General features: G+C 70.4%; 194 protein-coding genes, 1 tRNA gene and 3 pseudogenes (1 of these 198 only partly in view). 112 read left to right on the plus strand and 86 right to left on the minus strand.

Going from position 1 to position 230,686, the window contains the following annotated elements; translation table 11 throughout:
• Positions 1–148, plus strand: the final stretch of a protein-coding gene (locus AB0J33_RS12360; RefSeq protein WP_363612687.1) for a VOC family protein. Its footprint begins 374 nt before the window's first position; the window shows 148 of its 522 coding nt (coding positions 375–522); its start codon lies off the left edge, out of view; the stop codon is at positions 146–148.
• A gap of 24 nt (positions 149–172) precedes the next feature.
• Positions 173–1,057, plus strand: coding sequence for a hypothetical protein (locus tag AB0J33_RS12365; protein ID WP_363612689.1), 885 nt, complete (start codon positions 173–175; stop codon positions 1,055–1,057).
• 153 nt (positions 1,058–1,210) lie between these two features.
• On the opposite strand, the gene AB0J33_RS12370 is transcribed toward AB0J33_RS12365, so the two are convergent.
• Positions 1,211–1,390 carry a DUF4236 domain-containing protein gene (locus AB0J33_RS12370; RefSeq protein ID WP_030333600.1) on the minus strand — a complete coding sequence of 60 codons (180 nt, stop codon included), beginning with the start codon at positions 1,388–1,390 and terminating at the stop codon, positions 1,211–1,213.
• A 247-nt stretch (positions 1,391–1,637) separates the two neighbouring features.
• Here AB0J33_RS12370 and AB0J33_RS12375 point away from each other — a divergent pair, with 247 nt between their 5' ends.
• The 7 genes from AB0J33_RS12375 to AB0J33_RS12405 all read left to right on the plus strand — a co-directional run bounded on the left by AB0J33_RS12375 (position 1,638) and on the right by AB0J33_RS12405 (position 7,167).
• Positions 1,638–1,715: a putative leader peptide gene (locus AB0J33_RS12375; RefSeq protein WP_349881247.1), complete on the plus strand. Its 78-nt coding sequence runs from the start codon at positions 1,638–1,640 to the stop codon at positions 1,713–1,715.
• A 131-nt stretch (positions 1,716–1,846) separates the two neighbouring features.
• Positions 1,847–2,878, plus strand: coding sequence for an ABC transporter substrate-binding protein (locus tag AB0J33_RS12380; RefSeq protein ID WP_363612691.1), 1,032 nt, complete (start codon positions 1,847–1,849; stop codon positions 2,876–2,878).
• On the plus strand, positions 2,875–3,720 hold the full coding sequence (locus AB0J33_RS12385) for an ABC transporter ATP-binding protein (protein WP_363612693.1): 846 nt from the start codon (positions 2,875–2,877) through the stop codon (positions 3,718–3,720). Before AB0J33_RS12380 ends, AB0J33_RS12385 begins: the two co-directional genes overlap by 4 nt.
• Positions 3,713–4,579 (plus strand): ABC transporter permease, encoded by an 867-nt coding sequence (locus tag AB0J33_RS12390; RefSeq protein WP_363612695.1) that lies wholly within the window; start codon positions 3,713–3,715, stop codon positions 4,577–4,579. Before AB0J33_RS12385 ends, AB0J33_RS12390 begins: the two co-directional genes overlap by 8 nt.
• Positions 4,580–4,590: 11 nt before the next feature.
• Positions 4,591–5,925, plus strand: coding sequence for an LLM class flavin-dependent oxidoreductase (locus AB0J33_RS12395; protein ID WP_363612697.1), 1,335 nt, complete (start codon positions 4,591–4,593; stop codon positions 5,923–5,925).
• Positions 5,922–6,479: a flavin reductase family protein gene (locus AB0J33_RS12400; protein ID WP_363612699.1), complete on the plus strand. Its 558-nt coding sequence runs from the start codon at positions 5,922–5,924 to the stop codon at positions 6,477–6,479. Before AB0J33_RS12395 ends, AB0J33_RS12400 begins: the two co-directional genes overlap by 4 nt.
• Positions 6,480–6,555: 76 nt before the next feature.
• Entirely contained in the window at positions 6,556–7,167 is a 612-nt protein-coding gene (locus AB0J33_RS12405; protein WP_363612701.1) for a malonic semialdehyde reductase, read from the plus strand.
• Positions 7,168–7,179: 12 nt separating this feature from the next.
• Here the strand turns inward: AB0J33_RS12405 and AB0J33_RS12410 are convergent, their stop codons facing one another.
• A complete protein-coding gene (locus tag AB0J33_RS12410) occupies positions 7,180–7,635 on the minus strand; it encodes an Rrf2 family transcriptional regulator (protein ID WP_030333674.1) in 456 nt (151 codons plus the stop codon).
• A 7-nt stretch (positions 7,636–7,642) separates the two neighbouring features.
• Positions 7,643–8,635, minus strand: coding sequence for an AraC family transcriptional regulator (locus AB0J33_RS12415; protein WP_363612703.1), 993 nt, complete (start codon positions 8,633–8,635; stop codon positions 7,643–7,645).
• A gap of 203 nt (positions 8,636–8,838) precedes the next feature.
• On the opposite strand from AB0J33_RS12415, the gene AB0J33_RS12420 reads away from it, so the two are divergent.
• Positions 8,839–9,615: a glucose 1-dehydrogenase gene (locus AB0J33_RS12420; RefSeq protein WP_363612705.1), complete on the plus strand. Its 777-nt coding sequence runs from the start codon at positions 8,839–8,841 to the stop codon at positions 9,613–9,615.
• Positions 9,616–9,731: 116 nt separating this feature from the next.
• On the opposite strand, the gene AB0J33_RS12425 is transcribed toward AB0J33_RS12420, so the two are convergent.
• Positions 9,732–10,163 (minus strand): SsgA family sporulation/cell division regulator, encoded by a 432-nt coding sequence (locus tag AB0J33_RS12425; protein WP_007457244.1) that lies wholly within the window; start codon positions 10,161–10,163, stop codon positions 9,732–9,734.
• A gap of 369 nt (positions 10,164–10,532) precedes the next feature.
• Between AB0J33_RS12425 and AB0J33_RS12430 the strand changes: the two genes are divergently transcribed.
• The 3 genes from AB0J33_RS12430 to AB0J33_RS12440 all read left to right on the plus strand — a co-directional run bounded on the left by AB0J33_RS12430 (position 10,533) and on the right by AB0J33_RS12440 (position 16,086).
• Entirely contained in the window at positions 10,533–11,096 is a 564-nt protein-coding gene (locus tag AB0J33_RS12430) for a TIGR02611 family protein (protein WP_363612707.1), read from the plus strand.
• Positions 11,097–11,146: 50 nt separating this feature from the next.
• Positions 11,147–11,218, plus strand: a tRNA-Val gene (locus AB0J33_RS12435).
• A 1,007-nt stretch (positions 11,219–12,225) separates the two neighbouring features.
• Positions 12,226–16,086, plus strand: a complete 3,861-nt coding sequence (locus AB0J33_RS12440; RefSeq protein ID WP_363612709.1) for a ThuA domain-containing protein — start codon at positions 12,226–12,228, stop codon at positions 16,084–16,086.
• 527 nt (positions 16,087–16,613) lie between these two features.
• Here AB0J33_RS12440 and AB0J33_RS12445 read toward each other — a convergent pair.
• Together AB0J33_RS12445 and AB0J33_RS12450 are read right to left on the minus strand one after the other, a co-directional pair.
• Positions 16,614–17,198 carry a transglutaminase family protein gene (locus tag AB0J33_RS12445; protein WP_363612711.1) on the minus strand — a complete coding sequence of 195 codons (585 nt, stop codon included), beginning with the start codon at positions 17,196–17,198 and terminating at the stop codon, positions 16,614–16,616.
• Positions 17,199–17,478: 280 nt separating this feature from the next.
• Positions 17,479–17,892, minus strand: a complete 414-nt coding sequence (locus AB0J33_RS12450; RefSeq protein ID WP_363613203.1) for a carboxymuconolactone decarboxylase family protein — start codon at positions 17,890–17,892, stop codon at positions 17,479–17,481.
• Between the two features lie 365 nt (positions 17,893–18,257).
• Here AB0J33_RS12450 and AB0J33_RS12455 point away from each other — a divergent pair, with 365 nt between their 5' ends.
• Positions 18,258–19,154, plus strand: coding sequence for an SDR family oxidoreductase (locus AB0J33_RS12455; RefSeq protein ID WP_363612713.1), 897 nt, complete (start codon positions 18,258–18,260; stop codon positions 19,152–19,154).
• 49 nt (positions 19,155–19,203) lie between these two features.
• On the opposite strand, the gene AB0J33_RS12460 is transcribed toward AB0J33_RS12455, so the two are convergent.
• Positions 19,204–20,097 (minus strand): NAD(P)H-binding protein, encoded by an 894-nt coding sequence (locus tag AB0J33_RS12460; RefSeq protein ID WP_363612715.1) that lies wholly within the window; start codon positions 20,095–20,097, stop codon positions 19,204–19,206.
• 70 nt (positions 20,098–20,167) lie between these two features.
• On the opposite strand from AB0J33_RS12460, the gene AB0J33_RS12465 reads away from it, so the two are divergent.
• Positions 20,168–21,052 (plus strand): LysR substrate-binding domain-containing protein, encoded by an 885-nt coding sequence (locus AB0J33_RS12465; protein WP_363612717.1) that lies wholly within the window; start codon positions 20,168–20,170, stop codon positions 21,050–21,052.
• Positions 21,053–21,235: 183 nt separating this feature from the next.
• Here the strand turns inward: AB0J33_RS12465 and AB0J33_RS12470 are convergent, their stop codons facing one another.
• Positions 21,236–21,955 (minus strand): VOC family protein, encoded by a 720-nt coding sequence (locus AB0J33_RS12470; protein WP_363612719.1) that lies wholly within the window; start codon positions 21,953–21,955, stop codon positions 21,236–21,238.
• A 667-nt stretch (positions 21,956–22,622) separates the two neighbouring features.
• Here AB0J33_RS12470 and AB0J33_RS12475 point away from each other — a divergent pair.
• A complete protein-coding gene (locus AB0J33_RS12475; protein WP_363612721.1) occupies positions 22,623–23,717 on the plus strand; it encodes an acyltransferase in 1,095 nt (364 codons plus the stop codon).
• 26 nt (positions 23,718–23,743) lie between these two features.
• Here the strand turns inward: AB0J33_RS12475 and AB0J33_RS12480 are convergent, their stop codons facing one another.
• The gene (locus AB0J33_RS12480) at positions 23,744–24,199 is read right to left on the minus strand and encodes an anthrone oxygenase family protein (RefSeq protein WP_363612723.1); all 456 of its coding nucleotides are present in this window, start codon (positions 24,197–24,199) and stop codon (positions 23,744–23,746) included.
• Between the two features lie 262 nt (positions 24,200–24,461).
• Here AB0J33_RS12480 and AB0J33_RS12485 point away from each other — a divergent pair, with 262 nt between their 5' ends.
• From AB0J33_RS12485 to AB0J33_RS12495, 3 genes are all read left to right on the plus strand, one after another.
• A complete protein-coding gene (locus AB0J33_RS12485) occupies positions 24,462–25,415 on the plus strand; it encodes a hypothetical protein (protein ID WP_363612725.1) in 954 nt (317 codons plus the stop codon).
• Between the two features lie 358 nt (positions 25,416–25,773).
• Positions 25,774–26,658, plus strand: coding sequence for an NADP-dependent oxidoreductase (locus AB0J33_RS12490; RefSeq protein WP_363612727.1), 885 nt, complete (start codon positions 25,774–25,776; stop codon positions 26,656–26,658).
• Between the two features lie 313 nt (positions 26,659–26,971).
• Positions 26,972–27,952, plus strand: coding sequence for an alpha/beta hydrolase (locus tag AB0J33_RS12495; RefSeq protein WP_363612729.1), 981 nt, complete (start codon positions 26,972–26,974; stop codon positions 27,950–27,952).
• A gap of 136 nt (positions 27,953–28,088) precedes the next feature.
• Here the strand turns inward: AB0J33_RS12495 and AB0J33_RS12500 are convergent, their stop codons facing one another.
• Entirely contained in the window at positions 28,089–29,099 is a 1,011-nt protein-coding gene (locus AB0J33_RS12500; RefSeq protein ID WP_363612731.1) for a mechanosensitive ion channel domain-containing protein, read from the minus strand.
• Between the two features lie 219 nt (positions 29,100–29,318).
• On the opposite strand from AB0J33_RS12500, the gene AB0J33_RS12505 reads away from it, so the two are divergent.
• A complete protein-coding gene (locus AB0J33_RS12505) occupies positions 29,319–29,531 on the plus strand; it encodes a hypothetical protein (protein ID WP_363612733.1) in 213 nt (70 codons plus the stop codon).
• 66 nt (positions 29,532–29,597) lie between these two features.
• Here AB0J33_RS12505 and AB0J33_RS12510 read toward each other — a convergent pair whose 3' ends face one another.
• Entirely contained in the window at positions 29,598–29,984 is a 387-nt protein-coding gene (locus AB0J33_RS12510) for a hypothetical protein (RefSeq protein WP_363612735.1), read from the minus strand.
• A gap of 306 nt (positions 29,985–30,290) precedes the next feature.
• Here AB0J33_RS12510 and AB0J33_RS12515 point away from each other — a divergent pair, with 306 nt between their 5' ends.
• Entirely contained in the window at positions 30,291–31,658 is a 1,368-nt protein-coding gene (locus tag AB0J33_RS12515; protein ID WP_363612737.1) for a pyridoxal-dependent decarboxylase, read from the plus strand.
• Positions 31,659–31,763: 105 nt separating this feature from the next.
• On the opposite strand, the gene AB0J33_RS12520 is transcribed toward AB0J33_RS12515, so the two are convergent.
• The 5 genes from AB0J33_RS12520 to AB0J33_RS12540 form a co-directional block, all read right to left on the minus strand.
• Entirely contained in the window at positions 31,764–32,849 is a 1,086-nt protein-coding gene (locus AB0J33_RS12520; protein WP_363612739.1) for a hypothetical protein, read from the minus strand.
• 169 nt (positions 32,850–33,018) lie between these two features.
• Complete coding sequence (locus tag AB0J33_RS12525; RefSeq protein ID WP_363612741.1) at positions 33,019–34,230, minus strand: GAF domain-containing protein; 1,212 nt, start codon at positions 34,228–34,230, stop codon at positions 33,019–33,021.
• Positions 34,231–34,444: 214 nt separating this feature from the next.
• The gene (locus AB0J33_RS12530; protein WP_363612743.1) at positions 34,445–35,308 is read right to left on the minus strand and encodes an LLM class F420-dependent oxidoreductase; all 864 of its coding nucleotides are present in this window, start codon (positions 35,306–35,308) and stop codon (positions 34,445–34,447) included.
• Positions 35,309–35,430: 122 nt separating this feature from the next.
• A complete protein-coding gene (locus AB0J33_RS12535) occupies positions 35,431–36,078 on the minus strand; it encodes a response regulator transcription factor (RefSeq protein WP_363612745.1) in 648 nt (215 codons plus the stop codon).
• Complete coding sequence (locus AB0J33_RS12540; RefSeq protein WP_363612747.1) at positions 36,075–37,178, minus strand: sensor histidine kinase; 1,104 nt, start codon at positions 37,176–37,178, stop codon at positions 36,075–36,077. Before AB0J33_RS12540 ends, AB0J33_RS12535 begins: the two co-directional genes overlap by 4 nt.
• A gap of 141 nt (positions 37,179–37,319) precedes the next feature.
• Here AB0J33_RS12540 and AB0J33_RS12545 point away from each other — a divergent pair, with 141 nt between their 5' ends.
• Positions 37,320–37,913: a CDP-alcohol phosphatidyltransferase family protein gene (locus AB0J33_RS12545; protein WP_363612749.1), complete on the plus strand. Its 594-nt coding sequence runs from the start codon at positions 37,320–37,322 to the stop codon at positions 37,911–37,913.
• Entirely contained in the window at positions 37,910–38,380 is a 471-nt protein-coding gene (locus AB0J33_RS12550) for a VTT domain-containing protein (RefSeq protein ID WP_363612751.1), read from the plus strand. The genes AB0J33_RS12545 and AB0J33_RS12550 overlap by 4 nt, the downstream gene beginning before the upstream one ends.
• A 14-nt stretch (positions 38,381–38,394) precedes the next feature.
• Here AB0J33_RS12550 and AB0J33_RS12555 read toward each other — a convergent pair whose 3' ends face one another.
• Together AB0J33_RS12555 and AB0J33_RS12560 are read right to left on the minus strand one after the other, a co-directional pair.
• Complete coding sequence (locus AB0J33_RS12555; RefSeq protein WP_363613205.1) at positions 38,395–39,057, minus strand: response regulator transcription factor; 663 nt, start codon at positions 39,055–39,057, stop codon at positions 38,395–38,397.
• Positions 39,045–40,214, minus strand: a complete 1,170-nt coding sequence (locus AB0J33_RS12560) for a histidine kinase (RefSeq protein ID WP_363612753.1) — start codon at positions 40,212–40,214, stop codon at positions 39,045–39,047. Before AB0J33_RS12560 ends, AB0J33_RS12555 begins: the two co-directional genes overlap by 13 nt.
• 130 nt (positions 40,215–40,344) lie before the next feature.
• On the opposite strand from AB0J33_RS12560, the gene AB0J33_RS12565 reads away from it, so the two are divergent.
• Both AB0J33_RS12565 and AB0J33_RS12570 read left to right on the plus strand, forming a co-directional pair.
• A complete protein-coding gene (locus tag AB0J33_RS12565) occupies positions 40,345–40,746 on the plus strand; it encodes a DUF6069 family protein (RefSeq protein WP_363612755.1) in 402 nt (133 codons plus the stop codon).
• On the plus strand, positions 40,743–41,204 hold the full coding sequence (locus tag AB0J33_RS12570) for a hypothetical protein (RefSeq protein WP_363612757.1): 462 nt from the start codon (positions 40,743–40,745) through the stop codon (positions 41,202–41,204). Before AB0J33_RS12565 ends, AB0J33_RS12570 begins: the two co-directional genes overlap by 4 nt.
• 49 nt (positions 41,205–41,253) lie before the next feature.
• Here the strand turns inward: AB0J33_RS12570 and AB0J33_RS12575 are convergent, their stop codons facing one another.
• Complete coding sequence (locus AB0J33_RS12575; RefSeq protein WP_363612759.1) at positions 41,254–42,096, minus strand: LysR family transcriptional regulator; 843 nt, start codon at positions 42,094–42,096, stop codon at positions 41,254–41,256.
• Between the two features lie 72 nt (positions 42,097–42,168).
• On the opposite strand from AB0J33_RS12575, the gene AB0J33_RS12580 reads away from it, so the two are divergent.
• Positions 42,169–43,374 (plus strand): MFS transporter, encoded by a 1,206-nt coding sequence (locus AB0J33_RS12580; RefSeq protein ID WP_363612761.1) that lies wholly within the window; start codon positions 42,169–42,171, stop codon positions 43,372–43,374.
• A 58-nt stretch (positions 43,375–43,432) separates the two neighbouring features.
• A complete protein-coding gene (locus AB0J33_RS12585) occupies positions 43,433–44,038 on the plus strand; it encodes a YdeI/OmpD-associated family protein (RefSeq protein WP_363612763.1) in 606 nt (201 codons plus the stop codon).
• A 34-nt stretch (positions 44,039–44,072) separates the two neighbouring features.
• Here AB0J33_RS12585 and AB0J33_RS12590 read toward each other — a convergent pair whose 3' ends face one another.
• The 5 genes from AB0J33_RS12590 to AB0J33_RS12610 all read right to left on the minus strand — a co-directional run bounded on the left by AB0J33_RS12590 (position 44,073) and on the right by AB0J33_RS12610 (position 49,549).
• Complete coding sequence (locus AB0J33_RS12590; protein WP_363612765.1) at positions 44,073–45,335, minus strand: MFS transporter; 1,263 nt, start codon at positions 45,333–45,335, stop codon at positions 44,073–44,075.
• A 59-nt stretch (positions 45,336–45,394) separates the two neighbouring features.
• Complete coding sequence (locus AB0J33_RS12595) at positions 45,395–46,264, minus strand: fructosamine kinase family protein (protein ID WP_363612766.1); 870 nt, start codon at positions 46,262–46,264, stop codon at positions 45,395–45,397.
• A 98-nt stretch (positions 46,265–46,362) separates the two neighbouring features.
• Complete coding sequence (locus tag AB0J33_RS12600; RefSeq protein WP_363612768.1) at positions 46,363–46,953, minus strand: DinB family protein; 591 nt, start codon at positions 46,951–46,953, stop codon at positions 46,363–46,365.
• A 137-nt stretch (positions 46,954–47,090) separates the two neighbouring features.
• Positions 47,091–48,284 carry a cellulose binding domain-containing protein gene (locus AB0J33_RS12605; protein ID WP_363612770.1) on the minus strand — a complete coding sequence of 398 codons (1,194 nt, stop codon included), beginning with the start codon at positions 48,282–48,284 and terminating at the stop codon, positions 47,091–47,093.
• A 296-nt stretch (positions 48,285–48,580) separates the two neighbouring features.
• The gene (locus AB0J33_RS12610) at positions 48,581–49,549 is read right to left on the minus strand and encodes a PaaX family transcriptional regulator C-terminal domain-containing protein (protein WP_363612772.1); all 969 of its coding nucleotides are present in this window, start codon (positions 49,547–49,549) and stop codon (positions 48,581–48,583) included.
• A 65-nt stretch (positions 49,550–49,614) separates the two neighbouring features.
• On the opposite strand from AB0J33_RS12610, the gene AB0J33_RS12615 reads away from it, so the two are divergent.
• Together AB0J33_RS12615 and AB0J33_RS12620 are read left to right on the plus strand one after the other, a co-directional pair.
• Positions 49,615–50,112 (plus strand): YcxB family protein, encoded by a 498-nt coding sequence (locus tag AB0J33_RS12615; RefSeq protein WP_363612774.1) that lies wholly within the window; start codon positions 49,615–49,617, stop codon positions 50,110–50,112.
• Between the two features lie 177 nt (positions 50,113–50,289).
• Positions 50,290–50,664 (plus strand): cupin domain-containing protein, encoded by a 375-nt coding sequence (locus tag AB0J33_RS12620; protein ID WP_363612776.1) that lies wholly within the window; start codon positions 50,290–50,292, stop codon positions 50,662–50,664.
• A 195-nt stretch (positions 50,665–50,859) separates the two neighbouring features.
• Here AB0J33_RS12620 and AB0J33_RS12625 read toward each other — a convergent pair whose 3' ends face one another.
• The 3 genes from AB0J33_RS12625 to AB0J33_RS12635 all read right to left on the minus strand — a co-directional run bounded on the left by AB0J33_RS12625 (position 50,860) and on the right by AB0J33_RS12635 (position 55,162).
• Positions 50,860–52,314 (minus strand): alkaline phosphatase PhoX, encoded by a 1,455-nt coding sequence (locus AB0J33_RS12625; protein ID WP_363612778.1) that lies wholly within the window; start codon positions 52,312–52,314, stop codon positions 50,860–50,862.
• Between the two features lie 298 nt (positions 52,315–52,612).
• Positions 52,613–53,566 carry a hypothetical protein gene (locus AB0J33_RS12630; protein ID WP_363612780.1) on the minus strand — a complete coding sequence of 318 codons (954 nt, stop codon included), beginning with the start codon at positions 53,564–53,566 and terminating at the stop codon, positions 52,613–52,615.
• Between the two features lie 120 nt (positions 53,567–53,686).
• Complete coding sequence (locus tag AB0J33_RS12635; RefSeq protein WP_363612782.1) at positions 53,687–55,162, minus strand: arabinofuranosidase catalytic domain-containing protein; 1,476 nt, start codon at positions 55,160–55,162, stop codon at positions 53,687–53,689.
• 207 nt (positions 55,163–55,369) lie between these two features.
• Here AB0J33_RS12635 and AB0J33_RS12640 point away from each other — a divergent pair, with 207 nt between their 5' ends.
• Entirely contained in the window at positions 55,370–56,383 is a 1,014-nt protein-coding gene (locus AB0J33_RS12640; protein ID WP_363612784.1) for a LacI family DNA-binding transcriptional regulator, read from the plus strand.
• A gap of 67 nt (positions 56,384–56,450) precedes the next feature.
• Here AB0J33_RS12640 and AB0J33_RS12645 read toward each other — a convergent pair whose 3' ends face one another.
• From AB0J33_RS12645 to AB0J33_RS12660, 4 genes are all read right to left on the minus strand, one after another.
• Positions 56,451–58,181, minus strand: coding sequence for a trehalase family glycosidase (locus AB0J33_RS12645; RefSeq protein WP_363612786.1), 1,731 nt, complete (start codon positions 58,179–58,181; stop codon positions 56,451–56,453).
• A gap of 32 nt (positions 58,182–58,213) precedes the next feature.
• Positions 58,214–59,038, minus strand: coding sequence for a carbohydrate ABC transporter permease (locus tag AB0J33_RS12650; protein WP_363612788.1), 825 nt, complete (start codon positions 59,036–59,038; stop codon positions 58,214–58,216).
• On the minus strand, positions 59,035–59,874 hold the full coding sequence (locus tag AB0J33_RS12655) for a sugar ABC transporter permease (RefSeq protein ID WP_363612790.1): 840 nt from the start codon (positions 59,872–59,874) through the stop codon (positions 59,035–59,037). Before AB0J33_RS12655 ends, AB0J33_RS12650 begins: the two co-directional genes overlap by 4 nt.
• A 149-nt stretch (positions 59,875–60,023) precedes the next feature.
• Entirely contained in the window at positions 60,024–61,259 is a 1,236-nt protein-coding gene (locus AB0J33_RS12660; RefSeq protein WP_363612792.1) for an extracellular solute-binding protein, read from the minus strand.
• A gap of 300 nt (positions 61,260–61,559) precedes the next feature.
• On the opposite strand from AB0J33_RS12660, the gene AB0J33_RS12665 reads away from it, so the two are divergent.
• Together AB0J33_RS12665 and AB0J33_RS12670 are read left to right on the plus strand one after the other, a co-directional pair.
• A complete protein-coding gene (locus AB0J33_RS12665) occupies positions 61,560–63,395 on the plus strand; it encodes an RICIN domain-containing protein (RefSeq protein ID WP_363612795.1) in 1,836 nt (611 codons plus the stop codon).
• Positions 63,396–63,579: 184 nt separating this feature from the next.
• Positions 63,580–65,154 carry an arabinofuranosidase catalytic domain-containing protein gene (locus tag AB0J33_RS12670; RefSeq protein WP_363612797.1) on the plus strand — a complete coding sequence of 525 codons (1,575 nt, stop codon included), beginning with the start codon at positions 63,580–63,582 and terminating at the stop codon, positions 65,152–65,154.
• Between the two features lie 83 nt (positions 65,155–65,237).
• Here the strand turns inward: AB0J33_RS12670 and AB0J33_RS12675 are convergent, their stop codons facing one another.
• Complete coding sequence (locus AB0J33_RS12675) at positions 65,238–66,572, minus strand: PHB depolymerase family esterase (protein WP_363612799.1); 1,335 nt, start codon at positions 66,570–66,572, stop codon at positions 65,238–65,240.
• A gap of 243 nt (positions 66,573–66,815) precedes the next feature.
• Here AB0J33_RS12675 and AB0J33_RS12680 point away from each other — a divergent pair, with 243 nt between their 5' ends.
• The 3 genes from AB0J33_RS12680 to AB0J33_RS12690 all read left to right on the plus strand — a co-directional run bounded on the left by AB0J33_RS12680 (position 66,816) and on the right by AB0J33_RS12690 (position 71,564).
• Positions 66,816–67,826, plus strand: a complete 1,011-nt coding sequence (locus AB0J33_RS12680; RefSeq protein WP_363612801.1) for a PaaX family transcriptional regulator C-terminal domain-containing protein — start codon at positions 66,816–66,818, stop codon at positions 67,824–67,826.
• Between the two features lie 395 nt (positions 67,827–68,221).
• A complete protein-coding gene (locus AB0J33_RS12685; protein WP_363612803.1) occupies positions 68,222–69,688 on the plus strand; it encodes an endo-1,4-beta-xylanase in 1,467 nt (488 codons plus the stop codon).
• 490 nt (positions 69,689–70,178) lie between these two features.
• Positions 70,179–71,564, plus strand: coding sequence for an RICIN domain-containing protein (locus AB0J33_RS12690; RefSeq protein ID WP_363612805.1), 1,386 nt, complete (start codon positions 70,179–70,181; stop codon positions 71,562–71,564).
• 93 nt (positions 71,565–71,657) lie between these two features.
• On the opposite strand, the gene AB0J33_RS12695 is transcribed toward AB0J33_RS12690, so the two are convergent.
• Positions 71,658–72,428 (minus strand): FadR/GntR family transcriptional regulator, encoded by a 771-nt coding sequence (locus AB0J33_RS12695; RefSeq protein WP_363612807.1) that lies wholly within the window; start codon positions 72,426–72,428, stop codon positions 71,658–71,660.
• A gap of 146 nt (positions 72,429–72,574) precedes the next feature.
• Between AB0J33_RS12695 and AB0J33_RS12700 the strand changes: the two genes are divergently transcribed.
• The 8 genes from AB0J33_RS12700 (at position 72,575) to AB0J33_RS12735 (ending at position 80,643) form a co-directional block, all read left to right on the plus strand.
• Positions 72,575–73,837, plus strand: coding sequence for an extracellular solute-binding protein (locus AB0J33_RS12700; RefSeq protein WP_363612809.1), 1,263 nt, complete (start codon positions 72,575–72,577; stop codon positions 73,835–73,837).
• 124 nt (positions 73,838–73,961) lie between these two features.
• Entirely contained in the window at positions 73,962–74,822 is an 861-nt protein-coding gene (locus AB0J33_RS12705) for a sugar ABC transporter permease (RefSeq protein WP_363612811.1), read from the plus strand.
• Entirely contained in the window at positions 74,822–75,649 is an 828-nt protein-coding gene (locus AB0J33_RS12710; protein ID WP_363612813.1) for a carbohydrate ABC transporter permease, read from the plus strand. Before AB0J33_RS12705 ends, AB0J33_RS12710 begins: the two co-directional genes overlap by 1 nt.
• Position 75,650: 1 nt before the next feature.
• Positions 75,651–76,874, plus strand: a complete 1,224-nt coding sequence (locus AB0J33_RS12715; RefSeq protein ID WP_363612815.1) for a mandelate racemase/muconate lactonizing enzyme family protein — start codon at positions 75,651–75,653, stop codon at positions 76,872–76,874.
• A gap of 106 nt (positions 76,875–76,980) precedes the next feature.
• Positions 76,981–78,006: an alcohol dehydrogenase catalytic domain-containing protein gene (locus AB0J33_RS12720; protein ID WP_363612817.1), complete on the plus strand. Its 1,026-nt coding sequence runs from the start codon at positions 76,981–76,983 to the stop codon at positions 78,004–78,006.
• Positions 78,003–78,764 carry an SDR family NAD(P)-dependent oxidoreductase gene (locus AB0J33_RS12725; RefSeq protein WP_363612819.1) on the plus strand — a complete coding sequence of 254 codons (762 nt, stop codon included), beginning with the start codon at positions 78,003–78,005 and terminating at the stop codon, positions 78,762–78,764. Before AB0J33_RS12720 ends, AB0J33_RS12725 begins: the two co-directional genes overlap by 4 nt.
• Positions 78,761–79,639, plus strand: a complete 879-nt coding sequence (locus tag AB0J33_RS12730; RefSeq protein WP_363612821.1) for an amidohydrolase family protein — start codon at positions 78,761–78,763, stop codon at positions 79,637–79,639. Before AB0J33_RS12725 ends, AB0J33_RS12730 begins: the two co-directional genes overlap by 4 nt.
• Positions 79,636–80,643 carry an aldo/keto reductase gene (locus AB0J33_RS12735; RefSeq protein ID WP_363612823.1) on the plus strand — a complete coding sequence of 336 codons (1,008 nt, stop codon included), beginning with the start codon at positions 79,636–79,638 and terminating at the stop codon, positions 80,641–80,643. Before AB0J33_RS12730 ends, AB0J33_RS12735 begins: the two co-directional genes overlap by 4 nt.
• Positions 80,644–80,763: 120 nt before the next feature.
• On the opposite strand, the gene AB0J33_RS12740 is transcribed toward AB0J33_RS12735, so the two are convergent.
• Positions 80,764–84,315 carry a ThuA domain-containing protein gene (locus AB0J33_RS12740; RefSeq protein WP_363612825.1) on the minus strand — a complete coding sequence of 1,184 codons (3,552 nt, stop codon included), beginning with the start codon at positions 84,313–84,315 and terminating at the stop codon, positions 80,764–80,766.
• A gap of 525 nt (positions 84,316–84,840) precedes the next feature.
• Here AB0J33_RS12740 and AB0J33_RS12745 point away from each other — a divergent pair.
• From AB0J33_RS12745 to AB0J33_RS12770, 6 genes are all read left to right on the plus strand, one after another.
• Positions 84,841–86,352: a sugar ABC transporter ATP-binding protein gene (locus AB0J33_RS12745; RefSeq protein WP_363612827.1), complete on the plus strand. Its 1,512-nt coding sequence runs from the start codon at positions 84,841–84,843 to the stop codon at positions 86,350–86,352.
• 55 nt (positions 86,353–86,407) lie between these two features.
• Complete coding sequence (locus tag AB0J33_RS12750) at positions 86,408–87,379, plus strand: ABC transporter permease (protein ID WP_363612829.1); 972 nt, start codon at positions 86,408–86,410, stop codon at positions 87,377–87,379.
• 2 nt (positions 87,380–87,381) lie between these two features.
• The gene (locus AB0J33_RS12755; RefSeq protein WP_363612831.1) at positions 87,382–88,362 is read left to right on the plus strand and encodes an ABC transporter permease; all 981 of its coding nucleotides are present in this window, start codon (positions 87,382–87,384) and stop codon (positions 88,360–88,362) included.
• A gap of 13 nt (positions 88,363–88,375) precedes the next feature.
• Entirely contained in the window at positions 88,376–89,557 is a 1,182-nt protein-coding gene (locus AB0J33_RS12760; RefSeq protein WP_363612833.1) for a substrate-binding domain-containing protein, read from the plus strand.
• Between the two features lie 5 nt (positions 89,558–89,562).
• Positions 89,563–90,414, plus strand: a complete 852-nt coding sequence (locus tag AB0J33_RS12765; protein ID WP_363612835.1) for a sugar phosphate isomerase/epimerase family protein — start codon at positions 89,563–89,565, stop codon at positions 90,412–90,414.
• Positions 90,415–90,490: 76 nt separating this feature from the next.
• On the plus strand, positions 90,491–92,884 hold the full coding sequence (locus tag AB0J33_RS12770) for an RICIN domain-containing protein (protein ID WP_363612837.1): 2,394 nt from the start codon (positions 90,491–90,493) through the stop codon (positions 92,882–92,884).
• 63 nt (positions 92,885–92,947) lie between these two features.
• Here AB0J33_RS12770 and AB0J33_RS12775 read toward each other — a convergent pair whose 3' ends face one another.
• Complete coding sequence (locus AB0J33_RS12775) at positions 92,948–93,901, minus strand: family 43 glycosylhydrolase (RefSeq protein ID WP_363612839.1); 954 nt, start codon at positions 93,899–93,901, stop codon at positions 92,948–92,950.
• A gap of 74 nt (positions 93,902–93,975) precedes the next feature.
• Positions 93,976–95,001, minus strand: a complete 1,026-nt coding sequence (locus tag AB0J33_RS12780; RefSeq protein ID WP_363612841.1) for a LacI family DNA-binding transcriptional regulator — start codon at positions 94,999–95,001, stop codon at positions 93,976–93,978.
• A gap of 412 nt (positions 95,002–95,413) precedes the next feature.
• Here AB0J33_RS12780 and AB0J33_RS12785 point away from each other — a divergent pair, with 412 nt between their 5' ends.
• The 8 genes from AB0J33_RS12785 (at position 95,414) to AB0J33_RS12820 (ending at position 106,818) form a co-directional block, all read left to right on the plus strand.
• Positions 95,414–96,730, plus strand: coding sequence for an extracellular solute-binding protein (locus AB0J33_RS12785; protein WP_363612843.1), 1,317 nt, complete (start codon positions 95,414–95,416; stop codon positions 96,728–96,730).
• Positions 96,727–97,680: a sugar ABC transporter permease gene (locus AB0J33_RS12790; protein WP_363612845.1), complete on the plus strand. Its 954-nt coding sequence runs from the start codon at positions 96,727–96,729 to the stop codon at positions 97,678–97,680. Before AB0J33_RS12785 ends, AB0J33_RS12790 begins: the two co-directional genes overlap by 4 nt.
• Positions 97,677–98,501 (plus strand): carbohydrate ABC transporter permease, encoded by an 825-nt coding sequence (locus AB0J33_RS12795; RefSeq protein ID WP_363612847.1) that lies wholly within the window; start codon positions 97,677–97,679, stop codon positions 98,499–98,501. Before AB0J33_RS12790 ends, AB0J33_RS12795 begins: the two co-directional genes overlap by 4 nt.
• Before the next feature lie 3 nt (positions 98,502–98,504).
• A complete protein-coding gene (locus AB0J33_RS12800) occupies positions 98,505–99,659 on the plus strand; it encodes a serine hydrolase domain-containing protein (protein ID WP_363612849.1) in 1,155 nt (384 codons plus the stop codon).
• A 391-nt stretch (positions 99,660–100,050) separates the two neighbouring features.
• Entirely contained in the window at positions 100,051–102,405 is a 2,355-nt protein-coding gene (locus AB0J33_RS12805) for a glycoside hydrolase 43 family protein (RefSeq protein ID WP_363612851.1), read from the plus strand.
• A 193-nt stretch (positions 102,406–102,598) separates the two neighbouring features.
• Positions 102,599–105,019 (plus strand): family 43 glycosylhydrolase, encoded by a 2,421-nt coding sequence (locus tag AB0J33_RS12810; RefSeq protein WP_363612853.1) that lies wholly within the window; start codon positions 102,599–102,601, stop codon positions 105,017–105,019.
• Between the two features lie 27 nt (positions 105,020–105,046).
• Entirely contained in the window at positions 105,047–105,679 is a 633-nt protein-coding gene (locus AB0J33_RS12815) for a hypothetical protein (RefSeq protein WP_363612855.1), read from the plus strand.
• A 59-nt stretch (positions 105,680–105,738) separates the two neighbouring features.
• Complete coding sequence (locus AB0J33_RS12820; RefSeq protein WP_363612857.1) at positions 105,739–106,818, plus strand: hypothetical protein; 1,080 nt, start codon at positions 105,739–105,741, stop codon at positions 106,816–106,818.
• 62 nt (positions 106,819–106,880) lie between these two features.
• Here AB0J33_RS12820 and AB0J33_RS12825 read toward each other — a convergent pair whose 3' ends face one another.
• On the minus strand, positions 106,881–108,194 hold the full coding sequence (locus AB0J33_RS12825) for a hypothetical protein (RefSeq protein WP_363612859.1): 1,314 nt from the start codon (positions 108,192–108,194) through the stop codon (positions 106,881–106,883).
• 469 nt (positions 108,195–108,663) lie between these two features.
• Here AB0J33_RS12825 and AB0J33_RS12830 point away from each other — a divergent pair, with 469 nt between their 5' ends.
• Positions 108,664–110,214: a polysaccharide lyase family 1 protein gene (locus AB0J33_RS12830; protein WP_363612861.1), complete on the plus strand. Its 1,551-nt coding sequence runs from the start codon at positions 108,664–108,666 to the stop codon at positions 110,212–110,214.
• A 168-nt stretch (positions 110,215–110,382) separates the two neighbouring features.
• Here AB0J33_RS12830 and AB0J33_RS12835 read toward each other — a convergent pair whose 3' ends face one another.
• The 4 genes and pseudogenes from AB0J33_RS12835 to AB0J33_RS12850 all read right to left on the minus strand — a co-directional run bounded on the left by AB0J33_RS12835 (position 110,383) and on the right by AB0J33_RS12850 (position 112,907).
• Entirely contained in the window at positions 110,383–111,693 is a 1,311-nt protein-coding gene (locus AB0J33_RS12835) for a radical SAM protein (protein WP_363612863.1), read from the minus strand.
• Positions 111,694–111,754: 61 nt separating this feature from the next.
• Positions 111,755–112,159 (minus strand): superoxide dismutase, Ni, encoded by a 405-nt coding sequence (sodN, locus tag AB0J33_RS12840; protein WP_363613207.1) that lies wholly within the window; start codon positions 112,157–112,159, stop codon positions 111,755–111,757.
• A 150-nt stretch (positions 112,160–112,309) separates the two neighbouring features.
• Positions 112,310–112,435, minus strand: a pseudogene (locus AB0J33_RS12845) (phosphatase); the annotation flags it as partial.
• 22 nt (positions 112,436–112,457) lie between these two features.
• Positions 112,458–112,907: a hypothetical protein gene (locus AB0J33_RS12850; protein WP_363612865.1), complete on the minus strand. Its 450-nt coding sequence runs from the start codon at positions 112,905–112,907 to the stop codon at positions 112,458–112,460.
• Positions 112,908–113,207: 300 nt separating this feature from the next.
• Between AB0J33_RS12850 and AB0J33_RS12855 the strand changes: the two genes are divergently transcribed.
• Complete coding sequence (locus AB0J33_RS12855) at positions 113,208–113,936, plus strand: tetratricopeptide repeat protein (RefSeq protein ID WP_363612867.1); 729 nt, start codon at positions 113,208–113,210, stop codon at positions 113,934–113,936.
• Positions 113,937–113,958: 22 nt separating this feature from the next.
• On the opposite strand, the gene AB0J33_RS12860 is transcribed toward AB0J33_RS12855, so the two are convergent.
• Entirely contained in the window at positions 113,959–114,453 is a 495-nt protein-coding gene (locus AB0J33_RS12860; RefSeq protein WP_363612869.1) for a hypothetical protein, read from the minus strand.
• A gap of 347 nt (positions 114,454–114,800) precedes the next feature.
• Between AB0J33_RS12860 and AB0J33_RS12865 the strand changes: the two genes are divergently transcribed.
• The 3 genes from AB0J33_RS12865 (at position 114,801) to AB0J33_RS12875 (ending at position 118,146) form a co-directional block, all read left to right on the plus strand.
• Complete coding sequence (locus AB0J33_RS12865; protein WP_363612871.1) at positions 114,801–115,136, plus strand: hypothetical protein; 336 nt, start codon at positions 114,801–114,803, stop codon at positions 115,134–115,136.
• 166 nt (positions 115,137–115,302) lie between these two features.
• The gene (locus AB0J33_RS12870) at positions 115,303–115,560 is read left to right on the plus strand and encodes a hypothetical protein (protein WP_363612873.1); all 258 of its coding nucleotides are present in this window, start codon (positions 115,303–115,305) and stop codon (positions 115,558–115,560) included.
• A 315-nt stretch (positions 115,561–115,875) separates the two neighbouring features.
• Positions 115,876–118,146 carry a tetratricopeptide repeat protein gene (locus tag AB0J33_RS12875; RefSeq protein WP_363612875.1) on the plus strand — a complete coding sequence of 757 codons (2,271 nt, stop codon included), beginning with the start codon at positions 115,876–115,878 and terminating at the stop codon, positions 118,144–118,146.
• A gap of 12 nt (positions 118,147–118,158) precedes the next feature.
• On the opposite strand, the gene AB0J33_RS12880 is transcribed toward AB0J33_RS12875, so the two are convergent.
• The 3 genes from AB0J33_RS12880 to AB0J33_RS12890 are packed head-to-tail and all read right to left on the minus strand — an operon-like array spanning position 118,159 to position 120,972.
• Positions 118,159–118,875, minus strand: a complete 717-nt coding sequence (locus tag AB0J33_RS12880) for an NAD(P)-binding domain-containing protein (protein WP_363612877.1) — start codon at positions 118,873–118,875, stop codon at positions 118,159–118,161.
• Positions 118,876–118,901: 26 nt separating this feature from the next.
• Positions 118,902–119,930 (minus strand): LLM class flavin-dependent oxidoreductase, encoded by a 1,029-nt coding sequence (locus tag AB0J33_RS12885; protein WP_363612879.1) that lies wholly within the window; start codon positions 119,928–119,930, stop codon positions 118,902–118,904.
• Positions 119,923–120,972 (minus strand): LLM class flavin-dependent oxidoreductase, encoded by a 1,050-nt coding sequence (locus AB0J33_RS12890; protein WP_363612881.1) that lies wholly within the window; start codon positions 120,970–120,972, stop codon positions 119,923–119,925. The genes AB0J33_RS12885 and AB0J33_RS12890 overlap by 8 nt, the downstream gene beginning before the upstream one ends.
• Before the next feature lie 108 nt (positions 120,973–121,080).
• On the opposite strand from AB0J33_RS12890, the gene AB0J33_RS12895 reads away from it, so the two are divergent.
• The gene (locus AB0J33_RS12895; RefSeq protein WP_363612883.1) at positions 121,081–121,572 is read left to right on the plus strand and encodes a MarR family transcriptional regulator; all 492 of its coding nucleotides are present in this window, start codon (positions 121,081–121,083) and stop codon (positions 121,570–121,572) included.
• Positions 121,573–121,729: 157 nt separating this feature from the next.
• Positions 121,730–123,700, plus strand: a complete 1,971-nt coding sequence (locus AB0J33_RS12900) for an ABC transporter ATP-binding protein (protein WP_363612885.1) — start codon at positions 121,730–121,732, stop codon at positions 123,698–123,700.
• On the opposite strand, the gene AB0J33_RS12905 is transcribed toward AB0J33_RS12900, so the two are convergent.
• The 6 genes from AB0J33_RS12905 to AB0J33_RS12930 form a co-directional block, all read right to left on the minus strand.
• Positions 123,701–124,189, minus strand: coding sequence for a nitroreductase/quinone reductase family protein (locus tag AB0J33_RS12905; protein WP_363612887.1), 489 nt, complete (start codon positions 124,187–124,189; stop codon positions 123,701–123,703).
• A 39-nt stretch (positions 124,190–124,228) separates the two neighbouring features.
• Positions 124,229–126,832, minus strand: coding sequence for a hypothetical protein (locus AB0J33_RS12910; RefSeq protein ID WP_363612889.1), 2,604 nt, complete (start codon positions 126,830–126,832; stop codon positions 124,229–124,231).
• A 117-nt stretch (positions 126,833–126,949) separates the two neighbouring features.
• Complete coding sequence (locus tag AB0J33_RS12915) at positions 126,950–127,714, minus strand: hypothetical protein (RefSeq protein WP_363612891.1); 765 nt, start codon at positions 127,712–127,714, stop codon at positions 126,950–126,952.
• Between the two features lie 122 nt (positions 127,715–127,836).
• A complete protein-coding gene (locus tag AB0J33_RS12920; protein ID WP_363612893.1) occupies positions 127,837–128,178 on the minus strand; it encodes a metalloregulator ArsR/SmtB family transcription factor in 342 nt (113 codons plus the stop codon).
• 201 nt (positions 128,179–128,379) lie between these two features.
• Complete coding sequence (locus AB0J33_RS12925) at positions 128,380–129,573, minus strand: endo-1,4-beta-xylanase (protein ID WP_363612895.1); 1,194 nt, start codon at positions 129,571–129,573, stop codon at positions 128,380–128,382.
• A gap of 391 nt (positions 129,574–129,964) precedes the next feature.
• Entirely contained in the window at positions 129,965–130,795 is an 831-nt protein-coding gene (locus AB0J33_RS12930) for a PIG-L family deacetylase (protein WP_363612897.1), read from the minus strand.
• Between the two features lie 246 nt (positions 130,796–131,041).
• Between AB0J33_RS12930 and AB0J33_RS12935 the strand changes: the two genes are divergently transcribed.
• Positions 131,042–131,947: an alpha/beta hydrolase gene (locus AB0J33_RS12935; RefSeq protein WP_363612899.1), complete on the plus strand. Its 906-nt coding sequence runs from the start codon at positions 131,042–131,044 to the stop codon at positions 131,945–131,947.
• A gap of 8 nt (positions 131,948–131,955) precedes the next feature.
• On the opposite strand, the pseudogene AB0J33_RS12940 reads toward AB0J33_RS12935, so the two are convergent.
• A pseudogene (locus tag AB0J33_RS12940) lies at positions 131,956–132,255 on the minus strand (peptide chain release factor-like protein); the annotation flags it as partial.
• A 34-nt stretch (positions 132,256–132,289) separates the two neighbouring features.
• On the opposite strand from AB0J33_RS12940, the gene AB0J33_RS12945 reads away from it, so the two are divergent.
• The gene (locus AB0J33_RS12945) at positions 132,290–132,820 is read left to right on the plus strand and encodes an adenylate kinase (protein WP_363612901.1); all 531 of its coding nucleotides are present in this window, start codon (positions 132,290–132,292) and stop codon (positions 132,818–132,820) included.
• A 31-nt stretch (positions 132,821–132,851) separates the two neighbouring features.
• On the opposite strand, the gene AB0J33_RS12950 is transcribed toward AB0J33_RS12945, so the two are convergent.
• Positions 132,852–133,523 carry a class I SAM-dependent methyltransferase gene (locus AB0J33_RS12950; protein ID WP_363612903.1) on the minus strand — a complete coding sequence of 224 codons (672 nt, stop codon included), beginning with the start codon at positions 133,521–133,523 and terminating at the stop codon, positions 132,852–132,854.
• Between the two features lie 129 nt (positions 133,524–133,652).
• On the opposite strand from AB0J33_RS12950, the gene AB0J33_RS12955 reads away from it, so the two are divergent.
• The gene (locus AB0J33_RS12955) at positions 133,653–134,408 is read left to right on the plus strand and encodes an SDR family oxidoreductase (protein ID WP_363612905.1); all 756 of its coding nucleotides are present in this window, start codon (positions 133,653–133,655) and stop codon (positions 134,406–134,408) included.
• A gap of 9 nt (positions 134,409–134,417) precedes the next feature.
• Here AB0J33_RS12955 and AB0J33_RS12960 read toward each other — a convergent pair whose 3' ends face one another.
• Both AB0J33_RS12960 and AB0J33_RS12965 read right to left on the minus strand, forming a co-directional pair.
• A complete protein-coding gene (locus tag AB0J33_RS12960) occupies positions 134,418–136,649 on the minus strand; it encodes a hypothetical protein (RefSeq protein ID WP_363612907.1) in 2,232 nt (743 codons plus the stop codon).
• 221 nt (positions 136,650–136,870) lie between these two features.
• Positions 136,871–137,243, minus strand: a pseudogene (locus AB0J33_RS12965) (sigma factor); the annotation flags it as partial.
• A gap of 96 nt (positions 137,244–137,339) precedes the next feature.
• Here AB0J33_RS12965 and AB0J33_RS12970 point away from each other — a divergent pair.
• From AB0J33_RS12970 to AB0J33_RS13040, 15 genes are all read left to right on the plus strand, one after another.
• Entirely contained in the window at positions 137,340–138,488 is a 1,149-nt protein-coding gene (locus AB0J33_RS12970) for an FUSC family protein (RefSeq protein ID WP_363612909.1), read from the plus strand.
• A 665-nt stretch (positions 138,489–139,153) separates the two neighbouring features.
• Positions 139,154–140,836, plus strand: a complete 1,683-nt coding sequence (gene araB / locus AB0J33_RS12975) for a ribulokinase (RefSeq protein WP_363612911.1) — start codon at positions 139,154–139,156, stop codon at positions 140,834–140,836.
• A complete protein-coding gene (locus tag AB0J33_RS12980; RefSeq protein WP_363612913.1) occupies positions 140,833–141,525 on the plus strand; it encodes an L-ribulose-5-phosphate 4-epimerase in 693 nt (230 codons plus the stop codon). The genes araB and AB0J33_RS12980 overlap by 4 nt, the downstream gene beginning before the upstream one ends.
• Before the next feature lie 128 nt (positions 141,526–141,653).
• Entirely contained in the window at positions 141,654–142,655 is a 1,002-nt protein-coding gene (locus AB0J33_RS12985) for an ABC transporter substrate-binding protein (RefSeq protein WP_363612915.1), read from the plus strand.
• 188 nt (positions 142,656–142,843) lie between these two features.
• Positions 142,844–144,385 (plus strand): sugar ABC transporter ATP-binding protein, encoded by a 1,542-nt coding sequence (locus tag AB0J33_RS12990; protein ID WP_363612917.1) that lies wholly within the window; start codon positions 142,844–142,846, stop codon positions 144,383–144,385.
• Complete coding sequence (locus tag AB0J33_RS12995; protein WP_363612919.1) at positions 144,382–145,452, plus strand: ABC transporter permease; 1,071 nt, start codon at positions 144,382–144,384, stop codon at positions 145,450–145,452. The genes AB0J33_RS12990 and AB0J33_RS12995 overlap by 4 nt, the downstream gene beginning before the upstream one ends.
• Positions 145,449–146,438 (plus strand): galactofuranose ABC transporter, permease protein YjfF, encoded by a 990-nt coding sequence (yjfF, locus tag AB0J33_RS13000; protein ID WP_363612921.1) that lies wholly within the window; start codon positions 145,449–145,451, stop codon positions 146,436–146,438. Before AB0J33_RS12995 ends, yjfF begins: the two co-directional genes overlap by 4 nt.
• 26 nt (positions 146,439–146,464) lie before the next feature.
• Positions 146,465–147,967, plus strand: a complete 1,503-nt coding sequence (araA, locus tag AB0J33_RS13005; RefSeq protein WP_363612923.1) for an L-arabinose isomerase — start codon at positions 146,465–146,467, stop codon at positions 147,965–147,967.
• Positions 147,968–148,314: 347 nt separating this feature from the next.
• Positions 148,315–150,411: an RICIN domain-containing protein gene (locus AB0J33_RS13010; RefSeq protein ID WP_363612925.1), complete on the plus strand. Its 2,097-nt coding sequence runs from the start codon at positions 148,315–148,317 to the stop codon at positions 150,409–150,411.
• Between the two features lie 403 nt (positions 150,412–150,814).
• Positions 150,815–151,801 (plus strand): LacI family DNA-binding transcriptional regulator, encoded by a 987-nt coding sequence (locus AB0J33_RS13015; RefSeq protein ID WP_363612927.1) that lies wholly within the window; start codon positions 150,815–150,817, stop codon positions 151,799–151,801.
• A 312-nt stretch (positions 151,802–152,113) separates the two neighbouring features.
• Positions 152,114–153,760 carry a ricin-type beta-trefoil lectin domain protein gene (locus tag AB0J33_RS13020; RefSeq protein ID WP_363612929.1) on the plus strand — a complete coding sequence of 549 codons (1,647 nt, stop codon included), beginning with the start codon at positions 152,114–152,116 and terminating at the stop codon, positions 153,758–153,760.
• Positions 153,761–154,045: 285 nt separating this feature from the next.
• Positions 154,046–155,188 carry a multiple monosaccharide ABC transporter substrate-binding protein gene (chvE, locus tag AB0J33_RS13025; protein WP_363612931.1) on the plus strand — a complete coding sequence of 381 codons (1,143 nt, stop codon included), beginning with the start codon at positions 154,046–154,048 and terminating at the stop codon, positions 155,186–155,188.
• A gap of 82 nt (positions 155,189–155,270) precedes the next feature.
• Positions 155,271–156,809 (plus strand): multiple monosaccharide ABC transporter ATP-binding protein, encoded by a 1,539-nt coding sequence (gene mmsA / locus AB0J33_RS13030; RefSeq protein ID WP_363612933.1) that lies wholly within the window; start codon positions 155,271–155,273, stop codon positions 156,807–156,809.
• Positions 156,806–158,056 (plus strand): multiple monosaccharide ABC transporter permease, encoded by a 1,251-nt coding sequence (gene mmsB / locus AB0J33_RS13035; protein ID WP_354974240.1) that lies wholly within the window; start codon positions 156,806–156,808, stop codon positions 158,054–158,056. Before mmsA (AB0J33_RS13030) ends, mmsB (AB0J33_RS13035) begins: the two co-directional genes overlap by 4 nt.
• Positions 158,057–158,450: 394 nt before the next feature.
• Positions 158,451–158,699 carry a hypothetical protein gene (locus AB0J33_RS13040; RefSeq protein ID WP_363612935.1) on the plus strand — a complete coding sequence of 83 codons (249 nt, stop codon included), beginning with the start codon at positions 158,451–158,453 and terminating at the stop codon, positions 158,697–158,699.
• A 313-nt stretch (positions 158,700–159,012) separates the two neighbouring features.
• On the opposite strand, the gene AB0J33_RS13045 is transcribed toward AB0J33_RS13040, so the two are convergent.
• Positions 159,013–160,392 carry a DNRLRE domain-containing protein gene (locus tag AB0J33_RS13045; protein WP_363612937.1) on the minus strand — a complete coding sequence of 460 codons (1,380 nt, stop codon included), beginning with the start codon at positions 160,390–160,392 and terminating at the stop codon, positions 159,013–159,015.
• A gap of 220 nt (positions 160,393–160,612) precedes the next feature.
• Here AB0J33_RS13045 and AB0J33_RS13050 point away from each other — a divergent pair, with 220 nt between their 5' ends.
• From AB0J33_RS13050 to AB0J33_RS13065, 4 genes are all read left to right on the plus strand, one after another.
• Positions 160,613–161,893, plus strand: a complete 1,281-nt coding sequence (locus AB0J33_RS13050; RefSeq protein ID WP_363612939.1) for an MFS transporter — start codon at positions 160,613–160,615, stop codon at positions 161,891–161,893.
• Positions 161,890–162,876 carry a hypothetical protein gene (locus AB0J33_RS13055; protein ID WP_363612941.1) on the plus strand — a complete coding sequence of 329 codons (987 nt, stop codon included), beginning with the start codon at positions 161,890–161,892 and terminating at the stop codon, positions 162,874–162,876. Before AB0J33_RS13050 ends, AB0J33_RS13055 begins: the two co-directional genes overlap by 4 nt.
• A 127-nt stretch (positions 162,877–163,003) precedes the next feature.
• Positions 163,004–164,530 carry an alkaline phosphatase D family protein gene (locus tag AB0J33_RS13060; RefSeq protein ID WP_363612943.1) on the plus strand — a complete coding sequence of 509 codons (1,527 nt, stop codon included), beginning with the start codon at positions 163,004–163,006 and terminating at the stop codon, positions 164,528–164,530.
• 12 nt (positions 164,531–164,542) lie between these two features.
• Positions 164,543–165,859, plus strand: a complete 1,317-nt coding sequence (locus AB0J33_RS13065) for a hypothetical protein (RefSeq protein ID WP_363612945.1) — start codon at positions 164,543–164,545, stop codon at positions 165,857–165,859.
• Between the two features lie 121 nt (positions 165,860–165,980).
• On the opposite strand, the gene AB0J33_RS13070 is transcribed toward AB0J33_RS13065, so the two are convergent.
• Genes AB0J33_RS13070 through AB0J33_RS13080 form a run of 3 tightly spaced genes read right to left on the minus strand, consistent with a single transcriptional unit; the run spans position 165,981 to position 169,698 of the window.
• A complete protein-coding gene (locus AB0J33_RS13070; protein ID WP_363612947.1) occupies positions 165,981–166,547 on the minus strand; it encodes a TetR family transcriptional regulator C-terminal domain-containing protein in 567 nt (188 codons plus the stop codon).
• 54 nt (positions 166,548–166,601) lie between these two features.
• Entirely contained in the window at positions 166,602–167,267 is a 666-nt protein-coding gene (locus AB0J33_RS13075) for a hypothetical protein (protein WP_363612949.1), read from the minus strand.
• 28 nt (positions 167,268–167,295) lie between these two features.
• A complete protein-coding gene (locus AB0J33_RS13080; protein WP_363612951.1) occupies positions 167,296–169,698 on the minus strand; it encodes a PEP/pyruvate-binding domain-containing protein in 2,403 nt (800 codons plus the stop codon).
• Between the two features lie 122 nt (positions 169,699–169,820).
• On the opposite strand from AB0J33_RS13080, the gene AB0J33_RS13085 reads away from it, so the two are divergent.
• The 3 genes from AB0J33_RS13085 (at position 169,821) to AB0J33_RS13095 (ending at position 173,945) form a co-directional block, all read left to right on the plus strand.
• Positions 169,821–170,480, plus strand: a complete 660-nt coding sequence (locus AB0J33_RS13085) for a M23 family metallopeptidase (protein WP_363612953.1) — start codon at positions 169,821–169,823, stop codon at positions 170,478–170,480.
• A gap of 72 nt (positions 170,481–170,552) precedes the next feature.
• Complete coding sequence (locus AB0J33_RS13090) at positions 170,553–170,783, plus strand: DUF2188 domain-containing protein (protein ID WP_030491668.1); 231 nt, start codon at positions 170,553–170,555, stop codon at positions 170,781–170,783.
• Positions 170,784–170,936: 153 nt separating this feature from the next.
• Entirely contained in the window at positions 170,937–173,945 is a 3,009-nt protein-coding gene (locus AB0J33_RS13095; protein WP_363612955.1) for a fibronectin type III domain-containing protein, read from the plus strand.
• A gap of 97 nt (positions 173,946–174,042) precedes the next feature.
• Here the strand turns inward: AB0J33_RS13095 and AB0J33_RS13100 are convergent, their stop codons facing one another.
• From AB0J33_RS13100 to AB0J33_RS13115, 4 genes are all read right to left on the minus strand, one after another.
• Positions 174,043–174,966, minus strand: a complete 924-nt coding sequence (locus AB0J33_RS13100; protein WP_363612957.1) for a hypothetical protein — start codon at positions 174,964–174,966, stop codon at positions 174,043–174,045.
• Between the two features lie 76 nt (positions 174,967–175,042).
• Positions 175,043–175,588: a hypothetical protein gene (locus AB0J33_RS13105; protein WP_363612959.1), complete on the minus strand. Its 546-nt coding sequence runs from the start codon at positions 175,586–175,588 to the stop codon at positions 175,043–175,045.
• Between the two features lie 380 nt (positions 175,589–175,968).
• Entirely contained in the window at positions 175,969–176,991 is a 1,023-nt protein-coding gene (locus AB0J33_RS13110) for a DUF4331 family protein (protein ID WP_363612961.1), read from the minus strand.
• Between the two features lie 206 nt (positions 176,992–177,197).
• The gene (locus tag AB0J33_RS13115; RefSeq protein ID WP_363612963.1) at positions 177,198–178,454 is read right to left on the minus strand and encodes a family 16 glycosylhydrolase; all 1,257 of its coding nucleotides are present in this window, start codon (positions 178,452–178,454) and stop codon (positions 177,198–177,200) included.
• A gap of 404 nt (positions 178,455–178,858) precedes the next feature.
• Between AB0J33_RS13115 and AB0J33_RS13120 the strand changes: the two genes are divergently transcribed.
• A complete protein-coding gene (locus AB0J33_RS13120) occupies positions 178,859–179,257 on the plus strand; it encodes a hypothetical protein (protein ID WP_363612965.1) in 399 nt (132 codons plus the stop codon).
• Between the two features lie 29 nt (positions 179,258–179,286).
• Here the strand turns inward: AB0J33_RS13120 and AB0J33_RS13125 are convergent, their stop codons facing one another.
• From AB0J33_RS13125 to AB0J33_RS13140, 4 genes are all read right to left on the minus strand, one after another.
• Complete coding sequence (locus AB0J33_RS13125; RefSeq protein WP_363612967.1) at positions 179,287–180,753, minus strand: aminotransferase class V-fold PLP-dependent enzyme; 1,467 nt, start codon at positions 180,751–180,753, stop codon at positions 179,287–179,289.
• Positions 180,743–182,425: an ATP-binding cassette domain-containing protein gene (locus AB0J33_RS13130; RefSeq protein ID WP_363612969.1), complete on the minus strand. Its 1,683-nt coding sequence runs from the start codon at positions 182,423–182,425 to the stop codon at positions 180,743–180,745. The genes AB0J33_RS13125 and AB0J33_RS13130 overlap by 11 nt, the downstream gene beginning before the upstream one ends.
• A gap of 140 nt (positions 182,426–182,565) precedes the next feature.
• Positions 182,566–183,399: an alpha/beta hydrolase gene (locus AB0J33_RS13135; RefSeq protein ID WP_363612971.1), complete on the minus strand. Its 834-nt coding sequence runs from the start codon at positions 183,397–183,399 to the stop codon at positions 182,566–182,568.
• On the minus strand, positions 183,396–183,980 hold the full coding sequence (locus AB0J33_RS13140; RefSeq protein ID WP_363612973.1) for a TetR/AcrR family transcriptional regulator: 585 nt from the start codon (positions 183,978–183,980) through the stop codon (positions 183,396–183,398). Before AB0J33_RS13140 ends, AB0J33_RS13135 begins: the two co-directional genes overlap by 4 nt.
• A 120-nt stretch (positions 183,981–184,100) precedes the next feature.
• Here AB0J33_RS13140 and AB0J33_RS13145 point away from each other — a divergent pair, with 120 nt between their 5' ends.
• The 5 genes from AB0J33_RS13145 to AB0J33_RS13165 all read left to right on the plus strand — a co-directional run bounded on the left by AB0J33_RS13145 (position 184,101) and on the right by AB0J33_RS13165 (position 191,185).
• A complete protein-coding gene (locus AB0J33_RS13145) occupies positions 184,101–185,279 on the plus strand; it encodes a glutathione-independent formaldehyde dehydrogenase (protein ID WP_363612975.1) in 1,179 nt (392 codons plus the stop codon).
• Between the two features lie 536 nt (positions 185,280–185,815).
• Entirely contained in the window at positions 185,816–187,363 is a 1,548-nt protein-coding gene (gene mmsA, locus AB0J33_RS13150) for a multiple monosaccharide ABC transporter ATP-binding protein (RefSeq protein ID WP_363612977.1), read from the plus strand.
• Positions 187,360–188,658, plus strand: coding sequence for a multiple monosaccharide ABC transporter permease (gene mmsB, locus AB0J33_RS13155; RefSeq protein WP_363612979.1), 1,299 nt, complete (start codon positions 187,360–187,362; stop codon positions 188,656–188,658). The genes mmsA (AB0J33_RS13150) and mmsB (AB0J33_RS13155) overlap by 4 nt, the downstream gene beginning before the upstream one ends.
• 51 nt (positions 188,659–188,709) lie before the next feature.
• On the plus strand, positions 188,710–189,813 hold the full coding sequence (locus AB0J33_RS13160; RefSeq protein ID WP_363612981.1) for a sugar-binding protein: 1,104 nt from the start codon (positions 188,710–188,712) through the stop codon (positions 189,811–189,813).
• A gap of 109 nt (positions 189,814–189,922) precedes the next feature.
• Positions 189,923–191,185, plus strand: a complete 1,263-nt coding sequence (locus tag AB0J33_RS13165; protein ID WP_363612983.1) for an ROK family transcriptional regulator — start codon at positions 189,923–189,925, stop codon at positions 191,183–191,185.
• 10 nt (positions 191,186–191,195) lie between these two features.
• Here AB0J33_RS13165 and AB0J33_RS13170 read toward each other — a convergent pair whose 3' ends face one another.
• The 4 genes from AB0J33_RS13170 to AB0J33_RS13185 all read right to left on the minus strand — a co-directional run bounded on the left by AB0J33_RS13170 (position 191,196) and on the right by AB0J33_RS13185 (position 194,054).
• A complete protein-coding gene (locus AB0J33_RS13170) occupies positions 191,196–191,540 on the minus strand; it encodes a hypothetical protein (RefSeq protein ID WP_363612985.1) in 345 nt (114 codons plus the stop codon).
• A 144-nt stretch (positions 191,541–191,684) separates the two neighbouring features.
• Positions 191,685–192,674, minus strand: coding sequence for a transporter (locus tag AB0J33_RS13175; RefSeq protein ID WP_363612987.1), 990 nt, complete (start codon positions 192,672–192,674; stop codon positions 191,685–191,687).
• Positions 192,671–193,561: an ABC transporter ATP-binding protein gene (locus AB0J33_RS13180; RefSeq protein ID WP_363612989.1), complete on the minus strand. Its 891-nt coding sequence runs from the start codon at positions 193,559–193,561 to the stop codon at positions 192,671–192,673. Before AB0J33_RS13180 ends, AB0J33_RS13175 begins: the two co-directional genes overlap by 4 nt.
• A gap of 85 nt (positions 193,562–193,646) precedes the next feature.
• Entirely contained in the window at positions 193,647–194,054 is a 408-nt protein-coding gene (locus AB0J33_RS13185; protein ID WP_030335957.1) for a GntR family transcriptional regulator, read from the minus strand.
• Positions 194,055–194,246: 192 nt separating this feature from the next.
• Between AB0J33_RS13185 and AB0J33_RS13190 the strand changes: the two genes are divergently transcribed.
• On the plus strand, positions 194,247–195,515 hold the full coding sequence (locus AB0J33_RS13190; protein WP_363612991.1) for an Nramp family divalent metal transporter: 1,269 nt from the start codon (positions 194,247–194,249) through the stop codon (positions 195,513–195,515).
• A gap of 33 nt (positions 195,516–195,548) precedes the next feature.
• On the opposite strand, the gene AB0J33_RS13195 is transcribed toward AB0J33_RS13190, so the two are convergent.
• Together AB0J33_RS13195 and AB0J33_RS13200 are read right to left on the minus strand one after the other, a co-directional pair.
• Positions 195,549–195,821, minus strand: coding sequence for a hypothetical protein (locus AB0J33_RS13195; RefSeq protein WP_363612993.1), 273 nt, complete (start codon positions 195,819–195,821; stop codon positions 195,549–195,551).
• 113 nt (positions 195,822–195,934) lie between these two features.
• Positions 195,935–198,238, minus strand: a complete 2,304-nt coding sequence (locus AB0J33_RS13200) for a M64 family metallopeptidase (protein ID WP_363612995.1) — start codon at positions 198,236–198,238, stop codon at positions 195,935–195,937.
• Between the two features lie 341 nt (positions 198,239–198,579).
• On the opposite strand from AB0J33_RS13200, the gene AB0J33_RS13205 reads away from it, so the two are divergent.
• A complete protein-coding gene (locus tag AB0J33_RS13205; protein WP_363612997.1) occupies positions 198,580–199,689 on the plus strand; it encodes a lectin in 1,110 nt (369 codons plus the stop codon).
• 67 nt (positions 199,690–199,756) lie between these two features.
• On the opposite strand, the gene AB0J33_RS13210 is transcribed toward AB0J33_RS13205, so the two are convergent.
• Positions 199,757–200,728: a hypothetical protein gene (locus tag AB0J33_RS13210; protein WP_363612999.1), complete on the minus strand. Its 972-nt coding sequence runs from the start codon at positions 200,726–200,728 to the stop codon at positions 199,757–199,759.
• 140 nt (positions 200,729–200,868) lie between these two features.
• On the opposite strand from AB0J33_RS13210, the gene AB0J33_RS13215 reads away from it, so the two are divergent.
• The 3 genes from AB0J33_RS13215 to AB0J33_RS13225 all read left to right on the plus strand — a co-directional run bounded on the left by AB0J33_RS13215 (position 200,869) and on the right by AB0J33_RS13225 (position 203,840).
• A complete protein-coding gene (locus AB0J33_RS13215; protein WP_363613001.1) occupies positions 200,869–201,999 on the plus strand; it encodes a hypothetical protein in 1,131 nt (376 codons plus the stop codon).
• Between the two features lie 99 nt (positions 202,000–202,098).
• Positions 202,099–203,190 carry an SRPBCC domain-containing protein gene (locus tag AB0J33_RS13220; RefSeq protein WP_363613003.1) on the plus strand — a complete coding sequence of 364 codons (1,092 nt, stop codon included), beginning with the start codon at positions 202,099–202,101 and terminating at the stop codon, positions 203,188–203,190.
• 14 nt (positions 203,191–203,204) lie between these two features.
• Positions 203,205–203,840: a hypothetical protein gene (locus tag AB0J33_RS13225; RefSeq protein WP_363613005.1), complete on the plus strand. Its 636-nt coding sequence runs from the start codon at positions 203,205–203,207 to the stop codon at positions 203,838–203,840.
• A gap of 48 nt (positions 203,841–203,888) precedes the next feature.
• Here the strand turns inward: AB0J33_RS13225 and AB0J33_RS13230 are convergent, their stop codons facing one another.
• Positions 203,889–205,925 (minus strand): glycosyl hydrolase family 28-related protein, encoded by a 2,037-nt coding sequence (locus AB0J33_RS13230; protein WP_363613007.1) that lies wholly within the window; start codon positions 205,923–205,925, stop codon positions 203,889–203,891.
• Positions 205,926–206,144: 219 nt separating this feature from the next.
• Here AB0J33_RS13230 and AB0J33_RS13235 point away from each other — a divergent pair, with 219 nt between their 5' ends.
• The gene (locus AB0J33_RS13235; RefSeq protein WP_363613009.1) at positions 206,145–207,242 is read left to right on the plus strand and encodes a PIN domain-containing protein; all 1,098 of its coding nucleotides are present in this window, start codon (positions 206,145–206,147) and stop codon (positions 207,240–207,242) included.
• Between the two features lie 359 nt (positions 207,243–207,601).
• Positions 207,602–207,823, plus strand: a complete 222-nt coding sequence (locus tag AB0J33_RS13240; RefSeq protein WP_030335934.1) for a hypothetical protein — start codon at positions 207,602–207,604, stop codon at positions 207,821–207,823.
• 132 nt (positions 207,824–207,955) lie between these two features.
• Here the strand turns inward: AB0J33_RS13240 and AB0J33_RS13245 are convergent, their stop codons facing one another.
• On the minus strand, positions 207,956–208,159 hold the full coding sequence (locus AB0J33_RS13245) for a hypothetical protein (RefSeq protein ID WP_363613012.1): 204 nt from the start codon (positions 208,157–208,159) through the stop codon (positions 207,956–207,958).
• Between the two features lie 213 nt (positions 208,160–208,372).
• Between AB0J33_RS13245 and AB0J33_RS13250 the strand changes: the two genes are divergently transcribed.
• Complete coding sequence (locus AB0J33_RS13250; RefSeq protein ID WP_363613014.1) at positions 208,373–208,624, plus strand: winged helix-turn-helix domain-containing protein; 252 nt, start codon at positions 208,373–208,375, stop codon at positions 208,622–208,624.
• 179 nt (positions 208,625–208,803) lie between these two features.
• Positions 208,804–208,980, plus strand: coding sequence for a hypothetical protein (locus tag AB0J33_RS13255; RefSeq protein ID WP_363613016.1), 177 nt, complete (start codon positions 208,804–208,806; stop codon positions 208,978–208,980).
• 39 nt (positions 208,981–209,019) lie between these two features.
• On the opposite strand, the gene AB0J33_RS13260 is transcribed toward AB0J33_RS13255, so the two are convergent.
• The 4 genes from AB0J33_RS13260 to AB0J33_RS13275 form a co-directional block, all read right to left on the minus strand.
• Positions 209,020–209,547: a DUF1062 domain-containing protein gene (locus tag AB0J33_RS13260; RefSeq protein ID WP_363613018.1), complete on the minus strand. Its 528-nt coding sequence runs from the start codon at positions 209,545–209,547 to the stop codon at positions 209,020–209,022.
• Between the two features lie 260 nt (positions 209,548–209,807).
• Positions 209,808–210,869, minus strand: a complete 1,062-nt coding sequence (locus AB0J33_RS13265; protein WP_363613020.1) for a Gfo/Idh/MocA family oxidoreductase — start codon at positions 210,867–210,869, stop codon at positions 209,808–209,810.
• Between the two features lie 101 nt (positions 210,870–210,970).
• Positions 210,971–211,636: a response regulator transcription factor gene (locus AB0J33_RS13270; protein ID WP_363613022.1), complete on the minus strand. Its 666-nt coding sequence runs from the start codon at positions 211,634–211,636 to the stop codon at positions 210,971–210,973.
• Positions 211,624–212,916 carry a sensor domain-containing protein gene (locus AB0J33_RS13275; RefSeq protein ID WP_363613024.1) on the minus strand — a complete coding sequence of 431 codons (1,293 nt, stop codon included), beginning with the start codon at positions 212,914–212,916 and terminating at the stop codon, positions 211,624–211,626. Before AB0J33_RS13275 ends, AB0J33_RS13270 begins: the two co-directional genes overlap by 13 nt.
• 159 nt (positions 212,917–213,075) lie before the next feature.
• Between AB0J33_RS13275 and AB0J33_RS13280 the strand changes: the two genes are divergently transcribed.
• The 5 genes from AB0J33_RS13280 (at position 213,076) to AB0J33_RS13300 (ending at position 219,865) form a co-directional block, all read left to right on the plus strand.
• A complete protein-coding gene (locus AB0J33_RS13280) occupies positions 213,076–213,771 on the plus strand; it encodes an SDR family oxidoreductase (RefSeq protein ID WP_363613026.1) in 696 nt (231 codons plus the stop codon).
• Positions 213,765–215,399, plus strand: a complete 1,635-nt coding sequence (locus tag AB0J33_RS13285) for an MFS transporter (RefSeq protein WP_363613028.1) — start codon at positions 213,765–213,767, stop codon at positions 215,397–215,399. Before AB0J33_RS13280 ends, AB0J33_RS13285 begins: the two co-directional genes overlap by 7 nt.
• Positions 215,400–215,475: 76 nt before the next feature.
• The gene (locus AB0J33_RS13290; RefSeq protein ID WP_363613030.1) at positions 215,476–216,243 is read left to right on the plus strand and encodes a TetR/AcrR family transcriptional regulator; all 768 of its coding nucleotides are present in this window, start codon (positions 215,476–215,478) and stop codon (positions 216,241–216,243) included.
• Positions 216,244–216,486: 243 nt separating this feature from the next.
• Entirely contained in the window at positions 216,487–217,692 is a 1,206-nt protein-coding gene (locus AB0J33_RS13295; protein WP_363613032.1) for a low temperature requirement protein A, read from the plus strand.
• Between the two features lie 4 nt (positions 217,693–217,696).
• The gene (locus AB0J33_RS13300) at positions 217,697–219,865 is read left to right on the plus strand and encodes a hypothetical protein (RefSeq protein WP_363613034.1); all 2,169 of its coding nucleotides are present in this window, start codon (positions 217,697–217,699) and stop codon (positions 219,863–219,865) included.
• A gap of 44 nt (positions 219,866–219,909) precedes the next feature.
• Here AB0J33_RS13300 and AB0J33_RS13305 read toward each other — a convergent pair whose 3' ends face one another.
• The 3 genes from AB0J33_RS13305 to AB0J33_RS13315 form a co-directional block, all read right to left on the minus strand.
• On the minus strand, positions 219,910–220,308 hold the full coding sequence (locus AB0J33_RS13305) for a hypothetical protein (RefSeq protein ID WP_363613036.1): 399 nt from the start codon (positions 220,306–220,308) through the stop codon (positions 219,910–219,912).
• Positions 220,305–220,754, minus strand: a complete 450-nt coding sequence (locus AB0J33_RS13310; RefSeq protein ID WP_363613038.1) for a hypothetical protein — start codon at positions 220,752–220,754, stop codon at positions 220,305–220,307. Before AB0J33_RS13310 ends, AB0J33_RS13305 begins: the two co-directional genes overlap by 4 nt.
• Positions 220,755–221,123: 369 nt before the next feature.
• Positions 221,124–222,002, minus strand: a complete 879-nt coding sequence (locus AB0J33_RS13315; protein WP_363613040.1) for an alpha/beta hydrolase — start codon at positions 222,000–222,002, stop codon at positions 221,124–221,126.
• Positions 222,003–222,138: 136 nt separating this feature from the next.
• Here AB0J33_RS13315 and AB0J33_RS13320 point away from each other — a divergent pair, with 136 nt between their 5' ends.
• The 3 genes from AB0J33_RS13320 (at position 222,139) to AB0J33_RS13330 (ending at position 228,172) form a co-directional block, all read left to right on the plus strand.
• Positions 222,139–225,546, plus strand: a complete 3,408-nt coding sequence (locus AB0J33_RS13320) for a BTAD domain-containing putative transcriptional regulator (protein ID WP_363613042.1) — start codon at positions 222,139–222,141, stop codon at positions 225,544–225,546.
• Between the two features lie 46 nt (positions 225,547–225,592).
• Entirely contained in the window at positions 225,593–225,877 is a 285-nt protein-coding gene (locus tag AB0J33_RS13325) for a DUF3303 family protein (RefSeq protein WP_363613044.1), read from the plus strand.
• Between the two features lie 672 nt (positions 225,878–226,549).
• Positions 226,550–228,172, plus strand: a complete 1,623-nt coding sequence (locus tag AB0J33_RS13330; RefSeq protein ID WP_363613046.1) for a Na+/H+ antiporter — start codon at positions 226,550–226,552, stop codon at positions 228,170–228,172.
• 22 nt (positions 228,173–228,194) lie between these two features.
• On the opposite strand, the gene AB0J33_RS13335 is transcribed toward AB0J33_RS13330, so the two are convergent.
• Genes AB0J33_RS13335 through AB0J33_RS13345 form a run of 3 tightly spaced genes read right to left on the minus strand, consistent with a single transcriptional unit; the run spans position 228,195 to position 230,650 of the window.
• Complete coding sequence (locus AB0J33_RS13335) at positions 228,195–228,941, minus strand: amino acid ABC transporter ATP-binding protein (protein WP_363613048.1); 747 nt, start codon at positions 228,939–228,941, stop codon at positions 228,195–228,197.
• Entirely contained in the window at positions 228,938–229,711 is a 774-nt protein-coding gene (locus tag AB0J33_RS13340; RefSeq protein ID WP_363613050.1) for an amino acid ABC transporter permease, read from the minus strand. Before AB0J33_RS13340 ends, AB0J33_RS13335 begins: the two co-directional genes overlap by 4 nt.
• Before the next feature lie 39 nt (positions 229,712–229,750).
• Positions 229,751–230,650, minus strand: a complete 900-nt coding sequence (locus AB0J33_RS13345; protein ID WP_363613052.1) for an ABC transporter substrate-binding protein — start codon at positions 230,648–230,650, stop codon at positions 229,751–229,753.
• Between the last annotated feature and the right edge of the window lie 36 nt (positions 230,651–230,686).

Raw genomic sequence — 230,686 nt, forward strand, 5'->3', positions numbered from 1 at the left:
CGAGGTGGTCTGGCTGATCCCGGCCGACCTGCTCGACGACGCCGCGCTGGCCGCCCGCAAGCAGATCGGTCGGCTCGACCTGGATGCCGAGCGGCGGCGCTACGGCGGGCAGACCCGGGGTGGAGTGGGGATCTCCGTCCCGGCCTGACCGGCCGTACGGTAGAACGGACCGATGTCGACCGACCGGACCACCGATTTCCTCCGCGAGCTGCTGGTCCGCCAGTTGACGACCTGGCTGCCCGCGGCCCTGCACCGCTCCCGGCGGGCCACCGTCGCCCTCGCGGGCGCCGACGCGGGCAGCGCGGAGGCCGCGCTGCGCCTGGTCGCCGCACACGGCGACCAGGTGCGCGGCCGGCAGGTGACGGTGCTGGTGCTGGCCGACGCCGCCGCCGACCTGCCGTCCCGGCTCGGCCCCATCGAGGCGGAGTTGCCCGCCGAGGTCACCGTGCACCTGCTGCCCGGCGACCCGTACCGGTTGCCGGTCGCCGTGAAGGCCGCCGGGGCGGCCGGCGCGCCGCTGTTCTCCTTCGTGGACCTGCCCGGCGCGGTGACGCCGAAGCTGCTCACCGCCGCGACCAACGGCCGGACCGGAGAGCTGCTGTTGCACACCGGCGACAGCGCTCGGGACGCGCTCGTCGCCGCCGGCTTTCCGCTGGTCGCCGAGGTGGCACCGGTGCTGCCGGACGGAGCGGCGGCCGGTGTGATCGCGTTCGGCAGCCGCTCGGACCGGAGCCTGGAGGCGGTCCGCGACGCGCTCTGGGCGGTCGGCGCGGGCCTCGACCTGCGCTACCGCGACCCGCTCGACCCGACCGGCACGACCGTCGACGTGGTCGACGAGCCCGACCTCGAACCGCTGGCCCACGAGCTGCTGGCCGAGTTGCGGGCGGGCGGCTCCCGACCGGTCACCGAGCTGCGCCGGCACACCCTCACCGCGACCGTCTATCGGGCCGCCGATGCCAACCGTGCCCTCACCACCCTGCTCGACGCCGGCACCCTGCGCCGCGACCGCGATTCGGGCCGCCTGGCCGGCGACGAAATCATCACCGCAACCCTCTGACCCCGCCGCGATCTTGCACTTTCTGCACCGGCAGAAGGGGCATTGCTGGCGAACCGGCAACCGAAACTGCAAGATCGCGGAAGCCTCGCAGGGGCGCGGACGCCGAGCGGGGTGCCGGTGAATCACCGGCACCCCGCTCGACTCCCGGGATCCTTACGACCGGGACTTGTCCTGCTTCCAGGACAGGGGACCCGGCAGGTCGACCCGGTGGGCGCGCGCCTTGGAGTTCCAGGACCAGCGCCCGATCTTGATGCTCCACGAGGAGAAGCCGTTCTCGGTGAAGTTCAGGATGATCGGACCGTACTTCTTGCGCTTGCGAAACATGAGGCCCATCGGAGGACTCCCCTCGTCACCGTTCCCTGCCGTGTCGAGATCGAACATGCCCGAACCGGCAACTTTTGAAACCCTCTCGCTGTCCGTTCTGGACGGTGAACGCGACGCCTCGCAATCTCTATTCAACAGATAGGTGTTGCGGCGCGGTAAACGCTGGTCGGAGCGCTTCGTAACATCGGCAGCGATAGAAGTCTCATCTTCTGGAAGACCGTTGACCGTTCGTTCCCGCCCCCGGCAGCATGGGGTCATGTCGCAGCGGGACGAGCTTCTCCTCACCGCTCGTGTGCACGTCGACCTGGTCCGGCACGCGAGCGCGCTCTGTTGAGCTGACCGGTCCATCCGGCTCGGCTCCAGCGCCGCACTCCCACCGCCCGCCCGCTCAACGCGGAGCAGCGTGCCCGCACGCCCTCATCCGGGCGTCCCCGCTCCCATCGTGGACAGATCAGGAGACTCCTCATGTCCCCACCCCGTCGTGCCATCGTGCGCACCCTCACCGCCGCTGCCGCGCTGGTCGCGCTCACCGCGAACGCCGCCTGCGGTGGCGACGCCGCAGCCGGCGGCGCCCCGACCAACGAGCTGCGCTACCAGGGCTCGGTCGGTCAGGTCACGCTCCCCGAACTCGCCGCCGACCTCGGCTACCTCGGCGACGTCAAACTCAAGTGGATCGGCAACGTCACCGGCGGCCCGCAGGACATCCAGGCCACGGCCACCGGGCAGAGCGACTTCGGCGGCGCGTTCAACGGTGCCATCGTCAAGCTCGCCACCGCCAACGCCCCGATCACCGCCGTGGTGAGCTACTACGGCTCGGACGCCCAGACCTTCCAGGGCTACTACGTGCTCGACGACAGCCCGGTCCGCAACCCCCGCGACCTGGTCGGCAAGAAGGTCGGCATGAACACCCTCGGCGCCCACGCCGAGGCGGTGCTCAAGACCTGGCTCGCCCGCGGCGGGCTCACCCCCGCCGAGATCAAGCAGGTCGAGTTGGTCGCCCTGCCACCGGTCAACACCGAGCAGTCGCTGCGGCAGAAGCAGATCGACGTCGCGGTGCTCGGCGGGGTGATCCGGGACAAGGCAGTCGCCGGTGGCGGCATCCGCACCATCTTCACCGACTACGAACTGCTCGGCGCCTTCAGCGGCGGCACGTACGTGTTCCGCGACGACTTCATCAAACGCAACCCGGAGACCGTCAAGGCTTTCGTCACCGGGGTCGCCAAGGCCATCGAGTGGGCTCGCAGCCAACCCCGCGAGACCGTGGTCGCCCGGATGCGGGACATCATCGCCAAGCGTGGCCGCAACGAGGACCCGTCGCTCGTCGCGTACTGGAAGAGCAGCGGCGTCGCCGGCCGCGGCGGCGTGATCGGCGAGCAGGAGTTCGGCACCTGGATCGACTGGCTCGCCGCCGAGGGCGAGCTCCGGGGCGACCGCCCGAAGCCCGGCGACATCTACACCAACCGGTTCAACCCCTTCGTGGACGGGGGCGGCGCGTGAGCCCCCACAAGATCCTCTTCGACGCGGTGAGCAAGACCTTCCCGGTCCGCGCCACCCGGCGTGGCGACGCCGGCGCGGTCACCGCGCTGGACCAGGTCACCCTCGGGGTACGCCCCGGCGAGTTCCTGGTCGTCGTCGGTCCCAGCGGCTGCGGCAAATCCACCCTGCTCGACCTGCTCGGTGGGCTCACCGCCCCGACCGCGGGGCAGGTGCTCGTCGACGGTCGGCCGGTCACCGGCCCCGGCCTGGACCGGGGCATCGTCTTCCAGCAGTACGCGCTGCTGCCCTGGCGCACCGCCGCCGGCAACGTCGCGTTCGGTCTGGAGGCCAAGGGGGTGCCTCGGGCCGAACGCGCCGCCCTGATCGCGCACCACCTCGACCTGGTGGGGCTGCGCGGGTTCGCCGACCGCTACCCGCACGAGCTGTCCGGCGGGATGAAGCAGCGGGTGGCCATCGCCCGCAGTCTCGCCTACGACCCGGACGTGCTGCTGATGGACGAGCCGTTCGCCGCCCTCGACGCGCAGACCCGCGACTCGTTGCAGGACGAGCTGGTGCGGATCTGGGCCCGTACCGGCAAGACGATCGTGTTCATCACCCACGGCATCGACGAGGCCGTCCACCTGGGTCAGCGGGTGGCGGTGCTGACCTCCCGGCCCGGACGGCTCAAACAGGTCATCGACATCGACCTCGGCGATCGGGACGCCGCCGAGGACGTCCGCTCCACCGACGCGTTCCGCCACCACCGGCACCAGATCTGGACCCTGCTGCGGGACGAGGTGCGGGCCGCCCAGGCGGCCGAGGGCACCGGCGTCCGCCACCCCGAGGAGGCCCGCGTTGGTTGACATCGCCGAACGTCCCACCCGACTCGCAGGCCCACCCACCGTGCCCCGCGCGGCGGTCGACCGGGCCGCTCCCGGCCGTGCCGGTCGGCTGCTCGGCCTCGGCGCGAAGGTGCTGCACCGCACCGTCGCCATCGCCGCACTCGCCGCGATCTGGGAGGGCGCGCCCCGGCTCGGCCTGGTGGATCGGGTCTTCCTGCCCCCGCTGTCCGAGGTGTCGGCGGCCTGGTGGGAGTTGCTGCGCAGCGGGCAACTGGCCGAGCACGTGGGCGCGAGCCTCACCCGGTCACTGGCCGGGCTCGGCCTGGCGGTGCTCACCGCCATCCCGCTCGGCCTGCTGATCGGCTGGTACCGGCCGCTCGCCGAGCTGCTCAGCCCACTGCTTGAGGTGTTCCGCAACACCGCCGCGCTGGCCCTGCTGCCGGTGTTCGTGCTCATCCTCGGCCTGGGGGAGACCTCCAAGATCGCCCTGGTGCTGTACGCGTGCTCCTGGCCGATCCTGCTGAACACCATCGCCGGGGTAAAAGGCGTCGACCCGCTGCTGATCCGGTCGGCCCGCTCGATGGGGCTCGACCACCTGCGGCTGTTCCAGAAGGTGATCCTGCCGGCGGCGGTGCCGACCATCTTCACCGGCGTCCGGCTGGCCGGGGCGTACTCGATCCTCGTGCTGGTCGCGGCCGAGATGGTCGGCGCGAAGGCCGGACTCGGTTACCTCATCAACTACGCGCAGTACAACTTCGCGATCGCCGACATGTACTCCGGGATCATCACGATCTCCGCCATCGGTCTGGTCGTCAACCAACTCCTCGTCGCCCTCGAACGTCGCTTCTCCACCTGGCGCGTCGACGTCACCGCCGGATAGGACGGACACCAATGACCCGTACCCTGCACCTCAACGCGTTCCTGATGGGCGTCGGCCACCACGAGGCCGCCTGGCGGCACCCCCGCACCGACCCGCGTCGGGTCACCGACGTCCGCCACTTCCAGGAGCTGGCCCGGATCGCCGAACGTGGCACCCTCGACTCGCTGTTCCTCGCCGACGGTCTCTCGGTCGGGCCGAACCCCCGGCACAACATCCAGGCCGTCTTCGAGCCGCTGACCCTGCTCGCGTCGCTCGCCGCGGTGACCGAACACATCGGCCTGATCGCGACGGTCTCCACCACCTACAACGAGCCGTTCCACGTCGCCCGCAAGTTCGCCTCGCTGGACCACCTCAGCGGCGGTCGGGCCGGCTGGAACATCGTCACCTCCGCGCAGGAGCGGGAGGCGGTCAACTTCAACCGGGACAGCCACCCCGCCCACGCCGACCGGTACCGGCGGGCGGCCGAGTTCGTCGACGTGGCCACCAAGCTCTGGGACAGCTGGGAGGACGACGCCCTGGTCTTCGACACCGACACCGGGGTGTTCGCCGACACCGACCGGGTGCACGAGGTGGCACACCGCGGGCCGGAGTTCCAGGTCCGCGGCCCGCTGAACATCCCGCGCGGGCCGCAGGGCCGACCGCTGCTGGTGCAGGCCGGCTCGTCACCGGACGGGATCGCCTTCGCGGCCCGCCACGCCGAGGCGGTCTTCACCGCGCAGCAGACCCTCGCCGACGGGCAGAGCTTCTACGCCGAGCTGCGCCGGCAGGTCAGCGCCGCCGGCCGCGACCCCGACCTGGTGAAGATCCTGCCCGGCATCGCGCTGGTGCTCGGCGGCACCGAGGCCGAGGCGCAGGCGCTCGCCGCCGAGCTGGAGGAGCTGATCGTGCCCGACTACGCCCTCGCCCAGCTCTCCGGGATGCTCGGCATCGACCTGACCGATCTGCCGCTGGACGGGCCGTTGCCGCAGCTGCCGGCCGCCGGCACCGTGCAGGCCCACCAGAGCCGCTACCAGCTCGTCACCGAGCTGGCCCGCCGGGAGCGGCTCACCATCCGGCAGCTGATCGGCCGGCTCGGCGGTGGTCGGGGTCACCGGGTCGTCGCCGGTACGCCGGAGCAGGTGGCCGACCAGATCGAGCTGTGGTTCACCCAGGGCGCCGCCGACGGGTTCAACATCATGCCGCCGCACCTGCCCGGAGGGCTCGCCGACTTCGTCGACCACGTGGTGCCGGTGCTGCGCTCCCGTGGGCTGTTCCGCACCGGGTACACCGGTCGGACCCTGCGCGAGCACTACGGGCTGCCCCGACCGGTCAGCGCGTACGCCGCGTCGGCCCTGGTGTCGGCATGACCACCGTGGAGCGACCGGCGGACGTCGCCGAGTTGCGACCGGTGAACCCGGACCTGTTCCGCGCCCTGCTGCGGCGGCAGGCCACCAGCGTCACCGTGGTCACCGCGGTCGCCCCCGGCAGCGAGCCGGCCTGCCTGGGTGGGATCGGCGCGCCCATCCGGGCGGGGTTCACCGCGACCTCGTTCACGTCGGTGTCGCTGGACCCTCCGCTGGTCTCGTTCTGCCTCGGGGTGGCGTCGTCGAGCTGGCCGGTGCTCGCCCGCGCCGAGCACGTCGCCGTACACCTGCTGGCCGCCGGGCAACGGGAGGCCGCCACGGTCTTCGCGACCAGCGGCATCGACCGGTTCGCCGCGTACCCGGACTGGACGTCCGGACCGTTCGGGCTGCCGCTGCTCGGCGGTGTGCTGGCCCGGCTGCTCTGCCGGGTGGTGCACCGGGTGCCGGCCGGCGACCACACGTTGGTGATCGCCGAACCGCTGGCGCTCGGCGACGGCGGCGACGGCGCGCCGCTGGTGCACCACCGGGGCGGCTACACGACCGCCGTCCAGACGTGAGCGAGCGCAGCGAGCGAGCCGTGGGGCACGGCACCGTGGCGCGTCACGGCGGCACGCAGCGAAGCGGAGCGCCGGCGTGACCGCAGCCACCACGGCCGACCTGCTCGCGTTGGACCGGGCCGCCCAGGACCTGCTGTTCCGGGCGGCCCGCACGGCCGACACGTTCACCGACGAGCCGGTCACCGACGCCCAGGTCGCGGCGATCCACGACCTGATCCGGTACGGGCCGACCGCGTACAACGGTCAGCCGTTGCGGGTGCTGCTGCTCCGCTCGGCGACGGCCCGGGCGCGGCTGCTGCCGTACGTCTCGTCGAGCAACCGGGCGAAGACGGCACGCGCGCCGCTGGTGGCGGTGCTCGCCGCCGACGTGGACTTCCACGAGCGGCTGCCCGAGCTGTACCCGCACCGGCCGCAGGCCCGCGAGTGGCTGGCCGACCGTCCGGCCCGCGCCGAGCAGGCCCGGTTCAACGCCACCCTCCAGATCGGCTACCTGCTGGTGGGAGTACGCGCCGCCGGGCTGGCCGCCGGCCCGATGGCCGGGTTCGACGCCGCCGGGGTGACCGCCGAGTTCTTTTCGGACGGCAGGCACGAGGCGCTGCTGCTGCTCAACGTGGGCCACCCCGGCCGGGCCGCCCGGCCGCAGCGGCTGCCCCGGCTCAGCACCGAGGAGGTGGTGTGGACGCTCTGAGCCGGCACCGGATCAGCGGGGCTCCCACGCGTCGGGCAGCGCGGTGAGCTTGCGGACGTGCGCGGGCAGGCGACCGCTGACGATCTCGGCGAGGCTCACCTCGTCGACGACCCGCCGCACGGCGGCGCGGACCGCCACCCACAGGCCGGGCAGGTTCTCCGCCGATCCCTCGTACCGGGTCTCCTCGGGGCGCAGCCCGCGTACCCCGGCCAGCGGGCCCTCGACGGCGCGCAGCACCGCGCCGACGGTCACCTCCCGCGGCGGCCGGGCGAGGGTGTAACCGCCCTCGGCGCCGCGTTGGGCGCGGACGATGCCGGCCCGGCGCAGATCCGCCAGGACCGCCTCCAGGAACTTGCGGGGCATGTCCTGCTCCGCGGCGATGGCCTGGGTGGACAGCAGCGAGGGGTACGCGGTGGCGAGGCTCAACGCCGCCCGTACCGCGTAGTCGCCGCGCGCGGAGATCTGCACCCTGCCATCATGCCCGGCCGGTGCCGCCCGCCGGCCCGGCGGGCGGCCCGGGTCTCGTGGCGTGCCCGCCGTTGGTGGATTCGCCAAGGGTGCCGGCGCGGAACCTGCCGGCGTTGGCGCCCGTCGACTCCTGCGGCGGTCGGGGTCGGACCACCCGGCCGGCCGCCGGTTGGTCCCGGGCAGCCCGGAACACGCCGGGGCTGACCCCGACCTCGCGGGTGAAGAACCGACCGAAGTTCGTGGGTTCGGAGAAGCCGAGGTGTCGGCCGATCTGGGCGATCGGTTGATCCGTCGCGGCCAGGAGCCGGCCGGCCTGCAACGCGACCCGCTCGTCGATGACCTGCTTCGCGCTGCGACCGGTGACGGCCAGGCAGGCCCGGGTCAGGGTTCGCACCGAGCAGCCGAGCCCGGCCGCGTAGTCCTCCACCCGCCGGGTGTGCGGGTAGCCGTGCTCCACCTCGCGGCGGAACCGGTGGAAGGTCTCGTCCTCCGGCCGGGCCGGCGACCGGTCGACGTGGGCCAGCGCGAGCCGCAGCAGCAGCACCGCCAGTTGGTGCCGCAGCAGCGCGCGGGCGGTGGGGCCGTCGGGGTGGCGCCGACAGTCCACCGCCAGCTGACTCACCTCACTGATCACCGCGTCCTCGTCCTCCCCGGCCAACTGCCGCCAGGTCACCGTCGTGGTCAGGTCGAGGTCGAGGCCGCACAGCGCCTCGGGTTCCCAGGCGACCACGGTGGCGTCGAACTGGGGGCCGGCGCAGCGCAACACCTGGCCGGGGCGGACCCGCAGCAGCGTGCCGGGCCGGCACGGCAGCAGATGAAAGTCCAGCTCCGCGTCGCCGTGCCCACGGGTGGTGAGAATCAGCAGCTCCCGCTCGACGATCACCGGCCGACGCCAGCCCGGGTCGCCGGCAAGATCGGCCAGCGCGAACGTGGCTATCTCGTCGGTTACGCCAGAGGCCGTTCCGATCGATGGCGCGGGGGAGGGATCAGTGGAGACCATCGCCTGCGACCGTAGCCCGAACCGCAGGTCACCGCATCCCGATCGACGTCCGTGCCGGAATCCGCGGTGCGCCACGGCCTTGTCGCGGTCCCGGCGGCCGGGCTACGTTACCCGGCGGTAGTGCCGTCGGTCCGCGGTCCGCCCGGCATCCGCCGGCCACCCCGCCCGGCCGGCGGCCCCCGCCGACTCGCGATGGGATGAGCATGACGCAGCTGTTCTCGGTCGAAGGTAAGACGGTCCTGGTCACCGGAGGCTCACGGGGGATCGGCCTGATGATCGCCCAGGGCTTCGTCCGGGCCGGAGCGCACGTGATCATCTCGTCCCGGAAGGCGGACGTCTGCGCGGCGGTCGCCGCGACACTCTCCGCCGAGGGCCGCTGCGAGGCCATCCCCGCCGACCTCGGCGACGACGCCGGCGCCGAGACCCTGGCCGCCGCCGTGCGCGAGCGCTTCGGCCGCCTCGACGTACTCGTCAACAACGCCGGCGCGACCTGGGGCGCGCCGCTGGAGAACTATCCCGGGGCCGCGTTCGACAAGCTCTGGGCGGTCAACGTCAAGGCCGTCTTCCGGCTCACCACCGCGCTGCTGCCGGCGCTGCGCGCCGCCGCCAGCGCCGACGACCCGGCCCGCGTGATCAACATCGGGTCGATCGACGGCATCCGGGTGCCGATCATGGAGGTGTACGCGTACTCCGCCACCAAGGCGGCCGTGCACATGCTCACCCGCAGCCTCGCCCACCAACTGGCCGGCGAGCAGATCACCGTCAACGCGATCGCACCCGGCCCGTTCGAGAGCAAGATGATGGCGTTCGCGCTCGACGACCCGGAGAGCCGGGCCGCCATCGAACAGCAGGTGCCGCTGGGCCGCATCGGCCGCCCGGAGGACATGGCGGGCACGGCCATCTACCTGTCGTCGCGGGCCGGCGCGTACCTCACCGGCGCGGTCATCCCGGTCGACGGCGGCATCACCACGCACGGCTGAGCACCGGCCGACCCGGGGCGGGCTGTCCGCGTACACCTGGGGTGGGTGTGCCGGGGCCGCGCGGACTCGGCAGATCCGCGCGGCCCCGGTATGGCCGGTGTAGCCCGTTCGGGCGGTCAGCGACCGGCGAGCAGCCGGTTCACCGCCGTGTCGACGTCCAGGTGCTCGGCCTCGCGGCCGCGCGGGACGACGACGTAGGTCCGTCGAAGGAAACGCACCAGGACGCTGCGCGGCACCTCGAAGAGGGCGTTGCCGTCCGGTGACGAGAGGGCCAGCGCGACGAAGTCGCCACGCGGTGTGGCCCAGGGCCAGACCCGCACATCCCCGATGCCGGCCGGTTCGTCCAGGCCGGTGACCAGAAGTTCGCGCGCGAACGACCAACTCACCGCCTCGCCCCCGGCCGATTCGGCATGGAATAGGACATGGACCGCATACGGGTCAGCAGGGTCGTAGCGCAGACTGGCACGCACCGGCAAGGCGGTGGCGTCAGGTGCGACGAGCCTTAGCGACGTCTCGACCTCTACGGTCGTCGGTCGGATGACACTCATGGACGTTCTCCCCCCGGCACCGCTGCGGAACGCGCGTGTCCCGCTTTTCCCATACTCAGGTGCTACTCCTGGCTACGCTCCGCCATACGCTGACTTCACCCAGTGGTGGGAAGGGGGACGGAAAGGCCGCGTGAATGTGAGGATTCATGTAGGATTTCCGGTTCTGCCCAGTGCGTGATCCCGCCCGGTATCGGGTGGCTCAGTCGTCGACTTACTCCGGTAACGTCCAGTCGGCCGTTGCAGTGACGGGCCCGGGCGACACTGGGGGGTGAAATGGTGACGAAGCAATCCTCAGTGGATCCGGCGGCGGCGCCCGGCCCGCCGAACGTCGCGGTCGGAGCAGCCGAAAAGCGGGGGTACGAAGTGCCGATGGAGCAGCCCGAACGGGCCGGTCGGCCGGCGTCCGACGCCGGTCGCCCCGGCGGCGACAGGACCGGTGGTGGCGGTGCTGGTCGTGGCGGTGCCGGTCGCGACGGTGTTGGTGGCGACGGTGCTGGCCGTGGCGTCGGCACGGCCGTGCAGGACCCACCGCGCGACCCCCGCTGGCGTGAGCGGATCTCGATGACCCTCGACCTGATCCGCGCCAACCCCACCGGCCGGATCGCCCTCAAGATTTTCATCGCGATCGCCGGGGCGCTGGTGGTGACCATCGGCATCGCCCTCATCCCGCTCCCCGGGCCGGGCTGGCTGCTGGTGATCGCCGGGCTGGGCATCTGGGCCGTCGAATACCACTGGGCCCGGCGGCTGCTCGGCTTCACCCGCCGGCACGTCCACGGCTGGACACGCTGGGTAACTCGACAGTCGCTGTTGGTGCGAATAGTGCTCGGGTCCGTCGGCCTGGTCTTCGTGGCCACCGTGGTCTGGCTGTCCCTCAAGTACAGCCTCGGCATCGACGTGGTGGCCAAGGTGATGCAGTACCTCGCGACGCACTGACCCCGGATTTCCGGTCCGGTTCCACGATCGGGTAGAGTCAGTGGCGCTGAGGGCGATTAGCTCAGTGGGAGAGCGCTTCGTTCACACCGAAGAGGTCGCTGGTTCGATACCAGCATCGCCCACTCTCAGTTTGTGCAGGTCAGAAGCCCGTTACCGGATTCATCGGTAACGGGCTTTGCGGTATGTGCGGCTTGCATTGGGAGCAGCGCGGCTGCCTTCGGTTCGGGCCGCTATGGACCTGCCCGGCTGGGTGGCCTGATTTGCGGTCCGGAGCGGGCCTGCTGGCTGGTTGAGGGTCCTACTGCTGCCGGCGCCTACCTCACGAGAGGGTGCCCGCGCGCTGTGGCTCACGGGCTGACTGATGGCCGGCGGTCCGGTGATCCGCCACTCGCCGGTCCACATTGCGGGGTCGCGTACCCAGCGCTCGGTGTTCTGTCGGGACTTGGCCGCCGACTTCGTTGCGTTCTTTGACGTGAAGTCGTCCAAGACCTGTCGGTCAGTCGCCGTCCACGCGAAGCTGCGCCATCGGTACGCGACGAAGTCGCCAGCACCCGCTTGGGTGGCAGTGATCCCGTTGAGCACAGCGGCGGTGATACCCATCCGGGCGGCCACGTTGCGAGGGTCGTACTCGATGAGCTCTGCGCATACCCGGTCGGCGTTCGAACGCGGCGCAAGGGCGCCGATGAGGTCATGCCCTTGTCCCGCGCACACGCTGACGACCCGGAGCGAGGAGTCCGGCCGGGGCGGACTTCGGCAGTCGGATTTCGCGGCGGTCGATGGAACCGTTGTTAGACGATGATGAATCTGTTAACTTTTCCAAATCTCCATGAGAGAGCGCTCTCCCGAGGATAGAGGTCCAAGAAGATGGCGGCGCAGCACCCCTGACCAGCCACCGTCAACAGCCGCTCACGTCCACCCGCCCCCACCCCCACCCCCATCACGGCGCCGCGCGACCTTCACCGAGGCGCGACGTGCCGACGACCCCCTACCGCCGGGACAGACGCGACACCGCTGTGCGCGTCCCGGGACCTACCGCGGGGCCGCCCACCGCGGCCACGTTCGAGACGTGATCGGCGCACGTTTCGGCTACTTCCTCACGAGAGGTAACCAACCGATCATGATTCGCAGAATGCTGCTAATCGTCGCTCTTGTGCTGGCCGGGATGGGCGTCAACGCCGCCCCGGCATTCGCGGCCGACTTCTCGGTGCTGGTCTTCAGCAAGACGGCGGGGTTCCGGCACGACGCGATCCCCGCAGGGATCGCTGCGATCCAGCAACTGGGCACGCAGGGCAACTTCACGGTCGAGGCGACCGAGGACGCCGCCCAGTTCACCGACACGAACCTGGCCAGGTTCCGAGCGGTCATCTGGCTGTCCACGACCGGCGACGTGCTCGACCCGACCCAGCAGGCCGCTTTCGAGCGCTATCTCCGCGCCGGTGGCGGCTATGTCGGCGTGCACGCCGCCTCCGACACCGAATACGACTGGCCCTGGTACGGCAACCTCGTCGGCGCCTACTTCTCCAGCCACCCCGCGATCCAGCCGGCCACCGTCCGCATCGAGGACACCGCTCACCCGTCGAACGCGGGCATCCCGGTGAACTGGAACCGCACCGACGAGTGGTACAGCTACCGCACCAACCCCCGCTCGCAGGTGCACGTCCTCGCGAATCTCAACGAGGCCACGTACACCGGCGGCACCATGAACGGCGACCACCCGATCTCGTGGTGCCGGCCCTACGACGGCGGCCGGTCCTGGTATACCGGCCTCGGCCACACCCAGGAGAGCTACGCAGAAACCAACTTCCGCACCCACCTGCTCGGCGGCATCAGGTACGCCGCGCAGAACATCGGCAACTGCTCGGTGCAGGCCCCCGTCGGCACGTTCAACCAGGTGAACCTGGCCAAGGGCGTGGCGGAGACCGGTGAGCCGATGGGCCTCACCGTGCTGCCCAACAGGGGTGTGCTGCACACCTCGCGGAACGGCGTCATCCGGTACACCGACGTCAACGGCAACACCAAAGTCGCCCTGACGCTGCCGGTCTACAGCCACGACGAGGAGGGTCTGCAGAGCATCAAGGCCGACCCGAACTTCGCCAGCAACCGCTGGGTGTACGTCTACTACGCGCCGCCGCTCAGCACGCCGGGCGGCGACGCTCCGTCCACCGGCACGGCGGCGCAGTTCGCCCCGTTCAACGGCTCCAACAAGCTGGCCCGGCTCACCGTGCGAGACGACAACACGATCGACCCGGCCTCGCTGGTGACGATCCTCGACGTGCCGACCAGCCGTGGGCTGTGCTGCCACGTCGGCGGTGACATCGACTTCGATGCCGCCGGCAACCTCTACCTGTCCACCGGTGACGACACCAACCCGTTCGACTCGGCCGGGTCTGCGCCGATCGACGAGCGGGCCGACCGCAACCCCGCCTACGACGCGCAGCGCACCTCGGCCAACAGCAACGACCTGCGCGGCAAGGTGCTGCGGATCAAGCCGGGTGCGACGGGCGGCTACACCATCCCGGCCGGCAACATGTTCGCCCCGGGAACGGCGAACACCAGGCCCGAGGTGTACGCCATGGGCTTCCGCAACCCGTTCCGGATGAGCGTGGACAAGGCGACCGGGGTCGTCTACCTCGGTGACTACGGCCCCGACGCCGGCTCTGCCGACCCGCAGCGCGGGCCGGCGGGCACCGTCTCGTTCGAGCGGATCACCCAGCCGGGCTTCTACGGCTGGCCGTACTGCTCCAACTACAACACCCCCTACCAGGAGTTCACGTTCCCCAGCGGGCCGTCGTCCGGCCCGTACAACTGTGCCGGTGGGCCGACGAACAACTCCCGGAACAACACCGGCATCACCACGCTGCCGCCGTCGCAGGCGGCCTGGCTGCCCTACGGCGGGCAGGGGCCCTGGCGGCCCGAGCTGGGTGGCGGCGGGCCCATGGGCGGTCCGGTCTACAACTTCAACCCGGCGCTGGCCTCCGACGTGAAGTTCCCGGCGTCGTACAACGGGAAGGTCTTCCTCGGGGAGTTCACCAGTCGCTGGATCAAGGCGGTCACCCTGAACGCCAACGGCACGGCCGGCGCGATCGAGCCGATCCCGTGGTCCGGGACCGCGATCATGGACATGGAGTTCGGGCCGGACGGCGCCCTGTACGTGCTCGACTACGGCACCACCTGGTTCGGCGGTGACGCCAACTCGGCCCTCTACCGGATCGAGTACAACACCGGCGGCAACCGGGCACCGATCGCGCAGATCAGCGCCACCCCGTCCTCCGGCGCGGCGCCGCTGGCCGTGCAGTTCAGCTCGGCGGGTAGCAACGACCCGGACGGCGACGCGATCACGTACGCCTGGGACTTCACCAGTAACGGCAGCACCGACTCCACGGCGGCCAACCCGACGTTCACCTACCCGGCTAACGGCGAGTACACCGCGACGCTGACGGTACGGGACCCCGGCGGCAGAACCGCGACGGCCAGTACCGTCATCGGGGTCGGCCGACCATCCATCGAATTGATCACACCGGCCGACGGATCGGTGTTCCAGTTCGGCGACCTGGTGCCCTACGAGGTGAGGGTCACCGATCCGAACGCCGGCACCATCGACTGCAACCGGGTCCAGCTCAACTACATCCTCGGCCACGACAGTCACGGTCACCCGATCACCAGCAAGAACGGCTGCACCGGGTCGATCCAGACCACGGTGGACGGTGAGCACGACGCGTCCGCGAACATCTTCGGGGTGCTCGCCGCGGTGTACACCCCGGTCAGCGGGGTCGCGGTTCAGGACCAGCACGTGCTGCAACCGCGGACCCGGCAGGCCGAGCACTTCGGCACCATGAACGGCGTCCAGCTCGCCGCCAAGCCCAGCGCCCACGGCGGAAACGCCATCGGGTACATCGAGAACGGCGACTGGATCTCCTTCACGCCGTACAACCTGGCCGGCGTCACCGGTATCAAGGCGCGGGTCGCCTCGGCCGGCGTCGGTGGCACGCTGACCGTGCGGGTCGACTCACCGACCGGCCCGGTGGCCGGCACGGTGCAGGTCGCACCGACCGGTGGCTGGGAGACGTGGGCCGACGTCACCGGGACGATCAGCCCACCCGCCGGAACGCACCAGCTGTACCTGGTGTTCACCGGCGGCGCGGGATCGCTGTTCGACATCGACGACTTCACGTTCACCTCCGGCACCACGCAACCGCCGTCGGGGAACCTGGCGTTGAACAAGCCGGTGACGGCGTCGAGCACGGAGTCCGGCACATTCCCGGCCTCGGCTGCGGTCGACGGTTCGCTCACCACCAGGTGGGCGAGCACCTTCAGCGATCCGCAGTGGATCCAGGTGGACCTCGGCCAGTCGACCTCCATCGACCGGGTCAAGCTGACCTGGGAAGCGGCGTACGGATCGGGGTACCAGATCCAGACGTCGGCCAACGGAACGACGTGGACCACGGTGCGGACGGTGACCGGTGGCGACGGTGGGGTGGACGACAACACCGCGCTGGCCGCCACGGGTCGTTACGTCCGGATCAACGGTACGGCTCGCGGCACGGCCTGGGGATATTCGCTGTTCGAGTTCGAGGTCTACGGGGGCGGCGTCGTACAGCCGCCCTCGGGCAACCTGGCGTTGAACAAGCCGGCGACTGCGTCGAGCACCGAGGCGGTAGCCTATCCGGCCTCCGCTGCGGTCGACGGTTCGCTGACCAGCAGGTGGGCGAGTGCCTTCGCCGACCCGCAGTGGATCCAGGTGGATCTCGGTCAGTCGTACTCCATCAATCGGGTCAAGTTGACCTGGGAGGGGGCGTACGGCTCGGGGTACCAGATCCAGACGTCGGCCAACGGAACGACGTGGACCACGGTGCGGACGGTGACCGGTGGGGACGGTGGGGTGGACGACAACACCGCGCTGGCCGCCACCGGCCGATATGTGCGGATCAACGGCACGACCCGCGCCACAGCCTGGGGCTACTCGCTGTTCGAGTTCGAGGTCTACAGCTGATCGGGTAGACCGCGCACGACGGGCGCAGGGACCTTCGAAGGTCCCTGCGCCCCTGGTCTGTCCCCGGCCATCGCCACATCACGGGCGGCGGTGGGCGGTGCCAAAGCGTCCGGACCTACTTTGCGGTTTCGGTCCTGGCCATGACGAACTTCTCCCTGGCGCATCAGCGGTTCCGTGTGTACAAGAGGCTTGTGGATGTACTCAACGTGCGAACGTCGTGGTCGGCATCGTGGGCGGGATCGCGTCGACCGTTGCTCTGTTGATCGCCCTCCGCGACCGCGCCAGGCCACAGCCAGCCGCCACCGCCCGCGCGTCGGCGCAGCCTGTAGCGGAGGGGGCATCGGTGAACGGCCGGTCGACCCGGCGGAGGCAAGGCCAACCGGGCACGGCCCACCCTGCCTGCGACTTCACGGCGCTGCCGAAGGCGTCGGCGTCGGCACCCCGCGCGGCGGTAGGGCGCCGTCCGCACATGTCGAGAAGAGGGTGTTGCCGCGCATTCCCTGAGGCCGGCACCCACTGTCCCGGACTCAGGGCGTAGCGGGTAACCCGGCGCGGCACAATTCAAGAGCGTCCCGAGCACCGCGCAGGGCCGCGATCACGTTGGACGAGGGTCGCACGTGCACCTCGGCATAATCGACGGCGACGGATCCCTTCGTGATCGGGTAGGCCAACTGCTCACGTCCGAGCCGGAACTGGGCGTCGATGCCGGTGCGGTTGCCGCGCGGATCCTGGCGATGCCAGCCGCCCGCGAGGTATACGGCGACGAGGCCGTGCAGGAAGCGTTCTTCCCCGTCGGTCAGCTGTTGGTAGCACAACCCGGCCGGAACGCCGGCGGCCCGGGCCACGGCCACCAGCAGGTGCGACTTGGCGTAGCAGAGGCCGACGCCGGCGCTGAGCACCTCGCCGGCGGTGACGGTGATCCGCGGATCCTGGGCGTCCACGGAGTGCCGGATCCGGTCACGAACCCATTCGAAGGCGGCCCGCATGAAGTCGACGTCATCCGGATGCGCCGCGCGCAGTTCACCAGATAACGCCCGCACTGCCGGATGGTCCACCTCGACAACCAGATCACCGACCAGGTACTCCAGCGGTTCGCCCGCGACCAGTTGCATGACCGTCCCCTCCCCGCGGCTGGTCGGATCGAGGCTCTCCATCGCGCCGTGGATCCGTCAGGGCCGCCGCCGTCAGCCGATGCACCCACTTCGGCCTCCGAACGAACATACGCATCTGGCGCGATCCGCGCGACTGCGGCTGAACTGCGAGAAGGCAGTCAAGATCGGCATGCGGCGCCACCGTTCGGGCGCGGCACGGTCGCCTCGGGCCGGCAGCGGACCGGGCGGTGTGAGCGGTGCTGTCTGCTGTGTCGGCGGCGCGTGAGCGACGACGGCGAGATCAGCCGGCCGGGGTGGGGCTTGCCGGGACAGGAAGCAGGTTGCGCTCAGCGAAGACCTTCTTGGCGACGAGCGTGGCGTTGACGGCCCGCGGCACGCCGCAGTAGACCACCGCCTGAAGCAGCGCCTCGACTATCTCCGACGGCGTCAGGCCCGCGTTGAGTGCCCCGTTGACGTGCACCTCCAGCTGGGCCCCGGCGTCACCGAGGCCGGTCAGAATGCCGAGGGTGAGCAGCTCCCGGTCCCGGCGTGCGAGCTGGGGCCGGACGTAGAGATCCCCGTAGGACCACGCGACGGAGCGACGGCTGAGCTCGGGTGAGACGTCGGCGAGGGCTTCCAGGAGTCTCTGCGCTGCGCCGCCGTCGGCCTGTCGCAGCGCCTCAAGACCCCGCTCGTACTGCTCGTCTCCCGCCATGGTCACGCCCTACCTCCGCCAATCGTCCTGTCGGGTGGACCGGCGGGTACCCAATGCCGTGCCGGACAAACGGGGCGTCCCGCGCGTCAGTCGATAGGGGGCGCAGCCGGTGAGATCACGCGGCCGGTGAGAACAAGGAGAGGTCCTGCAGGCGCCGCTTCGCGACAAACTCGCCCCGACGGGCAGGCTCCGGGTGTGACGGGCGGACCGGGGGGTAATCCTGCCGGGTCGACCCGGGCACCAGACGTGCCGCGTCGAGCACCACGTGCGGTGACGCCTGACGGGCGTCAGACCGACGCGCCGAAGCGGACCGCCTGCCGAACGCCCTGGTTACGCCGGAGCGTCGGCTGACCGGGGAGGCAAACATGGCCGACCAGTACACGCTGCGCGACCCGCGATCGCAGTACCCGACAGCGGACCCGAGCTTCCGCCAGTCCCAGCAACCGCCCGGGCTGGAACAGGAGATGGTTCCCAAACCGGACGGCGGCGAAGCGACCTACCGCGGCACTGGCCGCCTCGCCGGGCGCAAGGCGGTCGTCACCGGTGCGGACAGCGGCATCGGTCGCGCCGTCGCCATCGCCTTCGGGCGGGAGGGTGCCGACGTGGTCCTTTCCTATCTGCCGCAGGAGGAGCCCGACGCCCACGAGGTCGTCGAGATGGTGAGACAGGCCGGCCGCCGAGCCGTCGCCGTGCCCGGTGACATTCGCGACGAGGCATACTGCGACCGACTCGTCAACACCGCCGTGAGCGAGTTCGGCGGCATCGACATCCTGGCCAACGTCGCGGGGTCGCAGCATGCGGTTCCCGACATCACCGACCTCACGACCGCGCAGTTCGACGACACGTTCAAGACTGACGTGTACGCCATGTTCTGGCTCTGCCGTTCAGCGGTCGGGCAGATGCGACCAGGTAGCGCCATCATCAACACCACCTCGATCAACGCCTACCAACCGTCGCCGATTCTGCTTGACTACGCGAGCACCAAGGCGGCGATCAACAACTTCACCAAGGCGTTGGCGCAACAGGTGGCATCCAAGGGGATCCGGGTTAACGCCGTGGCTCCCGGCCCGGTCTGGTCGCCCCTGCAGGTATCCGGTGGCCAGCCCACGGAAGCCCTGGCGAACTTTGGCGCACGCACCCCCCTGGGACGGCCGGGGCAACCCGCCGAGATGGCTCCTGTCTACGTCTTCCTGGCCAGTCAGGAGGCCAGTTTCGTAAGTGGGGAAACGCTCTGCGCCACGGGCGGCCTGCCAACTCCCTGAGCCCAGCGCGCCACCGCCGCGTACTGGGCTTCCGTTCGTGCGATGGGTCCTATGCATCCCCGCCGGTACGCGGTGTCGGCCGAACGGCAGGTTTCAGCACCGACTCGCACCACTCGCGGAACGTGGTCCCGTCGCCTCGCACGCTGGCGGGAGGGTAGACGCCGGCCGCCTGCGCCTCGGCCATCTCGACCATGGCATCGACGACCGCCGGACTCGCTCCGGACGATTCGTACCGGGTGCGGTAGTCGGTGAGCGTGACCTGGTGGTAGGCGACCGGCTGCCCGAGCGTCTCAGAGATGATCTGCGCCATCTCGCGCGGGGTGTGGTCGACGGGCGCGCGGACGGGGACGTCCTCCTTGCCGTTCCAGGTCGGGTCGGCGAGCAGCCCGGCGGCCGTGCGGGCGATGTCCGCGGTGGCCACCGCCACGAGCGGTGCGTCGGGGTCGGCGGTGAGCGCGAAGATCCCCTGGTCCCTGATCGGCTCGACCTGATGCAGCAGGTTCTCTGTGAAGAACGCTGGCTGCAGCGAGCGGTAGGCGGCTCCGCTGGACTCCAGCACCTCGTCCATCGCCCAGGCCGCCGAGAGCATCCCGGCCGGGCCGGTGAATCCGCGGCCGAGCGAGGAAACGGCCACGACGCGGGGTACGCCGTGCGCGCGGACGGCCTCCGCGACCGGGCGGGCGAAGCTGAGATAGTGCTCGGTCACGTCCGAGGTGGTGAAATTCGGAGGTACGAGCACGAACAGCGCTTTGGCGCCGGTCAGCGCGGTGTCGAGCACAGCGGGATCGGCGTGGGAGCCGGTAACCACGTCGGCGTGCTCGCAAAGGGTCGCGGGCAGGCGGGAGGGGTCGCGAGCGACCAGCCGCAGCGACGCGCCGGCGGTGCGGAGGGACTCGGCGACGGCGGCACCGATCGTGCCCGTAGGAGTGGTGATGACGATCATGGTTCCCATCGTCACGCGGCGTAGCCGCGGGGAGAAGGACCGGTACGGGCGTGATCATTACCCTGGAGGCATGAATCCCGTGGAGTCCCGGCCGCTGCGCTACTTCGTGGCCGTCGCCGAGGAACTCAACTTCACCCGGGCCGCGGAGCGGGTCGGCATCGCCGCGCCGGCCCTGTCCCGCGCGATCTCCGGGCTTGAGGCGGACCTCGGCGTACGGCTTCTGGAACGCACCACCCGCAGCGTCGCCCTCACCGAGGCGGGCGCGACGCTGCTCGCGGACGGGCGGGCGGCACTGGTGGCACTCGACGCCGCCGCCCGGCGTGCCCGGCGAGCCGCGGGGGTGCCCGGCGGCAAGCTGGTGCTCGCGGTGAAGGCCGACGTCGAGGGAGGGCTGCTCGAGGACGTGCTCGCGGCGTACCGCGCCGAGAATGCCGTCGTCCCGATCGAGGTCATGTTCACCGGCTGGCGTGAACAGCCCGGGCTGCTGCGCACGGGCGAGGCCGACGTGGCGATCGTCGTCGAGCCGTTCGACTCCGACGGCTTGGACTCGGAGCCACTGCTGTCTGAGCCGCAGGTGCTGGCGCTACCGAACGGTCACCCGCTCGCCGAGCGACCCCGGCTGCGGCTGGCCGACATCGAGACCGGGCACCAGCAGGGTGTCCTCGGTGCGCACGTCTACGTGCGACACGGGGAGCAGTCGCCACCGTTCGGGGACATGGTGCAGATGCTGCGTCAGATCGAGCTCGGGCGGATGCTCGCGCTGCTTCCCGTCTCGATCGCCGAGCGCAACGCCCGGCCGCAGTTGACGTGGCGCCCGGTCGACGACGCGCCGGAGGCCGTCTTCGCGGTGGCGTGGCCGCAGAACTCGCATTCGCGCGCGGTCGCCGCGTTCGTGCGGGTCGCCACAACGGTCTCGGCCGGCCGCGGGACCGGCCGGACGGCTGACGCCACGTAGGCCCACCACCGGGCTGGGTCCCACTGAGAACGCTCTGGCCAGGCTTCATGCCTGACCGGACGCGAACCCGGGGTCACCGGGGCAGCCGGTGACCCCGGTTTCCTGTTCGTGCGTGACCAGGCCCCGCACGGACATGCGAATCGGCCGCGACCGTCCGGATGAGGGAGGCGTTCGTATGGCGGGTTACCGCAGTGCTGCGGCGAGTTCGGCGGCGTTGTCGAACGCGGGCGCCGTTCTTTCCGATTCGTCTTCGGTGAGCGTGACGGACTGGGCGCGGGCCAGCATCTCGGCCGCCGTCTCCGGGTCGTGCAGCACCATCGCGAGTTCGGCGCGGTAGACCAGGACCTCTACCTGCTCGACCGGGTCGTCGTCGGCTTGCAGGCGGGTTAACGCGCTGTCGAGGATCCGAACGGCCTGTGCCACATTTCCTCTGGAATCGGCCTGCACGACAGCATTCGCTAGGGCCTTGGCCAGCCGCCCGGCAGGCGTGGCGGCCGACGTGGGTGCGGTGGCGGTGTGCCGAAAGACGCGGATCCAGTTGCCGCCTGGGTCGATGAGGCTGAATCCGCCCAACCCGTCGGCGTTCTTCCGCGCCCTGGGCCGCGTCATCCGCGGCGTTCCGGACACCAGTACCTTGCCGTACGCGGCGCGCATGCCGGCCGCGAATGCCCGATGTAGTCCCTCGATGTCGGAGGTGAGTACGAGACAGGAGCCATAGGATTGCTCCGGTTCAAATCCGGCGATCTCGAAGAACTGCAGATGCAGGTCTTCCCGCTGCACCCCCATACACGGGTTGGGCTTGCGTTGCTTGTAGGTGGTACGGAATCCGAGGACCCCGTAGAAGATTTCGATGTCGTCAATGGATGCGCACGGCAGCAGGGGAACGGTCACCTCGTTGGTCATGCCTCTTCCTAAGTGTCGCAGGGTGTCCGTCGCACATGGAAATAGCCGATCATCGTCTTCGGTGATCCGATCGGCCGATGGTCCGGAACGCAGTGCGGCCCGGCCGAGCCGTCGGCGAGGACGCCGTAGTCGGGCGCGCGATCAGCTGGGGTCCAGCCGGTCCCCGCCGGCGAGCAGCGGGCCGGGAGGTCGGAGTCTTCACCGTGTGCGTCTTGCGGAAAGTGTGAAAGCGGCGGAGTCGCGCCGCGAATCCGGTATAAGGAATTGACGCATCATTCCGGTCCGTCGCGGGTGCGCCGGATTTTCGGGCCACGCGTGCAGATCACGCCTCAGGGTCTGGCACATGAGAGGGACGCATGTCGCGAGTAACATCTATTCCCCGGGTCGCCGGGCAGGATGGCAGCTACCTGCCAGAACGCCTGCCCGGCGGGGGTCGCACGGTGCCCGGGCTCGATAACAGATCGTCCAGTATCCACACCGCACGTATCGATCGGACGAAAATCCATCCACGACAGTCGGGTGCCGACCTCAACGGCATCGGCCTGAAGCTCGTCGTGGGACGGTTCCGGGTCTCGGCGGCGGCGATCGGTGCTCGGTCCGGTCGATCTGTAGCGCACGCATGACATTGGCGGCAAGTCCAGTGCGAGCGCAGCACCGCCTATACGAGGTGGATCTACTCCGGTTCGCCGCCGCCCTGATGATCGTCCTTCTTCACTACACCTTCAGCCAGGGCCTAACTGAGTATGATTTCGCGCCGTCGCTCGGCGCGGTCACTCAGTACGGTTACCTTGGCGTCGAACTGTTCTTCCTCATCAGCGGCATGGTCGTGCTCATGAGCGTGTGGGGACGCAGCACGCGCGAGTTCGTGGCGTCGCGGATTTCTCGACTGTATCCCGCCTTCTGGGTGGCCGTCACTCTCACGGCGGCGGTGGTCGCCATTGCGGGACCTCGGGGCCGTAACGACGTCACCGCGACCCAGTACGTGGCGAACTTGTCAATGTTTCCCCAGCTCGCCGACATTGAGTACGTCGAAAGCGTCTACTGGACGTTGTGGTCCGAGTGGCGGTTCTACCTCATTTTGTTCGCCTTCTCGCTGTTGGGGATCACCGAGCGGCGTACCCACTGGCTGCTGTGGGGCTGGCTCACCACCAGCGTGGCCCTGGAGGCTCTCCCTGTTCCGCCGGCCGCCCACGCCGCGTTGGCGCTCATTGTCCAGCCCCAGTTCAGCCACTACTTCATCGCTGGCATGGCGCTGTACATGGTGCACCGCTTCGGCTTCACCGCGCGACTGGGCTTCCTGCTGTCGGCGTGCTACGCGAACGCCGTAAAGGAGGCGGACAGTCGTATCGACGAGCTGGTCGCTGACGGGCTGGCACCGACTCTGGTCGTTGCTGCCCTGGTCATCCTGGCGATCTTCGTCGTTATGATCCTCGCAGCGACCGGTGGGTTGAGCTGGATGCGGTGGCCATTTCTGTCCGAACTCGGCGCGATGACATATCCGCTCTATCTGATCCACTTCACCTTGGGTGTTGTTGCCATCAACGCCTTGGTCCCGGCGGTCCATCCCTGGCTGGCGTTGCCGCTGGTGATCGCCGCGATGTGCGGCGCTTCCTGGCTGATCAGCACGAAGGTGGAGGACCGGGTCCGTCCAGCACTTTACCTGGCGATTCGCCGGCTTCTACTCGTACCGCCGCGCAGAATGCCGGAGCAGGCGGCCAGCCCTGCTCGTGTCACGGATAAGGCGACTGCCGGCCGTTTTTGACCGACGACCGCTCAGCGCGAGCAGGTTCAGAGGCGCAGGAGAGCGACTGCGGCCGCGGCGAAGGCTCCGGTGTTGAGCAGGGCGCGGATGGCGTTCCACCCGACCCAACGGCTTTCGAACGCCTCGCGCAGCGATTCGGCGGAGCCCGATCCGGTCTCCAAGCCATTGTTCAGCGGCACGTTGACTGCCATGGTCACGAGGAGTGTCAGGACATAGAGCAGGAGTGCCAGGGCAACCCATGGTCGGACGCCGGCGTTGTGCCGGAGCGCGATGAGGGAGGCGGCCAGCAGTATGAGGGCACCTCCGAAGAGGATTCCGAAGATCGGAACCAAGATGGCCTTGTTGATTCCACGCATGGAGCTGACGAAAGCGACGTCGTCGGTATTGCGCAGGCCCGGCATCACGGCATAGCTGAAGGCGGAGAACAGGCCGGCCATCAGGCCGGTAGCGAGAACGGACAAGGTCAGGAGTGTCTTGGCCATGCGACGATTCCAACACCTCGCCTCCAATACACCCATAGTCGAGACGCGCATCATCATGCGCCTGCGTCTCGAACACCAGCCACCGGACAGGGCTGCTAGACCGACCCGAGGACGGACGACCCGTTCGAAGGTGGCCTCTGGTCGCACTTCGGCCCGTCACCCGGCACTGCTCCTCTGAGCGTGCCGCGCTGCGGGACCCATCCGGTCGACATTGATCAGATACGATATGTCGATTGGTCGGTCATGACGGGGAGTGTGCCGTATGGGTCGTCGACGGGGAGTCACCTGGCGGGTTCTCGCCGCCGCGCTGTTGGCGCTGACGATGGGAGCGATCCTCCTGCCGGCGCCCGCCCAGGCGGTGGACTACCCAGGTGGGCGGCGTATCTACAGTGTGGCGCTCGGGGCCGTCCCCGCCGCCGGCGCGCCCGCCACCGGTCCGGTCTGGGTCCGGCTGGCGACCTACTACTTCTCCGGCACCGGCACGGTGACCGAGAGCTTCTGGTACTGGAACCGGGGCGCCGTCGTCGGGGCCGCCGGCACGGGCGTCCGGACGACCGGCTGCACCGGCCACGACTGCGAGGTGCGGACGGCCGCTGGGTTCCAGCCCGGTGGCGTCGTGAAGTCCCTGAGCGGCACGTACACCAACTCCGGTGACAGCATCACCATCACCTGGAGCGAGGGCGTCCAGGAGACCTGGGCGGTCAGCCAGCCCGCCAGCGACCTGGCCCGGCTCGACTTCGTCAGCTCCAACTACGGGGTCACCGTCGGCTGGGGCTTCGGCAGTTCCGCCTCGAACGACGCGTACACGCCGGTCAGCAACATCCCGCTGGCCCAGTACACCGGCCGGTACGCCGGCTACAGCGGAAGCACCGGTGCCGCCGGCCCCAGCGGGATGGATCTTCGGTCGTTCACCCGATGCAACGGGAGCTGCCTGAGCTGGCTCAGCCCTCCGACCGCCACCTGTTCGTCCTGCCCGAACGGCGCGACCTCCGCCCCGATCCGCTACTACCTCGCGGGAGTGGGCCGGCGAAACTTCTACGAGCACTGGTGCACCTGCCTGACGTCGAGCACCTGCTACACCGGTGGTTCGCACCGCAAGCCGCAACTCCAGGTGATCGGCGACACTGGGACGTTCCACGGGTGGGTCGGCGTGGAGGCGTCCAACTCCACGGCGAACACCGGCTACTTCGCCGTGCACTTTCACCTGAACGTGTGACCGCCGGGCTGTTGGTCTTCGTGACTGTCTCCTGAGGTGGACAGCGGTCCGGATGGGCTCGAACGTCCACCGGTCCGCCCAGTTTGCCGCCATTCCTGGCTCGGCGCGCTCGCGTCCATCGACTACTGCTTCGGCGACTCCGGGAAGCGGTTTCGGCAACCGCGCGCCCGGGGGATGCGTACCCTGACCTTGCCCGGGCCATTTGCGCCACAGCGGCCGACCTCGCCGCGGATGTTCCTTTCGGGTGCGAGTTTGTGACTGGTCGACGGGCCTGGGTGCTGGCGAAACGTGCGGAGGTTTACCCGACATGCTTGCGGTGTGCATGGATCGCTACGGAGGGCCCGAGGTGCTCCAACCGGTGGAGCTGGCGAAGCCGACCCCGCAGCCGACCGAAGTGCTCGTGGAGGTTCGCACTGCGGGCATCAATCCGGCTGACGTGAAACAGCGTCAGGGGCAGGGTCCCCTTTCGTCTTTTCCCATGATTCTCGGTTGGGACGTCGCGGGTGTGGTGGCCGAGATAGGACTCGGGGTCACCATTTTCTCCCCCGGCGACGAGGTCTATGGCATGCCATGGTTCCCGCGGCAAGCCGGTGGTTACGCGGAGTACGTCACAGCGCCCTCACGCCAGTTCGCCCCGAAGCCATCGTCCCTGTCGTTTGCCGAGGCGGCCGCGTTGCCGTTGGCCGGGCTCGCCGCGTGGCAGCTGGTGACGGACACAATCCACTTGGACCCGGGGCAGCGGTTGTTGATTCACGGTGCCGCCGGGCACGTGGGCGCATTGGCCGTACAGGTAGCGAAGGCTCGCGGCGCACACGTCATCGGGGTGGCCAAAGGCAGTGACCACGACCGCTTACGAGCGCTGGGCGCGGACGAGGTCGTCGACTACACCTCGGTCCGGTTCGAGGACGTGATCGATCCGGTCGACGCGGTACTCGACTTCGTCGGCCGCGACTACACGGCGCGTTCCGTGCCGCTGGTGCGTCGCGGCGGAGTAGTTGTCCAGGTGCCGTCCTCTCCCGCCAGCGACGATGTCCGTCGCGGTGCGGCCACGGGCGTTCGAGTGACGGACTTCCTCGTCGAACCTGACCGTTCCGGTTTGTTGGCGTTGACCGACCTCGTCGAGCGCGGCCGGCTCTCGGTTGAGGTGGGCGCGGTGGTGCCGCTCGCTGAGGCAGCGCGAGCGCACGAAATGGTGGAGAGCGGCAAGGTGAAGAACAAGGTCATTCTGTCGCCGGGCGTCTGAGAGGCCGTCCGGCCACCTGCACGTCTGTTGGTCCTCGTGTCGACCCTCGTTCGTTTCCTGCCGGTGACGATGACGTTGTTCGCGATGGCGGTGCTGGCGGTCTTCGCCGCCGTCCGTCTCGGCCGGGCAGGCATGATCGTCGCTTGTCCCATCGACGACCGTCCCGGCTATCGGACGCAAGCGCACGAAATTAGGTCCCATCGGTCATTCCCGATGGACCATCGGGCATCCGTGACCTTGGCGCGACTGCATCTACCGAAAATCGGTAAAGATTCATGTCACTGTCTAGAGAACTGGAGCATGCGTGTCTTCGATGAACAGAAGGAAGCTGATCGCGTTCGGTGCCGGCGCGGTCGCCGCGGTGGCGACCGGCAGCGCGGCGCAGGCCGCGCCGTCCACGGACGGTGCACTGGCCTCCGCCCCGGCCGCCGCCGACCTCGCAGCCGCCCTTCCGGGGGGATTCACGAGCAGGTACGCGGAGGTCAACGGAGTTCGGCTGCACTACGTCGCCGGGGGGCGCGGGGAGCCCCTGATCCTGCTGCACGGCTGGCCGCAGACCTGGTGGGAGTACCACAAGGTGATGCCCGCGCTGGCCGCCCGCTACCGTGTGATCGCCGTGGACCTGCGCGGTGCCGGCGGCTCCAGCAAGCCGGCGTCCGGGTACGACAAGAAGACGATGGCGGGGGACATCGCGGCGCTGGCCGGGGCGCTGGGCTACACCAAGGTGAACGTCGTGGGTCACGACATGGGGTCGATGGTCGCCTACAGCATGGCGGCGAACCACCCCGGAGTCGTCAAGAAGATCGCCATGCTGGACGTGGAACACCCGAACAGCAGCTACTACGAGTTCCGGATGCTGCCGGCGCCGGGTGCCCCGTTCCACCCCTGGTGGTTCGCCTTCAACCAGGTGACGCAGCTGCCGGAGCAGCTCATCACGGGCCGGTCCCGCTTCCTCGTCGACTGGATGTTCGACAACCTCCTGGTCAACAAGGCAGCCATCAGCGATTTCGACCGGGCTGTCTACGCCCAGGCGTACTCGACCCCGGACGCCATCCGGGGCGGCAACGGCTGGTACCAGGCGCTGGGCCAGGACATCATCGACAACGGGACGTACGCGCCGGTGACCGTCCCGGTCCTGGGTATCGCGCACGACATCTTCTACCCGAGTTTTGCCGCGACGCTCAGCCAGCAGGCCACCAACGTGCAGCTGGTGCAGATCAACAACACCGGGCACTACTTCGTGGATGAGCAGCCTCAGGTGCTCGTCCAGCACCTGAAGGCGTTTTTCGGCTGAGCGGCGCCAAGCGGCCCTGAGCTGAGACTCCGGGTGGGCGACGGTCGATCGAGCCGTCGCCCACCCACCAACCGCCGATCGCTACCGGCGCCAGGCGCGGGACACCGCGGTCGGGAAGGAGAGCGGGCGCCGGTGGTCAGGGTTGGTACTGGTTGCGGGTGCGGGGTAGCCACTGGGGCTGGTGGTCGCGCAGGTAGCCGACCAGTCCCTCGCGCAGGTCGCAGCGCAGGTCCCAGGCGCTGGCACCATCGGCGGCCGAGGCCTGAACCTGGATGACCACGGTCTGCGGGGTGGCGTCGACCATCTGGAGCACCCACTGGTCTCGGTCCCACAGTGGTGAGGACTCGACCAGTCGGCGTGCCTCCCGCCGGAGGTCGTCGAGGTCGGCGGTGTGGTCGACATGCAACTGGATCTTGCCGATCACCCGCGACTCGTTCCGGGTCCAGTTCTGGAACGGCCGCTCGGTGAAGTACGTGGTCGGCAGGATGAGCATGCGGTCATCCCAGAGCCGGATCACCACGTTGGTCAGCTTCACCTCCTCGACCCGGCCCCACTCACCATCCACCACCAGCACGTCGCCGACGTGCAGCCCGTCGGCGAAGGCGACCTGAATGCCGGCGAACGCGTTGCCGAGCGCGGTCCGGGCGGAGAGGCCGAGGACCGCGCCGACCACCCCGGCCGAGGTCAGCACGGAGATGCCGAAGAGGCGTACCGGCCGAAAGGTGATCAGGATCAGGCCGACCGCGACGATCGTGACGACCGCTACCGTGAACCGCCGCACCGGGCGGATCTGGGTCCGGGCTCGCCGGACCCGCCGGCTGGTGGCCAGATTGTTCGGCAGCCGGCTGAACGCGACCGCCTCGGCGACGTGCAATGCCCTGATCACCAGCCAGGCACCGACGGCGAACAGGACCAGCAGGGTGGCGTGCCGCAGATAGGGCTGCCATCGGGCCGGTCCGGGCGGCAGCGCGTAGTACAGCGCCCCGACCACCAGTACTGCCGCCGCCGGGCGACGGCAGGCGTGCCGCAGCGGACCCAGCAGCCACTGATAGCGGCCACGAGCGACCCGGCGGACCAGCACGCCGGAGACCAGGTCCACGACCAGGGCTGCCGCCAGCGCGGCCAACACGATCAACACGGTACGCATCAGCAGCCGTTCACCGTGATCCTGATGCCGCCTCTCCTGAAACGCGCGACCGACTCCCCGCGTTGAGGGTGCCATCGGATCTGGTGGCAGGCGGTGGATATCGGGGAATGCCAGACGGCAGTGACGGGCGTCCGGCGACCGCGACCGCCGGGGCCGTGGACGAGGCCCGTGACAGCAGCGGCGTCCTCCTCGCCCAGCTACTGAGTCCTGCCCCCGCGAATGTCCGTGTTGGAGCAGACCCTGCAACGGCCGGTCGATCTCACCGACTACCTGACGCTCGCCTGGATCACCGGTTCGCTGGCCACCGTCGGCGGCGCGATCGGCTCCGGGTTGGAGAACGAGGAATCGGTGCGGGCCGCCGCGTACGGCTACCATCCCGAGCCCGGTGGTTGGCGGGATGAGAGGAACGCGCAGCCCTACCGCGGGGGGTGAGTGGTCGGGTGCTGCAGACCGCCACGCGGCACCCGTGCGACGCACGAGATGACGGTGGGGGGGGGGTCAGCAGACGCGCGTCTGCCAACTCACCTTCGTCACGAACATGGGCACGTAGAAATGGCCGCCGCCGGGGCGAACGCACTCCACGCCGGTGTGCTGCGACCCGAGATACGTGTAGGACCAGGTGATCTCGGCGTTCCGGGACGTGTAGTTGTAGAAGTTGAAGGCCGGGACGCTTCCGGACCATTCGCTGGTGGTCACCAGCGACGGAGGCGCTGTCGGACCCTCCGGCGGGTGATCCCAGTTGGGCCAGATGCAGAACGTGCCCTGCGGGCAGTTTCCGGCCGGCCAGACGTCGTCGGACGCGTGAGAGGTTGCCGCCGAGGCGGCGGGAGTGGTGGCCAGGATGCCTGCGACGGACGCGACAACGGCGATGGATTTCAACAGCATCACACACCTACTTCGATAAGTGTCGATGGATTGGGTTCGAAGCTACCGCCGGAAATTTGCGTCGTCAAGTACATGGGTGGCCGCGACCAGTTGATGAGCCGCGGTCGCGCCCCGTCAAGCGGCAAGGGCGAGAGCTGGGCCGGCAAGGTCCTGAGCCGTCGACCACCCGGTCCTGCGGCAGTGCTTGACCGGCCGAGTCGTGAGGCGCGTGGGCGATCATTGATGTCTGGCTGCATCGCTGGACGCCCTGACCCGTCGTCGGAGGCGCGGCGACGGTGCCGGAACGGCCGGGGATATGGTGCGGCGATGGAGGATCTGACCCGCCTGTTCCGCCTGGTCGCCGATCACGCCGCCGACTACCGGCGCTCCTTGCCGGACCGGCCCGTCGGGACGCCACCCGATCAGGCGGCGTTGACCCGGGCGTTCGCCGGCCCGCTGCCTGTCACACCCACCCCGGCGGAGCAGGTGCTGACGGACCTGCTCGCTGCCGCCGAGCCCGGTCTTGTCGCCAGCGCGGGCCCCCGCTACTTCGGGTTCGTGGTGGGTGGCGCGCTGCCGGCGGCGACCGGCGCCGACATGCTCGCCGCCGGTTGGGACCAGCTTGCCTCCAACGCCGTCACCTCGCCCGCCGCCATCGCGGCCGAAGCCACCGCCGGCGCGTGGCTGAAGGAGTTGTTGGGGATTCCGATGACGGCGTCGGTCGGCTTCGTCACCGGCGCGCAGGCGGCCAACACCGCCGGGCTCGCCGCCGCGCGACACCAGGTGCTGGCGGACGTGGGCTGGGACGTGGAACGATGCGGCTTGTTCGGCGCCCCGCCGGTCCGGGTGATCGCCGGGGCCGAGCGACACGGCACCATCGACCGGTCGTTACGCCTGCTCGGCCTCGGGGTGAACGCGGTACAGCCGGTGCCGGCCGGTCCCAACGGCGCCATCGACCCCCGGGCACTGGGCGACGTCCTGGAAGCCGGTCCCGCCGGCCCCACCATCGTGTGTCTTCAGGCCGGGAACGTGAACACCGGCGCCTGCGACGAGTTGCGGGAAGCGTGCGAGCTGGCGCACCGACACGGTGCCTGGGTGCACCTGGACGGCGCGTTCGGTCTGTGGGCCGCCGCGAGTCGCAGCACCCGTCACCTGGTGGACGGGCTGGAGCTGGCCGACTCGTGGGCCTGCGACGGCCACAAGTGGCTGAACCTGCCGTACGACACCGCCTTCGCCTTCTGCGCCCGGCCCGACGCGCACGCGGCGGCGATGTCCTACAGCGCCGCGTACCTCGTGGGCTCCGGTGGCGTGCCGGCGGGCGCGGACCTCACCGCCGAGTCCTCGCGTCGCGCCCGGGGCTTCGCGGTCTGGGCCGGCCTGCGCGAGCTGGGGCGCGATGGGCTCGCGGCGCTGGTGCAGCGCTGCTGCGCCCTGGCCCGTCGGTTCGCCGAGGGTCTGACGGCTGCCGGGTTCGAGGTGGCGAACGAGGTGGTCCTCAATCAGGTGCTCGTCAGTTTCGGCGCGGACGCCCGCACCGACCGGGTGGTGGCCGCGGTGCAGGCGGACGGCACCCTGTGGGCGGGCGGTACGACCTGGCGGGGGCGGCGGTTCATGCGGATCTCGGTGTCGAACGCGACCACCACCGAGGCCGACGTCGACCGGTCGATCGCGGCGATCACCCGTCTCGCCGGCTGACGTCGCCCGGACCACGGGAACTCCCCGACCTCGGTCCCACGCGCCGCCAGCCACCGCCGCGTCGGCGGCGACCGGGAAACGGCCACCGCCGACGCGGGTACGACTTCAGAGCCGGGAGGTGAAGGTGGCCAGGAAGCGGTGTGGGGTGACCGCGCCGGTGTTGTCGAAGCAGATCACGTCGACGTCGGCGTTGGTGCTGTACGACCACGGTTGGGTGAGGTGGCAGTAGTTGTTGCCGGCGCCCTGCGCCACCACCTGGGCATGTGTCTCCTTGATACCGACCTGCGGGAAGGTCGCCAGGTAGCGGCCGGAGGGCGCCAGCGGCGCCACCGTGTTCGCGCCGACGCCGAGCACCGAGTTGTCGTTGGTGGGCCCGCCGACGGCGGTACCCAGGTAGCCGAAGTACGTCGGCGGCCCGAGGGAGCCGATCACCGGCCGCCGACGGTGGTACGAGACGACGAAGTCGGTGTTGACGAACGCGCCGGCCTGGTCGTAGCAGAAGACGTACACCTGCACGTCGCTGCCGACCGCGCTCCAGGAGTAGACCTTGCACCGGCGCGGACCGGCGTTCGGCTGCACGGCGGTGACCTGCACGTTGCCGGCGAGCACCCCGGCCAGCCCCACCCCGGGCAGCCGCACCAGGTACTGCCCGACGCCCAGCGGCCCGACCGTGTTCACCGCGCCCGTCGAGTTGTACGACTGCACGACCGCCCCGCCACCCCACTGCGCGTACGCGTGGGAGGTGCCGGCCGGCAGCACGCCCGAGCTGGTCGTCCAGAGCACGGTGAACGGGGTGTCCTCGCGCGTGCCGCCGGGCCTGTGGCACTGCACGTCGACGATCTCGTCGGCGCCGGACTGGAACCAGCGAACCACCTCGCAGTAGTGCCCGGTCCGGTTCACCGGGGTCACGTGCGGCACGCCCCGGGAACTGGCGCCCACCTGCGGGAAACGGACCTGGAACCGGCCAGGCGCGAGCTTCACACCGTCGGCCCAGGCGGCCGGGAACGCGGTCTTCCAACTACCCCACTGCCGGCTGGTGTCCAGCACGGTCCAGACCGCAACGGTGGGGTCGTTGACGTACGCGAAGCCCCAGCGGTCGGCGGTGGCCGCCGCGGCCGGTGTCGCTGGCGCGAGTGCGCCGGCGGCCAGCACGGCGGCCAGCGCCGCGGTGACGAACGATCGGAGACGCATGTGTCCTCCACTCGACGGGAACGTTGTCGGGAGGAGTGTTCTCGCGGTGACTCCATGGTCACAGTCAGCTACTTCGTGCTCCGGTGTCGGCTGTCCGCTACCCGACGTGTTGCGCCCCACGGCTCGGCGGCATAACCGAAGGTCGATGTTGCGGCGGTCTCGCAGGCGATCAGCGGTTGAGGTAGGCGGTCAGGCCGCCGAGTTCCTCACTGGCGATGAACACCGACCGCACGTTGAGGATGGCTTCCTCCACGTGGGCGGGGCAGCCCCACGCCGCGTCACCCCACGAATCGGCGATCTTGATCTCGGCCGGCGCGGTGCAGCCGGCGGAACCACCGAGCTGACAGTGCTCGGGATGCGGCGTCGCGGCCTGCGCGGCTGCGGCGGCGCGCATCTGGGCGGCGAGTTCCGCGGCTGCGGCGGCACGCTGTTCGGCGTCGGCGCGCAGCTCCCGCTCCACGCGTAGCACCTTGGCCAGTTCGTCGTTCGCCGACTTGGCGCGTGCTTCGGCGGCGAGCTTCGCCTGCTCGATGTGGTGACGTTCGATGGCCAGCGCCGCGGTGCCGGCGAAGAGCCGGGCGAGGGCGAGGTCGGTGTCCTGCGGCACGCGCGGGGTGCGGTGATACATCGCGAACGTGCCCAACAGCCCGCCGTCGCGGGCCAGGATCGGCGTGGACCAGCAGGCCGCCAGCCCCGCCTGGTCGGCCAGGTCCCGGAAGTCGTCCCAGAACGGATCGGTGGCGATGTCGGTGACGATGACTGGTTCCCGCCGGTGGGCGGCGGTACCGCAGGAGCCGACGCCCTCGCCGGTCGCGATGCCGTCGATGGCCTGGTTGTAGAAGTCGGGCAGGCTCGGCGCGGCGCCGTGGCGCAGGTGCCGGGCGTCGGGGTCGGCGAGCAGGACGGAGACGAGCACCTCCTGCGTTGCGAGGTTCTCGATGCAGCGGGCCATCCCGTCGAGCACCTCGGTAACGGGTGCCTGGCGGGCGATCTGCTCCAGCAGCGCACGGTGTTCGGCCATCAGCCGTTGCGCATGCTTGACCTGCGTGGTCTCCACACCGAGCACGCGAATCCCGGTCACGTCGCCGTCGGCGTTCCGGCGCGGCTCGTAGGTGAAGTCGAAGAACGCTTCCCGCGCCTGCACGCCGCTGCCCAGCTCGACCCGGACGTCACGGCCGGTGTGCGGCTCACCCGTGCGGAAGACCTGGTCCAGTAGCGCGATGAATCCCTGACCGGCCAGTTCGGGCATCAGTTCGGCGAGCGAGACCCCGACGCGGGCCCGTTCCTCGCCGATGGTGGCGAAGAACGCCGGATTCGCCGTCTCCACGACGTGCGCCGGCCCCGACAACGACGCGAAGACGGCGATGGACTGTCCGAACAACGCCCGCAGGTCCTCCTCCGCTGCTCGTTCGGCAACCGTCGGACCCGCAGCAGCGGTAGACCTTTGGTCTGGAACCGCGGTCATGTTGTGGTGTCGCCTCTCGTCTGCGGGTTGGGAAAACGACCGATGGTGCCGCCGGTCGGTGCGGGGGAGTCGGCTGGGCCGCCCGCGCAGCGTACCCACGCGCCCGCCCGCCCAACCCGTGCACCGGGTGTCAGATCAGGACCGCGGCGAGAGAGCGGAACGCGTCGGCGGGGAACGTCGTGACGTCACCGCCGTTGAGCACCTGGATCGCCACCTCGTCCGCGCCGGCCTGGTAGTGCTTCTCCAGCCCGGCCGCGACCGTCTCGACGCTGCCCCAGGGGATCAGCGCGTCGACGAGGCGGTCGCTGCCACCGGCCGCGAAGTCCTCGTCGGTCCAGCCGAATCGCCGCAGGTTGTTGGTGTAGTTCGGCAGCGCGAGGTACCCGCTCGTGTACTGGCGGGCGGTGGCACGTGCGGTCGTGGCGTCCGGGTCGAGGACCACCGCGACCTCGGGGGCGAGCAGCCGGTCGGGCCCGATCGCCGCCCGGGCCTCGGCGGTGTGCTCGGCGGGAACGAAGTAGGGGTGCGCCCCGGCGGAACGATCGCGGGAGAGTTCCAGCATCCGCGGACCGAGCGCGGCCAGGATGCGTCGCTCGGGCGCGAGCCCCGCCGCGTCCAGGCCGTCCAGGTAGTCCACCATCCTTGAGTACGGCTTGCGGTAGTCGGTGCCGCTGCCCTCCACCAGCACCGCGTGGCTGGCGCCGAGACCGAGCAGGAACCGGCCGGGATGTGCCCGCTCCGCGTCCTGAGCGAACGCCGCCGTCTCGGGAGGCGACGAGTGCCAGATGCTCACGATCCCCGACGCGACCCCGATGCGCGTCGTCCCGTCCAGGATCTCCCGGAAGCGGGGGGCGACGTTTTCTCCGAAACCGCCGGAGAACCAGATCCGTGCGTAGCCGAGTTCCTCCAGCTCGGCGGCGGCATCGATGGCCGCGCTCTGACTCTCGCTATCGAGGAAGAACGGTTGCCACACGCTGACGAGTCGTTGTGCCATACCCGAACACTACGACTCGTCGCGTCGGGTCGCTCACCACCACCGTTCTTGCCCGGGTCGGCCCCGGTACACCCGTGCCGCCGCCGGCGTGCTCGCCACGGTCACGCAGACCGGCGCCGCGGTCAGGGTGCCAGGCCCGCCCGGATCGCCAGGATGGCGGCCCGTACGCGGTCGCGGCTGCCGGTCTTGGCCAGCACGTTGGTGACGTGGGTCTTGACGGTGCTCATCGACAGGTAGAGGCGCTCGGCGATCTCGTTGTTGTTGAACCCGGCACCGATCAGGGCGAGCACGTCGGTTTCCCGAGGGGTCAGCTGGTAGGCGGCCAGGTCGACGCGGGTGGCCGGCCCGCTCGCGCGTACCCGGTCGAGGACGGCGCCGGTGACCTCGGCGGAGAGGACCGCCTCGCCGGCCGCCACGGTGCGCACCGCGGCGATCAGGTCACCGGCGCTGCACCGCTTGAGCAGGAACCCGCGCGCGCCGGAGGCGATGGCGTCCAGGACGTAGGCGTCGTCGTCGAAGGTGGTGACCACGATGACGGCCGGCGCGTGCGGGATGGTGACCAGCTCGCGGGTGGCTTGCAGACCGTCGAGCACCGGCATGCGGATGTCGACGAGGGCGACGTCGATGCGGGAGTCGCGCCGCACGGCGTCGAGGAACTGCCGGCCGTCGGCGGCCTCGGCCGCGACCTGAATGTCGGGTTGGGACCGCAGGATCAGGCTGAAGCCGTCGCGCACCAGCTGCTGGTCGTCGGCGATCGCGACCCGGATCACGGGTTCGTCACCGGCAGGTTCGCCTGCACCATGGTGCCGCCGCCGGGTCGTCGGCTCAGCTCCCAGCTCCCACCGCGGGCGAGTACGCGTTCCTCGATGCCGAGCAGCCCCGAGCCGCGCGTGGGCGCAGCGGGCGGACCGATGCCGTCGTCACTGACCCGCAGCCGTGCACGGTCGCCGATGCGGACGAGTTCGACCCAGGCGGCCGTGGCTTTCGCGTGGCGGGCGATGTTGGTGAGGGCCTCCTGGGCGATGCGGTAGACGGCCAGTACGCCGATCTCGTCCAGGCCCGGCTCGGGGTCGAGCTGGACCCGCACCGTCACGCCCTGCTGGCGCAGTGGCTGCGCGAGCAGCTCGTCGATGTCGGACAGGCGTGGTGGCGCGCTCACCGCGATCGCCGCGTCCGGGTCGCGCAGGTGCACGACGAGCGTGTCGAGTTCACTCAGTGCGGTGCGTCCGCTGTCCGCGATCGCCTCCAGCGCCGCCCTCGGGTCGGCACCGAACTGACCCGCCTCGGCCTGAACCACCATCGCGGTGACGTGGTGACCGACCACGTCGTGCAGCTCGCGGGCCAGGTTGGTGCGCTGCTCCAGCCAGACCGCCTGGCCGCGCAGCTCGCCTGCCTCCCGGGTGAGGGCCTGGCTGCGTGACCACGATCGCAACAGGATCGCCAGGAGGTAGCCGGCCGTCACGAAGAAGAACGGCTGCTCGTACAGCCCTCGCCCGTTGAGCAGGGCGGTGGTGAGGGCGCCGGCCGCGCCGACCAGGCCACCCAGCCACCCCAGCCACGGGTGTCGGGCCGGGTCCTCGCAGGTCGAGACGAACACCAGGCCGGCGGCCGCGAGGCCCAACTGCACCGACTCCCCGGTGCTCACCACCGCCACGAACCCCGCGCAGACCGCGAAGACCAGGGCCCGGTGGCGGGGCCGCAGCGCCGTCGCCCCGAGGCCGACCGGCAGGACCAGCCACGCCCAGCCCGCCGGCACGGACACACCCCCTTCGACGGTCGCGACCACCGCGGCGACGATCAAGCCCGCGGCACCGTACGCCAGCCGGCGCACCCGCTCGGGGGCGCGCAACCATTCCCGGATCTCGGTCATCACCCGCACAGTCTCCGCGACCAGCCCGGCGACCGGCCAGTACCCCGGTACCGGATCGGGCAGGACCCCGGTGCCGCCGTCGCGGTCAGATCGGCACCGCGGCACGTTCCGCCAGAGCGCTCGCCGGTCGACTCTGCGGAGGTGACTCTCGTTGACTCCCGTGCCGCGATCACCGTCGGCCCGTTCCGTACGGTTCCCAACTACATCACCGCCATCCGCACGGTCGCCGCCGTCACCGTCGGTGTCGTCGCCCTCGTCGCCAGCTCCGTGGCATTGATGGCGATATCGTATGTTATCTACTGGTTCGGCGACGTGCTCGACGGCTGGACCGCCCGCCGGCTCGGACAGGAGACCCGAGCCGGAGCCGTCTTCGACATCGTGAGCGACCGCGCCTGCACCGCCGTACTCTGCGTGGGCCTGGTCTCCCTCGTGCCCGACGTCGCGGTCGTGGCCCTGGTCTTCCTGCTCTCGTTCCTGGTGCTGGACACCATGCTGTCGCTGGCGTTTCTGTGCTGGCCCGTGCTCAGCCCAAACCACTTCCACCTGGTCGACCGGCGGGTCTGGGTGTTGAACTGGTCGCCCCTGGCCAAGGTTGCCAACACCGCCGGGGTCATCGGCGCGATCGCGTTCGGACAGCACCTGCTCGCGCTCGCCGTCGCCGTCGCCGTCGTCACGGTCAAGCTGTGGTCGGCCGCGGCGGTGGTCCGGCTGCTCGAACGGGACGGCCGGGCGTGAGCAGCCTCGCCGAGGCGGCGGTGGCGCTCGGCTACGGTCTCACGTCGGCGCTCGTCCCGGTCGTCAACGCCGAGGCGTACGCCGTGCTCGCCGGGCAACGCGGCGGTCACGCTCTCGTCGCCGTGGTCGCCCTGGCGCTCGGGCAGACCGCCGGCAAGCTGCTGCTGTTCGAATCGGCGCGACGCGGATCGGGGCGACTCGCCCGGACGGTCGCGAAACGGAGAAAGTCACGCCGCGCGGCGTCCCGCGCCGCCCGGTGGACCGGGCCGATCCGGCGCTGGCTCTCCCGCCGCCGCAGTGCCGTACCGACCGTGCTCGTCTCCGCCGCGCTCGGGGTGCCACCGCTGGCCGTCGTCAGCCTCGCCGCCGGCACCGCGGGCCTACGACGCTGGGAGTTCGCCGTCGCCTGCCTTTCCGGGCGGGTGATCCGTTTCGCCCTCCTCGTCCTGCCAGCGGCGCTGGCCTGAGCGGGGGGCCCTGGTCAGAGGAGCCGGCCGTCGTGGGCGAGCAGGGCGATCTGGGTGCGATTGTCGAGATCGAGTTTGGTCAGGATGTGCGAGACGTGGGCCTTCACCGTGGTCACGCTCATCAGCAACTCGCTCGCGATCTCGGTGTTGGCGCGCCCCTGCGCGATGGCCAGCACGACGTCGCGTTCCCGGGGCGTGAGCAGAGCCAGCCGCTCGTGCGCCCGCTCGTAGGACTCGGCTCCCGACGCCACCCGCTGCATGAGACGGCGGGTCACGCCCGGAGACAGCATCGGGTTGCCGGCGGCGACCGCCCGCACCGCCTGGCTGATCCGCTCCGGCGGGGTGTCCTTGAGCAGGAAGCCGCTGGCGCCGGCCCGAAGGGCCCGCACCACGTGCTCGTCCGTGTCGAACGTGGTGAGCACGATGATCTCGGGTGGCCGGTGGCGGCGGCGCAGCCGCTCGGTGGCGGTGATGCCGTTGACGCCGGGCATCCGGATGTCCATCAGCACCACGTCGGGCATGTGCCGGTCCACCGCGGTGATCGCCGCGGCGCCGTCGGCGGCCTCGCCCACGACGACGATCCCGTCGGCGCCGTCGAGCATCAGCGTGAGCATTCCGCGTACGAGGGGATCGTCGTCGACGATGACGACCCGGATCGGGCTGGTCACCTCGGCCATGGCAGCCACGCGGTGAGATGGAACCGACCCGAGGCGTCGATGTGGTGCGCGACGCGACCGCCGGCGAGAGCGGCCCGCTCGGCGAGCCCGATCAGGCCGGTGCCGGCGACACCACCGGCACCGCTCTCGGGAGTGGTCGGGTTGGTCACCGCGATGCTCAGGCCGGCGCCGGGCGCACCGCCGAGCACAAGCCGGACCGGCTGCCCGCCCGCGTGCTTGCGGGCGTTGGTCAGCGCCTCCTGGGCGATCCGGTACGCGGTGCGGCCAACCGTCGGGGGCACCTCGACCGGCCGGCCGAGCGGGTCGTCGACCTCGATCCGCTGCCCGGCGGCTCGTGCCTCCTCGACCAGGCGCGGCAGGTCGGCGAGGGTCTGCCCGGCCGGCGCGTCCGTCGGCGACTCGGCGTCGTCGCTGCGCAGCAGTGTGATCACCTCCCGCAGCTCGTCGAGGGCGTGATGCGCGCTGGCCCGGATCACCCCGGCGGCGGCGCTGAGCCGCTCGGGCGGCGCGTCCGGCCGGTACTCCATCGCGCCGGCGGCCGCCGCCAGCAGTGACAGCCGGTGGGCCAGCACGTCGTGCATCTCCCGAGCGATCCGGCTGCGCTCGGCCGCCCGTGCCTCGACGACCCGTCGTTCCTGTTCCTGCTCAGCCCGCCGGGCCCGGTCCCGCAGCGCCGCCAGCAGGGCGTGCCGGGCCTGCGCCCAGGTGCCCCAGCCCAGCAGGGCGGCGTACGCGGCCGTCATCAGCACCAGCCGCCACCCGTACGGCAGGCTGGGCACCGGCCGCCAGAACGCCTGCACCGCCTCGCCCGCCACACCGACCGCCGTCACCGCAGCGGCCTGCCGAAACGGCCGGTTGCGGGCGGTGAACAACACCGCGAAGCTGGCCACCGGGGTGGCCACCGACGACAGCGCGACCAGCAGGCCGGCCAACACACCACCGACCACCGGGCGGCGGACGATGACCGGAACGAGGGCCAGGGCGGCCACCGCCAGCGCGATGTCGGCGCGGATCAGGCCGGTGGAGCTGGACCGGGTGGCGGACCAGAGCGCCGTGGTGACGAGGACACCGATCGCCACGGTCGACACGGCCGTCACACCCAGCGGAACGGAGCGCCACACCCGCGGTGGGCCGGCCTCGCACGTCGCCGTATCCATTCGCGCAGGCTACTGGGCCTGCGGGTGGCCGGACCACCTTCTTTGGTAGGAGGAGCTACCGCCGAGGGATGTACCCGCCGTGGCGTCCGGGCCGACGCGCCCGGCCCGGCCCGGTCCACAGACTCAGGGCATGACGAACAACCTTCTCCTGCGTCGGGCCGCGGTGGCGGCCGGCGCGATCCTGGTGGCGGTGGGCGAGTTCGCGCTGCTGCGCTCGGTGGCCGGTGGCGACCTGGCGGTCACGTCCGGAGACTCGACCCGGCAGATCACGGTGGCCGCGGTGGTCGTGGCCGCAACGGTCGCGGCACTGGCCGGTTGGGGGCTGCTCGCGTTGCTGGAGCGCCTGACCGGTCGTGCCCGCGTCTGGTGGACCTCGATCGCGGTCGCGGTCCTGCTGTTGTCGCTCCTGCTGGGGCCGCCGAGCGGAGTCGGCGGTGGAGCGAGGGCGAGTCTCGCGCTGCTGCACCTGAGCGTCGGCGTCGTCCTCATCCTCGGCCTGGCCCGCTCGCGTCCGGAAGGGCTGAACCGATGACCACGCTGACCGTACGCAAGCAGGATGGCGCCTTCGTCCTCGACTCCGGTGCCGGGCCGCGTGCCTCGTTGCGTACCGGCTGGACCTGGCGGTGCGGCGAGATCCGCACCGGCTCGGGCCTCTGGACGGTCGAGCCGACCGACCGCCGACGCTTCGGGGCCACCGCCCACGCCGAGCACGGCGTGGCGGTACGGCTCGACCCGCACCGGTCGCACGTGCCCGGTCCCGGCGGCGTGGCACGCTGGTCACCCGGTCGTTGCGGTGGCGAGTTGGTACGCGACGGACACCGCCTCGCCGTGCGCCTTGGCGGTCGGCTGGGCGGACCGATCCGCGTGGACGTCACAGGCGTTTGGGCCGACGTGGAGTTGGTGGCGCTGACCGCCTGCTTCGCGCTGATGAGCCGACGGCGGCGGCGCACTTTGATCATGATGGCCGTCGTCGGAGGGGGAGGTGGGTGACCCGCGGGACGGTTGGGGCGTGACCCTTCGCGGCTCGGGGGCGTCCGCGTCAGACGATGCGACGGAGCACGGTCTCCACGGCGTCGATCAGCGGATCGCCCTCGGTCCGGGGGTGCCGGGCGAGACCGAGCTCGACGTCCGGCAGGGCGGGCAGGGCATCGGCGTCGTGGCGGGTCATGCCCGGTTCGAGGTTCGCGGGCATGAGCGCCCCGACGCCGAGCCCGGCCCGCACCGCGGCGAGCACCCCGACCAGGCTGTTGCTCTCGAAGGTGACCTGCCAACGCCGACCGGCACGTTCCAGGGCCTCCAGCACCGACGTACGCCAGAAGCACGGGTTCGAGAACAACACCACGGGCAGCGGATCGGCGGTGACGTCCACACCCTGGCCGCTCGCCCAGACCAGCGGGCAGCGCACCGTCCAGCGGGGTGGCCCGGGAAGGTCCGGCACCGCGTCGAGGACGAGTTGGACGCGGCCCTCGTCGTAGGCCTCCCGCATGGTGGCGTTCGAGTAGGTGAGCACCTCCAGCGTCGCGCCGGGGTGCAGCCGGGCGAGGTCGGCGAGTGCCTGTGACAGCTGGGACGCGGCGAGGTCTTCGAGCAGCCCGACTCCACAGTGGCCGGTCAGTGCCCGGCCGGTCTCGGTGAGCGCCTGTGCGGAGAGCGAGAGGATGCGTTCGGCGTACGGCAGGAGTTCTTCACCCGCCCGGGTGGGTGCGACGCCGGACGGCGAGCGGTGCAGCAGTGGGCGGCCGACGACGCCCTCCAGCTTGCGTAACTGCTGGCTGAGAGCGGGTTGGGTCTGTCCGAGAGCGGTCGCGGCACGGCTGATGCTGCCCTCTCGGACGGAGGCGACGAACGACCGCAGCAAGGCGGTTTCGAGATCCCTGGCCATAAGCGTTGATTATGCCAGCCTCAACAAAATAACCACTAGTTATGACGCGGGGAGTGAACTAGCGTCGGTCAGGTGGCCGGATATCGACAGGTGCTCGCTGTGCCAGGCATGGCACCGCTGCTGGGTGTCTCACTGCTCGCCCGCACCGCGATAACAGCCGACGTGATGGCCCTGACGCTGTACGTCGTGCTGGGCCTGGAGTTGAGCTACGCGGCAGCGGGCGGCGTCGCGGCGGCCCTGACCGCCGGCGTCGCGCTGGGCGGACCCCTGCTCGGCCGCATGATCGATTCGCGGGGTCTGCGCAGCGTGCTGCTGGTGACAGTCCTGGCGCAGGTCGTGTTCTGGCTGAGCGTGCCGATCCTGCCGTATTCGATCCTGCTGGTCGCCAGCTTCGGGGCGGGTCTGCTCATGGTGCCGGCCCAGGCGGTCAGCCGGCAGGCGATCGCGGCGATGACGACGCCGCAGCAGCGCCGGGCCGCGTTCGCGCTGGAGTCGGTGCAGGGCGAGTTGTCGTACATCGTGGGGCCGGCGGTGGTCATCCTCGGCGCGGCCACGTTGTCCCCCGACGTGGTGGCGTGGGGGGTCGGCGCCGCCATCCTGGCCGGCGGCGTCGGCATCGCCCTGGTCAACCCACCGATGCGTGCCGACGATGAGGCGGATGCGGCCGCGGCGGAACGCCCCCCGCGCCGGCAGTGGCTGGACGCCAGGATGATCGCCGCGCTGACCATGGCGTTCGGCACGACGACGTTGCTCAGTGGCGTCGACCTCGCCATCGTCGCCGCGCTGCGAGAAGTGGGCCAGGTGTCCTGGGCCGCCGTGGTCGTCGTGGTGTTCGGCGTCTCGTCCGTCGTCGGTGGACTGATCTACGGGGCGCTGACCCGTCCGCTGCCCACCTGGCTGCTGCTCGGCCTGCTCGGGCTGGCGACGATTCCCGCCGGGCTCGCCCACGACTGGCCGTGGCTCTGCGTGGCAGTCGTGGGCAGCGGGCTGCTCACCGCGCCGACGCTGGGGACGGTGGCCGACGCGGTGAGTCGGCTCGCGCCGCCCGGCGTGCGAGGTGAGGTGATCGGGCTGCAATCGTCAGCGCAGAGCGCCGGTTTCGCGCTCGGATCCCCGCTCGTCGGCGTGGCGATCGACCTCACCGTACCGGCGGGCGGCTTCGCGGCTGCCGGATTGGCCGGCCTCGCCGCGGCAGTGACCGGCTACCTGCTGTCCCGCCGCTCGGCCGCCCCGACGGCGGTCCCCTTCCGTCCGGGCCCGGTCGACGTCAGGCAGTGAGCGTGCGCCCGGCCGGCGGGCCGGGGCCACGACGTCGGCGCGGCGATAGTCTGCCGTCATGGGAAGCGCGGAGCTGGATGAGCTGATCGTCGCGGACGCCGACGGACTGCGGGCGTGGTTGTCGGCCAACCACGACACGTCACCCGGTGTCTGGCTCGCCCTGACCAGAAAGGGTGGCACGGTCACCACGCTGACCTGGCAGCAGGCGGTCGACGAGGGGCTGTGTTTCGGCTGGATCGACGGGCAGGCCCGCAAACGGGACGACGAGAGCTCCTGGATCCGGTTCACCCCCCGCCGGCCGCGCAGCATCTGGTCCCAACGAAACGTCGCGCACGTGGCCCGGCTGGAGGCGCAGGGGCGCATGCTCCCGCCCGGCCGCGCCGCGGTGGAGGCCGCGAAGGCGGACGGGCGGTGGGAGGCCGCCTACGCCCCGTCGTCGGAAGCCGTGGTACCGGCCGACCTCCTCGCCGCCATCGCCGCCAACCCGGCCGCCCAGGCCATGTTCGACGTGCTGACCAGCACCAACCGGTTCGCGCTCATCCACCGCCTCAACGCGGTGAAGCGGGCGCAGACCCGGGAACGCAAGATCGGCGAGTTCGTCGCCATGCTGGCCCGGCACGAGACGATCCACCCACAGAAGGCCAAGCCGCCGACCTCGCCGTGACACAGCCGGGCAGAGACCGCCCGAGCCGGGCGGCTCAACGCTCCTCGCGGGACGGCGTCGCCGTCCGGGCGGGGGGTGTGACCTGCCGTCCGGGTGGAGGGCTGATGGAGGAACGGACGGCGGTCGGCGGTGGCCCGTCGGCGCGGCCCCGCCGCGCGTCCACGGCGAGCAGCGTCAGCGCGGCCAGCGTCAGCAACCCGCCGACGAGCGCCAGCGGGCGTGCCCCCGAGGTGGACAGGAGAGCACCGCCGAGCAGTGACCCGCCGGCGATGCCGGCATTGAAGGCGGTGCCCACACCGGCCGACGCGATGTCGGTGCTGCCCGGGGCCAGGTGCAGCATCCGGTTCTGCACGGCCGAGCCGAACGCCGCGTAACCCAGGCCGATCCCGGCGAGGAGCGCGACCGTGCCGGGCCGGAGCGCGCCGAGCGCGTACAGGCCGAACAGCGACGCGGTGCCGATGCAGAGCGGGGTCAGCAGGGAGGCGATCGGCCGGGCGTCCAGGGTCCGGGTCGCGGTCAGGGTGCCGACGACGCCGGCCACGCCGGAGACGAACAGCAGCGGCGCCAGCACCGCGTCGGCGAACCCGCTGACGTCGAGCAGGAACGGTGTGACGTAGGTCTGCAGGGTCATGAAGCCGCCGATACCGAGGGCGGTCGCGATCAGCAGGACGACGAAGCCCCGCCGGTCCGGCGCGGTGCCCCGGGCGGCGCCGCCGGCTGCCGGGGGATAGGAGGGCAGGAGCACGAGCACCGCCGCGGCGATCACCAGACCGACCCCGGCCAGCACCGCGAACGCCGTCCGCCAACCGGCCTGCTGTCCGAGCCAGGTGCCCAGGGGTACGCCGAGAACCGGGGCGAGCGTCGCGCCGGTCGCGAACAGCGCCACCACCCGGCCGCGCACCGCGACCGGAAACGGCCCGATCACGGTCGCCGTGGCGATGGACCAGAACAGCGCCTGGGCGAGGGCGGTCACCAGGCGGGCGCCGGCCAGCACGGCGTACGTCGGCGCGAGGGCCGCCGCGGCGTTCGCGGCGGCGAACAGGAGCATCGTGACGCCGAGCAGGTGACGCCGAGGGATCCGCTGGGTCAGCCGGGTCAGCGGCACGGAGACCAACACGACCACGACGGCGTACCCGCTGACCAGCAGACCCACCTGCGACCGGGACCGGTCGAGATCGGGTGCGATGTGGGTCAGCAGGCCGACAGGCAGCAACTCGGTCGTGATGAACGCGAACGCGGCCAGGGAGAGCGTGACGAGTACGGCCCAGGCCCTCCGCGGCGACACCTTCGGCGCCATGGTCCACCCCCTTTTCCGGTCACCGGGTCGGTTGCCCTGCCCGGCCGCCGAGCCGCTGGTCAGGATCGCGTACGGAACGGGGCAAGGACGGCACGGATCTGGTCGGCGGCCCCCCAGTCGTCGTCGAACTGGGCCAACACGGCGAGGTGTTGTCGCAGCTGGATGATCGGCATGCGGGCCCTCCAGTCGCTGTCGAGCGAGGTCAGCTCCGCGTAGACCTCGAACATCCGTCGCGCCTCGGGTGGGGGCGAGGTGGACCACACGTGAGCGAGGTCGACCTCCGCCCACGTGTAGGACACGGCCGGGTCGATCAGCGCGGGTTGCCCGTCCGGGGTGGCCAGGATGTTCTGTGCCCACAGGTCGCCGTGCGTCAGGCACGCCGGCCGGTCCGGCAGCAGGTCGGGCAACCGGTGGCAGAGGCGCTCCAGCGCCGCCCGGTCTCCCGCGTCGAGTGCCGCCCCGACGCGGGGCTCGTCGAGCCACCGGAGCAGGCGGTGCTGTGCGAAGAACGCGTGGCCATCGTCGTTCCAGGTATTGACCTGACGGCGACGGCCCAGCCAGTTGTCGTGGTGCCATCCGAAACGGGGATGGGTCGTGCTCAGGTGCAGGCGGGCGAGCAGATGCGCGAGCCGCTCCCAGAAGACCTCACTGGGTGGCCTTGTACGCAACAGCGACAACACCAGTACGTCCCGATCCGCCAGGATCACCTCGGGTGTCGCCACACCGCCGAGCTCGCGCAGGGCGGTCAGCCCCTCGGCCTCCGTGACGAAGACGTCGTCGGCGGGCGGGTCGGCGAACGCCTTGACGAACACCGACGACGCGTTCCGGCGGGTGGCGATGCCGGCGACCGCCGCGAGCCCGCCCGTCACCGGTTCCACCGTGACGAACTCCGGCAGGCCGGCGAGGCGCAGCCGCTCCAGCAGGATCATCCCGCGCGCTCCTCAGGTCCGGTACCGAGTGGGTCGATCCTATGTGGTGGGTCGAGGAGAGGTCGTGGGCGCACCGCTCGCCCGTGCTCGGTCGCGGATCATTCGAAGCGGTCGGCCAACGCCGTCAGCCTGGTGACGTACGCCGGCCAGTCGTACTCGTCGGGGAGGTTGGTGTTCTCCCGCCGCAGGCCGATCGCCGCGTCGTGCTGTTCGCGCATGATGTCGGCGTGCCCGGCGTGGCGGGCGATATCGCAGGTGACGTGGATGATGATCCGGTGCAGTGTCACGTCCTGCCTGCCTGGCCGCCACCACGGCACCTGTCCGGGCGCGTCGAGCGGTAGCTGTTCGATCGTCTGGTCGGCGAACGCGCCGACCCGGCGGTACAGGTCGATCAGCCCGTCCTTCGTCTCGTCCTCCCGCGCGTACCAGTCGGCCTGCGGGTCCTCCTCGTAGGCGGTCAGGGGGACCAACTCGTCGGGCGTCGGGAATTCGCGACCGAAGGTCGGCCCGAAGTAGCCGGCTTCGACGTTGAGGCAATGCTTGAGCGCGCCCAGCAGGTTGTTGCCGGTCGCCGTGCGGGGCACCCTGACCTCGCGTTCACTCAGCCCGTCGAGCTTCCAGATGAGGTCCTCGCGATTCTCCCGGAGGTAGAGGTGCAGCGCGGCCTTCGCGTCACTCAGGTCAGCCATGCTCACCAGTCTTCCCCACGGGCCGATTCCTCACGCGAGGTGTCACCGACCGGCACGCCCCCGACGGGGCCGGCGCCGTCTGGCACGCCCCCGACGGGCCGTCCGGTGCCGGCCCGTCGGGCGGCGTGCGCCAAGCCTCAGCTTCCGGTGCAACTCGCGGTGGTCCCGCTGCCGTTACCGGTGCCCTGGAATCCGAAACTGGTGGCCTGACCCGCGGCCAGTCGTCCGTTGTAACTCTGGTTCGCGACGGTGATGCTCCCGCTGGTGCCGCTGCTGACCCCGTTCCACAGGGAGCTGATCGACGTGCCGCTCGGCAGGTTGAGGGTGACCCGCCAGCCGGTCAGCGCGGCGGTCCCGGCGGTGACGCTGACGTTGGCGACGAATCCGCCGTTCCACTGGTCCTGCACCGAGTAGACCGCGGTGCAGGTGGGGGTGCCACCGGTGGGTGGTGGGGTGGTGGGTGGCGGCGTCGTGGGCGGCGTGCCGTCGTCGAGCGTGAGGTTCTTCTGTTGGACGCTCCACTGACTGCCGCACAGACCGCAGTCAGCGCCGACGAAGGTGCGGCCGGCGGTGGTGTCGCCCTTCAGCCGCCACTTGAGGTAGAGGGTCGCCACCCGGCCGAACTCGCCGCCGTTGGGCTGGTCGTAGGTGCCGCCATGCCCGACGTTCAGGTTGCCCATGAAGGCGGGCAGGCCGGCGGGCAGCTTGCCCCAGTCGTCCATCGCGTTCGGGTAGGCGATGTCGCTGGGCCCGCCGACGAAGTAGGCGATCGGCTTGGTCAGTCTCCTGAGCTGGTAGTCGTCGGCGTCGTTCAGCAGACCGCTGCTGAAGATGCCGGTCGTCGTGACCCGGGGGTCGTTCGAGACGGCGTACGCCTCCAGGCCGCCGCAGGAGAAGCCCGCGACGGCGACCTTGCTGGTGTCGAGCTTGTTGTAGTACTTGCCGCCCTGGCGGGAGTTCTCCGCGACCGCCCAGTCGATGGACTGGGTGAGCATCTGGGAGGTGGTGGAGCCCGATCCGTTCGGGGCGCCGTTGGCGATGGCGAGGAAGCCGTGGGACGCGATCTCGCGGAGGAAATTGCCCTGGGAGAGTCCGTTGGCCGAGCAGCCGCCGTTGCCCCACACGACGATCGGGAGGCGTTCGGACGGGAGGGTCTGGGGCCGGAAGATGGTGTGGTTGGCCAGGGTGGTCGAGGTTTCGTAGTCGGCGGGATACGGGCCGGACCCGCCGATCGCGGCAGAGGCCGGTGTCCCACCGAACGCCATGATCACCGAGGTGACCGGGACGATGACGGCAACCAGCCCCGCGTAGATCTTCGATCTTCCTTTCATGTGCACCTCCAGGAACAGTCACGGTGGCGCTCCCCGCGGTGGTGGTGGTGCGATCGCGCCCGACGAAGGTGGTCAGCGCTGGCCACGGGTCTGCGTCGGCGTGCGCACGTAGCGGCCCGGCCGGCAGCCGTGCCCTCGGCCGCCGCCGCCCGCTCGTCCAGCATCGGCGACCGCCCGGCCGCGGTCCCCAGAGGTGATCCGATGGGAGCTGTGTGCAGTTACTATCACTGCGGCAACGAAAAGTGTCAATGTCCGGTCCGCTCTGGCGGACCGCGACCGCCGTCAGCCGTCAGCCGTCAGCCGGACGGGCGGCTGCCGTGCCTGCCGCCGGTCGGCTCCGGGCGCGAGGGGTTCCTGGAAGCCTCGAAGTGGGTGATCCACGAGGCGGCATCCGGCCAGTGCGGAGTTGCCACCCGGACCAGACGCGCCTGCGCGAGCGGGCCGAGCGCCGAGTGGATGTCCAGGAAGGTCTCCCTGGCCTCCTGGCGGGGCCAGGGTTGCGGTAGCAGATGCGGGGGCAGGTCCGGGTCGATGTCCGCGAACTTCCGCCAGGAATCCATCGCCGAGGTCCGAGCCACCAGCGCCCGGGTCGCATCCACCTCACCGTTGCGCGCGGCCGCCCGCAGCGCCGCGTACCGCTGGGTGAAGGTCGAGTACGCCGTGGCGAGAGCGCTCAGGTCGTACGCGCGGGCCGGGCCGTGTGGCCCTGCCTCGTCGTCGAACCGGACGTGCATGACCGACCACCGAGCACCCCCGACGTCATGCAGCAGTTCGCGCAGTGCCTCCGTCACCGGCCCGGCGTCGGATCCCGGCCGGATCCACGCGCTGTCGTACAGGCCCACGAAGCGCAGCGCGCCCAACGCCCTGCGCACCGCGTGGCGGGCTGCCTGGCCGGAGTTCGGGATCGAGAAGGACGCCAGCACCCATTCGCCGGTCCAGGGCGCGGACCCGGAGCCGAAGTTCAGGAAGTGCCGCATCCGGGAACGATGCTTGGCGATCGCCTGGGACGTGAGGTGGTAGACGGGCGGACGTCGGTTCCCCCGGGTCGCGAGGAGCCCCCGTTTGACCAGCCGGGACAACGCGGCACGGGCACTGGACTCGCTGACCCCGAACTCCCGCAGGATCGCGATGACCGCCGTCGACGGCAGAGCGGCGTCGGCGGAGTCGAGATACTCGCCGAGCACGGTCGCCAGCAGGTGCTGTGGGCTGGACCCGGTCTGGGCCCGGGGAATTCGGACATCGTCGGCGGCCTGGTGGGCGATCACCCCACCAGAGTGCCGCACCACCCTGCTCGGGGCCCCTCCAGCCGGGCGGCAGCTATCGTTCTGACGTGCACATCCGTTTCGATGTACCCGCCGATCCCTCCTACCCGGGCCGGGTGGCTGCCGCGCTCGGCAACGTCCGGCTGCGCAGGTTCGGCTACATCGGTGCGGTCCTGACGGCCGTCGGGATCGTCGGTCTGGTCGTCTCGCGGGGGTTCGGGTGGGGCGAGCGGAGTGCGCCGCTGTGGACCGCGCTGGTCGTGGCCGGCGTGCTGTCGATGCTGTACCGGCCCTGGGTGCTGGCCCGCGCCCGGCGCCGCTCCAGCCGCTACGCCGTCGAGGGCGCGTACGACATCACCGACGACAACATCATGATGCGGAGCGGCTCCGAGTCCGGCGGCATCGCCTGGGACGGGGTCGCCCAGGTGCGGGACACCCGGGAGTTCTGGATCGTGTACGTCGGCAAGATGCCGGCGACGGTGATCCCGCGCTGGCTGATGTCCGCCGAGGACGCCGAGACCTTGCGTGCCCACATGGCCGACCGAGGGCTGCTGCGAAGTCGGTGAGGTCAGCCCTCACCCCACCCCCATCCCGCCCTCACCCGCCCGGCGCGGGCCGGCTTCGCGGAATCGGGCGGCGGTGTCGGCATCTGCGCCCCCAATCGTTCGCGGCTCCCTATTCTCGACGGGGATGCACCACATCCGAGCAGTTGCCGTCCGTCCGACGGCTCGATGGAGGCCGTCATGAGCACCATGGATCGCCCCGAGGGCATCAGCCCCACGGCGGTGGAGTCCGCGCCAGGGTTGTGGCGGATCGATCTGCAACGTCACGACCTCAGCATTCCCGGCCGGGAGGTCATTCAGACTCGGGTGGAATTCACGCCGGACTCGCCACCGTTCAAACATTTCCACCCCGGCGAGGAGATCATCTGCGTTCTGCAAGGATCGCTCGAATACCGGCTTGAGGGTCAGCCGCCGGTGGTGTGCAATCCCGGCGACGCCCTTACCGTTCCCTACGGGGTGCACCACCAGGCGCGCAATGTCGGCGACGGTGTCGCGGTCGAGCTGGCCACGTACGTCGTCGAGAAGGGAAAGCCGCTCCTCACCAAGGTGGAGTGAGCGGCGGCTGTAGCCGCGACCCGCCGGAGCGCGTTGGTGCCGCAGTGGGTCGCCGCCGACTGGCCGTTCCAACAGCCCCGCTGCCTGGGCCGTGACATCGCCTGGCAGGACTGGCTCGCGTTGCCGCGGGTCTCCGACCGCAGCTCGACGTGGTGGGGGCCAGACGTTCCGCCTGGCCCCCACGTCCGGGCGGGGTCAGCCCAGGTACTTCTCCCATGGACCGGTGATGGCCAGGGTGAGGCCCGGGTCCTGCATGTTGACGAAGAGCACCTTGCCGTCGGCGCTGAAGGTCGGCCCGCAGAACTCCGAGTCGTTGAGCTGGTTACGGGCGATCGGGTACGTCGGGCCGCCCGGGATCGTGCTGAGCACGTGCGAGGCGCCCGAGCCGTCCTCGGCGAGCACGAGGCTGCCCCACGGGGTGACCGTGACGTTGTCCGGCCCGTCGAAGGTGAGGTCGGTGTACTTGACCGGCGTACCCTCCTCGGACTGGGTCTGGTGCGGGAAGTACGTCACCAGCTGGATGGTCTGGTCCTTGAAGTTGTAGAACCAGACCATGCCGTCGTGCGGGGCCGCGTCCGCCGGCAGGTCACCCTCGTCCCAGGCGTACGAGTTGACCACGTACACGCCCTCGTCGGTGGCCCACACGCCCTCGAACTTGCGTCCACGGGTGACCTGGCCATCGGCGAACTGCTCGCGTACCGACGTGGTGCGCGCGTCGCGGTCGGGCACCTCGATCCACCGGACCGGGAAGGGGCGACCCAGCTGGGCGGAGGTCAGGTAGGCGACGTCCGGCAGCACCGAGCCGTCATCCATGATGATCTGCATGGCGGCGAGGACACCGGCGTTCGGTGCGAGCCGGGTGAGCACGCCGGGCCCGACCTTGACGCCCTGCGGGGCGGTCCAGCGGTAGAAGAGGCCGTTGGGTCCGTCGGCGTCCTCGGAGAGGTAGATCCGGGTGCGGTCCTTGTCGACGGCGAGGGCCTCGTGGGAGTAACGGCCCAGGCACTTGATCGGCCGCGGGTCGGCGCTGCCGTCGGCCCACACCTCGAAGACGTAGCCGTGGTCCTTCTGGTAGACGCCGGACCGGTCGCCCTCTTCCCACGTGTCGCCGGCCCGGTCCTCGGTCTCCTCGCAGGTGAGCCAGGTGCCCCAGGGGGTCGGCCCGCCCGCGCAGTTGGAGATGGTGCCGGAGAGCGCGACGAACTCACCCAGGTTGCGGCCCGCGAGGTCGGTCTTGATCACGGTGCAGCCGCCGGCGTCGACGGCGCCCGGGTCGTACACCGTTCCCTTGACGTGCGGTACGCCGAACTCGGCGCCCGGGTCGATCTCGTGGTTCTGGATCAGGGTGTAGCGGCCGCGGCCGGCGTCGTAGACGGCCATGCCGTCGTGGTCCGACGGGGTCGTGCCCTGGCCGCGGTCGAGCCGGGTGACGCCGGTCCGGGTGACCACGGTGTAGCTGAAGCCCTTGGGCAGGGCGAGGATTCCCTTGGGGTCGTCCACGAGCGGCGGGAAGGGCGCGTTACCGGGCTTGACCGGCGGGTGCGGTCGGGCCGGGCTGGCCTGGGCCAGGGACGGCAGGCCGCCGGTGACGGCAAGGCCGACGCCGGCGGCGGCGCCGCTGGCGAGGAAGGTACGGCGAGAGGAAGGCACGCGGATCAACTCCTGGTCAGGGCAAGTGCGACGACTGGCAGCCAACCCCTGCGGACAAACAGCGACACGTCAGCTGTGAGATCGGGTGGTGACATCGGAGTTAAGAATCGGGGTCACGCACGCGTCGCGGCTGGAGGAGGCCGCGGACCTCGTCGCCGGCCTGGCCGAGCAGGCGTACGCCTCCGGCGAGATCGACCTCGGCGAGGTGGCGCTGGACCTCGTGCGCGAGCGTGGCTGGGCCGGTCTGGCCAGGCTGGAGCGGGCTCGCGGAGTCACCCACCCGCAGCCCCGATCGGGGTCAGCTCTGCTGGTAGTTCACGGCGGCGAACCCGCACGGCTGGTGCAGGTGCAGGTAGTAGGCGCCCTCGCCGACCTCGTCCAGGTCCGCGCCCCCGATCAGACCCAGGTAGTCCATCGGGTCTCCGCACCTCGGGCAGTCGGGGTGCTCGGCGTCCTGGATCCAGTCGGGTCGACCGCCGAGCGTCGAGCCACCCTGGTTCCAGGCGCTGGCCTGGTACGGGCTCGTCAGGGCCGGCCCGAGGACCGGCAACAGGGTCGGCGGTTCCTCCGGCCCGGCGGCGTCCCCCAGGTAACTCGGCCGGACGTTGTCGGCCCACCAGCTGGTGGCGCCGGTCGGCGTGACCCTGCTGTACAACGTGGTGTAGCAGGCGCAGAAGTGGCAGGTCCGCACGACCAGGCGGCCGGACCAGCCGGTGTGTGCCAGCGCGGCGCGGATGGCGGGGTCGGTGGTGTCGAGGTCGGCGGCGACCCAGAGCGGTGACGCGCACCAGGGGCAGGCGGATCGGTCGGCGGGTGCGGGTGCGTCCCGCATGACCCACCGGTACGCGACGTCACCGCACAGGTCCCGGCGGTTGCCGTCCGGGCCGATCGTCCATCCGCCCTCGACCGCGTAGCTCAACGGACCAACGTGCAGGTTCTCCGCCCCGGCCGGCGGTTGCGTCGACCAACGACGCAGGGCGTTCTCGGCGAGAGGGTGCCCGCTGTGGGCCAGGATCAGGAGCAGATGGTTGAGTCGCTCCGGCGTCCGGCCGCTGTCGATCTGCTCGATGACCCGGCTGGCCAGGTCGGCGTCGGCCGCCCGGTACAGCGTCGCCGGCCAGAGCACGTCGAGGTCGAGCAGGATCCCGTGGTACGGCGTAAGCCTGCGGGGGTCGGCGGTGGCGAGTTCGCTCAACTCCTCGACCGCGTCGTCGTCCTCGTCCGCGGCTCTCCTGATCAATTCCTCGATCACCAGCGGATGGTAGCCGAGCGGCCGTTGCGCGGATTCTCGCCCGGTCGTGCACCTGCGCGTCGGCCCACGACTCGTGCCGCCCCGGCGACAGCGCGGGGGCGGCACGACCGAGCAGTGGCGTCAGCTGCGGGTGGACCATCGCTGGTTCGGTTGGCCGTTGCAGGCCCAGAGGATGAGTTTGGTGCCGTTGGCGGTGCCGGCGCCGTTGGCGTCGAGGCAGAGTCCGGACTGGACGCCGGTGATGCTGCCGTTGGAGTTGAGGTTCCACTGCTGGTTGGCGCCGCCGTGGCAGTCCCAGATGATGACCTGGGTGCCGTTGACGGTGCCCTGGCCGTTGGCGTCGAGGCACTTGTTGCCGTACACCTGGAGTTGTTTGGCGGCGGTGTAGGTCCAGCGCTGCGCGGTGTTGCCGAGGCAGTCCCAGAGCTGGACCTGGGTGCCGTTGGTCGTGGTGCCGTTCGGCACGTCGATGCAGCGGTTGCTCTGGGCGCCGACGACCTGCACGTTCTGCTGCGGGTTGCCGCCACCGGCCGGTGCGTACCCGGCGGCGGCGATGTTGGCCTGCACGGCGTCCTCGGTGGCCGCCGTCGGGTATCCCGAGGTCAACACACCCTCGAAGAAGGTGCCCTGGCCGGAGACGCTGTTGTCGCCGCCGATGCCGAGCAGGATGGCCCCTTCCTTCTTCATCGGGTGGTAGCCGTTGGGGCGTCGTCCGTCGAAGTAGGTCGTCAGACCACCCGACTGCGCGTTTCCACCCCGGATCGCCCAGTGGTTCGGCTCACCCTTGACCATGGCGGTCACGAAGCGGTGGTTGATGGACGCGATGTTGTTGTATCCCGCGTTCACCCCGGAGAACAGCCCCCACTCCAGGTCGGCCATGACCCAGGGGCCGGCCCCGGCGCCGTAGCCCCACTGCTTGTTGGCACCGAAATAGACGGTCTCCATAATGGCGGGCGCGTCGGCCTGGCCGTCTGTCTGCGCGTTGCCGTAGTCGAAGCAGCACCACTGGTTGTAGTGGGTGCCGTCCACGACGGCGTAGATGCCCTCGGGCTGGTCGCCGGTGGCGACGCCGTTGGTGTTGTTGTTGCGGTAGCCGGTGCCGGGGGAGATGTAGACGCCGTACGCCCGTTGGCCGCCGACGGTGATCGGGGCGGCCTTCGCGTCGGCGAGGTTGTCCCACCCGCCCGGAAGGGGACCGGGCCAGTAGCCGGGGGGTGCCTGGGTGAGGCGGTTGTTGCGACCGGACTGGTCGTAGAGGATGGTGATGACGCAGTTGGTGTTGGCGCAGAACGTGTCCTGGGTGGCGGCGTTGACGTAGCCGCCCGCGCTCAGCACGCCGATGTCGCGGGTGGTGTTGTCCGACGAGCGTCGGACCTGATAGAGCGGGCCGTTGTACGCGCCGTACAGCGCGCGGGTGGTGCTGTGCGCGGCCACGCACGGCGTACCACCGGAGGCGTAGATGTCACACGGGCCCGTGCCGGCGGCGTGGGCGATTCCCGGCGTGTCCGAGACCACGTAGCCGCCCGCGCCGACGACGAGGACGAACAGGGTTCCCGCGGCGGCCATCAGGTGACCCAGCCTTTTCTTCACATTCATCGGATCCTTTCCGGTGCCTGGTGGTGGGGGCGGGGCGCGATGCCGAATTGACGTCACACGTCATACCTGTGACATTAATGGACGCTTGTCTATTCGCGCTAGTTGGCACACGTTGGTCATCGATCGACGACCCTGAGGACGGATATGCTGTTCAGCGGAGCAAGGTGCGTCCCCGTGTCGGGGCAAGAATCGATTCGAGGGCGATTGATGAACATCGGGGAGATCGCCCGTCGGGCGGGGGTGTCCCGCAGCACCGTCTCCTACGTGCTCAGCGGGAAACGCAGCGTTTCGGAGGCGACCCGGCAACGGATCCAATCGGTCATCGACGAGTTGGACTACCGGCCGAACGCCAGCGCCCGTGCCCTCAAGGAGGGGCGCACCCGCACCCTCGGGCTGGTGATCCCACCGGCCAGCCAGCGGTTGACCGACATGCAGCTGGGCTTCGTCGCCAGCGTCGTCGAGGCGGCCGCCCGCCACGACCTCGACGTGCTGCTGTCCCCCTCCGGAGGCGACCACGACCGGTCGTTCGAGCGGATCGTCACCGGGCGTCGCGTCGACGGTGTCGTCCTCATGGAGATCCGGCTGGCGGACGACCGGGTGACTCGGCTGACCAAGGCCGGTCTGCCGTTCGTCACGATCGGTCGGACCGCCGAGCCGCACGGGATGAGCTGGATCGACATCGACTACGCGGGGCTGATCGCCCGTTGCGTGCAGCACCTGGCCGATCTGGGGCACCGGCACGTCGCGCTCGTCAACCGGTCGGCCGAGTTGGTGGCCGCGGGATACGGCCCCAGCCACCGCGCGCTGGCCGGCTTTCGGGCGGCAACGGCGGAGCGGGGCCTGACCGGCGTGGAGGTCTGCTGCGGCGACGACACGGCCTCCGGCGAGGCGTGCATGGACCAGCTGCTCGCGACACATCCGGAGGTCACGGCGGTGGCCACCATCAACGAGGCCGCGCTGCCCGGCATGCAGCGCGCGCTGACCGAGGCCGGGATGTCCGTGCCGCGCGACTTCTCCGTCACCGGGGTCGCCGCGCAGCACTGGGCGGAGGATTTCCGCCCGCCGCTGACCGCCGCCGACGTCCCGATGGTCGAGATGGGCGCCGAGGCGGTGTCGCTCCTGCTGGAGAGCATCGCGGCGCCCGGCGCGGCGCCCCGGCACCGGCTGTACACCCCGCCCATCTCGCTGCGCTCCAGCACCGGCCCCGTCCGCGCCAGCTGATCCGGCCCGGCTGTCCACCAGCGGCCCGGCTATCCACCAGCGGCCCGGCTATCCACCAGCGGCCCGCCTACCCACCGGTGGCCGCCTGCCCACCGGCGGCCCGCCGTCCCTCCTGGGCGGCGGCGAGGATGAGGTAGCTGCTGGCGGTCCAGGTGTACGCGCGGTCCCGGAGGCCGGCGCCGGTCTCGGCGTCGAAGTTCTCCGCGAAGCCGGACTTTTCACACAGTGCGAGGAACCGTCGACTGATGTCGTCGGCGATCCTGCTCTGTCCGGCCCGCCGCAGGCCGTCCTCGACCAGCACGGTGGAGGGCGCCCAGATCGGGCCACGCCAGTAGCCGTCGGCGACGTAGTGGGCCGAGTCCGTCGGCTCGGTGGCCAGCCCGTGCGTGGTCAGATGGGTCTCGACGCCACGCGCCAGCGCCGCCGCGACCGGGGCGGGCAGGTCGTCCCCGAGCGCGACCGGCATCAGGTCGAGCAGGCTGCGGCTCCTCCGTCGGCGCCCGGTGCGGGGGTCGCGGGCGGTGAAGCGTTCGCCGTCCCACAGGTCGCGCAGCATGACCCCGTGGATCCGGTCGGCCTCCCGGGACCAGCGGTCGGCGGGCTCACCCAGCTCGGCGGCAAGGTCGGCGAGGCAGCGCAGCTGCGAGACCAGGAACGCGGCGAGGTCGGCCGTTTCGAGGACGCGGTTGTCGTCGAAGGTGGTGGCGTTGTCCCAGCCGCTGTCGTTGCCGTGCTGATAGTGCGGCAGGTCGTGGCCGGGGGGTCGGCGCGCGTCGAGCCAGAACTCGGTCCAGCGGGCGAGCCGGTCGTACGTCTGCGCCAGCGCCGCCCGGCTCGGTGACTGGGGGAGGCGTCGGCGCAGGTGACGGAGGGCCCACCCGTGGATCGGCGGCTTGACGTAGTTGTGCAGGACCTCGGAGTGGGTGACCGAGTCGGGTAGGGCGCCGGCCTCGTCCTGATGGTCGAAGGGCAGGTGGAACTGGTGCCAGGCCAGCTCCGGTTCGCCGGCCGCGAGGGCGATCGCGTTGAAGCAGTGGTCCCAGCTCCACACCTTGTCCATCCAGTGCTTGGACATCAGCACCGCGGGCCGGGTCACGAAGCCGGCCGGGGCGACCGTGGCCGACCACAGGACGTACGCGGCCAGCTCGGCGGCCGGGGTTTCCGCGCCACGCCAGGGCGCGACCGCGTCGACGAACGCGGTGAACTCGGTGAGCCGGTCGTGGCACAACTGCTCGAAGGTGACGGATCCGACGTACGGGCGGCGTGCGGTGGCGTACTCCTCGATCGCGATCTCCCACGGTTGGTCGTCGGAGAGATCCAGGGACCGGTCGGCGGTGCCGAGCGCCTGCGCACCGTCGGTGCGCCGCACCGCGCCGGAGAGCACCGTGACGCGGTAGCGGCGACCGGTCTCGTACGAGGTGAACACGTGTGATCCGTCGACCGGGTCGACGTACAGGTAGGTGCCGCTGAACGGGGTGAGGGTGTGCGCCGCGGCAGCCACCCGCAGACCGAGCCGTCGACCCCGGATCCGCAGGGTGTCCGGTCCGTCGTAGACGGCCTCGATCCGGTCGGTCCCGTTGCGCCAGCTCAGCAGCGCGGGCGTGGCGACGACCGTGGTGTCGGCGACCGTGGGGGAGAGGCGCAGCACGGGGTGCAGACCGGTCTGGTGGGAGACCAGGTGCAGATCGTCGGCGTACGTCTTCTCGGCTACCACCGGGGAGATGTTGAACCAGGATCCTCGGTAGCTGAACGGGATGTCCTGGATGGGGAACTCCGGACCGGACGGGGCGGCGGTCATGGGTGGCGGGTGCCTTTCTGTGGTGCGGGTGGTCAGTCCTTGACGGCGCCGGCCGTCACGCCCATCGAGACGTACCGCTGGGCGAGAACCAGCAGCACGGCGGCGGGGATGGAGGCGACGACAGCGGTGGCCATGATGGCGTTCCACTGCTGGTTGTTGTTGCCGATGTAGTGGTAGATGCCCAGGGTGATCGGTTGGTGGTCGCCGCCGCCGGCGAGGGTCGAGGCGAAGATGAAGTCCGACCAGGACCACAGGAACGCGAACAGCGACACCGTGACTGTCGAGTTGCGGCTGACCGGCAGCACGACCGACCAGAAGGTCCGCAACCGGCCGGCGCCGTCGACCACGGCGGCTTGCAGCAGCTCGTCGGGTATGCCGGACATGAACGCCGTGAAGATCAGGACGGCGAACGGCACCGCGAGTGTGGTGTCGGCCAGGATCAGGCCGGGCAGCGTGTTCAGGACGCCGAGAGTGAGGTAGATGGCGTAGAAGCCCATCGCCATGATGATGCCCGGGATCATCTGGGCGATCAGCAGGACGAAGCTCAGCGCCGAGCCGCCGGGTGGGCGGAGCTTGGCCAGTGCGTATCCGGCGGGAGCGGCCAGCACGACGGTCAGCGCCACCGTGCCGAGACCGACCAGGAAGCTGGTCCCGAGGTACGGCAGTTGCTGGTCGAGCACCGCCCGGTAGCCGTCCAACGTGCCGTTGACCGGGATCAGGTGCGGGGGACTGGCCCGCATGTCCTGGTCCCGGGTGAAGGACACGTTGACCATCCAGTAGACGGGGAAGAGCATGAGCCCGGTCAGCACCAGGCCGACGCCGGTCTTCCACCAGGCCCGATTCGTTGACGTGGTCATCGCAGCTGCTGCCTCCGCTCGATCCGGATGTAGACGAGCCCGGCGATCAGGGCCAGCACGATGAGCAGGTTTCCGATCGCCGCCCCGGGCCCGAACTCGGGCAGCAGATTGCCGAAGCCGAGTCGGTACGACCAGGTGGCGAGGGTGGCCGAGGAGCCGGTGGGGCCGCCCCTGGTCATGATCCAGATGATGTCGAAGACCTTCAGTGTGTAGATCAGCCCCAGCAGCAGCGTGATCGCGGAGACGGGACGCAGCAGCGGGAAGGTGATTGCCCAGAACCGCTGCCAGCCCGATGCTCCGTCGAGCGCGGACGCCTCGTGCATCTCGGTGGGGATCGCCTGGAGACCGCTGTAGAGCACCACCAGGTTGAACGGGATGCCGATCCAGACATTCGCGATGATCACCGAGGTGAGCGACCAGCCTGGTGAGGTGAGCCAGTTGACCCCGTCGACACCTACGACGCCGAGTGCCGCGTTGACCAGCCCGGAGTCGCTGTTGAGCAGCCACGACCAGGTCGACGCGGAGACGATCAGGGGCAGCAGCCACGGTACGAGGATCAGCGCCCGCAGCGTGCGGGACAGCGGGAAGTGCTGGTGGAAGAAGAGGGCCAGCGCCATTCCGATGGTGAACTGGAAGGCGAGCGACGCCGCGGTGAAGACCAGGGTGTGCGCCAGCGTCGGCCCGAAGGCCGGGTCGGCCAGCACGCTGCGGTAGTTGTCCAGGCCGGCGAAGGGCGCTCCGCCCTGCACGAACGAGCGAACGGTGTACGCCCGCAGGCTCAACTCGACATTGCGGTAGAGGGGGTAGGCGTAGAAAACCAGCAGGTAGGCGGTCACCGGTGCCAGGAAGCCCCAGGCCAGCCATCGGTCGGGCCGGCGTACGCGGGACGGGGGAGGCCCGGGCGGGACGGCCGTCGCCGCCCCACCCCGGTCCCGTGTGGTGGTGGAGGTCTCTGTCGTGGGAAGCATGTGTCGGGTCGGCCCGCCTACCTGGTCGAGGCCGCGGCCTGCGCGGCGGTCAGCGCCTCCTGCGGCGACTTCCCGCCGCTCAGGGCCGCCTGGACGGCGGTCCACAGGGATTCGGAGATCTTGGGGTATTTCGTGCCGAGGTTGTCACCGGTGCGGCCCTTGGCCGCCCGGACCGCCTCCACCCAGACCTTGAGCTTGGGGTCGGCCGCCTGCCGATCCTGTACGGCCGCCACCGGCGCGACGTAGGAGAGCGTGGTGTCCGTGGTGAGGAGGTTCTCGGCGTTGGTGAGACAGGCGACCAGCTGCCGTGACGTGTCGTACCGGCCGGTGTTCTTCTGCACGGGGATGGAGACGAACTCACCGCCGGTGGGTGCCGGCGCCGGGCCTCCCGCGCTGGCCGGGATCGCGATCGTGCCGTACGAGAAGCCGAGTTTCTCGGCGTTGGCCAGCTGCCAGGTGCCGTTCTCGGCGAAGGCGTAGTCGCCGGTGGCGAACTCCTGCCAGCTCGTGGTCTGGGTGTTGTTGATGACCGAGTTCGGGGCGTGGCCCTGCTTGAGCCAGTCCGTCCAGAGGGCCAGCGCGGACACCGCCTGCGGCGAGTCCAGACTGGTCAGCTGGGCTCCCGACCCCCAGAACCAGGGCAGGAACTGGAAGCTGCCCTCCTCGGTGCCGATCGCGGAGAAGGTGATGCCCTTCTTCCCCTTGGCCTTGACCTTGGTCAGCGCCGCGTTCAGGGTCGCCCAGTCCCTGATGGCGGCCGGATCGACGCCGGCGGTGGTCAGGAGGTCCTTGTTGTAGTAGAGAGCGAGGGTGTTCGCGCCGATCGGCACCCCGTAGGTCCTGCCCTCGCTCTGACCGGCGCCGAGCAGGTTCTTCTCCATCGCCGAGACGTCCAGCTTGTTGTCGTCGGTGGTGGTGAGCGCACCGGCCTCGGCCAGGGTCGAGATGACCGGGTTGTCCACGATCAGGACGTCCGGCGAGTTCCCCTGCTGCGCGGCGAGCAGCGCCTTGTTGGTCAGGTCGGTGGTGTCGTAGCCGGTCCGCTCGACCGTCACGCCCGCGGAGGTGCCGCACTTCTTCAGCAGCGCGACCCACTCGGAGTCGCCGGTGAACTGGGGGTACGGGTCCCAGACGAGGTAGGCGCCACCATCGCCGGGGCCATCGGCCGACGACGAGCAGGCGCTGGCGGTGACTGCGGCGAGAGCTATCACGGCGACGGCGGTCAGGCGCCGTCGCCGACTGAGTCCGGTCATCTGTTGCCTCACTTCAAATCGATCGTCAGGTGGAGTGTGCGGGCTTGACCGTCGCGGGTTGGACTGGTCCAACCATGAGGCGAATCGATTCGACGAATCGGTTCGCCCGAAGATAGGTCTGGCCACGCCCGGGGGTCAAGACACAGTTGGGCACGCCGGAAGGACCGCTGGGCAACACGGGCGTCACCGCGCCGTCATCTCATTGACATCGTTCAGTTCCCGGTCCTACGATCCGTGCGAATCGATTCGCAAGCGCTGCCCTCCGGAGAGCGTCCCCCGCGCCCCACCAAGGAGCCGCCCGTGAAAACCCCGTCCCGCAGCAGGTCAGGACGAACCCGAGTGTTCGTGGCCCGACTCGTCGTCGGCCTGCTCGCCGCCGCTGCCGCCGTCACCGTCGTCGCGGCCCCCGCCCAGGCCGCTGACGAGTCGATAAGCGTCAACTTCTCAAGCACCAGCGGCGCGCCGACCTACCGCGCCTCCGGCTGGATCTACGGCATGACCGAGAACGCCAGCGGTCCTGCCGACCACTTCTACCGGGACGTCAAGTTCCAGTACATGCGCGCCGGCGGCGCGCAGCTGCCGGGAAGTGGCTGGGTCGGCGGAACCTACGACCGTCGCTGGAACTCCACCCTCGCCCAGGCGCGTCGGACCACCGCCCTGGGCGGGAAGTTCATCATCCTGCCGCATGACCTCTGGGGTGCCGACGGCGCCGGGATCTCCCGCTTCCCGGGCGACAACGGCAACTGGACCGACTACGACAACTTCCTGACCCGACTCATCAGCGATGTCCGGGCGTCCGGGCTGTCGGTGCAGTGGGACATCTGGAACGAACCCAACATCACCATCTTCTGGAACCGGCCGATCTCCCAGTACCTCGAACTGTGGCGGCGCACCTACCAGCGCATCCGGGTGGAGTTCCCCAGCCAGCTCATCGTCGGGCCGAGCTGTGCCTGCGTACCGTCGACCTCGCACGCCTTCTGGAACCAGTACCTGGACTTCGTCCGCTCGACCAACACGGTGCCGGACATCGTCAGCTGGCACTCGCTGCCCGGTGACCCGGTCGCGAACGTCGCCGCCGCCAACGCCACCCTCGACCCGCGCGGCATCGCCCACCCGCGTCCGTACCAGATCAACGAGTACGGCGCGCCCGACGAACAGAACCCGGCCGACGGCGCCTGGTACATCGCGCGGCTGGAGCGGGCCCGGGCCGACGGCCTGCGGGCGAACTGGGCCAGCGGCGGCAGCCTGCACAACGACCTCGGCAACCTGCTGATCCGCAACTCGGCCGGTCAGCACCAGCCCAAGGGTGAGTGGTGGAACTACCGCTACTACGCCTCCCAGGTCGGGGAGATCGCCGCGGCGACCCCCAGCCAGTCCTACGACGCGTACGCCACCAAGGCGGCCGGGGTGGCGAGGGTCCTGGTCGGCGGCGGTCGCACCACCGGCAACCTGACCGTCAACCTGCAACGCCTGGACACCACCAGCGGCATCGTGCAGAACAACCAGGTCCGGGTCCTCACCCAACGCATCCCGCTCAACGGTGGCGGCGCCGTGGCGGGGCCGATCACGGTCTCGAACAGCGTGGTCGGGGTGTCCAACAACAACGCCACCGTGACTCTGCCGTACACCAACCAGACCGACACCTACACCGTCACCCTGCTGCCGCCCTCGGAGGGTGGCTTCCAGTCGGTGGCGGTGGCCCAGCACTCCCAGCAGTGCCTGAACAACGCCGGCCTGAGCACCGCCGACGGCAACGTCCAACAGCAGAACTACTGCGACGGCGGTGACCAGCAACTCTGGAACTTCCGGCCGGTAGCCGGCGTGGCCAACACCTACACCGTGGTCAACCAGCAGAGCGGCAAGTGCCTCGACGTCAGCGGCGTGTCCACCGCCGACGGCGCGGCCGTGCACCAGTGGACCTGCCTGAACGGTCTCAACCAGCAGTTCACGCTGCGCAAGGTGACCTACTCGGGCAACGACTCGCACGACTACCAACTCGTCGCCCGGCACAGTGGCAAGTGTGTCGATGTCAACGCGGTCTCCACGGCGGCCGGCGCGCTGGTCCACCAGTGGACCTGCAAGGCGGCCAACCAGGGCAGCCCGTTGAACCAGACGTGGCGGATTCTGGGGCGGTAGGCGTCCCGGGGGAGGTGGTGCGCTGGCCGTCCGCCCAGGGCCGGCCAGCGCATCGCCCGGCATCCACATTCATTGACATGAATTAAACAAAGGTCATACCATTCGCTGCGAATCGATTCGCCATCACCACCGCCCTGGTGGCGCGTCGACACCCCCGCGCTTCACGACTCCGAGGAGCCACCTCGTGCGAAACCCGTCCCCCATCGGGCCAGAAACAGCCCGTGAACTCATCCCGAGACGTCATCGCGCCGGTCGGCTGACCGCCCTGGCAGGCGCACTGGTCGCCGTCATCGTCGGCATCGGCGCCACCCCCGGTGCCCCGTCGACGAGCGCCGCGGCAGCCGCCGCCCCGTTGGCGGCAGCCATCGCGCCGGGCCAGAGCACCCCGATCATCGGTACGCCGTCCGGCCGCTGCCTCGAGGTGCCCAACTCCAGCACCGCCAACGGCACCCAGACCCAACTCTGGGACTGCAACGGCAGCGCCGGTCAGACCTGGACGTGGACGTCGACCAAGCAACTCCAGGCGTACGGCAACAAGTGCCTGGACGCCTCCGGTCGAGGCACCACCAACGGCACCCAGGCGATCATCTGGGACTGCAACGGCCAGAACAACCAACAGTGGAACGTCAACAGCAACGGCACCATCACCGGCGTGCAGTCCGGGCTCTGCCTCGACGCCAACGGCGCCGCGACCGCGAACGGCACCAAGATCATCCTCTGGGCCTGCAACGGTGGCGCCAACCAGCAGTGGGCCTCGCCGACCACCACCCCGCCGCCGACAAACCCGCCGACCGGAGCGCGCCCCTGCGACATCTACGCCTCCGGCGGCACCCCGTGCATCGCGGCGCACAGCACGACGCGGGCGCTCTACGAGACGTACGCCGGCAGTCTCTACCAGGTCCGACGATCGTCGGACAACACGACGCGCAACATCGGGCTCACCGGCACCGGCGGCACCGCCAACGCGGCGACGCAGGACTCGTTCTGCTCCGGCACGACCTGCGTGATCACGGTCGTTTTCGACCAGTCCGGGCGCGGCAACGACCTCTGGTACCAGGGGTCGAGCGTGGTCCCCGGCTCCCCGCAGAGCAGGCCGGCTACCGCGACCTCGGAGTCGTTGACGGTGGGCGGCGCGAAGGCGTATTCGCTCTACATCAATCCCGGTAACAGCTACTGGCGCGACGGGCACCTCACCGGCGTGCCGACCGGTGCGGCGCCCGAGGGCATGTACATGGTGACCAGCGGGACCCACGTCAACAGCGGCTGCTGTTTCGACTACGGCAACAGCGAGACCACCAGGAAGGCCGACGCCGCCGGGGCGATGGACGCCATCAACTTCGGCAAGCAGTGCTGGTTCGGCGGCTGCTCCGGCAGCGGGCCCTGGGTGCAGGCCGACCTCGAATGGGGTCTGTTCCCGGGCGGCAGCAGCTCCTGGAACCCGAACCAACGCGCGTTCACCAGCAAGTTCGTCACCGCGACGCTGAAGAACAACGGCACGTCCCGCTTCGCCATCAAGGGCAGCGACGCCCAGTCCGGCAGCCTCTACACGCTGTGGGACGGCTCGCTCCCGTCGGGATACAGCCCGATGAAGAAGCAGGGCGCGATCATCCTGGGCAGTGGCGGTGACTGCTGCAAGCCCGACGGCGGCGCCAACCTGAGCGCCGGCACCTTCTACGAGGGGGCGATGGTCGCCGGTTATCCGTCCGACGCGACCGAGAACGCGGTGCAGGCCAACGTGGTGACCGCCGGTTACCGCTGAGCCCGACATCGCCCGAACGGGTCGTGCGCCGGCCGCCACGGAGGTGGTGACCGGCGCACGCTCCCGGCGGTGTCAGCCCGGGTTCAGGCGATCGCGCAGGACGCGCCGTTGAGAGTGAACGACGTCGGCCGGGCGGTGTTGCCGGTGTGGGTGGCCTGGAAGCCGATGCTCACCGACCCGTTGGCGGGAATGCTGCCGTTGTAGGCGGCGTTCCGGGCCGTCACCTGGCCCGAGTTCGGCGAGTAGGAGGCGTTCCAGCTCGAGGTGATGGTCTGGCCGCCCGGCAGGGTGAAGACGAGCGACCAGCCGTTGACGGCACCGGCACCGGTGTTCGTGATGGTGAGGCTCTCGGTCAGCCCGGTGTTCCAGGCGTTGACGTCGACCACCACCCGACAGGCGCCGGAGGTCGGCGGCGGCGTGGTCGGCGGCGGCGTGGTCGGGGGTGGGGTGGTCGGCGGCGGCGTGGTCGGGGGCGGCGTCGTGGGGTTGGTCAGTCCGAAGAACGCGATGGCGGACGCGGCCATGCCGCTTGCGGGCAGGCTGTGCCCGGCACCCTGGATGCTGTACGCCTCGACCTGGACGGTGCCGCTGCTGTCGGCGTAGCGACGCCGGTTCCAGCTGGCCTGGGGCGTGTCGGTGGAGGTGGGTGTCTGGCTCAGCCCGAACACGTTGGTCCACTGCTCGATCGCCTCCTGCAACAGGGAGTACGGCACGAGCGTGTCGTTCGTGCCGTGCCACAGCTGCACCCGCGGCCGGGGCCCGGAGTAGCCGGGGTACGCCTGACGGACCGCGTCGCCCCACTGCTGCGGCGTCCGGTTCATGTTTCCGCCGGTGCACTGGCTGCTGGTGGGTGGGTAGTCCGCCGCGTTGGCGAAGCAGTTGAACGGCACGCCCATGAACGCGGCGCCGGCCTTGAACACGTCGGGATAGAGCGCCAGCATGTGGTTGGTCATCATGCCGCCGGACGAGCTGCCGGTGGCGTAGACCCGGTCCGGGTCTGCCGCGTACTGCTGTTGCGTGTACCGGATCATCGAGACGATCGACACCGGGTCGCTGCCGCCGCCACGTCGCTTGGCGGCGTCCGACCAGGTGTCGAAGCAGTTGCCGAACCCGGCCTGCTGGGTGGCGGACGGGTAAATCACGATGTAGCCGTACCGGTCGGCGAGGCTGGCGAACTCGCTGCCGGAGTAGAAGCCGGGGCCGGAGCCGCCGCAGCCGTGCATGGCCACCACGACCGCTGGCCGGGAAGGGCGGTTGTCCGGCACGTAGACGTGCATGCGCATCCGGCCCGGGTTGTCGCCGAAGCTGGTCACCTCGGTCAGCGACGCCGCGTACGCGGGCCCGGTCGTGGGGACCACCAGGCCGGTCGCCGCCAGTGACGCGGCGAGGGCGAGCAGCAGTTTCCTTCTGATCTTCAACTGACGACTCCTTCGATTGCCTGTGCAGGCTGGGATTGGGCGCGCGATCCGGTCGCGGGTGTGCCCGACGCCCACGGTGATCGCGCGATGCCCGCTGTCGGTGACTCGCCCTGCCCGGCTTCGGACGGCGTCGCGCGGCATTTAGTGTTCCCCCCGGACCAACAAGTGTCAATCGAGGTTCCTCTATCTGCGACGTCGCCCGTCTAGAGTCGTCATACCGTCCCTGCGGAGCACGGAGCGCCTGTGGCAAGCCCCTTCGACATCGACGAGATCTACCCCGACGACGCAGACCATCCACTCCGGCTGCCCCGGAGGCAGGTCGGCAACTCCCCCCAGGGCGTCGCGGTGACCCTGTTGGCGGACTACACCCTGCGGACCCGGGTCGCTCTCCCGTCCGCGGCCATCGTCGCGTTGCTCGCGGAGACCGGCGTGACGACGGCCGGAGCGCGTACCGCGATCAGTCGGCTGGCCCGCCGTGGTGTCCTGGAGGGCAGCCGACTGGGGCGGCGCAGCTCCTATCGACTCAGCCGTGCCGCCGCCGCCAACCTCTCCGCCGGTGGTCACTGGATCCTCAGCTCCACCAGTTCGACGCCGCGGTGGGACGGGTGCTGGACGGTCGTCGCGTTCTCGCTGCCCCAGGAGCTGAGCACGCAACGACGCGCCCTGCGCGCGCAGCTCCGATGGCTCGGCTACGCGCCGCTCTACGACGGGCTGTGGATCTCGCCGCACGAGCTGACTCCGCCGGCTCGGGCCCAGCTCGATCAGCTCACCCCCCTCGGCGCCGTGACGGTGTTCCGGGGCCGGCAGGCCATGCTCGACGCGGCCACCCACCGGGCACCGATCGAGGCCTGGGACATCCAGGGGATCAGTCGGAGCTACGAGGCGTTTCTCCGGCGTTGGACACTCCTGTTGCCCGGAGTGGTGTCCGGTCAGGTCGCCGGCGCGGCCGCGGTACGGGCCCGGACCGAGGTCATGGACACCTTCCGGCGCTTTCCCGTCCTCGATCCGCAACTGCCTGTGGAGCTTCTCCCCCGGGAGTGGCCGCGCCGGCCGGCGCGGGAGTTGTTCGCGGCTGTCTACGACGGCCTCGCCGCGCCCGCCGAGCGACACGTCCGGGCGGTCGTCGCGCGGTTCGCCGACGGCGCGCCGCCCGGCATCGAAGCCCACACCACCGCCGACATGCTGGCCGGGCTGCACGACACCCCGATCCCGGCGGAGCCGGCTCGGGGCAGCCCAGCCGCCGGAAGCTACTGAGGTGCGACGACCAGCGATCTGCTGTCGGCAACCCCTGTGAGCGATAACAGGAGCGCCACAGCAGGCGGTATGGGTGGCGAGTACCGGATGTAACGAGGCTTTCCGGGGGATTGCCGTGAACGCCTTGTTACGTCTTGACGAACGACATGTTATCGCTCACTCTCGATATAGAGGATGACCGCTGCGTTGCTCACCGGGCGAGCCGCGCTGGTCGTACCTCGGATCGCGACGTCCCCCAGGGCATGCGGACGTCACCTCGGGAGCCGGCAGTTGCCGGCGACAGCCTCTCGGACTGTGCGCGCTGACAACGGGCGGCCAGGATGACCGTCCCGCTCGGCCGTCCCGAGCGAAGTGGCACATCACCACCACCGATGCAACCACTGAAGAGGATCGACATGAGACCCAAGAAGACCTTGCTGGCGGCGGCGACCCTCGCTGTCGCCCTCACCACCGGCATGACCGTGGCGCTGACTCCCGCGGCCGGCGCCGGCACGACCCTGAAGGCGGCGGCGGCGGAGAAGGGCCGCTACTTCGGTGCCGCGGTGGCGACGGGCAAGTTGTCCACCGGTGCGTACACGACGATTTTGAATCGTGAGTTCAACAGTGTGGTGCCCGAGAACGAGATGAAGTGGGACGCCACCGAGCCGCAGCAGGGGCAGTTCAACTACGGCGGTGGTGATCGTCTGGTCAGTCATGCGCAGGCCAACGGGATGAGCGTGCGGGGTCACACCCTGTTGTGGCACGCGCAGCAGCCGGGTTGGGCGCAGGGCATGTCCGGTAGCGCGTTGCGCAACGCGGCGATCAACCATGTGACGCAGGTGGCGACGCATTTCCGGGGCAAGATCTATGCCTGGGATGTGGTGAACGAGGCGTTCGCCGATGGTGGTAGTGGTGGTCGGCGTGACTCGAACCTGCAGCGCACCGGTAACGACTGGATCGAGGCGGCGTTCCGGGCCGCGCGGGCGGCGGATCCGGGTGCGAAGTTGTGTTACAACGACTACAACACCGATGGGATCAACGCGAAGTCGACGGGGATCTACAACATGGTGCGGGACTTCAAGTCCCGTGGTGTGCCGATCGACTGCGTGGGCTTCCAGTCGCACCTGGGCACCTCGTTGGCCGGTGACTACCAGGCCAACCTCCAGCGTTTCGCCGATTTGGGCGTGGACGTGCAGATCACCGAGCTGGATGTGATGACCGGTGGTAACCAGGCCAACATCTACGGCGCCGTCACCCGTGCCTGCCTGGCCGTCTCGCGGTGCACCGGCATCACGACGTGGGGTGTCCGCGACTGTGACTCGTGGCGCGGGTCGGACAACGCCCTGCTGTTCGACTGCAACGGCAACAAGAAGGCCGCGTACACCGCCGTCCTGGATGCCCTGAACGGCGGCTCCACCCCGCCGACCACGCCCCCGCCGGGCTCCGGCGTGGACACCAGCGCGTGGTACGTGTTGCTGAACCGGAACAGCGGGAAGGCGCTGGACGTGTACGCCTCAGCCACCAACGACGGGGCGCGAATCAGCCAGTGGTCGCGGAACAACGGCGTCAACCAGCAGTGGCAGTTCGTCGACTCCGGCAGCGGCTACTACCGGGTGAAGTCCCGCAACTCCAGCAAGGTGCTCGACGTCAGCAACTTCTCCACCGCCGACGGCGGCGCGATCGTGCAGTGGTCCGACCTGAACGGCACGAACCAGCAGTTCCGGATCGCCACCTCGACCGACGGCTACGTTCGCCTGATCAACCGCAACAGCAACAAGGCCGTCGAGGTGCAGGGCGCGTCCACCGCGGACGGCGGAAACGTCGTCCAGTACACCGACTGGGGTGGCAACAACCAGCAGTGGCAGCTGGTCCGCATCGGTTAGCGGCCGACCGGACGTGCGGTGACCAATGGCGGCCCGCCCCGCTCGGGGCGGGTCGCCGTGGCCGTCACGCGGTGGCGCGGGTGCGAATCCCACCAGTGTGTGAGCGATAACATTCGCTGCGTCACCTCGTCCGATCTGCCGCATCGGGGTGGGTCGCCGAGTTGACCCAGTTCCCCAGGTTGTCGGTCGTCCAGCTGCTGCCGGACGACCAATCAATCGACATCGGTCGTTTGACGTATGACGTCGTTAACGCTAATTTTCACCCGCGGGCCACGCGGCTGCCGGGGCCACGGGTCGCCGCACGTGACTCGGCACGGGCCTGCTTCGAGCCCGGATCGTGGCAGCGCCGTCGACGTGCGCCGCTGGCCGCAGGTCGCCCGCACCACACCCCCAGACGTGCTGACGCCACCACCAGGTCGCCGGCACACCCCCCGCCAGGGCACGCTCGGGCGCTTCCGCTCGTGGGTGACCCCGATCGAAGGAGTGGACCATGAAAGCCCCCGATGAGGCTCGTCCCGCCTCTCGACAGAGACGTCGTTGGCGGTCAGGGTTGGCCGCGGCGGCGGCCACGGTCATGGCGGCCAGCACACTCGTCGCGGTCGACGCGACGCCCGCGGCGGCGGCGACCGTGGACACCAACGCCTGGTACGCCCTGGTCAACCGGAACAGCGGCAAGGCGTTGGACCTGTACGCCTCGGCTACCAACGACGGCGCACGGATCAGCCAGTGGACGCGCAACAACGGCGTCAACCAGCAGTGGCAGTTCGTCGACTCCGGGGGCGGCTACTACCGGATCAAGTCGCGACACTCGGGCAAGGTGCTCGACGTCAGCAACTTCTCCACCGCCGACGGCGGCGCGATCGTGCAGTGGTCCGACCTCAACGGGACGAACCAGCAGTTCCGCCTGGCCGACTCCGACGGTGGCTACGTTCGGCTGATCAACCGCAACAGCAACAAGGCCGTCGAGGTGCAGGGGGCGTCCACCGCCGACGGTGGAAACATCGTGCAGTACGCCGACTGGGGCGGCACCAACCAGCAGTGGCAACTCGTCCCCGTCGACGGAGGCAACCCACCGCCGTCGGGCGGCAGCGGATGCGGCAAGGCGCCGACGCTGTCCAGCGGCACGCACACGATCCAGAGCAACGGCAAGAGCCGTACCTTCATCCTGCGGGTGCCCGCCAACTACAACAACAGCAACCCCTACCGGCTGATCTTCGCGTTCCACTGGCGCGGCGGCACCATGCAGGAGATCTCCTCCGGCGGCACCAGCGGGACGGCCTGGTCCTACTACGGGCAGCAGGAGCAGTCGAACAACAGCGCGATCCTGGTGGCGCCCCAGGGATTCGGCAACGGCTGGGGCAACTCCGGCGGTGAGGACATCACCTTCGTCGACGACATGATCAGCCGGATCGAGAGCAGCCTCTGCGTCAACCCGAGGCAGCGGTTCGCGCTCGGCTTCAGCTGGGGTGGCGGCATGAGCTACGCCGTCGCCTGCGCGCGGGCCACCGTCTTCCGGGCCGTCGCGGTCATCTCCGGCGCGCAGATCAGCGGGTGCAGCGGCGGCACCCAACCGATCGCGTACTTCGGGCTGCACGGCATCACGGACAACGTCCTGAACATCTCCCAGGGTCGGGCCTTGCGCGACACGTTCGTCCGGAACAACGGTTGCACCGCGCAGAGCCCGCGCGAGCCGGCCGGCGGCAGCCGCACCCACATCACGACCGTCTACTCCGGTTGCCGGTCCGGTTACCCGGTGCAGTGGGCCGCGTACGACAACGGTCACATGCCCGGCCCGGTGGACGGCACCTACGCCGAGAGCGGCATCACGACGTGGACCAAGGGTGAGATCTGGAGGTTCTTCGCCCAGTTCTCGTAGGACTGGTCGGCCTCGGGCGGCGGCGCCTGCTTCCGTACCCCGGGAGTGGGCGCCGTCGCGTCGCCCCCGCGGCGGTCAACGTTGTCGTGGCGGTCAGCGTTGGAGCCGAACCGGGCTGCCCGAGCCACTGCGACGCACCAGCCAGGCCTCGGTGATGTGGGTGAACATCGCCTCGGCGGCGCCGTCGGAGTCGTGGGCGGCGATGCGCTCGTAGATGCGTCGGTGGCCCTGGTTGGAGGCGACGCACAACGCGCGTTCGGTCCGGCCCATGTACCGGGCGGTGTTGATGACCTGGCTCTCCAGCGCCCGTACGACACCGCGAGCGATGCGGTTGCCGGACGCCTGCATGATCGTGTCGTGGAAGGCCCGGTCGTGGTCGTGGTAGGTGACGTGGTCGTCGACGAGTTCGTCCATCCGGTCCACCATCGCTCGTAGCCGGTCGATGGTCTCGTCGTCGGCGAGACGGGCGGCGACGTTCGCCATGTCCGACTCCAGGACGCGCCGGGTGACGACGAGGTCGTCGAGGATGGCGAGGCTGTCGTCCACCGCGATGGTCGCCGCGAGCACCAGCTCGTCGAGCATGTCCCAGTGCGCTGGTGGGGTGACCATGGTGCCGGCGCCCTGGCGGACCTGCACCAGCCCCTTCTCCTGAAGGATCTTCACCGCTTCTCGGACGACGGTCCGGCTCACGCCGAAGGTCTCGCACAGGATCGGCTCGGGGGGCAGGGACGTCCCGGACGGGTGTACGCCGCGGACGATGCGCTCCACCAGTTCGGCGGTGACCGCCCTGGCGAGGTTGGTCGGCCGACGCACCCACGCCGGGGTCGCCGGGCTGTTCAGGGCTGTCTCCTGCGGTGGCGTCATGTCCCCCTCCGAATGGCTCGCCGTGGCACGACGTCTGGGTCAGTGTACGGCCGACTGTTGACGTCACACGTCATACGAGTTACCTTCCGGTCAACATTGGCTCGCGGGACACCCGCCGGCCACCCCCCATATAGAGGTGACAACTGATGAGACAGCGCGCAATGTGGTCGGCCGTCCTCGTTGTGGGCCTGGCCCTGGCCGGTTGTGGAAGTGCTAGCGATTCGGGCAAGTCAACCAGTTCGGACGGCAAGCTGGTGGTGTGGGACTGGAAGTCTGGCGAGCCGTTCGCCAAATCCTATCTGGACAAGGCGAAGGCCGACTTCAAGAAGAAGCACGCCGACGTCGAGGTCGAGTTCGTCGCACAGCCCTTCGACCAGTACTACACCCTGCTCGGTGCGGCCATTCAGTCCGGCAAGGGCCCGGACGTCATGCTCTTCAACGGTGGTGGCCAGATCCGCGACCGGGTGGACGCGCTGGTGCCCCTCGACGACTACGTCGCCGAGGACAGGCAGCGGCTGGCCGGCTGGGAGGCGTTCAGCAAGGACGGCAAGACCTACGCCGCCCCGGTGACGTTGCAGGGTTACCCGATCTACTACAACAAGACGATCTACCAGAAGGCCAACCTCGACCCGGCGAGCCCGGCCACCACGTGGGACAGGTTCGTCGCCGACTGCGCCGCCATCGCCAAGGCCGGCTCCAAGTGCTTCGCGCTCGGCAACAAGGAGGGCGTCGGCATCCAGTTCTGGCTCTCCAGCATGGGCTCGACCACCCTCACCGCCGCCGAGTACGACGCCTGGATCGCCGGCAAGCGTGACTGGAACTCGGCCAACGTCAAGCGGATCTTCGAGACCTGGAAGGAGACCGGCGACAAGAAGATGAACAGCGACGGGGCCAACTCGACCGCCATGTTCAACGACTCGTTCGCGCTCTTCCAGTCCGGTAAGGCCGCGCACGTCATGGGTCTGATGTCGGACGTGGGGCACTGGCAGGACTTCAACGAGTTCCTGACCCCGGAGAAGCTCGGCGTGATGAAGGCCCCGGTCGTCACCGCGGGCACCACGCCGAGCCTCCCGTACGACGGTGGCATCGGCTACGCGGTCGCCAAGTGGACGAAGGACCCGAAGGTGGCCGCCGACCTGGCGCGCTCCCTGAGCTCGGCCGACGCGTTGAAGGCCTTCTACGCCGATGCCGGTGCGATCGCCGCGGACACCACGATCGACGTGTCGCAGGCCGGGCCGGCCGCCGCCACGATCGTCGGCGAGCTGAAGAGCGGCAAGCCCGCTCTGCACGTGGCGCTCTCCTCGAAGACGCTGGACCTGATGGGGCGCCTGTCGCAGCAGCTGCTCAGCGGTTCGGTCACCGTCGACGAGGTGGTGAAGCAGTTGGCCGCTTCCGACCAGGCGGGCTGACCTCGTGCCGATGGGAAACACGCAACCGTCGGTCCGTCCGGTTTCGGCCGGACGGGCCGGCGGGGCGGCGGTCACCTCCGCCGCCCATCGGGTTGGCGCACGGCCCCGTCGCACCCGTGGCGGCGTGGGGGCCGAGCGCTACGCCCCCTACATCCTGGTCGCCCCGGCTGTCCTGATCATCGTGCTGCTGCGGCTCTACCCGCTGGTCCTCGGCGTCAACTTCTCCTTCACCGGTGACGGCGCGCAGAACGGGACGGCGGTCGGGTTCGGCAACTACCGCGAGCTGTTCGCGGACCCGCTGTTCCAGACCGCGCTGCGCAACGTCGGGCTGCTGGTGCTCCTGCTGCCGGTGGCGGTGGCGATCCCCGGTCTGCTCGCGACGTTCATCTACCTTCGGGTGCCGGGGCACCGCTTCTACCGCAGCGTCTACTTTTTCCCGGCGGTGCTGTCGCCGGTCATCGTCGGTGCGATCTTCAACCTGCTGCTCGCCTTCGACGGCCCCCTCAACGCCGTCCTCGGCTCGTTCGGCGTCGGTCCGGTGGACTGGCTCGGCGACCCGGGCATCGCGATGTTCATGGTGGTGGGCGTGCACATCTGGGCCACCTTCGGGATGGCCCTGGTGGTGTTCCTCGCCGGCTTCGCCACGCTGGACGCCGCGCTCCTGGACGCCGCCCGGGTGGACGGGGCGACGCTGCGCCAGGTCGTCTGGCACGTGATCGTCCCGAGTCTCTCGCGCACCATCCAGTTCGTCTTCGTGACCACGATGATCGGCATGCTGACCTCGATGTTCGGCCTCCTCTACGTGATGACCAGCGGTGGCCCGGAGGGCTCGACGTACCTGCCGGAGTTCTACATCTGGAAGCAGCAGGGCCAGATGAACCGCCCGGCGCTCGCGTCGGCGGCCTCGACGATCCTCTTCATGATCATGCTCGTCGTGGGGCTGCTCCAGATCAAGCTGCTCGAACGATCCGGAAAGGAGGACTGATGTCCCGCCTCCGCCTGGGACGGTGGCTGATCGCCATCCCCATGTCGCTGCTCGCCCTGGCGACGATCTACCCCCTGCTGTTCACCGCCAACGTCGCGATGAAGACCCGGCGTGACTACATCCTCGACCGGTTCGGCCTGACCGACGCGCTGCGCCTGGAGAACATCAGCACGGCGTGGAACAGCGTCGGCATGGGTCGCTACTTCGTCAACTCGCTGTTCGTGGTGACGGTGTCGGTGCTCCTGCTGCTGCTGTTCGGGTCGATGGCCGGCTTCGCCCTGAGCCAGCTGCGGTTCCGCGGCTCGTCGGCGTTGTTCCTGGGCTGCCTCGCGGGGCTCTTCATCCCGTTCCAGGTGATCATGGTGCCGCTCGCCCGGATCATGGCCGACACGGCGCTCATCGACACGTACCCCGGGCTGATCCTGGTCTACGTGGCCCAGTTCCTGCCCTTCACGGTCTTTCTCATGACGAGTTACTACAAGGGCATCCCGCCGGAGATCGTCGACGCCGCGCGGATCGACGGCAACACCGTGTACGGCGTGTATCGCCGGATCATGCTGCCGCTGGGCACGCCGGCGCTGCTGTCGGTTGGCATCCTCAACGCCCTGTTCTGCTGGAACGACGTCCTCATGGCGCTGGTGATGATGCCCTCGGCCGAGCACCGGACGCTCATGATCGGGGTGACCTCGTTGCGGGGGCAGTACTCCGACAACATCCCGAACTTCGCCTCCGGGGTGCTCATCGCCGCGATACCTGTCCTGTTGGTCTACCTGTTCCTCCAGCGCCAAATTGCCGACGGCGTGGCCGCCGGTTCCACGAAGGGTTGACATGCGGATCACGGGATATCGGACCCTCACCACGGTCCAGGAATGGGGCCGACCGGTCGGCGACGCCAACGGTGTGTTCGCCGACGGGGTGGTCCCGGTTGCGATCGTCATCGTCGACACCGACGAGGGCATCTCGGGAGTCGGCCTCGGGCCGCACGTCGAGATCGAGCGGATCTTCCCAGCCATCGAGGGTGAAGACCCCCGTGCCGTGACGTCGCTCTACGACCGCATGTTGCGGCACACCTTCAAGGCTGGCCACGCCGGGCCGGTGTTCGGCACCATCGGCGCCCTGGACACCGCACTCTGGGACATCAAGGCGCAGGCCGCCGGCGAACCGCTGTGGCGGCTGCTGGGTGGGCGGGACCGGCGGGTCACCGCCTACGCGTCCGGCCTGGACATCGGCCTCACCGACGACGAACTCGTCGCGGAGTACGAGGTCTACGCGAGCCACGGCCTGCGCGCGGCCAAACTCAAGGGCGGCCTCGACATCGAGCGCGACCGGCACCGCCTCGGCCTGGTCAAGGAGGTCCTGACCGAGGCCGGGCACGGTCGGCGGCCGGGTCTGATGCTCGACGTCAACGAGGCGTGGACCCGCAAGCAGGCCGTCCGGCACGTCTGCGAACTGGAACGCACCCTGGACCTCATCTGGATCGAGGAGCCGGTCCGGCGCTGGGACGCCGAGGGTCTCGCCGCGGTCAGCCGGGGAGTGGCCGCGTCGGTCGCCACCGGCGAGAACCTCACCGGGCTCGAACAGTACCGTCCGCTGATCGCGGCCGGCGCGGTCGATGTCGTCCAGATGGCGGCCGTCTGGGGGGTCACCCACTTCCTGCGGGCGTCCGCCCTGGCCCATGCCCACGACCTGCCGGTCAGCCCGATCGGCAACAGCCCGGTCGGTCTGCTGCACGCCGCGACCTCGGTGCCCAACCACCTGACCAGCGAGTTGCAGGACCTGCGCCCACCGGTCGGCGTCACCATCGACCTGCACGTCGAGGGCGGTGCCTTCATCCTCGGCGACTCACCCGGGCTGGGCGTGCGGGTGGACGAGGAGCGGATCCGGGCCGCCAACCGCCGCCCGCAGGCGCAGACGGCCGACAGCCCCAACGTCCGGCCGGAGCGGGCTGGTCGGCGGCTGTTGGCCGGGGTGGACGGGGTGATCCCCGCCCGCCAGGTGCCGGCCGTACCGCTGAACTCCCGCAACGAGGTGTCGCCGACCGTACGGCACTGAGCTGACCACCAGAACAGGGAAGGCGTGGGTGCACCGCGACGGCGGTGCACCCACGGCCATGCCCGGTCGGCACGATGGACGTACCGACCGTCGGAACGGAGGATCGATGAAGGCAGTCGTCTACCGGGGAGCGCGTGACCTCGGAATCGAGGACCGTGACCCGGAGCCACCGGGCCCCGGCCAGGTGCGGATCGAGGTGGCGTACACCGGCATCTGCGGTACGGATCTGCACATCTACCACGGCGACATGGACGCCCGGGTCGGTGACTCCGCGATCATCGGGCACGAGATGTCCGGGCGGATCGCGGCCGTCGGCGACGACGTGACCGGCTGGAACGTCGGTCAGGCGGTCACCGTGATGCCGACCCGGCCCTGCGGCCGGTGTGCGGCCTGTCGACGCGGCAACTCCCATGTCTGCCACTCGATGAACTTCCTCGGCATCGACTCGCCGGGTGCCATGCAGTCCTTCTGGAACGTGCCGGCCGAGCTGGTCCTGCCGCTTCCGGAGGAGGTGCCCCTCGACCACGCGGCGCTGGTCGAGCCGGTCGCCGTCGCCGTGCACGACGTACGCCGGGGGAACGTGACCGCCGACGACCAGGTGGTCGTGGTCGGCGGCGGACCGGTCGGGGTGCTGATCGCCACCGTCGCGCGCAGCCGCGGCGCGCGGGTGCTCCTCGTCGAGCTGGACCCGTTCCGGCGCGAGGTGGCGGAAGGGATCGGCATCGAGACCGTCGACCCGCGATCGACCGACGTGGTGGCGTTGGTCAACGACCGTACCGATGGCGCGGGCGCCGACATCGCCTTCGAGGTGTCCGGCGCCGCGGCCGGCGTCACCACGGCGGTGGACGTCCTCACCACTCGCGGGCGGCTGGTCATGGTGGCGATCCATCCCCAGCCCCGGGAGGTCAACCTGCACCGGTTCTTCTGGCGTGAGCTGGAACTCCTCGGCGCCCGGCTCTATCAGCGCGACGACATGGTGGAGGCGATCCGGTTGGTCGCCTCGGGTGCGATCCCGGCACGGCAGCTCATCTCCCGGGTCGAGCCGGTCGAGTCAGCCAGCGCGGCCTTCGCGGCGCTGGAGGGTGGCGGCGTCATGAAGGTGCTGCTCGATGTGCGGGAGGGTAACCGGTGACGGCGTTGTTCGACCTGTCCGGACGGACCGCGGTGGTGACCGGGGCACGGCGCGGAATCGGCCTGGCCATGGCCGAGGCCCTGGCCCTGGCCGGTGCCGACATCGTGGGCGTCTCCGCTCAGCTCGAAGCGGAGGGCAGCGAGGTCGAACGTCGCGTGCGCGCCGCCGGCCGCCGGTTCACCGCGCTGCGGGCGGACCTCGGTGACCGGGCTGCCGTGCACCGGTTGGCTCGCGACATCATCGCTCTCGGGCCGGTCGACATCCTGGTGAACAACGGCGGCACGATCGCCCGGACCCCCGCCGCGGAGCACCCGGACGAGATGTGGGACCACGTGATCGAGGTCAACCTCAGCAGCCAGTTCGTCCTGAGCCGGGAGATCGGCCGGACGATGGTGGAGCGTGGCCGAGGGAAGATCATCTTCACGGCGTCACTGTTGAGTTTCCAGGGCGGTATCACCGTCCCCGGGTACGCCGCGTCCAAGTCGGGGGTGGCCGGCCTCACCAAGGCGCTGGCGAACGAGTGGGCCGCGCACGGGGTGAACGTCAACGCCATCGCGCCCGGTTACATCGCCACCGACAACACGCTGGCGCTGCGCGACGACCCCGACCGCAACCAGGCGATCCTCGGCCGGATCCCGGCCGGTCGGTGGGGCCGGGCCGACGATCTCGGCGGTGCCACGGTGTTCCTGGCGTCGACCGCGTCGGACTACGTCAACGGCGTGGTGCTGCCCGTCGACGGCGGCTGGTTGGGCCGATGACGGGCGCACCGGAGCCCGGCCGCGCCGGGATCGTCGACGCACACCACCACCTCTGGGTCCGCGCCCGGCACCCGCAGCCGTGGATCGACCCGGTGACCATGGCGGCCATCGACGCCGACTTCGAGCCCGGGGACCTCGCGCCGCCGGCCCGCGCGGCCGGAGTCACCGCGACCGTGGTGGTGCAGTCCATCGCCTCGGACACCGAGACGGTGGACCTGTTGGGCGTGGCGGCCGAGAACGACCTGGTCCGTGGGGTCGTCGGCTGGGTGGACCTGACCGCCGCCGACGTCGCGGACCGCCTCGACCGGCTGCGCGCCGGCCGGGGCGGGGAACGCCTCGTCGGCATCCGCCACCTCGTGCAGTCCGAGACCGACCCGGCGTACCTGGACCGTCCGGACGTCCGTCGGGGAATCGCGGCGGTGGGCGCCGCCGGCCTGGTCTTCGACCTGCTGGTACGCCAGCACCAGCTCCCCATGGCCGCGCGTCTCGCGCGCGACCTGCCGGAGGTGAGCTTCGTCCTCGACCACCTCGGCAAGCCGGCGCTGGGCCGTCCCGAGTTGGCCGGGTGGAGCCGGGACCTGCGGGCGCTGGCGGCGGCACCCAACACGACGGCGAAGCTCTCGGGGCTGGTGACGGAGGTGCCGATCGCGCACTGGGCACCGGAAGACCTGCGACCCGCCGTCGAGGACGCGTTGGACGCGTTCGGTCCGGACCGACTGATGTTCGGCTCGGACTGGCCGGTCTGCCTGCTCGCCAGCTCGTACCAGCGGTGGGTCGACACCCTGGCGGAGTTGCTGACGGACCAGGACGAGGCCGACCGGGCGGCCATCTGGGCGGCCACGGCACGCCGCGTCTACGGGTTGGCGACGTCATGATGGCGCGCGCACTGCCGCGCCGCCCGGAGATCCGGCTCAGCGAGCTGGGCTTCGGCGCGGCCCAGGGTGGCAACCTGTACCGGACGACGACGGACGAGGAGTTCGCCTCGGCGGTCGACGCCGCGTGGGAGGCGGGTGTCCGATACTTCGACTCCGCGCCGCACTACGGTCTCGGGCTGTCCGAGCGCCGACTCGGCGCGGCGTTGCGCCACCGACCGCGCGACGAGTACGTGGTGTCGACGAAGGTCGGACGACTGCTGGTGCCGTCGCCTGAGAACGCGCACCTTCGGGACTCCGACGGATTCGACGTGCCGGCGACCCACCGGCGGGTGTGGGACTTCAGCCGCGACGGCGTGCTCCGCTCCATCGAGGCCAGCCTGGGCCGGACCGGGTTGGACCGGATCGACGTCGTCTACCTGCACGACCCGGACGACCACTGGGAGCAGGCCGCGCACGAGGCCGTGCCCGCTCTGATCGAGCTCCGGGACCAGGGCGTCGTGGGTGCCATCGGCGCCGGCATGAACCAGTCGGCGATGCTGGCGCGGTTCGTGCGGGAGACCGACGTCGACGTGATGATGTGCGCCGGCCGGTACACCCTGCTCGAACAGGGCGCCGTCGCTGACCTGCTGCCGGCCGCCGAGAGTCGGGGGGTGGGCGTGGTCATCGCGGGCGTCTACAACTCGGGGCTGCTGTCGCGGGACCGGCCGCCGGCCGATGCCGTCTACAACTACCAGCAGGCCCCGGCCGAGTTGATCGAGCGGGCGCGGCGGATCGCCGCGGTCTGCGAGACGTACGGGGTGACCCTCCCGCAGGCGGCGCTGGCCTTCGTCCGCCGGCAGCCGGCCGTGGTGTCGACGGTGGTCGGCGTCCGCACCGAGGAGCAGGTGGTCGAGACGCTGCGACGGTCCGGCGTCGTCGTGCCGGAGGAGTTGTGGGACGAACTGGCGGCGGCCGGGCTGCTCGCCGCGCCGCCCGGTCGGCACTCCGCGGTCACGCCCGACTGACCGGCGGACGCCAACCTCTGCCTCCGCATCCGCGGATGCGACGACGTCCCGGCCGGGACCGGCTCCGATATTCGGACACCGGTCCCGACCGGGACGTCATCTGTCAGCGAGAACCGCCGGTCACACGGCGGTGAACCGCCACTGCTGGTTGGTGGCGCTGTGGCAGGTCCACTGCAACAGCCGGGCGCCGTCGGCGGTGGACGCGCCGTTGACGTCCACGCAGAGCCCGCTCAGCACGTTGCGCACCGTGTACACGCCGGAGGTTCCCGTCGCGGTGGCGGTGAACTTCTGCTGGTTGCCGTTGTTGCAGGTGGCCTGCTGGAGGAAGGCACCCGCCGTGGTGGAGCTGCCGACCACCTCGACGCACTTGCCGCTGTGCACCGCCTTGAGGTATACCGCACCGCTGCCCGCGTCGACCGCCTGCCACCTCTGGTTGTTGCCACCGGTGGACGCCCACTGGGTGATCTGGGCGCCGTCGGCGGTGGAGACACCGCTGACGTCCATCAGCTTGCCGCTGTGCTGGGCGGTGACCGTGTAGGTCTTGCCGGCCAGACCACCGCCGCCGTTGGTGGGCGTCCCGACGCCGTTGCCGCCGAAGGTGTGCGAGTCAAGGTCGAACCAGTTGTTGCCGCTGCCCTTGAACACCATGTACAGCGTGTGCGTTCCGCTGAGGGCGGCGACGCTCACCGGTGTCGTGGACTGGTAGTTGTCCCACCCACCGGTGCTGGGCACCGTGGTGGTGGCCAGCAGCGTGCCGGTCGGGGAGTCGGCACGCAGCTCGATCGTGCCGCCACCGGACGGCGACGACAGCCGGTAGCTGACCGTCGAGATGCCCGACAGGCTCATCGGGTTGAACGCGATCCAGTCGTTGTTGGAGATGTCACCGACCCGCTTGGTGCTCTCCGCCGCGGACTGGTCGACGACCCGGATCCCGGACTGGCTGCTGAAGTACTCGGCCTGCTTGTGCTTCGGTTGCAGGATCGCCTGTGCGGTCCCGGTGAGCGGCGCCGCGCCGCCCGCGCCACCGCTGTCGGTGTAGCGCGCGTTCAGCACGTAGAACAGGTTGGCGCCGTCGGGGTGACCGCCGAGCAGGTCGGTGGAGATGGTCCCCGAGCAGCCCGGGTACTCGGTGGTCTCGTGTGCGTGGTCGTCGTGACCCAGCGCCGGGTTGAGGAACACCTTCGAGCAGTCGACCGTTCCGCCGTCCGGGTCGGTCACGGTGATCTGGTACGGCACCCGGTCGCCGAAGGTGAGCATGCCTCCGTTGGGCGGGGTGGTGATGGTGAGCACCGGCGCGCTGTTGCCGACGGTGATCTGGACGTTGGCGAATCCCGTCTTGCCGGTGTTGTCGGTGACCTTCAACTGCGCGGTGTAGTTGCCGTTGGCGGTGTACACCTTCGACGGGTTGGCCGCGGTGGAGGTGGTGCCGTCGCCGAACGTCCACTGGTAGCTCAGCGTGTTGCCCGGGTCCGGGTCGGCCGTGCCGGCACTGCTGAACTGGACGGTGAGTGGTGCGCTACCACTGGTGGGAGTGCCGGTGGCCTTGGCGATCGGTGACCGGCCGCCCTGGATGTAGTCGATCCGGTAGAGCCCGGAGTCGCTGTTGCCGCCACCGAAGTTGGTGCCCCACTCCAGCAGGTAGAGCGAGCCGTCCTTGCCGAACTCCATGTCCATCGGCTTGTTGAACCGGGTGTTGGGCAGGAACGGGTTGGTGCGGGTCACCGCCGAGGAGGAGTCGAAGTGCACCTCCTTGACGTAGTTGCGCGCCCACTCGTAGAAGAAGTGCACGCCGTCGTAGTAGGGCGGGAACTTCGTCGCGGAGGTGTTGGCCGGGTCGTACCGGTAGATCGGTCCACCCATCGGCGCGGAGCCGCCGGAGCCCAGCTCCGGGAAGGTCGGCGAGGTGCCGTAGCCGTACCAGATGTTGGGTGCCACGATCGGCTTCAGGCTGGTCAGGCCGGTGTTGTTCGGCGAGTTGTTGACCGGTGCCGAGCAGTTGAACTTCGAGCCGACCACGCCGGTGTCCGGGTTGTACGGCGCGTACGGCTGGTTGTCGCCGTGGCAGAACGGCCAGCCGTAGTTGCCGGCCTGCTTGATCACGTTGAGCTCGACCAGGCCCTCGGGACCACGGTTCGTGGTGGGCGGGTTCCGGTCCGGCCCGTAGTCGGCCAGGTAGACCCACCCGTTGGCCGGGTCGATCGAGAAGCGGAACGGGTTGCGGAAGCCCATCGCGTAGATTTCCGGCTTGGTCTGCGCGGTGCCCTGGGGGTAGAGGTTGCCGGACGGGATGGTGTAGCTGCCGCTGGCTCCGGGGCGAATGCGCAGCAGCTTGCCACGCAGGTCGTTCGTGTTACCGGCGCTGCGGGCGGCGTCCAGGTTGGACTTGCCCGAGCGCCAGTCCAGCGGGGCGTAGCCCTGCCAGTTCGGGTCGAGGTTCGGCGGAGTGTCGTCACCGGTGCCGATGTAGAGGTTGCCGTCCGGACCGAACTTGATGTACCCGCCGGTGTGGCCGGGCTCCGGGAAGGTGCGGTCCCGGTACGCCGGAATGTCGATGATCGTCACACCGCTGGACGTGTTCAGCGTGTCACCGCTGACCGTGTAGCGGGAGACCCGATTGACGTCGGTGCTGCTGCTGGCTGGCGAGTGGTAGAGGTAGATGTACCCGTTGCTGGCGAAGTTGGGGTCCAGCGCCATGCCGGTGAGACCGTCCTCGCCGCCGGTGTAGACGCTGAGCGTGCCGGCGGTCACCGTGGTGTTGGTGGAGGGCTTGAAGATCTTCACCTGGCCGCCGCGCTGGACGTAGAAGACGCGGCCGTCCGGTGCCACGCCCATCGCCATCGGGTCGACGGTGTTGTCGTCGAGGGTGCGCTTCTCGAAGTTGCCCCAGACGGTGCCGCCGCAGTCGCCGGCGACGTTGCCGGCGGCCCACCGGACCCCACCGAGAACGTGGTTGCGGAAGTTCGTCTCGCTGTAGGAGTCGATCGCGTGTCCCATCGCGGTGGCCCACACCCGCCCGCCGCCGGCGTTACGGCACCAGGAGATCGGGTGGTCCGGGCCCATCGCCCGGGAGCCCGGGTTGTAGGTGCGCTCGTCGGCGGTCACCAGCACGTGCACGTTGCCGCGCGGGTTGGTGTCGAAGTTGTACCACTCCTCGCTGCGGTTCCACCGATCCGGCAGGCCGGCCGTCGACGGGTGCTGCTTGTCGGCGACGATGGCGGTGCCGGGCAGCACGCCGGGGGAGTGCTCGGGCATGTGGGCGCCGCCGTTGATGGTCTGGTCCCACCACGGGTACTCGGACTCGATGCCCATGTCGGTGGCGTTGTGGATGCCGACGATGCCCTTGCCGCTGGCGAGGTAACCCTCCACCGCCTGGCGTTGGGCCGCCGAGGTCCACACCATGCCGGAGGTCTGGAACATGATGATGACGTCGAAGGTCGCCAGGTTGCTGGCGGTGAAGACGCTCGAATCCTCGGTCTGCACCAGCTCGAAGTTGTTGGCCGCGGCCTGTTGCTGGAACATCGCGATCCCGGCGGGGATCGAGTCGTGCCGGTAGCCGGCGGTCTTGGTGAACAGCAGGGCGCGGAAGGCCGGGGCCGCCGACGCGGGTGGCGCGAGCCCGAGTGCCAGTAACAGGCCGGCGATCACCGAGATGAGCAGTGTGTTGCGACGCATGGCGTCTCCTAGGTTGGACGGGCAACTCCGATAGCGACCACGGGCCCCGCAGCACGTCAGGTTGTGCCTGGACGCGTGCGACGGCACGAGGGTGGTGGTCGGTCCTCGTGCCGCTCGCCGAAGACGGCAGTCAGACCCGTGAGACGTCACACAGCGTGATATTGGCTGTGGGTCTCGTCCGTTGATCCACGGGGTCAGGATGAGCTAGGAATAGGTGACTGTCAATGAATGAAGTAACGTCCGACGTCCTGCCCAGGTGACGGCGGCCGTGATCGACCCTCTTGCTGCGGCGTCGCTGCCGCTCAAGCTGCGGCCCTGGCAATCAGCCCCGGTCGAGGATTGCGGACCTCCAACCAAACATCTATCTTCATACGTGTGATGTTTCCTCGATGTCAAGGGAATGTTCGCAACACAAGAACGTAAGCATCCGTCGATGGCTACGAAAGTTCGATGCCCAGCGCGTCGAAGCCGCCGTAGAGTCCTATCGAACCTTGTTGATGACTACTATCTGTGAGGGCTTTCGGGATGTCAGACCCACGGCCGGTGCCGTTACTCACCCTTCGCGGGATCGGTAAGTCCTTCCTCGGGGTACGCGTTCTCGACGGTGTCGACCTCGACGTCGCGCCGGGTGAGGTGCACGCCGTCGTCGGTGAGAACGGCGCCGGTAAGTCGACCCTCATGAAAATCGTCTCCGGCGGCTACACCCCGGACGAGGGCACCGTCGAGTTCGCCGGTGAGTCGCGTACCTTCCGCGGCCCGCGCGACGCGCAACGGGCCGGCGTCGGCATCATCCACCAGGAGTTCAACCTCCTTCCGGAGCGCACCGTCGCGGAGAACGTCTACCTGGGGCACGAGCCGGTCCGCCGTGGCCTGGTCGACCGCCGGGCCATGCTCGACCGCACCCGGCAACTGCTCGCCTCGATCGGCGAGACCACGTTGCCGGCCGACGCCCGGGTGGGGCAGCTCGGTGTCGCGCAACAGCAGGTCGTCGAGATCGCCAAGGCGCTCGCGCTGGACGCGCGGCTGCTGATCATGGACGAGCCGACCGCCGCGCTGGCCGACCACGAGGTCGAGCTGCTCTACGGGCTGGTACGCCGACTCCAGGAGCGGGGCATCGGGCTGCTGTACGTCTCGCACCGGCTCGCCGAGGTGTTCGACCTGTCCGGTCGGATCACCGTGCTCAAGGACGGCCGGCGGGTCACCACAGTGGACACCGCGGCCACCAACGGCGACGAGTTGGTGCGGCACATGGTCGGCCGGGAGCTGTCCAGCTACTACCCGGACCGGGCGGCCCCCGGCGATCGGGGCCCGGTGCGGCTCAACCTTCGCGACGCCGGCAACCGGAAGCTGCGCGACGTCAACCTCCAGTTGCGCGCCGGCGAGGTGCTCGGCATCGGCGGCCTACAGGGCTCCGGGCGCTCGGCGCTGGCCCGGGCGATCTTCGGGGTGTCGCCGTTCACGACCGGCGACGTCACGCTCGACGACCGGCCCGTCCGACTGCGTTCACCCCGCACCGCGATGCGGGCCGGCATCGCCTACGTCACCGAGGACCGCAAGGGCGAGGGGATCGTCCCCCGGCAGTCGGTGCTCGACAACGCGCTGCTGGCCAGCCGGGCCGTCTTCGCTGCCCGGTCCGGAAGGGCGGCGAGGACCGTCCGGGTGCGCGAGTTGCTGGCCGCCGTGGAGATCCGCGGTGCCGGCGACGACCAGGAGATCCGTTTTCTGTCCGGGGGCAACCAGCAGAAGGTCGTGCTGGCCCGTTGGCTCGCGCTCAACCCGCGGATCCTGCTCTTCGACGAGCCGACCCGGGGCATCGACGTGGGCGCGAAGTCGGCCATCCACGACCTCGTCCGCCGCCTCGCCCGGGATGGCGCGGCCGTGCTGATGATCTCGTCCGATCTACCGGAGCTGCTGGGAATGAGTGATCGGATCGTCGTCATGCGGGACGGCCACGTCGCGGGCGAGCTGCCCGCCGGCGCGACCGAGGAGGAGGTTGTCGCGCTGGCGGTCGGCACCGTCCGGGAGGCCGCCGCATGAGCGCGAGCAGTGAGCCGGGCCTGCGAGCCCCGCAGTCGCGAATGGAGTCAGCTCGGTGAGCGCCCTGTCGCTCCTGCCGGCCCGCCGTCCCGTACCGGGCGTCTTCGTGGCCCTGACCCTGACCCTCGCGATCGGCTGGCTGGTCGTCCTGCTCGACGGCGGTCAGCTCTTCAACCAGTCCACGACGGTGAGTCTGCTGCACGTCGCGGCCGGCCTCGGGCTGGTCGCGGTCGGCCAGACCCTGGTCATCCTGGGCGGCTCGCTCGACCTCTCCGTGGCGTACGTGATCAGCCTCAGCACCCTCGTCGCGGCCGAGACGATGAACGGCAGCGACGGCGCGGTGCTGCCGGCGATCGGCCTGGTGCTCGTGGTCAGCGCCGGCGTCGGGCTGCTCAACGGGCTGCTCGTCACCAGGTTCCGGGTCAACGCGTTCATCGCGACCCTCGGCGTCGGGCTGCTGCTCAAGGGCTACCTGGACAACGGCTACGACGGCCCGGCCGGCGCCACCGCACCCTCGCTCGTGCAGGCGCTCGGCTACCAGCGCGTCGGGCCGGTGCCGGTGTCGTTCCTGCTGTTGATAGCGGTCACCGCGGCGGCCTGGTTCGCGCTCTCGCGGACCCGCTTCGGCCACCACCTGGTCGCCGTCGGCGGGGATCCGGAGGTGGCCCGGCTGTCCGGCGTGCGTAACGACCGGGTCCTCGTCACCGCCCACATGCTGTGCTCGATGTGTGCGGGGCTCGCCGGCATCTACCTCGCCAGTCGGCTCGGCTCGGGCGCCCCGCGCGTCGGCACGGAGGGCCTGTACGACCTGGAGTCGATCGCCGCGGTGGTGATCGGCGGTACCGCCCTCGCCGGTGGGCGCGGCGGTGTCGTCGGCACGGTCGGCGGCGTGGTGTTGCTCGCCAGCATCGACGCCATCTTCAACCAGCTCGAGGTCGACGCCTTCTTCAAGCAGGTGATCCGGGGCGTCATCATCATCGCCGCGGTCGCCGTCTACGCCCGTCGGGCCATGCGAAAGGCGGCCTAGCCATGCAGACCGTCCAGCCCCGTTCCCTGCCGCTGCGTCTGCCGCGGGTGCGTCCCGGTGGTGTCCTGCCGATCCTCGCGATCCTCGCGGTGCTGTTGGTGCTCGTCGGCATTCGGCAGCCCGACTTCCTGGCCCCGCCGTCGTTGATGTCGTTCCTCGGTCGTTCGGCGCCGATCATCCTGCTCGCCGCCGGCCAGTACTTCGTGATCGTTTCCGGCGAGTTCGACCTCTCGGTCGGTTCCCTGGTCACCGCCCAGGTGGTGGTCGCCGCCCGGCTGATCGACAGCGACCCGGCGCGTACCTGGCCGGTGGTGCTGCTCCTGCTCGCCTTCGGCGCACTGGTCGGTCTGGTCAACGGCCTGATCACGACACGGCTGCGGGTGCCGTCGTTCATCACCACCCTCGGCATGTTCCTGATCCTCGTCGGCGCGGTCTACCTGTGGTCCGACGGCGCGCCGAAGGGTGGGCTCTCCGAGGAGTTCCGGCGCTTCGGCCGGCGGGCCTTCGAGGACGTGCCGCTGCTGGGCCGCGTGCCGTACGCGCTGGTGGTCCTGGTGGTCCTGGCGGTGGTGGCCGTGCTGCTGATGCGGTCCGACTTCGGCCGGACGCTGGTGGCCGTCGGCGACAACCCGCGCACCGCCGAGTTGAGTGGCGTACGCGTCTGGCGTACCCGGACCATCGCCTTCATCCTCAGCGGGCTCGCGGCGGCGGTCGCGGCGATCCTGCTGGGCGGTTACAGCGGCGTGTCGTTCCAGGCCGGTGCGGGGCTGGAGTTCGGCGCTATCACCGCGGTCGTCCTCGGTGGCGTGGCGCTCGGCGGTGGCCGCGGCGCGGTCGTCGGGGCGATGCTCGGCGCGCTGACCCTGGAACTGCTGTTCGCCCTCATGAATTTCTACGGCGTCTCCGGCGCCCTCAGGTCGACCGTCCAGGGCGGGATCATCCTGCTCGCCGTGGCGGTCTCGGCAACGCGTTCTTCGAGATAAAGGGGAAACCATAGTGCGACGTTCCATGGCGGCGCTGGCCGCTGTCACCCTGCTGTCCCTCGCTGCCTGTGCCACCGACGAACCGGCCGCAGGCCCTTCGGGGAGCGCGTCCGCCGCCGGCTCGGGCACCGGCGAGCAGTCAAAGTTCTTCGTGCAGGCCGACTACGACGCCGAGCTCGCGCTGCTCGACGCGGCGCCGACGGGCCCGGCCGACAAGCCGTGGGAGCAGGTGCTCAACCCGACGTTGGTCGACACCGCCAAGTTCAAGAAGGCCGGCCCGCACAAGATCTGCTTCTCGAACGCGGCCCTGAACAACCCCTGGCGGCAGGTCGGGTTCAAGACCATGCAGGCCGAGGTCGAGGCGCAGAAGAGCCGCATCAAGGAGTTCGTGCACGTCGACGCCGAGGGCAAGGACCAGAAGCAGATCGCGGACATCAACGACCTGCTCGGCAAGGACTGTGACGCGCTCATCGTCTCGCCGAACACCACCGCCACCCTCACCCCGGCCGTCGAGGCGGCCTGCCAGGCCGGGCTGCCGGTCGTGGTCTTCGACCGTGGCGTCAACACGAAGTGCCCGGTGACGTTCATCAACCCCATCGGCGGGTACGGGTTCGGTCACGTCGGCGCCGAGTTCGTCAGCAAGCGGATGAAGCCCGGCGGCAAGGTTCTCGCCCTGCGGATCCTGCCCGGCGTGGACGTCCTGGAGACCCGCTGGTCGGCGGCGAAGGTGGCGTTCGACAAGGCGAAGGTCGACGTCGTGGGCGTCGAGTTCACCGACGGTGACCCGGCCAAGACCAAGAAGATCGTCGACGACTACATCCAGCGGTACGGCACGATCGACGGGGTCTGGATGGACGCCGGAGCGGTGGCGGTCGCGGCGGTCGAGGCGTTCCAGGACGCGGGCAAGCCCGTCCCGCCGATGAACGGTGAGGACCAGCTCGACTTCCTGAAGGTCTGGAAGGACAAGAAGCTCACCGCGATCGCGCCGACCTACCCGACCTACCAGTGGCGTACGCCGATCATCGCGGCGCTGCGGATCCTCGACGGCCAGCAGGTGTCCAACCCGTGGAAGCTGCCGCAGCCGACCGTCACCCAGGACAACCTGGACCAGTACCTCGACGCGAACATGCCGCCGCTGCACTACGCGATGTGCGGCTGCACGGACCTGCCCGGTTACCCGCAGCGCTGGAAGTAGGTTCGGTGTACGCCATCGGTGTCAACCCCTGGGTGTGGGCCTCGCCGGTCGACGACGAGGCTTTGGCCGAGCTGATCCCACGGATCGCCGCGTTCGGCTTCGACGCGGTCGAGTTGCCGATCGAGCAGCCCGGCGACTGGGATCCGGCCCGTACCCGGGACCTGTTGGCGGCGCACGGCCTCGTCGCCGCCGGCGTCTGTGCGGTCACCCCGCCGGGGCGCGAGCTGGTCGACGCCGCACCGGACGTGGTCGACGCGACCGTGGCGTACCTCAAGGGCTGCGTGGCGAGCGCGGCGGCCGTCGGCGCGACATGCGTCGGCGGCCCCGTGTACGCCTCGGTCGGCCGCACCTGGCGGATGTCACCGGCGGCTCGCGCGGCCTGCTACGCCGATTTCCGGCGCGCCCTCGCCCCGGTGGCCGAGCTTGCGGGCGAGTGCGGCGTGAGCATCGGTGTCGAGGCGTTGAACCGCTACGAGACGAGCGTCGTCAACACGATCGAGCAGACCGTCGAGCTGATCGACGGTCTGCCGTCGAGCGTCGGCATCATGATCGACACCTACCACATGAACATCGAGGAGGCCGACCCCTACGCGGCTCTCGCCGCCGCCGGCCGGCACATCAAGCACGTCCAGGTCAGCGGCACCAACCGGGGCGCTCCCGGCGCTGACCACTTCGACTGGCCGCGCTTCTTCGCCGTCCTGCGGGACACCGGCTACCAGGGCGCCATCTGCATCGAGTCGTTCACGGCGGAGAACGAGACCATCGCCACCGCCGCGGCGATCTGGCGTCCGTTGGCCCCCTCGCAGGACCGTCTCGCCACGGACGGCCTGCGCTATCTCCGGGAGATCCTCGGATGACCGCCCCGGCGCGCCACCCCGACGCCGGCTGAGGCCGTCCGCCACCACGCCCCTTTCACGACAGGAGCACCGTCCCGTGTCCTCGTCCCTTCCGCCACTGCGCCGACTGCTGGCAGGCGCCGCCGCGACAGCGGTGACCGCCCTGGTCGCGGTGACCGCCTCGGCGTCCCCGGCTCTCGCGGCCACCACCACCCTCTACGCGTCACCCTCCGGCACCGGCACCAGCTGCTCGGCCACCCAACCGTGCTCGCTGAGCGCCGCCCAGACCGCGGTGCGGGGAATCAACAGCACCATGTCCGGTGACATCGTCGTGGAGTTGGCGAACGGCGCCTACCGGCTCTCGTCGCCGATGCGGTTCACCGCGGCCGACTCGGGGACCAACGGCCATCAGGTGATCTGGCGGGCAGTCTCCGGCGCACGGCCGACGATCACCGGCGCCCGGGCGGTCACCGGTTGGTCGCTCGTCGACTCCGGGAAGAACATCTGGCGGGCCAACGTTCCCGCCGGGCTCGACTCCCGTCAGCTCTACGTGAACGGGGCCGTCGCCACGCGGGCGCGGACGGCGTTGAACCGGTCCGACTTCACCTTCACCACGACCGGCATGCGGTTCACCAACAGCGCGTTGAACTACCTGAACAATCTCGGCAACCAGAGCCGGGTCGAGGTGGAGAGCGTCGGGTCGTTCACCGACCGGTACTCCCCGGTGCAGAGCATCAGCGGCAACTTCCTGACGATGCAGCAGCCCGCGTGGAACAACAACACCTTCGGGTTCGACACCCTCTCCCGGCCGCACCGCGCCGGCCCGTTCTACCTGGCCAACGCGTACGAGTTCCTGGACTCGGCGGGGGAGTGGTACCTCAACCCGAGCAACGGTCAGCTCAACTACATCCCGCTCGCCGGGCAGAACATGAGCTCGGTCAGCGTGGAGCTGCCGCAGTTGCAGTCCCTGGTCAGCGTCGGCGGCAGCTACGACGCGCCGGCGCACCACATCTCGTTCAGCGGCATCACCTTCACCGGCACCAGCTGGCTCGGCCCCAGCAGCAGCAACGGCTTCGCCGACCAGCAGACCGGCGCGCACATCGTCGGCTCCTGGGCCCGGCCGTCCGACGCGCTGACCTCCTGCCAGGAGGGCTGTCCGCTGTTCGAGGCCACCCGGCCGAGCTGGGCCCAGATGCCCGCCGCGGTGCAGGTCTCCGCGGCCAACACCATCTCCTTCAGCGACTCCCAGTTCGTCAACCTCGGGCAGACGGCCATCGGCATCGGCAACGACGCCAACGCCCACGCCAGCGGTGTCGGTCTGGGCGCCAGCAACATCACCGTCACCCGCTCCGAGATCGCCCGGAACTCCGCCGGTGGCATCGTGGTCGGCGGCGTGCGCGCGGATGCCCACCACCCCAGTGACCAGCGGATGGTCAACCGCAACATCACCGTCAGCAACAACCGGGTGCACGATCTCGGCCTGGAGTACCGGGGCGTGGTCTCGATCCTGACCACCTACGTGAACACCTCGCTGGTCGCGAACAACGAGGTCTACAACATGCCGTACACCGGTCTGTCGGTCGGCTACGGCTGGGGTGCCAACGATGCCGGCGGTAGCCAGCACTACGCCAACCGTGGGCTGTACAACTACCAGCCGCGCTACACCACGGCCACCACCGCGGCCAACAACCAGGTCGTCGGCAACTACGTGCACGACGTCATGCAGCAGATGACCGACGGCGGGTGCATCTACACGCTGTCGGCGAACCCCGGCGGGACCATCAGTCAGAACTACTGCCTGCGGACCAACGGCTGGTTCGGGCTCTACTTCGACGAGGGCTCCCGCTACTACACCGCCCGGAACAACGTGTTCTCCTCCACCGGCACCTGGGCCACGGCCAACTACTACTACGCCGAGAACATGGGCAACTTCACCGTCACCAACAACTGGTCGACGAACAACAGCACGAACGTGACCAACGGCGATCGGGGCAACGTCGTCAACGGCAACGTGACGGTCAGCAACGGCAGTTGGCCGTCCGGTGCGCAGGCGGTGATCAACGGCGCCGGCGTGCAGAGCGGCGGCGGCACCAACCCGCAGAACGTGCAGATCGTGGGCGTCCAGTCGGGCCGGTGTGCCGAGATCGGCAACTCCAGCACGACCAACGGCACGCAGGCCCAGATCTGGGACTGCATCAGTGGAGCCGCCAACCAGCGGTGGACCGCCACCGCCAGTCGGCAGCTCATGGTCTACGGCACCAAGTGCCTGGACGCCTCCGGCCAGGGCACGAGCAACGGCACCACGGTGGTGATCTGGGACTGCAACGGCGGTGCCAACCAGCAGTGGAACATCAACGCCAACGGCACGATCACCGGTGTGCAGTCGGGTCTCTGCCTGGACGCGAACGGCGCCGCGACGGCGAACGGCACGAAGTTGATCCTCTGGTCCTGCACCGGCGGGACGAACCAGCAGTGGCAGCTGCGCAGCTGACCTGGGAACTCGACACCGACCGGTCCGGGCCGGGGCGACACGCCTCGGCCCGGACCGGCGCGATCACCGTTCGGCGCGCACGCTCGTCTGGGCCACGACCAGGCCGGTCGAGGCCCGGTAGCGGACCGGAATGGGGTCGGTGAGTTCCCCGACGAACGTGCCGTCGACGTGGTCGAGGAAACCGAGGAGGGACCAGTCGTCGGCGGGTCCGGGGACCAGCCGGGGCGCGTACAGGTGCGGGTGGGTGAACGGCTGGGCGGACGCGATGTCCCACGGGCCGAGGGTGCTCTCGCCGGTGGCCACCCAGATCCGGTGGTCGTCGCGCCGGGCGCTGCCGGTGGCCTCGGTGGAGAAGAGCAGCAGCGGCTGCCCGTCGAGGACCGCGACCTGGGGCACCTCGAGGTGACCGAAGCCGGCCGGGGTCGACAGCGGCGGTCCGACGGTCCAGGTGACGAGGTCGGTGGAGGTGGCGTGGCCGACGACGCCCCGGGTGTTCGCCGGCCCCGTGTTGGCGCGGGCGGTGATGAGCATGTGCCAACCCTCGCCGTCGGGGTCGGGAAACACCCACGGGTCACGCCACGCCTGCTCGTACCACAGGTCCTTGTCGAGCAGCTCGTACCAGGTGGGATCGGCCTGGACGATCGGCTCGGCGCCGTGTCGGTGCCAGGTCGTCAGGTCGTCGGAGACCGCCAGCCCGATGCGTTGCACCAGGCCGTCCTCGGCGCGACCGACGCCGGTGTAGAACAGGTACCACCGTCCGTCCGGTCCGCGGACGGTACAGCCGGTCCAGGTCGCCAGGTCGTCCCAACTGGGCGCGTCGGCGGGGACCACGGCGTCGGCGACCAGGCGCCACGAGTGCAGATCCTCCGAGACGGCGTGGCCGATGGTGGCCCGGCGGTGGCGACGGTGCGGATCGTGCAGGGCGCGGGACGCGCGTAGGAAGAACACGTGCCAGAGGCCGTTGTCGTCCCGTGCGTACCAGCTGTCCCACACCCAGTGGTCGGGTAGACGAAGCATGGCCCGAAACCTAGCACTAAACCGTTTTAGCGGAGGTCGTGGCCGGCCCGGTGGGACCGCTCGTGGGCTGCTGGTCAGCCGGGCGGAGGCGCGAGGGACCGGCGTCGGCGAAGGGGCATCGGAACGAGCGAGGGCGGGTTGGTGCCCCCGTCCAGGAGCAGTTCAACCGCGCGCCGCCCCATCTGCTCGTGCGGCAGCGCAGTGGTGGCCAGGCCGGGACGCAGCCAGGCCGCGATCGGGTCGTCGTCGAACGAGATGACCGAGATGTCCTCCGGGACGGTCAGCCCCGCCTCGCCGAGCGCCTGGTAGGCGCCGAAGGCAAGCCGGTCGTTCATGCAGATGATCGCGCTGGGGCGCTTCGGCTTGCCGAGCAGGCCGCGCATGGCGGCGTAACCGTGCTCGGGCAGCCACTCGGTGCAGAAGCACTCGGTCAGGAGGCTGACGCCCGCCTCGCCCAGCGTCTGCTGGATCCCGCGCAGCCGGGCCCGGGCGGCGAGCGAGACCTCCGGATCGTCCTCCTTGAGCCGATTACGGCCGATGAGCGCGATCGCGTCGCGGTGGCCGAGCTCCAGCAGGGCGGCGGCGACGGAGCGCCCGGCGCCCTCGTCGTCGGGGACCACGCTGGGCAGACCGTCGGGGCTGGTGGCGTTGAGCAGCACCACCGGGCCGCCGAGGATGGCCCCCGGCACCGCCAGCCGACGGGTCGCCATCGCCGCGTAGATCACCCCGTCGACCTGCCGGTCCAGGACGGCCTCGATGGCGTACTGCTCGAAGGTGGCGTCGCCCTGCGTCTCGGTGATGAGCAGGACATGGTCCCGCTCGCGGGCCGCGTCGAGGGCGCCGCGGATGAGGTCACCGGCGAACCGGGTGGTGGCCACGATGTCGGAGACGAACGCGATGGTGGCCGTCTTGCGGGTGCGCAGGCTGCGCGCGGCGAGGTTGGGCCGGTAGCCGAGTTCCTCGGCGGCGGCGAACACCCGTTGGTGCGCCTCGGCCGAGAGCCGGGTGCCCTCTCGGCCGTTGAGCACCATCGACGCGGCGGTCTTGGACAGCCCGGCCCTGCGCGCGACGTCGGCGAGTGTTGCTCTGTTGCGGCCCATCAGTCCTCCGAATCAGGCGCGGTGCCACAGGCGCCGCTCCCGCCCATCATGATGCGTCGCCGTCCGGGGTCCCGCGCCGGTCGTGTCCGGCGTGGTGTGAACCCGACGTTTCCGCACCGTTGCCAAGTTGTCCTTGACAGCTTCCCGTGCCACGCGCATGCTCTGCTAAATCAGTTTAGCGACCACTTCTGGCGCTTCCAGAGGCGCCTTCGGTGGCCGTGCCGGGTTTCCTTCCGCTGACGGTACGGGTGCCGCGCCCGGGCGACTGGTCGCGACCGACGTGTCGTGGCCGTCACCCGGTGGCGGTGGTCCCGGTGGAGCCGTCGCGCGGCCCTGTGTCGCGGGACGCGTGGAGATGTCAAGGAGTCATGAAATGGCAGAATTGCTGACAAAGTTTCCGCGACGGAGAGCGGTGCTCCTCGCATCGCTGCTGGCGGTCGGGATGACCGCGACGGCGTGCAGCGCGCCGGGCGAGGACCGGTCGTCGAACACGGAGCCGGGCGCCGCCGTCAAGACCGAGCTGGGCACCGACCCGATCACCCTGGAGATGTACGCGGAGACCGGCTTCCCGCTGGCCAAGGCGCTGGCCGACGAGTTCTCCAAGCAGCACTCGAACGTCAAGTTCAACATCCGCGAGGACCAGTTCACGGTGATCGTGGAGAACGCGCCCCGGGTGATGGCCTCGGACAACTCGCCGGACATCATCCGGCTCCCCACCATGGTCGACCTGGTCAAGGACGACCTGCTCAAGAACCTCGACCCGTACTTCACCGCGTACGGCTGGGACAAGTTCCCCGCCTCCCAGCTGATGCAGCTGCGCGTCGGCGAGAACACCCGGGGCACCGGCTCGCTGTTCGGGATGGGGCTCGGCTACAGCGTCACCGGTGTGTTCTACAACAAGAAGCTGGCCAGCCAGATCGGCATGACCCAGCCGCCGGCCACGGTCGCCGAGTTCGAGCAGCTGCTGGCGAAGGCGAAGGCCGGCGGGGTCCAGCCGATCACGCAGTTCAACAAGAACACCGCTGGCATCAACTTCCCGCACCAGGCGCTACAGAACCAGTTCGGCGACCCGACCCAGGTCGCCGACTGGATCTTCCAGAAGCCGGGGGCCACGTTCGACACCCCGGCCGCACTGAAGGCCACCCAGACCATCCAGAAGTGGGCGCAGGCCGGCTACTTCCCGAAGGACGCCAACGCCCTGGACTACGCGGGCATGGTGGGGGAGTTCCAGAAGGGCAACGGCCTGTTCATGTTCAACGGCGACTGGGAGTCGGCCAACCTCGACAAGTCGATGCCCGGCAACGTCGGCTTCTTCCTCTTCCCCACCGAGTCTCCCGGCGGGAAGCACGTGGCGATGTCCGCCCCCAACACCTTCGGTGTCTCGGCCAAGGCCAAGAACCCGGACGCCGCCGCGTTCTTCCTGAACTGGGTGCACACCAACGCCAAGGCGCGGGAGATCTCGGTGACGGTCGGCGGCTCCAGCCCCGGCGGGCCGAGTGACCTGCCGGTGCCGGCCGCGGCCCCGAACAGCGTGCTGGCCGAGACCCTCAAGGCGTCGCAGCAGCTCGGCGCGGAGAACGGCGCGGTGGACTTCACCGCCAACGCGACCGGCGGGATCTTCGCCGCCGCGATCACGCCGGAGATGCAGAAGCTGGTCGCCGGCCAGCAGACGCCCGAGGGGTACGTGAAGGCGGTCCAGGCCGAGTATCAGAAGGAACTGTCCCGATGACGTCTGCCCTCGGCAGCGCACCAACCGGGCGGGACGATCGTCGCGCCCGTCCGACCCCCGCGCGGGCTCACCGTTCTCGGTGGGCCCGCGCGGCCGGGACCGGCTGGTTGTACGTCCTGCCCGCCCTGCTGATGTACGCGGTGTTCGTCCTGCGCCCGCTCGTTCTGACGCTGCAGTACTCGCTCTACGACTGGAACGGGATCGGGGTGGCCCGTTGGGTGGGCCTGGACAACTACCTCACCGTGTTCACGGACAGCGACCTGCTGAAAATCATCGGCAACGCGGTCGTCCTGATCGTCTTCTTCAGCTTCATTCCGGTCGCGCTCGGGCTGTTGGTGGCGAGCATGGTCCGCCGGATCACCACCGGCGCGTTCGGCACCGTCGTCCGGACCATCCTGTTCCTGCCGCAGGTCATCCCCCTGGTGGCGGCGGGCATCGCGTGGAGTTGGTTGCTCTCGTCGAACGGTCTGGTCAACCAGGTGCTGCGCGCGGTCGGGCTGGGTGGCGTCGCCCGCGCGTGGCTGGGCGACTTCGACACGGCGCTGCCCGCGGTGGGTGTCATCGGTGCCTGGGTCCTGCTCGGCCTCTGCACGATCCTGCTGGTCACCGGCATGAGCAAGATCGATCCGGCGCTGTACGAGGCCGCCCGCCTGGACGGTGCCGGGCCGGTACGCGAGTTCCTCGCCGTGACCCTGCCCAGCCTGCGCCAGGAGATCGGGGTCTGCCTCACCGTGACGATCATCGCGGCGCTGGCGAGTTTCGACATCGTCTACATCTCCACCAGCGGCGGCCCCGGCCTCCAGACCACCGTGCCGGGCCTGGAGATCTACCGGCTGGCCTTCTCGCAACGGCAGGTCGGGCTCGCCTCGGCGCTCGCCGTCGTCCTCATGCTGCTGGTGCTGGCGTGTGTGCTGCCGATCCAGCGGCTGACCCGAGGGGAGAAGCCGTGAACCTGAGCCGACGCGAACAGGTGACCGGTCGGGTCTTCCTGATCGCCCTGATCCTCGTCACCCTGTTGCCGTTCGTGAGCATGCTCTCGGCCGCGTTGCAGCCGCGCGGCACCGTGCCGAACGGCCTGGAGTGGCCGTCCGACCCGCAGTGGGGAAACTTCGCCGACGCCTTCACCGCCGCGAACATGGGCGCCCTGCTCCGCTCCAGTCTGCTCATCGTGGCCGGTGTCGTGCCGGTGTCGGTGCTCATCGCGACCATGGCCGGCTTCGGGCTCGGACAGTTGCGGGTGCCCGGTGCCCGACTCGTCTTCGGGCTCTTCCTGCTGGGCCTGACCCTGCCCTTCGAGGCAGTGGTCACCCCGCTGTACTACCAGATGCAGGATCTCGGCCTGCTCAACACCCGTTGGGCCATCATCCTGCCGTTGATCGGCCTGTACATGCCGTTCGCCGTGTTCTGGATGCGGGCGCACTTCACCAACGTGCCGGTCGAGCTGTCCGAGGCGGCGCGGGTGGACGGCAGCAGCACGTGGCAGTTGTTCTGGCGGGTACAGGTGCCACTCGCCCGGCCGGCGATCGCGTCGCTGACGATCCTGATGTTCCTCTGGACGTGGAACCAGTTCCTGCTCGCCATCGTCCTCGTCGACGACGCCACCAAACGCACCATGGCCGGGGCGCTCGGCGCCTTCCAGGGCCAGTGGGGCACCGATCTGGTGCTGCTGTGTGCCGGGTCGCTGCTGATCCTCACGCCCACCCTCATCGTGTTCCTGATCTTCCAGCGACAGTTCATCAAGGCCCTGATCCAGGGGTCAGTGAAGGGGTAGTCAGTGGTCACAGAGCCGCAGATCCACGGCGACGTCGACGAACGCTACGGGCGGGTCGCCGACGTCTTCCGCGACAACTTCACCTCGCGGGGCGAGGTCGGCGCCGCGGTCGCCGTCTACGTGCGGGGCCGCAGGGTCGTCGACCTGTACGGCGGGGTGGCCGACACCCGTACCGGCCGGCCCTGGGACGCGCACACGCCGGTCGTCGTCTTCTCCTGCACCAAGGGAGTCCTGGCGGTCTGCGCCTACCTGCTGGTCCAACAGGGCCGGCTCGACCTCGACGCCCCCGTGACGCGCTACTGGCCGGAGTTCGGGCAGCACGGCAAGGCGCAGATTCCGGTGCGCTGGCTGTTCACGCACCAGTCCGGCCTGCCGGCGTTGGACCGGCCCCTGACCCTCGACGAGGTCCTGGCGTGGGAGCCGGTCATCAAGGCGATCGAGGCGCAGGCCCCGTTGTGGGAGCCGGGCACCGCGCACGGCTACCACTCGATGACCTACGGCTGGTTGGTCGGGGAGGTGATCCACCGGATCACCGGCCAGCTCCCCGGTGCGTTCTTCGCCGACACCGTCGCGGAACCGCTCGGCCTGCACACCTGGCTCGGGCTCCCCGCCGCCGAGAGCGACACCGTCGCCTGGAACCTGGCGCCGTCCCCGGACCCCGACCCGTTCGTCGACCCGGTCGCGGAGCGGGGCATCACCATGGGGGGCGCCTTCGCCTTTCCCGCCGACGCGGACGGCCTGGTGAGCTTCAACGACCCCGCCATCCAAGCCGCCGGTGTTCCGGGCGCGGGCGCGGTCAGCACCGCCGACGGTCTCGCCCGCCTCTACGCGGCCTGCGTCTCCGACCTTCAGGGTGGGCCGCTGCTCGACGCCGCGTCGGTGGACGACGCGGTCGTCGTACGGTCGCGTGGTCAGCAACGGCACGGCCCGCCGGACACCGGGCAGCGCTGGGGGACCGGCTTCCTGCTGCACTCGCCACCGGCCCGGCCGTTGCTGGGTGAGCGCAGCTTCGGCCACGACGGCGCGGGCGGGAACCTGGCCTTCGCCGACGCCGAGCATGGGGTGGGATTCGGCTACGTGGTCAACCAGATGCGCGGGATGGGCGACGAGCGCGCCAACCGGCTCACCGCCGCCGTCCGCTCCTGCCTCGAAGCCTGAGGCCGCCCGGCCCACTGCCGCGATCATGAAGTTGTTGCCCCGACCCGCCGTCGTCGGTGGCGACAACTTCATGATCGCCAGGGGTCTGGCACCCGACGGGCATTTCGTCCACTGTGGAGGGTGGACGGTGTTACGGGGATACTTCGGGCACGTTTCATAGATAGTCTTGACAGGCGTTGTTAGCGATAACACGATGGCCTTCACGCCGCTCTCGCGTTTGGAGCTCGTCTTGGTCGTGTCGATCCGCTCGCGTGTCCCGAACTCCGCCCGGACCTCCACTGTGAACAGGCTGAACGCCGCCGCTCACCGGGCCGCAGACCTGTTGAGCCGAGTAACGTCCACTGTGCGCCCCGGTCGGCTCCGTCCACTGTGCGCGTTCGCATCGGTGGCCGTGCTCGGCGGTGCGGGTCTGGTGGCCGGCCCCGCCGCCGCACACAACGCCGACGGGTGGTCGCCCCGGTCGTCGTACACCTCGACCGACACCGGCGCCGGCACCTACTCGGTCCCGCTGCTCAACGCCGACGTGCCGGACATCAGCGTCGAGCGCGTACCGGCCGCCGAGAACGACGAGGGCCGCGACATCTACTACATGATCAGCACGACGATGCACCTGAGCCCGGGCGCGCCGATCATGAAGTCGTACGACCTCGTCAACTGGGAGATCGTCAACTACGTCTTCGACCGGGCCAGCATCGGCGACGCCTTCTCGCTGCGCAACGGACAGAACTCGTACGGCCAGGGCCAGTGGGCGTCGTCACTGCGCTACCACGACGGCATGTTCTACGTCGCCTTCAACACCAACAATCTCAACGGGGCGTACCTCTACCGCACCGACGACATCGAGAACGGCACGTGGCAGCGCACCGCCCTCGGCCGTGGCCTGCACGACCCGTCGCTCTTCTTCGACGTCGACGGCACGCCGTACATCTTCTACGGCTCCGGCGGCACCAGCGCCGTACGCCTCAACGCCGACCTGACCGCCATCGCACAGGACTACCCGAACATCTTCACGGCGAGCAACTACGCCGGGCAGCCATTCATCGGTGGCCTGTTCGAGGGTGCCCAGTTCTACCACATCGACGGCTGGTACTACGCCGTCATCATCACCTGGCCGTCCGGTCAGGGGCGTCAGGTGGTGATGTTCCGGTCGAAGGATCTGCTCGGGCGCTACACCTCGGCCGGTGGGGTCAACACCTACGAGGCGCGCGGGGTGCTCAACTCCAACGGCTTCGCGCAGGGCAGCCTGGTGCCGATCAGCCGCGCGGGGGGCCGGACCGACTGGTACGGCATGTTCTTCCGGGACACCTTCCCGATCGGCCGGATCCCCGCGCTTATCCCCGCCACCTGGCGGGACGGGTGGCCGACCTTCGGCACAGGCGGGGTCGTGCCGGTCAACGGCCTGTTCGACAAGCCGATCCAGCTCAGCCCCGCCGAGGAGGCGTTCGAGCGGCAGAAGAGCATCGTCGCCTCGGACGACTTCGCCAACGACGCGCCGCACAAGGCGTACCAGGACGAGCAGTGGACCGTCCCGGCGCCGCTCGACCCGGCGGAGATCGCCCCCAACGGATCGCGGCTGGACCTGGCGTGGGAGTGGAACCACGCCCCGGACAACCGCTACTGGTCGCTCACCGACCGCGACGGCTGGCTGCGGTTGACCGCCGGCAAGGTCGTCACCGGCCAGTACGTCTACACGAAGCTGTCCAACCGCGCCGAGCTGGCCTGGTTCGAGGAGGCTCGCAACACGCTCTCGCAGCGGACGTTCGGGCCCCGGCAGTCGGTGCAGACCCGGATGGACATCTCCGGAATGAAGGACGGCGACGTCGCGGGCCTGGCCGCCTACAACCGCGGATTCTCGTACGTGGCGGTGAAGCGGGTCGGTGGCGTCAACACCCTCGGCGTGGTGAACCGGTCGCAGCCGTTCGCGGTCGACCTCGACCAGTCGACGCTGGAGAACTTCGTGTCGGGCACGACGGTGTCGCTGGGGGCCGCGACCGAGGTGCACGTGAAGGCGGACCTCGACTTCTCCTCGCCGGTCGGCCAACTGTGGACGACGTTCTACTACAGCCTGGACGGGGTCCAGTGGACCCGGCTGGGCAACCGGGTCGGCCCGCAGGCGCTCGACGGCAGCCTCGCGCACTTCATGGGTCACCGGGTGGGCCTGTTCACCTACGCGACCCAGGAGACCGGTGGCCACGTCGACTTCGACGACTACCTGCTCAGTGACGTGCTGACCGCGCAGGGCCGGCCGCTGGACACCACCGCCCTCGACGCGGCCATCGCCCACGCGCGGACGCTCGACGCGCGGCACTACCCGGCGGACGCCTGGGCCGCGACGCAGTCCGCGCTCGCCGCGGCGACGTCCGCACGGGCCGGCCAGTTCGGCACCCAGAACCAGATCGACGCACCGGAGCGGGCGCTCAGTTACCAACTGGCCCGACTCGGAGTGCTGGCGGCCCTGCCCGTGACCGCCACCGCTCAGGCGCGCTGCCTGGCGGGCAGGGCGTACGTGGCGGTGCAGGCCCGCAACGACTCCACCGAGCCGGTCGAGATCACCGTGGAGACCCCGTACGGAAACCGGTCGTTCGAAACCGTCGCGCCGGGGGCGAACGTCTACCAGTCGTTCAACACCCGAGCGGCGTCGGTGCCCGCCGGCTCGGCGACGGTCCGGGTCAGCGGGGCGGTCGCCGGCCGGGACGTGACCACTGCGCACACGGCGTCGCACCCCGCGAACGCCTGCGGCGGATAACCCACCACGAGCCCTCGGCTCACCGACCACCACCACCGGCGACCGGCCGGGCGGCGCGGATTCGTCCCGCGCCGCCGGCCTCGGTCGCGCCGGTGGCGGCGGTCGGCCCCTGATGTCCGGACCACCCACCCGAGCACACCACCGATCCCCCGTACACCGATGACCGCACGTCAGAGATGAAGGAGGATGTCTCGTGGAACACCGAATGCGACGGGCGACCCGAGGACGGGTCGCGGCGATCGCGACAGTCGGCCTGATGCTGGCCACCGGGTTCGTCGCCGGGGCGGCACCCGTCCAGGCGGCCGACACGAACCTCGTCGTCAACGGCGGGTTCGAGGACGGCCTGACCAACTGGTTCGTCAACAACGGCAACGCCGCCGACGGCGCCCAGTTGTCGGCCACCTCGGACGCCTACGCCGGCGCGAACGCGGCCCTCGTTACCAGCCGGACGACGACCGGATCCGGGCCGATGCAGGATCTCAGCGGCAAGGTGCAGGCCGGCCAGGCGTACACCCTGACGGCCCGCATCAAGTACGAGAACGCGAGCGGACCGGCCACGAAGCAGTTCTTCGCCACCATGCACTACGGCGGCGGCACCTACACCAACCTCGTCAGCGTGACGGCGACGAAGGGCCAGTGGGCGCAGTTCAGCGGCACGTTCACGATCCCGACGACGCAGAGCGTGTCGACGGCACGCCTGTTCTTCGAGACTCCCTGGACGAGCACGCCGTCCGCGGACCCGGCTCTGCACCTCATGGACTTCAAGCTCGACGACGTGTCGGTGGTCGGCGCCGCGCCACCCGCGCCGGCCTCGAAGACGATCGAGGTCGTCGGCAAGCTGCCCGGGGAGCACAACCCGTTGATCGGGCACAAGTTCGGTGCTGACGGGTTCGGCTTCGTACACGACGGCCGGGTCTACATGTACCTGACCAACGACACCCAGGGGTACGCCCCGAACCCCAGCACGGGCGTCTCGCCGGGGATCAACTACGGCGACATCAACCAGATCACGGTGATCTCCTCGGAGGACCTCGTGAACTGGACGGACCACGGCGAGATCCAGGTCGCCGGCCCGAACGGGGTGGCGCCGTTCACCGCCAACTCGTGGGCTCCGGGCATCACCAAGAAGGTCGTGAACGGTGTGGAGAAGTTCTTCCTCTACTACGCCAACGGCGGTGGCTCCAGCAACGTGATCACGGGTACGTCGCCGCTCGGCCCGTGGACCAGCGAGCGCACGAGCACGCTGATCAATGGCAGCACCCCCGGTGCCGAGGACGTCGCGTGGAAGTTCGACCCGGCTCCGTTCGTGGATGACGACGGTCAGCCGTACCTCTACTTCGGTGGTGGTCCGGCGTCGACGAGCATGCCGCCGGCCGAGCGCTTCAACAACCCGAAGAACATCCGGGCGATCGAACTCGCCGACAGCATGGTCTCGACCGAGGGGACGGCGGCGGTGGTGGACGCCCCGGTCGCCTTCGAGGCGGGTCACGTCTTCAAGCGCCAGGGCAAGTACTACTTCTCGTACTCCTCGCACTTCGGCGGGAACGACTTCGGCGGCAACCAGCAGCCGCTGCCCGGCTACCCCGGGGGTGGTCAGATCGGCTACATGATCTCCGATGACCCGATGTCGTGGCCGAAGGAGACCTACGCCGGTGTGCTCTTCCCGAACCAGTCGCAGTTCTTCGGGGCCGGTACCGGTGGCAACAACCACCAGTCGGTGTTCGAATTCGGGGGCAGGTACTACTTCACCTACCACGCCCCGACGTTGAACAAGCGCATCAACGGCAACACCACGCAGGGATACCGCAGCCCGCACATCCAGGAGCTGACGTTCAACCCGGACGGCACGATCCAGCAGGTCGTCGGCACCTACGCCGGCGTGGAGCAGGTCCGCGACTTCGACCCGTACCGCGTCTTCGAGGCCGAGACCTTCGGCTGGAGCAAGGGCGTCGCGACCACCAAGGTCGACGGCAGCTCCGCCCAGTTCGGTGGTGCGGCGCCGAACCTGGTGGTACGTGACATCGACAACGGTGACTGGACGGCGTTGTCGTCGGTGAACTTCGGGGACGACGGCGCGCAGCGCCTGACGGCGCGGGTGCGTGCGCTCGCCGCCGGTGGGCAGGTCCGGGTCCGGCTGGACGACGTCGACGGTCCCGTCGTCGGCACGGTCGCGGTGGACACGCCGGTCGGGCAGTGGGCCGAGGTGACCGCCGAACTTGAGGGCGTCAGCGGTGTGCACGACGTCTACTTCACCTACGCCGGCCCGGCCGGCGTCGACCTCCTGGAGATCGACAACTGGGCCTTCCAGGCAGCCACCGTCGACCTGCCGGTCACCGTCACCGCGTCCACGCGGTGCGTGGGTGGCAAGGCGTACGTGGCCGTGCAGGCGCGTAACGACCATGACGCGCCGGTGGGCATCACCCTGGAGACGCCGTACGGCGAGCGGTCGTTCGCGGCCGTCGCCCCGGGCGCGAACGCCTACCAGTCGTTCAACAGCCGGGCGGCGTCGGTGCCGGCGGGTTCGGCGACGGTCCGGGTGACCGGGGCGGTCGACGGGCGGGACGTGACGACCGTCCGCACCGCGCAACACCCCGCCGGCACCTGCGGCGGATAACCCCTGATGGCGGAGAACGGAGATCAGATGAACACATACAAACGGCGGCAGATGCTCGCGGCCTGCGCCGTCGGCGCCGTGCTGACCGGGGCGGCGGTGCTGCCGTCGCCCGCACTGGCCGAGCCCGGTGACGACGCCAGCGTGCGGGTCACGGTCGACATCGACGAGATCAGGGAACCGGGCGTGCTCGCCCTGTCGATCGCCGGCGACTCCGTCGCGCTGTCCGAGGACGGCTCGACCCTGCTGGTGCGCCAGTTCGTCGGTACGCTGCCGACGGTGACGGTCACCGACACCAGGGTCGCCGACGAGGTGCCCGACGGCGCCAGCTGGGCGGTGCTCGGCAGCGCGACCGACTTCGTGGGCGCCGCCGGTCAGGCGCCGATCACCGCCGACCACCTCGGCTGGAAGCCGCGCCTGCTCGACGGCGGGGACACCGGCCTGGTCACCGAGGGCGAAGAGGTGGTGACCAGCCTGGACGAGCCGACCCAGCCGGGCAACAATGTCGGCCTGGTCGACCAGGAGTTGCTGGTCTCGGCCTTCGACTCCGAGGCCGTCGCCGGCGACTCGTACTCGGTCAACGCCGACCTGTATCTGCGGACCCCCGCGGAGGTCGCCGCCGGCGAGTACAGCTCCACGCTCACGCTCTCACTGTTCGAGTAGTGGCCTGGGCGGGGGCCTGGACCGGGCCCCCGCCCAGCCCCGTGCCGAAGGGCCGCCTCATGACCGTCACCCCGCTGCGCCGGGCGCTCGCCGTCGTCGCCGTCGCGTTCCTCACGGTTGGGGCCGCGCCGACCGCGGCGGCGGCGGACCCGGACCCGAAGGCCCTGACCTGGACGGTCCAGCCGGCCACCGCGAGTGGCCCGGACCAACGCCGGTGGATCAACGCCAGCCTCGATCCGGGGCAGGTCGTGACCGAGCACTTGGCGGTACGGAACTTCAGCCGCACCGCTGTCGCCTTCTCCCTGAAGGCGGCCGACGGCTACCTCACCGACAAGGGCCGATTCAACATGCTGTCGTCCGACCGGCCCTCGGTCGACGGCGGCACCTGGATCGACGTGCAGGAGAAGGTCACCGTCGGCCCCAACGAGACGAGGGTGGTGCCGTTCACGATCACGGTGCCCAAGGGCGCTACCCCGGGCGACCACCCGGCCGGCATCGCCGCGACCGTCACCAGCACCGGAGGCACGGTCAACGTCGAGAGCCGAGTCGGGTTCCGGGTCATGCTGCGGGTCAACGGCGTCGCGCGGGCCGCCCTCGCCGTCCGGGGTCTCGGCACGACGTACTCCCCGTCGTGGAATCCCTTCGCCGGTGGCACGGTGCGGGTCCGCTACACCGTGCAGAACGACGGCAACGTCTGGGTCAGCGGCACGAGTCGGGTGGCGATGTCCGACCTTCTCGGCCGGAACAGCCACGACGCCACCAGCGTTGTCGAGGAGTTGCTCCCCGGCGGCAGTCGGCAGGTGCAGACCCGGGCCGACGGCGTCTGGGCCCTGGGACGCCTACGGACGACCGTCACCACGTCACCGACGCTGCTCGGCGATGGTCAGGCCGGGGCGGACCTCCGACCGGCCACCGCCACCGTCACCACCTGGATCGTCCCGTGGGCACAGCTCGCACTGCTGGGTCTGCTCGCCGTACTCCTTCTCGGTCTGCGGGCGGCGGCCCGGCACCGCCGACGTCGGCTGGCCGGGCTGCTCGCCCGCGCCCGGCAGGAGGGCCGGCAGGAGGGTCAGGAGTCCGTGCTTGTCGGCGGTACGCCCGCCGGTGGTGAGGCGGGTCCGGGCGACGCCCACCGCTGATCCCGCCACCCGACGGGATCGCGCTGCCGGATCGTGGTGACGCGTCGCCCGACCCTCGGCCCTCAGGGCTTGGACTGGTCGAGCAGCCAGCGCAGGATGGAACCGTCCTCGTAGGTCGGGCCGAACGCGGCGTGGTAGTCCGGCAGCGTGAACGCGGCGTCCGCGTACTCGGTGTAGCGCACGAGATCGGCGGCCTGCTCCGGCGTCTTACCCCGGGTGACGTACGCCTGCCGTAGCGCGGTGGTGGAGTTGCGCGCGCCGGAGACGTTGAGCAGGTGGTCGTGCTCGCCATGGGTGATCCACACCGGCACCTCGGCCGCCGCGATGGCGGTCGCCTGGCTGGCGTTGACCGGGAAACCGCCGGTGACCAGCCCGCCGGCGAACAGGTCCGGACGCTTGGCGAACGCCTCCCAGAGCAGTTGGGAGCCGTAGGACACCGTGCTCGCGTACACCCGGCGGGTGTCCACCGCGAACTGGCCGACGAACTGGTCGAGCAGCTTGACCAGCAGGTCCGCCTCGGCGGCCCCACCGACCCGTTGGTGCTGCGGCGCCAACACGATGACGTCCTCGGAGGTGCCGGTCCACGTCGGCTGGAGCCATCCGGTCGCCGGAATGTCGGCGGCGAGTTGGACACCGAGGTTGTCACCGTCCCAGCCCATCCCGTGACCGGGCAGGACGACCATCAGCGGGTACCTGCGGCCGGGCTGGTAGTTCTTCGGCAGGTGGTAGTGGTACGGCAGCACCATCCCGCCGCTGAGGAACGAGCCGTAGCTGAACTCGTCGACCAGTTGGTTGACCGGCTTCTCGGTGACCGGTCGGGACTGGCCCGGGGTGGCCCGGGCGAGCACCGGTCCCTTGCCTGCGCCGCGGCCGGGCTGCGCATGCACGTCCTTGCGTTGCACGACCCGGGTCGGCAGCGCGGTATTGACCTTCACCGTGCAGAGGAACGTCGGGCACTTGGAGACGATGACCGTCGAGCCGCCGGTGTCGGCGGGGTCGAGCTCGACGATGACGTACCTGCCCGGTGCCGATCGGTGGTCGGCTCGGGTGTCCGGCTCCCCGTTGGTGTAGATGTGGGTGACGGTCCGGTCGGCGAGCTTCGGCAGGTCCTCGATGGGGTTGAAGCGGAAGTTGTAGATGGTGTCGCTCACCGAGAACGTGGCGGTGTCGAGAGTGCGGGGATTGACCGCCGCCCCGTACTCGATCGCCACCGCCGAGACCTTCTGACCGTACGTGTAGACGGTGGTGATCGGGGTGATGCCGCGGATGCCGTCCGTGGTGCCCGGGCCGCCACTCGCGCTGCCGTACGCCGTGCCGGAGGCGCCGGCCAGCACGAGGGTGGTGGCGAGCGGGATCAGTAATTTTCGCAGTCTCATGCGGATCCTTTCGCAACGGTGGTGCGCTCAGCCGGCGGTCTCGCCGGAGCGGGACGGTTGGAGCGAGATGCCGCTAAACTGATTTAGCAGAGCATCAATGGCGGCTCCCGCCGTGTCAATACCGGGCGGAGGGCGGGACGGAATCCCGGGCGCATCCGGGCCCTGGCCCGCTGCGCCGAACCCTCCGGTACGCACTGCAACAAACCTGCAAGCGCCAACCCTTGCCTTCAGGGAAACCGCTTTCCTACGATTGCGTTACATCGATGTTTCTTTTACTGGTCCGGCGGGCGATGTCACCAACGGCGTCCCCTCCGCGCGGAGAATCCCTGCCCTGACCAGGGGTGTCGTTCGCATCGACGAAAGCCAAGCGATTCACTATGGCCAATTCCTTAATGGACCGTGTCGGTGGGTCGGGCAGGGGCGGCCGTCGAGGAATTGCCAACATCAGGCGAATGGAAGGTGAGGCGACATGAGACGACCAGTCGCGGTGCGATTGTCGGCGGCGCTGGCCACGGCGGCCGTGGGGATCGCGGTCGGGGCGGCCCTGCCGACCCCGCAGGCGTCGGCGGCGGTGGGCAGCGCCACCGGCTACGCCACCCAGAACGGCGGGACCACCGGCGGCGCGGGTGGGCAGACGGTGCGGGCCACCACGGGCACCGCGATCCACGCGGCGCTGTGCGGTCGGGCCAGCAGCAGCACCCCGATCACCATCGAGGTCACCGGGACCATCAACCACGGCAACACCAGCAAGGTGTCCGGGTCGAGCTGCAACACCGCAGCCGGCGTGATCGAGCTCAAGCAGATCAGCAACGTCACCATCATCGGGGTCGGCAGCGCCGTCTTCGACCAGCTCGGCATCCACATCCGCGACTCCAGCAACATCATCATCCAGAACGTGACCGTGCGGAACGTCAAGAAGTCCGGGTCACCCACCTCCAACGGTGGGGACGCCATCGGCATGGAGAGCACGGTCCGCAACGTCTGGGTCGATCACGTCACCCTGGAAGCCTCGGGTGGGGAGTCCGAAGGGTACGACGGTCTCTTCGACATGAAGGACAACACCCAGTACGTGACGCTGTCCTACAGCGTCCTGCGCAACTCCGGTCGCGGCGGCCTGGTCGGGTCCAGTGAGAGCGACCTCTCGAACGGCTTCATCACGTACCACCACAACCTCTACGAGAACATCGACTCCCGGACGCCGCTGCTGCGCGGCGGTGTCGCCCACATCTACAACAACCACTACGTGAGCCTGCACGAGTCGGGCATCAACTCCCGGGCCGGGGCCAGGGCCAAGGTGGAGAACAACTACTTCCGCGACTCCAAGGACGTCCTGGGCACCTTCTACACCAACGAGCGGGGCTACTGGCAGGTCGCCGGCAACGTCTTCGACAACGTGACCTGGTCCAGCGCGGGCAGCGAGAACTACCCCGCCGGCCCCAACCCGATCTCCAACACCACTGTCAGCATCCCGTACCCGTACAGCCTGGACGGGGCGAGCTGCGTGCCGGACATCGTCCGTCAGACGGTCGGCGCCAACACGGGCCTGAAGGTGTCGAACGGCAGTTGCTCGCCGCAGACGCCGCCGCCCACCACCCCGCCTCCGACCACCCCGCCGCCCACCACCCCGCCGCCCACGACTCCGCCGCCCTCCGGCGGGACCAACCTCAGCCTCGGTGGCGGCGCCGACGGTTCCAGCAAGGCCAGCGGGACCAGCTACGGCAACGTGCGTGACGGCGACCTGGGCACGTACTGGTCGCCGGCCGGGTCGACCGGCACGATCTCGATCAAGTGGGGCTCCGCCACCCAGGTGTCCCGAGTGGTGATCCGCGAGCCGTCCGGCACCCAGGGCTCCATCGGGTCCTGGCAGCTGATCAACAACGACAACGGGGCCGTTCTGGCCTCCGGCAGTGGGGCCGGTTCGATCACCTTCGCCACCACGGCGACGAGCAAGATCAACTTCAGGATCACCAGCTCCAGCGGTACGCCACGGGTCGGTGAGTTCGAGACCTACGCCAGCTAGACGGGTACGGCCTGGCGGGCCGGCGGGGTGTGGCTCGGTCGATCACCGTCGGTCACCGTCGTCGGGGCGGACTTGGGTCCAAGCGATATACCTCAGAGGCATGAATATGCCTCTGAGGTATATCGCCTCTCGGCGGATCGACCTGGGCGGGCCAGCCGATCCGGTCCGTCACGAATCGGTGGACGGCAGGGTGTCCATGAAGGAGCTGACCGAGAAGACCGCCCGCCCGGGCCCGGCAGGGCCGTAGCCGGGCGGGCTGGACAGCCCGTGAGCCTCCATGGTCGCCCGGTAGACCTCCAGCAGGCGGACGTGGTATTCCAGCGGCGCGCCCTGCGGGTTCGTCCGACCGAGTGGCGTGGTGGGCTCCGGGCACCAGGTGGTGAACCGGGGTGTGATCCCCCGGGACATGAAGTAGTCGAGCCCTTCGGCCGTGGAGGCGATCGCCTCATCGACGCTCGTGAAACCGTGCGGGGCGGCCATCTCGACGCCCGCCACGAAGTTGGGGATCACGTTGCGCGGGCCGAACACCTCAGCGGAGTCGAGGATGCGCCGGTGCCACTCCTCCCGGCCGACGTAGCGCTCCTTGCCGGGGCAGTACAACTCGAACAAGCGCTTGTCCCACACCTCGTAGTTGGGGTGGTAGATGCGGATCCCGTAGTCGTGGAACCGCTGCACGTCGGCTCGGGGCAGCGCCTGGGCGACGACCTTGCCGATCCACCGGCCCGGGAACCGCTCCTCGATCGCCTGCGCGTACCGGCCGTAGAAGTCGGCCTCGGCCAGCCCGCCGACCTGCGAGGTGATGCTGCCGCCGGTCAGCGTGTACGCCTGCGACGCGCGGTCGGTGTCGTGCCGGTCGATGATCTCCAGGGCCTCGAGGACCTCGTCGACGGGCTTGACGCCGGTGTAGGGCCGGCCGGCCTTCTTGTGCTGGCGCCAGTTGTGGTTGATGTCGCAGTACTGGCACTCCTCCTTGGCGCCGAAGTACTGGCAGACCCGGAACGCGGTGAGGTAGATCAGGTAGCCCCACTGGATCGTCGGGGCGACCTCCATCACCGACTTGCCGTTAGCGAGGGTGTGGCGGTAGTACGCCGGCATGGGGGGCAGCCCGACATCGGCGATCGGGCGTCCGTCCAGGAACAGCCGCAGGCGACCGTCGCCGTCGGTGCCGACGCGGTACGGCGAGCTGGGATTGGTGCGGACCGAGACGACGGTACGACGTAGCTCGTACGGCCCCCCGGTGAGGACGATCTCCTCCGGTGGCCGGCGCAGCGCAGCCGTCCCCAACTCCGGCAGGGTCCGGTGGTCGAAGGAGAAGATGAAGTACGACTTCGGCTTGACGTCGCCGTGCTCGTTGTCGGTCAGTGCCGCGTCGTCGAAGGCGAGCCCGCCCCGCAGCAGGTCCTCCTTGAGGACCGCCTCCCGTGGCACGTGCGGGAAACGGCTCATCAACTCTTCGATGAGGTCGGTGCGCGACGCCATGCGGTTCCTCCCGAACGTGGAACGCCGAGCCGGGTGGCCGGCGCCACCCGGTACCGGCTGATCAACCCTGCTTGGTCTCCCAGAAGATCTTCGAGATCTCCTCGATCTTGACGAGGAGCTGCTCGGCGACCACCGGGTCCGCGGCGCCCTTCGCGCCGCCGGCACCCGCCAGCTTGGTCGCCTCGTTGAAGAGGCCGTGCAGCTGGGGGTACCTCTCGAAGTGGGGCGCCTTGAAGTAGTCGGTCCAGAGGACCCAGAGGTGGTGCTTGACCAGCTCGGCCCGCTGCTCCTTGATGACCAACGCCCGGGTGCGGAACTCCGGATCGTCGCTGGCCTGGTACTTCTGCGAGATCGCCCTGATCGATTCGGCCTCGATCCGAGCCTGGGCCGGGTCGTAGACGCCGCAGGGCAGGTCGCAGTGGGCGCTCGCGACGGTACGCGGGCGGAGCAGGCGGGACAGGAACATCAGAACCCCTTCGACGGTGGCGCTCGGGTGACGTACGTCCGGACGCGACGGCCCTGACGTGATCATCCAGGGACGCTAGAACCTCAACCGCACTTCATGTCAAGGCTCACGCCGTTCCGCTGCGCGACCGGCGGCGACCCACGCCACGGCCGACGGGACAAGTCGCTCGTCCGTGCCGGCGGAGCGGACGTACGCGGCACGGCCGTCGGTCCAGAACACCTCACCGCTGAACGGGTCCGCCGAGGCGACCACGGCGCTGACCGTCCCGGTGTGCAGCCGCGGCTACCGGGGCGGTTGATCAGGAAACCGCCGCCTGCACCAGCGCGGTGATCTTCTTCTCCACCGCAGGGCTCCACTGCCGCAGCGCGTACGCCACCGGCCACAGGTCTCCGTCGTCGAGGTTGGCCGCATCCTGGAAGCCCAGCGTCGAGTAGCGGTAGTTGAACTTCCCGGAGTCCTGGAAGAAGACAACGATCTTGCCGTCGGCGTTCGCGTAGGCGGGCATCCCGTACCAGGTCTTCGGCGACAGGTCCGGGGCGGCGGCGGTCACCGTCACGTGTACGCGCTCGGCGAGCGCCCGGTCCTCCGGCTCCATCTGCGCGATCCGGTCGAGGACCGCCTGCAGCCCGTCCGCCTTCTTGGCGCCCTTCTTGCCCTCGGCCCGCAGTTCGGCGGCGCGCTCCTTCATCGCGGCGCGCTCCTCGGCGCTGAAGCCGTCGGGTGCGGTGGCGGTGGTCTTCGCGGACATGTTCGGTCTCCCTCTCGTCAGGCTGGGCGTACTGCCGGCTGCCTGGGAAAGGCTAGGCCGGACGCCGGTCCGAGGCTTCTTGATTCCTGATCGGTGCGGAGGGGCCGTCGACTGCCCGAATCGTCACGTTTGCTCACGTACTTGGTCGCTGGCTAGGTTGGCGGTCTTGGCAGGACCACGCAGAGAAGCCCGATGGGCCGGCCGCTGTACGAGTCGATGGGTTTCGTGCTCGTGGAGACCTGGACCATGTTCGTGGCGGGCTGAGGCGCGCCCGGACTATTCGTGATGGGGGAGACGGCCATGAGCTTCAGTGCGAGCGTGCGTTCGGCCTTCCGGCGGGGCGAGACCGACGCCGTGGTGCGGATGAGCGAGGCCGAGATCGAACGGGCGCAGGCGGCCGGCGACCCGGCCGGTGAGGTGGAGGCCCGGTACAGCCTCGCGCGGGTCGCCATTCGCGGCGGTGATCTGCCGGGCGGGGAGGCCCGGGCGCGGGAGGCCCTGGAGGTGGCGCTGCGCTCCGGCGACCGCAGCCTCGAGGAACGGCCGAGGCACGTGCTGGCTGGCGTGGCGCGGATGTCCGGCGACCTGCTGCGTGCTCGGGACCTGTACCGGGAGAGCGTCGCGCTCAACGAGACGCTCGGCCAACCCAAGACGGTCAACTCCGAGTACCACAACCTGGCGTTCTGCGAGCTGGGGCTGGGCAACCTCGACATGGCACGAACGCTGTTCGCCGAGAACCGCGAGCGGGTGTTCCAGCACGGTTGGGCCGACTTCGTGCCGTACGTCTGCGTTGCCGGCGCGGCGCTCGCCTCGGCCGACGGCGACCACTCGCGGGCGGCCCGGATGATCGGTGTCGCGGACGCCGCGTTCGCGGCGCTTGGTCAGGTGCCGGACCCGGACGACGCGGCCGACCTCGCCAGGATGCGGGCCGCCGCGGTCGAGGCGCTCGGCGTCGCCGCCTTCGACGCGGAGTACGCCGTGGGCCAGCTCCTCGAACCGCAGGCGGCCTTCGCGCCCGACCAGCGCTGACCGCGGGCGACCCACCGGTCGGTCAGGGGCCGGCCGCCTTCCGGTACGCCCAGGGCGCGCGACAGACGACCAGCGACGCCACGAGGATCAGGCTGAGCACCGCCGCGCCGCCGTCGGTCATCCACGACGGCAGCAGGCCCGGCACCCCGAAGCGTTCCCGGGTCACCTCGAACACCTCCGGCGGTACCGCCACCACGCCCGCTGCCTGCGTCACGTTCACCAGCAGGACCACCCAGAACAGCCATGCACGCCCGCTGCGGGCCAGGAGCCCGAGGGCGTTGCCGACGATGTAGGCGCAACCCACCAGACGGAAGCCGAGCAGGAACGCGGGCGCGTCGGCCGTCGCCCGCTCGGCTGACGCACCCGCGCGCCGCATCATGTCCACCACGGCCTGTTCGTCGATGATCACGAAGGTCTGCAGGGTGGTGCCGATGACGAAGACGATCGAACAGGCGACGACCAGTGTCTGCAGCGGCACCGTGAACCGAGTAGGGACGCGACGCGGGCTGGCAGTCATGACTGTGACGCTAGGCCGACGGCCGGGCGGGGACATCAGTGAAGAGCCGTACCTGCTCCCGTAAGGGCCGGGCTACGCCGGCGGGTGATGACCAAACACCTCGCGGTGGACGCCACCGTCGCGGCAGCTCCGCCCTTGTTCCGTACAGGTCCGTACGGGTCCGCACATCCTGATGCCTTTTTCGAGATTTGTGGAAGTGATTGGCTCGTCTCATGTCAGTCAAGAGAGCAAGACGCCCAGCTTTTGTCGTGGCACTGGTGGCCCTCTTCGTCATGATTACCGGAGCTCCGGCAGCGGCGACCATCGCGACTCCCTCCGCAGGGGGGCCGCCCGACGTGGTGGACTGCGTGAACGCTCCGCCTGCCTCCGCCGGCGGGACGTCACCAGCCCAAGCCTGCTTCCGCGCCTACGGCGACCAGATCTGGGTCTACGACCGCGACACGCCCTACGCGGCCATCGCGCAGTGGGAGAACCAGCTCTACTACGGCGGGACGTGGCACAACTACCGCAGTGACGACTGTCAGAACCTTGAGGGCGAGGGCGAATGGGGAGTGTGCAACTACGACTTCTACGAGGACAGCACGACTCACCGTTTCGGTGACGAAGGCAGCCGGGTGCGGTTCCGGGCGTGCGGCGCGTGGGGCTGCTCGGGATGGTCATCGTGGTGGCGTAACAACAACTAGTCCCGCCAATAGGCGAACAAGCTATCGGGAAGGAAAATGAACCATGGCGCGTACATCGTGGCAACGGGGGGTCGTGGCGGCGGGGGCTTGCGTTCTGGGAGCCGGAGCGTCGCTCATGGCCGTCCAGCCCGCCCAGGCGGCCTGTAGTTGGACCATCTCGACGCCGGTGAAGAGCTCTGGAAGCGCGGTCACCACGGCCACCACGGCGGGTTGCGGTAGCTCCTCCACCTGGGAGACGCAGCTCTTCGTCTGGAACGGCGCGAGCTGGCAGCTGCTGAACTACGCCATCTTCGGCGGCAACAGGAGCCGCTCCACCAGTCACTCCTGCTCGGGTACGGCCAGCAACACGTTCAAGGGCGCGATCTACAACGCCGCCACCGGTACGTCCAAGACGTCGACGACCACGTTGGCCTGCGGCGTCTGATCCCGTCGCCGAGACAACCGGCACCGCGGGGGTGGCTACGGCGCATCGGACGATGATCGGCAGAGGTGCCTACCGACCTGACTCCAAACGCGCCAAGGCCGCGTAATCGAGCCAGTTACACTTCTCGCTGTGCCAGATCGAGCACCCGTACCCAGCAAGGCGACCACCCCAGAGGAATATGTGGCAGCGCTCCGCCAGCTGAAAGCCTGGTCGGGGCGCTCCTTCCGTGATCTGGCCCGGACGGCCCGGGGCAAAGGGCGCGTCCTGCCCGCGAGCACCCTGTGTTCGGCGCTCGCCCGACCGACACTGCCGTCGATGGACATCGTGATCGCTATCGCGGAGGCGTGTGAGCTGCCGCCGGACGAGGTGGCCGAGTGGGTACGACTGCGTCGGCAGTTGGCTCAGTTGGAGACCGCCGCTGACGGCGGAGCTGTCGCCAGGGCGGACCTGGTCACACCGTATCTACTGCCGAGCGGGCCCATCTCGTTCGTCGGGCGCAAGGCGGAGCTGACCAGAGCCGGCCACATCCTCAGGGCCGAGGGGCAGCACGCCCGTACGGTGTTGATCACCGGCCCGGCCGGGGTGGGAAAGACCACCCTCGCGGTCCGGCTGGCACAACTGGCCGTCGAGCATTTCCCGGACGGACAGTTGTTCGCCGATCTGCGTGGCCCGCACCCCCAGTCGGGCGTCACCTGGCACGTCCTCGGTGTCTTCCTCCGCACCCTCGGCGTCAGCAGCCACTCGGTGCCCGCCGCGCTCGAAGAGCGCATCAACCTCTACCGCAGTCTGCTCGCGCAGCGAAGCGTCCTCGTCGTTCTCGACAATGCCGCCGCCGGGCGGGACGTCGAGGGGCTCATCGCCTCGGGGCCGCGGACCGCCACCATCGTCACCAGCCGGAGCGTCCTACCCGGGCTGGACGGCTTTCGGGTGCCGCTGAAGCTGCTCAGCGAGCCGGAAGCGTTGGAGATGGTCAAACGCATGATTGGTGCGGAGCGGGTCGTTCGGGAACAACCCTCGGCGTTTCAGATCGTCAACCGGTGCGACCGGCTTCCGCTGGCCGTGTGGATTGCCGGAGCGCGCCTGGCCGCTCGGCCGGACATGCCGCTGGGCGCTCTGGCCAGGGCCCTTGCCGACGAGCATCGGAAGCTCGACGAGCTGACGGTGGGCGATGTGGCGGTCCGTGCCAGCATCGAGCTGACCTATGGGGCTCTGTCCAGAAACCAGCAGGAGGCGCTGTCCTATCTGGCACAGATCAACGCGGTCGACTTCGCCCCGTGGGCGCTCGCGGCGCTGATGGACACCTCGCCCGCGGACGCGACGAAGCTTCTCGACGACCTGGTGGAGTTGCACCTGCTGTGGGTGCGGTACACGGCCAACGCCGCACCGCGTTACCAGATGCACGACCTGGTCGCGGCGTTCTCGCGGGACAAGGCCGCGCAGATCCTCACGCCGACGCAGACCGAGCGGGCGCGGCTGCGGATGCTCGGCGGGGCGTTGGGTCTCGCGTGCGCCGCCGGCGTCCGTATCAACACGGACTTCGACGAGGTGCCGTTCGCTGCCCCGCCCTGGTCGTTCAGCGTTCACACGCGTGACGCGGTCCTGGACGAGCCGCTTGCCTGGTTCAAGGACGAGTACGGGTTTCTCAAGACGCTCGCCGATGACATGCTCTCCTCCGTACCGCTTCCCGCGGCTGGCCTGATCGTGGCCCTCGCGCCGTTCATGCAACTGTCGGGTTACTTCGACGACTGGCTGCACCTGCACACCCGCGCGATGGGTTCGGTGGCCAGCGGCCCCGTCGGGGCCAGCCTGCGACGCAACCTGGGTGAGCTGTCGACGATCCTGGACGACTACCCGGCGGCGGAGCACCACTACCGCGCGGCGATCGCGATGCTCGATCCCGCCGACGAGGCGCGCGTCGCCAGCACCTCGGCCGGGCTGGCCTACCTCTACCGCTTGCAGAGCAGGTACGCCGAGGCGGAGGCGCTTTTCGGCAGGGCCATCGACCTCGCGGACGCCGCCGGCAACGACAACTGCCTGATCTACGCGACGACCGGTCTCGGTGTGACGCTGATGGAGCAGGGCCGCCGCGATGAAGCGGCGACGGTGTTCGACGAGAGCCTGCGGCGCAGCGAGACGATCGGCTACCTGCCGGGGCAGGCGCAGGCCTGGCGCTGCCTCGGGCAGATCAGCCGGCTGGGCGGAGATTACGCCGCGGCCGAGCGGCACTACCGCACCGCCGAGCGGATCAGCCTGTCGCTGGGCGACCAGTTGACCGCGACGCACGCCCGGTGCTGGCTCGGTGACGTTCTCGTCAAGCAGGGCAAGGCGGTCGAGGGCCGGCGCGTTCTGGCCGAGTGTCTCTGGGTCTACCGTGCCGCGGCGAACCGCTGGGGAGAGGCGGCCGCGTTGCACTGCCTGGCCGAAGCCCAGTTGTCGGCCGGAAGACCGGACCTCGCCCAACGCCGGGCCGAGGTGGCGGTCGCCATCTGGACCGAGGTGCACTCGCCCTACTGGCTGGCCACGGCCACGGCCACCCTCAGCCGGGCACGGCACCGCCTGAACCAGGCCGACCTGGTGAGCGGTTGAGACCACGACGTCCTAGGCGGCCTCGGGTGAGGTCGAGGCCCGGGCAGCGGTGATGGTCCGTCCACGCTCCGACTCCGGAAAGCGGTCGAGCATGACGCGTACCTCGTCGGCGCTCACGTTGGCGCCGAACAATTCGCTGCCCGGTTCGAGCCGTACCCCCTCGGCCAGCGGGCCGGCGACGACCGGGTCGAAGCCGAGCGCGTCCACGAGGGCCGCGACCTCGGTGAGGTCGGCGGTGTCGTCGCCGGCGATCGCGATGGCCCTGCGGCCGGTCGTTTCCGCCGGCCGCGCCTCGTCCTCCAGATCGTGATATCCCATGTGGTTGAACGCCTTGACGACGCGCGAGCCGGGCAGGAAAGCCCGGACGATCTCGCTCGACGAGGTACGCGGGTCGGTGAGGTCCTCGCGGATGCCGTCGATCTCCCACCAGTAGTTCATGGCGTCGACGACGAGCTTGCCGCGTAGGGCCTCGACGGGGATGCTGCGGTACTTGCCCAGCGGCAGGGCGAGGATGACGATGTCGGCGTCGGCTGCCGCGTCGGCCGCGGTGGTGGCCACCGCTCCCGGCGCGAGGACCTCGACGGTGAGGGCGATCTTCGCCGGGTCGTCGGACCCGGCGACCAGCACCCGGTAGCCGGCGGCGACGGCGAGCCGGGCGAGCACCGTGCCCACCTTGCCGGCCCCGAGGACACCGAGGGTCTGCGGCCGGCTCCGGTCGTTGTCGTTCATGTCGTCCTCTCGCAGCGGGGTGCTGATCAGGCCAGCAGTTCGCGGACCATGGGGATCACCTTCGAGCCGTACAGTTCCACGGCGCGCATCCGGGCGCTCGCCGGTTGCGCTCCGGCCGAGTAGATGAGGTCGAACCGGCCGACGCCGAGGCTGCGGATCGCCCGGGCCATCCGACGGGCCACCGTCTCCGGTGATCCGATGTAGAGGGAGCCGTGCTCCACCTCGGAGTCGAACTCCTGACGGCGGATCGGCGGCCAGCCCCGCAGCTTGCCGATCCGGTCGCGCATGATCCGGTAGTGCGGCCAGTACACCTCCTTGGCCTCCTCGTCGGTGTCGGCGATGAAGCCGGGTGAGTGCATCCCGACCGGGTGCGCGGTCGTACCGAGTTGGTCGGCGGCCCGGCGGTAGAGGTCGATGTACGGTGCGAAGCGCTCGGGGGCGCCGCCGATGATGGCGAGCATGAGCGGAAGACCGTACTGGGCGGTGCGGACGACCGACTGCGGAGAGCCACCGACGCCGACCCAGGTGCTCAGGTGACCCGATTCGGTCTTCGGAAAGACATCGGCCTGCTCCAGCGGTGCACGCAGGGTGCCGCTCCAGGTGACCGGCCGCTCGTCGAGCAACTTCACGAACAGGTCGATCTTCTCCTCGAACAACTTGTCGTAGTCGCGCAGGTCGTAGCCGAAGAGCGGGAACGACTCGGTGAACGAGCCGCGACCGAGGATGACCTCGGCCCGGCCGTTTGACAACGCGTCTACCGTGGCGAAGCGCTGGAACACCCGGACCGGGTCGTCCGAACTCAGCACGGTCACGCCGGAGGCCAGTCGGATCCGGGAGGTGCGGGTGGCGATGCCGGCCAGCACCGTCTCCGGCGTCGACACGGAGTACTCCGGCCGGTGGTGCTCGCCCAGGGCGATGACGTCGACGCCGAGTTGGTCGGCGAGCACCGCCTCGTCAACGACCTGTCGGATCGCCGCCGCATGGGAGACGAGCTTGCCGGCGTCGTCCTGCGGTACGTCGCCGAACGTGTCCAGGCCGAACATGAGATCAGACATGGGTGGGCTCCTTCGCCAGCAGCTCCCGGACTCGCGGCGCGACCGCACTACCCAGCAGTTCGATGGTGCGCGCGCGTGCCTCGCGGGGCAGGTGCATGATGTCGTACTTCAGGTCGAAGCGGTTCAGCCGCAGGTCGCGGGCGACTGTGGCGATCTTCTGCGCCACGGTCTCGGGTGACCCGACGAAGAGCGCCCCGTGGTCGATTTCGGCCTCGTAGCGTGCCCGGTCCGGTTTGTAGAAGCCGCGTTCCGCGGCAAGCGCCGCCGCCACCGGCTGCCAGTACCGCCACCACGTCTCCACCGCCTCCTCATCGGTGTCTGCGACAAGGCCGAGGGAGTGCTGCCCGATTGGCTGCGGGGTATGCCCGAATTGTTCGAGCGCCCTGGTGTAGAGGTCGACGTGGCCGGCGAAGCGCTGGGGTCGACCGCCGATTATCGCGAGCATGAGTGGCAGGCCGTGTCGGGCGGCCCGGATGACCGAGTTCGGGCTTCCTCCGACACCGATCCAGGTCGGGATTCCGCCCGGCTGCATCCGTGGGTGCAGGCGCTGCTCGGTCAGTGGGCTTCGTACGGTGCCGGACCAGGTGACCGTTTCGTCGTGTTGAAGCCGTAGGAAGAGGTCCAGTTTCTCCTCGAACAGCCGCTCGTAGTCGGCCAGGTCGTACCCGAACAGCGGAAACGACTCGGTCGCCGATGCGCGTCCCAGGACCAGTTGGGCGCGGCCGTTGGAGACGGCGTCGAGGGTGGAGAACTCGTGGTAGAGCCGGACCGGATCGTTGGTGCTGAGCACGGTGACGGAGGTGCCGAGGCGAATCCGCGTGGTCGCGGTCGCGGCCGCCGCGAGCAGCACGGGTGTCGCCGAGTCGTTGTGGCCCGCGCGGTAGTGCTCACCGACGCTGAACACGTCGAGTCCGACCGACTCGGCGAGCCGCGCCTCGTCCACCAGTAGCCGTACGGTCTCGGCGTCGCTCAGGACCCGGTCGCCGTCGGTGGCCACCTCCCCGAACGAGTTGAGCCCGAGCTCGAAGTCTGCGGCTGCCATGGTCTCCTCCTCGGTGCAATCCGCCGGTGACCCACGAGGGCGGGCTACCGGTTGACGTGTCAATAATGCTAACTTGGCGATTGACACGTCAATTCCCAGGAGTGTGAGATGACGGAGGCCACACCCGTCCGGCGGGGAGGGCGTCAACTCCCGACCGCGGACGAGCTACGGATCTGGCGCGACTTCATCGAGACGACGTCCGCGCTCGGCTCCCGGCTCGAGTCCCGCCTACAGACCGACTCCTCGCTCTCGACCGGGGACTACGCCGTGCTCCTCGCCCTCAGCGAGGCGCAGGGCCAGGCGATGCGGTCGTCCGAGCTGGCGTCGCACATCGGCTGGGAGCGGAGTCGGCTCTCCCACCATCTGGGGCGGATGGAGCGCCGCGGCCTCATCCGCCGCCAGGAGTGCGCGACGGTTCCCCGCGGGGCCGAGGTGCTGCTCACGACGGCCGGAGCCGAGGCGTTCGGAAGAGCCACCTTTCCGCACCTGCGCGCCATTCGTGAACTCTTCGTCGACGCGCTCACCCCGGACCAGATCGTCGCGGCGGGCGAGATCGCCACGGCGCTGAGAGCGCACCTCGACGTGCTGCGCGCGGAGTGACACGGCGGGACGACTCCCCGGCACTGTCGCATCCATAACCATGAGTGTGCGGACGATTGCCGACAGCTACGTCCGGGTGGTCCAATCCTCCAGAAAGCCGTCACCCCGCCAGCCCGGCCAGGGATGGCCACGGCCGCGCCGCCCGGGAGGTACGTCCATGAGCGAGACCGCCACCGCAGAGGCCCGCGTCACCCCGGGCAGGTCTGAACCCGGGCGCACGGAGTCGGTGCTGCCCGAACTGCGGGAGATGTGGTGGGAGACGGGGGTGCGGGCACGGGCGGAAGCCGGTGTCTTCGCCGTGTTCGCGGAGCTACCCAGGCTCGTCTGGACAGCGCTGGGGATCAGCTGGCGCGCGGACCGACTCCGCACCGGCGTGGTGGCCGTGGCGACGGTCGGCGCGGGGGTGATGGCGGCCTTCGGCCTGTTGGCCACCCAGCGGGTGCTGGTGGAGCTGTTCGCCGGTGGGCCGACCGCGGACAAGGTGCGGGCCGCGCTGCCCGCCCTGGCCGTGCTGGCGGCGACGGTCGCGCTCCGCGCGGGGATGGGCATCGCCACCGGGTACGCGCAGAACGGGTTGACGCCTCGGGTCAGCCGCGAGGTGGAGCGGGGCCTGTTCGAGGTGTCGACCGCGGTCCGGTTGGAGGCGTTCGACGCCGACGCGTTCGCCGATGACATGGAACGCGCCTCCCGAGGCACCGAGTCGACGATCGGGCTGGTGCAGGCGTCGATGAACCTGCTCGCCGGGCTGGCCGGACTGCTCGCCGTGGCGGCCGCCGTCATCATCATCCACCCGCTGCTCCTGCTGGCGCTGCTGGTCGCCACGGTCCCCAACGCGTGGGCGTCGTTGCGGGCCGGGCATCTGCGCTACCAGACGTACACCGCCGGATCGGTGCGCCGGCGTCGACTGTGGCTGCTGCACAAGCTGATGGCCGAGCGCGCCTCCGCCCCGGAGTTGCGCTCGTACGGGCTGCGCCGGTTCCTGCTCGACCAGTACGACCGGGTGATGCAGGTCGAGACCGACATCCAGCTCGCCCTGGCCAGGAGGGTCACCACGACCACCACGGTCGGGGCGATCATCGGGGGCATCGCCACCGGCACCGTGTACGCCCTGCTCGGGTTACTGCTCCTCGACGGGCAGATCCCGCTCGCCGCCGCGGCGACCTGCGTCATCGCGGTGCAGTCCGCGCAACGCTCCCTGGCCATCGCCACCTTCCAGGTCGACCACGTCTACACCGAGGGGCAGCACTTCGGTGACTACACCGGCTTCATGACCCGGGCCCGTGCCTACCTCCCCGACGACACCGGACCCCCGGCGGCGGCCGAACCCGAACGGCTGCGGGAGTTGGCCGTCGACGAGGTCAGTCTGCGCTACCCCGATCGGGACACCCCGGCCGTCGACGGCGTCACGTTGACGATCACCGCCGGGCAGACGGTCGCGTTCGTCGGGGAGAACGGCTCGGGCAAGACGACCCTCGCCGCGATGATCGCCGGCCTCCGCGCCCCCACCGAGGGCGGCATCGAGTGGAACGGTCGACCGTTGTCGCACTGGGACGTGCACGGGCTGCGGGCCCGGATCGCGGTGGTGACGCAGGAGTACCACAAATGGCCGTTCACCGCGGCCACGAACATCGCCATCGGCGACGTCGACAGCGAGCCCCGGCAGGACCGCATCGAGGCCGCGGCCGGCCGCGCGGTCGCCCACGACATGATCAACGAGCTGCCCCACGGGTACGAGACGCTGCTCGACCGGACCTTCGCGCGAGGCCAGGACATCTCCGGCGGGCAGTGGCAGCGCATCACGGCGGCCCGCGGGTTCCTGCGCGACGCCGAGCTGCTGATCATGGACGAGCCGTCCTCCGCGCTCGACCCCCGCGCCGAGGACGCTCTGTTCCAGACCATTCGCGACCGGCGGGGCCGGGCCACCACGATCCTCATCACGCACCGGCTCGCGAACGTCCGGCACGCCGACCGGATCTTCGTGCTGCACCACGGCCGACTGGTCGAGGCCGGCACGCACGCCGACCTCGTCGCCGCCGGTGGCCGGTACGCCGAACTGTTCGCCCTCCAGGCCGCCGGCTACGACGCGAACCTGAAGGAGGGCCACCGCCCCGCGCCGACCTCCCGTTGATCAGGTGGCAGGGGAGTCGTCATCCGATCTGGGCTCCAGCACCACCACCGTGGTCTCGGACAGCCGCCGCGAGGCGTGGGCCTCGAAGTTCTTGTCGGACGCGCGCCAGCGGGGCCACAGTCGCGACCGTTCGTCGCCGGTGGCGGCGCGAGCGCGGACCAGCCGCCGTCCGTCGGCCAGGTCGACAGCCGCGTCCGGGCGGGCCTGCAGGTTGAGCCACCAGGCGGGTGCGCCCTCGCCCCACCCGTTCATCGCCACCGTCACCAGGTTCGGGCCATCCTCGAAGTACGCGACGATGACGCTGCGCTGCTGACCGGTCCGACGCCCGATTGTCGTCAGCCGCAGCGTGCCCCAGCGGTTCTCGCGTGGTCGCCACAGGCCGACCCGGCTCCCGGTGACCCGGTACAGGCCCCGGTGCACCGACCAGGCCAGCCGGATGAACCACCGCGGCGGAAGCCACGGCGCCTTCGTTACCTGACCGTCCGACATGACGAACCTCCCCTGACGACGAATGTTGCCGGGCTGGCATCACCCGATACGTGCGGCGTACGACGCGAAGTGGTCGGCCCAGCGCCGGGTCACGTCCTCGGCGGGTTCGAGCCACTGGGTTGGCTGGGCGGGCAGTGGTAGGTCGACCGACTCCAGGTAGCACTCGACCGGGATCATCGAGCGGCTCCGCGACGGCAGCAGGCTGAGCTCGTCCCGTAGGCGCTCCAGCCGGTCGCGAGCACCCACGCGCAACGCGTCGCAGCATTCGGCGAGCGCGTAGCGGTAGCCGATGTCGTCCATCGACGCCTCGTCCAGGGTCCGTAGTCGGTCGATGGCCAATGCGATCTCGGTCGGGTCCGAACGCCCCAGCAGGACCGTGGTCAGCAGCGCGGAGCGGGTCGCCACCAGGTGGCCGGAGAGGTCGGCCTGATCGACGAAGTCGAGCAACTCGTCGACGCCCACGTCGCCGCGGAAGAACGCCCGCCGCATCAGCAGCGTGCCGACGTCTTCCAGATACTCCCGCTGGCGGCCGGCGCCGCGCAGCTTCGCCAACTTGTCGGCGATCTCGGCGAAGTAGCGCTCCGGTCGACCGTGCGCGTACTGCGCCACCCTCGTGATGTAGTTGTGCACGGGGAGCCCCTGCGCCGCCTGGTCGGCATCCAGGAAACGCCGGGCCAGACTCAGGACCTGTGGACGCTGCCCCCGGTGCAGCGCCGTGGGTTTACGGGCGACCAGCTCGTCGAAGACGGCGAGCGCCTCGTCCCAGCGCTGGCGCAGCCGCAGCGTGTAGCCGAGGTGCCGGCCCGCCGGAGCCCGGAGGGGATGATCGGAGTCGAAGATTTCGCGGAGCAGGCTCAGCCGCTCGTCGATCGGGGTCTCGATGGACTTGGCCGCGATGAAGTTCAGGACCAGGCGGCCGTACTCGGTGCGGCTCGAAGCGGGCACCCGGGACCGTAGGCCCTGCACCGAGGGGCTGAACACGATGGCGCGTGACAGCCAGTCCGCGTAGTTCTCGCTCGGAGCCGGCTCAAGCGTCGTGGTCTGCTCGCACACCAGCACGACGGCCACCCCGATCAGGTCCAGGACCTCGCGGTTCTCCTCCCGCTCCTTGGCGACGTCGTGCAGACGCCGGACTGCCGCGGCGGCCCGGCCGGCGGCCAGCTCCCAGTCGCGCTCGGACCAGCCGCCGGCGATCTGGTGGTCGGTTCGGCGGATCGCCTCCCGGACGGCGTCGTGGATCCGGTACGGGAAGCGGTCGCCGGGGTGGTGGTCGATCATCGGGCGCCGAACGGCCCGCTCGGCGCACCCGTGGTCGACCTCCGCCGCGGCGGCCATCAGGGCGGTGTCGAAGACCCGGAACAGGCACGCGGCCCGGATGGCCCGTTGCTCGTCGGTCGGAACGTCGTCGAGGATGCGCATCACCAGCGAACCGAGGGAGCCCGTGACGTCCGGGGCCTCCACCTGGCGGCCAACCCCGGCATCCTTGATCGAGATGGCGACCTGCCGGGCCAGTTCCAGGTACTGCGGCAGCCCGGCCGACGATCGGACCAGGTGCTCGACGACGTCATCACTCATCGGCAGGTCGAGCTGGGTACGTCCGCGCAGGATCAGCGCCCGGGTGTCCGATGGGGAGAGGTTGCCCACGAGATGCTGCCGGGGATTGTCCGGAGCGCCCGGCACGAGCCCCGGCCAGGTCCACGGGCCGCGGTACGGGAGGCCGACGCGGCTCTCGTCGTACCAGTCCAGCAGGTCGCGCCCGGTCAGTACGAACATCACGTTCGGCATGCCGTGGATCAGGCGGTTGAGGTGCCCCTCCGAGACCCGTCGCGGGTCCAGGGCGAGCCGCTCGGTCGTGTCGACGAACACCGCCACCAGGGGCGACGGAGCGATCTGGGCCAGCTCCCAGGACAGCGCCGCGGCGAGCTCGCAGGCCAGGGCCGGTCGAGGCTCGGTGGGGCTGGGTTCGTCGGCGCAACGGAGCAGGAAATCCTCGAAACCCGGGAACGCGTCAACGGCGAGTCGCAGGTCTCGCCGACGCCGCAGTTCGCCGACCACCTTCCGGACACCACGCACCCCGAGCGAGGCGGCCGTGCCAGCGGCGAGGTCCGCCAGCGAGCCGAGATCCTTGAGCACCTCGCCCACCGTCTCCGCCACGGAGTTCTCCAGCTCGTCGCGTCCCCGGAAGCGGGGCAGCGACTCGCCGGGGCGTAGGGCCGACCAGTAGGCCGCGAACGCCAGGTCGAAGACCGGCCAACGGCGACGGATGCCGGCCACGCCGGCCCGCAACGCGAGCAGTGCGGCCGGAAGGTCCATCCGACCGACCGAGCCGTGCAGGTCGATGCGGGCCGTCGCGTCGACGTGGGTGGCCGGGGCCGGCCCCCAGCCGTTGACCAGCGGGAGGTCGTGACGGACCCAGGCCTCCAACCGTTCGGAGAGAGCGGTCTTGCCGATGCCACCCAGGCCGTAGAAGGTCAGCACGTTGTGGCGGGCGACTCCGACCTCGTCGTCGCCGTCGAGCAGTTGGCGGAAGCGGGTCAGCGTCGACTTGAACGCCTGGGACTCGGTCTCCCGGTCGGTGAACAGCTCGCCGGCATGCGGCGGGCCGTCGCGGCGGGTGCCGCTGCCGGGGGGAGAAACCTTCATCAGCTGCCACATCCAGGTCGTCGCACCACTGTGGATCGTGAACCCAGTCTCCGGGTGCGATCGCGGAACGCATCCCGTTGTCCATGATCCGACCCAGGAGCGGACCGTTCGACTGACCTATCGTTGCCAGGCGTCGAGGGCGCGTACGCCGTCACGGACCACCCGGTCCAGGATCGCCGGGTTGCCGCTGGTGCCCTCCCACCCCTGGTCGTCGAAGACCGTCACGGCGGTGTCGACGCGGGCCACGGCGATCTGGCTGGACGCGGTGCCGCCGGTGCGTTCTCCGTTCAGGCTCGTCTCGGGCCACGTCCGGGTCAGCAGCAGCGCCTCGTCGCCGACCCCGGGCAGCGCCTGGCTCTTGACGGTGACGGGGTCTCCCGACCGGTCGTACGACGGGCACGCCTGCACGGCGGCGCGCAGACGGGTCAGGTAACCGGGGGCGCCGTCGCCGTCGAAGGTGAAGATGGTCTGGTGGATCATCCCCTGCGGCACATTGCTGGACGGCTCGCCGGCCTTCTGGTAGGTGACGGTCATCGCGGCGCTCGCGGTGACCTGCCGGCCGCCGGTGCCGAACTCGTTGGCACAGAGCTTCGGCAGGGCGTCCTGCACGGGCGTGCTCCGTCGGGGCGACTTCCGCAGCTCGGCGGGCAGCTCCACGAAAGCCGAGGTCGGGATGGTCACCGGGGTGCTCGCGCTCGGCGATGGTGGGTCCGTCGGGGTCGCTGACGACGCTCCGGTCGTCGGTGCGGCGGTCGCCGGGGCAGAGGCGGGCGGATCCTCGCCGGTGGTGCAGGCGGCGGCCAGTGCGACGGCGCCCAGCAGCGGGATCAGCGCGAACACGTGTCGGGTACGGGCTGCTGGCGGTGCGGTGTTTCGGCGCATGGTCACCCCTCGTCTCTCTCAGGGCAGTTCCCTGCGTCGAGTGGACCGAAACGGCCACGCGCGCCGGCGGCCTCGCCGTCGACGGCGAGTGAGGTCGGCGCGGTCGCGTCAGCTCCCGCCGGTCAGCGGGCCCGCTTCGTCGCCCGTTTCCGGGGCGGCGTCAACAGGTCGGCGATCTGCCCGATCGCGGCGGGCACCAGGCGGTAGTACGCCCACACCCCGCGCTTGTCGCGTTCGAGCAGGCCGGCCTCGGTGAGGATCCGAAGGTGATGACTCACGGTCGGCTGGGAGAGATTGAGCGCCGAGGTGAGGTCACTCACCGACGCCTCACCTTCCGGCGCGGACTGGATCAGGCTGAGCAGTCGCAGTCGCGCTGGGTCGGCGAAGGCCTTCAGCACCCCCGCTAGCCGCTCGGCATCGGCCCGCTTGATGGGATCGCCGGTCAGCGGCGAGATCGCAGGCATGGCAGTTTTCGCAGTTCCCACGCCTGCCATAGTGACACCAACACCATCAATAAACCGGCAGAACCGGCACCAGTCCTCCGATGGCGTCCGGATGGCTGACCGGAACGACCGAACGTGAGTGGAAACGTCGACGTCCGTACCGGTGCTCGGGCCGTGTGGAGCTTCCGCGAAGCTCCACACGGCCCTATGGCGTCGTGCGGGTCAGCGGCGGGGCTTGGGTGCGATGCGGGGGAGGACGTATGGCGGCCCAGCGAAGATCAGGTCGGACTTCAGCTCCTGGTACGCCCGCTTGGGCTGGTAGTTCTCGTCGTAGATGGTGGCCAGGCCCTCCGGCGGGTCGTCGAACCAGCCCGGCACCCACGAATGCTTGTCACTGAAACCCCAGACCGTGTACGACAGGCAGCTCCGCACGGCGAGGCACGCCTTCATCAGCACGCTGAAGTTGGCGGCCGACGCCTGTAGCCGGGGGTTGATCTCCTCCGAGTTGCCCGCCTGGACGGCCTCCGTCATCTGGCTGCGGACGTCGACCTCGGTGAACGCGGTCGCGACGCCGAGCCCGCTGAACTTCTTCAGCGCGGCGGTCACCTGGAGGGTGTCGAAGTTGCCGTACTGGGTGCCCAGGTGGCCCTGCGAGCCGACGCCGTCGATCGGGACACCCTGGGCGCGTAGGCCCTTGGTCATGTCGTAGACGAACTGGGTCTTGTCGTCCGCCGGGTTGCCGGAGCCGAACGCCTCGATGTTGTAGTCGTTGTAGAACAGCAGGGCCTTGGGGTCGGCGGCCCGCGCCCAGCGGAACGCGTCGGCGACGTAGCCGGGACCGAGGTTCTCCGCCCAGAAGCCCTTGTAGTGCAGGGTCGACGGGGTGTCCCACGGGTCGCTGACCGCCTCGTTGACCACGTCCCACTGCCAGATCTTGCCCTTGTAGCGGTTGACCACGGTGGTGATGTGCTTGCGCAGCAGGTCGCGCAACTCCTGCTTGCTGATGGAGCCGTCGGCGACGCCACTGGTCAGCCAGGCGGGCAGCTGGTTGTGCCACACCAGCACGTGGCCGCGCACGCTCTGCCGGTTGCGCTTGGCGAAGTCGACGAACTGGTCGGCCGGCGCCCAGTTGTAGGTGCCGCGGGTGGGCTCGAGGCTCTCCCACTTCATCACGTTCTCGGCGGTGACCGAGGAGAACTCGGAGGAGGCCAGCTTGCGGTACTGCGGATCGGCGGCGTCGTTGAGGGCATCCATGCTCACCGCGGTGCCGACGTGCAGGCCGTGGCGCATGCCGAGGGTGGCGAGGCTCTGCGCCGTGGGGTCGTACGGCCGGCTCGCGGTGGCCGGCACCGAATTCAGCGCGGCGACGGTCGCGACGGCGACCAGGCCGACTGTCGACCACTGTCGTAACGTCATGTGCCTTCCTCTCCGAACGATCAATAGATAGATGTCGATCTAGAAGGTCAGGATCCGGTGCTGCTGACGGACGTGGGCCGGGTGACGCGGTAGTTCCGGCGGAAAACCGGAAACCCGCTCGAAACGTTAGGCCGGTCGATGTCTAAGCGTCAACGCTGAAAACTTCCGGAAATTGGTCAGATGAGCTGCGCAGCCCTCGGCGACCTGCGGCCGAAACTTTCGGTGGCCGGTGGCCGGTGGCCGGTGGCCGGTGGCGTAGGCGTAGGCGTAGGCGCGGGTCACCGGGGCGGGACGCGCCAGCCCGGTGGCGTCGCGGCCGGACACGCGGCAGCGGGCGTCGACGCGGTGACCGACGACGCCCGGTGCGGCTACGGGACCTGCTTCGGGCCGATCAGCGCAGGCCGGCGAAGAGGTCGTCCTCGGGGGTCGGCGCGCCGGTCCGGTCCCGGACCCGCAGGAAGGTCTCCACGCCCATCAGCTCGGTGAACCGTTCCTGGCCCAGTTGCAGGAAGAAGATGTTCTCGGTCTGGCTGGCGTGCGTGGCCAGCGCGCCGAACTTCTGTGCGCCGTACTTGCTCGTGTCGACCCAGGTGGTGATCTCGTCATCGGGCAGGCCGAGCTGCGGCCCCGGCCCGGCCGCCGCATCCGGCTCGGCCCACTCGACGCCGAGTTCCTTCATGATCCGACCGAACTCGGCGAACGCCGTGCGTGGCACCGTCGTCCAGTAGACCTTCGCCGGTACGTCCGTCTGCTCGACGGCGGCCATGGTGATCCGGTGGGCCTGGATGTGGTCCGGGTGGCCGTAGAAACCGTTCTCGTCGTAGGTGACGATCACGTCTGGCTGGTACTGCCGGATCAGCTCCGCGAGCCGGCCCGCCGCCTCCGCCACCGGCGTCGTCCAGAACGCGCCGGGTAGATCGTTTGTGGGCCAGCCCATCATCCCGGAGTCGGCGTAGCCGAGAGTCTCCAGGTGAGTGACGTTCAGCGTCGCGCAGCTGGCCTCCAACTCGGCCTGGCGCATCGCCACGACGGCGGCGGGATCGTGCCCCTCCTCGCCCGGCTTGACCCCACCGGGACCATCCCCGCAGCGCCCGTCGGTGCAGGTCACGAGCACGGTGGTGACCCCCTCCGCGGCATAGCGGGCAAGGACGCCGCCGGTGCTCGTCGCCTCGTCGTCAGGGTGGGCGTGCACCGCCATCAGGGTCAGAGGTCGCTCAGCCATGCCAACACCCTACGGTCATCCGGCTACCGCCCCACGGCCTCCACCGGGAAGGTGGCGATCCTCATCACCAACGGTCTGCTCGCCACCGGCCATCCGCCGCCGCCCCTCAGCTCGCAGGACGGGCATCCTACCCAGCTCGGCATGCGTCGAGCCGTTCTTGATCGAACGGCGATCAGGCCGACGTCGGGTCACTAGATTCAGCCGTGGTCAGCACAACCGCGCGGGTATGGACGCAGGGAGAAGTCGATGGCGATGGCCGCTGCCGGGTTCACCGACGTGCGGCAGGTCGAAGCCGGGCTGCTGAACGTCGGATACGTGGACGCCGGGCCGCCCGACGGGGACGCGGTGATCCTCCTGCACGGGTGGCCGTACGACATCCACAGTTTCGTCGATGTCGTGCCACTGCTCACCGCCGCCGGTCACCGCGTCGTCGTCCCCTACCTGCGCGGCTACGGCACCACCCGGTTCCGCTCCGAAGACACCATGCGCAACGGCGAACCGGCTGCCATGGCGCTCGACCTCATCGCCCTGATGGACGCACTGAAGATCGACACCGCGAAGCTCGCCGGGTTCGACTGGGGCGCGCGGACCGCCGACGTGGTCGCCGCGCTGTGGCCCGAACGCTGCCGAGGACTGGTCTCGGTGAGCGGCTACCTGATCGACGGTCAGCAGTCGGGCACGGTGCCGCTGCCGCCGAAGGCGGAATTCGCGTGGTGGTACCAGTACTACTTCGCCACCGAGCGAGGCCGGCAGGGGTACGACAAGAACCGGCGCGACTTCGCCAAGCTGATCTGGCACACCGCCTCCCCGAAGTGGACGTTCGACGACGCGACGTTCGACCGCAGCGCGGCGGCGTTCGACAACCCCGACCACGTCGACATCGTCATCCACAACTACCGCTGGCGGCTGGCCCTCGCCGACGGTGAGCCGCAGTACGACGAAATCGAGCAACGGCTGGCCGGGAAGCCGAAGATCACGGTGCCCAGCATCTCCCTGGAGGGGGACGCCAACGGCGCGCCGCACCTGGAGCCCACCGTCTACGGCAAGCAGTTCGCCGGCCAGTACGAGCACCGGACCGTCGGCGGCGGTGTCGGGCACAACCTGCCGCAGGAGGCGCCGCAGGCCTTCGCGGAGGCGGTGCTGGAGGTCTGAGTCGCTAGCTAGCCGCCCGGTCGCCGGGGCGCCGGACGTTCCACCCGCACCGGATCGCCGCGAACCAGCCCGTCGTGGATGCGCCACCGGGCGGTGGTGACGGCTCGCCGGGCCGCTTCGTTGCCCTCCTCCACCCGTTGACGCAGCAGGTCCAGGGCGATCCGGCGGTTGAGACCGAACTGCCGCTCCTCGTCCACCACGACTCCCAAGCCCGAGGGACGGTGCGTCGCGCGTACTGCGGTGCTGGCCTTGTTCCGGTGCTGACCACCTGGACCGCCGGTACGACAGCCGACGATGTCGACGTCCGCGCTGCCGCTTTGCTGCCCGACGTACGCTGCCGCGATGAGCGCACCGCGCCGCATCCTGGTCTACGGGGTGTACGGCTCCGGCAAGTCCACCCTCGCCGCGCGGCTGGCCGACCATCTCGGGCTGCCCTGGTATCCGGTGGACGACCTGCTCTGGCAGCCGGGCTGGGTCGAGGTGCCGGTCACCCAGCAGCGCAGCCGGATCGAGGAGGTCTGTCGACGGGACCGCTGGATCGTCGACGGGGCGTACCACGGCTGGCGGGACGTCCCGATGGCCCGCGCCGACCTGGTCGTCGGCCTGGACTATCCGCGGTGGTGTTCGTTCGGGCGGTTGCTCCGCCGCACCGTCCGCCGGGTGGCTACCGGCGAGGTGATCTGCAACGGCAACCGCGAGTCGCTGAGCAGCGTGTTGTCCCGGGACTCGATCCTGGTGTGGCACGTGACCGCGTTCGGCCGGGCTCGACGGCGGATGCGGGCCTGGCAGGCGGACCCGTCCGGGCCGCCCGTGGTGTTGCTGCGATCCCCGGCGGAGCTGGATGTCTGGCTGACCGGGCTGCCCCGCAGGTGAGGCCGCGCGGACAGCCTGTGCGAACCGGGGCTCACCGGCTGGCCCGGCCCGGTGTCTCGGGCTGGGCGGCCGGCCTGACCGCGCGGCCCAGGACGCAGGGGGACGACGGGCTGTTGCTGGTGGCCGGGAAACGGAACCGGCGCAGCTCTGCCACCTGGAAACCGGCCGCTCCGACGGCGGCGACGGTGTCCCGGCTGGTGTGGCAGCCGGCGAACAGCCTCGGCCACAGGGTGGCGTCGAGGACTCGTTGGGCGCGGTGCAGGCCGGTGGCCTCCTCGGCGGCCACGTGCTCGAAGAACCGTACCTGGCCTCCGGGGCGTAGCACCCGGCTGACCTCGGCCAACGCGCACGCCTGGTCGGGCACGGTGCACAACACCAACGCGACCACCGCCGCGTCGAACTCGCCGTCCCCGGCGGGTAGCGCCTCGGCCAGACCGTCGACGACAGTGACCGGAACCGGCGCGTCCGACGCGGCGCGCTCGGCGGCGGCCCGGAGCCGCCGCTCCGGTTCGACCGCGAGGACGTGGGTCACCGCCGGCGGATAGTGGGAGAACATCCGCCCGTTGCCCGCACCGATCTCGATCACCCGGCCGGAGAGGCCGGCGACCAGATCCCGTCGGAACGCCGCCGTGCCGGCGCGGTCCATGGCGACGCTGAGTCGCTCGTACACCCGGGCGAACACGGGGTGGGACACCGTGGCCACGTCGACCTCCACAGCTGGCGTGATCTCCGTAGAACTGTTCTCGGGCGATTGTCCTGCATCCGCGCACGCTTTCCGTCCTACTGGTTGACAGCACGATTCAACCCACCGCAGACAGGACGTGGTACGACTATGAAGATCGTCGTCATCGGGGGCAGCGGGCTCATCGGTTCCAAGCTGGTGGACCGCCTCGGCGCCCAGGGTCACGAGGCGGTGCCGGCCTCGCCGAAGACCGGAGTGAACACCCTGACCGGCGAGGGCGTGGCCGATGTACTCACCGGCGCCGAGGTCGTCGTCGACGTGTCGAACTCGCCGTCGTTCGAGGACGCCGCCGTGCTGGAGTTCTTCGAGACGTCCACCCGGACACTCCTCGCCGCCGCGTCGGACGCCGGGGTGAACCACTACGTGGTGCTCTCCATCGTCGGATGCGACCGGGCCCCGGACAGCGGGTACCTGCGCGCGAAGGTCGCGCAGGAGAAGCTCGTCGTCGCCTCCGGGATGCCGTACTCGGTGGTGCACGCCACCCAGTTCTTCGAGTTCCTACAGGGCATCATCGACGCCGCCACGGACGGCGACACCGTGCACCTCGCGCCCGTGCTCATCCAGCCGATGGCCGCGGACGACGTCGCGGCCGCGGTGGCCGAGGTCGCGGTCGGCGCGCCGACGAACTCCGTGGTCGAGGTCGCCGGCCCGGAGCAGTTCCGCCTCGACGAACTCGGCCGATCCGTCCTCGCCCACCAGCAGGACCGCCGTACGGTGGTGGCCGACCCCGACGCCCGGTACTTCGGCGCCAAGCTGGGCGAACGCTCGCTCGTTCCGGCCGACGGCGCTCGCATCGCCGGCACCGGCCTGGACGAGTGGCGCGCGCGGGCGAGCCGGGGGCACTGAGCCGGCCCGCTACCCCGGCGTCCCGGGTGGGCCGGCGCGTCCACCGAGGCGCCGCACCAGCTCCCGCACCGCGTCGGTGAACGGCTCGTCGGACTCGCCCGGCCAGTGCCCCTGGATGGGTGGGGCGACGCTGTCCCCGGGGGCCGTCACCACGTCGCGGGGATCACGCTGTCGGCGATCGACGGTGGCGGCCGGGTCGCCGGTGGTGGCCGGCGCGGGTGACGGGTGCGGAGAGAAGATCCCGCCACCGATGGGGTCGGTGTCGCGCCACAGGTTCACCCAGCGCCAGCCGACCCGCCGGCCGAGCTCGTGCAGTGCCTCGTCGTCGACGTACGCGGGGAAGAGCCGCGCGTAGAGGCGGCGCAGCGGTGATCCGTGGGTGAGCAGGGCGACCCGGTCGCAGACCCGCGGCGGCAACTGGAGCACCGTGGCGGCGAGCAGGACCGAGCCGTGGCTGTGCCCGGTGAGCAGCACCCCGTTGCCGCGTTCGACGAGGTGGGTGATCCGGCGGGCCAGTTCCGGCACCGCCCGCTCGGAGTAGCAGGGCGGCGCGAACGGGTGGGCGGCCCGGGGCCAGAAGGTGCCGAGGTCCCACAGCACACCGATGTGCCGGCGGTACGACTCCGTCCGGTACGCGAAGATGCCGCTGATGATCAGGACGATGATGGCCGCCGCGATCACCCAGCTACCGAACGCGATGCCGAAGGTGAACACGTCCGCCGGCAGCCCCACGTTCCGCTCGATGACGTCGCCCGGGAACTGCCCCAGCAGGCCGATGGTGGTGGTGGCCGTGGCGAGTCCGGTGAGACAGCCGTAGAGCACGGCCAGCGGCACCAGCCTCTCGGTGAAACGCGCCCGGGCTATCGCGTCGCGGACCTGCCGCAGTCGGGGCCGTGCCTCGGCGGGCGGGTTCGGAAAGTCGCGCGCGACGATCACCGCCGCGGCCCGGCGCCGACCTGGCCGGGTGATCAGGACGACGACACCGGCCACGATCGCCGTGACCAGCAGGGCGCGGAAGAGGCCGTAGATCGCCCAGGTGTAGGCGCGCGGCGGACCGGAGGCGATGCCCTCCCCGGTCGGCACGTCGCGGTCCAGGAAGTCCGCCACCCGGTAGACAATCTCGGCGGAGTACGCCACCGCCGTGCTGACCCCGGTGGCCGCGACGACGAGCGCGCCCAGTCCGAACAGCGGGGTGCCACCGTGCACCCCACGCCGGTGCCCGAACAGCACCAGGCCCAGGGCGGCCAACAGTGCCGTCTGGGCGACGAACAGGCCAGCCAGGGTCGCCTCGTAGCCGGGGAGCCCGTGCCTCTCCTGCCAGGGCTGCGGGCTGGTCAGCACGTGCGCCACCACGCCGACGGTCAGGATGATGGCAACGCTCCGGAGGGCGCGGGTGACCCCGTCGAGCCGCTTGTCGCCGACGGCCCGGTCGATCAGCGGCGGCGTGCAGAGCAGCCCTCCGCAGCAGGTCAGGACCGCCACCGTGACCGCCGTCAGCACGGTCGTGGCCGCCGAGGCGCCACTCGCGGCTCGGGCCAGGAGCAGGGCGAGGTCCAGCGTCGCGAAGGCCGCGGCGACGTGGATGGAGCGCAGCCGGCCCACCAGCGGCTCGGCGTCCCACCGACCGATGGTGCCGAGCCCCGATCCGGAGGTGCCCTGTTCGGGCGCGCGGAACGCCTCGAACGTTCGCCCCGGGCGGCAGCTGACCCACCAGACCAGGCCGATCGCCGCGGCCGGGACCAGCGCGAGCACCGCCAGCCGTAGCCCGACGGGTCGTCCACCCAGCCAGGACAACCAACTGCGGCCGGTCAGGCAGTCCGGCGAGGCCAGGCACTTCCAGCCGATCAGATCCAGCGCGACGCCGGCGATGGCGAGCACGTACAGCACGGTGAGCGTCAGTGCCAGCAGCCGGCACAGGGACTTGACCGTGGCCGCGGAGCCAGGATTCGCCGGACGCATCCAGATCGCGACGTTGACCAGCATGAAGGGGAGCAGAAAGGCCACCGCCAGGGTCCGGGCCACGGTCCCGGAGGGCAGATCACCCCAGCGGTACGCCTCCACCGTCACCCCGGGCACGTCGGTGGTGTCCGAGCACCGCGAGCGCGCCCGGTAGAACCCGCCGTTGCGGTCACCGGCCACCTGCCCGGTCTGTTGCAGGTCCAGCACCTGCGCGGCGCTCGCGCCGGAGACTCCGTGCACCCGTAGCTCCACGACGTCACCGGAGTTGTCCGGCCCGCTCAACCGCGCTGATCCATCCGACGTCCCCCCGAGGCGTTCCACCGCCATCGTCCCGCGACCCAGCCCGCCAACCCGATGGCAGCAGAGCGCGGTCTACCCGAACCGGGCGCGCTCAATCGCGGCGGCATGGGCCCCACCGCCGGCCCCACCGCCCGGGGCAGGGCCCACCCTGCGTGCCGCAGATTCAGCGCGCCCTGACGGGTGTCAGATCGTGCCTCGCCCGCCCGGTGTGCGGGTCGAAGGGGAACGCTGTTGACCGCCGTCGCGGACGTGCCCAGCAGATCGGCGACCTCGGCGGCCGGGTAGCCGAGCACGTCGCGCCCCCGGTGTCAGGTTGGTCGGCAGTTCCCGCCGGCGACCCCGGCGTTCGATCATGGTGAGGCACCGGTTGGTGGCGATCCGGTAGAGCCAGGCACGTTCGACGCCGCGATCCTCGTACCGGTGGCGGCTCTGCCAGGCTCGCGTGAAGGTCTCCTGCACGGTGTCCTCGGCGTCGTGGAACGAGCCGAGCATCCGGTAGCAGTGGGCCGTCAGCTCGTCACGGTGTTCATCGATCAGCCGAGCGATCGTCACGCTGGCGGAGCCTACCGCCGGCACGGCACGGCCGGCGTCTGGTCGTCAGCCGACCCGGGGTCGTGTCGACCCGGCGGCGATGGGGAGGATTGATCCGGTCGTGGCGGGGTAGGTGCCGCCATGGTCGCTGCCGGTCGGCGCGGAGCGGACGCGGGCCCTTCGACCGTTGCCCGGCTCTGGGACCGCATGGTGGCCGGATGGCGCGAGCGGATCCGTCGGGTACGGGCCATCGGCGGCCTCGCCCTGCAAGCCGGCCTGGCCGCGGGGCTCTCCTGGTTCGTGGCGCACTCGCTGTTGCAGGTGTCGCAGCCGGTCTTCGCGCCGATCTCCGCCGTGTCGACCCTCGCCGCGTCCGTCGGTCAACGGTTGCGACGCACCATCGAGCTGATCATCGGGGTCACCGTCGGGGTGCTGATCGGCGACGCGCTGCTCCTGGTGATCGGCACCGGCTGGTGGCAGCTCGCCCTGATCGTCGTGCTGGCGATCGTCGTGGCGCTGCTTCTCGCCGGCAGCGCGGCGGTGGTGGTCCAGGCCGGCGCGACGGCGGTGCTCATCGCCACGCTCAGTCCGACCGTCCGTGATCTGGAGATCCCCCGGTTCGTGGACGCGTTGATCGGGGGAGGGGTGGCGCTGTTGGTCACCGCCGTGCTGTTGCCGCTCAACCCGCTGCGGGTGCTCAACCGGGCCGCCCGGCCGGCGTTCGATCTCCTGATCGCCCAGCTCGACGCCACCGCCGGGGCGCTGACCGAGCGGGACGCGGCTCGGGCCCGTACCGCCCGGGATGAGCTGCGGCAGAGCGCGGGCCGGTTGAAGGGGTTCGTCGAGGCGACCCAGGGCGCCCGGGAGGCCAGCACCCTCTCACCGGTGTACTGGCGCCAGCGGCACGGCCCGGTGGGCCGCTACGCACAGGCGGCGGAGCCGATCGACCGGGCGATGCGCAACAGCGGCACCCTGATCCGGCGGTCGGTGACGCTGATCGAGGACGACGAACCGGTGCCGGAGTCGCTCCCGACGGCGGTCGCCGATCTCGCGGAGGCCGTCCGCCTGCTCAAGCGGCAGTTCGCCGCCGGCGCGGAGCCGACTCGGGCGCGGGAGCAGGCGCTGCGGGCGGTCCGGATGGCCGGGCACGCCTACCGGGACGGTGTCGGTTTCTCCGGTGCGGTCGTGGTGGCACAGGTCCGGACGACTGTCAGTGACCTCCTGCTGGCCACCGGATTGCGTCAGGAGGAGGCGAATCGCCAGGTCCGGAGGGTTTTCGGCGACCTGTGAGCGACGGCTGACCGCAACGGGGGTCGCCTCGTGGGCGTCGACCCCGGGTGGCCGGGCCATCGGCATGATCGACCCGGGTTTCGTGGTCTCGGCCGGTCGTGGCGGCGCGGGAGTCCAGGACGCCAGGACACCCGAGTGGATCGTGCGCTCTCGGCACCCGTCGACAGCCGGGCTCACCGGGCGGCGCCGGCCCGCCCAAGACGTTGAATGTTATCGATAACACGGCCCCGATGGCCGGTTCTCCGCCGGGTGGATCATCCACCCGGCGCGCTCAGTCATGAGCCCGCGCCGTCGTCGGCGGCCGGCTCGCGGATCTGTGCACCCCGGCGTGACGCCTCGGCGATGTTATCGCTGCCATCTTCGCCGCGCGACGGGTGGGTGGAGTGGTGTCGCCACGGGGCGGTCGTTGCGTGGGGTGCCACCAGTTGGACCTGTCTGCGCGTGCCGGCGGGTGGGGTCCGTCGGCAGCCGGACCTTGCGTCGTCCTCCTTCCGGCACCTGCACACCGGGGCTGGTGTCGGAATAGCGCGGTTTGCACCGGTCCGCTATTGACCCTCCCGAGTCGGTCTGCCTTCTGCGTTCCGTTACGGAGCTGTTGCGGCTAGATGTCTTGACGAGGCTGGATGTGAGCGTTAACACTATCCCCGTTAACGGTGGAGGTGAACATGAACCGTGTGGATGGAGCTGGCGACCGGTACGTCGTCGGTGTCGACTACGGCACCCTGTCCGGGCGAGCTCTGGTGGTCCGTGTCGGCGATGGTGCCGAATTGGGGACCGCGGTGCACGAGTACGGCGATGGCGTGATCAGCACGGCGCTTCCGGGAGGCCGAGCGCTACCCCCGGACTGGGCCCTGCAGAACCCGCAGGACTACCGCGACGTGCTGCGGTACGCCGTCCCGGCGGCGGTGTCCGCCGCGGGGGTGGACCCGGCGGCGGTGGTCGGTATCGGCATCGACTTCACCGCCTGCACGGTGCTACCGACGCTCGCCGACGGCACCCCGCTGTGCGAGACCCCCGAGTTGCGCGACCGACCGCACGCCTGGGTCAAGCTGTGGAAGCACCACGCCGCGCAGCCGCACGCCGACCGGATCAACGCGCTGGCGCACGAGCGGGCCGAGCCGTGGATCGGCCGGTACGGCGGCAAGATCTCCGCCGAGTGGCAGTACGCCAAGGGCCTGCAGATCCTGGAGGAGGACCCGGAGGTCTACGACCGGGCCGAGCGCTTCATCGAGGCGGCCGACTGGATCGTCTGGCAGCTCTGCGGCGCCGAGACCCGCAATGTCTGCACGGCCGGTTACAAGGGCATCCTGCAGGACGGCCACTACCCGTCCGAGGGTTTCCTGACCGCGCTCAACCCCGACTTCGGCGACTTCGTGACCAAGCTGGACGGTCCGCTGCTGCCCCTCGGCGCCCGCGCCGGCGCGCTCACCGCCCAGGCCGCCGCGTGGACCGGTCTGCCGGAGGGGATCGCGGTGGCCGTCGGCAACGTCGACGCGCACGTCACCGCGGCGTCCGCCCAGGCGGTGGAGCCCGGCCGGCTCGTCGCGATCATGGGCACCTCGACCTGCCACGTCGTCAACGGCGCGGAGGTCGCCGAGGTGGCCGGCATGTGCGGTGTGGTGGACGGTGGCATCAGCCCCGGCGCCTGGGGCTACGAGGCTGGCCAGAGCGGCGTCGGTGACATCTTCGGCTGGTTCGTCAAGCACGCCGCCCCGGCCGGCATCGACTCGCACGAACGCCTCACCGAGCTGGCCGCGAGCCAGCCCGTCGGCGCGCACGGTCTGATCGCCCTGGACTGGTGGAACGGCAACCGTTCCCTGCTGGTCAACCACGACCTCAGCGGGATGATCGTCGGAATGACCCTGGCCACCCGGCCGCAGGACATCTACCGGGCGCTGCTGGAGTCCACCGCGTACGGCACCCGGATGATCATCGAGGCGTTCGTCGACGCCGGAGTGCCGGTGAACGACCTGGTGATCGCCGGTGGCCTCACCTCCAACGAGCTGCTGATGCAGATCTACGCCGACGTGACCAGGCGACCGTTGAACATCATCGCCTCGGCGCAGGGGCCGGCGCTGGGCTCGGCGATCCACGCCGCCGTCGCCGCCGGTGAGTTCCCCTCGATCCACGAAGCCTCACAGGCGATGGGTCGGGTGCACGAGGCCGTCTACCGACCCGACCCCGAGCGGGCGCGCGCCTACGACGCCCTCTACGCCGAGTACCGGGCGCTGCACGACCACTTCGGCCGCGGCGGCAACGACGTCATGCTCCGCCTGCGGGCGATCCGCAACGCGGCGGTCGAGGCCGCCGCGACCGCGCACGAGGCCCCGCTGGAGGTGGTGGCGTGAACGCCGAGGTGACCCGAAAGATCGGCGAGCTGCGTGAGACCGTCGCCCGCCTGCACGCCGAGCTGACCCGCTACAACCTGGTCGCCTGGACGTCCGGCAACGTCTCGGCGCGGGTTCCCGGGCAGGACCTCATGGTGATCAAGCCGAGTGGGGTGAGCTACGACGACCTCACCGCGGCGACGATGGTGGTGTGCGACCTCGACGGCGTTCTCGTCGAGGGTGACTTCGCCCCGTCCAGCGACACCGCCGCCCACGCCTATGTCTACCGGACGATGCCCGAGGTCGGCGGGGTCGTGCACACGCACAGCTCGTACGCCACCGCCTGGGCCGCGTGCGGCGAGTCGATCCCCTGCCACCTCACCGCGCAGGCCGACGAGTTCGGTGGGGAGATCCCGATCGGCCCGTTCGCGCTGATCGGGGGCGACGACATCGGCAAGGGCATCGTCGCCACGCTCGCCGGGCACCGCTCGCCGGCGGTGTTGATGCGCAACCACGGCGTGTTCACCATCGGCCGGGACGCCCGCGCGGCGGTCAAGGCCGCCGTCATGTGCGAGGACGTGGCGCGTACCGCGCACCTGGCGCGCACCCTCGGGCAGCCGGTTCCGATGGCGCAGGCCGACATCGACGCCCTCTACGACCGCTACCAGAACGTCTACGGTCAAAAACCAGTCGCACCGGCGGGTTCCTGACTCTTCCCCGATCAACGGGACCCGCCGGTCTGCACCACGACGCACCAGCACGCACCACCCGCGTACACCGCTCTTTCGCACCTCGGCGGTCGGCGCGGTTACCCACCACATCCAGCCAAGGAGATTCGATGGGAAAGATGCGAACGCAGTCTGCTCCGTGGCGCGCTGCCGCGGTCCTCGCCAGCGTGCTGCTCGTCGGCGGCGTGGCGGCCTGCGGTAACAGCGACACGGGCGGCGGTGCCAAGGACGACGGCAAGATCACGATGGGCTTCTCCCAGGTCGGCGCGGAGAGCGGGTGGCGTACCGCGAACACCACCTCGATCAAGGAGTCCGCCGCCGCGGCCGGGATCGAGCTGAAGTTCGACGACGCTCAGCAGAAGCAGGAAAACCAGATCAAGGCGATCCGCAACTACATCCAGCAGAAGGTCGACGTCATCGCCTTCTCGCCGGTGGTGGAGTCCGGGTGGGACACCGTGCTCAAGGAGGCCAAGGACGCCGACATCCCGGTCATCCTGACCGACCGCTCGGTGGACTCGGCCGACAAGTCGCTGTACAAGACCTTCCTCGGCTCGGACTTCGTCAAGGAGGGCCGGCTCGCCGGTGAGTGGCTGGTCGAGCAGAAGAAGAGCGCCACGGGCCCGGTGAACATCGTCGAGCTGCAGGGCAACACCGGCGCGGCGCCGGCGAACGATCGGAAGAAGGGCTTCGGCGAGGCGATCGCCGTCAACCCGAACCTGAAGATCATCGCCTCGCAGCCGGGTGACTTCACCCGGGCCGGCGGCAAGCAGGTCATGGAGCAGTTCCTCAAGGCCAACAAGCAGATCGACGTGTTGTTCGCGCACAACGACGACATGGGCCTGGGCGCGCTCGAGGCGATCACCGCCGCCGGCAAGGTGCCCGGCAAGGACATCACCATCATCACGGTCGACGCCGTCAAGGACGGCATGCAGGCTCTCGCCGACGGGAAGTTCAACTTCATCGCGGAGTGCAGCCCGCTGCTCGGCCCGCAGCTGATGGACCTGGCCAAGAAGGTCCACGCGGGCGAGGAGGTGCCTGCTCGGATCGAGACCGAGGAGACCACCTTCACGACCGAGCAGGCCAAGGAAGCTCTGCCCAACCGTAAGTACTGATCGACGACGGGGTCGCCGCGCTCGCGTGGCGGCCCCGCCGCGTCGCTTCCCTAACCGAAACGGACCGGGCTTGGCCCGCGACGACCTCCGCACAACGCCCGCCCGAGCGACCCCCAGGGGCGACCGGGCGGGCGTCGCGGGAGCCTAGCGGCCCTTCCGTGTCGACAACCCAGAAGAGGTCTGATGGGATGACGGATAGCCGTCCGGTCCTGACGATGACCGGGATCAGCAAGTCCTTCCCCGGGGTGCGCGCACTCCACGACGTCAACTTCCGGCTCTTCCCCGGCGAGGTGCACGCCCTGATGGGCGAGAACGGCGCCGGCAAGTCGACCCTCATCAAGGTGCTCACCGGTGTCTACGACACCGACGGGGGCGCGATCTCCCTCGATGACGAGCCCGTGTCGTTCACCGGGCCGATGCAGGCGACCGCCGCCGGTGTGAGCACCGTTTTCCAGGAAGTCAACCTCTGCACCAATCTCTCGGTGGCGGAGAACATCTTCATCGGCCGTGAGCCCCGGCTCCTCGGCGCCGTCCGCTGGGGGGAGGTTCGCCGCCGCGCCCGAGCCCTGCTGGCCCGCCTCGACCTCGACCTCGACGTCAGCGCGCCACTCGGCTCGTACTCCCTGGCCATCCAGCAGATGGTGGCCATCGCCCGCGCGATCGACATCCAGGCCCGGGTGCTGATCCTGGACGAGCCGACGTCCAGCCTCGACGCGGGCGAGGTGGCGCAGCTGTTCCGCATCATGCGGCAGCTGCGCGACGAGGGCATCGCCATCCTGTTCGTGACCCACTTCCTCGACCAGGTCTACGAGATCGCCGACCGGATCACCGTGCTGCGCAACGGCGGGCTCGTCGGCGAGTACCTCACCGCCGAGCTGCCGCAGCTCTCCCTGGTGGAGAAGATGATCGGCAAGGAGCTCGACGTCCTGGAGGGCATCGAGGAGCACTCCCGGCGGGACCTGGCCGCGTTGGAGGAGGGCACCCCGCTGGTGGCGGTGTCGGACTTCGGTCGGGCCGGCGCGGTCGAGCCGTTCAGTCTCACCATCCACGCCGGTGAGGTGGTGGGCCTGGCTGGCCTGCTGGGCTCGGGGCGTACCGAGGTGGCGCGGTTGTTGTTCGGCGCCGACCGGTCCGACGGTGGTCAGGTCGCGGTAGACGGCACGGCGAGCAGCCTGCGCACCCCGGCCCAGGCCATCGACCAGGGCGTCGGCTTCTGCTCGGAGAACCGCCGGGCGGAGGGCATCGTCGCCGACCTGTCGGTCCGCGAGAACATGATCCTGGCCATGCAGGCGGCCCGCGGCTGGCTGCGGCCCATTCCGCGTCGCCGTCAGGACGAGCTGGTCGACAAGTACGTCAAGGCCCTCAACATCCGGCCCGCCGACCCGGAGGTGCCGGTACGCAACCTCTCCGGCGGCAACCAGCAGAAGGTGCTGCTGGCCCGGTGGCTGATCACCGAGCCACGGCTGTTGATCCTCGACGAGCCGACCCGGGGCATCGACATCGGCGCGAAGACCGAGATCCAGAAGCTGGTGACCCAGCTGTCCGACGGCGGGATGGCGGTGCTGTTCATCTCCGCCGAGCTGGAGGAGGTGCTGCGCCTCAGCCACAAGGTGGCCGTGATGCGGGACCGGCAGATGGTCGCGCAGCTCGCCAACGACGACAGCCTCGACGCCGACCGCATCATGCAGACCATCGCCAGCGGATCCCACCGGGAGGAGGCAGACCGATGAACGACACCACGAACCGCTACCGGACGATGATCGGTCACCGGCTGTTCTGGCCCGCCGCCGTGCTGTTCGTCATGCTCGCCGCGAACACGATCTACCGGCCCGGGTTCCTGTCCATCGAGCTCAAGGACGGGCACCTGTACGGCACGCCGATCGACATCCTGCGGCTGAGCGCGCCGCTGATCCTGGTCGCACTGGGCATGACCCTGGTCATCTCGACCGGCGGCATCGACCTGTCGGTCGGCTCGCTCTGCGCGATCAGTGGCGCGATCGCCTGCATGTACATCAGCAAGCAGCCTGACCAGAACAGCCTCGGCGTGGTGGTGACCGCCCTCGCCATGGCGATGGGGGTCTCGCTGGTGCTCGGCGCCTGGAACGGGGTGCTGGTGGCCGTGATCGGCATCCAACCGATCATCGCCACCCTGATCCTGATGGTCGCCGGCCGGGGTCTCGCCCAGCTGATCACCGAGGGTCAGATCATCACCATCAACTCCGAGCCGTACCGGGCGATCGGCCTGGGGCACGCGCTGACCCTGCCGCTCGCCATCTTCATCGCCCTCGCCGCGGCCCTGCTCGTCGCCGCGTTCACCCGGCGCACCGCGCTCGGCATGATCATCGAGTCGGTGGGCGGCAACGCCATGGCCAGCCGGCTCGCCGGCATCCGGTCCGGCCGGGTCATCTTCCTCACGTACGTGATCAGCGCCGCGTGCGCCGCGGTCGCCGGTTTCATGATGACGGCCAACGTCTCCAGCGCCGACGGTAACGCCGCCGGTCTCTGGGTCGAGTTGGACGCGATCCTCGCGGTCGTCATCGGCGGGACGTCCCTCGCTGGCGGCCGGTTCTTCCTCAGTGGCACCATCATCGGTGCGCTGATCATCCAGACCCTGACCACCACGGTGTACGCCATGGACATCTCACCGCAGACCTCGCTGCTGTTCAAGGCGGTGGTCGTCATCGCCGTCTGCCTCATCCAGGCGCCGGCCTTCCGGGCCCGGTTCAGCCGACGTAGGCGCAACGCCCCGCCGCCCGCCACCATCGCCGACAAGCCGAAGGAGCAGGTGCCGGCATGACCACTGGAACGCTTACCGCCGGTCGTACCCGGTTCCGGCTGCCGAGGAAGCAGATACCGGTGCTGGCGACGCTCGCCCTGCTGCTGGTGATGTACGGCATCGGCGTCTCGCAGTACACGGCGTTCTCCAACGTCCAGGTCATCTTCAACGTCTTCATCGACAACGGCTTCCTGCTCGTCGTAGCGGTGGGCATGACCTTCGTGATCCTCACCGGTGGCATCGACCTGTCGGTCGGGTCGGTGGTCGCCATGACGGCGATGGTGTCTGCCGCGCTGCTCCAGGACGGTATGCCGGCGGCGCTGGTGCTGGTCATCGCCCTGCTCATCGGGCCGACGCTCGGCCTGTTGATGGGTTGCGTCATCCACTTCTTCGAGATCCAGCCGTTCATCGTCACGCTCGCCGGGATGTTCTTCGCCCGGGGCATGTGCACGTTCATCTCCGGCGCGTCGATCCCGATCACCGACGGGTTCTGGACCTCGATGTCGCAGGAGCGGATCGGGGACCCCCGGGGCAACTTCGTGTCGATCAGCGTGCTGATCGCCTTCGTGGTGGTCTGCATCGCCGCGTACACGCTGGCCTACACCCGGCTGGGCCGCAACGTGTACGCCATCGGCGGCAACCCGCAGTCGGCGCTGCTGATGGGCCTGCCGGTCGGGCGGACCCGGATCGCCGTCTACACGATCAGTGGTCTGTGCTCGGCCATCGGCGGGATCCTGCTGTCCTTCTACACCCTCTCCGGCGCGCCGCTGATCGCCGTGGGGATGGAGCTGGACGTCATCGCCGCCGTCGTCATCGGTGGCACGGTGCTCACCGGCGGCGCGGGTTACGTCTTCGGCACGGTGCTCGGCGTGCTGGTCCTGGGCGTGATCCAGACCCTCATCACCTTCGATGGGAGCCTCAACTCCTGGTGGACCAAGATCGTGATTGGCGGCCTGCTCTTCGCGTTCATCCTCCTCCAGCGTCTCATCGGAATCCGTTACAAGTGACCGCCCCTCTCGCGGAAGGCAACCCCATGGCACCACACACAGAACCCGAGATCTGGTTCCTTACCGGCAGCCAAGGCATGTACGGCGAGGAGACGCTCCGCCAGGTGGCCGAGCAGTCCCGCCAGATCGCGGCCGCGCTCGACGACTCGCCGCAGATTCCCGCCCGCGTGGTCTGGAAGCCCGTTCTGACCAACAGCGGCGAGATCCTGCAGGTCTGTCGGGACGCCGCCGCTCAGGGTGCCGTCGGGGTGATCGCCTGGATGCACACGTTCTCGCCGGCCAAGATGTGGATCTCCGGTCTGGACGCGTTGCAGACGCCGCTGCTGCACCTGCACACCCAGGCCAACGTTCTGCTGCCGTGGAACGACATCGACATGGACTTCATGAACCTGAACCAGGCCGCCCACGGCGACCGCGAGTTCGGGTACATCCAGACGCGTCTCGGGGTGGCCCGCAAGACGGTGGCCGGGCACGTCAGCGACCCGCGGGTGACCACGCGGGTCGGCGCCTGGGTCCGCGCCGCGCTGGGTTGGTCGGCGATGCGGTCGCTGCGCCTGGCCCGCTTCGGCGACAACATGCGCGACGTCGCGGTGACCGAGGGCGACAAGGTCGAGGCCGAGCTGCGGTTCGGGGTCTCGGTCAACACCTACGGCGTCAACGACCTGGTCGAGGTGGTCGGCGAGGTCACCGACGCGCAGGTGGACGACCTGGTCAAGGAGTACGAGGACACCTACCGCATCGTCGGCGAGCTGCTGCCCGGCGGCGAGCAGCACGACTCGCTGCGCTACGCCGCGCGCCTGGAACTCGGTATGCGCGCCTTCCTGGACGCGGGCGGCTTCCGGGCCTTCACCACGAACTTCGAGGATCTCGGCGGGCTGCGTCAGTTGCCGGGTATCGCCGTGCAGCGGCTGATGGCCGACGGCTACGGCTTCGGTGGCGAGGGCGACTGGAAGACCTCGGTCCTGGTCCGCACCCTCAAGGCGATGTCGGTGGGCGTGAGCGGCGGCACGTCGTTCATGGAGGACTACACCTACGACCTCACCCCGGGCAACGAGCTGGTGCTCGGCGCCCACATGCTGGAGGTCTGCCCGACCATCGCGTCCGACGTGCCCAACGTGGAGATCCACCCGTTGAGCATCGGCGGCCGGGAGGACCCGGTCCGGCTGGTGTTCGACGCCGCGCCCGGCCCGGCGGTGGTGCTCGGGCTGGCCGACATGGGGGAGCGCTTCCGGCTGGTGGCCAACGAGATCGACGTGGTGTCCCCACCGCAACCGCTGCGCCGGCTGCCGGTGGCCCGTGCCGTGTGGCGTCCCCGGCCCGACCTGCCGGTCTCGGCCGAGGCGTGGATCACCGCGGGCGCGCCGCACCACACGGTGCTGTCGCAGGCGGTGGGCGTGGAGGAGCTGCACGACCTGGCGGAGATGAGCCGGACCGAACTCGTCGTCATCGACGCCGAGACCGAGCCGCGTCGCTTCGCCGACGAGATCCGCTGGAACCAGGCCTACTACCGGTTGGCCCGCGGCTTCTGATTCGCGCGGCCCGGCCGCGTCCAGGACGGGTGGTCCGTCCCTGCCCGAGATCCGTCGGGCGAGGGCTGGCCACCCGTCTGCGTTCCCGCGCTAGCACGGCCGCGAGCCGATTGGGTTACGTCTTGACTAAGGGCGTGTTATCGCTCACAGTCTATAACCAAGACGGTCGATGTCTGTGGCTGGCCCGGCCGCGATCACTCTTCTTCCCCGTTTGCGGCAGTTCAACGCAGCGAACCACGATGTGTGATGTTAACGATCACATTCTGCGATCGGGCCAGCTCGGCACACCGCCCGGTGCCGCGGATGCCGACCCAGACCGTTCGGTTTCGCATCGTCAAAGGAGGATCATGGTTGCCATCGGTCGGGTTTCCTGGACAGCACCAGCGCGGGGGCGTGGTCGGCTGTCGCGGCTGGCCGCCGCCGCGATAGCGGTGGTGGTCGGCGGCGCGCTGGCTGCCGTCGCGCCGACCGCCGCGTCAGCGGCGACGGTCGACACCAACGCCTACTACGTGTTGGTGAACCGCAACAGCGGTAAGGCGCTGGACGTCTACAACCAGGCGACGAACGACGGTGCGCGCATCACCCAGTGGGCGCGTAACGACGGCGCCTGGCAGCAGTGGCAGTTCGTGGACTCCGGTGGTGGCTACTACCGGCTGAAGTCGCGGCACTCGGGCAAGGTGCTCGACGTCTCCAACTTCTCCACCGCCAACGGCGCGTCGATCGTGCAGTGGTCTGACGGCAACGGCACCAACCAGCAGTTCCGCCTGGCGGACTCGTCCGGTGGTTACGTCCGACTGATCAACCGCAACAGCAACAAGGTGATGGAGGTGCAGGGCGCCTCGACCGCCGACGGTGGCAACATCGTCCAGTACGACGACTGGGGCGGCAACAACCAGCAGTGGCAGCTCGTCCAGGTCGGGGGAAGCAACCCGCCGCCGTCCGGCAGCACGTACTCGAACCCGGTGCTCTGGCAGGACTTCGCCGACGTCGACATCATCCGGGTGGACAACGCCTACTACATGTCGGCGTCCACCATGCACTACTCGCCGGGCGCACCGGTGCTGCGCTCCTACGACCTGGTCAACTGGGAGTTCGCCGGTCACTCCGTGCCCCGGCTCGACTTCGGCTCGAAGTACGACATGAGCGGTGGTAACGCGTACGTCGACGGGATCTGGGCGTCGACGTTGAACTACCGGCCGAGCAACCGGACGTACTACTGGGCCGGGTGCATCGACTTCGCGCAGACCCACATCTACACCGCGTCCGCCGTCGACGGCGCCTGGACCAAGCACACCACCATCCCCAACTGCTACTACGACGCCGGGATGCTGATCGACGACAACGACACCATGTACGTGGCCTACGGCAACGGCACCATCAGCGTGGCGCAGCTGTCCGCCGACGGGAAGTCCCAGGTCCGCGCCCAGCAGGTCTACCAGACGCCGTCGAGCATCGGAACGCTGGAGGGGGCCCGGTTCTACAAGCGCAACGGCGCCTACTACATCTGGCTCACCCGCCCCGCGAACGGCCAGTACGTGCTGAAGTCGACCAACGGACCGTTCGGCCCGTACGAGCAGCGTCAGGTGCTGCTCAACCTGCCCGGTCCGATCTCCGGCGGCGGTGTGCCGCACCAGGGTGGGCTGGTGCAGACCCAGAACGGCGACTGGTACTACATGTCCTTCGTTGACGCGTACCCCGGTGGTCGGATGCCGGCCATGGCCCCGATCACCTGGACCAGCGACGGCTGGCCCGTGTTGCAGACGGTCAACGGCACGTGGGGCAGCTCCTACCCGAAGCCCAACCTGCCCGCGCCGCCCCGGGCGGTCAAGCCGCTCACCGGCACCGACACCTTCGCCGGCACCACCCTCGGCCCGCAGTGGGAGTGGAACCACAACCCGGACAACAGCAGGTGGTCCGTCAACAACGGGCTGAACCTGCAGACCGCCACCGTCACCGGCGACCTGTACAAGGCACGCAACACGCTGACCCACCGCATCCAGGGCCCCACCTCGACCGCGACCATCGAGTTGGACTACTCCACCATGCGCGACGGTGACCGTACCGGCCTGGCGGTGCTGCGCAACTCGTCGGCCTGGATCGGAATCCGACGGGACAACGGGTCCACCCGGCTGGTCATGCAGAACGGCCTGACGATGGACGGCAGCTGGAACACCACCAGCACCGGCAGCGAGGTGGCGAGCACCGCCGTCTCCGGTGGCCGGATCTGGTTGCGGGCAAACGCCGACATCAGACCCGGGTCCGGCCGGCAGGCGCGCTTCTCGTACAGCACCGACGGGGTCAACTTCACCTCGTTCGGCAACGCCCTGACGCTGGCGAACAACTGGCAGTTCTTCATGGGCTACCGATTCGCCATCTTCAACCACGCGACCCAGGCGCTCGGTGGCGCGGTCACCGTACGTCGGTTCGATCTGACGACCCCGTGACACCAGTCACACGACCGTCCGCCTGACCGGCGGCGCTGGCCGCACGAGCCGTCCGGCACGTCGGGTCCGCGCCACCGGGTCAGGTCCTCGCCGGCCTGCTCCACGCTCTGTCCGCGAGCGTAGGGCGGGCCGGCGTCGCGTCGCGAAACGGTGTCCCACACCGCGGGTCGGTGTCCTCCGGGTTGCGCCACTTCGGCACGTCGCACAGACCCCACCCCCGGCGTGCCGTGTTCCGGGCTGTCGCTGGCGTAGACTGTCGGCGATCCAGCGCTGGTCACCTGGGATTCAGCACCGGCGTGGTGACTGAGCGAGGGGGATCGGGCCGGGCCGCTCCAGTCGACGTCGACGGGCCGCGGGCCGGAGACGTAGCGGGGGGAGTGAAATGGCCGTCCACGGTCCCGCGATGACGGATGTTGCTCGTCTCGCCGGTGTCTCCCATCAGACGGTGTCGCGGGTGCTCAACGGGCACCCCAACGTCCGTGAGCAGACCCGGCTCCGGGTGCGCGCGGCGATCGCCGAACTCGGCTACCGCCCCAACGGCGCGGCCCGCGCGCTGGTGACCGGCCGTTCGCAGGTCATCGGTGTGGTCGCGCAGAACACCACGCTCTACGGGCCGGCGTCGTTGCTGGCGGCGTTGGAGCAGACCGCCGCCGAGGAGGGTTTCGCGGTCAGCGTCGGCAGCGTCCGAAACCTGGACCACCGTTCCATCTCGGCGGCCGTCGAGCGGCACCTGTCGCACCGGGTTGCCGGCATCGTGGTCATCGCCCCGGTCGAGTCGGCCGGTGAGGCGCTGGAACGCCTGCCCAAGGACGTCCCACTGGTCACCGTCGACGGCGACCCGAACCGGCCGGTGCCGTTGGTGACGGTGGACCAGGTGGCGGGCGCCCGGGCGGCGACGCAGCATCTGCTCGACGCCGGGCACCGCACCGTCTGGCACGTCTCCGGGCCGTCCGACTGGTTCGACAGCGTCGGTCGGATCGACGGCTGGCGTCAGGCGCTGCTGGCCGCCGGGCTGGTGCCGCCGCCGCCGATGCCGGGGGACTGGTCCGCGGCTTCGGGTTACCGGTGTGGGCAGATGCTGGCGCGGATGCCCGAGGTCACCGCGGTCTTCACCGCCAACGACCATCTCGCGCTGGGTGTGCTGCGGGCGCTGCACGAGTTCGGCCGGCGGGTGCCGGACGACATCAGCGTGGTCGGTTTCGACGACGTGCCCGAGGCGGCGTACTTCATTCCGCCACTGACCACCGTCCGACCGGACTTCGACGCGGTGGCGCGGGCGAGCCTGCAGATGTTGCTGTCCCAGATCGAGTCGGGCACCGGTGGCGCGCTGCGGCAGACCATCGCCCCGGCCCTGGTCGCCCGCGAGAGCGTCGCTCCACCGCGTCGCTGACGACCGGGCGCCGCCCCGGCAGGGCACGGGACCGGCTCTACTGCCGCTGCGGGGGTAGCGGCCGACAGCGGATGCGGCAGGCATCGCATGTGTCAATTTCCCCGCCAGGGATCGATAAGACGCGCCTCGATGGGAGCCCGATACGGGTTATCGATGTCGGACGATGTTGCGCCGGGAAGGTATTGAACCTCGTGAAATGTCGCCGTAACATGATGGACGTTTCTGTTAACGCTAACAAAAATTGGCGTCCAACTATCGGCCCACCGATCGAAGATCGGAGTCACGGGCGGGCGCCACCGACAAGGAGGCTCGATGAACCGCAGCACCCGAGGTCGTCGCTGGGGGAGCGTACTGGCGGCCGGCCTACTGCTCGCCGGCGCCCTGGTCGGCCTTCGCGCCCCGGCGGCGCAGGCACTCGACAACGGGGTGGCGCGCACTCCCCCCATGGGTTGGAATTCCTGGAACTCGTTCGGCTGCAACATCAACGAGGCGTTGATCCGGCAGACAGCCGATGCGATCGTCAGCAGCGGCATGCGCGACCTGGGTTACCAGTACGTGGTGGTCGACGACTGCTGGTTCAACCCCAACCGGGACAGCTCCGGCAACATCCAGGGCGACCCGAGCCGGTTCCCCAGCGGCATGAAGGCGCTCGGTGACTACCTGCACGCCCGGGGCCTGAAGTTCGGCCTCTACCAGGTGCCGGTCGACAAGACCTGCGCGCAGTACTTCGGCTCCTACCCGGGGGCCACCGGCAGCCGGGGCCACGAGGTGCAGGACGCCCGCCAGTTCGCCGCCTGGGGCGTCGACTTCCTCAAGTACGACTGGTGCTCGCCGGAGGGCAGCATCAACGACCAGGTGACCACCTTCGCCAAGATGCGTGACGCGCTGGCCGCCACCGGCCGACCGATCGTCTACAGCATCAACCCCAACAGCATCCACGCCAAGACCGGCCCGCAGCGCAACTGGGGCGACGTGGCGAACATGTGGCGTACCACCGAGGACATCACCAACGCGTGGGACACCGGGCAGACCAACGGCTACCCGATGGGCATCCAGAACATCATCAACGTGACCGTTCCGCTGGCGTCCTACGCGAGGCCGGGTGGCTTCAACGACCCGGACATGATGGAGGTCGGCCGCGGTGGCATGAACGACACGGAGATGCGCAGCCACTTCGCGATGTGGGCGATCATGGCATCTCCGCTGATCGCCGGTAACGACGTGCGGAACATGAACTCCGCGACGCAGACCATCCTCAAGAACGCCAACCTGATCGCGATCAACCAGGACTCGCTCGGGTTGCAGGGGACGCAGGTGTCGTTCGACGGCACGCGTCGGGTGCTGGCCAAGCGGCTCGCCAACGGCGACGTCGCGGTCGCCCTGTTCAACCAGGGCGGTTCGACCACGACGATCTCGACCACGGCCGCCGCCGTGGGCAAGTCCGGCTCGTCGTTCACGCTTGTCGACGCGTGGACCGGTGGCACCAGCTCCAGCAGCGGGACCATCAGCGCCAGCGTTCCGGCGCACGGCACGGTGGTGTACCGGGTCAGCGGCGGCGGCACGACGCCGCCGCCGCCGAGCACCTCGAGCGCGTACGTCAGCGCCGCCTCCGGCCGCTGCCTGGACGTGCCGAACAGCAGCACCACCAACGGCACCCAGCCGGTCATCTGGGACTGCAACGGCGCCGCCAACCAGCGCTGGACCAGCAACGGTCAGACCCTGCAGTCGCTCGGCAAGTGCCTGGACGCGCCGCTCAACGCCACGGCCGGCGCCAAGGTGCAGATCTGGGACTGCAACGGCGGGGTCAACCAGCAGTGGGTCGTCAACGCCAACGGCACGATCAGCGGCGTCCAGTCGGGGCTCTGCCTGGACGTCAACAACAACGGCACGGCCAACGGCACCACGGTGCTCCTCTGGACCTGCACCGCGGCGGCGAACCAGCGGTGGTCGCAGCGGTAGCCGGTCGGTCCCGACCGCCCGGGTGGCGGCGACCCGCCTGATCCGGTAGTACTGGTGCCCGCGGACGACAGCTGTCGTCCGCGGGCACCAGTCCGTTCGACGCCCCGTGTCCTGCTCTTTCGGCGGATCGTCCGGATGACTACGCTCGCCTGGATGCGCTCGTTACGAGACCGTGACACCGGTATTTCGGATCAGGTGTTGACGCAATCTATGTGAGCGCTAACACTACCCGAAAGATGACAGTTGGCCCCGGCAGTCGACGGGGGATCCGGAGAGGAGAAGCCCGTGGGCAGGAAATTCCTGGTTGCTCTCGGCGGCGCGGCATTGGCGCTGAGTATGGCGGCGTGCAGTGGCGGGGGTGCGGGCAGCGGTGACAAGACCGGCGACGAGAAGCCCAGCGATTTGACCATCGGTGTGTCGATGCCGACCCAGACCTCGGAGCGGTGGATCGCCGACGGCAACGCGGTCAAGTCGAAGCTGGAGGCGAAGGGCTACAAGGTCGACCTCCAGTACGCCGGCGACGACATCCCCACCCAGTCGCAGCAGGTCGACCAGATGATCACTCAGGGCGCGGATGTCCTGGTCATCGCGGCGATCGACGGCACGGCGCTGAACAGCCAGCTGCAGGCGGCCGCGGCCGCGAAGATCCCGGTCATCTCCTACGACCGGCTGATCCGCGGCAGCAAGGACGTCGACTTCTACGTCAGCTTCGACAACTACAAGGTCGGCGTCGCCCAGGGCACCGCACTGCTCGTCGGCCTCGGCCTGCTGGACAAGGACGGCTCGAAGGGCACGGCCAAGGGGCCGTTCAACGTCGAGCTGTTCGCCGGGTCGCTGGATGACAACAACACCCAGTACTTCTTCGGCGGTGCGATGGACACCCTGAAGCCGTTCATCGACAACGGCACGCTGAAGGTCAAGTCCAAGCAGACCACCCCCGAGCAGGTCGCCATCCTGCGCTGGCAGCAGGAGACCGCGCAGAAGCGGATGGAGAACCTGCTCACCTCGGCCTACAACGACGGCTCGAAGGTCGACGGGGTGCTGTCGCCGTACGACGGCATCTCCCGCGGCATCATCACCGCCCTCCAGAACGCCGGCTACGGCAGCGGCGCGAAGAAGCTCCCGGTGGTCACCGGCCAGGACGCGGAGATCGCCTCGATCAAGCTGATCAACGACGGCGTGCAGAACTCCACGGTCTTCAAGGACACCCGACTGCTCGCCGAGCAGGCCGTCAACGCCTCCGAGGCATTCCTGCAGAAGAAGCAGCCGCAGGCCAACGACACCCAGACGTACAACAACGGTGTCAAGGTCGTCCCGGCGTACCTGCTGCCGATCGCGACCGTCTACAAGGACGACATCAAGGCGACGCTGATCGACTCCGGCTACTGGACGGCGGAAGAGGTCGCCGCCGGTCAGGCCAAGAAGTAACCCACTCGTCGGGCCCGGCGGTCACCCCGCCGGGCCCGACGCCTGGGCGTACCGCGTCCAGACCTGACGGAGGACAGTGACCATGGACGACACCATCCTCGAGATGCGTCGCATCACCAAGACCTTCCCCGGCGTGACCGCGCTGGAGGACGTCACCCTCGCAGTGCGCCGCGGGGAGATCCACGCCATCTGTGGTGAGAACGGCGCCGGCAAGTCAACCCTGATGAAGGTGCTGTCCGGCGTCCACCCGTCCGGCTCGTACGACGGTGAGATCCTCTTCGACGGCAAGCCGATGCAGTTCCGCGGCATCCGCGACAGCGAGGCCAACGGCATCGTCATCATCCACCAGGAGCTCGCGCTGGTGCCGTACCTCTCGATCGCGGAGAACATCTTCCTCGGCAACGAGCGGCGTGGCCGCAGCGGGCTCATCGACTGGAACCTCGCCAACGCCGAAGCGGCGAAGCTGCTGGCGTCCGTCGGGCTGCACGAGAACCCGGTCACCCCGGTCATCCAGCTCGGCGTCGGCAAGCAGCAGCTCGTGGAGATCGCCAAGGCGCTGTCGAAGAAGGTACGCCTGCTCATCCTGGACGAGCCGACGGCCGCGCTCAACGACATCGACTCGGCGCACCTGCTCGACCTGTTGCGGGCCCTCAAGGAGCAGGGCATCACCTGCATCATGATCTCGCACAAGCTCAACGAGATCACCGCCATCGCCGACTCGACCACCGTCATCCGCGACGGGCGCGCGGTGGAGACCCTCGACATGAAGTCCGACGACGTCAACCAGCAGCGGATCATCCGGGGCATGGTCGGACGTGACCTGGACAGCTTCTACCCCGACCGCGAGTCGTCCCCCGGCGACGAGGTCCTGCGCATCGAGGACTGGACGGTGCGCCACCCGGTCCAGGACCGGATGGTCGTCGAGGGCGTCGGCCTGAACGTCCGCGCCGGCGAGGTCGTCGGCATCGCGGGCCTGATGGGCGCCGGTCGGACCGAGCTGGCCATGAGCGTGTTCGGCCGGTCCTACGGGCGCGACATCCGGGGCCGACTCTTCGTCCACGGCCGGGAGGTGCAGGCGCGCACCGTCGCCGAGGCGATCGACAACGGCATCGCCTACGTCACCGAGGACCGCAAGCGCTACGGCCTCAACCTCATCGACGACGTGCGGCGCAACGTCTCCGCCGCCGCGCTGGAGCGGCTGTCCCGCCTGGGCTGGGTGAACGGCAACGAGGAGATCAAGGTTGCCGAAACCAGCCGCAAGGAGATGAACATCCGCACGCCCAGCGTCATGGCCGTGGTCGGCAAGCTCTCCGGTGGCAACCAGCAGAAGGTCGTGCTGTCGAAGTGGCTGTTCACCGACCCGGACGTGCTGATCCTCGACGAGCCCACCCGGGGCATCGACGTCGGCGCCAAGTACGAGATCTACACGATCATCAACCGGCTAGTGGCCGCCGGTAAGGCGGTGATCGTCATCTCCTCCGAGCTGCCGGAGCTGCTCGGAATGTGCGACCGCATCTACACCCTCGCCGCCGGCCGGATCACCGGCGAGATGCCGGTGGCCGAGGCGACTCAGGAGAGCCTCATGGAGCTGATGACCAAGGACAAGGAGCTCGTCGGATGACCAGCATCAAGACCCCTTCGACGGAGCGCCCGACGCCGCCGGACAGCACACCCGCCGCGGCTCTGCACAGTGGGACGAACGACCTGCGGGCGCTGGTGTTGAACAACCTGCGGCAGAGCGGGATCTACGTCGCCCTGGTCGTCATCGTCGCGCTCTTCGCGGTCCTGACCGACGGGGTGTTGCTGAGCCCGGGCAACATCACCAACATCGTCCTCCAGTACTCGTACATCCTGGTCCTCGCGATCGGCATGGTCATCCTGATCATCGGCGGCCACATCGACCTGTCGGTCGGCTCGGTGGTCGCGCTGACCGGAGCGGTCTCGGCCGTCCTGGTGATCCAGCAGGGGCATCCCTGGTGGATCGGCGTCGTGGCCGCGCTCGTCGTCGGTGTCGCGGTCGGCGCGTGGCATGGGTTCTGGGTGGCGTACGCCGGCATTCCGGCCTTCATCGTGACCCTGGCCGGCATGCTGCTGTTCCGGGGTCTCACCCTGCGGGTGCTCGACAACATCTCGCTGTCGCCGTTCCCGTCCGAGTACCAGCAGGTAGCGGCGGGCTTCCTCAACGGCCTGCTCGGCGGGCAGGGTTTCGACGCCTTCACGCTGCTGATCGGCGCCATCGCCGTGGCCGGGTACGCGGTCAGCGGCTTCCGCACCCGGGTGGCGCGCATTCGCTACCAGCAGCCGGTCGAGTCGTTCCCGCTGTTCGTCGCCCGGGTCGTGCTGGTCGGCGCGGTGCTCATGTACTTCGCCTGGCAGTTGGCGCACGCCCGAGGGCTGCCGATCGTGCTGATCATCCTGGCGGTCCTGGTGCTGGTCTACGGCCTGCTCACCCGGCGTACCGTCTTCGGTCGCCAGGTCTACGCGATCGGCGGCAACCTGTCGGCGGCGGCGCTGTCCGGCGTGAAGGTCCGCACGGTCAACTTCTGGATGTTCGTCAACATGGGCTTCCTGGCGGCGGTGGCCGGCGTCATCTACTCGTCACGGTCGAACGGCGCCCAGCCGGCCGCCGGCAACATGTTCGAGCTGGACGCGATCGCCGCGGCCTTCATCGGCGGCGCGGCGGTCACCGGCGGTGTGGGCACCGTGGTGGGCGCGATGGTCGGCGGTCTGATCATGGCGGTGATGAGCAACGGCATGCAGCTGATGGGCATCGACCAGTCGACCCAGTCGGTGGTGAAGGGCCTCGTCCTGCTCGTCGCGGTCGCCTTCGACGTCTACAACAAGCGCCGGGCCGGCACTGCCCGCTGACGCCTGAGACGACACGTGCGTGTGCCCCTGCCCGTCCGACGGGCAGGGGCACATGTCGTCTGTCGGTGCCGATCGTCCCGCGCAGGCACGAACTCAGTCCGGGGCCCCGCGTCGCCCGACGGACGCCCGCCCCGTAGCGAAAACCGCTGCGACTCCGTGCCGGCCCGGTCGTGCTGGCCCGGTCGTGCTGGCCCGGTCGTGCTGGCCCGGTCGTGCTGGCCCGGTCGTGCCGGCTCGCCGTGCCGGAGTTGGACTTATCTGTTCGCGGCACTGTAGAGCTGCCCCAGATATGGACCGCCACCTGCACGGCGGAAGGGGCGCAGGTGGCAGGGCCTGGGCAATCGTGCGTCTTCGGGCCGATCAACAGTCGCGGCGGCCGCCGTAGCGCGGTCTCATGGTCGCCGTCGTGGTCGGGGTCGCGGTTGCGGTCGCGGTCGCCGTGGGGGTTGCCGTCGTGGTCGTGGTCGTGGTCGTGGTCGCGGTCGGGGTCGCGGTTACGGTCGGGGTCGCCGTCGTGGTCGGGGTTGCGGTCGCCGTCGCGGTCGCCGTCGCGGTCGGGTCGCAGTCCGCGTCGGCGTCGCGTCGGAGGACGAAGCGCCCCCGGTTGTGCAAGGTAGCGGACCGCGTCGTCAGGCTGGTTTAACACAGATCTTGGACAGTTTTCGTTCACGCCGAACGGAAACTGCCCAAGATCTGCAATCGCGAGGTAATGAATCGAGGTGCGGGGCGCGGAAGCGGCGCTGCCTCTGGCGGGCGCGTGCGGCGTCTGCCTGTGGTGTGGGGTCCGCGTGGCGGGCGGCCGGTCCGCGCTGCCCCGTAGCTGGGGCAGCTCTACAGCGAGCGGCAACCCCAACGCCCACTCCGCCGCAGCGCCGTGCGGCCGGCGGCCTCGCAGCGCTGCGGCGGGGAGGGACGATCCCGCTGCGCCGCGAACGGCGCAGCGGGATCCCATGCGGTCAGTGGCAGTTGCCGGTGCCGCTGTCGGTGTAGCTCTGACCGGCGACCGGCACGAACTGCCAGTCGTAGCTGCCGGAGTGCAGGGTGAACTTCAGCACGCCCCACGCCGAGCTGTTGCGTGCCTCGCTGTTGGGCTGGATGGTGCCGAAGCCGTAGTGACCGGCGCCGCCCATCCCGGCGACGAAGCTGCGCAGACCCCGGCTGGAGTCGGCGCCGCCGGACGGGTTCATCGGCCCGAACCGCTCGTACACGTGGTTGTGCCCCCACACCACGACGTCGGCGTTGTAGTCGTAGAGCGCCTGGTAGAGCGGACGCGTCGACGTCGACGGCGCGTGGTTGGAGCTGGACGTGAAGAGCGGGTGGTGCCAGTACGCGATCGTGCACGGCTTGCTGCTGGCGGCCAGGTCCGCGCGCAGCCACTGCTCCTGCGTCGAGCCGGCCGACATGCTGATGTTGGAGTTCAGCGACACGACGTGCCAGTTGCCGAGGTCGTACGAGTAGTAGCCGCGACCGCTCGGGCCGGCGGACGTACCGAAGTAGTTGTAGTAGCCGGTCGCGCCCGACGTGTTGTAGTCGTGGTTGCCCGGCGACGGGCGGGTACGGGACTTGTGTCGACCCCAGGTGGGCTCGTAGTAGCTGTTGAACTGCGACGCCGTGCCACTGTCGTAGACGTTGTCGCCGGTGGTGAAGACCGTCCCCGCGATGTTGTCGAGCAGCGTCGCGGTGGCGCTGTCGCCGGAGCCCGAGTCCGCGATGTCGCCGGCGCCGACGAGCACCGGGTCCCCGGACGGGGGCGGCGTGGTGGTGCCGGCGGTGACGACCAGCTGCGGGGCGTCGGCGCCACTCTCACGCGTGTCGTAGTAGGCGCCGTCGCCGCTGCTCGAGGTCGCCCCGAAGCTGTACGTGCCGTTGCCGGTGACCGCGGCAGTGACGTCCAGCTCGTACCAGGCGTTGCCGCTGACCGCGCCGATCGAGCCAAGCGTCGCCCCGTCGATGGCCGGCTGGTTGTTCCAGGTGGTGCCGGTCTCCGACCACGTCGTGTTGGACATCCGGCGGAACGTGCCACCGGCGTCGCTGCCGTCGTTGCCGCTGATCGTGCGCAGTCGCAGCTTGGCGCTGGTCACCGTGCCGCTGACACCGCTCACGGTGAAACGCAGGAACGAGCGGCGCACGGGCGAGTTGTCGACCACGACCTGAGTGGACGTGCCGTAGTTGGTGGAGGCCGCGTCGCTCTGGACGTAGGTGTCGGCGGTCGGCGTGAACGTCACGCTCGCCGCCGACGCCGCGCCAGCGCCGGTCACGACGACGGCGGCGGTCGCGGCGACGATCACCGTGACCACCCCCAACGTCACCGACGGACGGGGGAATCGAATGTCCATCCAGGACTCCTTACCTCGTGGGAAGAGCGCAAGGAATGTAGGAAGGTCGATGAGCCGGCGGACGACGGGCGGATGAACACTTCGTCCCGGCAGGCGAACACCTCGGTGTTGGGGGCCCGTTCACCCGCATCTCGCCCGGATGCCACCGGTGGTCCGTTGTGTCCGCTCCACTGGGTACGGACGATGGCTGCCCGTCCGCCGTCGATCCGAGGAGATGCGCGTGTACCTGTCGACCGTCTCCCGGCCGGCCGCCGACCCACCCGCGTCGGGGCCCCGACGCCGACGTTTCGCGCTGGTCAGCGGCAACGTCGTAGCGCTCGGCACGGTCAGTCTGATCACCGACGTCTCGGCCGAGATGGTGGCCGCGGTCCTGCCGCTCTATCTGGTGCTGGGCCTGCACCTCAGCCCGCTGGCCTTCGGCGTGCTCGACGGCGTCCACACCGGCGCCACCGCGCTGCTGCGCGTCGTCGGCGGTTTCGCCGCCGACCGGTTCCGCCGACGCAAGCTGATCGCCGGTATCGGGTACGCGCTCTCGGCGGTCGCGAAACTCGGTCTGCTGCTGGCCGGCCGGTCGATACCGGCGATCGGCGCGGTCATCGCCGTCGACCGGCTCGGCAAGGGCGTGCGGAGCGCGCCGCGCGACGCGCTGATCACCCTCTCCACGCCACCCGGGGCGCTGGGTCGTGCGTTCGGGGTGCACCGGGCGATGGACAGCGTCGGCGCGTTCCTCGGGCCCCTCGTCGCGTTCGCGGTCCTGCTGGTCGTCGGGCAGTCGTACGACGCGGTCTTCGTCACCAGCTTCTGCATCGCGGCCCTGGCCGTCGTGGTGCTCGTGCTCTTCGTCCGGGAGCGGTCGCCCGGCGACGGCGTGAGCGACCCGAACGACCCGAAGGTCTCCGTCGTCGAGGCGTTCGGCCTGTTCCGCAGCGGGCCCGCCCGTCGGCTGGTGCTGGCCGCCGCGCTGCTCGGCCTGGCCACCATCGGCGACGGATTCGTCTACCTGCTGCTGCAACACCGGATGGACCTCGGGCTGCGCTGGTTCCCGCTGCTCGCGGTGGGAACCAGCCTGGCCTACCTGGTGCTCGCCGCCCCGCTCGGCGTACTCGCCGACCGGATTGGCCGGCTGCCCGTGGTGATCGGTGGATACACCGCCCTCGGGGTGACGTATCTGCTGCTGGCCGGGCCGGTCGACGGGTGGCCGCTGATCGCCCTGACGCTGACCCTGTACGGCGGCTTCTACGCGGCCACCGATGGCGTGCTCATCGCGCTCGCCGGCCCGGTGCTGCCGGCGCGGCTGCGCACCACCGGGATCGCGTTGGTGCAGACCGGGCAGGCCCTCGCGTACCTGGTCTCGTCGGTGCTGTTCGGTCTCGCCTGGCAGGCGTGGGGGCCGGAGGCCGCGATCCGCGCGGCGGCCGTCGCCGTCGCCGCCGTCCTGGTCGGCACGCTGTGGCTGCTGGCCTCCCCGTCCCGACTTTCCCCCCGGAGGGTGCCCCGATGACCGCGATGTCGACGCGAGCGAAGCTCGCCGTGGTGGTCGCCTCGGCCGTGCTGCTGGGCGCCGTGGCGGCCGGCTACGCCGCCACGGCCGCGCAGGCACCCGGGACGCCGCCGCCGGCCAGCGATGGCGAGCAGCCGGTCACTCTGGCACCCGGGCCGCGCCTGCTGGCGATCACCGACCGGCACGTCTCCACGGTCGCCGCGACCGACCCCGCCGGGCCGCGCACCGTCGCCGGCCTGGAATGCCTCCGGGTGTACGCCGCGGCCGGCACGGGGATCTGCCTGAAACCGGAGACCGCGTGGTCGTACCAAATGGTCGTGCTGGACGCCGCGCTGCGGCAGACCCGGGCGGTCAGCGTGCCGGGCCTGCCGAACCGGGCCCGGGTCTCCGCCTCCGGCCGGATGGTCTCCTGGACGACGTTCGTCGGTGGCGACTCGTACACCTCGAGTGGCTTCTCCACCCGTACCGGGATTCTGGACACCCACACCGGCGCCACGGTGGCGTCGCTCGAAGGGTTCACGATCACCCGGGACGGCCGCGGCTACCGCAACCCGGACGTCAACTACTGGGGCGTCACCTTCACCGCCGACGACAACCGCTTCTACGCGACCATGGCGACCGGGGGTCGGAGATACCTCGTCCGGGGCGACCTCGCCGCCCGGACGGTGGAGACCCTGAAGGAGAACGTCGAGTGCCCGTCGCTGTCACCGGACGGCACCCGGCTCGCGTTCAAGGAGGCGGTCGACGCCGACCCGGCGAAGGGTTGGCGCTTGTCGGTCCTCGACCTGGGCACCATGCGGGTCACCGCGACCGCCGAGACCCGTAGCGTCGATGACCAGGCCGCGTGGCTGGACGGCGGGACGTTGGCCTACACGCTGCGCGGGGACGACGGCCAGCCCGACGTCTGGACCGTGCCGGCGGACGGGTCCGGCTCGTCGACCCTGGCGATCCCCGGCGCCGAGTCGCCGTCGCCGCTCACCTGACGATCCAGGTCGAGGCCCCGGCCCGGCGGTCAGGACACCTGAACGCCTTGGTGCGGACAGCATTCCGTCATGTCGGATTCCGCCCCGCACCCATCGCCGTTCATCGACGTTCCCGAGGCTGTTGACCATGACAAGGCTGAGCCGTCGCATCTTCGTCCTCAGTGGACTCGTGACCGCCGGGGTCGCGGTGACACCCCGCCAGGGTGCCCGCGCCGCGGTGCCGTACCCCTTCAAACTCGGTGTGGCGTCCGGTGATCCGGCACCCGACAGCGTGGTCCTCTGGACCCGGTTGGCACCGTCCCCGCTCAACGCCGACGGGCAGGGCGGCATGGCCAACGCGGACGTGACCGTGGAGTGGCAGGTGTCCACCACCGACCGCTTCACCTCGCTGGTCGCCTCCGGCTCGGTGGTCGCCCGCTACGCCGACGCGCACTCCGTGCACGCCATCGCGGGCGGGCTCGCGGCCGACTCCGACTACTACTACCGGTTCCGGGCCCAGGGCCAGATCTCGCCGGTCGGGCGGACGCGGACCGCTCCGGCGCCCAGTTCCTTCGGCCGCGACCTGGTGATGGCCTTCGCCTCCTGTGCCCACTACGAGGCCGGCTACTACACCGCGTACCGGCGGATGGCCGAGGACAACCCCGGCCTGATCCTGCACCTGGGCGACTACATCTACGAGGGTGGCGTCGGCAGCTCCACGGTGCGCCAGCACGTCGGCGCGGAGATCGTGTCCCTGGCCGACTACCGCCGCCGCTACGCGCTCTACAAGTCGGACCCGGACCTGCAGGCGGCCCACGCGGCGGCGCCCTGGCTGGTGGTGCCGGACGACCACGAGGTGGAGAACAACTACGCCAACATGGTCCGTAACGACAGCAGCCCGACGTTGACCGCCGCGCAGTGGACCGCCCGGCGGACCGCCGCGTACCGGGCCTACTACGAGAACATGCCGCTGCGGCCGGCCTCCGCCGCCAACGGCAACAGCATCCCGCTGTACCGCCGGGTCCGGTGGGGACAGCTCGCCACCTTCCACATGCTCGACACCCGGCAGTTCCGCGACGACCAGGCGTGCGGGGACGGCTGGAAGGTCTGCGCCGACGCGGATCTGGCCTCCCGGTCGCTGACCGGCGCGGCCCAGGAGACGTGGCTGCTCGACGGGCTGGCCCAGCGCTACGGCACCTGGGACATCCTCGGCCAGCAGGTCTTCTTCGCCCAGCAGCTGGACGCGAACGGGGCGGCGAGCATGGACGCCTGGGACGGCTACCGGGCCTCCCGCAGCCGGATCCAGACCGGCTGGCAGCAGCGCGGGGTGCGCAACCCGTTGGTGCTCACCGGCGACGTGCACCGGTCGTGGGCGAACGACCTCAAGGCCGACTACGCCAACCCCTCCTCGGCGACCATCGGCACCGAACTGGTCTGCACCTCGATCAGCTCGACCGGCAACGGCAGCGGCAGCACCACGGTCCCGAACGCGGCGGCCAACCCGCACCTGAAGTTCTACTCGGACCGTCGCGGCTACGTCCGTACCACGATCAGCCGTAGCCAGGTCCGCGCGGACTTCCGCGCGGTGAACTCGGTGACCGAGCACGGCGCGGCGGCCTCCACCGTGCGCTCGTTCGTCATCCTCGACGGCCAGCCCGGCCTGCAGGCCGGGTAAGGGAGAGCCACCATGAGCGCGATCACCGCACTGCTCACCGCGTCCCTGCTGGTGCCGAACATGGCGCTGGCGCCGACCGCGATGACCGCCGAGGCGGTCACCTGGACCACCGCGAACAGCGTCGCCACCGGCGACCAGGACCTGCCCTCCATCGCCATGAACCGCAACGGTCATGTCGCCGTGGTGTGGGAGGACGACCGGGACAGCACCGCACCGGAGGACGACACCCACAGCGAGATCTACCTGCGGCTGTTCCGCGACGGCACCCCCGCGTACGAGCTGAAGCTGTCCACCGGGGGCACCAGCGGAGCCGCGTGGCGGCACATCAGCCCCGACGTGGGCCTCGACGACCGGGGCAACGCCGTGGTGGTCTGGGCCGCCGACGGCGACGGCAACGGCGTCTACAACATCCAGTACCGGGTGGTGTCGCCGGCCGGCGCGGTGCTCGGCTCGGGGCAGGCCAACGCGAGCGACGCCGGGCAGCAGATTTGGCCGAAGGTCGCCGTCGACCCGGACGGCGCGCCCAGCAACGCCACCGCCGTCGGCTTCACCGTGGTCTGGGAGGATGTGCAGGGGACGGCTCCCGCCACCGTCAAGGCCGCCGCCTTCACCGCGGCCACCACCAAGGCGTACGAGGTGACCGCCTCGCAGACGACGGGTACGCACCACCGCCCCGACGTGGCGGTGTCCGCCTCCGGCGACGCGCTGGTGGTCTGGGACGAGGACGCCGACGCGAACGGCTCGTACAACATCGGGTTGACCCGGCTGGCCCGCGCCAACGGTGCCGTGGTGCTGTCGCGGCGGACGGCCAACGCGCAGAGCGGCGGGCAGCAGCAGCGCGCCTCGGTGTCGGCGAACTTCGCCGGTGACTTCACCGTCGGCTGGGAATCCGACCACACCGGCACCCGGGGTGTCTGGGCCCGATCGTTCACCGCCACGGGCACGGCCCGGCACGACGAGGTCCAGGTCTCCACCGGGGCCGGCGCCGGCACGCCCAGCGTGGGCATCGACGACCAGGACAACGCGGTGGTGGGTTGGACGGTCTCCGGCACCAACCCGGATGTCTGGGCGCGTGGCCTCAACCCGGACGGCACGTTCACCGGACGGCTGGCGGCCCAGGCGTTGAGCCAGACCACGACGGGTCGTCAGGAGCACTTCGCCCTGGCCGCGTCGCCGTGGGGCGAGGTGAGCGTCTGCTACACCGACGACAACGACGGCAACAGCTTCGACCAGGTGCTCCTCGGTCTGGGCACGACGAACTCCACCTGGCTGATGTCCGCCGACGAGTTGCGCCAGATGAAGGCGCGGGCGAGGGCGACCACCCACTGAGCCGACCGGCCTGTTCCCCACCGCGTGAGGTGAAGTCGCGGTGTCCCGCTACCGGGGACACCGCGACTTCGGTGTGACCGGCTCGATCGGTCCGCGCGGGCCGACGCCAGCGCCGGTGAGATCAGCCGAAGAGCAGGTCGAGGTGGGCGTCCAGCGCGTCCAGCGCCTGCTCGGCGGTGTACTGCCCGCCCAGCAGGTAGACACCGAGCCCTTCCATCAGCGCCAGCAGACCGGCCGCGGCGGCGGCGCCGTGGTTGTCCGGCAGGACGCTGGCGATGAACCCGGTGAACTGCGCGGTGTCCTCGTGCAGGCCGGGCGCGGCCGACGGTCGCACCGCCGTGTAGGCGAGGAACGCGAGCGCCACCCGCCCGTCGTCGCGGGTGCGTTCGTCGAGCGGCAGCAGCGCGGCGAGCATCGTCCGCAGCAGCAGCCGAGGCGGAGGGTTCTCGCCCAGCCGCGCCACCGCCTCGGTGACCCGGATCTGGCTGCGTTCACGCACCACGCTCAACGCGAACGCCATCATCTCGTCCTTGGTCCGGAAGTAGTGCTGGACCATCCCGGCGGACACACCGGCCTCGGTCGCCACGTGTCGGAGGCTGACCGCCTCCAGGCCCTGGTCCGCGGCGACCCGCATCAGCGCGTCCGCGATGAGGGTGCGGCGCTCCTGGTGATCGACCTTCTTGGGCATGGCCTCGATCGTTTCACAGTGGGTGACCCGGGCACCTCCGCCAGCGGCGTCGGATCACCGGCTGACGGTGTGGCTCGCGGGGGTTCCCCGCGCGCTGCGCAGCAGGCCGTCCGGGTCGTCGGCGTACAGGCGCAGCTCGTGCATGGGCGTGTCCCCGGTCTTCGACAGATCGAAGATCAGCGGTCGGCGTAGCAGGACGTCGATGCTCGTCTGGCTGCCGACCGCGATGGACACCACCCGCCGTTCGCCCTCCTGCTCGACCTGCACCGACCTGCTCGACGGCAGCGAGCGGTAGCGCTTGCGCAGGGCCTCGACGTCGGTCCACGGGATCCAGAGGTCGATGCCGGAGCTGAGCCGCACCCGCAGGCCCCGGTCGCCGACGACGTGGGGATGGATGGTCATGCTGGCGAACAGGCCGATCATCCAGAGCAGACCCCACACGCCGAGGCCCAGCACGATCCAGCGGGCGGGCCGCCACGGCACCACGTGGGTGACCACGACATCGAAGATCGGGATCTCCACGACCGACAGGCCGATGAAGATGCCGAGGATCGGCTTCACCACGCCGAGGTAGCCGAACGGCTCGTCGCCGGGCCCCAGCGGCAGCGGGCGGCGTCGCGCCCACAGGTACAGGCTGCGCCACATCGCGGCCTCGGTGTCGGCCGCACGACGCAGCAGTGGGCCCACCCGCGTCCTGGTCGGCGTCTTCGTGTCGGTCATGGTCGTCCTTCTCGGGGGGAGGTGACGGTCAGTGCAGGGTGATGGTTCCGGCGCCGCCGTCCACGGTGACGAGCTGCCCGGTGGAGATGATCCGAGTGGCGTCCGGCACGCAGATGACGGCGGGAATGCCGTACTCACGGGCCACCGTGGGGCCGTGCGCCATGATCGCGCCGGTCTCGGTCACCAGCGCCGACGCGGTGAGGAACAGCGGGGTCCACCCGGGGTCCGTGGTCGCGGCGACCAGGACCTCGCCCGGCTCGACGTGCGCGGTGTCCGGCTCGTGGACGACCCGGGCAGGGCCGGTCACCCGGCCCGCCGACGCGCCCACGCCCGCGAGCGTCCCGTCGGCGGCCGGCGTCGGCGGCAGAACGGTCTCGACATCCGTGCCGTCGGAGAGCAGCGCCACCGGGACCGTCCGACGCCGCAGCTCCCGGCGGTGCACCGCCCGTCGGGAGGTGACCGTCCCGCGCAGGTCGACACCCTGGTGTACGACGGTGTGCACCTCGTCGAGGGTCAGGAACATGATGTCGTCGGGCTGCTCCAGTAACCCGGCGTCACGCAGGTCGGCGCCGATGAGCAGCAGTTGGCGGCGCGTCTCGCGCAGCGGGTACAGCCCGGCGAACTTGCCGGCCTCGCGCAGGCCGGCCAGCGACCGCGCCCGGCGCAGCAGGAAACCGGCGAGAATGCCCCGCACCGGCCGACGACGGCGGGCCCGGGTGACCAGCTCCCGCAGCGCGTTCTCCGCTGCCGCGGCGGCCCGCGCGAAGCGTTGGTCGGGGCCCTGCCCCGGATCGGTGACGCGCAGGTAGTTGGCGACCGCGGCGAAGACCGGTGTCGGGTCCTCCGCCCAGCGGGGCACCCCGAGGTCGACTTCGGCGGCGCCCCGGTGACCGTAGGCGTCCAGGAAGGCCGCCATGCCGATGTCGGGCAGCGCCCCTCGCAGGTGGCGCGCGGCCAGTTCGGCCGGCGGGGTGTCGAGGAGAAGCTGGCGGTGATCACCCGCGCCCTGGGCGAGCCGCCACAGGGCCAGGTCCATCTCGATGGTGACGTTGTACGGCATGCCGCCCAGCACGGCGTGGATCTCGTCCGGGCCGGCGATCCCCTTGAGCAGGGCGGTCGGCAGCGCGGCGGCGAGCATCCCGGCGACGATCGGCCACATGATCGCGTCGGCGCTGTCGTCGGCGTCGTGCGCCTGGAGGAAACACAGCCGGTCGGCGGTGGTGCGCAGGTCGGCGGGAGCGGCTGAGCGTACTTTGATCTGCTCGATCGCCTCGAACATCCGGACCCGTGCGGTCTCGGGACGAGCCAGCGCCCGCGAGATCCCCACCACCGCGCGGCCGGCCGTGCGCAGCGACGCGGCCCCCGGCGCCCCGCCGCGCCCGGTGCCGCCGCTGGTCGGGGCGAACCGGGGATCGGCAAGCACGTGCTTCATCACCGCCTGGGCGCGTGGGCCGAAGTCGACGGCGAGGAGTTTCACCAGTCGCTTGCGGGACGACCGGTCCCGCGCCAGGTCGGTCAGGTCGCCGTAGAGGCGGCCACCGATGTCGACGATCTCGACCCGTACGCCGAGCGCGGCGAGCATCGCGGCGATCTGCGTCCGCAGGGTCGACATGCCCATCGGGGTGACCGGTTGCAGCATGCCCTGGACGTGCCCGAACTCCAGGTAGACGCGGGGGAGGGGCTTGTCGGTCTCCGGTGGGAGGGGAAACAGGCCGGTGATCGGCCGGGACTGGAGCAGCCACAGCACGTCGTTCGCGTCGATGGCCCACTCGACGTCCTGTGGGCGACCGAAGTGGGCCTGCAACCGCTCGCCGGTGGCGCGCAGCCGGGCCAGCTGCCCGGAGGTCAGGCAGCCGGCGTCGTCGCGCGGGACCTCGTCGAGGACGTAGTGGTCGACCGCCGCCGTGCCGTCCACCACGGTCGTGCCGAGGCCCGCCGCGGCGTCGACCGCCATCTCGTCGCGGCGCCCGGTCAGCGGGTTGGCGGTGAACAGCACCCCGGCCACCGCGGGGCTGACCATGCGCTGCACGACGACGGCCATGCGCACCGTCTGGTGATCGATCTGGTGGGCGTCCCGGTAGGCGGTCGCGCGGTCGCCGTGCAGCGAATCCCAGCACTTCTCGATGGCGGCGATCAGCTCGTCGGTGCCCGTGACGTTGAGAACGGTGTCCTGTTGCCCGGCGAAGCTCGCGTCCGGCAGGTCCTCGGCGGTGGCGCTGGAGCGTACCGCCACCGGGCCGGCCCCGAGCCGTTCGTACGCGTCGACGACCTCGGCCGTGGGGATGACGCCGAGCCGGTGCGCCTCGGTGGTGACGCAGAAGCCGTCGGGCACCTGCTCGCCGCGCCGGATCAGCTCGCCCAGCCCGGCCGCCTTGCCGCCGACCAGATCGGTCATGGCGGCGGTCACCTCGGACAACGCGATCACGTGCATGGCAGCCCACTCTCTTTGCAATACAACTGTATTGCATTCGACCGTAGCCCGTTTCCGATGCGACTGCAATGTCTCCCTGCTCGGGTGTGTGGCCCCGCGCCGGGCTGTTGCCGGCATCTGCCATGCTCGGGCCGGTGACGACCGGCCGCCCCACCAGAGCCCGTTCCCACCGCCGCCCGCGAAGCCGGGCCCTCCGCCTCGTCCTCGCGCTCGTCGCCGTGGCGGCCCTGCTGGGCATCGCGATCGTCGCGGTACCGATGCTGCGTCCGGCCGGACCACGCCCGCTCTTCCAAATGCCGGTGGCCTGCGGCGAGACGTGGCAGCTCAGCACCTACCCCGGCCACGACGACTACGACGTCGACTTCTTCCCAATCGAGGGTGAGACGTGGGGACGGCCGGTGCTCGCGTCGTACGCCGGCACGGTCACGGTGGCGGGCATCAACGGCTCGCTGGGCGGGCGCAACCCGGAGAACCCGGACGGACCCCGGGGGCGTGGCGGCGGCTACTGGGTGAAGATCGACCACGGCGGCAAGTGGGAGACGCAGTACCTGCACATGCTCGAACCGCCACTGGTCACGGTCGGTCAGAAGGTTGCCCAGGGTGATCAGATCGGGCGGCTCGGCAGCACCGGGAACTCCGGCGCGCCGCACCTGCACTACGAGCAGCGCCGAGGCTGGGACAAGGTCGAGACCCACTTCGACGGTGTGCCGTCGGGCATCACCACCGACGAACGCGAGCAGATCCTCCGGCGGGTGAGCAAGAACTGTCCGGCCGTCTCCTGAGGACCACGGTTTGCCCGGCGTGCCTCGGGGCACTGATCGGGGAGACAGTTCAGACGCAGGGAGGAGCCGGCCATGGTCAAGGGTGACGTCGACACGTACCACGAGGACGGGCAGTGGAAGAACAAGCCGGAGGGTCACGAGCGAGCCAGCAGCACGCATGACGTGAAGGCCGACGCGCAGGCCCAGGGCCGGGAGATGGCGGCCGACCGCGGCGTCGAACACGTGATCAAGAAGCAGGACGGCACGATCGGGGAGAAGAACACCTACCCCCGCAGCCGCGACCCCCGCGACATCGAGGGCTGACAACTTTCGTTTCTCCCGGACTGACCTCCCCGGCGACGCCGGGGAGGTCAGTCCTTCTGTCGGGTGGCCGGCCGAGCTTCCAGGTACGGGAATTTTGGGCGTTTTGGGAGATTATAGTCCAGATCGGGGCTGGAGTGAAAGCTGGGAGTGGACATGTCGTTACGGGGCCGGCGTCGTCCGAGCAGCATTGCCGCGCTGGTGGTGGCCGTCATCCTGGGAGTTCTCGCGATCGGGCCACTCCCTGCGTCGGCGGCCGGGTCCGTCCTGTTCGACCAACCGTTCCACAACAACACCGCGAACGGCATCGGCGCGGTGGCGGTGCCGGGCGTGCCCGGCGTCCTGGCGGCCAACGCCGCCTGCCTGAGCGCGGCCGGCAACTCGACAAGCGGGCCACTGCTGAGCTGCACCACCTCCACCGACCCACAGGGGGCCGGCAAGCTGCGCCTCACCCCCGCCAGCACCACCCGGGAGGGTGGGGTGTTCGGGGCGGTGAGTGTGCCCACCTCGCAGGGCCTGCACGTCACCTTCAACACCTACCAGTACGGCGGCAGCAACCCGGGCGCGGACGGCCTCGCCTTCGTGCTGGCCGCCGTCGACCCGGCCAACCCGAGGTCCCCGGCGGCCCTCGGTCAGCCGGGCGGCTCGCTGGGCTACTCGGCCGCGTTCAACGGCGCGTCGGTGGGCCTGTCCAACGGCTACCTGGGCGTCGGCCTGGACGTCTACGGCAACTTCAGTAACAGCACGTACCAGGGCAGCGGCTGCACGAACCCGCCGTACATCTCGACCACCGGCGGGCGCGTCCCCGGCCAGGTCGTGATCCGCGGACCGGGCCGCAACGGGGTCGGCTACTGCGCGATCAACAGCACCGCTACCAGCACCTCCTCGGCGGCGCTGGCATTGCGGGCCGCCACCCGGTCCGCCTCGGTGGTGCCGGTCGAGGTGGTTGCCAACACCACCTCGTCCCCGTTCACCACCGACACCGGCATCACCGTTCCGGCCGGGGAGTACCGGGTCAAGTTCACCCCGGTGGGTGGCGCGGCGCGGACCCTGGCCGGCGCCCTACCCGTCGTGTCGTCGAGTCTGTACCCGTCGCCAAACTGGTTGAACGCCAGCGGCTACCCGCGGCAACTCGCCTTCGGCTGGGTGGGCTCCACCGGCTCGGTCACCGACTTCCACGAGGTCGACAACGCGCGGGCGGTCAGCTTCAACCCGGTGCCGGACCTGAACGTGTCGCAGACCAGCGCGGTCGGGGCCAGCCCGCAGCCCGGTGATCCGGTCACCTACTCGATCACGGCGGGGGTCGATGCCGTGGCCGCCGAGCCTTCGCCGATCTCGGTCACCCAGACCGTGCCCGCCGGCGTCGTCCCGCGCGGCGCGTTCGGCACCGGCTGGGCCTGCGGCGCACCGTCCGGGCAGACCATCACCTGCACCAACAGCAACGGCCCTTTCCCCGGCGGAACCTCGCTACCACCGATCACGGTCGTCGCGACCGTCACCGGCACCGGGGTGACACCGACGCTCATCCAGACCGCCACGGTGGCGACCTCCTCGTCGATCGACGCTAACCCGGGGTTCTCCACCACCACGACGCCCGCCACGCCGGCGACCGCACCTGGCGGCGTCACCGTCACCCCGGCACAGAGTTCGGTCTCCGGGGGCGTCGCCGTCACCGTCGGCGGCAGCAACCTCACCGGGGCGACCGCGATCACCATCGGCACCGCCGCCGAGCAGCAGGCCGGCACCTCGGTGCTGCTGTTGCCGTGTACCTCCGGCCCGGCCGCCGGCTGCTTCACCGTCAACCCGAACGGCACGCTCGCCATCTCCGCCATGCCGGCCCGTTCCAGCCCGGCGACGGTCACCGTCAGCGTCGTCACCCGGGGCTCCGCCGGGTCCGCGAACTTCGTCTACGCGTCCACCCCGGGCACCCCGGCCACGCCCACCGCCGTCGCGGGCGTCACCAGCGCCACGGTGAGCTGGACGGCGCCGGCGAACAACGGCAGCCCGATCACCAGCTACCTGATCACCCCGATCCGGGACGGCGTCACCCAACCGACCCTCACCTTCGACGCCTCCACCACCAGCCGCACCCTGACCGGGCTGACCGCCGGTGCCTCGTACGCCTTCCGGGTGGCGGCGGTGAACGCGTTCGGTACCGGCGCGGAAAGCCCCGCCTCGGCGGCGGTGGTCCCGTACACCCTGCCGGGCGCGCCGACGAACACCTCGGCCACCGCGGGCACGAACGCCGCCACGGTGAGCTGGACGGCCCCGGCCAACGGAGGATCGCCGATCACCGGTTACACCGTCACGCCGTACCTCGGCACCGTGGCACAGACCCCCCGGGTCTTCAGCGACCCCGCCACCACCCAGATCGTCACCGGGCTGACCGCCGGCGCCACGTACACCTTCCGGGTGGCCGCGACGAACGCCGCCGGGACGGGCCCGCAGTCGACCCCCTCCGCGTCGGTGACGGTCAACGCGTCCCCGACGCTGACCTTCGCACCACCGCCGCCCGGGAAGGCCTACGACCCGTACCGGTACCAGCTGACCGTTACCGGTGGCACGGCACCGTTCACCTGGTCGGTCAGCGCCGGCAGGCTGCCCGCCGGGCTGACTCTCGACCCGGCCACCGGACTGCTCTCCGGCACGCCCACCGTGTCCGGGACGTTCCCGTTCACCGTCCGGGTGACCGACGCGTTCAACCAGTCCGCGACCCGACCGGTCGACCTGGTCGTCAGCCCACTCGGTGGGCTCTCGATCAGCGTCCCGGCGATCTCCGCCCTCGGCACCGTCACCTCGGGTACCACGGGCGTCTCGGGTCGACTCGGCCCGGTGACCGTCACCGACGACCGCGGGCCGTTCTCCGGAAACTGGGTCAGCGTCGTTTCCAGCACCAGCTTCACCACGGGGTCCGGCTCGGGTGGACAGACCATCCCGAACAGCAACATCACGTACGCCTCCGGGGCGGCCGTCGCCAGCACCGGGGTCGGAACCTTCATCCCGCAGCCCGGGGCGGTGCTGGACACCCCCCGTACGGCCGCCGGATGGTCCGGTCAAACGGGAGGCCCGAACTCCGCCACCTGGAACCCCAGCCTGTTCGTCACCATCCCGTCCGGTGTGGTGGTCGGTGACTACGTGGCGGTCGTGACGCATTCCGTCATCTAGCGCGGCCAGCCGTTCCGGGTCCCAACCCACCAGCAGAACGTCGCTGCCCGGCCGTTCCGAAGGGAACGGCCGGGCAGTCTCTGGTGCTGCGGGGACGTCAGGCCAGCTGGGTGCGGTGCCGGCGAACGAGGTACCAGCCACCGAGGGTTACCAGCACCAGTAGGGCGATACCGCCGACCGTGTAGACCAGCCAGCTCGGCCCGTTGGACGTCGCGACCGTCATCGGGGCCGCGACGGGCAGGACGATCGTGCCGGTGGCGGTGCGTTCGACGGTGCCGCTGGCGAGCTTCGCGTGCACCTCCCAGGTGCCCGCGGGCAGGGACTGGTTGACCTCGATCCGGACCTGGCCGCTCTGACCGGGCAGGATCGTCACACCGTTGGTCACCTTGAACGGGCCGGCCTGAACCGCCGCCTTGCGTAGCGACGCGGTGCCGGTCATGTCCAGGGCGCGTTGACCGGTGTTGGTGACCTTCGCGGTGACCACGGGGAACTCACCGGTGCCGGGTTCGGCGCCCAGTCCGTCGATCCGGAAGTCCGACGGTGGTTCGCCACCCGGACCGATGTCGAGGTAGACCCGGATGCCCACCCGGTGGATCTGGGTGACGTTGCCGGTGCGCTCCTTCGCGCTGGTGACCTGCGCCCAGATCGCCGCGTACCGCTCGCCCTTGCTCGCCTTCTTCGGGACGGCGATCTCGACCTCGACCGGCCGTCGCTCGCCCGGGTCCAGCTCCATGGCGGCGGTCCTCAACCGGATCCACCCGCTGAGTTCGTTACCCGTACGCGCGTCGGGCACGGTGAAGGCGTTGTTCTCGATCGATGCCGCTCCGGAGTAGAACTCGATCTTCTGCGTCTCGGCGGAGGTGTTCTGCACCTCGACCCGGCGGTGGATCGTCGTGCCGGGCTTCAGGTGATCCACGATGTAGACCTGGGCGCGGGGGTCCTGCACCCGACTTGCGGGGATGTCCAGCATGCGGATGCTGATCGCGGCTTCCTCGGCCGGTTCCTGTCGCTGCTCCCGCACGGCAACGGCTGGTGCCGCCGAAACCCCGAGCGCCACGAGGGCGACCGAGACCAGCAGCACCAGCCGGCCGAGCGGCTCAGAACACCGAATGTGTCACCGTCCCCGTGTAGACACCCTGGACGGTGCCGACGGGCACGTTCACCACCAGGGTCGGGTTCCAGGTGGCGAAGTTGTTGCCGGTGCCGCCGGTGTGGCTCATCGCCGTCCGCGGGACGTTGATGATCACCTGCTGGGCCGCGGTGGGCTGGCCCGGCGTGAAGGTACCGCCACCGGCGGTCGCCGTGGCGGGGCCCGACCAGTACAGGACGTTGATGTTCGGGATCGTCTCCCCGGAGGTGCCGCCGCCGGTGGTGAAGTCGGTGGAGATGACGGTGGCAGTCCAGTTGGGGGTGAGCGAGCCACGCTGGTCCAGCACGGTGACCGGGCCGAGTTGACCGGTGACGGTCGAGCCCTCCACGCCGTGCCCGATGTTCACCGACGCCGGCACCGTGATCGACAGACCACCGGCGGCGTCCACGGTCAGCGTGACGATCGTGTCGCCCGTGGTGTCCGCGGCGGCCGGTCCGGCGAGTGCGACGACGGCGGCAATGCCGGCCACGCCCGCGAGAATTTTTCTACGCATCGAGTCTCCTTTGTCCTCAAAGAACCCATAGGAAGCGTTTAAGAGACTAACTACGCAAAACGCCCATCGCGGGGCGAATAACACCAGGATCACCTGATGGTCGATCGTCGAAGACGGCGCCGGACCTGGTCGGACGGTCGGGGACGGGGGTCGGGCCGGGTCGGGCGGCCTCCCCATGATCGTGCTCGATCCTGGAGGTAGTGGTGTCCTCGGCGCGGGAGGGGCCTCGTTCCTGGATCGAGCACGATCATGAGGCCCTCGTCGCGTTCGGAGCCGGTCGCGGAGGGCGGTCGCGGAGGGCGGTCGCGGAGTGCGGGCATGGAGGCCGGGCACGGCAAGGGCTCGGCGGCACTATGGCCACCGAGCCCCTGCGCGCAGATTCAGGCCGGCACCACGTACGGGAAGGTGGCGGCGCGGGCGGCCTTCGTGACGTCCGGAGTGAGGCCGGACGTGGTGCCGGTGTTGAGGATCAGGGAGAACATCACCTCGGGCGCGTTGTCCGCCATGGTGCGGCCGTTGCGGACCGCGAAGCCGAAGTTGGCGGCCGTGCCGACCTTGTACGACAGCAGGTCCGGGTAGAGCTGCCGGGCGACGTTCCAGCCGTACGCCTGCGGGTCCGGCGCCGTGCCGTTCGCCTTGACGACCCCGGCGACCGCGTTCGCGATCTCCTCGCCGCCCTCGGTGAGGTCGTTGCCGGGGTGGCGGAAGTTGGCCGGGTTCGAGAAGTCGGTGTCGTGCGGCCAGAAGATCGGCCACATCATCGGGTGGCCGGCGCGGTTGATCTGGCGCCATCCGCCGGCGTCGGTGGCCAGCATCGTGCGACACCACACGCCGATCTCGGTGCCGTCGCGCAGCAGTGGCTCGTCATGGGAGACCTCGAGGACGATCGACTCGACGGTCGTGCCGGCGAAGCTGTTCTTGGCTTGGTCGACGCGCCACGCTGAGCGGTCCACCTTCGATCCGTTTCCGACCGCGCCGTTGATGGTGGCGAGTTCGTCGAGGTCGATGTAGAACGGGTCGGTGATCCGCCCGGCCCAGATCCGGACGTTGCCGCCGGTGGTCACCTCGCCGGTGCGCCCCTCGGCGATGGGAGTGCCCATGGCGGCGTCGTCGCGGGCGTCCGCTCCGGTGAGCTCGTACAGCTGGAGGGTCTGCTTGGCGTCGCCATCCGGCTCGCCGAAGGCGAATCGGTAGGTCAGGTCCTCTATCTCCGCGCCGTTGATGTGAATCTTGATCTCGTAGCGCGCCTCGGCGTGGAAGCCGCGCTTGATGTCGGCCTTGGTCACCGAGCTGTTGACGTCCATCACGAACACGGTGGCGCGATCACCGTTGAAGACGTACAGGTCGTCGATGTAGAGCTGACCGCCCTGGGCGGCGAGGGGGGTGTCGAGGTGGTGCGACATGAGCTCACTCCCGGAACTGCCGGATTTTGGACTAATCCGAACATAGTGGGCGTAAGCCTTGGTGCTCTCCGCATCGAGCTAATTCGGGTTCACGGCGGCGGACGGGCGGGCCATGCCCCTCGGTGGTGTCGCCCCGCGTCGCCACAGGCGCGACGGCGGGCCGCCCGAGCTGTTCCCGGACGGCCCACGCGCTCGTGCCGGTGTCGTCAGACGCGGGACCACTTCTGGTTGGCGGCACCGATGCAATCCCACAGGTGCAGCTTTCCGCCGTTGTTGGGGTTGGCTTCCCGTACGTCCACGCACTTGTTGGCGTTGAGGTTGACCAGGTCGCCGGCGGCGTTGAGGGTGAAGCGCTGCGCGGTGTTGCCGTTGCAGCTGACCAGGTTGACCTCGGTGCCGTTGGCGGTGCCGGCCCAGGCCGGGTCCATGCACTTGCCCATCGCGCGGATGGTCCCATCGGAGGCGAAGGTCCAGCTCTGGGCCGCCGTGGTGTTGCAGTCCCAGATCTGGAGCTTCGCGCCCTCGACCGGGTTGGCGCCGGGGATGTCGATGCAGCGACCGCTCTGCGCTCCCCTGATCCGGCTGGTGCCGGGGGCCGGGTCGCCGCCGCCCGAGGTGTAGCTGGACACGCGGACGTAGTCGACGAGCATCTGCTGCGGGAACTGCGTCGAGCCGTCCGGGTAGCCGGGCCAGTTACCGCCGACCGCCACGTTGAGGATCATGAAGAACGGGTGGTCGAACACCCAGCGGTTGCCGCCGAGCCGGGCGGGATCGACCCGGTGGTACTGCACACCGTCGATGTACCACGTGATCACGTTCGGCTCCCAGTCCACCCGGTAGGTGTGGAAGCCGTCGGCGAGGGGCGATCCGAGGGTACGACTGCCGGTGATGCCGCCACCGCCGGAGTAGCCGGGGCCGTGCACGGTGCCGTAGACGGTGTTGGGCTCCCTGCCGATGTTCTCCATGACGTCGATCTCGCCGGCGTCGGGCCACCCGCCGCCGGTGCCGAGCATCCAGAAGGCCGGCCAGATGCCCTGACCGCGCGGGATCTTGATACGCGCCTCGAATCGCCCGTACGTCTGGGTGAAGGTGGCCGCCGTCAGCAGCCGGGCCGAGGTGTACTCGCAGCGCCCGTAGTGGCACTGGTAGTTCGCGGGGTTGTCCCGCCGGGCGGTGATCACCAGGTTGCCCTGGCCGTCGTGGACGGCGTTGCTGGTGCTGTTGGTGTAGTACTGCCGCTCGTTGTTGCCCCAGCCGCCGCCGCCGATGTCGAACCGCCATTTGTTCTGGTCCACGGGTGTGCCGGCCGGGGAGTTGAACTCGTCCTGCCAGCTGATCGGGCCGATGGCGGCCTCGGCCCGGTCGGGATGCACCGGGAGGACGAGCGCCGTGGTGGTCGCGATGAGGGCGACCGCCAGGAGTACGAGCGGGCGAAAGCGGAGGCTGGGGCGGGCTGTGAACACGGGAGGCTCCTCAGCGTGGGTGGTGGCGGAGGTCGGCGTGGGTGGTGTGGCGGGGTCTGTGCAACCGGAGCGGAGAGCGCTCTCTAAAGCGAAGCATGTCGATATGGTGCCCTTTCTGTCAAGACTGTTTCCAATATCACGACCGTCCGTTACCGCCCGATGCTGGCCCGTGAGCGCCGGGGTCGGCGAGCGACATCCAGCGTGACGCATGTCGATGCCTCCGAGGTGGACGGCGCTAACCCGGCAACGACGTGCGGCAACGCGGGGCGTTACTCGATAGCGGTCGAATCGACCTTTCCTATTGCCGTGGGGCGTCCACCCGGGACAGGATGACGAGGCGTGCCGGAAACGTTCCCGTAACCTGCGCGCTGCTGGTCTCTGTCACAAGGAAGTGGGAGTCAGTCATGAGCGAGGCGTCGACGGCGCTGGGTGTGCGCCTCTACCCGGATCTGGTCGAGCGGGGTGGGTTGGCCCCCGCGCTCATCGAAACCGCTACCCGCAACGCGCTCGACGTCGGCCGCGTCACCGCCCCGGAGCAGGGGCGAGCCCGATTCACCTGCGCCGAGCTGCACTCCGACGAGGGCGTGGTCTGCGTCGGGCTGGGCTCGCAGGCTCGATATTTCATGATCGACATTCGGGTGTCGGGAGAGGTCCTCGCCCGTGGCGACGTCATGGACCTGATGCGGGTCGCCCAGGTGGCCGCGGCCTGGCGGGCCGGCCTGACCATCGCCGAGCTGACCGCCCGGTTCCCGTTCATGGAGGAAATCAAGCACCGCCCGGCGCCGGTGGCCCAGCTCAGCTGACCAGGCCGCGGGGCCGCCCGGCCGGCAGATCAGCACCGCAGCCGAGGTGGCAGCGGTGCCACGACACCGACGTCACGGTTGAGATAGGTCGACCGGACGAAGTCGACGAAACGTTCCGCGTCGGTGGCCGTGGAGGCCAGCCCGAACGAGACCCGGACCGCGCCGCCCGTCGGTAGCCCCAGCGCGGCAAGGTACTGGTCGATCGTGTCGACCCCCGCCAACTGCCGCTGCCGCATGGCCGTCCGGCTCATCCCGAACGCGCCCTCAGCCGCGCCCGGGTTACAGAAACAGCCGGTACGTAGGGAGAAACCGGCCGCTGCGGCTTCCCGCGCGACGAGCCGTTCGTCGACCGGCGTGCCGTCCGGGTGGCGCAGGTTGAACGTGACCGTGCCGCCGCGCCCGGTGCCCGAGGTCGGCCCGTACACCTGGACCAGCGGCCCGCCGGTGTCGTGGCGCAGGGTGGTCAGCCGGTCCAGCAGCCATCCGGTGAGCAGACCGACTCGGGCGTGCACGAGATCCACGCCGATCGAGTCGAGCCAGCGCAACCCGAACTCCACGTCCGGGATGCTCAGGAAGTTGAGCGTGCCGTCCTCGAACGCCGACTCGTCGTCCATCGGCCGGTGCCAGTCGCCCTGCACGCTGACCGCCCGGATCGTGCCGCCGGCGAACCACGGTCGACGCAGCCGGGCCAGCGCCTCGCGGCGGGCCAGCAGCGCACCGATCCCGGTCGGGTAGCCGAAGAGCTTGTACCAGCTCAGGCACACGAAGTCCGCCCGGACGACGCTGAGGTCAAGTCGGTTCGTCGGCGCGAAGGCGGCAGCGTCGAGCAGTACGTCGTAGCCCCGCTGGTGGGCCAGCTCCACCCAGCTCAGCGGGTGCTGCACGCCGGAGAAGTTGCTCTGCGCCGGGTAGGCGAACAACCCCCGACGACCGGGCCGACCCCACCGCCGGACGAGGCCGCCCCGGCCGGCGTCGAGCGCCCTGACCAGGTCCGACTCGGCGACCCGCAGCTCCGGCCCACTCAGCGGGACGTAGCGTACGGACGCGCCGGCCGACCGGGCGTACTCGCGGATGCCGTTGACCGAGTTGTGGTTGTCCCAGGTCAGCACCAGCGGCGCGGTGCTACCGAACTCGTACGCCTCGCCGACCAGCCGGCACGCGCCGCTGGCGTTCGGGGTGAAGACGACCGCGTACTCGGCCGGGTCGGCGCGGAAGAAGTCGAGGACCGCGCGTCGTGCCGACTCCACCAGCGAGCCCGCCGCCGCACTCGTCGGGTTCTCCGAGTGCGGGTTGCTGTAGAGGCCGGCGAGCAGCCGATCGTGATGTTCGCGAACCTGCGCCCGGGACGCCACCCCGGCCCCGGTGTAGTCGAGGTACACCTGCCCGTCGGTGTCCAGGTGCCGGTACTCGGTGGCGCGCAGTTCGTCGATCCGCCCGGTGGCGGTGTAACCCGGTAGCGCGGTGGGGGAGGTGTGCGGGGTCGATTCAGGACGCACGGCGGGAGTCCCGTCGGAGCAGCACCGCCCAGGTCGCGCTCAGGAAGAGCAGCACGAAGCCGCCGAGCACCAGCCAGTTGACCCAGACCGGCCGGGAGAAGCTGTCGCCGTACGTGGCCAGCAGTGGCGGGCCGAGCGGGGAGCCACCGTCGCGCCAGAGCCGCTCCACCCCGGCGGTGTGCCCCAGACCCTCGAACGCCCACCGGTTAGACATCGCGTAGCTGAGCCACTGACCGCCGCGCGCCATGGCCGGCACCGGCAGGATCGCGCCGACGAACAGCACCTGCGGGAAGCAGAGCATCGGCAGCATGAGCGTCGCCTGGGCCGCGTCGGACACGGCCGCCGAGCAGAGCAGACCGAGAGCGAGCGCCGCCGCCGAGGAGAGCAGCAGGGTCGCGTACAGGGCGGCGAAGTCGGCGCCGCCGACCGGTGGCAGCCGGTCCATGCCGCGCAGCACCCCGAGCAGGGCCAGGTCGACCAGGGCCAGCAGCGGCAGCAGCACCGCCACCTTCGCCGACAAGTACGGCACCAGCCGGACGCCCGCCAGCCGTTCCCGACGCAGGATCGGCAGCTCGGTGCAGATCTGCAGGAGCCCGTAGGTCAGCCCGAAGAAGAAGCCGCCGAACGCGATCCAGAACAGGATCATCACGGTCACCGTCGGGCTGGGTCTGGTCGGCTCGAACGCCCCCGGACGGAACAGCAGCGCGAACATGCCCAGCACCATCAGCGGCGAGCCGAGCAGGATCGCCAGGGTTAGCCGGTTGCGGACGACGATCTCCGCGTTGCGCGCGGTGAGGACGGCCCACTGGCGCAGCCGGCCGACCCGTCGGGGCACCGGGGCAGCGGTGGCACCGGCATGGGTCGCCGGGGCCGGGGGACTGGCGTCGGGCCGCGCGGCGAAGCGATCGGGCCACTCGGCGGGATGCGTCGCCTCGTCGAGCCGGAGGTGCACCTCGACGAGGGACCGCAGGCCGAAGAACTCCCGCGCGGCGGCCGGGGTGCCGGTGAACGCCAGACGGCCCTGGCGGGTCAGCACGACGACCCGGTCGCAGTGGTCCACGTCGGTGACCTGGTGGGTGGTCAGCACCACGGTGGCGCCGCTGTCGGCGAGGGCGCGCAGCACCCGGAGCAGCTCCACGGCGATCGCCGGGTCCAACCCGGAGGTGGGCTCGTCCAGGAAGAAGACACCTGGCCGGGTGAGCAGCTCGACGGCGATGCTGGCGCGTTTGCGTTCACCGCCGCTGAGCAGGCCGACGGGTGTGCCGGCCCGGTCGGTGAGGCGCAGCTCGGCGAGCACCTCCGCGACCCGGTCACCGACCTCGGTCGGGCCGGCGGAGGGTAGGCGCAGGCGGGCGGCGTACCGCAGGGTGCGCGCCAGGGGCAGCTCACGGTGGATGATGTCGTCCTGCGGAACGACTCCGATCGCGCCGGCCGCGGCGATGCCGGCGTACGTCACGGTGCCCGTCGTCGGTTCCCGTACCCCGGCCAGTATCTCCAGCAGGGTGGTCTTGCCGGCACCGCTGGCGCCGATGATCGCGACCAGCTCGCCCGGCGCGATGTCCAGCGAGATGCCGTCCAGGATCTGACACCCACCCCGGACGCTCTGGCCGAGCCGATGAGCGGCGATGCCGACACCGGCACGTGGGGGAGACGTGGTCTGCTCGGTCGTCATGTCGGGTGCTCGATCCGGTCGGGAGTGGTCCGCCTGAATATCGTGCCCCGCCGATGCTACTGAGCGGTCGCTCGGTGCGCCCGAAGTGGACGGTCAGCGACTGTCGCCCGTTCAGCCAGTCACCCTGCCGGCGGGTTCGGTCAGGCCACCGGGACCCCGGCGAAGAACCGCCGCAACGCCTGGGCGACCAGGGCGGGTGCCGTCATGGTCACGAAATGCGACTGACCTGGCCAGACGACGTAGCGCGCCGCCGGGATCGTGGTCGCGAGCGCGTTCATCGTGGTGGGCATCGGCTCCCAGGTGTCGGCGCCGGCCAGCAGCAGGGTCGGTACGGCGATGGAGGACCACCGGGTGATGTCCGTGCTGTCCTGCGCGAGGGCCTCAAGGTCGTGCAGCCAGCCGACCGCCGAGCGGCGCGCCTCGACCGGATCGGGCCGCCGGTCGCCGGCACCGGCGGCGATCGCGGCGACGACCTCGGCCGGGACCCGCGTCACGTCGTTCAGGGCCGCCGCCATCGCGGCGGCGTCGTCGCGCTCGAAGGCGGCACGGTACCGGTTGAGCAGCGGCGCGATCTCCGCCCCGGCCGCGAAGAGCGGCGGCTCGAAGACGGCCAGGGAACGCACGTCACGCGGCTCGGCCGACGTGGTGTGCAGCGCCAGGGTGGCGCCGTAGGACGCCCCGACGAGGTGGACCGGTCGGCCCGAGGAGCGGCGGGCCGTCTCGATGACGGCGACCAGGTCGGCCGTCTCGTCCCGGAACGACTTGACGCCGGGTGGAACGTCACTGGGACCGTAGCCGCGCCGGGCCGGCAGCCACACCTCGTGATCGTGGGCGAGGTCATCCGCGACGGCGGCCCACGAGTGCAGCCCGCCACCCGAGCCGTGCACCAGGACGACGGGGTCGCCGACGCCCAGGCGCCGGACCACCAGGCGGGTTCCGTCGGCCGACTCGACCGACTGATCGTGGCTGTTCATCGTTGCTCCCGGGTCGTGGTCGGCCAGTTGCTCAGAGTGGTGTGCACCGCGTCGAGGATCGAGCGCCAGGACGCGTCGACGGCGCGGGGATGCCCGAAACCCTCGACGGTTTCGAGGCTCGCGAAGCCATGGAAGGTGCTGCGGACGAATCGCATCGCGTCGGTCAGGGCCGGTTCGTCCAGCCCGTAGCCGCGCAGCATCGCGTAACTCAGCTCGATCATGCGCAGGTGCCCCGCCGACCTCGTGCCGACCTCGGCCGGCAACTGGAGTTGCGTCGCCGCGTACTGCCCCGGGTGCCCGACGGCGAACGCGCGCCAGGCGTCGGCGTACCCGATCAGGGCCTGGCGACCTGCCCGCCCGGCCACGGCGATCGCGAGCGCGTCGGCGAACGTCGCCGCCGCCCGGACCGCGACGTGCTCGATCAACGCGTCGCGGCTGCGGACGTGCGCGTACAGGGCGGCGTCCGAGACCCCGAAGTGCCGGGCGACGGCCGCGACGGTCAACCGCGACAGGCCGACCGAGTCCGCCAGCTCGGCAGCGGCCGCCGACACCCGCGCGCTTGTCAGACCCTGCCGTGGCATACCAACCTTCGTATCACTAGGAAATATCTTAGGGCTCCTAAGTTAGCACGGGCTCCGGGAGGCATGAACGGCTCAGTCGGGGGAAGACCGGCCGTTCCACCGCGGAACAGGAGAGCCGGGATGAGAGCCGTCGTCTACGCCGACGTCCGGACCGTCGCCGTGCGGGAGGTGCCCGACGCGACGCTGGAGGCGTCGACCGACGCGCTCGTGCGCATCACCTCCACCGCCCTGTGCGGCACCGACCTGCACATGTACGACGGGCGGACCAGCGCCCAGCCCGGCCTGGTGCTCGGTCACGAACCGCTGGGCGTGGTGCAGGAGGTGGGCAGCGCGGTGCAGACCATCCGGCCGGGCGCCCGGGTGGTGATTCCCACCCACCTGTTCTGCGGGACGTGTGTGATGTGCGCCCGTGGGCTCTCGGCGGCCTGCCTGCGGGCTCGGGCCGAGGGGCCGGGTGCGGCCTACGGCTACGCCGGCATGGGTCCGTACCGGGGCGCGCAGGCCGATCTGCTGCGTGTGCCGTGGGCCGACGCCAACTGCGTGCCCGTGCCGGGCGAGCCGGGGGACGGGTACGAGGACGACTTCGTACTGCTCGCCGACGCGTTCGTCACCGGGTGGCACGCCGCCGCCACCCTCGCCGAGGTCGGGCCGGGTGACACCGTGGCGGTGTTCGGCGCCGGCACCATCGGCCTGCTCGGCACGTACTCGGCGCTGCTTCGGGGCGCCCGGGTGGTGTACTGCGTCGACGGCGTCGACGCCCGGCTCGACAAGGCCGGCGAGATCGGCGCCGTACCGATCGACTTCCGCCGGGGCGACCCGGTCGAGCAGATCCGCGCCGACCGGGCCCGGCACGGGCTGCCGCTCGGCGAGGAGAAGCTGGGCGGGGTCGACAAGGTCATCGACGCGGTCGGTTTCCAGGCCCGCGACCGCGAGCATCCCGACCAGGAGTGTCCGAACCAGGTCATCTCCGACGCGTCCCGGTTGGTCAACGCCACCGGAGCGATCGCGGTCGCCGGGGTGTTCCCGGACCAGGATCCCCACCCCGGCCCCGGCGCCGACGGTCACGAGAACCTGGTCGCGCCGTGGGGCGCGCTGTTCAGCAAGGGGGTCACGGTCCGGTTCGGCCGCACCCACGACCGCCGCTACACGGCGATGCTGCGGGACCTGGTCGTCGCGGGCCGGGCGCGACCCAGCAGGATCGTCACCCACCACGGCACCCTCGCCGACGCACCCGATTTCTACCGCCGCTTCGACCGGCGGGAAGACGGCGTGATCAAGGTGGTGCTGCACCCGAGCTGACGGTCGCCCCCGCACGCCGCGACCTGCCGTACACGACGCGACGTAACGGACAGCTGGGCACTGACCCGTCGTCCGACGCCATCGTTCCGGCACGGCGGTGGTCGATGTCTCGGGCCGGTAGAGGCGTGGGTCACATCAGCCGCCCGAGGGTCCTGCCGGCCTCTCGCGCGTGACGCTGCGGCCGATGCCGATCACCGGCGTTCGATGGGGCGGTGGGCGCGGCGCGCCGTTCCGCACCCCGTTCCCGGTGCGTCTTGCCTGGTGGGACGGCGGCCGGTAGCGGCCGGAGTCGATCAGCGCGTTGTCGCAGGTCGCGCGGGTGTCGTGGGGGAAGCCGGGGTCCCGGGAGGGGCTGCGGTGGCGGCTGTGGCGGGCGAACACTGTGCCACATCTATATTGCCGGATTGTTACCTTTTCAACAGTCCCTCGCCTTGCGGATGGCCCTCCGGCCGCAATACGTTGCCGTCAACAACAAAACCGAGTGAAGGTTCAACCTTCCGGAGGCAACCGATGACGTTGGCGAGGTGGTACGAGCGATGAGCGACGTGCCCATCCTCCTTGAGATGCGCTCCATCACCAAGGAGTTTCCCGGAGTCAAGGCCCTCTCCGACGTCAACCTGGTGGTTCGCGCCGGCGAGATCCATGCCATCTGCGGCGAGAACGGCGCGGGCAAGTCCACCCTGATGAAGGTGCTCAGCGGGGTCTACCCGTACGGCACCTACGACGGCAAGATCGTCTACCAGGGGTCGGAGAGCAAGTTCTCCGACATCCGGGCCAGCGAGAACGCCGGCATCGTGATCATCCACCAGGAGCTCGCGCTCATTCCAGGAATGTCGATCGCCGAGAACATCTTCCTCGGCAACGAACCGCGCAAGCGGGGCGCGATCGACTGGAAGGCCGCGAACCGGATGGCGCTGGACCTGATGGCCCGGGTCGGTCTGGAAGAGGACCCGGACACCCTGATCAAGGACATCGGGGTCGGCAAGCAGCAGCTCGTCGAGATCGCCAAGGCGTTCGCCAAGGACGTGAAGCTGCTCATCCTGGACGAGCCCACGGCCGCGCTGAACGAGGCCGACTCGCGGCACCTGCTGGACCTGCTGCGGGGCTTCCGCTCCCGCGGCATCACCTCGATCATGATCTCGCACAAGCTGAACGAGATCGAGGCGATCGCCGACCAGATCACCATCCTGCGCGACGGCCGGACCGTGGAGACCCTCGACGTCAAGGCGGACGGGGTCGACGAGGACCGGATCGTGCGCGGCATGGTCGGTCGCGAGCTGAGCAGCCGGTTCCCGGACCACACGCCGAAGATCGGCGAGGTCTTCTTCGAGGTCCGCAACTGGAACGTCCGGCACCCGATCTCCGCCGAGCGGCAGGTCTGCAAGAACGAGAGCTTCGTGGTGCGCCGCGGCGAGATCGTCGGCTTCGCCGGCCTGATGGGCGCGGGCCGCACCGAACTCGCGATGAGTGTCTTCGGCCGCTCCTACGGGGTGTACGAGTCGGGCACGATCATCAAGGACGGCAAGGAGATCGTCCTGAAGTCGGTCGCCGACGCGATCGACAACGGGCTCGCGTACGTCAGCGAGGACCGCAAGGCGATCGGCCTCAACCTGCTCGACGACATCAAGACGTCGACGGTGGCCGCCAAGCTGTCCAAGATCTCGCACCACGGCGTGCTCGACGAGGTTGAGGAGTACCAGGCGGCCGAGGCGTACCGCAAGGAGTTGCGGACCAAGGCCCCGACGGTCGACGAGAGCGTCTCCAAGCTCTCCGGCGGCAACCAGCAGAAGGTCGTCCTGGCCAAGTGGATGTTCACCGACCCGGACCTGCTGATCCTCGACGAGCCGACGCGCGGCATCGACGTGGGTGCCAAGTACGAGATCTACGGCATCATCCAGCGGCTCGCCGACCAGGGGAAGGGCGTCGTCGTCATCTCCTCGGAGCTGCCTGAGCTGATCGGGCTCTGCGACCGCATCTACACCGTGTTCGAAGGCGCCATCACGGGCGAGATCGCCCGAGCGGACGCCACCCCGGAAAACCTCATGAAGCAGATGACCTCGACGAAGAAGATGCTGACACGATGAGCCGATTGAAGGACCTTCAGAAGAACCTCTTCGGAGGCACCACCTCCAACGCTCGCCAGTTCGGGATGATCTTCACCCTGGTGGCGATCGTCGTCCTGTTCCAGATCCTGACCGATGGCCTCACCCTCCGGTCGGACAACCTGATCGCGCTGTTCCAGCAGAATTCGTACATTCTGATCCTGGCCATCGGCATGCTCATGGTGATCGTGGCCGGGCACATCGACCTGTCGGTCGGCTCGGTCGCCGCCTTCGCCGGCATCCTGGTCGCCAAGTCGATGACCGAGTGGGATCTGCCCTGGCCCGCCGCCATCGTGTTCGGCCTCGCCATCGGCGCGGTGATCGGCGCCTGGCAGGGCTTCTGGGTGGCCTACATCGGGGTGCCGGCGTTCATCGTCACCCTGGCCGGCATGCTGCTCTTCCGCGGCGGCAACCAGTTCATCGGTAACGCGCAGAGCATCCCGGTGCCGGAGGGCTTCCGGGAGATCGGCTCCGGGTTCCTGCCCGAGTTCGGCCCGAACACCGGCTACAACAACGCCACCCTGCTACTCGGCCTGGCCGCGGCGGCGGCGGTGGTGTGGCGCGAGCTCCAGGCGCGCAAGACCCGCCGCGCGATGGACGCCGACCCGGCGCCGATGTGGATCTCGGTTCTGCGGATGGCCATCATGGTCGGGGTCATCGCCTTCGCGGCGCTGCGCTTCGCCAGCGGTCGGGTCGGCACCAGCTTCCCGATCTCCGGCATCATCCTGCTGGTCCTGGTCATCGCGTACTCCTTCTACACCCGCAACACGGCCGGCGGCCGGCACATCTACGCGGTGGGCGGCAACTCCCGGGCGGCAGAGCTGTCCGGTGTGAAGCTCAAGCGGGTCAACTTCTTCGTCATGATGAACATGTCCGTCCTGGCCGCGCTGGCCGGCATGATCTTCGTGGCCCGTTCGGCGGCCTCCGGTCCGCAGGACGGCAACGGCTGGGAGCTGGACGCGATCGCCGCGGTCTTCATCGGTGGCGCGGCCGTCGCCGGCGGTATCGGCACCATCAGCGGCTCGATCGTTGGTGGTCTCGTGATGGCCGTGCTCAACAACGGTCTCCAGCTGATGGGCGTCGGTACCGACCGCGTCCAGATCATCAAGGGCCTGGTCCTGCTGCTGGCCGTCGCGATCGACGTCTACAACAAGAGCCAGGGGCGCTTCTCCATCATCGGGAGCCTGATGCGGCCCTTCCGCCGCGACGACTCCGCCCCACCCGCCTCACCGCCGGACGCGGAGCGCGAGCCCGCCAAGGCAGCGGTGTCCGGCTGACGGCCACCGACCTCTCCACCCGTCTCACATCCAGAAAGGCAAGTCCTCACCATGCGTAAAATCTTCGGCACGTCGGTGGTGGCCATCAGCGCCGCCGCCATGCTGGCCCTCGCCGGCTGCGGCTCCGGCCGCGACGGCGACAGCGGCTCCGGCGGCGAGGCAGCCAAGGGCTTCGCGGCGAACTCGCTGATCGGCGTGGCCCTCCCGGCCAAGACCTCGGAAAACTGGGTCCTCGCCGGTGACCTGTTCACCAACGGTCTCAAGGAGGCCGGTTTCCAGGCTGACGTGCAGTACGCCGGCGCGTCGACCACGGTCGCCGACCAGCAGGCCCAGATCACCGCCATGACCACCAAGGGCGCCAAGGTCATCGTCATCGGCGCGACCGACGCCGCGCAGCTGTCGACCCAGGTCGCCGCCGCGCACGCCGCCGGCGCCAAGGTGATCGCGTACGACCGTCTGATCAAGAACACGCCGGACCTCGACTACTACGTCGCGTTCGACAACTTCAAGGTCGGCCAGCTCCAGGGCCAGGCCCTGCTGGACGGCATGAAGGCCAAGAAGCCGAACGGCCCGTACAACATCGAGCTGTTCTCCGGCTCGCCGGACGACAACAACGCCGGTGTCTTCTTCGACGGCGCGATGAGCGTGCTCAAGCCGGAGATCGACAAGGGCACCGTCGTCGTCGCCTCGGGTCAGAAGGACGTCAAGCAGACCGCCATCCAGGGCTGGAAGGCCGAGGGTGCGCAGGCCCGCATGGACCAGCTGCTGACCTCGACCTACGGCAGCAAGGAGCTGGACGGCGTCCTCTCCCCGAACGACACGCTGGCCCGCGCCATCCTGACCTCGGTCAAGGGTGCCGGCAAGCCGACCCCGGTCGTCACCGGTCAGGACTCCGAGGTCGAGTCGGTCAAGTCGATCGTCGCTGGCGAGCAGTACATGACGATCAACAAGGACACCCGCAACCTGGTGAAGGAGACCATCAACATGGTCAAGGCTCTCCAGGCCGGCAACGCCCCGCAGGTGAACGACACCAAGTCCTACAACAACGGCAGCAAGGTCGTCGACACGTACCTGCTCCCGCCGGTCGCCGTCACCAAGGCGAACGCGGCTGAGGCGTACGCCAACGACCCGAAGCTCGCGCCGCTCACCAAGTAACCACCGCACGGTAGGTAACGCCGATGGGTCCCGGGTCTCCTCTACCGGGACCCATCGTCGTCCCTGCACCCCCGCACCAACCGGCACCGACCCGGAAGGAGGTCTGACCGTGGCGACACCAGTACGGGCCAGGCCAGCCGGCGTCGGCCGCAACACCGAATCCCCGCTGCCGTCGCCCCCGGGCGCCAGCCAGGAGGAGATCCGGCGGCAGAACCTCGGCGCTGTGCTGCGCTACGTCCACCTGCACGGGCCGACGTCCCGGGCCGAGCTGACCAGCCGGCTCGGTCTCAACCGAAGCACCATCGGCGCCCTCGCGGCCGACCTGGTCAGCAGTGGTCTGGTCACCGAGGAGGCACCGACCACCACCCGCCGCGCCGGCCGCCCCTCACTGGTGGTCAGTCCCCGCTCCGACCGGGTCTACGCACACGCGTTGAGCATCGACGCGGACCGGCTGCGCGCCGCCCGGGTCGGCCTCGGCGGACAGATCCTCGATCTGCGGGAGATCCCGCGACCCACCGGCATGTCGGCGCTCGACGCCGTCGGCCCCCTCGCCGGGCTGGTCCGGGACATGGAACGCGCGGTGGGCGCCGACGCGCTGCTGGTCGGCGGCGCCGCCGCGGTCACCGACACCACCCGTGACCCGGACGGCAGGATCCGGATCGCCAGCCTCGACGAGACGCTCGGCGCCGCACTGGAGGCGGAGTTCAGCGCCGGTCCCGGGTTCGTGGCCGGCGACCTGGCCGACATCGCCGGCCTGGCCGAGCACGTCCGGGGCGTCGCGGTGGGCATCGACGACGTCATCTACCTGCATGGCGACCTGGGCATCAGCGCCGGCATCATCGTCGGCGGCCGACTGATGATCGGCCACCGCGGTCACAGCGGCAAGGTCGGCCACATGGTCGTCAACCCCGATGGCCTGCCCTGCGGCTGCGGTTCGCGCGGCTGTTGGGAGACCGAGATCTCCGAAGCCGCGTTGCTGCGGCACGCCGGCCGCGATCCGAGCGACCGCGCGGCGGTGGCCGAGGTACTACGCGCGGCGGCGGACGGCGACCCGACGGCCCGGCAGGCGGTCGAGCGGGTCGCCGACTGGCTCGGCTTCGGCGTGGCGAACCTGGTCAACGTGGTCAACCCGGACGCCGTGGTGTTCGGCGGCTCGCTGCGCGACATCTTCACCGCCGGAGCGGACGTGGTCCGGCACCGGCTCGACACCATGCCCCTGCCCGCCTCCCGCGAGCACCTTCAGTTGCGCGCGGCGGCTCTCGGCCGCGACGCCGTCCTGATCGGCGCCGCCGAGTTGGCGTTCGACAAACTCCTGGCCGATCCGCTGAACGTCGGCGTGGCGGGTCAGGTCGGTGCAGCCGAGCCCGGGTAGCCGCGAGTCGTCACCGAGCCGGCAGCTCCTCCACCAGACTGCTGCCGCTGCCCGGCCGGGACTCCCACGACCAGGTCTCGTGCAGCCGGACCCGGCCATCGGGCAGCACCGACACCTCGGACACACAGTGCCCGGAGGAGGTCTGCCCGTCGATGTTGAGCTGGACGTACCGGAAGTCCAGCCGGTCGCCGTCGCGGGTGCCGACGAGCCGGCCGCGCCGAATGGCCCCTCCGGCGTACTCGGCCCACACCTCACCGGCCGCCTCGTGGTACTCGAAGACGGTCTCGGTGCCCACCTCGCCGGCCACCACATCCGCCACCGCGGCGAACCGCCGCCCATCCAACGAGACCGTCATCTCGCCGAACCTAGTCGATCGACCCGACCCGTACGCCGCCGGCCGCGGGCGCCGACGGGCGCGGCCTCCGACTGGAGCCGGCTCGGCTCGTCCTGGCGGGTGATCGCCGAGCCCCCGTGGCCCCGGCGATCACCCGTTGTCGAGTCACGCGATCCGACGCACCCGCCGGACGGCGAGGTAGAGCAGGAGCAGGGCCAGGGCGACGAAGATGCCCGTCTCGACGCCCTGGAACAGCCAGAACCGGTCCGCTGGCTGGTACAGCTGCCAGTTGTACGCGCCCGGTTCGAGGCCCAACTCGGACCCGCAGACCCGACCGTCCGGCCCCTTTCCGCCCGGCGGGCACTGGATCCGGGTGTCCTCCGCGATCATCGTCCCGTCCGGGTTCCGGACGCCCTGGGTGAGGATCCAGTCCCCCCGGCTGATCTCCGGTGGCCCGTCCCCCTCGATCGGGAAGGTCTGGGTGCGGGCCGGCTGGTAGCGCGGTCGAGCGAGGATCTCCACCGCCGCCCGTACCCCGATGAACCCGGCGAGGGTGATGCCCATGGCGGGCAGCATCCGCTTCCACACGGTGCCGGCGAAAACGCCGAGCGCCACGGCGAACAGGGTGTAGCCGATCGGGACGATGCCCTGGAGGTCGAAGACGATCATGCCGAGCCGGCCCTCGTGCGTGGCCTGGGTGAGCGGCTCGACCCACCACGACATGCCGAGGCCGTAGAGCGACGCGAGAAGGACGACGGCCGCGCCGACCAGCCCGAACTTCACCAGGGCCCAGCGGGTCCGGCCGACGCCCTGGGTCCAGACGAACCGGTGCGTGCCGTGCTCCACCTCGCGGGCGACCAGTGGGGCGCCCCAGAACAGGCCGACCAACGCCGGGAGCGTGATCAGCAGTACGGCAACCAGGTTGAGACTGCCGTACTGGTTGCCGAAGCGGTGGAAGCCCGCCTCGCAGCTGTCCCGGGTCGCCTGCGCCACGTCGGCGCGGGCGAGCTGGCTGACGCACTCCGTCAGCCCGAGGTCGCTGAAGGTGTTGCGCATCGACAGGCCGATCGGCACCAACAGGGCGGCGAGCGCCACGAGCCCCAGCAGGGTGTAGAACGCCTGCTTGCGGTGCTGCCGCCAGGTCAACCAGATCATGCTGCTACCCCCCACTCGCTGTGACTGGTCTGCGTGCTGCCGTCGGCCAGGTAGGCCAGCACGATGTCCTCCAGGCTGACGTCGCGGACCGTCCAGGCCGGATCGGTGACCGGCCCGTCGGTGCGGACCAGCAGCGTGGACTGCCGGTCGGTGTGGCTGGCCCGGACCACCGCGGCGACGCCCCCGATTGCGCCGCCGTCGTGGCGTGGCCCGACGAGCTGCCGGTGCCCGGCGACCAGGTCGTCGACGGCGCCGGTGAGCTGCACCTGGGAGGCGTTGAGCACGATCAGGTAGTCGCAGACCCGTTCCAGGTCGGCCAGCAGGTGTGAGGAGAGCAGGACGGTGGTGCCCGACTCCGCGACACTGCCCATCAGTGACTGGAGGAACTCACGCCGGGCCAGGGGGTCGAGGCTGGCGACCGGCTCGTCGAGCAGCAGCAGCCGGGGTTGCTTGGCCAGCGCCAGGGCGAGTGCCACCTGGGCGCGTTGCCCGCCGGAGAGCTTGCCGACCGGCTTGTCCGGTGGAATGCCGAGCTGCGCCAGCCGGTTGCGGGCCAACGCCGCGTCCCACCGCCTGTTCAGCTTGCCGCCGACGACGACCAGCTCGGCCGCCGTGAAATCCCGGTACAGCGGGGTGTCCTGGGCGACGAAGCCGATGTCGGCCAGACCCTCCGTGTCGCCGTACGGCGACCGGCCGAACACCCGGACCGTGCCCGCGTCGGGTTTGAGGAGCCCGACGGCCAGGTGCAGCAGGGTGCTCTTGCCCGCGCCGTTCGGGCCGACCAACGCGGCGATCCGGCCGGCGGGCAGGTGCAGTGAGCAGTCCCGTAACGCCCAGGTGCTGCCGTACCGCTTGCCGAGCCGGTCTGCCTCCAAGACCATGTCCATCCCTTGTCCTCTCGTTTCGTTCACGCCACCGCTTCGCGGTCGCGCGAGTGCCTGCGGTGCCTGATGGTTCGCTCGCTCTGCTCGCTCACGCGGGCTCCTTCTGCGGGGCGTCGTCGGCGAGGGTGGCACGCAGTGTCGTCTCCACCAGGGCGATGACGTCCTCGGCCGTGAGGCCGGCAGCCTGCGCCCGGTGCAGCCAGGCGACCAGGTCGTCGCGCAGCTCGGCCTGATTGGGCAGGGACGCGCCGGCCAGGGTGCGCTGGACGAACGTGCCCACCCCGGGTCGGCCGCCGACCAGACCCTCGATCTCCAACTCCCGGTACGCCTTGAGCACCGTGTTGGGGTTGATCGCCAGGGACTGCGCGACGTCGCGGACCTTTGGCAACTGGTCGCCCGGTGTCAGCAGGCCGACCCGCAGCGCCTGTTTCACCTGCTGCACCAGCTGCATGTAGGTGTTCACCTTCGATCGGCTGTCCAGTACGAACTCGATCACTCCCGAAGATCCTTCCTGTTGTCCTACGACAGTAGGACTAATAGACAGCTTTATCGGAGAGTCACCGGCTGTCAAGTGCGGTGCCGGCCGGCGTGTCGAGCGTGATGGCACCGGCAGGCCAGAAGTTGGCACCGACGGGCCAACCCGACGGGAAGGGACCGGGGGCGATCCGCGTGGACGGGGAGGTGTTCGATGGCCACCGACGAACTGACGACGTCGAGGGCGACTCCACTACAGGCTGCTCGCGCCCGGGGTCGGATACGCGGGCGGGTGATCCTGCTCGGCCCGGCGTTCGTCGCCGCCGTCGCCTACGTCGACCCCGGCAACTTCGCCACCAACTCCGCCGCCGGTGCCCGCTACGGCTACCTGTTGGTCTGGGTCGTGGTGGTGGCCAACCTGATGGCGATGCTGGTGCAGACGCTCACCGCCAAGCTGGGCCTCGCCACCGGGCGTAGCCTGCCCGAATTGTGCCGGGAGCGGCTGCCCCGGCCGGTGAACCGGGTGCTGTGGGTGCAGGCCGAGTTGGTCGCCATGGCCACCGACCTGGCCGAGGTGATCGGTGGTGCGGTCGCCCTCTACCTGCTCTTCGGCATCCCCCTGCTGCCCGGCGGCATCATCATCGGCACGGCCGCGTTCGCCGTGCTCGCGTTGCGCTCGCGCGGGTACCGCTCCTTCGAGATCACCATCGCCGTGCTGCTCGGTGTGATCGTCCTGGCCTTCGCCGCCAACCTGCTCGCCTCCGGCTCCGATCCCGGCTCGGCCCTGGCCGGCCTGGTGCCGCGCCTACAGGGCACGGACAGTGTGCTGCTGGCCGCCGGCGTCCTCGGCGCGACCGTCATGCCGCACGTCATCTACGTGCACTCCGCGCTGACCCGCGACCGCATCCCCGCCGCCGACGACACCGAGCGTCGGATCCTGTTCCGCGGTCAGCGCACCGACGTCCTGCTCGCCCTGAGCGCGGCCGGCGCGGTCAACCTCGCCATGCTGCTGATCGCGGCGGCGAGCTTCCGGGGCGGTGGCCCGGGTGGCGCGGACACCCTGGAGGGGGTGCACGCCGGCCTCGGCCAGAGCATCGGCACCGCCGCGGCGTTCGGCTTCGCCGTCGCTTTGCTGGTGTCGGGGCTCGCCTCCACGAGCGTCGGCACCTACGCCGGGGAGGTGATCATGCAGGGTTTCCTGCGGCGGCGGGTACCGCTGCTGCTGCGCCGGCTGGTCACCCTGCTGCCCGCCCTGGTCGTGCTGGCCATCGGCCTCGACCCGACCCGGGCGCTCGTGCTGTCCCAGGTCATCCTCAGCTTCGGCATCCCGTTCGCGCTGATCCCGGTGGTGGCCTTCACCCGCCGACGCGACCTGATGGGCAACCTGGTCAACCACCCCCTCACCACCGCCGCCGCGTCCCTGGTGGCCGTGCTGGTGGTCGCGCTCAACGCGTTCCTGCTCTGGCAGGTCGCCACCGGCTGAGCCCGGCCGTCGGGTCGGTGCGAGCGGGTGTGCTCAGGTGCGGCGGCCCTCGTCGCGGGTCGGGATCTCCTGGCGCTGTTCGAGGGCGTCCGCGGGGTTGGCGTCGCCCGGCAGTGACGTCACCTCCTCAAGGGTGCCCGCCGGGTAGGCGCCCTGCTCGGCCAGGTCGGCCTCGGCCGCCTCCGGGTCCACGTCACCCGATACCCGGTCCGGCGGCCCGACGTCGAACGCGTCCTGCCGTTGCTCAAGGGCATCCGCCTCCGGAGGAGGAAGCGCGCTGTCCTGTTCATCTCGGTACGTACTCATTCGGAGCCTCCCACCGGCGGTGTCGACGGGCCGTCGGGCCGTTGCCTACCCAGCACCGCCGCACTCAGGCCGCCCATTCCGGTCGCGTTCCGCGCGATCTCTGCGAAAAATGCTCAGGCCGCGCGGCAGTGGCCGGTGGTCGCGCCCCGAACCGTGGTGGGTGACCCCAGGTCGACCGGGGCGAGACCGCCCGAGCAGGCCAACGCGCCGACCTGGCCGCCGGCGAGGATGGGCGCCGATGCGGTACCGGCCAGCGCCAGCGGGCCGGCCACCCGCGCCCCCACCAGCGTGACGTGGTCGGTGGTGCCGGTCAGCGCCACCGCGCCGCGTACCTCGGTGTTGAGCAACTCGACGGCGGTGGCACGGGACGCCGCCAGACTTCCGGTGATGGTGGCGTCCTCGGCGACCAGGGCGGCGCCCGGTGCGACGGTGACCGGGCCGGTCACGGTGGCCGCGCGCAGGCAGGTGACGCCGGCGGCAACCGTCAGCGGACCGGCGTGTCGGCCGGTTATCACGGTGGTGCAGGCCGGCGGTGGCGGGATCACCGTGGCCACGAACGCCTTTGCCGCCCCGATGTTGCCGACCGCGTCGATGCCCCGGTACTCGATGGTGTGCCGGCCGTACCCGGGGGACCGCTCGGCGAACGGGGACACCGACAGGCCGCCCGAGCCGAGGTTGCCGTAGACCAGGCCGTCCACGTCGGTGCCGGTGGCGGTGAACAGGAACGGCGAACGGGCGTCGGTGGGCCAACCGTAGTAGTTGTGCCACCCGTCGCCGTCGAGCCGGAACTCCGAGGTGACCTGCCCGGCGCCGTCGTCGGTGCCGGTCAACCCCATGGTGAACGGGCCGTTGTACACGTACTCGGTGGGTCGGCCGGGCCGGGTGGTGGTGAGCAGCGGCACGGAGAGCGCGTACGCCACGTCGGGCCGCGTCGCGTCGACCGCCCAGGTGCGGGTCACCGCCTTCCCGCTCGCCGGGTCGCTGACCCGGGCGGTCAGCCGATGGCTGCCCCGCGACAGGCGCAGGGCGCCCAGGTCCACGTCCCGGTCGGTGCCGGTGTCGGCCACCGGTCGGCCGTCGAGCGACCAGCTCACCCGCGGCGCCCGGTCGGTGGGCTGGCTGGTCCGCACGTACACGACATCGCGCGCGCCGACCGGTCGATCGGTCGCGGTGGAAGCGGTGATCGCCAGCGGCGGCGTCACCGGCGGGGTACGCACCGAGGTGTCCACGGTCCACGTGCGGGTCTGGGTCAGCGCGGGTGAGCTGCGGACCGCCGGGTCGCGGACGAACTCCGTCGGGTCGGTCACCGTGGCGGTCACCGTGTGCCGGCCGGGGGTCAGCCGCAGCGACCGCAGGTCCAGGTGGCGGGCGTTGCCGGTGCGCGGCACCGCCCGGCCGTCCACCGACCACGTCACGGTCAACGCGTGGCTCACCGGGTGCAGGGTGTCCACCCAGAGCAGTCGGTCCGCTCCCACCACCGGGTCGGTGGCGGTGCCACCCTGCACGATGCCGACCCGGCCCGCGATCCGTTCGGTCATCCGCTCCCGGCCGACCTGGTCGAAGTAGAAGCCCAACGACTTCATCATCGAGTGCCGGCTCGGTCGCCACACCCCACGCTGGAGGTAGAGACCGCCCTCGTAGCGGCCGATCGTCCCGCCCGCCTCACTCGGTTCGCCCAGCCAGCGCCACCACTTGGCCCGGGTGTCGCGCATCTGCTGCTCGGTCAGCACAGTGTGGTGCACCGAGTCCGGTTCCGGCCCGCGGTAGATGTCGCCCGGCACCCCACGGCCGTAGTAGTCGTACTCGTCCTGCAAGCCGCCGAGCGAGTGCCCCAGCTCGTGCGGGCTGATCAGCGCGGAGAGCGCGTTGCCGCCGGAGGCGGTGGCGTTGCTGCCGCCGGCCCCACCGTAGGTGCCGCTGTTGGCCAGCGCGATCAGCTGCCGATTGCCCGGGTTGGTGCCGACGGCCAGGTCGGCGTACGCGTTCGCGGCGGACCCGTCGACGGTGAGCAGGCGTTGCACGCTGGCCGGGTTGCACCCGCCCCAGAAGCCCATGTCCAGCGCGGTGTCCCGTTGCGGCGCGGACAGGCCGGGGTCGCAGTCCACCCCGGACTCGGCCGACACGATCTCGACGGCGTAGACGTTGAAGTAGCTGCGGTACGACTTGAACGGCTCAATCGTCCACAGGGTGTTGAGGTGCCGCTCCACGTGGGACCGGAACGTGGGCAGGTCCGCCTCGGTGTACCCGTCGCCCAACAGCACCAGGTTGAAGCGCGTCGCCGGGTCTCCGGTCACCTGGATCGGCACCACCGTGGCGCTGGCCGCCGACGCGGCGGACGGTGTGGCGGCGGCCGGTGTGCCGACCGTCAGTCCCGCCGCGACGAGCGCCGCGACGCACAAGCCCGCTCTGATCCGCACCCTGCGCCCCTTCCCATGTGCCGGTCGGCCTGACGGTGCCGGACGCCGGGCCCGGCAGGGCGCCGTCGTCCGGGTCTGCCACGACCGTGGACATCTGGGACCGTACCGGTCGCCGGACCCACAGGTAACCCTCGGCCGTCCTCGGTGGACCTCGGACCCGATCACCCCGGGACCGCTCGGCGCAGCCAGCTCGGCGTTCGGCTCGCGTCCGTGCCGCAATCACTCCCGCCCGGCACGGTCATCGTCAAACATCAATGGATCTGTCCGGGGTGTGGTCGTCGTTTTCGGCGGACGGCGTACCACCGACGGTCCCGGACGACCTTCGAGGAGAGGGATCAACCATGCGATTCAACGCACGACGGGCCGCCGCCGGGGCCTTCGGGCTCGTCCTCGGCGCCGTGCTGGGGCTGGCCCAGGTCGCACCCGCGCAGGCCGAGTCGAACGGCGGCGTACGGGTGATGCCACTCGGTGACTCGATCACCGACGGGTTCAACGTGCCGGGCGGGTACCGGATCAACCTGTGGCAGCGGCTCGCCGCCGGCGGCTACACCGTCGACTTCGTCGGCTCGGGGTTCAACGGGCCGGCCAGCCTCGGTGACCACGACCACGAGGGCCACTCCGGTTGGCGCATCGACCAGCTGGACGCCAACATCGTCGCCTGGCTGCGGGCCACCGACCCGCGCACCGTGCTGCTGCACATCGGCACCAACGACGTGAACCAGAACTACAACCTAGCCAACGCGCCGGCCCGGCTCTCCGCCCTCATCGACAAGATCACGTCGACGGCGCCGGGGGCGGACGTCTTCGTCGCCACCATCACCCCGGAGTCCGACCCGAACCTGGAGGCTCGGGTGCAGACGTACAACGCGGCGATACCCGGCATCGTGGCGCAGAAGGGCAGCCGGGTGCACCTGGTCGACATGCACGCCGCGCTCACCACCGCCGACCTCGCCGACGGCGTGCACCCCAACGCGGGCGGATACGACAAGATGGCGGCCCGCTGGTACGCGGCGTTGCAATCGGTGCCCGGCAGCCTGGTTCCGGCGGGTGTTCCGCCGGTGGGCACCCCGGTCGGCCTGGTCAACCCCGCCTCCGGGCGATGCCTGGACGTCTCCGGCGCCAGCACCACCGCCGGCGCCCCCACGATCATCTGGGAGTGTCACGGCGGCACCAACCAGCGCTGGACGCGTACCGCCGCCGGAGAACTGCGGGTCTACGGTGACCGGTGTCTGGACGTGAACGGCGGAGCCAGCGCCGACGGCACCAGGGTGCAGATCTGGACGTGCAACGGCACCGCCGCGCAGCGGTTCACCTTCCGTACCGACGGCGCGATCGTGCTGACCTCCGCCGGCAAGTGCGTGGACGTGACCTCCGGCGGCACGGCCAACGGCACGGCCACGCAGCTCTGGACGTGCAACGGCAGCGGCGCGCAGCGCTGGTCCACCCGGTAGCGGACGCCCGGCCGGTCCCCGGGACGGGGGCCGGCCTCGGGCGGGCGGTGAGCCGGGCCAGCGGCGCTCAGCCGACCGGCGCCTCGGGTGTGCCACGCCGGCGGGTGGCGGCGGCGAGCCCCAGCGCCAGCAGCACGCACACCGCGCCGACCAGGAAGAGCAGCGAGGCGGTCGGCTGGCCCAGCCACTCCCAGAACGGGTGCCAGGCCGGGTGCGGCTCACCGAGGTGGTGTCGCAGCAGGGACGGAACGCTCAGCAGGACCGGCAGCCACCACAGCACCGTGGCGACACCGACGAGGGCGTTCACCACGCCGCGGCGTCGGCGCCCCTCGGTGCGTCGACTGACCCAGCCGAAGACCACCCAACCGGCCGCCGCGCCCAGCAGCGTGCCGAGCACCCCGGCGGGGACCACCAGGGGTGGTGGCGCGCGGTGCACCTCGACCGAGAGGTAGGTGGCGTCCACGGCGGTCTGCGAGGAGACCGAGGCGTTCAGGATGGTGTCGCCACGTCTGGCGGTCAGGGCGGTGTCGGTGACCGCCTGCGGGGTGGCACAGAACTTGTCCGCGCAGCTGACGCGGTCGGACACCTGCGGGTCGTACACCCGCCAGCCGGCACCGGTCAGGTGTTCGCGGGCTTCGGTGACGATCTGCGCGGCGGGCACCGGCGGCGCGCCGAAGGCGGCGGCGCCGGTGGCGCTCTCCTGGTATTCGCCACCGTCACCGAACAACAGGGTCTTGACGGTGTTCAGGCGCAGCGCGTGCCCGTAGACGACGAACAGCGCGGGCGGGGTGTCGATCTCGCCGAGGTCGTGACCGGGAAAGACCTCGGTCAGGATGGCGGCGGCCTCGGCCCGGTCGGGCTGCGGCCGAGACGTCTCCCAGGCGGCCCTGCTGGCCAGCGCGCCGGTGAACAGGCCACAGATGACCGCGGCGAGCGGCACCAGGGCGAGCGCCGTGCCACCGGCCGGGCGGCCGAGGCGGCGCAGCAGTCGCCGTCCGTAACGGTTGGCCGGCGCGGTGCCGCTTGCAGACATAGCCACCTCTCCGAACCAGAATCAGGCGCAGCGACAGTACATCGACCAGGGGCTCGGGCGCGTCCCCGCGATGACCGCCACCGGTGGCCGCGATCGGCCAGGATGGGCGGGTGGCCGGGTCGCGGCCACGGCGAGGAGGGTGGGCGATGCGGGTACGCGGACGGTTGACCTGGCGGCGGTGTGCCGGCGCGGGGGCGGTGCTGGCCGCCCTGCTCGCCGGCGCGATACCGCCAGCTCTCCTGCTGGCGCCGACCGCCTCCACCGCCGCCACCTCCACGACGGGCGCGGCGGCCGGAACGGCGGTCTGCCAGGTGCGCGACGAGCGGCTGCGCGAGATATCCGGCATGGTCGCCACCGACGACGGGTACGTCGTGATCAACGACGGCGCGGACGACGAGGCCCGCCGCCGGATCTTCTTCCTCGACCGGCGCTGCGCGGTGGTGCGGGCCGTCCCCTTCCCGTCCCAGCCCCGCGACACGGAGGACCTGGCCATCGGCCGGGACGGCACCGTCTGGGTCGCCGACATCGGTGACAACGACGGCTCTCGGCCGACGGTCGGGGTGTGGCGGCTCGCGCCCGGGGCGACGCGGCCGGTGCTGCACCGGATGACCTATCCGGATCGTCCGCACGACGCCGAGGCGCTGCTGCTCGACGCGTCGGGTCGGCCGCTGATCGTCACCAAGGGCGGCAGCGGCACCGTCTACCTGTACGCGCCGAGCAGCGCGCTGCGGCCGGACGCGACGACGCCGATGGCGGCGCTCGGCCAGGTGACCCTGCCGACGACCACGACCAGCAACCCGTTCTCGTTCCTCGGGCGCGGGGTGGTCACCGGCGCGGCGAGCGCGCCGGACGGCCGGCGGGTGGTGTTGCGCAGCTACGCCGACGCCTTCGAGTACGACGTACCCGACGGCGATGTGGTCCGCGCGTTGACCGCCGGCAAGCCGCGGATCACCCCGTTGCCGGACGAACCCCAGGGCGAGTCGATCACCTACAGTCGCGATGGCCGCTCGTTGCTCACCGTCTCCGAGTCCGCCGGTCAACCAGCCGGCACCCGCCCGACGATCCTGCGCTATCCGGCCACCGACCGTACGGCCACCGCCGCCGCACCCCCGTCGGAGTCCGCTGGCCCGGCGGAGCCCACGGCGATCCGTCCGGCCGGCGGAAAGGTCGCCGGCGCGGCTGCGCGAACCTGGCCGCTGCTGGCCGGAGCCGGGACGCTGCTGGCGCTGCTCGGGCTGGCCGGTCTGCTGCGGTGGCGGCACACCGCGCGTCAGTGAGCGGACCAGCCCGTGCGGCTGGGGTTGACCAGGACACCGGCGACCGGCTCGGGCAGGCGGGCGGGACGGGCCGGACGGCCAACCCGTTAGAGTCTCGCCGTGATCGAGATCGGTGCCCAGGTCGACCTGTCCCACCCGCCCGACCGGGTCTGGCTCGCACTGACCGATCGGGAGTTGCTCGGCCGGTGGTTCGCCGAGGCCGAGACGGTGGAGGGCGTACCGGATCGGCTGCTGCTGCACACGGCAGCCCTGCCCGGCTTCGAGGCCGACGTCGAGGTCGAGGTGACCGAGCGGCAGGAGCCGGAACTCCTCGTCCTGGCCTGCGACGAGGCCGGCCGGCTCAGCGAGCTGACCTGCACGGTCACCGCCACGAAGCAGGGCTGTCGGCTGGACGTCCGGGAGGTCAGCACGCACGGTGCCTGGTCCGCCGACCAGCACGAGCCGCGCGAGCAGCAGCTTCGGCAGGCGCTGACCGTACGACTGCCGGCCATCCTCGACTGGCTCGCCTTCCAGCAGGTCGACCTGCGGCGCGGCGACGGCGGGCTGACCGCCGAGCTGCCGCTGGTCGGCCCGCGCGGCGGGGCCGGCCGCAATCGCCGTCGGCGTCGCACGCTGGTCGCCGGGGTGGTCGGGGCGGTGCTGCTGGCCGGTACGGCGGCCTGGATAACGCTGCCGCCCGAGTCGAAGCCGACCGCCACGTCGACACCGACGCCCACACCGTCGCCGACCGTGACGGCCGGCAAGACCGCCGTCGCGTCGGCGGCGACCCCGTCGGCGCGCCCCTCGCCGACGACCGCGTCGGCGAGCACCCGCCCGAGCCGGACCCCGTCAGCGAAGCCCTCGCGTACGCCCGCGTCGGCCCCGCCGCCCCCACCGCCCGCGCCCATGGTGGCCCGTTACGAGACCGATTCCAGCCGACTGTTCGGCTACACCGGCGAGATCGTGGTCGACAACCCCGGCAGCGCGCCGGTGGGGGACTGGGCCGTGGTCGTGACCCTCGCCGAGGGCACCACCGTCGACGACGTCGAAGGCGCGAACTGGCGGCAGGACGGGCGGGCGATCACCTTCACCGGAGGCGTCGTGGCGCCCGGCGGATCCCAGACGATCAGCTTCGACGTCCGCGACAGCCGGCCGAAGGCCCGCGAACCGGAGAGCTGCACGATCGCTGGCAACCCCTGCGCGGGCCTCTGACTAGGCTGCCCGTCATGGCACTGCTGCACAAGGCGACCCTGCGCCCCACCAAGCTCGAACTGCTGACGACCTGGCTGCCCGGCCGACCCTGGTTCGCCGGGCCGCCCGGTGTCGAGATGGTGAGCCGGGGCGCGTACCGCTTCGACGACCCGGCCGGCGAGGTCGGCATCGAGACGATGCTGGTCGGAGCCGCCGACGGGCCGGTCCACCACGTTCCGCTCACCTACCGCGCCGCGCCCCTCGACGGTGCGGACGCCTGGCTGGTCGGCACGACCGAGCACTCGGTGCTGGGCCGACGCTGGGTGTACGACGGTTGCGTCGACCCCGTGTACGCCGCCGCGCTCGCCCAGGCGATCTTCACCGGCAGCGGCCAGGCGGAGCAGTACTTCGAGGTCGACGGCCGACGTGAGGTGCGCGAGCCGACGGTGACCGTCGTGGTCGACGGCGCCGTCGACCACGACGCGCCCGCGGCCGGCAACGTGCGACGGGTCGTCGACGAGGACCACACGGTCATCGACACCGACACCGTCGAGCTGGTCGTCGTCCGGCGGCCGGACGCCGGGGCCGACGGGTCGACCGGAGCCACGCTGAAGGGCAGGTGGGACGGTCAGTCGACGACCGTGCCGCTGGCGTACGCCAAGCGGTTCTGACCTGGGAGGTGCGGTGGGCGGCCCGACGTTCCGGGCCGCCCACCGCGTTCACCACCGCGCCGGAGGCGGGGGCGGCGACACGGGTGGCCGGTCGTCGCAGGTGATGGTGTTGGGCAGCAGCCACGGGGCGAGCCACCCGCCGTCGTTTCCGCCGAGGTCGGTCAGGGTGAACTCCGACCCGGCCGGGGTGAAGTGGAACGATCCGCAGTTGTTGACGCCGACCGCGCCCACGTTGCGGGCGTCCACGTTGGCGAACGAGGCGGACCCGGCCGCGCGGGCGCTGACCACGGAGGTGCCGGTGCCGTCGACCCGGACGTCCCGGAAGCGGACGTCGGAGATCGAGTAGAGGTCCTTCACCGGCCAGTCGCTGACCAGCATGATCGCGTTGTACGTGTTGTCCAGGTACGCGTCGCCGGTCACCTCGATGCCCGCGTCGATGCTGCGATCCAGCGCGAAGATCCAGATCGCGCCGAGCCCGATGTTCCAGTTCAGCTCGTAGGTGCCGGCGCGGGCGGTGGTGTTGTTGGTGAACCGCAGGTGCCCGGTGAACGGTTCCGCGCCGAAGCGGGACCCGGCGTGCAGACCGCTTCCCTCGCGTACCGGATCGGCCACGAGGTTGTGCGAGACGGTGGTGTCGGTGCCGCCGTAGATGGCGATGCCGTTGGCCAGCGTCGGTGACTGCACGGTGTTGTGGTCGAAGGTGTTCCGGGCGTTCGCTGTCTTCTCCGACCACATCGCCAGGCCGTCGTCGCCGGTGTTGCGGACGAAGTTGTGCGCCACCAGGGAGTCGGTCACGCCGGTGTGGAAGTTGAGCGCGTCGGCGATCTGGTCGACGACGATGTTGTTGGTGACCCGGACGTTGCGCATCGGACCGTCGAACCACAGGCCAACCTTGGTGTGGCGCAGGTGGAGCCCGTCGATGGTGGAGTCGCTCATCGCTCCGCCGATCGCGTTGACCTGGTCGGTGTCGATGCGCTCCCGCACGTCGCCCTCGATGGCGAAGCCGGAGAGGTGCACGTTACGGCTGCCGCCGTCGGCGGCGTCCCGACCGTAGAAACCGACGCCGGTGTGCACCGAGCCGTCCGGCGCGGGCGTCGGCAGGGCGACCTCGCGACCCTTGATGATCGTGTACCAGTTGCCGGCGCCCTCGATGGTCACGTCGTCCACGATGATGTGCCGGTTGACCTGGTAGGTGCCCGGCGGGAGGTAGACCTTCAGGTGGGCGCGCCGGGCGAAGGCGATGGCCCGGTCCAGCGCGTCGGCGGAGTCCCGCCGACCGGTGGGGTCGGCACCGAAGGCGAGCACGTTCGCGGCGAGCAGCCGGACGTGCGGCGGCGCGACCAGCTCGGAGTCGAGCAGGTCGATGACGGTCCAGGCGGCGGCGCTACCGGGCGGCGCGGTGAGCCGGACCTTGTCGCCGGCCCGGTAGGTGCGTCCGAGCAGCAGTCGCTGCTCGTCGTAGAAGTGGGTGGGCCGGAACGGCGTGCTGATGCTCGGGTACGGCGTGGTGGCCGACGGCACGCACTGGCACTCGGTAATCCACCAGTCCGGGTGCAGCAGCCCGGCCTGGGGGTCGTTGGTGAACGGGTACTGGTTGTAGAGCCACGAGAACTGCGACGTGAGCGTCATGGTGCTCACCTGCCTGCCGTTGACCGCGACCTTCAGCGGTGCGGTGATCCCACCACCCTGGGGCGCGTCCGGGATGCTGTAGCGCACGGTGATCCCGTTCGCCGCGCTGGGCAGCACGAACTCGACGTACTCCCCGGGGGTGAGCCGGACCGCCCGACGGCCGGAGGCCTCGGCGGGCAGCGTGTAGGCGGACCGGTCGGGCCCGATGATCTCGCCGTTGGTGCGCGCGTTCTCCGCCTCCTGCTCGACGAAGTCGACGTCCGCGCCGCGCCCGGCGACCAGCGCCGGGTCGAGGGCGGCCCGGGTGACCACCGGCTGGGCACCAGCGGACGCGGGTGGGCTGGCGGCGGCCACGGTGGGCGCGGCGACCAGCACGGCGAGGCCGGCCGCGAGCGCGACGGCGGTACCGCTGGGCCGGCCGGGGCGTCCCCGCGCGGGCATGAGGCTGCGAAACATCGGTGACCCTCCTGGGTGGGTGGTGGTGGAGGTCCGCCCGGCGCTCCCCCGACGCCCGACATTGATCGTCATGATGCAGCACCACACATCGCACTGCAAGACGACTATCGAACAACGAAAATATACGACTATTAGGCCGCAAGAAATGGACGGTCGTCGAGTTGAGGTCTCGCGCGTCGCCCGCACCGGCCAGCTCACGCCCGGCGTAGGCTGATCCGCGTGGATCAAGAAGACCGGATTGCCCTCTTCCTCGACTACGAGAACCTCGCGTTGGGCGCGCGCGACCATCGCGGCGGCGCGGACTTCGACTTCCGGCCCATCGCCGACGCGTTGGCCGAACGAGGTCGGGTGGTGGTCCGCCGGGCGTACGCCGACTGGTCCTACTTCGACGAGGATCGCCGGATGTTGACCCGGTCGCACGTCGAGCTGATCGAGATCCCGCAGCGGATGGGTGCGTCCCGTAAGAACGCCGCGGACATCAAGATGGCCGTCGACGCGATCGAGTTGGCGTTCGAGCGTGACTACATCTCCACCTTCGTGATCTGTAGCGGCGACAGCGACTTCACCCCGCTGGTGCACAAACTGCGGGAGCTGAACAAGCGGGTCATCGGCGTCGGGGTCGAGGGGTCCACATCGGCGCTGCTTCCTCCGGCGTGCGACGAGTTCCTCTACTACGACCGGTTGGAGGGTGTGGACATCCCGCCGGCTCGTGGCCGACGCGCCCGTCCCACCACCCGGCAGGGCGGCGCGGAGCAGCGCCCACCCGAGCCGGAACGCGAACACGAGCCGGAGGTGGACCGCCGGCCGGCGGGGGAGGAGCCCGGCCGGGACGTGGACGCTCTGGCCGTGCAGGTCGCGCAGACGGTGGCCGGCTTGCAGGGCAGCGCCAACGGCGAGGTGACCGCCTCCCGGCTCAAGCGCACCCTGCTGCGCAAGGACCCGACGTTCAGCGAGTCCGACTACGGCTTCCGCACCTTCGGCGAACTGTTGCGCCACCTCGCCGAGCGCAACGTTATCGAGTTGGCCGAGGGCCCCGCGAAGGGCGACCCCGAGGTCTCGCTGCCCGAGCACGGCGACCGGGAGGTGGCGTTCGGTCTGCTCCGCGGCGTCGTGGCGGACCTGGGCAGCGGCGGCAATCCGGTGGCGTTGTCCGGGTTGAAGAACCAGGTGCGCCGGGCTCGGCCGGACTTCAGTGAGAAGAAGCTCGGCTACCGCAGCTTCCTACAGTTCTGCAAGGCCGCTGCCACGGCCGGCGTGCTCGATCTGCGGTGGAGCCCCGAGGCCGACGACTACCTGCTGACCACCCAGACAACCTGACCCCCGGGCCCTGCCCGCGTCTACCCCCGCCCTGCCCGCGTCTACCCCCGCCCCCTCCGGGTTGCCCCCGCCCTCTCCGGGTTGCCCCCCGCCCTCTCCGGGTTGATCAAGAGGTTTGCGTCATCGGGAGCGCGATTCGTGACGCGAACCTCTTGGTCAACAGCGGTCGAGCGGTGAGGGTGGCGGGGAGGGGGCGGGGCGAGGAGGGGCTGATTCGCAAGTCAGGGGCGGCAGAACCGCCCGTTATGGTTTCGAACCGTCAACGGTTGGCCCGAAATGCGCCTGGATTGTCACCCTTACCCCGGTCTGGGCCTACCTGCGACGTACCCTCCGCGCGGGAATTGCTATACGGTCGGCGAATGAAGGTGGAGGAGCACTGGTGGAACGGAGACACGACCCCGCGCGGGCGCAGGGACGTGTACATCCGTACTGATGGGCAGGGTTGGGAGGTCCGCGCCCAGATCGGTGGGGCGTCGGGTCGTGAGCGGGTGCAGCAGTGCCCCAGCCGGGCCTCGGCGGCCATCCTCGCCGACGCCTGGCGCGGCACCCACCCATCCTGGCGCGAGCTGAAGCAGCGCTGATCCGGCACCGGGCCGGGTCGGCAACGCTCCCGGGCTCCTCCAGCCCAGCGCGCCGCCGACCGGCCCGGCGCTGGTACATCGGTCCGCCGAAAGCGTTCGGCGACCACCCGCCGACGACGTTGAGAGCGCAGCTCAGCGCTTCTGAAACATGATGGAAGCAACGTCGGCCAGGAAACTCAGCGCCCAATCCAGCTGCGAGCAGTTGTTGCGACCCTTGCACTCAAGGCAGCCGCCAGCTCGCCAGGGCCCGTCGCGTGCCCGGGTCCAGTGCGCATCCAAAACCCGTTCGGCCGTGAACAACTCGGTCGCCCTGGACACGGGCTCGTCGATCGGCATGGTCGGCACCTTTCGCGAGACACGACCAGGTCGCCCAGCGTCGAGCAGTCTCACCGTCGCGTGGGCGGGTAGTGGCCCGCTCCGCCGCTTGCCGAACGAAGGAACCGACCACTGCATCCAGCTTAGAGACCTTTAGTACCTAAGGCAATGTTGGTCTTGAAGGCGTGCCAACAGCGTGATCCGATGGAGGGTGCCGAACGAAGGAACCTTCACATGCCCATACCTACCGGGGGATACCGCGAGGTGGCCGAGGATCTCGCCGCTCGCATCAAGAGCGGTGAGTACGGCGCGGGGGAGCGGCTGCCCACGTACAACGAACTGTCGGACCTCTACGACGTCAGTGTGACCACGGTCCAGCGGGCCATCATCGTTCTTCAGACGCGTGGTCTGGTGGTGGGTCTCCAGGGCCGTGGCCTCTGGGTCGCCGAGGACGTGGCATCTCCTCGGTCACTTGATGAGAAATAGCTCCTCGCGGGCAGGCTCGACTAGTCGTCATCAAGTGATCAAATGATGAGAAGTAGGTCTCGGGGAGCGGATTCGGCTACTTTTCATCACCTGATCAAGGGTTGTCGGCAGACCTCCGTGTCTCCGCCCTCAGGTCGGGTACCCGGAGGTCTGCCGGTCGCGCCCGATGGAGGTCGCCCATGTCGCAGGGTCCCGACGAGGACAACCCCAGGCTCGACGAGGAGATCCGGGAGGCCGAGCTGCGGCTCGCCGACCTCGCCACCTCGTCGGACGACGCGCTGACCGACGACGACGCGCTGACCGACGACGAGGCACGCGCGCCGGACGAGGCCCTCTCCGAGGAGGACGCCGACTAGGGGCCTGTCCGGCGTCCGGCCGGACAGGCCCCAGACGGTTCAGCGCTTGAGCGTGAAGGTGAAGTCGTCGGAGAGCTTGCCGCTCAACCGCATCGCCGAGACGACCTTCCCCTCCGTGATCAGTCGCTCGACCTCGCCGCGCGACAGACCGCAACCGTCGGCGATCAGTCGTGCCGGTCGGATCGGGATCCGTGCCGCGAAGCGGACCGCCACGTCGATCACGTCGCGGTCCGGGTGGTCCGATCCACCGGTGTCGAGGCGCCAGGCGTTGGTCCAGTCGAGGTTGAACCGGTTACTACGCTGCACGACCGGATTCTGGAGCAGTTCGGCGGTCAGGCCAGGGTCGTTGCGATGCAGCCGGTCCAGCAACTCGGGCGGGATGGAACGTACCGTCATCCGCTCCAGGATTGTGAGCTTCGCCGTCTCCCCGCACGCGGTGCAGAGCGCGAGAAGCCAGGCGTCGAGGATCTTGTGATTGGCATTGACGCGGAACTTGCCGCTCGCCCGCAGGCGTTCGGACGCGCACGCGTGGCATCGGCGGCTGACGATGGGCAGGCAGGTGGGCACGACGGCCCAATGTATGAGCACAGAAGAACACCCGGTTTCGGTGAGAAGTCCGCAGCAAGAGGAGCGCGGCGCAGATACGCGACGCGCGACAGATCAGCTCTCGGGGGGTCTCACAGGGTGTACAACGGCACGTCCTTGCCTAGACGACCAGGTTGCGCAGCACGATAACGACGCACCGCGGCGTCATTCCACCGGTTTTTCGCGCGCAGCTCGGCCGCCCGTTGGCGGGACGCGCCAACCGGGCGGGTGTCAGTCTCCGGTCAGGCGGTCGGGACCGGCAGCACCACGCCCTCGGCCGCCGACCGGTGCGCCAGCTCGATCAGCTCGACCGTGTCGACCGAGTCCCGTGGGTCCACCGGCATCGGTGCGCCGTCGCGCAGCGCCGCCGCCACCAGGGCGTAGAAGCTCTGGTACGCGCCTGGCTCGGTCGGCACCGGCCGCAGGTCGCCGTCGACGCCGAGCAGGCCGTAGCGGTCCGGCGGGACCTCGCCCCAGCCCGGTTGGTCCGGTCGGCCGCCATCGTGCAGCGCCGCCTCCTGCACGTCGAGGCCGTAGGTGGTGTAGCCGGCCCGGTCGCCCAGCACCCGCAGGCGCGGTCCGAGTTGAGCGGTCACCGCGCCCATCCACAGGTGCGAGTGGACCCCGTTGGCGTGGGTCAACGCCACGAAGGCGTCGTCGTCGACGGCCGCGCCGGCACGGCGACGATCCACCTCCGCGTAGACCCGTTCGACCCGGCCGAACAGCTGCACCGCCTGGTCGACGAGGTGGGCGCCGAGGTCGAAGAGAGCGCCGCCGGCCTCCTCCGGACCGGCGAGCTCCCGCCAGCCCGGCTTGATCGTCGGACGGAACCGCTCGAACCGGGACTCGAAGCGCAGCACCCGCCCCAACTCGCCCTGCTCGACGAGGCGGCGCACGGTCAGGAAGTCACCATCCCAGCGCCGGTTCTGGAACACCGTCAGCGGCACCCCACGCTCAATCGCCTCGTCGACGAGCGCGCGACCCTCGGCCGCCGTGGCGGCCAGCGGCTTGTCGACGACGACCGGCAGGCCGGCGGCGAGCGATGCGCGCGCCATCGGCACGTGCTGCCGGTTCGGCGTCGCCACCACGACCAGGTCCAGCGCGTCCGGCGTACGCCACAGCTCGTCGGCGTCGTCGACCAGGCGGGCGTCCGGGAAGTGCTGTCGCGCCTGCTCGCGCCGCTGCGGATCGCGGGTCACGATGGCGTCGAGCCGCAGCCCCGGGGTCGCGGCGATCAGCGGTGCGTGGAACACCCGGCCCGCCAGCCCGTACCCCAGCAGACCAACCCGCAACGCCTCCGCCATGCCGTGCCCCCGTTTCCCTGGTCCGCGCCCTGCGTGGCGTCGGTTCCGCTGAGCAGAATCTACGCCCGGGGTGGCCGGGCCCGATCTCGGCCCGGCGCTGGTCAGCTCACCGGGTCGGCGCGCAGATAGGTGAGGACCGCGAGCACCCGACGGTTGGTGTCGTCGCTGGGTGGCAGGTCGAGCTTCAGCAGGATGTTGCCGACGTGCTTGCCGACCGCCGCCTCGCTGACGTGCAGTCGGCCGGCGATCGAGGCGTTGGACCGCCCCTCGGCCAGCAGAGCCAACACCTCGCGTTCCCGGGCGGAGAGCGCGGCGAGCGGGTCGCGGGGGCGGTGCAGCAGCTGCCGGACGACGTCCGGGTCGATGGCGGTGCCGCCAGCGGTGACCCGGCGCAGCGTGTCGACGAACTCGGTGACCTCGGCGACCCGGTCCTTGAGCAGGTAGCCCACCCGCTGACCGTCGCCGCTGTCCAGCAGCGCCGCCGCGTACCCGGTCTGCACGTACTGGCTGAGCACCACGACCGGGAGGTGCGGTCGCTCGGCGCGCAGCGCGACGGCCGCGCGCAGCCCGTCGTCGCGGCGCCCGGGTGGCATCCGGATGTCGGTCAGCACCAGGTCCGGTTGGTGGTCGCGGGCCGCCGTCAGCAGCTCGGGGGCGGACCCGACGGCCGCGCACACCGTGAAGTCGAAGCGGGTCAGCAGGGCGACCAGACCCTCGCGCAGCAGCACCTCGTCCTCCGCCAGCACCACCCGGGTCACCGACGACATGGCAGCTCCACCCGGACCAGGGTAGGCCCGCCCGGCGGGCTGGACAGCAGCAGCCGGCCGTCCACGGCGGCGACCCGGTCGGCGAGCCCGGTCAGCCCGGTGCCCCGGGCCGGGTCGGCGCCGCCGTGGCCGTCGTCAGACACCTCCACGACGAGGTCACCGTCGGTCCGGGTGAGGCGTACGTCGGCGCGGGTCGCCCGGGCGTGCCGGGCCACGTTGCCCAGTGCCTCGGACACCACGAAGAAGGCGGTGGTCTCCACGATCTCCGGCAACTCGGCGTGCGGGTCGGCGTGGACGGTGACCGGGATGGTGGCGGCGTCGGCCAGCTCGCGTACGGCGCCGGCCAGGCCGAGGTCGGTGAGGCTCTGCGGGCGGATGCCGTGCACCAACTGCCGCAGCATCACCATCAGACCCCGGGCCTGGTCGTGCGCCACGGCGAGGGGCCGGGAGGCGGGAGAGTCCTCGGGTACGTCCAGCCGGGCCAGCCCCAGCTGGAGGGTGAGGCTGGTGAGTCGGGGCTGTGCGCCGTCGTGCAGGTCACGTTCGATGCGGCGACGTTCGGCCTCGTACGCGCCGACCAGTCGGGTGCGGGAGCGGGTGACCTCGCGCAGCGCCGCCGCGTCCGCCGGGCGGGCCAGCACCCACCGAACCACGACCGCCTGGAGCGCGGCGAGCAGACCGGCGGCGTAGCAGAGCACCGGGATCAACAGCACACCCACGATCGCGTACGGGACGGCTTCGCCGGTGCTGTCGATCGGCTGCCAGATCACGACCGGCTGGTTGGCGTCGCCGGCCAACCAGGGGCTGGAGATCATCCCGAGGTCGAGCAGCACCAGCACCAGGAACACCCAGTACGCGATCGGCGCGAACCCGCCCAGCCAGAACAGGTACGCCACCTCCCGCCAGGTCGCGGCGCTGCGGTAGCGGGCGGCCAGGCCCGGCCACGGCGACGGGGGCAACGGGCGGCCGTCCACGAGCTTGATCCGCCAACGCTCGACGGCGGCCACCGGGAAGCTCACGACCGGCGCCAACGCCAGCAGGATGAGGCTGCCGGTGGCCAGGAACAGCATCAGCGCGATGCTCGGCGGTCGGCCGTGCAGCCGCAGCGCGTTGACAGCGGCCAGCAGGGGTGCGCCGGTGACGAGCAGCCCGACGCCGAGCACGCCGGCGATCGGCACGGTGGTCACCAGGTAGGCCAGCGCCCGCCACGGCCACGCGGAGAGCAGCCAGCGGCGGCGGCGCAGCGCCTCGGCCAGGTGCGAAGGGTGTTCCGGGGTCATGCAGCAGACGCTAATCGGGGGTGACCGGGCACCCCAGCCGTCCAGATCCACTCTTTGGGTATGTCCAGCACTACCGGCCGAGCGGGTGTGCGGGGTCCGGAAACGGGAAGAACGCGCCGTCACGCGGTCCGCGTGAGCTGTGCTGGCGGCTGGAGAGACATGGGTGCCAAAACCTTCGTGGTGGTCGGCGGGACCAGCGGTCTCGGCCTCGCGGTGGCCCGCCTGCTGGTCGACGAGCACCACGTCGTGGTGTTCGGCAACGTGGCCGACGAGGTCACCGCCGCGACCGACGAGCTGGGTTGCGACGGCGCGGTCTGCGACATCTCCTCCTACCAGCAGGTCCGCGACGGGTTCGCCGAGGTGGTGCGGCGCTACGGCACGATCGACGGGGTGGCGGCCTGCGCCTCGATGTGGGCGGGCGGTGACCTGGGGGACCTGTCGGTGGAACACATCCGCCGGGCCGTGGAGATCAACGTTCTGGGCATCACCTACCTGCTGCGCGAGGCGGTGCAGCACCTGCACCGGCAGGGCCACGGCAACGTCGTCTACATCGGCGCGCTGGCGCTGGCGGCCCCCCGGCCCGGCATCCCCGTCTACCGGGCCACCAAGAGCTACGGCAACAGCCTGGTCGAGTCGGTGGCCGAGGCGCAGCACAGTAACCGGGTCAAGGTGATGCAGCTGCATCCCGGGCCGATGCCGACGCGGCTACAGGAACGGGTGGGCGCCGAGTTCCTGGACGAGGTGTACGCCATGCCCGAACAGGTCGCCACGGAGGTCGTCCGGCTGCTGCTGCTCGAACCCGACGACCTCTACGTCTCCGGTGAGCGCGTGCTGCGCGCGGACGGGCGGTGGTGACGGCCGCAGCCGGACCCGCCGACCGTCCGGCCTCGGCGTGGGCGCCGCTGCGTACGGCGGTCTACCGCAACCTGTGGCTGGCCCTGCTCGCCGCGAACATCGGCACCTGGATGCAGACCGTCGGCGCGCAGTGGCTGCTGATCCACCACTCCAACGCCTCCACCCTTGTCGCGTTGGTGCAGACCGCCAGTCTGTTGCCGGTGCTGCTGTTGGCGTTGCCCGCCGGGGTGCTGGCCGACAGTTTCGACCGCCGGCACCTGTTGATCGCCGTGCAGCTGTTCCTGGTGGCGGTGGCGGTGACGTTGACCCTGCTCACGTTGACCAACCGGATGCCGCCGGCGCTGCTGCTCACGCTCACCTTCGCGTTCGGGGTCGGGCAGGCGCTCACCCTGCCGGCCTGGGCGGCGGTGATCCCGGAGCTGGTGCCGCAGGACCAGCTGCGGTCGGCGTCCGCGCTCGGTTCGATAAGCGTGAACGTGGCGAGGGCGGTCGGTCCCGCGGTGGCCGGCGTGCTGATCGCCCGCACCGGCGTCGCCCCGGTCTTCGGCATCAACGCCGTCGCCTTTGGGATCTTCGCGTACGCCTTGTGGCGCTGGCGGCCCGGCAACGCCCGCGCGGTGGAGGTGCCCGAGCGGTTCGCCGCCGCGTTGCGCGCCGGCAGCCGCTACGTCCGCCACTCGCCGACCGTGCGCCGGCTGCTGCGCCGTGCGCTGGTCTTCGTGGTCCCGGCCAGCGCGCTGTGGGCGTTGCTGCCGTTGGTCGCGACTCAGCGGCTGGGGCTGGGCTCGGGCGGGTACGGGGTGCTGCTGGCCGCCCTCGGCGTGGGCGCCATCGCGGGTGGTGTGCTGCTGGCGGTGATCCGTACCCGGCTGTCGGCCAACCAGCTCCTGCTGATCGCCGGAGCGCTGTTCACCGTGGCGTTGACCGTGGTCGGCACCGTGCGGGTGGTGCCGCTGGTGCTCCTCGCCCTGCTGCCCGCCGGGATGGCCTGGGTGACGGTGCTGGCCAACGTCAACGCCGAGATGCAGCTCTTCCTGCCCAGCTGGGTACGGGCCCGGGGTCTGGCGGTCTACCAGGTGTGCTTCGCCGGTGGGCAGGCGGTCGGCGCGCTCGTCTGGGGGGTGCTGGCCGACATGGCCGGGCTGGTCCTCGCGTACCTCACGGCGGCGGCGCTGATGCTGCTCGGCACCGTGACGAGTCGGATCTGGCCGTTGCCGGACCTGCGTTCGGTGGACCGCGAATCGGCGGCCTACTGGCCGCAGCTGCACCTGGCGCACGAACCGGACCCGGGGGTGGGGCCGGTGCTGGTGACGGTTCAGTACACCGTCCACCCGGAGCGGGCCCAACCGTTCCTGGCGGCGATGGACCTGGTGCGTGGCGCGCGGCAGCGGACCGGTGCGATGCGCTGGGGGCTGTTCCGCCCGGCCGAGACGACGGACCGGTTCGTCGAGGTGTATCTGGTGCCGTCCTGGGACGAGCACCTGCGTCAGCACGGCGGCCGGTTGACCGGCGAGGACCGCGCCGCCGAGCAGCGGGCCCGGGAGCTGACCGACGGCGAACCGGAGGTACGACACCTGGTGCCGGCCGCCGCCGGCCCGACGCTGTCGGACGAGCGTGAGGCGTTGTGAGCAACCGCGCGGGCGGCGGGAGGGGCCGGCCGCGTGGGCGTACGGCGTACGGCCGCGTTGTTAGGATGGCCGCACCATGGCGAGTGAGCGCAAGACGAGCGCGGACCCGGCCCGCAGCCTGGCCCTTCTCTGGCGCACCCGGGAGCCGACCAGCCGCAGCGCCGGCACAGCGCTCAGCGTCGACCGGATCGTCCGCGCCGCGATCGACATCGCCGACGCGGAGGGTCTCGACGCGCTGACCATGCGCCGGGTCGCAGAGGCGTTGGGGGTCGGCACGATGTCGGTCTACACCTACGTGCCGGGCAAGGCCGAACTCGTCGCCGTCATGATCGACACGGCGTACGGCGAGATGCCGCGTCCCGTCGTCGAGGGCGACTGGCGGACCCGGCTGGAGCGGATCGCGCGCGACAACCTGGCGCTCTACCAGCGGCATCCCTGGATGCTGCGGGCCGAGACGACCCGACCGGTGCTCGGACCGCACCTGATGGCCAAGTACGACTACGAGCTGAGCGCGATCGTCGACGTCGGGCTCACCGACGTCGAGATGGACGCGGTGCTCACCCTCGTGCTGGGTCACGTGAAGAGCGCCGCGCGGGCCGCCTCCGAGGTGGTCGACCTGGAGCGCGAGACCGGGATGACCGACGGCCAGTGGTGGCAGTCGCACGCGCCCTGGCTGGAGACGTTCATGACTGCCGGCGCCTACCCGATCGCCTCCCGGGTGGGCACCGCGGCCGGTCAGCAGCACGGTGCCGCGTACGGCCCGGAGTACGCGTTCGAGTTCGGCCTGCACCGCGTGCTGGACGGGATCTCGGTGGTGGTCGCCGAGCGGGCCGCCAACCGGTAACCCCGCCCACCAGCTGACGCGACGCGGCCCGGCACCGCTCGGTGTCGGGTAAGGCCGCGTACGCCGTCGACCCGGGGAGCGCCCAGCGGCTCTGCACCGTGGCGGCGGACCTGATCTCCGGGCGGGCCGGCGGAACCGGCCGCTGACCTGGGCGCTCGGGCTCGCCGGAACCCGTCCGTACCGGGTCGTCCGGGTGGTACGACTGGGGCGGCGGTGGCCGCTGCGGGCCCGGGAAGGATGCCGATGGCGAGCGGGCTTGCCCAACGGTTGCTGCAACGGCGGGAGAACCCGCGCAAGGCGTCGTTCCTGGAGCTCTTCTTCGACCTGGCGTTCATCTTCGCGCTGACCCGACTGTCCCAGGCGTTGCTCGACGATCCCAGCCTCAACGGCGGTATCCAGGTGGCGCTGATGCTGGCGGCGCTCTGGTGGGTCTGGTTCGTGACCGCCTGGTCGGCGGACTGGTTCGACCCGCGGGCCCCGCTGATCGTCGCACTGCTGCTCTGGGTGATGTTCGGCGGCCTGCTGATGGCCGCGGCCGTACCGACCGCGTTCGACGCGCACGCCCTGGTGTTCGCCGTCGCCTACGTGGCTATCCACCTGGGCCGGGCGGCGATGCTGATCCCCGCGCTGAGCGGGCATCCGCTGCAACTACGCAGCCTGCGGGTGGCGATCTGGTTCGCGATCTCCGGCGTGCTGTGGGTCGTCGGGGCGGCCGTGGCCCCGGCCCGGGAGGCGCTGTGGGCGCTGGCCCTCGTCATGGAGTACGTACTGGCGCGGCTGCGCTGGCCGTTCCCCGGGCTCGGGCGGAGCACCTGGCCGGAACTCCGGGTGAACGGCTCGCACCTGTCCGAGCGCTACCAACAGATCTTCATCATCGCCCTGGGCGAGTTGATCCTGATCTCCGGCATCACCTACAGCGGCTCCGGCCTGGACCGGGACAGCACGGTGGCCTTCGCCCTGGCGTTCGTGACCGCGGTGGCCCTCGCCCGGCTCTACCTGGTGCCCACCGGCGGGCGGCTGGGCGCCAGGATCGAGGCGGAGGGCCCGCCCGGCAGCAAGTTGACGCTGGTGGCGGGCTACCTGCACCTCGTCATGATCGCCGGGGTGTTGGCCACCTCGGTGGCCATGGAGATGACGATCGACGATCCGGGAGAACACGCCACGGGGCAACTGGCCGTGGGCGTCATCGGGCCCGCGTTGTTCCTGACCGCCCGGATCCTGCTCGCGGCGGTGATCGACGGCAGCCGGCCGTGGGCGCGTCTGGTCGGTGTGCCGGCCATCATCGCGGGCGGACTGGTCACCGTGGGGCTCCCGCAGGTCGTCAACAGCGCCGTCGTCGCCGGGGTGCTGCTGCTGATCGTCCTCTTCGACGCGATGCCGGGAGTGTGGCGGTTCATCCGCCGGTCCCGGAAGGCGACGCGTCCGGCCAGCGGCGAACCGGATAGCTGACCCGATGCCCCAGGGGAGATCGCAGTACGGCGACCCACCGCGACGACCGGACGTGGTGGAGTTGCGGGTGCACGGCGTGTCCGGGGCAGACCCCACGGTCATCCTCGACCGACCGCAGGTCCGGCAGGTCGCCGGCGACGGTAGCGGAGGCTTCCACCGCGCCACCGGGTCGGGCGGCGGCGACCGGGACGGGGTGACGCTGGAGGCGTACCGCTGGGGTGACCTGCCCTCCGGCACCGTCGGTCGGACCCTCGCCATGGTCTTCCTGCTGCCGTTCATGCTCAGCAACGTGGCGGTGTGGATGCGTCCCACGGGCCGCCGCCGCGCCGCCGGAGTCAGCGTGCTGTGCCGGCTGCTCGCGCTCAACCTCACCGTGCTGTACGTGGTGTCCATCGCCGGAGTCGCCCTCGACCTGCTCGCCTGGCGGTGTCTCGGCGCGGCCCGCTGCCATGACCCCTTCGACAGCATGGCCGGGCTCGACAGCCGGCACGTCGGGCAGCGGTTGGCCGTGTCGGCGCTCCTGCCGATCGCCGCCATAGCGCTCCTGCGCCTGCTCGGCGCCCGCCGCTCCGGCCCGGCCGACAACCCGCTGTGGGCGGTGGAGCCGCTGGTGCACCGGCTGCGCGCGATCCACGTCGCCGCCGCGCTCGCCGCACTCGATCTCGTTCTGCTGACGGCCCGTCGTGCCGGCGGGGCGACGGTCGCGACGACGCTGCTGCTGGCACTCAGCGCGGTGGTGTTGCTGACCTGCGTCGGTCTGCTCGCCGTTCCGGGGATGATCGACCGGGCGGCGACCGCGACCCCGGCCACCTGGAGCGCCCGCGTGGCGGCGGTGGTGGCGGTCGGCCTGACCGTGGCGACCCTCGTGGTCGTGGCGCACGACCGGCGTGGCTGGCCCTCGGCGGCCGGACTTCCCGGTTACGCCGGAATCGCGGGTGCGGCGCTGCTCGGGCAGATGGTGTTGCTGGTGCTGCTCAGCGGAGTGGTGCTGGTGCGCCCCGGTCGGGTGGGTGGCCGGACCGCACTGCCGGGTGGCCTGGGTGCGGCGGTCCTCGCTGCCCTCGCGGTCGGCCTGACCGGCGCGCTCTCCGCCGGCCTCGTCTACCAGACGGGGGAGTTGCTCGGCGGCTACCGCAGCGACGGCGGGCCACCGTTGCCGTACCGCTGGACGCTGCTGGCCTTCTTCCTGCACGTGGTCGCCACGGTGCTGCTGTGCGGCGCGATGACCCTCGTGTCGCTGCGACGTCGGCGGCGTGCGGCGGCGGCGATCATCAACCGGGACTTCCCGGTCGTGCCGCCGGAGGCCGCCGGTCGGCTGCGGCTGGCGACGAAAACCGTCGCCCGGGCACGGTTCACCGAGTGGCTGGGTCTGCTGGCCGCCACGTACGCGGCGCTCGCGGTGGTCGGACTGGCCACGAGTCTGGTGGGGCGTACCGGGCGCGAACCAGAGGAGTTGGTGCGGCAGATGTTCGGGCTGCCGGCCGTCGCCGTCCAGATGGGTCTCAGCGGAGGCAGTTACCTCCTGGCCGCGTTGTTGCTCGCGCTGTTGGCCGGTGGCGTGTTCGCCTACCGGACCGCGTGGTTCCGCCGGCACGTCGGCATCCTGTGGGACCTGGGCACCTTCTGGCCGCGTGCCGCGCACCCGTTCGCGCCTCCGAGTTACGCCGATCGCGCCGTGCCGGAGTTGGCCGACCGGATCAGTCAGCTGGCCGAGCGACACGCCGGGCTGCTGCTCTGCGGGCACAGCCACGGGTCGGCGCTGCTTGTTCTGGCGGTGCTGCGGCTACCCCCGCACGTACGTCAGCGGGTCGCGCTGCTCACCTACGGGTCCCCGCTGGATCGCCTGTACGCCCGGCTCTTTCCGGCCTACCTCAACGAGGAGGTGCTGCGCGCGGTGGGGGAGCGCGTCGATTGGCGGTGGATCAACCTCTGGCGGGACACCGATCCGATCGGCGGCTGGGTCTTCGCCGCCCACCGCCCCGGCGATCCACCCCCGGATCCTGCCGATCCGGCGAATCGGGTCGACCGGCGGTTGCGGGACCCGAGGGACCTGCTGCCGGCGCCGGGTGAGCGGACCGCGCCGCCGCTGTGGGGGCACCGTCCCGGCGAGAACGACCCCGAGTTCCGGGCGGCGGTGCGCGAACTAACCGAACGCCTGCCTGGCGTCGGCTGAAGCTTCCCGGCCCGCCGGGCGGAAGCGTTGGGACGCGTCGCCGTTCAACGATCCATCTCGGGAATCCGGTCGGACTCCGCCACCGTCGCTCGGACCTTTCGCAAGGTGGCGTCGGGAGCACGGATCGCGGCACGCCAGCGGTCCAGTGTCCGAGTGAGCACCCGCACGACGAACTGCAACTGGTTGACCTGCTCGCGCAGCGTACCCAGCTCGGACCGGGCGCCGAGCGCCTCGACCTCCAACTGCGTGATTCGCGTCTGCAACGGCTGCACGAGCGTGAGGGCGGCTTCGGTGAGCGTGTCCGCGGCGTCGGCCTTGAACTTGCCCCGCTGCACCACGACGGTGGCGATCGCGGCCAGGCCGGTGCCGCCGCCGAGGATGCCGAGCACACTGAGCGCCACCTGCACCCAGTGCGGCGCGGCTGGCGCGGGTGCGGTATTCACGTGACACCTGCCTGGAGTGGTTCGTAGGGGACAATTTCGCAGGCTCGGGCCAGGCGACGTAGGTCGATGGTGATCTGCGCGGCCCGCCAGAGCGACCCGACCGTCACCGCCAGCACGAACGAGGTCGCGACGACGGCGCTCCGGCCCGACACGACCACCAGGGCCACCGCGTACATGCCGGTGATGGTGCCGAGCACCACCACCGAGGCGAGTTCGAGGCCGAGCCCGGTGGAGAGTCGGCCGGGCCACAAAACGCCCAGCAACCCACCCACGCCCACCGCGATCAGACCCAGCTCCCAGGCAACCTGGATGGGCTCCGGCATGGACGTCTGTACCGACATCGGACGGACATCGAGGATGATCAGCAGAACGCCGCAGAAGGGTGCCGCGGCCAGCACAGCGATCTCGTACGGTTGGTGGCGGGACCGGATCCGAAGGTTTCCCACGGCAACTCCTTGGTCGAGGACCGGCGTCCGGCAGCGGCCGGTGGGCCAGTGCCGTTCGGTGGGTCGCGACTGTCGAGCTGCGGTCCCTGCGGCGAAGCCCACTGATGCGTTGCCTCTGGACGGTCGTTGGGCGAGAAAAATTGGAGCGACTCGACGTCGTTGGCTGCCGTTATCTGCCTGTGTATCACCGATGACCGCTTGGCGTCCACCTGGTGTAACGTCGTATTACCGCAGGTCAGGGTGCATCTCAGCCCTGTTCGGAGGTCGTGCGGGCCGGAAGTGCGGCGACCCGGTCACTCCACGCCTCGGCATCGACGAGTGTCGGATATCTTGCCGAGGGTGACGGTGGTTGACCGGGTCGCCGATCGATCAACGGGCGAGTAGGGCGCGTAGTGCCCGGAGCACCTCGGCCGGTGCCTCTTCGGCCATGAAGTGCCCACAGCTGACCGTCTGGTGGTCCAGGTCCGGTGCCCAGGCCCGCCACACCGCCGCCGCGTCGTAACCCAGCGCCGCGCCCCAGTCCTGCTGGAGCACCGTCACCGGCATCCGCAGCTGGTTGCCAACCGCCCGGTCAGCGGCGTCGTGGGCCACGTCGATCCCGGCCGATGCCCGATAGTCGGCGACGATCGAGGGAACCGCGTCGCGGGACGCGCGCAGGTACGCGGCCCGCACGTCCGCCGGCAGAGCCGCCGGATCACGGGTCCACACGTCCAGGAAATGACCGAAGAAGGCGTCCGGGCTGCCGGCGATCAGCTCTTCGGGCAGGCCGGGAGGCTGTGCCATCAGATACAGGTGGAACGCCACCGCGGCGCTGGTGCCGTGCAACACGTCCCACATGTCCAGGGTGGGCAGCACGTCGAGCAGGGCGAGTTGGCTGATCGCCGCCGGATGATCGAGGCCGGCGCGGAACGCCACCAGGGCACCCCGGTCGTGCCCGGCCAACGCGAACCGGTCGTGGCCGAGCGCGCCGGCCAGCGCCACGACGTCGGCGGCCATGGTGCGCTTGGCGTACCCGTCGCCGTCGGCGTCGAGGGGTTTGTCGCTGTCGCCGTACCCGCGCAGGTCGGGGCAGACGACCGTGTGGTCGGCGGCCAGGTCGGCCGCGACGTGCCGCCACATGAGGTGGGTCTGCGGAAAGCCGTGCAGCAGCACGATGGCCGGTCCGGAACCGCCGACGGCGGCGTTGAGCGTCACGCCCTCGGCGACGGCGACGCGCCGGTAGTCGAATCCGTTGATCCTGGGGTCCACGGGGAACCTTCCTGGTGAGTAGTGCCGGCGGGGCGCTGGGCCGTCGCCGTCGTACTCGTCGAGGCTGCCCGGCGGGGATCAGCGGACGGTCAGCGTCGGATCAGTGCCGGCCGGGCCACCCGCCTAGATTGGTGCCATGACCAGGCAGCTGACGGCGCCCGTCGCGGTGACCTTCGGCGTACTCGGGCCGGTGACCGCCGCGACCGAGCGTGGCCCGGTACCGCTGCGCGGACACCGGCAGCGCCTGGTGCTGGGCCGGTTGTTGATCGCCCACGGTCGGGTGGTGCCGGTGGACCGTCTCGTCGACGACCTGTGGGAGGTCGCACCGGACGGCGCGGTGGGCGCGATCCGGACCTTCGTCGCCGACCTGCGCCGCGCCCTGGAGCCCGACCGGCCGCCCCGACAGCCGCCCCGGATCCTGGTCACCGAGCCGCCCGGGTACGTGCTGAGGGCCGCCCCGGACACGGTGGACGCCGGCCGGTTCGAGGCGGCCGTCGGGGAGGCGGGCCCGCTGCTGGCGGCCGGACACCCCGCGCCGGCCCTGACCGCGCTGGAGGCGGCGCTCGGGCTCTGGCGCGGGCCCGCGTACGCCGACTGCGCCGACGAGCCCTGGGCGGTCGCGGAGATCAACCGACTGAACGAGCTGCGGATGCTCGCCGTGGAGCGGCGGGCGGAGGCGCTCCTGGCGTTGGGCCGGCCGGACGAGGCCGCCACGGACCTGCCTGCGCACCTGGCCAGCTATCCGCTGCGCGAGGACGCCTGGCGGCTGCTTGCGATGGCCCGGTACCGCGCCGGACGGCAGGGTGACGCCCTGGCCGCGCTGCGGGAGGCCCGCGCCATCCTGGTGCGTGAGCTGGGCGTGGACCCGGGGCCCGAGCTGCGGCGGCTGGAAGCCGACATCCTGGCCCACGCGCCGCACCTCACCCCGCCGCTCGAACGGGCCGCCACCCCCGGCCTTGCGGAACCCGTCCGACCAACCGGGGCGGGTCAGCGACCGTTCGTCGGCCGCGACGCGGAGCTGGAGCGGCTGCGGCGAGCCGCCGAGGCCGCGTCCCGGCGTGACCGGCCCACCCTCGCCCTGCTCAGCGGCGATCCGGGCGCCGGTAAGACGGCGTTGGCCGAGGCTCTGACCCACCGACTCGCCGCCGACGGCTGGGCGACCGCGTGGGGACGCAGCCCGGAGTACGAGGGTGCTCCGCCGGCGTGGCCGTGGACCCAGATCACCGACACGCTCGCCGGACCCGCCGGACCCGCCGGACCCGCCGGACCCGCCGGACCGGCCGGACCCGCCGGACCGGCCGACCCCGAACCGGCCGCCGGACCGGCCGGCCCCGCCGAGACCCGGTTCCGTCGGCACCGCGCGGTCGCGTCGCTGCTCTCGGCGGTCGCCGACCGAGGGCCGGTCCTGCTGGTCCTCGACGACCTGCACCGCGCCGACGGTGACACCCTGGACCTGTTGACCGCACTGCTCACCGGCCCGCAACCGGCCACCGGGCCGGCGCTGATCCTCGGCAGCTACCGGGCCACCGAGATCAGCCCGGAGCTGACCGCGACGCTGGCCCGCGTCGCCGGGCTGGAGCCGGTCCGGGAATACCTGACCGGCCTGCCCGCGTCGGCGACCGGCGAGCTGGCCCGCGCCATCGTCGGGGCGCGGCTGACCCCGGCCACCGCCCGGGTGATCCACCAGCGCAGCGGCGGCAACCCGTTCTTCGTCCGCGAGCTGGCCCAGCTGTACGCGGCTGCGGGGGAGGAGGCGCTGGCCGCCGTGCCGCCCGGGGTACGGGACGTGATCCGGCACCGGTTGGCACAGTTGCCCGCCTCGACCCGTACCGTGCTGCGGCAGGCGGCCGTGCTCGGTAGAGACCTCGACCCGGACGTGCTCGGCGCGTTGGCCGGTGACCCGACGGCGGCGCTGGACGCCGTGGATCGCGCCCTGGCGGCCGGGTTCCTCACCGAGCGGGAGCCCGACGGGCGGCTGCGCTTCACCCACATCCTGGTCCGCGACACGCTCTACGCCGACCTGTCCGCGCCGCGCCGCGCCGCCTGGCACGCGGCCGTCGCCGACGTGCTGGGACGGCGGGAACCCGTCGAACCCGCGGCCCTCGCGTACCACCTGCTGCGGGCCGGGGGACCGGCCGCCGCCGCTCGGGCGTCGGCGTACGCCCGGATGGCCGCCGAACGAGCCGAACGCGGCGGTAACCCGCACGAGGCGGCCCGGCTGTGGGGACAGGCGATCGACGCGTACGACCGCGCCGGTGTGGATGAGCCGCGCGAGCGGTTGACCGCGCTGCTCGGCCTGGGCCGATCGCTGGCCGTGACGGGCCGGCTCGCCGAGGCGCGGCGGCGGCGGGCCGAGGCGATCGACGAGGCCGAGTCCGACGGTGATCCCCTGCTGATCCAGGAGGTGCTGGCCGGCTTCGACGTGCCCGCCAGCTGGACGCGCAACGACGACGACCTGCTCTCCGCGCACATCGTCCGGGCCGCCGAACACGCCCTGACCGCCCTCGGGCCGGCCGGGGCGGCGCAGCGTAGCCGGCTGCTGAGCACCCTCGCGATGGAGCTGCGCGGCACCACCACCGATCGTGGCCGTCGCGCCGCCGACGAGGCCGAGACGATCGCTCGTGATGTCGGCGATCCCGGGCTGCTGGCCTTCGCGCTCAACGCCCGTTTCATGCACGCCTTCGACCGCGTCGGCCTGGCCGACGCGCGGGCCCGGATCGGCGTCGAGCTGGTCGACCTGGCCGTCCGGCACCACCTGGTGACCTTCGAGGTGCTCGGACACCTCATCCTGGTCCAGGCCGACTGCGCGCTGGCCGACCGGCCCGGCGCCGACGCGCACGCCCGCGCCGCCGACCGCCTGGCCGAACGGTACGAGCTGCCGTTGGTCGGCGTCTTCACCCGCTGGTACGCCGCGCTGCGCCTGGCGCTCGACGGCGAGTCGGCCGCGGCTGCGGCTGCGTACCGGGCGGCTGCCGAGCGGATGAGCGCCGACGCGATGCCGGGGCTCACCCACGGTCTGCTCCCGTTGGCCCTGCTCGGCCTGCGGCTGGCCGACACCATCGGCGCCGACCGGGCCGGCGCCGCCGACCGGCTGTTTCGGGGGCCGGGCGCCGCCGACCGGGACGGCGCTGTCGACCGGTCGGTCAGTGGGCCCGGCGGCGACCGGACGGATCTGGACTGGGGTCCGCACGAGCCGTGGGTCCGGCCGTTGCTGCTGCTCGCCGCGGGTGACCGGGGCGCCGCTGCGGCTGCCCTGCGGGCCGTTCCGGAGGGGCCGCACGACCTGCTGCGCGAGGTGCGGCTGTGCCTGCTCGGTCGAGCGGCGTACGTCCTCGACGACCGGGCCACGATGACCCGGGTCTACGCCGAACTGTTGCCGGCCGCCGGCGAACTGGCCGCCGGCAGTGGGGTGCTCACCCTCGGCCCGGTGGCCGGGCACCTCGCCGACCTGGCCGCCGCGCTGGGCCATCGCGAGACGGCGGCCGAGCACCGTCGTGACGCCCGCGCGCTCGCCGCACGTGTCCGCGCCGACGGCCCAACCTGAGCGCCGTCGGTCGCGTCCTGGCCGGTGCTGCCGGCTACGATGCCCGATGCTCTTCATGGTCATCGAGCGGTTCCGCGACAACGACATGGTGCCGGTGTACCGGGCGGTCCGCGACAGCGGCCGGCAGCTCCCGGACGGACTGGAGTACGTGGACAGCTGGGTCGAGCCGACCTTCGGCCGCTGCTTCCAACTCATGCGATGCGACGACCTGCGATTGCTTCAGCAGTGGGTGCTCGGGTGGCGCGGCGCGGGCGTCACATTCGAGATCGTTCCGGTGGTGAGCAGCGCCGACACCCGCGAGGTCGTAGCGCCCTATCTCGACGGAGACTGACGTCGGTGCCGCGCTCTCCACGTACAGCGCGAGTGTTCAGCACCTACGGGCGGCCGCACTGTCACCCACGGCCGCAACGGCCGCTGAGGTGGCAACGTGGCTGCCGGCGGCAGCCGGGTGCCGGCAGCCTCAGGCTTCGCCCGAGGTCGGCGAGCCCGGGTCGGTTCAGGGGAAGGTCCATGTTCACTCCCTGTAGAGCTGCCCCAGCTCTGGGGCAGCCCATGGCCGGGCCGACCCGGTTGGGCGTGGGCTGATCGGGTTGGGCGGGGGCTGATCGGGTTGGGCGGGGCTGATCGGATTGGGCGGGGGCTAATCGGGTTGGGCGGGGGCCGATTCGGTTGGGCCGGGGCCGATCCGGTCGGGGCAAGGGCCGATCCGGCCGGCAAGGCCAACCTGGTCGGGGCAGAGGCCAGCCCGGTAGCGCCACGGGTCAGCGCGGGCGGGTCAACCCGGTCAGGCGGGCGGGCTCGGCGCCCGGGTGCTGCCAGGTGGGGCCGGCCGGGCACGCGGCCCGGCCTGCCCCACTGGCGGGGCAGCTCTACAGGAGTATCCGACCCCGAATGCCGGTGGGTGCCGTTCCGGTGCGGCCGTGAACTGGCGTGACGCGCCACCTGCTCGGGCTACTTGGCGACTTGCCGGTTTCCGCCGGAATCGCCCGGCGGGTGCGGTCAGATGGAACCACCGACGCGTCTGCCGTCGGCATGGTCCGAGGGGGTACGCGTGGAGGCGCTCATCCTGATCGTGGCGCTCGGCGTCACCGTCCTCGTCGGCACCACGCTCGGCGGTCGGTACCGGGTCGCCCCGCCGGTCCTGCTCATCGCGTTGGGAGTGCTGCTCGGCCTCACGCCACCGCTGTCCAAGGTCACCCTGGAACCGAACCTGGTCCTGCTGATCTTCCTGCCGGCGATCCTGTACCGGGAGAGCCTCACCATCAGCCTGCGGGAGATCCGGGCCAACCTGCCGGTCATCGGGTTGCTCGCCGTGGTGCTCGTGGTGCTCACCATGGTCACCGTGTCACTCGCCGCGCAGGCGTTCGGGGTGAATCCCGCCGCCGCCTGGGTGCTCGGCGCGGTCCTCGCGCCGACCGACGCCGCCGCGGTCACCGGTCTGGCCAAGCGGTTGCCCCGCAAGCTGCTCACCACCCTGCACGCGGAGAGCCTGATCAACGACGGCACCGCGCTGGTGGTCTTCGCGGTGACGGTGGGGCTGCTCAGTCAGAGCGCCAAGCCGGGCGTGCTCGGCATCGGCGAGGAGTTCGTCGGCGCCAGCGTCGGCGGCGTGCTCGCCGGCCTGCTGGTGGGAGCCGCCGTGGTACTGATCCGCAAGCGGCTCGACGACCCGCTGCGCGAGGGCGCGCTGAGCGTACTGACACCGTTCGGGGCCTTCCTGCTCGCCGACTCGGTGCACGCCAGCGGCGTGTTGGCGGTGGTGGTCGCCGGTCTGGTGCTGGCGTACGCCGGCCCACGGGTGATCCGCGCCCGGTCTCGGGTGCTGGCGTACGCGTTCTGGGACCTGTCCACCTTCCTGATCAACGGCGGGCTGTTCGTCCTGCTCGGCACGCAGATCCCCCGGGCGGTCCGCAATATCACCAGCACCTCGCCCGAGCGGGCTCTGCTGATCGTGCTGGTGGTGACTCTGGTCGTCATCTGCACCCGCCTGCTCTTCGTCTATCTGACCGCGCAGGCCGCGAAGCTGCGGCACCGCCGCATCACGGACCCGAGTCAGGGGCCGTCGAGTTGGCGGGTGGGGACCGTGGCGGGCTGGGCCGGCTTCCGGGGTGCGGTGTCGCTCGCCGCCGCCCTGGCCGTTCCGACGGTGACGGTCGCCGGTCGGCCGGTGGTCGAACGCGACCTCATCATCTTCGTCACCGCGCTGGTGATCGTATTGATCATGCTGCTCCAGGGCACCACCCTGCCACTGGTGGTCCGGTGGGCCCGCCTGGCCGGCGACCCGGAACGCGTGGACGAGACCCGGCATGCCCAGCGGCGGGCCACCGAGGCGGGCCTGGCCGCCCTCCCCCAGGTAGCCGCCGAGATCGGAGCCCAGCAGGAGGCGGTGCAGCGGCTGGAGTCCGAGTACCGACGGCACCTGGCGGATGTCGAGGAGGGGTGTGGAAGTAGCGCGGACGAGCGCCGCCTGGAACGCCGGCTGCGCCTCGGGGTGCTCGCCCACAAGCGTCGGGAGATCACCCGACTGCGGGACAACCGGGAGATCGACGACCTCGTGCTGCAGGAACTCCAGGCCGCGCTGGACAACGAGGAGATCCGGCTGCTGGGACGCGGGCCCAACGAGTGAGCCCGCCGCCGAACGGCGCGGCTCAGAGCACCTGGTCGAGGAACCGCCGCAGCCGTGGGTGCTCGGCCCGCTCGAAGATCGCCTCGGGTGGTCCGGCCTCCAGCACCACACCCCGGTCCATGAAGGCGACGGTGTCGGCGACCTGCCGGGCGAAGCCCATCTCGTGGGTGACCACCACCATGGTCATCCCGGCGGCGGACAGGTCGGCCATCACCCCGAGGACACCCTTGACCAGCTCCGGATCGAGCGCCGAGGTCGCCTCGTCGAAGAGCATCACCTCGGGCCGCAGCGCCAACGCCCGGGCGATCGCCACCCGCTGCTGCTGACCGCCGGAGAGCTGCGCCGGTCGGGAGTTCGCCTTGCCGGCCAACCCGACCAGCTCCAACTGGGCGCGGGCGACCGCGTCCGCCTCGTCCTCGCCGAGCTTGCGCAGCCGGCGCAGCGCCAGCGTGACGTTGCGCAGAACGCTCATGTGCGGGAAGAGGTTGAACTGTTGGAACACCATCCCCACCCGCTGCCGCAGCGCGTCCGGGTCGTCGCCCAGCACGGTGCGCCCGTCCAGCAGCACGTCACCGCGGTCCGGCTCGATCAGCCGGTTGACGGTGCGCAGCAGCGTGGACTTGCCCGAGCCGGACGGGCCGATCACGCAGGCCGTCGCACCACGGGGCACCGTGAGGTCGACGCCGCGCAGCACCCGGTTCGGGCCGAAGGCGAGGTGCACGTCGCGTACGTCGAGGCTGACCGAGGTGGTCGTTTCGGTGGTGGTCATCGCCGGTCTCCCCGGGTGGCGGTGGGCAACAGTGCGTCGTCGTCCTCGTCGTCGGGCGCGGTGGCCGGCCGACCGTTGCGCAGCCGCCGGTCGATCCAGTTGACGACGTGCGTCAACGGGACGGTCAGGGCCAGGTAGCAGAGGCCCGCCAGCAACAGCGCCGACTCGTTGCCGGTGGTGGCCGCGTAGTCCTGCCCGATCCGGAACAGTTCCCGCTGGCTGGCCACCAGGCCGAGGAAGTAGACCAGGCTGGAGTCCTTGATCAGCGCGATGAGCTGGTTCACCCAGGCCGGCAACACCCGCCGGACGCCCTGCGGAATGATCACCAGCCGCATCGCGTCGGCCCAGGAGAAACCGAGGGCGCGGGCGCCCTCCAACTGAGCGGCCTCCACCGACTGGATACCCGAGCGGAAGATCTCCCCGATGTACGCGGCGGCGATGAGGGACAGCGCCAGGATGCCCAACGGGTAGGGGTCGGGCCCCCAGACCTGCATGCCCAGCGGGGCCAACCCGACCCCGATCAGCAGGATCGTCGCGGCGGCCGGCAGCCCCCGGAAGACGTCGGTGTAGACCCGCGCCGGCCAGCGCAACCAGCGGCTACGGGAGATCCCGGCGACGGCCAGCAGCAGGCCGAGGACCGAGCCGAGCAGGGCGGCGGAGACCGCCAGGATCAGGGTGTTGGGCAACCCGACGGTCAGCATCTCGGGCAGCGCCTCGCGCATCGCGTCGGCGTCGAAGAAGGTTTCCCACAGGGTGCTCAACGGATCCATCGGTCGCCTCTCCTACCGCCCTGCTCGCTCGTCACCGGCTCAGGACGCGGCCGACGCGGACGCCGACGGAGCCGTCGGCCCTGTCGGCGTGGCCGACGCCCCCGAAACCTTCACCGTGCCGCTGCCCGGCGTGAAGTCCGCCGGGATGGGCCGGCCGGGGTAGTACTGCGCCTGCAACCGGCTCCAGGTGCCATCGGCGATGACCTCGTCGAGGCCCTTGTTCAGCGCCTCGCGCAGCTTGTCGCTGCCCTTGGCCACGGCGTACGCGGTCGGTGCCGGGCTGAGCTGCTTGGCGGCCACGGTGATCTTGCCGTTGCTGTCGGCGGCCGACTTCTCGCCGATCTCCGCCGGGGCGATCCAGGCGTCGGCGGTGCCCGCCTTCAGCTGGTTGATCGCCCCGTTGTAGTCCGGCACCCGCACCGGGTCGAGCTGCTTGCCGGTGGCGTAGTCGTCCTGGACGGTGCCCTGCACCACCACCACCCGCTTGCCGGTGAGCTGGTCGAAGCTGGTGATCGGCGAGCCGGCCGGGACGTCCAGGCCGAAGTAGCCGAAGTCGTAGCCGTTGCCGAAGTCGACGGTCTTCTTGCGCGCCTCGGTGATGGTGATCGAGGAGCTGCCGACGTCGAACTTGTGGTTGTTGACCTGGCTGAGCAGCGCGGAGAAGTCGGTGCCGACGAACTCGACCCGGAGGCCGAGCCTGCCGGCCACGGCGGTCAGCAGGTCGTTGTCGAAGCCGGTGAACTTGCCGTCCTTGAGGTACACGTTCGGTGGGGCGTCGGTCAGGGTGCCGGCCCGCAGCACGCCCGGCTGCGCCAGCCCGTACGGGTTGGCGGTGGCGTCGGACGAGCTGTCGTCGCCGCAGGCGGTGAGGGCGGTGGCGGCCAGGATCGTGGCCGCGCCCAGGGCGGCGGCGCGGGTCAGGGCAGGAAGGAATCGCACGGCTGTCTCCGAAGGGTGGTGTCTCGGCGCGCACGG

It is taken from the genome of Micromonospora sp. NPDC049645, assembly GCF_040675155.1.
In the GTDB taxonomy this organism is placed as follows: Bacteria; Actinomycetota; Actinomycetes; order Mycobacteriales; family Micromonosporaceae; genus Micromonospora.

What these genes read in the sequence shown, in the direction of transcription:
- AB0J33_RS12365 (WP_363612689.1), top strand. Translation starts at nt 173, where the DNA reads ATGTCGACCGACCGGACCACCGATTTCCTCCGCGAGCTGCTGGTCCGC.
- AB0J33_RS13080 (WP_363612951.1), bottom strand. Translation starts at nt 169,698, where the DNA reads ATGCACGTGATCGCGTTGTCCGAGGTGACCGCCGCCATGACCGATCTG.
- yjfF (WP_363612921.1), top strand. Translation starts at nt 145,449, where the DNA reads ATGACCACTGGAACGCTTACCGCCGGTCGTACCCGGTTCCGGCTGCCG.
- AB0J33_RS12465 (WP_363612717.1), top strand. Translation starts at nt 20,168, where the DNA reads ATGAATCCCGTGGAGTCCCGGCCGCTGCGCTACTTCGTGGCCGTCGCC.
- araB (WP_363612911.1), top strand. Translation starts at nt 139,154, where the DNA reads ATGAACCGTGTGGATGGAGCTGGCGACCGGTACGTCGTCGGTGTCGAC.
- mmsA (WP_363612933.1), top strand. Translation starts at nt 155,271, where the DNA reads ATGGACGACACCATCCTCGAGATGCGTCGCATCACCAAGACCTTCCCC.
- AB0J33_RS13295 (WP_363613032.1), top strand. Translation starts at nt 216,487, where the DNA reads ATGGCGAGCGGGCTTGCCCAACGGTTGCTGCAACGGCGGGAGAACCCG.
- AB0J33_RS12560 (WP_363612753.1), bottom strand. Translation starts at nt 40,214, where the DNA reads ATGGATACGGCGACGTGCGAGGCCGGCCCACCGCGGGTGTGGCGCTCC.
- AB0J33_RS12755 (WP_363612831.1), top strand. Translation starts at nt 87,382, where the DNA reads ATGCAGACCGTCCAGCCCCGTTCCCTGCCGCTGCGTCTGCCGCGGGTG.
- AB0J33_RS12380 (WP_363612691.1), top strand. Translation starts at nt 1,847, where the DNA reads ATGTCCCCACCCCGTCGTGCCATCGTGCGCACCCTCACCGCCGCTGCC.
- AB0J33_RS12985 (WP_363612915.1), top strand. Translation starts at nt 141,654, where the DNA reads ATGGGAAAGATGCGAACGCAGTCTGCTCCGTGGCGCGCTGCCGCGGTC.
- AB0J33_RS12605 (WP_363612770.1), bottom strand. Translation starts at nt 48,284, where the DNA reads ATGAAAGGAAGATCGAAGATCTACGCGGGGCTGGTTGCCGTCATCGTC.
- AB0J33_RS12595 (WP_363612766.1), bottom strand. Translation starts at nt 46,264, where the DNA reads ATGATCCTGCTGGAGCGGCTGCGCCTCGCCGGCCTGCCGGAGTTCGTC.
- araA (WP_363612923.1), top strand. Translation starts at nt 146,465, where the DNA reads ATGGCACCACACACAGAACCCGAGATCTGGTTCCTTACCGGCAGCCAA.
- AB0J33_RS12555 (WP_363613205.1), bottom strand. Translation starts at nt 39,057, where the DNA reads ATGGCCGAGGTGACCAGCCCGATCCGGGTCGTCATCGTCGACGACGAT.
- AB0J33_RS12530 (WP_363612743.1), bottom strand. Translation starts at nt 35,308, where the DNA reads ATGGCACAACGACTCGTCAGCGTGTGGCAACCGTTCTTCCTCGATAGC.
- AB0J33_RS12825 (WP_363612859.1), bottom strand. Translation starts at nt 108,194, where the DNA reads ATGAGACTGCGAAAATTACTGATCCCGCTCGCCACCACCCTCGTGCTG.
- AB0J33_RS12440 (WP_363612709.1), top strand. Translation starts at nt 12,226, where the DNA reads ATGCTGCTAATCGTCGCTCTTGTGCTGGCCGGGATGGGCGTCAACGCC.
- AB0J33_RS12935 (WP_363612899.1), top strand. Translation starts at nt 131,042, where the DNA reads ATGGCGATGGCCGCTGCCGGGTTCACCGACGTGCGGCAGGTCGAAGCC.
- AB0J33_RS13175 (WP_363612987.1), bottom strand. Translation starts at nt 192,674, where the DNA reads ATGATCTGGTTGACCTGGCGGCAGCACCGCAAGCAGGCGTTCTACACC.
- AB0J33_RS13325 (WP_363613044.1), top strand. Translation starts at nt 225,593, where the DNA reads ATGCTCTTCATGGTCATCGAGCGGTTCCGCGACAACGACATGGTGCCG.
- AB0J33_RS12690 (WP_363612805.1), top strand. Translation starts at nt 70,179, where the DNA reads ATGAAAGCCCCCGATGAGGCTCGTCCCGCCTCTCGACAGAGACGTCGT.
- AB0J33_RS12510 (WP_363612735.1), bottom strand. Translation starts at nt 29,984, where the DNA reads ATGCTGTTGAAATCCATCGCCGTTGTCGCGTCCGTCGCAGGCATCCTG.
- AB0J33_RS12520 (WP_363612739.1), bottom strand. Translation starts at nt 32,849, where the DNA reads ATGCGTCTCCGATCGTTCGTCACCGCGGCGCTGGCCGCCGTGCTGGCC.
- AB0J33_RS13240 (WP_030335934.1), top strand. Translation starts at nt 207,602, where the DNA reads ATGAAGGTGGAGGAGCACTGGTGGAACGGAGACACGACCCCGCGCGGG.
- AB0J33_RS12900 (WP_363612885.1), top strand. Translation starts at nt 121,730, where the DNA reads ATGAGCGAGACCGCCACCGCAGAGGCCCGCGTCACCCCGGGCAGGTCT.
- sodN (WP_363613207.1), bottom strand. Translation starts at nt 112,159, where the DNA reads ATGTTCCTGTCCCGCCTGCTCCGCCCGCGTACCGTCGCGAGCGCCCAC.
- AB0J33_RS12780 (WP_363612841.1), bottom strand. Translation starts at nt 95,001, where the DNA reads ATGGGCCGCAACAGAGCAACACTCGCCGACGTCGCGCGCAGGGCCGGG.
- AB0J33_RS13215 (WP_363613001.1), top strand. Translation starts at nt 200,869, where the DNA reads ATGCGGGTACGCGGACGGTTGACCTGGCGGCGGTGTGCCGGCGCGGGG.
- AB0J33_RS12650 (WP_363612788.1), bottom strand. Translation starts at nt 59,038, where the DNA reads ATGACCACGTCAACGAATCGGGCCTGGTGGAAGACCGGCGTCGGCCTG.
- AB0J33_RS12420 (WP_363612705.1), top strand. Translation starts at nt 8,839, where the DNA reads ATGACGCAGCTGTTCTCGGTCGAAGGTAAGACGGTCCTGGTCACCGGA.
- AB0J33_RS13330 (WP_363613046.1), top strand. Translation starts at nt 226,550, where the DNA reads ATGGAACCACCGACGCGTCTGCCGTCGGCATGGTCCGAGGGGGTACGC.
- AB0J33_RS13290 (WP_363613030.1), top strand. Translation starts at nt 215,476, where the DNA reads ATGGCGAGTGAGCGCAAGACGAGCGCGGACCCGGCCCGCAGCCTGGCC.
- AB0J33_RS12890 (WP_363612881.1), bottom strand. Translation starts at nt 120,972, where the DNA reads ATGGCAGCCGCAGACTTCGAGCTCGGGCTCAACTCGTTCGGGGAGGTG.
- AB0J33_RS13135 (WP_363612971.1), bottom strand. Translation starts at nt 183,399, where the DNA reads ATGAACAGCCACGATCAGTCGGTCGAGTCGGCCGACGGAACCCGCCTG.
- AB0J33_RS13110 (WP_363612961.1), bottom strand. Translation starts at nt 176,991, where the DNA reads ATGTCGCACCACCTCGACACCCCCCTCGCCGCCCAGGGCGGTCAGCTC.
- AB0J33_RS13340 (WP_363613050.1), bottom strand. Translation starts at nt 229,711, where the DNA reads ATGGATCCGTTGAGCACCCTGTGGGAAACCTTCTTCGACGCCGACGCG.
- AB0J33_RS13145 (WP_363612975.1), top strand. Translation starts at nt 184,101, where the DNA reads ATGAGAGCCGTCGTCTACGCCGACGTCCGGACCGTCGCCGTGCGGGAG.
- AB0J33_RS12910 (WP_363612889.1), bottom strand. Translation starts at nt 126,832, where the DNA reads ATGAAGGTTTCTCCCCCCGGCAGCGGCACCCGCCGCGACGGCCCGCCG.
- AB0J33_RS12720 (WP_363612817.1), top strand. Translation starts at nt 76,981, where the DNA reads ATGAAGGCAGTCGTCTACCGGGGAGCGCGTGACCTCGGAATCGAGGAC.
- AB0J33_RS13180 (WP_363612989.1), bottom strand. Translation starts at nt 193,561, where the DNA reads ATGGACATGGTCTTGGAGGCAGACCGGCTCGGCAAGCGGTACGGCAGC.
- AB0J33_RS12565 (WP_363612755.1), top strand. Translation starts at nt 40,345, where the DNA reads ATGACGAACAACCTTCTCCTGCGTCGGGCCGCGGTGGCGGCCGGCGCG.
- AB0J33_RS12600 (WP_363612768.1), bottom strand. Translation starts at nt 46,953, where the DNA reads ATGGCTGACCTGAGTGACGCGAAGGCCGCGCTGCACCTCTACCTCCGG.
- AB0J33_RS12830 (WP_363612861.1), top strand. Translation starts at nt 108,664, where the DNA reads ATGAGACGACCAGTCGCGGTGCGATTGTCGGCGGCGCTGGCCACGGCG.
- AB0J33_RS12450 (WP_363613203.1), bottom strand. Translation starts at nt 17,892, where the DNA reads ATGGCGGGAGACGAGCAGTACGAGCGGGGTCTTGAGGCGCTGCGACAG.
- AB0J33_RS12500 (WP_363612731.1), bottom strand. Translation starts at nt 29,099, where the DNA reads ATGCGTACCGTGTTGATCGTGTTGGCCGCGCTGGCGGCAGCCCTGGTC.
- AB0J33_RS12695 (WP_363612807.1), bottom strand. Translation starts at nt 72,428, where the DNA reads ATGACGCCACCGCAGGAGACAGCCCTGAACAGCCCGGCGACCCCGGCG.
- AB0J33_RS13245 (WP_363613012.1), bottom strand. Translation starts at nt 208,159, where the DNA reads ATGCCGATCGACGAGCCCGTGTCCAGGGCGACCGAGTTGTTCACGGCC.
- AB0J33_RS12575 (WP_363612759.1), bottom strand. Translation starts at nt 42,096, where the DNA reads ATGGCCAGGGATCTCGAAACCGCCTTGCTGCGGTCGTTCGTCGCCTCC.
- AB0J33_RS12585 (WP_363612763.1), top strand. Translation starts at nt 43,433, where the DNA reads ATGGGAAGCGCGGAGCTGGATGAGCTGATCGTCGCGGACGCCGACGGA.
- AB0J33_RS13320 (WP_363613042.1), top strand. Translation starts at nt 222,139, where the DNA reads ATGACCAGGCAGCTGACGGCGCCCGTCGCGGTGACCTTCGGCGTACTC.
- AB0J33_RS12445 (WP_363612711.1), bottom strand. Translation starts at nt 17,198, where the DNA reads ATGCAACTGGTCGCGGGCGAACCGCTGGAGTACCTGGTCGGTGATCTG.
- AB0J33_RS13140 (WP_363612973.1), bottom strand. Translation starts at nt 183,980, where the DNA reads ATGCCACGGCAGGGTCTGACAAGCGCGCGGGTGTCGGCGGCCGCTGCC.
- AB0J33_RS12715 (WP_363612815.1), top strand. Translation starts at nt 75,651, where the DNA reads ATGCGGATCACGGGATATCGGACCCTCACCACGGTCCAGGAATGGGGC.
- AB0J33_RS13270 (WP_363613022.1), bottom strand. Translation starts at nt 211,636, where the DNA reads ATGTCGTCGGTGACCCGGGTGGTGCTGGCGGAGGACGAGGTGCTGCTG.
- AB0J33_RS13225 (WP_363613005.1), top strand. Translation starts at nt 203,205, where the DNA reads ATGGCACTGCTGCACAAGGCGACCCTGCGCCCCACCAAGCTCGAACTG.
- AB0J33_RS12400 (WP_363612699.1), top strand. Translation starts at nt 5,922, where the DNA reads ATGACCACCGTGGAGCGACCGGCGGACGTCGCCGAGTTGCGACCGGTG.
- AB0J33_RS13105 (WP_363612959.1), bottom strand. Translation starts at nt 175,588, where the DNA reads ATGCGTAGAAAAATTCTCGCGGGCGTGGCCGGCATTGCCGCCGTCGTC.
- AB0J33_RS12590 (WP_363612765.1), bottom strand. Translation starts at nt 45,335, where the DNA reads ATGGCGCCGAAGGTGTCGCCGCGGAGGGCCTGGGCCGTACTCGTCACG.
- AB0J33_RS12850 (WP_363612865.1), bottom strand. Translation starts at nt 112,907, where the DNA reads ATGTCCGCGAAGACCACCGCCACCGCACCCGACGGCTTCAGCGCCGAG.
- AB0J33_RS13280 (WP_363613026.1), top strand. Translation starts at nt 213,076, where the DNA reads ATGGGTGCCAAAACCTTCGTGGTGGTCGGCGGGACCAGCGGTCTCGGC.
- AB0J33_RS12495 (WP_363612729.1), top strand. Translation starts at nt 26,972, where the DNA reads ATGAACAGAAGGAAGCTGATCGCGTTCGGTGCCGGCGCGGTCGCCGCG.
- AB0J33_RS12620 (WP_363612776.1), top strand. Translation starts at nt 50,290, where the DNA reads ATGAGCACCATGGATCGCCCCGAGGGCATCAGCCCCACGGCGGTGGAG.
- mmsB (WP_354974240.1), top strand. Translation starts at nt 156,806, where the DNA reads ATGACCAGCATCAAGACCCCTTCGACGGAGCGCCCGACGCCGCCGGAC.
- AB0J33_RS12430 (WP_363612707.1), top strand. Translation starts at nt 10,533, where the DNA reads ATGGAGCAGCCCGAACGGGCCGGTCGGCCGGCGTCCGACGCCGGTCGC.
- AB0J33_RS12735 (WP_363612823.1), top strand. Translation starts at nt 79,636, where the DNA reads ATGATGGCGCGCGCACTGCCGCGCCGCCCGGAGATCCGGCTCAGCGAG.
- AB0J33_RS13265 (WP_363613020.1), bottom strand. Translation starts at nt 210,869, where the DNA reads ATGGCGGAGGCGTTGCGGGTTGGTCTGCTGGGGTACGGGCTGGCGGGC.
- AB0J33_RS12970 (WP_363612909.1), top strand. Translation starts at nt 137,340, where the DNA reads ATGGTCGCTGCCGGTCGGCGCGGAGCGGACGCGGGCCCTTCGACCGTT.
- AB0J33_RS12815 (WP_363612855.1), top strand. Translation starts at nt 105,047, where the DNA reads ATGAACACATACAAACGGCGGCAGATGCTCGCGGCCTGCGCCGTCGGC.
- AB0J33_RS12930 (WP_363612897.1), bottom strand. Translation starts at nt 130,795, where the DNA reads ATGGCTGAGCGACCTCTGACCCTGATGGCGGTGCACGCCCACCCTGAC.
- AB0J33_RS12860 (WP_363612869.1), bottom strand. Translation starts at nt 114,453, where the DNA reads ATGACTGCCAGCCCGCGTCGCGTCCCTACTCGGTTCACGGTGCCGCTG.
- AB0J33_RS12505 (WP_363612733.1), top strand. Translation starts at nt 29,319, where the DNA reads ATGTCCGTGTTGGAGCAGACCCTGCAACGGCCGGTCGATCTCACCGAC.
- AB0J33_RS12855 (WP_363612867.1), top strand. Translation starts at nt 113,208, where the DNA reads ATGAGCTTCAGTGCGAGCGTGCGTTCGGCCTTCCGGCGGGGCGAGACC.
- AB0J33_RS12925 (WP_363612895.1), bottom strand. Translation starts at nt 129,573, where the DNA reads ATGACGTTACGACAGTGGTCGACAGTCGGCCTGGTCGCCGTCGCGACC.
- AB0J33_RS12460 (WP_363612715.1), bottom strand. Translation starts at nt 20,097, where the DNA reads ATGATCGTCATCACCACTCCTACGGGCACGATCGGTGCCGCCGTCGCC.
- AB0J33_RS12995 (WP_363612919.1), top strand. Translation starts at nt 144,382, where the DNA reads ATGAACGACACCACGAACCGCTACCGGACGATGATCGGTCACCGGCTG.
- AB0J33_RS13015 (WP_363612927.1), top strand. Translation starts at nt 150,815, where the DNA reads ATGACGGATGTTGCTCGTCTCGCCGGTGTCTCCCATCAGACGGTGTCG.
- AB0J33_RS12945 (WP_363612901.1), top strand. Translation starts at nt 132,290, where the DNA reads ATGAGCGCACCGCGCCGCATCCTGGTCTACGGGGTGTACGGCTCCGGC.
- AB0J33_RS13020 (WP_363612929.1), top strand. Translation starts at nt 152,114, where the DNA reads ATGAACCGCAGCACCCGAGGTCGTCGCTGGGGGAGCGTACTGGCGGCC.
- AB0J33_RS13120 (WP_363612965.1), top strand. Translation starts at nt 178,859, where the DNA reads ATGAGCGAGGCGTCGACGGCGCTGGGTGTGCGCCTCTACCCGGATCTG.
- AB0J33_RS12370 (WP_030333600.1), bottom strand. Translation starts at nt 1,390, where the DNA reads ATGGGCCTCATGTTTCGCAAGCGCAAGAAGTACGGTCCGATCATCCTG.
- AB0J33_RS12540 (WP_363612747.1), bottom strand. Translation starts at nt 37,178, where the DNA reads ATGACCGAGATCCGGGAATGGTTGCGCGCCCCCGAGCGGGTGCGCCGG.
- AB0J33_RS13230 (WP_363613007.1), bottom strand. Translation starts at nt 205,925, where the DNA reads ATGTTTCGCAGCCTCATGCCCGCGCGGGGACGCCCCGGCCGGCCCAGC.
- AB0J33_RS13190 (WP_363612991.1), top strand. Translation starts at nt 194,247, where the DNA reads ATGGCCACCGACGAACTGACGACGTCGAGGGCGACTCCACTACAGGCT.
- AB0J33_RS12425 (WP_007457244.1), bottom strand. Translation starts at nt 10,163, where the DNA reads ATGAGTGTCATCCGACCGACGACCGTAGAGGTCGAGACGTCGCTAAGG.
- AB0J33_RS13070 (WP_363612947.1), bottom strand. Translation starts at nt 166,547, where the DNA reads ATGCCCAAGAAGGTCGATCACCAGGAGCGCCGCACCCTCATCGCGGAC.
- AB0J33_RS13130 (WP_363612969.1), bottom strand. Translation starts at nt 182,425, where the DNA reads ATGACGACCGAGCAGACCACGTCTCCCCCACGTGCCGGTGTCGGCATC.
- AB0J33_RS12820 (WP_363612857.1), top strand. Translation starts at nt 105,739, where the DNA reads ATGACCGTCACCCCGCTGCGCCGGGCGCTCGCCGTCGTCGCCGTCGCG.
- AB0J33_RS13060 (WP_363612943.1), top strand. Translation starts at nt 163,004, where the DNA reads ATGACAAGGCTGAGCCGTCGCATCTTCGTCCTCAGTGGACTCGTGACC.
- AB0J33_RS12835 (WP_363612863.1), bottom strand. Translation starts at nt 111,693, where the DNA reads ATGGCGTCGCGCACCGACCTCATCGAAGAGTTGATGAGCCGTTTCCCG.
- AB0J33_RS13085 (WP_363612953.1), top strand. Translation starts at nt 169,821, where the DNA reads ATGCTCGGGCCGGTGACGACCGGCCGCCCCACCAGAGCCCGTTCCCAC.
- AB0J33_RS12915 (WP_363612891.1), bottom strand. Translation starts at nt 127,714, where the DNA reads ATGCGCCGAAACACCGCACCGCCAGCAGCCCGTACCCGACACGTGTTC.
- AB0J33_RS12920 (WP_363612893.1), bottom strand. Translation starts at nt 128,178, where the DNA reads ATGCCTGCGATCTCGCCGCTGACCGGCGATCCCATCAAGCGGGCCGAT.
- AB0J33_RS13195 (WP_363612993.1), bottom strand. Translation starts at nt 195,821, where the DNA reads ATGAGTACGTACCGAGATGAACAGGACAGCGCGCTTCCTCCTCCGGAG.
- AB0J33_RS13040 (WP_363612935.1), top strand. Translation starts at nt 158,451, where the DNA reads ATGGTCGCCGTCGTGGTCGGGGTCGCGGTTGCGGTCGCGGTCGCCGTG.
- AB0J33_RS12740 (WP_363612825.1), bottom strand. Translation starts at nt 84,315, where the DNA reads ATGCGTCGCAACACACTGCTCATCTCGGTGATCGCCGGCCTGTTACTG.
- AB0J33_RS12905 (WP_363612887.1), bottom strand. Translation starts at nt 124,189, where the DNA reads ATGTCGGACGGTCAGGTAACGAAGGCGCCGTGGCTTCCGCCGCGGTGG.
- AB0J33_RS12880 (WP_363612877.1), bottom strand. Translation starts at nt 118,875, where the DNA reads ATGAACGACAACGACCGGAGCCGGCCGCAGACCCTCGGTGTCCTCGGG.
- AB0J33_RS13300 (WP_363613034.1), top strand. Translation starts at nt 217,697, where the DNA reads ATGCCCCAGGGGAGATCGCAGTACGGCGACCCACCGCGACGACCGGAC.
- AB0J33_RS13275 (WP_363613024.1), bottom strand. Translation starts at nt 212,916, where the DNA reads ATGACCCCGGAACACCCTTCGCACCTGGCCGAGGCGCTGCGCCGCCGC.
- AB0J33_RS12645 (WP_363612786.1), bottom strand. Translation starts at nt 58,181, where the DNA reads ATGACCGCCGCCCCGTCCGGTCCGGAGTTCCCCATCCAGGACATCCCG.
- AB0J33_RS13045 (WP_363612937.1), bottom strand. Translation starts at nt 160,392, where the DNA reads ATGGACATTCGATTCCCCCGTCCGTCGGTGACGTTGGGGGTGGTCACG.
- mmsB (WP_363612979.1), top strand. Translation starts at nt 187,360, where the DNA reads ATGAGCCGATTGAAGGACCTTCAGAAGAACCTCTTCGGAGGCACCACC.
- AB0J33_RS13075 (WP_363612949.1), bottom strand. Translation starts at nt 167,267, where the DNA reads ATGACCGACACGAAGACGCCGACCAGGACGCGGGTGGGCCCACTGCTG.
- AB0J33_RS13335 (WP_363613048.1), bottom strand. Translation starts at nt 228,941, where the DNA reads ATGACCACCACCGAAACGACCACCTCGGTCAGCCTCGACGTACGCGAC.
- AB0J33_RS13055 (WP_363612941.1), top strand. Translation starts at nt 161,890, where the DNA reads ATGACCGCGATGTCGACGCGAGCGAAGCTCGCCGTGGTGGTCGCCTCG.
- AB0J33_RS12455 (WP_363612713.1), top strand. Translation starts at nt 18,258, where the DNA reads ATGGCCGACCAGTACACGCTGCGCGACCCGCGATCGCAGTACCCGACA.
- AB0J33_RS12885 (WP_363612879.1), bottom strand. Translation starts at nt 119,930, where the DNA reads ATGTCTGATCTCATGTTCGGCCTGGACACGTTCGGCGACGTACCGCAG.
- AB0J33_RS12485 (WP_363612725.1), top strand. Translation starts at nt 24,462, where the DNA reads ATGGGTCGTCGACGGGGAGTCACCTGGCGGGTTCTCGCCGCCGCGCTG.
- AB0J33_RS12635 (WP_363612782.1), bottom strand. Translation starts at nt 55,162, where the DNA reads ATGAATGTGAAGAAAAGGCTGGGTCACCTGATGGCCGCCGCGGGAACC.
- AB0J33_RS12415 (WP_363612703.1), bottom strand. Translation starts at nt 8,635, where the DNA reads ATGGTCTCCACTGATCCCTCCCCCGCGCCATCGATCGGAACGGCCTCT.
- AB0J33_RS12895 (WP_363612883.1), top strand. Translation starts at nt 121,081, where the DNA reads ATGACGGAGGCCACACCCGTCCGGCGGGGAGGGCGTCAACTCCCGACC.
- AB0J33_RS12790 (WP_363612845.1), top strand. Translation starts at nt 96,727, where the DNA reads ATGACGTCTGCCCTCGGCAGCGCACCAACCGGGCGGGACGATCGTCGC.
- AB0J33_RS13255 (WP_363613016.1), top strand. Translation starts at nt 208,804, where the DNA reads ATGTCGCAGGGTCCCGACGAGGACAACCCCAGGCTCGACGAGGAGATC.
- AB0J33_RS12660 (WP_363612792.1), bottom strand. Translation starts at nt 61,259, where the DNA reads ATGACCGGACTCAGTCGGCGACGGCGCCTGACCGCCGTCGCCGTGATA.
- AB0J33_RS12515 (WP_363612737.1), top strand. Translation starts at nt 30,291, where the DNA reads ATGGAGGATCTGACCCGCCTGTTCCGCCTGGTCGCCGATCACGCCGCC.
- AB0J33_RS12730 (WP_363612821.1), top strand. Translation starts at nt 78,761, where the DNA reads ATGACGGGCGCACCGGAGCCCGGCCGCGCCGGGATCGTCGACGCACAC.
- AB0J33_RS13250 (WP_363613014.1), top strand. Translation starts at nt 208,373, where the DNA reads ATGCCCATACCTACCGGGGGATACCGCGAGGTGGCCGAGGATCTCGCC.
- AB0J33_RS13065 (WP_363612945.1), top strand. Translation starts at nt 164,543, where the DNA reads ATGAGCGCGATCACCGCACTGCTCACCGCGTCCCTGCTGGTGCCGAAC.
- AB0J33_RS12375 (WP_349881247.1), top strand. Translation starts at nt 1,638, where the DNA reads ATGTCGCAGCGGGACGAGCTTCTCCTCACCGCTCGTGTGCACGTCGAC.
- AB0J33_RS12990 (WP_363612917.1), top strand. Translation starts at nt 142,844, where the DNA reads ATGACGGATAGCCGTCCGGTCCTGACGATGACCGGGATCAGCAAGTCC.
- AB0J33_RS12710 (WP_363612813.1), top strand. Translation starts at nt 74,822, where the DNA reads ATGTCCCGCCTCCGCCTGGGACGGTGGCTGATCGCCATCCCCATGTCG.
- AB0J33_RS12745 (WP_363612827.1), top strand. Translation starts at nt 84,841, where the DNA reads ATGTCAGACCCACGGCCGGTGCCGTTACTCACCCTTCGCGGGATCGGT.
- AB0J33_RS13205 (WP_363612997.1), top strand. Translation starts at nt 198,580, where the DNA reads ATGCGATTCAACGCACGACGGGCCGCCGCCGGGGCCTTCGGGCTCGTC.
- AB0J33_RS12480 (WP_363612723.1), bottom strand. Translation starts at nt 24,199, where the DNA reads ATGGCCAAGACACTCCTGACCTTGTCCGTTCTCGCTACCGGCCTGATG.
- AB0J33_RS12470 (WP_363612719.1), bottom strand. Translation starts at nt 21,955, where the DNA reads ATGACCAACGAGGTGACCGTTCCCCTGCTGCCGTGCGCATCCATTGAC.
- AB0J33_RS12685 (WP_363612803.1), top strand. Translation starts at nt 68,222, where the DNA reads ATGAGACCCAAGAAGACCTTGCTGGCGGCGGCGACCCTCGCTGTCGCC.
- AB0J33_RS13170 (WP_363612985.1), bottom strand. Translation starts at nt 191,540, where the DNA reads ATGACGGTCTCGTTGGATGGGCGGCGGTTCGCCGCGGTGGCGGATGTG.
- AB0J33_RS13095 (WP_363612955.1), top strand. Translation starts at nt 170,937, where the DNA reads ATGTCGTTACGGGGCCGGCGTCGTCCGAGCAGCATTGCCGCGCTGGTG.
- AB0J33_RS13010 (WP_363612925.1), top strand. Translation starts at nt 148,315, where the DNA reads ATGGTTGCCATCGGTCGGGTTTCCTGGACAGCACCAGCGCGGGGGCGT.
- AB0J33_RS12570 (WP_363612757.1), top strand. Translation starts at nt 40,743, where the DNA reads ATGACCACGCTGACCGTACGCAAGCAGGATGGCGCCTTCGTCCTCGAC.
- AB0J33_RS13160 (WP_363612981.1), top strand. Translation starts at nt 188,710, where the DNA reads ATGCGTAAAATCTTCGGCACGTCGGTGGTGGCCATCAGCGCCGCCGCC.
- AB0J33_RS12955 (WP_363612905.1), top strand. Translation starts at nt 133,653, where the DNA reads ATGAAGATCGTCGTCATCGGGGGCAGCGGGCTCATCGGTTCCAAGCTG.
- AB0J33_RS13090 (WP_030491668.1), top strand. Translation starts at nt 170,553, where the DNA reads ATGGTCAAGGGTGACGTCGACACGTACCACGAGGACGGGCAGTGGAAG.
- AB0J33_RS12700 (WP_363612809.1), top strand. Translation starts at nt 72,575, where the DNA reads ATGAGACAGCGCGCAATGTGGTCGGCCGTCCTCGTTGTGGGCCTGGCC.
- AB0J33_RS12775 (WP_363612839.1), bottom strand. Translation starts at nt 93,901, where the DNA reads ATGCTTCGTCTACCCGACCACTGGGTGTGGGACAGCTGGTACGCACGG.
- AB0J33_RS12640 (WP_363612784.1), top strand. Translation starts at nt 55,370, where the DNA reads ATGAACATCGGGGAGATCGCCCGTCGGGCGGGGGTGTCCCGCAGCACC.
- AB0J33_RS12875 (WP_363612875.1), top strand. Translation starts at nt 115,876, where the DNA reads ATGGACATCGTGATCGCTATCGCGGAGGCGTGTGAGCTGCCGCCGGAC.
- mmsA (WP_363612977.1), top strand. Translation starts at nt 185,816, where the DNA reads ATGAGCGACGTGCCCATCCTCCTTGAGATGCGCTCCATCACCAAGGAG.
- AB0J33_RS12395 (WP_363612697.1), top strand. Translation starts at nt 4,591, where the DNA reads ATGACCCGTACCCTGCACCTCAACGCGTTCCTGATGGGCGTCGGCCAC.